The 170868-nt window shown below is 61.2% G+C and carries 149 protein-coding genes, 3 tRNA genes and 2 riboswitches (1 of these 154 cut by a window edge); of the genes, 58 read left to right on the top strand and 94 right to left on the bottom strand.

From position 1 onward, the window contains the following. Positions 1-226 precede the first annotated feature (226 nt). Positions 227-1837 (bottom strand): glutamine-hydrolyzing GMP synthase, encoded by a 1611-nt coding sequence (gene guaA, locus GM655_RS14410; RefSeq protein WP_155435325.1) that lies wholly within the window; start codon positions 1835-1837, stop codon positions 227-229. A 64-nt stretch (positions 1838-1901) separates the two neighbouring features. Beyond that, positions 1902-3374 carry an IMP dehydrogenase gene (gene guaB, locus GM655_RS14405; RefSeq protein ID WP_155435324.1) on the bottom strand — a complete coding sequence of 491 codons (1473 nt, stop codon included), beginning with the start codon at positions 3372-3374 and terminating at the stop codon, positions 1902-1904. A 121-nt stretch (positions 3375-3495) separates the two neighbouring features. Between guaB and GM655_RS14400 the strand changes: the two genes are divergently transcribed. The 5 genes from GM655_RS14400 (at position 3496) to GM655_RS14380 (ending at position 7605) form a co-directional block, all read left to right on the top strand. Further along, on the top strand, positions 3496-4203 hold the full coding sequence (locus tag GM655_RS14400) for an SOS response-associated peptidase (protein WP_155435323.1): 708 nt from the start codon (positions 3496-3498) through the stop codon (positions 4201-4203). Positions 4204-4209: 6 nt separating this feature from the next. After that, the gene (locus GM655_RS14395) at positions 4210-4728 is read left to right on the top strand and encodes a DUF4124 domain-containing protein (RefSeq protein ID WP_196308770.1); all 519 of its coding nucleotides are present in this window, start codon (positions 4210-4212) and stop codon (positions 4726-4728) included. A gap of 63 nt (positions 4729-4791) precedes the next feature. Further along, a complete protein-coding gene (gntR, locus tag GM655_RS14390; protein WP_155435322.1) occupies positions 4792-5820 on the top strand; it encodes an HTH-type transcriptional regulator GntR in 1029 nt (342 codons plus the stop codon). After that, complete coding sequence (locus GM655_RS14385) at positions 5817-6338, top strand: gluconokinase (protein WP_229632573.1); 522 nt, start codon at positions 5817-5819, stop codon at positions 6336-6338. The genes gntR and GM655_RS14385 overlap by 4 nt, the downstream gene beginning before the upstream one ends. Positions 6339-6381: 43 nt before the next feature. After that, positions 6382-7605 carry a DUF7379 domain-containing protein gene (locus GM655_RS14380; RefSeq protein ID WP_155435321.1) on the top strand — a complete coding sequence of 408 codons (1224 nt, stop codon included), beginning with the start codon at positions 6382-6384 and terminating at the stop codon, positions 7603-7605. Here GM655_RS14380 and GM655_RS14375 read toward each other — a convergent pair. From GM655_RS14375 to GM655_RS14350, 6 genes are all read right to left on the bottom strand, one after another. Further along, positions 7574-9061, bottom strand: coding sequence for a response regulator (locus GM655_RS14375; protein ID WP_196308769.1), 1488 nt, complete (start codon positions 9059-9061; stop codon positions 7574-7576). The two genes, GM655_RS14380 and GM655_RS14375, sit on opposite strands and share 32 nt — an antisense overlap. 36 nt (positions 9062-9097) lie before the next feature. Further along, positions 9098-9538 carry a hypothetical protein gene (locus tag GM655_RS14370; protein WP_229632572.1) on the bottom strand — a complete coding sequence of 147 codons (441 nt, stop codon included), beginning with the start codon at positions 9536-9538 and terminating at the stop codon, positions 9098-9100. A 1-nt stretch (position 9539) separates the two neighbouring features. Beyond that, the gene (locus GM655_RS14365) at positions 9540-10754 is read right to left on the bottom strand and encodes a hypothetical protein (protein WP_155435319.1); all 1215 of its coding nucleotides are present in this window, start codon (positions 10752-10754) and stop codon (positions 9540-9542) included. Positions 10755-10762: 8 nt separating this feature from the next. Beyond that, the gene (locus GM655_RS14360) at positions 10763-13966 is read right to left on the bottom strand and encodes a hybrid sensor histidine kinase/response regulator (RefSeq protein WP_371866818.1); all 3204 of its coding nucleotides are present in this window, start codon (positions 13964-13966) and stop codon (positions 10763-10765) included. A 154-nt stretch (positions 13967-14120) separates the two neighbouring features. Further along, the gene (locus GM655_RS14355; protein WP_155435317.1) at positions 14121-14405 is read right to left on the bottom strand and encodes an RnfH family protein; all 285 of its coding nucleotides are present in this window, start codon (positions 14403-14405) and stop codon (positions 14121-14123) included. Then, positions 14398-14829 (bottom strand): type II toxin-antitoxin system RatA family toxin, encoded by a 432-nt coding sequence (locus GM655_RS14350; RefSeq protein ID WP_155435316.1) that lies wholly within the window; start codon positions 14827-14829, stop codon positions 14398-14400. The genes GM655_RS14355 and GM655_RS14350 overlap by 8 nt, the downstream gene beginning before the upstream one ends. Before the next feature lie 75 nt (positions 14830-14904). On the opposite strand from GM655_RS14350, the gene smpB reads away from it, so the two are divergent. Next, positions 14905-15354, top strand: coding sequence for an SsrA-binding protein SmpB (smpB, locus tag GM655_RS14345; RefSeq protein ID WP_155435315.1), 450 nt, complete (start codon positions 14905-14907; stop codon positions 15352-15354). Positions 15355-15381: 27 nt separating this feature from the next. On the opposite strand, the gene GM655_RS14340 is transcribed toward smpB, so the two are convergent. Together GM655_RS14340 and GM655_RS14335 are read right to left on the bottom strand one after the other, a co-directional pair. Further along, the gene (locus GM655_RS14340; protein WP_155435314.1) at positions 15382-16233 is read right to left on the bottom strand and encodes an NAD-dependent protein deacetylase; all 852 of its coding nucleotides are present in this window, start codon (positions 16231-16233) and stop codon (positions 15382-15384) included. 7 nt (positions 16234-16240) lie between these two features. Further along, entirely contained in the window at positions 16241-16657 is a 417-nt protein-coding gene (locus tag GM655_RS14335) for a DUF4259 domain-containing protein (RefSeq protein WP_155435313.1), read from the bottom strand. Between the two features lie 179 nt (positions 16658-16836). Here GM655_RS14335 and GM655_RS14330 point away from each other — a divergent pair, with 179 nt between their 5' ends. Continuing rightward, the gene (locus GM655_RS14330; protein WP_155435312.1) at positions 16837-17931 is read left to right on the top strand and encodes a GSCFA domain-containing protein; all 1095 of its coding nucleotides are present in this window, start codon (positions 16837-16839) and stop codon (positions 17929-17931) included. Positions 17932-17933: 2 nt separating this feature from the next. Beyond that, positions 17934-19472 carry an SGNH/GDSL hydrolase family protein gene (locus GM655_RS14325; RefSeq protein ID WP_155435311.1) on the top strand — a complete coding sequence of 513 codons (1539 nt, stop codon included), beginning with the start codon at positions 17934-17936 and terminating at the stop codon, positions 19470-19472. A gap of 3 nt (positions 19473-19475) precedes the next feature. Here the strand turns inward: GM655_RS14325 and GM655_RS14320 are convergent, their stop codons facing one another. From GM655_RS14320 to ppsA, 3 genes are all read right to left on the bottom strand, one after another. Then, on the bottom strand, positions 19476-20405 hold the full coding sequence (locus GM655_RS14320) for an SPFH domain-containing protein (protein ID WP_155435310.1): 930 nt from the start codon (positions 20403-20405) through the stop codon (positions 19476-19478). 57 nt (positions 20406-20462) lie between these two features. Further along, positions 20463-20891, bottom strand: coding sequence for an NfeD family protein (locus tag GM655_RS14315; protein ID WP_155435309.1), 429 nt, complete (start codon positions 20889-20891; stop codon positions 20463-20465). Between the two features lie 183 nt (positions 20892-21074). Beyond that, positions 21075-23504, bottom strand: coding sequence for a phosphoenolpyruvate synthase (gene ppsA, locus GM655_RS14310; protein ID WP_155435308.1), 2430 nt, complete (start codon positions 23502-23504; stop codon positions 21075-21077). Between the two features lie 152 nt (positions 23505-23656). Between ppsA and ppsR the strand changes: the two genes are divergently transcribed. Continuing rightward, entirely contained in the window at positions 23657-24505 is an 849-nt protein-coding gene (gene ppsR, locus GM655_RS14305; protein ID WP_155435387.1) for a posphoenolpyruvate synthetase regulatory kinase/phosphorylase PpsR, read from the top strand. Positions 24506-24556: 51 nt separating this feature from the next. On the opposite strand, the gene GM655_RS14300 is transcribed toward ppsR, so the two are convergent. Next, a complete protein-coding gene (locus tag GM655_RS14300; RefSeq protein ID WP_229632571.1) occupies positions 24557-25951 on the bottom strand; it encodes a 2-hydroxycarboxylate transporter family protein in 1395 nt (464 codons plus the stop codon). 191 nt (positions 25952-26142) lie between these two features. Here GM655_RS14300 and GM655_RS22990 point away from each other — a divergent pair, with 191 nt between their 5' ends. After that, positions 26143-26718 carry a PEP-CTERM sorting domain-containing protein gene (locus GM655_RS22990; RefSeq protein WP_229632570.1) on the top strand — a complete coding sequence of 192 codons (576 nt, stop codon included), beginning with the start codon at positions 26143-26145 and terminating at the stop codon, positions 26716-26718. 98 nt (positions 26719-26816) lie between these two features. Here GM655_RS22990 and GM655_RS14290 read toward each other — a convergent pair whose 3' ends face one another. The 17 genes from GM655_RS14290 to rpsB all read right to left on the bottom strand — a co-directional run bounded on the left by GM655_RS14290 (position 26817) and on the right by rpsB (position 43631). Beyond that, complete coding sequence (locus GM655_RS14290) at positions 26817-28022, bottom strand: EAL domain-containing response regulator (RefSeq protein WP_155435307.1); 1206 nt, start codon at positions 28020-28022, stop codon at positions 26817-26819. Between the two features lie 34 nt (positions 28023-28056). Beyond that, on the bottom strand, positions 28057-28842 hold the full coding sequence (locus tag GM655_RS14285; protein ID WP_155435306.1) for a TrmH family RNA methyltransferase: 786 nt from the start codon (positions 28840-28842) through the stop codon (positions 28057-28059). Further along, positions 28839-29492 (bottom strand): ribonuclease HII, encoded by a 654-nt coding sequence (gene rnhB, locus GM655_RS14280; protein WP_155435305.1) that lies wholly within the window; start codon positions 29490-29492, stop codon positions 28839-28841. Before rnhB ends, GM655_RS14285 begins: the two co-directional genes overlap by 4 nt. A 10-nt stretch (positions 29493-29502) precedes the next feature. Beyond that, positions 29503-30690, bottom strand: a complete 1188-nt coding sequence (gene lpxB, locus GM655_RS14275) for a lipid-A-disaccharide synthase (RefSeq protein ID WP_371866816.1) — start codon at positions 30688-30690, stop codon at positions 29503-29505. Next, positions 30674-31462 carry an acyl-ACP--UDP-N-acetylglucosamine O-acyltransferase gene (lpxA, locus tag GM655_RS14270; RefSeq protein ID WP_155435304.1) on the bottom strand — a complete coding sequence of 263 codons (789 nt, stop codon included), beginning with the start codon at positions 31460-31462 and terminating at the stop codon, positions 30674-30676. The genes lpxB and lpxA overlap by 17 nt, the downstream gene beginning before the upstream one ends. 2 nt (positions 31463-31464) lie before the next feature. Continuing rightward, positions 31465-31977 (bottom strand): 3-hydroxyacyl-ACP dehydratase FabZ, encoded by a 513-nt coding sequence (fabZ, locus tag GM655_RS14265; RefSeq protein ID WP_155435303.1) that lies wholly within the window; start codon positions 31975-31977, stop codon positions 31465-31467. Next, entirely contained in the window at positions 31974-33035 is a 1062-nt protein-coding gene (gene lpxD, locus GM655_RS14260; protein WP_155435302.1) for a UDP-3-O-(3-hydroxymyristoyl)glucosamine N-acyltransferase, read from the bottom strand. Before lpxD ends, fabZ begins: the two co-directional genes overlap by 4 nt. A 21-nt stretch (positions 33036-33056) precedes the next feature. Next, entirely contained in the window at positions 33057-33581 is a 525-nt protein-coding gene (locus tag GM655_RS14255) for an OmpH/Skp family outer membrane protein (protein WP_155435301.1), read from the bottom strand. Between the two features lie 51 nt (positions 33582-33632). Next, positions 33633-35969, bottom strand: coding sequence for an outer membrane protein assembly factor BamA (gene bamA, locus GM655_RS14250; protein WP_155435300.1), 2337 nt, complete (start codon positions 35967-35969; stop codon positions 33633-33635). Between the two features lie 79 nt (positions 35970-36048). Further along, positions 36049-37461, bottom strand: a complete 1413-nt coding sequence (gene rseP, locus GM655_RS14245; protein ID WP_155435299.1) for an RIP metalloprotease RseP — start codon at positions 37459-37461, stop codon at positions 36049-36051. Then, a complete protein-coding gene (gene ispC / locus GM655_RS14240; RefSeq protein ID WP_155435298.1) occupies positions 37458-38651 on the bottom strand; it encodes a 1-deoxy-D-xylulose-5-phosphate reductoisomerase in 1194 nt (397 codons plus the stop codon). The genes rseP and ispC overlap by 4 nt, the downstream gene beginning before the upstream one ends. Positions 38652-38660: 9 nt before the next feature. Further along, positions 38661-39497 (bottom strand): phosphatidate cytidylyltransferase, encoded by an 837-nt coding sequence (locus GM655_RS14235; protein ID WP_155435297.1) that lies wholly within the window; start codon positions 39495-39497, stop codon positions 38661-38663. Beyond that, positions 39497-40249, bottom strand: a complete 753-nt coding sequence (gene uppS / locus GM655_RS14230) for a polyprenyl diphosphate synthase (RefSeq protein WP_155435296.1) — start codon at positions 40247-40249, stop codon at positions 39497-39499. The genes GM655_RS14235 and uppS overlap by 1 nt, the downstream gene beginning before the upstream one ends. 126 nt (positions 40250-40375) lie before the next feature. Then, positions 40376-40936, bottom strand: coding sequence for a ribosome recycling factor (gene frr / locus GM655_RS14225; RefSeq protein WP_155435295.1), 561 nt, complete (start codon positions 40934-40936; stop codon positions 40376-40378). Between the two features lie 42 nt (positions 40937-40978). Next, positions 40979-41695 carry a UMP kinase gene (pyrH, locus tag GM655_RS14220; protein ID WP_155435294.1) on the bottom strand — a complete coding sequence of 239 codons (717 nt, stop codon included), beginning with the start codon at positions 41693-41695 and terminating at the stop codon, positions 40979-40981. A 146-nt stretch (positions 41696-41841) separates the two neighbouring features. Next, complete coding sequence (gene tsf / locus GM655_RS14215) at positions 41842-42753, bottom strand: translation elongation factor Ts (RefSeq protein ID WP_155435293.1); 912 nt, start codon at positions 42751-42753, stop codon at positions 41842-41844. Positions 42754-42878: 125 nt separating this feature from the next. Further along, a complete protein-coding gene (rpsB, locus tag GM655_RS14210; protein ID WP_155435292.1) occupies positions 42879-43631 on the bottom strand; it encodes a 30S ribosomal protein S2 in 753 nt (250 codons plus the stop codon). A gap of 368 nt (positions 43632-43999) precedes the next feature. Here rpsB and GM655_RS14205 point away from each other — a divergent pair, with 368 nt between their 5' ends. The 6 genes from GM655_RS14205 (at position 44000) to GM655_RS14180 (ending at position 50564) form a co-directional block, all read left to right on the top strand. After that, a complete protein-coding gene (locus GM655_RS14205) occupies positions 44000-44809 on the top strand; it encodes an MHFG family PEP-CTERM protein (protein WP_155435291.1) in 810 nt (269 codons plus the stop codon). A gap of 163 nt (positions 44810-44972) precedes the next feature. Continuing rightward, positions 44973-45782, top strand: coding sequence for a type I methionyl aminopeptidase (map, locus tag GM655_RS14200; RefSeq protein WP_155435290.1), 810 nt, complete (start codon positions 44973-44975; stop codon positions 45780-45782). 13 nt (positions 45783-45795) lie between these two features. Further along, a complete protein-coding gene (locus GM655_RS14195; protein ID WP_229632569.1) occupies positions 45796-48378 on the top strand; it encodes a [protein-PII] uridylyltransferase in 2583 nt (860 codons plus the stop codon). Positions 48379-48425: 47 nt separating this feature from the next. Beyond that, positions 48426-49175: a pseudouridine synthase gene (locus tag GM655_RS14190; protein WP_196308768.1), complete on the top strand. Its 750-nt coding sequence runs from the start codon at positions 48426-48428 to the stop codon at positions 49173-49175. Positions 49176-49340: 165 nt separating this feature from the next. After that, on the top strand, positions 49341-50123 hold the full coding sequence (locus GM655_RS14185) for a substrate-binding periplasmic protein (RefSeq protein ID WP_155435289.1): 783 nt from the start codon (positions 49341-49343) through the stop codon (positions 50121-50123). Between the two features lie 9 nt (positions 50124-50132). Then, positions 50133-50564 (top strand): hypothetical protein, encoded by a 432-nt coding sequence (locus GM655_RS14180; RefSeq protein ID WP_155435288.1) that lies wholly within the window; start codon positions 50133-50135, stop codon positions 50562-50564. On the opposite strand, the gene GM655_RS14175 is transcribed toward GM655_RS14180, so the two are convergent. From GM655_RS14175 to GM655_RS14135, 9 genes are all read right to left on the bottom strand, one after another. Continuing rightward, the gene (locus tag GM655_RS14175; RefSeq protein ID WP_155435287.1) at positions 50561-51529 is read right to left on the bottom strand and encodes an ion channel; all 969 of its coding nucleotides are present in this window, start codon (positions 51527-51529) and stop codon (positions 50561-50563) included. The genes GM655_RS14180 and GM655_RS14175 overlap by 4 nt on opposite strands. A gap of 11 nt (positions 51530-51540) precedes the next feature. After that, a complete protein-coding gene (gene def, locus GM655_RS14170) occupies positions 51541-52077 on the bottom strand; it encodes a peptide deformylase (protein WP_371866815.1) in 537 nt (178 codons plus the stop codon). Further along, positions 52074-52976, bottom strand: a complete 903-nt coding sequence (galU, locus tag GM655_RS14165) for a UTP--glucose-1-phosphate uridylyltransferase GalU (RefSeq protein WP_155435286.1) — start codon at positions 52974-52976, stop codon at positions 52074-52076. The genes def and galU overlap by 4 nt, the downstream gene beginning before the upstream one ends. A gap of 9 nt (positions 52977-52985) precedes the next feature. Continuing rightward, positions 52986-55325: an NAD-dependent DNA ligase LigA gene (gene ligA, locus GM655_RS14160; protein ID WP_155435285.1), complete on the bottom strand. Its 2340-nt coding sequence runs from the start codon at positions 55323-55325 to the stop codon at positions 52986-52988. Between the two features lie 8 nt (positions 55326-55333). Then, the gene (locus GM655_RS14155) at positions 55334-56464 is read right to left on the bottom strand and encodes a cell division protein ZipA C-terminal FtsZ-binding domain-containing protein (RefSeq protein WP_155435284.1); all 1131 of its coding nucleotides are present in this window, start codon (positions 56462-56464) and stop codon (positions 55334-55336) included. Then, positions 56461-59988, bottom strand: a complete 3528-nt coding sequence (smc, locus tag GM655_RS14150; protein WP_371866813.1) for a chromosome segregation protein SMC — start codon at positions 59986-59988, stop codon at positions 56461-56463. Before smc ends, GM655_RS14155 begins: the two co-directional genes overlap by 4 nt. Before the next feature lie 69 nt (positions 59989-60057). Next, positions 60058-60711 carry a phosphatase PAP2 family protein gene (locus GM655_RS14145; protein WP_155435283.1) on the bottom strand — a complete coding sequence of 218 codons (654 nt, stop codon included), beginning with the start codon at positions 60709-60711 and terminating at the stop codon, positions 60058-60060. Positions 60712-60908: 197 nt separating this feature from the next. Further along, the gene (locus tag GM655_RS14140; protein WP_371866812.1) at positions 60909-63200 is read right to left on the bottom strand and encodes a DUF1631 family protein; all 2292 of its coding nucleotides are present in this window, start codon (positions 63198-63200) and stop codon (positions 60909-60911) included. Positions 63201-63354: 154 nt separating this feature from the next. Beyond that, positions 63355-63915, bottom strand: coding sequence for an ATP-dependent Clp protease proteolytic subunit (locus tag GM655_RS14135; protein WP_155435281.1), 561 nt, complete (start codon positions 63913-63915; stop codon positions 63355-63357). A gap of 164 nt (positions 63916-64079) precedes the next feature. Then, a riboswitch (glycine riboswitch) is annotated at positions 64080-64166 on the top strand. A 29-nt stretch (positions 64167-64195) separates the two neighbouring features. Then, positions 64196-64309, top strand: a riboswitch (glycine riboswitch). Between the two features lie 74 nt (positions 64310-64383). Here GM655_RS14135 and gcvT point away from each other — a divergent pair. From gcvT to GM655_RS14105, 6 genes are all read left to right on the top strand, one after another. Further along, complete coding sequence (gene gcvT, locus GM655_RS14130) at positions 64384-65505, top strand: glycine cleavage system aminomethyltransferase GcvT (protein ID WP_155435280.1); 1122 nt, start codon at positions 64384-64386, stop codon at positions 65503-65505. Between the two features lie 54 nt (positions 65506-65559). After that, positions 65560-65940, top strand: coding sequence for a glycine cleavage system protein GcvH (gene gcvH, locus GM655_RS14125; RefSeq protein ID WP_155435279.1), 381 nt, complete (start codon positions 65560-65562; stop codon positions 65938-65940). A 133-nt stretch (positions 65941-66073) separates the two neighbouring features. Next, on the top strand, positions 66074-68968 hold the full coding sequence (gcvP, locus tag GM655_RS14120) for an aminomethyl-transferring glycine dehydrogenase (RefSeq protein ID WP_155435278.1): 2895 nt from the start codon (positions 66074-66076) through the stop codon (positions 68966-68968). 143 nt (positions 68969-69111) lie between these two features. Continuing rightward, positions 69112-69441 (top strand): ArsR/SmtB family transcription factor, encoded by a 330-nt coding sequence (locus tag GM655_RS14115; RefSeq protein WP_155435277.1) that lies wholly within the window; start codon positions 69112-69114, stop codon positions 69439-69441. A gap of 9 nt (positions 69442-69450) precedes the next feature. Continuing rightward, on the top strand, positions 69451-69708 hold the full coding sequence (locus GM655_RS14110; RefSeq protein ID WP_155435276.1) for a hypothetical protein: 258 nt from the start codon (positions 69451-69453) through the stop codon (positions 69706-69708). A gap of 21 nt (positions 69709-69729) precedes the next feature. After that, positions 69730-70143 carry a hypothetical protein gene (locus tag GM655_RS14105; protein WP_155435275.1) on the top strand — a complete coding sequence of 138 codons (414 nt, stop codon included), beginning with the start codon at positions 69730-69732 and terminating at the stop codon, positions 70141-70143. 6 nt (positions 70144-70149) lie between these two features. Here the strand turns inward: GM655_RS14105 and GM655_RS14100 are convergent, their stop codons facing one another. The 11 genes from GM655_RS14100 to GM655_RS14050 all read right to left on the bottom strand — a co-directional run bounded on the left by GM655_RS14100 (position 70150) and on the right by GM655_RS14050 (position 83848). Then, a complete protein-coding gene (locus tag GM655_RS14100; protein ID WP_155435274.1) occupies positions 70150-71220 on the bottom strand; it encodes an MCP four helix bundle domain-containing protein in 1071 nt (356 codons plus the stop codon). A 68-nt stretch (positions 71221-71288) separates the two neighbouring features. Continuing rightward, on the bottom strand, positions 71289-71744 hold the full coding sequence (locus tag GM655_RS14095; protein ID WP_155435273.1) for a cache domain-containing protein: 456 nt from the start codon (positions 71742-71744) through the stop codon (positions 71289-71291). Between the two features lie 189 nt (positions 71745-71933). Then, complete coding sequence (locus GM655_RS14090; RefSeq protein WP_155435272.1) at positions 71934-73601, bottom strand: peptide chain release factor 3; 1668 nt, start codon at positions 73599-73601, stop codon at positions 71934-71936. A 112-nt stretch (positions 73602-73713) separates the two neighbouring features. After that, positions 73714-78387: a PilC/PilY family type IV pilus protein gene (locus GM655_RS14085; protein WP_155435271.1), complete on the bottom strand. Its 4674-nt coding sequence runs from the start codon at positions 78385-78387 to the stop codon at positions 73714-73716. A 27-nt stretch (positions 78388-78414) separates the two neighbouring features. Next, positions 78415-78996 carry a hypothetical protein gene (locus tag GM655_RS14080; RefSeq protein ID WP_229632568.1) on the bottom strand — a complete coding sequence of 194 codons (582 nt, stop codon included), beginning with the start codon at positions 78994-78996 and terminating at the stop codon, positions 78415-78417. Next, positions 78993-80180: a PilW family protein gene (locus tag GM655_RS14075; RefSeq protein ID WP_229632567.1), complete on the bottom strand. Its 1188-nt coding sequence runs from the start codon at positions 80178-80180 to the stop codon at positions 78993-78995. Before GM655_RS14075 ends, GM655_RS14080 begins: the two co-directional genes overlap by 4 nt. Before the next feature lies 1 nt (position 80181). Next, complete coding sequence (locus GM655_RS14070) at positions 80182-80622, bottom strand: hypothetical protein (protein ID WP_155435269.1); 441 nt, start codon at positions 80620-80622, stop codon at positions 80182-80184. Next, positions 80619-81266, bottom strand: coding sequence for a prepilin-type N-terminal cleavage/methylation domain-containing protein (locus GM655_RS14065; RefSeq protein WP_229632566.1), 648 nt, complete (start codon positions 81264-81266; stop codon positions 80619-80621). Before GM655_RS14065 ends, GM655_RS14070 begins: the two co-directional genes overlap by 4 nt. After that, a complete protein-coding gene (locus GM655_RS14060) occupies positions 81254-81679 on the bottom strand; it encodes a type IV pilin protein (RefSeq protein WP_155435268.1) in 426 nt (141 codons plus the stop codon). Before GM655_RS14060 ends, GM655_RS14065 begins: the two co-directional genes overlap by 13 nt. Positions 81680-81788: 109 nt before the next feature. Further along, positions 81789-83174 carry a sensor histidine kinase gene (locus GM655_RS14055; RefSeq protein WP_155435267.1) on the bottom strand — a complete coding sequence of 462 codons (1386 nt, stop codon included), beginning with the start codon at positions 83172-83174 and terminating at the stop codon, positions 81789-81791. After that, on the bottom strand, positions 83171-83848 hold the full coding sequence (locus GM655_RS14050; protein ID WP_155435266.1) for a response regulator transcription factor: 678 nt from the start codon (positions 83846-83848) through the stop codon (positions 83171-83173). Before GM655_RS14050 ends, GM655_RS14055 begins: the two co-directional genes overlap by 4 nt. A gap of 243 nt (positions 83849-84091) precedes the next feature. On the opposite strand from GM655_RS14050, the gene GM655_RS14045 reads away from it, so the two are divergent. Then, positions 84092-84883 (top strand): Crp/Fnr family transcriptional regulator, encoded by a 792-nt coding sequence (locus tag GM655_RS14045; RefSeq protein WP_155435265.1) that lies wholly within the window; start codon positions 84092-84094, stop codon positions 84881-84883. On the opposite strand, the gene GM655_RS14040 is transcribed toward GM655_RS14045, so the two are convergent. The 12 genes from GM655_RS14040 to GM655_RS13985 all read right to left on the bottom strand — a co-directional run bounded on the left by GM655_RS14040 (position 84780) and on the right by GM655_RS13985 (position 95511). Continuing rightward, a complete protein-coding gene (locus GM655_RS14040) occupies positions 84780-86360 on the bottom strand; it encodes a CHASE3 domain-containing protein (RefSeq protein ID WP_155435264.1) in 1581 nt (526 codons plus the stop codon). The genes GM655_RS14045 and GM655_RS14040 overlap by 104 nt on opposite strands. A gap of 117 nt (positions 86361-86477) precedes the next feature. Next, positions 86478-87110: a response regulator transcription factor gene (locus GM655_RS14035; RefSeq protein ID WP_155435263.1), complete on the bottom strand. Its 633-nt coding sequence runs from the start codon at positions 87108-87110 to the stop codon at positions 86478-86480. Positions 87111-87260: 150 nt separating this feature from the next. Next, positions 87261-87668, bottom strand: coding sequence for a MerR family transcriptional regulator (locus tag GM655_RS14030; RefSeq protein ID WP_155435262.1), 408 nt, complete (start codon positions 87666-87668; stop codon positions 87261-87263). A 17-nt stretch (positions 87669-87685) separates the two neighbouring features. Further along, the gene (locus GM655_RS14025) at positions 87686-88033 is read right to left on the bottom strand and encodes an integration host factor subunit alpha (RefSeq protein ID WP_155435261.1); all 348 of its coding nucleotides are present in this window, start codon (positions 88031-88033) and stop codon (positions 87686-87688) included. A 152-nt stretch (positions 88034-88185) separates the two neighbouring features. Next, positions 88186-90636, bottom strand: coding sequence for a phenylalanine--tRNA ligase subunit beta (pheT, locus tag GM655_RS14020; protein ID WP_155435260.1), 2451 nt, complete (start codon positions 90634-90636; stop codon positions 88186-88188). Between the two features lie 72 nt (positions 90637-90708). Further along, a complete protein-coding gene (gene pheS, locus GM655_RS14015; protein WP_155435259.1) occupies positions 90709-91728 on the bottom strand; it encodes a phenylalanine--tRNA ligase subunit alpha in 1020 nt (339 codons plus the stop codon). A gap of 103 nt (positions 91729-91831) precedes the next feature. Further along, the gene (gene rplT, locus GM655_RS14010) at positions 91832-92191 is read right to left on the bottom strand and encodes a 50S ribosomal protein L20 (protein ID WP_008449404.1); all 360 of its coding nucleotides are present in this window, start codon (positions 92189-92191) and stop codon (positions 91832-91834) included. 23 nt (positions 92192-92214) lie between these two features. Beyond that, positions 92215-92412, bottom strand: coding sequence for a 50S ribosomal protein L35 (rpmI, locus tag GM655_RS14005; RefSeq protein WP_057262756.1), 198 nt, complete (start codon positions 92410-92412; stop codon positions 92215-92217). A 230-nt stretch (positions 92413-92642) separates the two neighbouring features. Then, positions 92643-93170, bottom strand: a complete 528-nt coding sequence (gene infC, locus GM655_RS14000; RefSeq protein WP_371866824.1) for a translation initiation factor IF-3 — start codon at positions 93168-93170, stop codon at positions 92643-92645. A gap of 31 nt (positions 93171-93201) precedes the next feature. Further along, positions 93202-95109: a threonine--tRNA ligase gene (gene thrS, locus GM655_RS13995; RefSeq protein ID WP_155435257.1), complete on the bottom strand. Its 1908-nt coding sequence runs from the start codon at positions 95107-95109 to the stop codon at positions 93202-93204. 190 nt (positions 95110-95299) lie between these two features. Then, a tRNA-Val gene (locus tag GM655_RS13990) sits at positions 95300-95376 on the bottom strand. Positions 95377-95434: 58 nt separating this feature from the next. Then, positions 95435-95511, bottom strand: a tRNA-Val gene (locus GM655_RS13985). A gap of 177 nt (positions 95512-95688) precedes the next feature. Here GM655_RS13985 and GM655_RS13980 point away from each other — a divergent pair. Then, positions 95689-96630: a cation diffusion facilitator family transporter gene (locus GM655_RS13980; protein ID WP_155435256.1), complete on the top strand. Its 942-nt coding sequence runs from the start codon at positions 95689-95691 to the stop codon at positions 96628-96630. After that, complete coding sequence (locus tag GM655_RS13975; protein ID WP_155435255.1) at positions 96623-97264, top strand: CatA-like O-acetyltransferase; 642 nt, start codon at positions 96623-96625, stop codon at positions 97262-97264. The genes GM655_RS13980 and GM655_RS13975 overlap by 8 nt, the downstream gene beginning before the upstream one ends. A gap of 115 nt (positions 97265-97379) precedes the next feature. Here the strand turns inward: GM655_RS13975 and GM655_RS13970 are convergent, their stop codons facing one another. The 3 genes from GM655_RS13970 to GM655_RS13960 all read right to left on the bottom strand — a co-directional run bounded on the left by GM655_RS13970 (position 97380) and on the right by GM655_RS13960 (position 100942). Next, on the bottom strand, positions 97380-99635 hold the full coding sequence (locus GM655_RS13970) for a RelA/SpoT family protein (RefSeq protein ID WP_155435254.1): 2256 nt from the start codon (positions 99633-99635) through the stop codon (positions 97380-97382). 7 nt (positions 99636-99642) lie between these two features. Further along, positions 99643-99993 carry a RidA family protein gene (locus GM655_RS13965; RefSeq protein ID WP_155435253.1) on the bottom strand — a complete coding sequence of 117 codons (351 nt, stop codon included), beginning with the start codon at positions 99991-99993 and terminating at the stop codon, positions 99643-99645. A 70-nt stretch (positions 99994-100063) separates the two neighbouring features. Continuing rightward, complete coding sequence (locus GM655_RS13960; RefSeq protein WP_155435252.1) at positions 100064-100942, bottom strand: alpha/beta fold hydrolase; 879 nt, start codon at positions 100940-100942, stop codon at positions 100064-100066. A 132-nt stretch (positions 100943-101074) separates the two neighbouring features. Here GM655_RS13960 and GM655_RS13955 point away from each other — a divergent pair, with 132 nt between their 5' ends. The 3 genes from GM655_RS13955 to GM655_RS13945 all read left to right on the top strand — a co-directional run bounded on the left by GM655_RS13955 (position 101075) and on the right by GM655_RS13945 (position 106352). After that, a complete protein-coding gene (locus GM655_RS13955) occupies positions 101075-101869 on the top strand; it encodes a 3-hydroxybutyrate dehydrogenase (protein ID WP_155435251.1) in 795 nt (264 codons plus the stop codon). A 233-nt stretch (positions 101870-102102) separates the two neighbouring features. Then, positions 102103-104940: a PEP-CTERM sorting domain-containing protein gene (locus tag GM655_RS13950; protein ID WP_155435250.1), complete on the top strand. Its 2838-nt coding sequence runs from the start codon at positions 102103-102105 to the stop codon at positions 104938-104940. 110 nt (positions 104941-105050) lie between these two features. Continuing rightward, entirely contained in the window at positions 105051-106352 is a 1302-nt protein-coding gene (locus tag GM655_RS13945) for a dicarboxylate/amino acid:cation symporter (protein ID WP_371866810.1), read from the top strand. 64 nt (positions 106353-106416) lie between these two features. On the opposite strand, the gene GM655_RS13940 is transcribed toward GM655_RS13945, so the two are convergent. Together GM655_RS13940 and GM655_RS13935 are read right to left on the bottom strand one after the other, a co-directional pair. Beyond that, positions 106417-107067, bottom strand: coding sequence for a CoA transferase subunit B (locus GM655_RS13940; protein WP_155435249.1), 651 nt, complete (start codon positions 107065-107067; stop codon positions 106417-106419). 17 nt (positions 107068-107084) lie between these two features. Beyond that, positions 107085-107783, bottom strand: a complete 699-nt coding sequence (locus tag GM655_RS13935; RefSeq protein WP_155435248.1) for a CoA transferase subunit A — start codon at positions 107781-107783, stop codon at positions 107085-107087. Between the two features lie 132 nt (positions 107784-107915). On the opposite strand from GM655_RS13935, the gene GM655_RS13930 reads away from it, so the two are divergent. Then, positions 107916-108479, top strand: a complete 564-nt coding sequence (locus GM655_RS13930; RefSeq protein ID WP_155435247.1) for a PAS and helix-turn-helix domain-containing protein — start codon at positions 107916-107918, stop codon at positions 108477-108479. An 18-nt stretch (positions 108480-108497) separates the two neighbouring features. Here the strand turns inward: GM655_RS13930 and GM655_RS13925 are convergent, their stop codons facing one another. Then, positions 108498-109274 (bottom strand): SDR family oxidoreductase, encoded by a 777-nt coding sequence (locus GM655_RS13925; RefSeq protein ID WP_161035110.1) that lies wholly within the window; start codon positions 109272-109274, stop codon positions 108498-108500. A 216-nt stretch (positions 109275-109490) separates the two neighbouring features. On the opposite strand from GM655_RS13925, the gene GM655_RS13920 reads away from it, so the two are divergent. Then, positions 109491-111167, top strand: coding sequence for an electron transfer flavoprotein-ubiquinone oxidoreductase (locus tag GM655_RS13920; RefSeq protein ID WP_196308767.1), 1677 nt, complete (start codon positions 109491-109493; stop codon positions 111165-111167). A gap of 90 nt (positions 111168-111257) precedes the next feature. Here the strand turns inward: GM655_RS13920 and GM655_RS13915 are convergent, their stop codons facing one another. From GM655_RS13915 to GM655_RS13890, 6 genes are all read right to left on the bottom strand, one after another. Then, complete coding sequence (locus GM655_RS13915; protein ID WP_155435246.1) at positions 111258-113453, bottom strand: putative bifunctional diguanylate cyclase/phosphodiesterase; 2196 nt, start codon at positions 113451-113453, stop codon at positions 111258-111260. Between the two features lie 68 nt (positions 113454-113521). Further along, positions 113522-114187, bottom strand: coding sequence for an amino acid ABC transporter permease (locus tag GM655_RS13910; protein WP_155435245.1), 666 nt, complete (start codon positions 114185-114187; stop codon positions 113522-113524). 2 nt (positions 114188-114189) lie between these two features. Next, positions 114190-114987: a transporter substrate-binding domain-containing protein gene (locus GM655_RS13905; protein WP_155435244.1), complete on the bottom strand. Its 798-nt coding sequence runs from the start codon at positions 114985-114987 to the stop codon at positions 114190-114192. Between the two features lie 20 nt (positions 114988-115007). Next, on the bottom strand, positions 115008-115415 hold the full coding sequence (locus tag GM655_RS13900) for a hypothetical protein (RefSeq protein ID WP_155435243.1): 408 nt from the start codon (positions 115413-115415) through the stop codon (positions 115008-115010). Positions 115416-115457: 42 nt separating this feature from the next. Continuing rightward, positions 115458-116195, bottom strand: coding sequence for a YcbK family protein (locus GM655_RS13895; RefSeq protein WP_443094156.1), 738 nt, complete (start codon positions 116193-116195; stop codon positions 115458-115460). Positions 116196-116282: 87 nt separating this feature from the next. Continuing rightward, positions 116283-117119: an EAL domain-containing protein gene (locus GM655_RS13890; protein WP_155435242.1), complete on the bottom strand. Its 837-nt coding sequence runs from the start codon at positions 117117-117119 to the stop codon at positions 116283-116285. Between the two features lie 155 nt (positions 117120-117274). Between GM655_RS13890 and GM655_RS13885 the strand changes: the two genes are divergently transcribed. Then, a complete protein-coding gene (locus GM655_RS13885) occupies positions 117275-118072 on the top strand; it encodes a class II glutamine amidotransferase (RefSeq protein ID WP_155435241.1) in 798 nt (265 codons plus the stop codon). Positions 118073-118131: 59 nt separating this feature from the next. Here GM655_RS13885 and GM655_RS13880 read toward each other — a convergent pair whose 3' ends face one another. Next, positions 118132-118677 carry a GNAT family N-acetyltransferase gene (locus tag GM655_RS13880; RefSeq protein WP_155435240.1) on the bottom strand — a complete coding sequence of 182 codons (546 nt, stop codon included), beginning with the start codon at positions 118675-118677 and terminating at the stop codon, positions 118132-118134. Positions 118678-118975: 298 nt separating this feature from the next. On the opposite strand from GM655_RS13880, the gene GM655_RS13875 reads away from it, so the two are divergent. Together GM655_RS13875 and GM655_RS13870 are read left to right on the top strand one after the other, a co-directional pair. Continuing rightward, the gene (locus GM655_RS13875) at positions 118976-119998 is read left to right on the top strand and encodes a sulfate ABC transporter substrate-binding protein (protein ID WP_155435239.1); all 1023 of its coding nucleotides are present in this window, start codon (positions 118976-118978) and stop codon (positions 119996-119998) included. 328 nt (positions 119999-120326) lie between these two features. Further along, positions 120327-121199: a serine hydrolase gene (locus tag GM655_RS13870; protein WP_155435238.1), complete on the top strand. Its 873-nt coding sequence runs from the start codon at positions 120327-120329 to the stop codon at positions 121197-121199. Between the two features lie 11 nt (positions 121200-121210). Here GM655_RS13870 and recD read toward each other — a convergent pair whose 3' ends face one another. Genes recD through GM655_RS13845 form a run of 5 tightly spaced genes read right to left on the bottom strand, consistent with a single transcriptional unit; the run spans position 121211 to position 134030 of the window. Beyond that, entirely contained in the window at positions 121211-123187 is a 1977-nt protein-coding gene (gene recD / locus GM655_RS13865) for an exodeoxyribonuclease V subunit alpha (RefSeq protein WP_155435237.1), read from the bottom strand. Continuing rightward, on the bottom strand, positions 123177-126917 hold the full coding sequence (gene recB / locus GM655_RS13860; RefSeq protein ID WP_155435236.1) for an exodeoxyribonuclease V subunit beta: 3741 nt from the start codon (positions 126915-126917) through the stop codon (positions 123177-123179). Before recB ends, recD begins: the two co-directional genes overlap by 11 nt. Next, entirely contained in the window at positions 126914-130318 is a 3405-nt protein-coding gene (gene recC, locus GM655_RS13855) for an exodeoxyribonuclease V subunit gamma (RefSeq protein WP_155435235.1), read from the bottom strand. Before recC ends, recB begins: the two co-directional genes overlap by 4 nt. Before the next feature lie 36 nt (positions 130319-130354). Then, positions 130355-133393, bottom strand: a complete 3039-nt coding sequence (locus GM655_RS13850; RefSeq protein WP_155435234.1) for a CHASE domain-containing hybrid sensor histidine kinase/response regulator family protein — start codon at positions 133391-133393, stop codon at positions 130355-130357. Between the two features lie 10 nt (positions 133394-133403). Beyond that, on the bottom strand, positions 133404-134030 hold the full coding sequence (locus tag GM655_RS13845) for a glutathione S-transferase family protein (protein ID WP_155435233.1): 627 nt from the start codon (positions 134028-134030) through the stop codon (positions 133404-133406). Between the two features lie 252 nt (positions 134031-134282). Between GM655_RS13845 and GM655_RS13840 the strand changes: the two genes are divergently transcribed. Both GM655_RS13840 and GM655_RS13835 read left to right on the top strand, forming a co-directional pair. After that, positions 134283-136943, top strand: coding sequence for a M1 family metallopeptidase (locus tag GM655_RS13840; RefSeq protein ID WP_155435232.1), 2661 nt, complete (start codon positions 134283-134285; stop codon positions 136941-136943). Positions 136944-137434: 491 nt separating this feature from the next. Beyond that, on the top strand, positions 137435-138100 hold the full coding sequence (locus GM655_RS13835) for a YceI family protein (protein ID WP_229632565.1): 666 nt from the start codon (positions 137435-137437) through the stop codon (positions 138098-138100). Between the two features lie 146 nt (positions 138101-138246). On the opposite strand, the gene GM655_RS13830 is transcribed toward GM655_RS13835, so the two are convergent. Next, complete coding sequence (locus tag GM655_RS13830; protein WP_155435230.1) at positions 138247-138876, bottom strand: LysE family translocator; 630 nt, start codon at positions 138874-138876, stop codon at positions 138247-138249. A 153-nt stretch (positions 138877-139029) separates the two neighbouring features. Here GM655_RS13830 and GM655_RS13825 point away from each other — a divergent pair, with 153 nt between their 5' ends. From GM655_RS13825 to GM655_RS13815, 3 genes are all read left to right on the top strand, one after another. Further along, positions 139030-141984, top strand: coding sequence for a hybrid sensor histidine kinase/response regulator (locus tag GM655_RS13825; protein ID WP_229632564.1), 2955 nt, complete (start codon positions 139030-139032; stop codon positions 141982-141984). A gap of 75 nt (positions 141985-142059) precedes the next feature. Then, positions 142060-142695: a phosphohydrolase gene (locus GM655_RS13820; RefSeq protein WP_155435229.1), complete on the top strand. Its 636-nt coding sequence runs from the start codon at positions 142060-142062 to the stop codon at positions 142693-142695. Positions 142696-143066: 371 nt separating this feature from the next. Next, the gene (locus GM655_RS13815; RefSeq protein ID WP_229632563.1) at positions 143067-143666 is read left to right on the top strand and encodes a hypothetical protein; all 600 of its coding nucleotides are present in this window, start codon (positions 143067-143069) and stop codon (positions 143664-143666) included. A 255-nt stretch (positions 143667-143921) separates the two neighbouring features. On the opposite strand, the gene GM655_RS13810 is transcribed toward GM655_RS13815, so the two are convergent. Beyond that, positions 143922-144134, bottom strand: coding sequence for a hypothetical protein (locus tag GM655_RS13810; protein WP_155435228.1), 213 nt, complete (start codon positions 144132-144134; stop codon positions 143922-143924). A gap of 173 nt (positions 144135-144307) precedes the next feature. Between GM655_RS13810 and GM655_RS13805 the strand changes: the two genes are divergently transcribed. Beyond that, positions 144308-144886 carry a chromate transporter gene (locus tag GM655_RS13805; protein ID WP_155435227.1) on the top strand — a complete coding sequence of 193 codons (579 nt, stop codon included), beginning with the start codon at positions 144308-144310 and terminating at the stop codon, positions 144884-144886. Next, on the top strand, positions 144883-145470 hold the full coding sequence (locus tag GM655_RS13800; RefSeq protein WP_155435226.1) for a chromate transporter: 588 nt from the start codon (positions 144883-144885) through the stop codon (positions 145468-145470). Before GM655_RS13805 ends, GM655_RS13800 begins: the two co-directional genes overlap by 4 nt. Here the strand turns inward: GM655_RS13800 and GM655_RS13795 are convergent, their stop codons facing one another. From GM655_RS13795 to GM655_RS13780, 4 genes are all read right to left on the bottom strand, one after another. Further along, positions 145471-146037, bottom strand: a complete 567-nt coding sequence (locus GM655_RS13795; protein ID WP_155435225.1) for a YceI family protein — start codon at positions 146035-146037, stop codon at positions 145471-145473. It lies immediately after the preceding gene. Between the two features lie 147 nt (positions 146038-146184). After that, positions 146185-147351, bottom strand: a complete 1167-nt coding sequence (locus tag GM655_RS13790) for a DUF418 domain-containing protein (RefSeq protein ID WP_155435224.1) — start codon at positions 147349-147351, stop codon at positions 146185-146187. Further along, a complete protein-coding gene (locus tag GM655_RS13785; protein ID WP_308807412.1) occupies positions 147348-147881 on the bottom strand; it encodes a GNAT family N-acetyltransferase in 534 nt (177 codons plus the stop codon). Before GM655_RS13785 ends, GM655_RS13790 begins: the two co-directional genes overlap by 4 nt. Then, positions 147882-148370, bottom strand: a complete 489-nt coding sequence (locus GM655_RS13780; protein ID WP_155435372.1) for an MgtC/SapB family protein — start codon at positions 148368-148370, stop codon at positions 147882-147884. A gap of 119 nt (positions 148371-148489) precedes the next feature. Between GM655_RS13780 and GM655_RS13775 the strand changes: the two genes are divergently transcribed. Both GM655_RS13775 and GM655_RS13770 read left to right on the top strand, forming a co-directional pair. Next, on the top strand, positions 148490-149686 hold the full coding sequence (locus GM655_RS13775) for a multidrug effflux MFS transporter (protein WP_155435223.1): 1197 nt from the start codon (positions 148490-148492) through the stop codon (positions 149684-149686). A 37-nt stretch (positions 149687-149723) separates the two neighbouring features. Next, the gene (locus GM655_RS13770) at positions 149724-150173 is read left to right on the top strand and encodes an RrF2 family transcriptional regulator (RefSeq protein WP_155435222.1); all 450 of its coding nucleotides are present in this window, start codon (positions 149724-149726) and stop codon (positions 150171-150173) included. Between the two features lie 7 nt (positions 150174-150180). Here the strand turns inward: GM655_RS13770 and GM655_RS13765 are convergent, their stop codons facing one another. After that, positions 150181-150843, bottom strand: coding sequence for a GntR family transcriptional regulator (locus GM655_RS13765; RefSeq protein WP_155435221.1), 663 nt, complete (start codon positions 150841-150843; stop codon positions 150181-150183). Positions 150844-150974: 131 nt separating this feature from the next. On the opposite strand from GM655_RS13765, the gene GM655_RS13760 reads away from it, so the two are divergent. From GM655_RS13760 to GM655_RS13715, 10 genes are all read left to right on the top strand, one after another. Further along, positions 150975-152000: a TRAP transporter substrate-binding protein gene (locus GM655_RS13760; protein WP_155435220.1), complete on the top strand. Its 1026-nt coding sequence runs from the start codon at positions 150975-150977 to the stop codon at positions 151998-152000. Continuing rightward, on the top strand, positions 151997-152560 hold the full coding sequence (locus tag GM655_RS13755; RefSeq protein WP_371866809.1) for a TRAP transporter small permease: 564 nt from the start codon (positions 151997-151999) through the stop codon (positions 152558-152560). Before GM655_RS13760 ends, GM655_RS13755 begins: the two co-directional genes overlap by 4 nt. Beyond that, complete coding sequence (locus GM655_RS13750; RefSeq protein ID WP_155435218.1) at positions 152557-153906, top strand: TRAP transporter large permease; 1350 nt, start codon at positions 152557-152559, stop codon at positions 153904-153906. The genes GM655_RS13755 and GM655_RS13750 overlap by 4 nt, the downstream gene beginning before the upstream one ends. Beyond that, complete coding sequence (gene mdcA, locus GM655_RS13745; RefSeq protein ID WP_155435217.1) at positions 153906-155558, top strand: malonate decarboxylase subunit alpha; 1653 nt, start codon at positions 153906-153908, stop codon at positions 155556-155558. Before GM655_RS13750 ends, mdcA begins: the two co-directional genes overlap by 1 nt. Before the next feature lie 10 nt (positions 155559-155568). Further along, on the top strand, positions 155569-155883 hold the full coding sequence (gene mdcC / locus GM655_RS13740; protein ID WP_155435216.1) for a malonate decarboxylase acyl carrier protein: 315 nt from the start codon (positions 155569-155571) through the stop codon (positions 155881-155883). Continuing rightward, on the top strand, positions 155880-156791 hold the full coding sequence (locus tag GM655_RS13735) for a biotin-independent malonate decarboxylase subunit beta (protein ID WP_155435215.1): 912 nt from the start codon (positions 155880-155882) through the stop codon (positions 156789-156791). The genes mdcC and GM655_RS13735 overlap by 4 nt, the downstream gene beginning before the upstream one ends. Position 156792: 1 nt before the next feature. Next, on the top strand, positions 156793-157521 hold the full coding sequence (locus tag GM655_RS13730; protein ID WP_155435214.1) for a biotin-independent malonate decarboxylase subunit gamma: 729 nt from the start codon (positions 156793-156795) through the stop codon (positions 157519-157521). Positions 157522-157528: 7 nt separating this feature from the next. Beyond that, positions 157529-158203, top strand: a complete 675-nt coding sequence (gene mdcG / locus GM655_RS13725; RefSeq protein WP_155435213.1) for a malonate decarboxylase holo-[acyl-carrier-protein] synthase — start codon at positions 157529-157531, stop codon at positions 158201-158203. Between the two features lie 89 nt (positions 158204-158292). After that, entirely contained in the window at positions 158293-159177 is an 885-nt protein-coding gene (gene mdcB, locus GM655_RS13720) for a triphosphoribosyl-dephospho-CoA synthase MdcB (RefSeq protein WP_155435371.1), read from the top strand. After that, positions 159174-160079 (top strand): ACP S-malonyltransferase, encoded by a 906-nt coding sequence (locus GM655_RS13715; RefSeq protein ID WP_155435212.1) that lies wholly within the window; start codon positions 159174-159176, stop codon positions 160077-160079. The genes mdcB and GM655_RS13715 overlap by 4 nt, the downstream gene beginning before the upstream one ends. A gap of 103 nt (positions 160080-160182) precedes the next feature. On the opposite strand, the gene GM655_RS13710 is transcribed toward GM655_RS13715, so the two are convergent. Both GM655_RS13710 and GM655_RS13705 read right to left on the bottom strand, forming a co-directional pair. Further along, on the bottom strand, positions 160183-160785 hold the full coding sequence (locus GM655_RS13710) for a phasin family protein (protein WP_229632562.1): 603 nt from the start codon (positions 160783-160785) through the stop codon (positions 160183-160185). A 234-nt stretch (positions 160786-161019) separates the two neighbouring features. Further along, positions 161020-161889: a transporter substrate-binding domain-containing protein gene (locus tag GM655_RS13705; RefSeq protein ID WP_229632561.1), complete on the bottom strand. Its 870-nt coding sequence runs from the start codon at positions 161887-161889 to the stop codon at positions 161020-161022. 140 nt (positions 161890-162029) lie between these two features. Here GM655_RS13705 and GM655_RS13700 point away from each other — a divergent pair, with 140 nt between their 5' ends. Then, positions 162030-162356 (top strand): flagellar basal body rod C-terminal domain-containing protein, encoded by a 327-nt coding sequence (locus GM655_RS13700; protein ID WP_155435210.1) that lies wholly within the window; start codon positions 162030-162032, stop codon positions 162354-162356. Positions 162357-162442: 86 nt separating this feature from the next. After that, on the top strand, positions 162443-163183 hold the full coding sequence (locus tag GM655_RS13695; protein ID WP_155435209.1) for a substrate-binding periplasmic protein: 741 nt from the start codon (positions 162443-162445) through the stop codon (positions 163181-163183). Here the strand turns inward: GM655_RS13695 and GM655_RS13690 are convergent, their stop codons facing one another. Next, positions 163184-164302 carry a YbdK family carboxylate-amine ligase gene (locus tag GM655_RS13690; protein ID WP_155435208.1) on the bottom strand — a complete coding sequence of 373 codons (1119 nt, stop codon included), beginning with the start codon at positions 164300-164302 and terminating at the stop codon, positions 163184-163186. Beyond that, the gene (locus tag GM655_RS13685; RefSeq protein ID WP_155435207.1) at positions 164303-165490 is read right to left on the bottom strand and encodes a cation:proton antiporter; all 1188 of its coding nucleotides are present in this window, start codon (positions 165488-165490) and stop codon (positions 164303-164305) included. It abuts the gene before it with no gap. Positions 165491-165593: 103 nt separating this feature from the next. Between GM655_RS13685 and fghA the strand changes: the two genes are divergently transcribed. Continuing rightward, the gene (fghA, locus tag GM655_RS13680) at positions 165594-166442 is read left to right on the top strand and encodes an S-formylglutathione hydrolase (RefSeq protein WP_155435206.1); all 849 of its coding nucleotides are present in this window, start codon (positions 165594-165596) and stop codon (positions 166440-166442) included. A gap of 72 nt (positions 166443-166514) precedes the next feature. Here the strand turns inward: fghA and GM655_RS13675 are convergent, their stop codons facing one another. Together GM655_RS13675 and GM655_RS13670 are read right to left on the bottom strand one after the other, a co-directional pair. Beyond that, positions 166515-167477: a chemotaxis protein gene (locus tag GM655_RS13675; RefSeq protein ID WP_155435205.1), complete on the bottom strand. Its 963-nt coding sequence runs from the start codon at positions 167475-167477 to the stop codon at positions 166515-166517. Positions 167478-167686: 209 nt separating this feature from the next. Beyond that, positions 167687-167762: transfer RNA gene (locus GM655_RS13670), tRNA-Gly, on the bottom strand. Positions 167763-167923: 161 nt separating this feature from the next. Between GM655_RS13670 and GM655_RS13665 the strand changes: the two genes are divergently transcribed. The 3 genes in view from GM655_RS13665 to GM655_RS13655 are tightly spaced (at most 4 nt apart) and all read left to right on the top strand, a layout consistent with a single transcriptional unit that may run on beyond the window. Continuing rightward, complete coding sequence (locus GM655_RS13665; protein ID WP_155435204.1) at positions 167924-169558, top strand: Na+/H+ antiporter; 1635 nt, start codon at positions 167924-167926, stop codon at positions 169556-169558. Between the two features lie 4 nt (positions 169559-169562). Beyond that, positions 169563-170639, top strand: a complete 1077-nt coding sequence (locus GM655_RS13660) for a sensor histidine kinase (protein WP_155435203.1) — start codon at positions 169563-169565, stop codon at positions 170637-170639. Further along, positions 170627-170868 carry the 5' portion of a LytR/AlgR family response regulator transcription factor gene (locus GM655_RS13655; RefSeq protein WP_155435202.1) on the top strand. 535 nt of this gene lie beyond the right edge of the window, so the window shows 242 of its 777 coding nt (coding positions 1-242); it begins with the start codon at positions 170627-170629; its stop codon lies beyond the right edge, outside the window. Before GM655_RS13660 ends, GM655_RS13655 begins: the two co-directional genes overlap by 13 nt.

Below are 170868 nucleotides of genomic sequence, written 5' to 3'. Positions count from 1 at the left end.
CCAGCGTTTAACCATGGCACCGTCTATGCCATACAGTCGCCCTAAGGATTTAAAGCCGATCCCTTCGGCCTGGTATCGCTGGACAACCTCCAACTTGAACTGCATTGTGTACTTCGCCAATGAAAAACCCCTAAAGTTGGCGTCCAACTTTAGGGGTTCAGTTCAAAGATCAGAGGCTCTTTTGCTACTATGCCCCGAGCAGAGTCAGGCCCTGCTCGTCATCACATCATTCCCACTCGATGGTCGCTGGCGGTTTGCCGCTGATATCGTAGACCACACGGTTGATGCCGCGTACTTCGTTGATGATGCGGTTCGATACCTTGCCCAGCAGCGCGTGCGGCAGGTGCGCCCAGTGTGCCGTCATGAAGTCCTGCGTCTGTACGGCACGCAGCGCCACCACGTATTCGTAGGTACGGCCGTCGCCCATCACGCCTACCGATTTCACCGGCAGGAACACGGCGAATGCCTGACTGGTCGCTTCGTACCAGTTGGCCGGTACGCTGTCCTGATCGAAGCCCGGCACTACTACGGCTTCATACGGCGTATTGCGCAGTTCTTCGATGAAGATCGCATCGGCCTGGCGCAGCAGGTCGGCATATTCCTTCTTCACTTCGCCGAGGATACGCACACCGAGGCCAGGGCCAGGGAATGGATGGCGGTACACCATGTCATGCGGCAGACCCAGCGCCACACCGAGCTTGCGCACTTCATCCTTGAACAGTTCGCGCAGCGGTTCCAGCAACTGCAGCTTCATGTGTTCAGGCAGGCCGCCCACATTGTGGTGGCTCTTGATGGTCTGGCCTTTCTTGCCCTTGCCTGCGGACTCGATCACGTCCGGATAGATGGTGCCCTGCGCCAGCCATTTGGCGCTGGTCAGCTTGCCCGATTCGGCATTGAACACTTCAACGAACTCGCGGCCGATGATCTTGCGCTTTTGTTCAGGATCGGCCACGCCGGCCAGATGGCCCATGAACTGGGCTTCGGCATCGACGCGGATCACTTTCACGCCGAGGTTTTTGGAGAACATATCCATCACCATCTTGCCTTCGTCGAGACGCAGCAGGCCGTGATCGACGAAGACGCAGGTCAGCTGATCGCCAATCGCGCGGTGGATCAGCGCCGCAGCCACGGACGAATCCACGCCACCCGACAGACCCAGTATCACTTCATCCTTGCCCACTTGCGCGCGGATCTTCTCGACGGCTTCGCTGATGTAATCAGGCATGTTCCAGTCCGATTTGCAGCCGCAGATTTCGTGTACGAAGCGGCCCAGCATGGCCTTGCCCTGCACCGTGTGGGTGACTTCAGGGTGCCACTGCACGCCATAGAAGCGTTTCTCTTCGTTCGCCATCGCGGCGATCGGGCAGCTCGGGGTATTCCCCATCAGTACGAAGCCCGGTGGCATTTCCAGCACTTTGTCGCCGTGGCTCATCCAGACCTTCAGCATGCCGTGGCCTTCGTCGGTGACGAAGTCGTTGATGCCGTCCAGCAGCTTGGTGTGGCTACGCGCGCGCACTTCGGCGTAGCCGAATTCGCGAACTTTACCGTTTTCCACTTTGCCGCCCAGCTGGGCTGCCATGGTCTGCATGCCGTAGCAGATACCCAGCACTGGTACGCCCAGTTCGAACACGGCGTCCGGCGCGCGTGGCGCGTCGCCTTCCAGCGTGGAGCTGTGGCTGCCCGACAGGATCACACCGGCGGCGCCATAGTTGCGCACGAATTCGTCGCTAACGTCGTAAGGGTAGACTTCCGAGAACACACCGGCATCACGCACGCGGCGTGCGATCAGCTGGGTTACCTGGGAGCCGAAATCGAGAATGAGGATTTTAGAGTGCATGGATATGTGCAGAAGAGGTCAACAATAGAAAAACGCCGGCCACACGGCCGGCGTTGCAAGGAGCTTAGTCGCCCGAACGGTAGTTCGGCGCTTCCTTGGTGATTTGTACGTCGTGTACGTGCGATTCGCGCATACCGGCCGAGGTGATCTCGACGAATTCGGCCTTGTTACGCAGTTCTTCGATGGTGGCGCAACCGCAGTAGCCCATGGACTGGCGCACGCCGCCCACCAGCTGGAAGATGATGGCCAGCACACTGCCCTTGTAGGCAACGCGGCCTTCGATACCTTCCGGCACGAACTTGTCGGCCTTCATGGCAGCGTCCTGGAAGTAGCGGTCGGCCGAACCATCCGACATCGCGCCCAGCGAACCCATGCCACGGTAGGACTTGTAGGAACGGCCCTGATACAGGATCACTTCGCCCGGCGCTTCTTCGGTACCGGCGAACATGGAGCCCATCATCACGGTCGATGCACCGGCTGCCAGCGCTTTCGAAATATCGCCCGAGTAGCGGATGCCGCCGTCAGCGATACATGGTACGCCCGTGCCTTCCAGCGCTTCGGCCACATTGGAGATGGCGGTAATCTGCGGTACGCCCACACCAGCGACGATACGGGTGGTGCAGATCGAGCCGGGACCGATACCGACTTTGACTGCATCGGCACCATGTTCTACCAGCGCTTTCGCAGCAGCAGCGGTAGCGATGTTGCCGCCGATGACGTCTACCTGCGGGAACTTGGTCTTGATCCATTTCACGCGGTCAAGTATGCCTTGCGAGTGACCGTGGGCGGTATCCACCACCAGCACGTCCACGCCGGCAGCGACCAGCAGTTCGATACGCTCTTCATCCTTGGCACCGACGCCAACGGCAGCGCCAACCAGCAGCTTGCCCTGCGAGTCTTTCGATGCCATCGGGTGCGAGGTCGACTTCTGGATGTCTTTCACGGTGATCAGGCCGCGCAGTTCAAACGCATCGTTCACCACCAGTACGCGTTCGAGACGGTGCTTGTTCATCAGGCGCTTGGCTTCGTCGCGGTCTGCGCCTTCGGCGCCTTCCTTCACGTACACCAGCTTGTCGCGCGGGGTCATCTTGGCGCGTACTTCAGCGTCCAGCTCACGCTCGAAACGCAGGTCGCGGTTGGTGATGATGCCGACTACTTCCTTGCCTTCCACCACAGGGAAACCGGAAATGCCATACTGCTCGGTCAACTGAATCACGTCGCGGATTTTCATGGTCGGCGGAATCGTGATCGGGTCACGCAGCACACCGGCTTCAAAACGCTTGACGCGAGCAACTTCGCGCGCCTGATCCTTGGGGCTCAGGTTCTTGTGGATGATACCGATGCCGCCTTCCTGTGCCATCGCGATGGCCAGACGGGCTTCGGTCACCGTATCCATCGCAGCCGACAGCAGCGGGATATTCAGACTGATATTACGGGTCAAACGGGTTTTGAGAGACGTATCGGCAGGCAGAACATTCGAATACGCGGGGACGAGCAGCACGTCATCGAACGTGAGTGCTTTTTGGAGTAGACGCATAGCATTTCCTATAGGCGCAAAAGCAGATTATACAGAAAATGGCGCATTCTGTCTGCAACTTCCTCGCACCTTGCCGTGAAAGCGCTATCATTAGCCTTCATCCCGTTCGAAAGTATGCCGTATGTGTGTGAATTTCCGACCGCCCGACCCTGCCCTGCTAGAAGCCGTCATGGGCGTGGTAATCGACCTGCATGACAGCGGGTTCTGGCGTGGTGAAACATGGAAGGACTACCCTGCCCCCATCGTCCGGCGCGGCGTCAACGGGCAGCATGAGGGCCTGCTGGCCAGCTATGGCATGGTGCCGCGCGAGCGCATACCGGCCGGCGTGCGGCCATTCGACACCATGAATGCCCGGATCGAAACAGTGGGCCAGTTGCGCTCCTTCTCGACCGCGTGGCAGCACAGCCAGCTCTGTCTGGTGCCCATGACGGCGTTCTATGAGCCCAACTATGAATCGGGCAAGGCCGTGCGCTGGGGCATAGGCGCAGCCGATGGCAGCCTGCTGGCGGCTGCGGGCCTGTGGCGCGCGTGGCAGACCGACGCCGGCCTGCAACACTCGTTCACCCAGCTCACCATGAATGCCGATGAACACCCGTTGATGCGCCGCTTCCACCGTCCCGGCGAGGAAAAACGCGCACTGATACTGCTGCAGCAGGCAGAATGGGACGAATGGCTGGACTGCCGCAATCCCGAGTACGCGCGCAGCTTTGTGCGTCCGTATCCGGCCGAACAGCTACGCGCATGGCCGGAACCGCTGGCGCCCAGAGCCAAGCCCGCCACAACGGAACAAACCGCCACCCAACAAGGCAATTTAACGCTGGACTTCTGATACACCATGAAAAAAATTATCAAAACCTCCACACCATGGCGCCCTCAGGTACTCGTAATTCTGGGTGGCTTGTGCCTGCTAGGCAGCGTGGTACCAGCATGGGCCCAATACATGTGGCTGGACGAAAAAGGCGTAAAACAGCTCTCGGACCGGCCACCGCCGCCCAGTGTGCCGGAAAAGCGCATCCTCAAGGCGCCGGGCAAGACTGCTTTCAATCCCGATGCCGCACCGGCCGAGGAAGCGGCGCCGGCGCAGACCAGCACACCCACGCTGACCGAGCGCAATGCTGATTTCAACCGGCGCCAGACGGAAGCCCGGCAGGCGGCCGGTAAAGCGGCCGACGAGGCGCGCCAGCGGGCCGCCATCGCCGCCAATTGCGATATTGCCAGAAAGAATCAGCAAGCACTGAATGATGGTATTCGCATCGCAACTTACGATAAAAACGGCGAACGGTACTTCATGACGGACGCGGAAAAGCTAGAACAGGAAAAAAACAACCGTAAAGTGTTGGCCGGTTGCAAATAGCCCCTGTTGCAAATGGGGCAAGCTGCCGTATCATGTCGCGATCCTTTTTCTTCGCAACCAGACATGCTCAAGCCTACCTTTAACAAGGGCCGCGCCAGCGGACGTATCACCTTGGCCATGGTTGCACGGCACGCCGGGGTTGCCACCATGACGGCATCCCGCGCGCTGACCCAGCCCGGCCTGGTTTCGCAGCCTCTGCGCGACCGCGTACTGCAATCTGTCGCCGAACTCGGCTATGTGCCCAACCGCGCCGCCCGCGCGCTCGCCTCGTCCCAGTCCAAGGTCATCGCCGTACTGGTGCCGTCGCTGTCGAACGCCGTGTTCACCGAAGTGCTGGCCGGTATCGAAGATGCGCTGGAAGGCGATGATTACCAGATCCTGATCGGTAATACCCGCTATTCCGAGCGCGAGGAAGAAAAACTGATCACCACCTATCTGCAGTCAGCCCCCGATGGCATGCTGCTGACGGGCCTGAGCCCCTGCCCGCGCGTGCAGCAACTGCTGGCAGGCAGCCCCATGCCGCTGGTTTCCATGATGGATCTGGCCGGCGCCGACGAGCAGCCATCGGTCGGTTTTTCCCAGTTTGCCGCCGGCCAGACCATGACGCGCTACCTGATCAGCCGTGGCTACCGCCGCATCGGTTTCATGGGTGCCCAGCTGGACGAGCGCACGCTGCGCCGGGCCGACGGCTACCGTCAGGCCATGCAGGAAGCGGGGCTGGCTGCGCCCGAGCTGGAAGTGATGGTGACCCAGCCCTCCACCATCGCCCTAGGCGCCGCCCTGCTGGACCGCATGCTGGAACAATCGCCCGATTGCGACGCCATCTTCTGCTGCAACGACGATCTGGCCCAGGGTGCCGTGTTCCAGGCCCAGCGGCGTCACCTGAGCATCCCCGACCAGCTGGCCATCTGCGGCTTCAACGACCTGCCCGCCTCGGCGTGGATGAATCCCACCCTGACCACCATCAGCACGCCACGCTACCGCATCGGCTTCGAAGCGGCCACGCTGCTGCGCTCGCTCATCAAAGGCGAAACGCCGCCGGCCCGCCACATCGACCTCGGCTTCACGCTGATGGCGCGCGAGAGCGCATGAGCCAGCCTGTCGCCCGCAGCTGGGTAGTCATGGGCGTCAGCGGCAGCGGCAAGTCGTCCGTGGGCCAGCAACTGGCGCACGCGCTGCAATGCCCTTTCATCGAAGGCGATGCCTTCCATTCGCCGGCCAATATTGCCCGCATGAGTTCCGGCATCGCCCTCAGCGATGCCGACCGTGCCGACTGGCTGGGCGCACTGGGCGACGAAATCCGCCGCGTTCGCCAGCAGCATGGCGGCTACGTGCTGTCCTGCTCGGCACTCAAGCGCGCTTACCGTGACCGCCTGCGTCAGGCCGATCCTGCGCTGCGCTTTGCCCACCTGCATGGCGAAGCGGCACTGCTGGCCCAGCGCATGGCCGGCCGCAACGCCCATTTCATGCCGCCCAGCCTGCTAGCCAGCCAGCTGGCGGCCCTGCAACCGCTGGAAGCGGACGAGGCCGGACTGGTGCTCGACATCCGCCACAGCACCGAACAGCTGGTGCAGGCGATATTGATGCAATCCGGCGCAGCATCCTCTTAAATACGCCTAGACTGGCACTACTACCGCAGCGCGGGAGGACGCCATGAATCTCACCAAGCAAGAGCAGCTGCAGCGCGCGCTCAACGATGCGGCGCGCGACATCGTGCGTCCGCCGCTGACGCTGGCCGCCATCAGCATGCCGCTCAGCGCGGCCCAGATCGCCGATGGCAACCTCAATATCGTGCGCAACAAGGATACCGGCTGTATCCAGTTCATCTTTCCCGGTCATCGCGCGCCCCAGCTCGATAGCGCACCCGCTTCCGCCATGGACTGGCTGGTGCATGCCGCCCTGCGTGTGCGCGAGGAGATTACGCAGGGCATGATAGAAACCATGGAAAGCCACAGCAAGCCGGAACGCCTGCTCAAGCTGGGTGCCGGCTGGCAGCAGCCTGCCACGGCGCAGGATCTGGCCGGTGCGCGCGGCCGCAAAGTGCTGCTGATGGTGCATGGCATCTGCAGCAGCAGCGAAGGCGCATTCTGCGAACTGGAGCGCGACGGCACGCTGTCCACACTGGTCGAACACTATCAGGGCCAGGTGTACGGCTATGATCACTGGACCATCGCCAAGACGCCGCAGCAGAATGCGCTCGATCTGCTGCAACTGCTGCCAGCCGACGGGCAATGGCAGCTCGACATGCTGTGCCACAGCCGTGGCGGGCTGGTGGTGCGCAGCCTGCTGACCGAGGCCACGCAGGACAGCACGCTGGCCGCCGTACGCAGCGCCCGCCAGGGCCGCATCGCCAGCGTGGACAAGGCCATCTTCGTGGCTGCAGCCAATCAGGGCACGCCACTGGCCCAGCCGGCCGATGTACAAAGTTTTCTGAATATCGCCGCCATGCTGGCCACCATCAGCGGCGCGCTGGGGCTCGATTTGGTGATCGCACTGGCAAGGCTGGTGCTGAATCAAGGCCTACAACGACCCAGCATCGCCGCACTGGCCAGCCAGTCGGCACTGCAGGCCCAGCTAGCCACCGGCAGCAGCCTGCTGGCAGCGGCCAAGGTCTACTACGCGCGCGCCGATTTTGCCTACGGCGGCTCGGCGCTGGAACAGACGGGCGCGCTGATCAATCATTTGCTGATCTCCGCCGACAACGATGTGATCGTTCCCTACGACAGCGTGCTGCTGCCGGAAGCCGCACCGGCCGCCGACCATCTGCTCGACTTCGGCACGCCGCAAAAGCGCCAGAGCGAAGTCTGGCATACGGAATTCTTCCGCCAGCCCGCCATGCGCAAATTCATTTTGCAGGCAGTACGATCGCCAGCGTAGTGCCATCCACGTCCGAGGTGGTCATGGCGATGCTGCCGCCGTGGGCCTCGGTAATCAGGCGCGCCGAATACGTCCCCAGACCGCTGCCGTTCTCCTTACCCGAGGTGGCATATTTTTCGAAGAAGCGTTCCCGCATCGGTTCCGGTACGGCCGCACGGTTATGGATACGGATCTCGCCATCGGCAGCCAGCGTGATGCGCACCGTATCGCCCGCCGTACTGGCCTCGGTGGCATTACGCACCAGATTGTGCAGCATGGAGTACAGCAGCAGCTGGTTGCCCGCCACGCTGCGCGCTGCGCCCAGTTCCAGCACGATGCTGATATGCCGCCCCACGCAGATGCCGCGACTCTCGTCGGCCACCCGCTGCAGCAGCGCCGCAAGATCAACCGGATGGGGTTCGGGGCGATAGTCGCCCGCTTCCATGCGCAGCAGCAGCGCCGACAGCTTGAGCATGTCCAGCATATCGTTGGCCGTGCGTTCGATTGCCACCAGCTGGCGGTTCTGGGTTTCGTTCAGCGGACCTTCCAGCAGCATGGCGCTGCTCATGCCGATAATCGCTGCCAGCGGATTATGCAGGTCGTGGCGGGTGATGCGTTCCACCTCTTCGCGCAAGCGCGCATTCTCCAGCGCCAGATCGAACTGGGCACGCAGATTCTCGCGGTCGCGCGCCGTGCGCAGGGCCGTGGCCACGCGCGCCTTCAGAATCATCGGTTCGATCGGCTTGCTGACGTAATCGACGGCGCCCAGCGCCAGCCCTTCCACCGTGCGACTGGCATCACTGACGGCGGTGAGGAATATCACGGGGATATGAGCCGTAGCCGGATCGGCCTTGAGGCGGCGGCATACTTCGAAGCCATCCATCTCCGGCATCATCAGATCCAGCAGCACCAGATCGGGGGCACTGCTGGCGCACAGCTGCAACGCCTTGTCGCCGCGCGCAGCCAGCTTGACCTGATAATCGTCGCGCAGCAGTCCGCCCACCAGCGTCAGATTGGCTGGCGTATCATCCACCACCAGCACGGTCTGGCGCTGCGCGGGAGCAGCTTGCGGCGCTGCGGCGGTCACTGGCGGGGCCAGACGCTGGCCGCCTAGCGCAGCCTGAATGCGCCGTTCCAGTTCATCTGGCCGGAACGGCTTGAGCAGAAAATCGCTGACCTTGGCCTCGATGGCCGCTGCCACTTTCTCGCGCTGGATTTCGGCCGTCACCAAGATGAAAGGCAGGCGCGCCAGTGCAGGCGTGCTGCGCACCTGCTTGAGCAGATCCAGCCCGCTCATGCCCGGCATGGACCAGTCGGACAGCACCAGTGAAAAACTGCGCCCGGCCAGCAGCTTCAAGGCGTCCTCGCCATTACTGGCCGTGTGCACATCCGTCATGCCCAGCAGCTTGAGCTGGTGCACCACCAGATCGCGCATCACGGCAAAATCATCGACTACCAATATTGTCGGCTGGCCCAAGGGCGCCTCCCTTTCCATCATGGTTGCAGGCTGCGCCTATTTGCGCAGCAGTATATTCAGTCCGGGTTTCAGATCGGCGTCTTCTACATAGCCTATCGCCCCCGGCGTGGACTGGACAAAGCTCACCACTTCCGCACCGCTGGCCAGCTCGCGCGGAGGCGTGCCCTTGCCGATATAGCGCCGCACGGTCCAGTAGGCCGTGTATTTTTCCTCGTCCTGATTCAAATAGGTCTGCAGGAAGTGGGCGCGCACCGTGTTACCGCTGCGTAGATTCACTGCCGCCACCGTCACGCCGGCCACCTCGACCACCTTGCCGCTATAGATTTTCTGCACCTGCGCGTCGTCCAGACGGGGCAGATTGCCATTGCCGATCACCACCACGCCGGCCAGTGCCAGCGGCGCGGCGGCGGCCAATGCGATGGCAGCCAGCAGGCGGTGCCCGCGCCGCCGTTTGCAAAGTGCTGTGAGCTGGTCCATATCAGTACACCACACTGTAGGTGGCCGACAGCACATTCAGGTTCTGATGCTGGACCACGCCAGCGCCTGCACTATGGTCGATCAGGCTGCTGCTGGTGCCGATATGCACCTGCATCCATTCCAGCTTGAACTTGCTGTTCGGGCTCAGACTGTAGGAGCTGCCCAGCGACAGCGAGCGCTGGTCGTCCACCCCGCCACGCGTGCCTTCCGCAACGCGCGCTGCGCGTTCCGACAGCAAACGGGCCAGCGTCACATACGGCGTCCATTTACCCACGGGGCGCAACAGTGTCAGGTAGGCGCCCTGCGAATTCTTCGGCGTTACTGCATTCGCAGCGTGGCGCCAGGCATATTCACTGACTACCCGCAGGCCAGCATCGAAATGCAGATCGGCGCCCAGCAGTGCCACACGGGTATCGATGCCGTCGCTGTCGGCACCCAGCGGCACACCGGGTGCAATATCGCTGCTGCCCTGCTGCGGTTCTAGCGGACCGGCGCCCTGCCCCATGCCATCGACGCGGATGCGCGAACGCTGCCAGCCCATGCGCCACACATCGTCCTCGTGGCGGTAGGCCAGCACCACGCCACCCGAGCGCGTATGCAGTTCGCCGGGCGAGCTGCCGCCCTGCTGTGCACGCGCCGTCAGGCTGGTGCGCCCAGCATAGGCTTCCAGCCCCAGCTCGCCGGAAGCCAGCGACCAGTTGCGGCTAAAGGCCAAGCCCGTGTAATCATTGGTGGGCGCAGTCGAATACACTTCCGTCGGCAGATGCATCACATCGTAAGATGCGCCGACCTGCATGTTTTCCGAGAATAGATACATGGGCATGCGCAGCTTGCCCGCGCGTAGCAGCGTGTCGTTGCTCAGGCGGTAGGATAGGAATGCCCATTGTAGTCGGGCGTCCCAGCGCTGGTCATCGCTGACGGACGGCGCCATGGTGGCTTGCACGGTCGCGCTCCAGCGCGGTGCCAGTTCGGCCACCAACTGGGCACCGGCCAGACTGTCGCGCCGGAAGGTGCCGCTGCGGTCCACATAGCGTTCATAGGTATAGCTGCGATCGGAGACGGCATAACCGGCGGTGGCAAAGCCAGACCAGCTCAGATCGGCCGCATGCACAGCGGGCAGGCTGCCCAGTCCCGCACCCAGTAGCAGTCCCAGACGCAGCGCCAGCGGGGACCATCGGGTGCGGCTGACCGCTTGGGAGGTAGGTAATTTCATCATAAACAGTGTCAGGTAATGGATTCCGGCAGCAGGGTCAGCGCCGTATCGAAGTCGATATTCTCCAGCGCGTGGTTAATCTGCTGGACTATTTCAACAGGCAAGGCCGCTGCAAAGGCGGCGCGGTGCTCTTCCCACAGGGCGATGCAGTCGCCATCGCTATCGGCCAGCAACGCGCGCAGCTGCGGCAGGCAATCGGGCAAAGCGGCGGCTGCACCCGGACCGCCGCCCTCCACAGGTGCGGGTGGCTGCGGTAGTGCAGCCAGCAGGCTTTGCAGCGGCGCGGCCAGTGCGGCTAGCGCTGTCTGTGCCGCCGCAGCATCCTGAGCATGACAAGCACTTTCCAGCGCTGTCGCCAGTTCGGCCACGCTAGCTGCGCCTATGGTGCCGCTCAGGCCACGCAGCGTGTGCGCCAGCCGCTCCGCTTCACCCCACTGGACTGCGGCCAGCAATCCTTCCATCGCTGGCGTCAGTTGGGCAAACTCCTGACCGTAACGCTCCAGCATGCCCCGATACAGCGACACCCGGCCGCCACAGCGACGCAGGCCGGAAGCCGTATCCAGTCCGGCGATAACAGGCAGACCTGCCGCGTCGCTGTCCGCCAGCGCGCCGCCCGCGCCACTCAGACCGCTGGCGCCAGCAGGGCTATTAAGACCACTGAGGCCACTAAGGCCAATTAGACCGCTTAGACCGCCGACAGAGTTCGATGGCGCGGCATAATGGCGCGCCAGTTCGGCATACAGTTCCTCCGGTTCTATCGGCTTGCCGATATGGCCGTTCATGCCGAGCGCCAGACATTGTTCGCGCTCTTCCACCAGCGCATGCGCCGTCATGGCAATCAGCGGCAGCGCCGCAAATTCAGGCCGGGCGCGCAGGCGGCGCGTGGCCTCGTAACCATCCATCACGGGCATCTGCAAATCCATCAGCACCACCTGGTAATGATCGGGCGGCACGGCTGCCAGCAGATCCAGCGCAGCCTGCCCGTGTTCGGCCACGGTCACCTGCACTCCGCGCCCTTCCATCAGCTCGCAGGCCAGTTGCTGGTTGAGCGGATTATCTTCCACCAGCAGCACGCGCATGCCATCGAGTGCGGCCGCCTGCTGGCGCAGCGGCAAGCTGGCGTCGATGCTGGCCTGCCCCGTTACACTGGCCAGCAATTCACGCAGGGCCGCCGGCAACACCGGCTTGGCGAGGAAGTGGCGCGCGCCCAGACGCCCGGCGCTGATATGCAGATGCTCGGCATCGTAGGCAGAGACAATGGCCGTGACGGGAGCCTGCCCGTTCAGCGCAGCGAGCACGCTGTCGCCGCCTGCGGGCGGCATTACCCAATCCAGTAGCAGCAGATCATAAGGCTGACCAGCGGCATGAGCCGCCTGCGCCTGCGCAATGGCGGTCGCAGCGCTGTCAGCCAGATCGATACAGCCGGCACCCTCGGCGCCTACGCCGAGCGCCTGCAGCAGATGCTGCAGTACCGTGCGGGCTTCCGGCTGGTCGTCCACCACCAGCACGCGCAGCGTATCGAGCCGGGCCAGCGCCATGCTGGCCGCAGCGCCCGCCGTCCGCCCGAAGCTGGCGCTGAACACAAAGCTGGAACCCTGTTCCGGTGAACTATCCACGTAGATGGCACCGCCCATCAGCTCGACCAGCCGCTTGGAGATGGTCAGGCCCAGCCCCGTGCCGCCAAAGCGGCGCGTGGTCGAGCCGTCGGCCTGAGTAAATTCCTGGAACAGATTGGCCACTTGCTCAGCCGTCATGCCTATCCCCGTATCGCGGATCGCAAAACGCAGCGTCAGCGCCGTGGCGCTACTCTCTGCCACCTCCACCGACAGCCGTACATAGCCGCGCTGGGTGAACTTGACGGCATTCGACAACAGATTGGTCAGTACTTGCCCCAGTCGCAGTGCATCGCCGTTCAACATGCCCTGCTCGCCCAGCAGCTGCGGGTCTTCCACGTCGAGCAGCAACTCCAGCCCCTTGTCGCGCGCCGCCATGCTAAGCAGCGACATGCTATTGGCCAGTACGTCTTCGAGCCGGAACGGCGCTTGTTCCAGCCGCAGCTTGCCCGCTTCGACTTTGGAAAAATCCAGAATATCGTTGATGATGCCCAGCAGTGACTTGGCCGCCTGATGGACTTTGCTGACGTAATCACGCTGGCGCGCATTGAGCTGCGTTTCCAGCGCCAGATGGCTCATGCCAATGATCGCATTCATGGGCGTGCGGATTTCGTGGCTCATATTGGCCAGAAACATGGACTTGGCCTGCGTCGCTGCCTCGGCCTGTGCCCGCGCTGCTTCCAGCTCGCGCTGTACGGCAGCACGCGCCGAAATATCGCCTTCGATCGCCTGCGCCATGCCATCCAGCGTGCCGCCCAGCTCCTGCACTTCTTCCACCGCACTAGGGCCGCTGCGCGCTGCCTCGGCGCCACCATAGCGGGTGCTGTAATCGCCGCCGCGTAGCTGGCGTGCGGCGCGGCTCAGCCGCGTGATGGGCGCCAGCACTTTGAGCCGCACCACCTGAAACGCGGACAGCACCAGCAGCACCGTCAGCGCCATCGATGCCAGCGAAATCGCGATGCGCTGTTCCAGCCGCTGCGCCGCCATATCCATTTCCGCACTGGTGCGGCTGTCCGTGATAGCACTGAGCGCATTCACGGCGCGCGACAGATCAGCTTTGAGTTCGCTGTACTGCTTGCTGTAGACCAGCTGGCTGGCGTAATCGCGCCGCGGCTCGCCATCATCGACAAAGTCGCCCTGCACAGGGTCGTACAAGCCCTGCGTAGCAGCAAACGCGATCTGCTCGATCTTGTTCATGGCGGCCGTGGCGGCGATCACCTGACTCAAGGCCTGGAATTCGGCCGGACCGAATCCGGCCTTCTTCATTTTCTCGGCCAGCGAGACCTTCAGGCCCTGCTCGGGCAGATGGTGTTCGATGCGCCCCGCAATCGCATCGTCCCAGTAGGTCATGGGATTGTAGTTGGCCGGTGCCGGCTTGCTGCCTTCGCGGATGGCGAGGATGTCGTAGTAGTAGAACAGGTAGCGGGTTTCGCCTGTCAGCGTGTAGGCCCGCACCAGTTGGGCCAGCTGTTCGGTTTCTTGATGTAGGCCATGGGTCAGCGCCAGCGCATCCTGCCGGTACTGTTGCGAAGAAAGCATTTCATTATGGGCTTGGCGGATCAGAATGATCAGCCAGCCATTGGCCGCCAGCGAGAGCAGCACAAGAAACGAAAACCAAGCAGAAATTCTGCGTAATTTCATAGGCGGGACAGCATACTTGGCCAGAGAAGCAATAGCACAAGAATAGAACAGAATGCCTAAAAAACGAACAAAAAGTCACTCTGCCGTGTGGATTTGCGGCAATAGTGTTGGTTTGTCAGACGCTGGCTTTGCGCCGGCGGCGCGCGTGCTTGGGATCGGCAATCAGCGGGCGATACAGTTCGATGCGGTCATGCTCGCGCAGCACCGTATCCAGCGTCTTCTTTTTGGCATAGATGCCGACCTGCAGCGCCTGCAGGTCCAACTGCGGCAAGCGCTGCTGCAGGCCGCTCGCAGCAATGGCCTCGGCGATGGTGCTGCCGGCCGGTACCTGCAACGCTTGCAGGAATTGCACGTCATCGCTGGCGTAGCAGACTTCGATATTCAGCGCATCATTAGCCATACACTGCCTCCGCCCGTTTGCAGAACGAATCCACCATGCTGTTGGCGATCATGCCGAACACGGGACCGACCAACTGTGCCAGCAGCGCGCTGGAGAATTCGTAGTGCAGATCGAGTTCGATTTTGCAGGCATCGTCGCGCAAGGCCTTGAAACTCCACACCCCGTCCAGACATTTGAACGGCCCGTCGACCAGTTTCATGCGGATTTCCGATGGTGCCGTATTGTGATTGGAAGTGGTAAAGCTCTGGCGCACGCCGCGGTAATTGATGCCGACACTGGCCACTACCTGATTGTCGTGTTTTTCCTTGATTTCGACCGCGCCGCACCATGGCAGAAACTGGGGGTAATCCTCGATCGCAGCCACCAGATCGTACATCTGCTGGGCGCTGTATCCGAGTAAAACTGACTTGTGCACTACTGCCATACGCTAACCATTTGCTATCATGTTGAATTATTCGCGTAAAAATCCGCGTAGCAGTAGTTTAACCGATACCATCCCATGACCATAGCTGATAACAAAAAAGCCTTTTTTGACTACTTCATCGAAGACCGCTATGAAGCGGGCATCGTGCTGGAAGGCTGGGAAGTCAAGGCCATCCGCGACGGCCGCGTGCAGATCAAGGAAGCTTATGTGACCATCAAGGGCGACGAGCTATTCCTGTTCGGCGCCCACATCAGCGCCCTGCCCACGGCCTCCACCCACATCCACCCGGAAGCCGTGCGCACGCGCAAGCTGCTGCTGCACCGTCAGGAAATGGATAAGTTGATCGGCAAAGTGGTCCGTTCCGGCTACACGCTGGTACCGCTCAATCTGCACTACAAGGGCGGCCGGGTGAAGTGCGAAATCGGTCTGGCCAAGGGTAAGAAGATGCACGACAAGCGCGCCACCGAGAAAGACCGCGATGGCAAGCGCGAAGTAGCTGCCGCGATGAAGACCCACCGCCGTTAATCAGACGGCGCCGCCCTGCCGCAGCAGCTAAAGCAGGCGCGGTAACACATCGGCCGCCGAGGCGGCCAGCTTCAGGCTGATCAGGTCATCGGCGCGGGTCTTGCCCAGATTGATGGCCGCAATCGGCTTGCCCGCAGCAGCGGCCAGCTTGCAGAAGCGGAAGCCGGAAAACACCATCAACGACGAACCGACCACCAGCAGCGCATCGGCCTGTTCGGCCAGCGCCAGCGCGGCCGCCGTGCGCTCGGGCGGAATATTATCGCCAAAGAAAATCACGTCGGGCTGCAACGTTCCGCCACAGTGCGGGCAGACCGGCATGTGGAAGCGCTGCATGGCTTCCAGCTCCACTTCAGCGTCACCATCGGGACGCACTTCCGGCACTACACTATCCGCATCGGCACTTGTGGCATTGGCCGCCAGTTCGGGATTATGCGCGAGCAGCCATTGCTGGATGCCGGCACGCGCATGGATGGCGCGGCATTGCAGGCAAAGCACGCCGTGGATATTCCCGTGCAGCTCGATAAGCTGGCGCGTCCCGGCCTGCTGGTGCAGGCCATCCACATTCTGCGTAATGATGGCGCCTATGCGCCCGGCAGCTTCGAGCTGCGCCAGTGCGTAGTGGGCCGCATTCGGCTCGGCCTGCGCCAGCGTAGGCCAGCCCACCATGCTGCGTGCCCAGTAGCGCCGCTGCACGGCTGCATCTTTGCGGAAGTCCGGCCCCTGTATCGGCGCACGGCCGCGCCTCACGCCATCCTGATCACGGTAGTCGGGAATGCCGGACGCTGTACTCAGACCGGCCCCCGTCAGCACCAGCACATTGCGGTGCCGGTCGAGAAATTCGCCCAGCTGCGCTAGCTGGTTCTGCGTCACCTGCTGCATGTAGCGCTCAGGCCTGCAAACGCATGCGCAGATCAGCTATGCTCGCTGTCCACTCGGCGTAATATTCGCTATCTTCCCATAGCGCGCGCAGTTCGGACTCCGGCGCCACGACTTTATCGAGTACCAGCAAGGCTTTCTGCGCCAGATCGGCGCGCGGCTTGGCCTTGAGCTTGCGGGCAGCGACCCAGGCATCGACGGCGGCACTATCTTCCGTCTGCTCGCCGCCGTTGCCCTGCAGCCGTGCCAGCACTTCGATGGCCACCAGCGCTTCGATCGCATACGGCGCCTCAAGTCCGCCAGCGTCGCTTTGCAAGGCAACGTCCAGCGTATTTTCTACCGCATCCAGATTGCTGACCTGTGCCAGATCTTCCGCCCAGTCCTGCGCATAATCGTTGCCGAATGCATCGACCGCCCATGTACCCATTACCACTCCCACACTGGTTGCTGCGGCGCTGCTGAACCGCTCTGTCAAAGCACGAATCTTAGCAGACATGGGCCCGGCGCTGCGGCCTGACTCATCCATCAGCGGCCACGCTATGGATGGCCGCTCTCTTGCAGGTGGCTATGCTATATTTCCGCTAGGCTCCTCTCACAAGGTTCACCATGTCACTCACTCGATCTTCGCCATATCGCACTATTCCCGCCGAAGCGCGCTGGAAGGACGCAGTGATGGGCCTTGCTCCGGCAGAAATTGATCCCCATCTGGCATCGACGCTGCGCCTGGACCCGCAACAGCAAGTCGCTTCCGCAGGAAGCTGTTTTGCCCAGCGGATTGCCGAAGCACTGCAGCAGAGCGGCTACGGCTATATGGTGGCGGAAGATGGCCCAGCGTTTCTGAGCGCGGAGGAACGCAAAGCGCTGGGCTATGGCGTGTATAGCGCACGCTACGGCAACCTCTACACCACCTTGCAACTGTTGCAGCTATTCGACCGCGCCTACGGCCACTTTGATCCCGTCGAACCGCTATGGCGCAATAGCGAGGGCGCCTATCTGGACCCGTTCCGCCCCAATGTGCAGCCGGGTGGCTTTGCCAGCGCCAGCGAATGTCTGTGGGACAGGCGCGCACATCTGGCGGCAGTCCGACGCATGTTTGAGAACTTGGATGTATTTATTTTCACACTGGGCCTGACTGAAGCCTGGCTGAGCAGCGAAGACGGCGCCGTGTTTCCGGTTTGTCCGGGTTCCGGCCTGGGTGGCGAGTTCGATCCGGCACGCCACCGCTACCACAACTTCAGCGTGGCCGAAGTCTGCGAACAGCTAGATCAATTTGTACATCGCCTGGCCGCAGTCAATCCGCGCGCTCAAATCATCCTAACGGTTTCGCCCGTACCCCTCATGGCGACGTTCGAGCAACGCCACGTACTGCAAGCCACCACCTATTCCAAATCCGTGCTGCGTGTGGCCTGTGAAGAAACCATCCGGCGCCACAGCCATGTGCACTATTTCGCGTCCTACGAAATCGTCACCGCGACCGGCGACAGTCAAAGCTATTTTGCGCCGGACCGACGTACCGTACTGCCGGCGGCAGTACAGCATGTGATCGCATGCTTCCGGCACCAGTACATGGGCGATGCCGCGCCCGTCGTCCGCGCCCCTGCCGCCCGCAACGAACAAGCCGCTGCACTCCCCGCGCAACCGATGTGCGATGAACAGCTAGTGATGGAAGCGCTGGCCCGTCACACCCAGGCAGGAACCTAACCATGAACGTAACTTTGCTGGGTACGCCCAGCCCGATATACCTGATCGGCGAAAGCCATACTCTGATCTTCCGTAACCGTCTGTTCCGCGCCAACGTCCACCAGCGCGAACAGCTATATATGACGCGTACCCGCTATCTGCCCCACGTACTGGCCCAGAACTTCTGCAACCCCAGTGTGCGCGCCTACCACCAAGATTTGCTCGATGCGCTACGCGCCGAAGAATTGCTGCGCGCCGACCTCACGCCGGCGCATTACTCGCTGGATGGCGCCACCATCAGCGGCGCCTGGATGGAGCAGCGCGCCATTCTAGCGCCGGCCATGGTGCTATGCATCGGCGATCTGGACTTGCACCATCTGCTTAACCAGTTCGTCGGCTATGACTTCGAACTGCCTGACACGCCTATCTATGCCACCGACTACACGCTACAGCCGGTGGCTTACAGTACCGTACTGGCCCAACTGGAAAAGCTGTTGCTGCCGTTCACAGAGGGCATGCGCCATTTACAGGCGTTTGGATTCAGCCGCATGCTGGTGCACTGTATTCCACCGCGCTCGGCCGATGAAGCTGCCACGGCGCGCTGGACCAAAGTGCCGAAAGCCGTGCGTGCCAAGCTAACCGTGCTGGCCAACCAAATTCTTGCGCGCGCCTGTGCCGACATCGGCCTGCCATTCATCGATACCTGGGATATTTTGTGTGAGCATGGCTATCTACGCACCGAATTCGATCTCGATGGTACCCATCTGACGCTGGCTGCCGCGCAGATTTCGCTTGAACGCATCGTCACCCTGCTGCATCAGCATACCTGGAATGCCCAGAATGTCGTGCGCTACCAGCATGCGCAAAACCAGGCTGAGCGGCACGGCTATGCGGCCATGGCCACCAGCGACAGCGTGGCCAGCGGCCAGCTATCCCTGAGCCCCACCACAGCCGCCACGCTACTGGGCACAGACCATGACTATCAGCCTATCGCAGCAGAAAATACCCGACCAGATTGGGCTGCGCCGACTGCACCGAACGGCCTGCGTGCCGCCACGCCCGGCGACGGGCAACTGGAAGCGGCACTGACGCTATTACAGACGGATGCGGCGCAAACCCTGCTTCATGCAGGCATAGACTATGCGCTCACCTGCAGCAACTATCGCACTGTGCGTCTGGATGCCGGCCAGGCCGCCTGCACGCTGGCAACGCTTCGACAAAGCTGCGGTATCCGCAAAGCCTGGCTGCGGCTGGAAGGCAGCGGCCAGTTGCATTTGCACAGCAGCAGCGGCACGCCTTTGCACACGCTGGACGCCGCCGTGGGCAGCATGGTGCTCTACGATCCGGCCGCAGCGGTATGCACGCTGGAAGCGGGCACGACCGGGCTGACGCTGCTGGAACTGACACTGATCCCGCGCGCAGTGCAACAGCCGTTCCGCGTGATTAGTAGCGCGCAGTACCAGTTCCCGCTCGATCCGTTCCAGTACAGCGTAGAAAACATGGCAGCGGTGCCGCCATTTGAAGGCAGCCAGGTCTGCTTGCGCGCCATCACCATGCAGTAGATTTCAGGCTAGCGGCTTCTGGGTCTTGACAACCTGCATGGCCGTGGCGATCAGGCCGCTCATATCACCGAGATTGGCCGGAATGATGATGGAATTATTGGTCTTGGCCAGTTGGGCAAACGCGCTCACGTACTGCTCGGCCACTTTGAGGTTGACGGCATCGGTCCCGCCCTGTTCGCTGATGGCTGCGCCGACCTGACGCAAGGCCGAGGCATTGGCTTCGGCCAGCGCCACGATGGCAGCAGCCTGACCTTGCGCCCGGTTGATGGCGGCCAGCTTGTCGCCTTCCGAACGGGCAATCTGGGCTTCGCGCTCACCATTGGCGATATTGATCTGCTCCTGCTTGCGCCCTTCCGAGGCGGAAATCAGCGCGCGCTTCTCGCGTTCGGCAGTAATCTGCGCCTGCATCGCGTGCAGTATCTCTTTCGGTGGAGTCAAATCCTTGATTTCATAGCGCAGCACTTTGACGCCCCAGTTAGCGGCCGATTCATCGATGGCGTTGACGATGGCTGTGTTGATATGCTCACGTTCCTCGAAGGTTTTGTCGAGTTCCATCCGGCCTATCACGGAACGCAGCGTGGTCTGGGCCAGCTGGGTGATCGCGGCAATGTAGTTGGACGAGCCGTAGGATGCGCGCATGGCATCCGTAATCTGGAAGTACAGGATGCCATCCACCTGCAGCTGGGTATTGTCCTTGGTAATGCAGACCTGGGGTGGTACATCAAGCGGGATTTCCTTGAGCACATGCTTGTAGCCTATGCGGTCGATGAAGGGAATCACGATGTTCAGGCCCGGCCCCAGCGTGGCGTGGTATTTACCTAGCCGCTCCACCACCCAGGCATGCTGCTGCGGCACCACGTTGATGGTCTTGAACACAAATACCAGCGCTACCAGAAACAGAATCAGACTGACGTTACCAAAACTGATATCCATAAATCACTCCTTGTCGTAGTTGCTCTTAGTCTGCACGCATAGGCGCCGCAGCACCGCTCAGGTTGCAGCGGCGACGATCAGCCGGCTGCCCCGCACTTCGCGTATCGTGTATGCGCCTGCTGCCGGCGTCGCACCGGCCTCCAGTTCCACATCCCACAGCGCGCCGCGGTACATCACGCGCGCCATGCCATCCTGCCACTCGCTGACCTGCACAGTCTGGCCAATATCGAGGTGCTGGTTGGGGTCGCGTCCAGCCGCCACAGCCAGTTGTTCGGGCGTGTAGCGGCTCAGCCGCAACAGCACCGTGGCCAGCATGCCCACCAGCGCTGCCAGCACGGTTTGCGCGGCCATGCCGAAGCCCAGCATGGCCGCTAGCGCGCCCGAGATCAGGCCCAGCGCTATCATCAGCAGGTAAAACGTCCCGCTGAATAATTCCATGATGACCGTTGCGCCCGCAGCCATCAGCCACAAACTCCAGTCCGTCATACTGCTCTCCTTTCCGGCGATAAAACACACAAAATAAAATGTAAAAACCCCCGCAAGCCCGTGTGGGCTGCGAGGGTTTTCAGAGACAACGTAAGCGTTGAGGTATTAATGGTGTTGTTGAAACCTTAATGCGACAACCGCAGTCTATACCAATCCCGGCTTACGTCAATCCTTTTCGCTGACTTACTTGACCAGCGTAGCCAGCTTCTGCCACGTATCGATCACCGAGTCCGGGTTCAGCGACATCGATTCGATGCCCTGTTCCATCAGCCAGACAGCGAAGTCCGGATGGTCGGATGGGCCCTGACCACAGATACCGATGTACTTGTCGCGCGCACGGCAAGCCTTGATGGCCATGGCCAGCAACGCTTTCACGGCCGGATCGCGCTCGTCGAAGTCGGCTGCCAGCAGTGCCATGCCGGAATCGCGGTCCAGACCCAGCGTGAGCTGGGTCAGGTCGTTGGAACCGATCGAGAAGCCGTCGAAGTGGTCGAGGAACTGGTCGGCCAGAATCGCGTTGGAAGGCACTTCGCACATCATGATCAAACGCAGGCCGTTTTCGCCGCGTACCAGACCATTCTTGCCCAGCAGGCCCACAACTTTTTCAGCCTGACCCAGCGTACGCACGAACGGTACCATGATTTCGACGTTGGTCAGACCCATGTCGTTACGCACGCGCTTCATGGCCTGGCATTCCATTTCGAATGCACCGGCGAAGTCGTCCGCCAGATAACGGGCCGCACCGCGGAAGCCCAGCATCGGATTTTCTTCGTCCGGCTCGTAGCGCGAACCGCCGATCAGCTTCTTGTACTCGTTGGACTTGAAGTCCGACAGACGCACGATCACTGGTTTAGGCCAGAACGCCGCAGCGATGGTGGCCACGCCTTCGGCCAGCTTGTCGACGTAGAAGGCTTTCGGCGATGCGTGACCACGGGCCACGGATTCCACGGCTTTCTTGAGATCTGCATCAATATTCGGGTATTCCAGAATGGCTTTCGGGTGTACGCCGATGTTGTTATTGATGATGAATTCCAGACGGGCCAGACCCACGCCGGCGTTCGGCACAGCCTGGAAGTCGAAGGCCAGTTGCGGGTTACCCACGTTCAGCATGATCTTGGTTGGCAGCTTAGGCAGCTCGCCGCGCGAGACTTCCGACACTTCGGTTTCCAGCAGGCCGTCGTAGATCTTGCCTTCATCGCCTTCCGCGCACGATACGGTGACGAAAGTGCCATCTTTCAGCACATCGGTCGCATCGCCGCAACCGACCACGGCCGGTACGCCCAGTTCACGCGCGATAATCGCCGCGTGGCAGGTACGGCCACCACGGTTGGTAACGATGGCGGAAGCGCGCTTCATCACCGGTTCCCAGTTCGGGTCGGTCATGTCGGCAACCAGCACGTCGCCCGGCTGTACGCGTTCCATTTCCGACGGATCGGTAATCACGCGCACTGGACCAGCGCCGATTTTCTGGCCGATTGCGCGGCCCGAAGCCAGCACGGTACCGGTCGATTTCAGCTTGAAACGCTGCTGTACATCGGTGGCTTTCTGCTGCGATTTCACGGTTTCTGGACGGGCTTGCAGAATGTACAGCTTGCCGTCGCGGCCATCTTTGCCCCACTCGATGTCCATCGGACGGCCGTAGTGGGTTTCGATGATGACGGCGTACTTGGCCAGCTCCACCACTTCTTCGTCATTCAGCGAATAGCGGTTGCGCATTTCAACTGGCACATCGACGGTTTTCACGGAACGGCCAGCTTTGGCTTCGTTGGTGAATTCCATCTTGATCAGCTTGGAGCCGATGTTGCGGCGGATCACAGGCGATTTGCCTTTTTCCAGCATTGGCTTGTGCACGTAGAATTCGTCGGGATTCACGGCGCCCTGCACCACGGTTTCGCCGAGGCCATAGCTGGAGGTGACGAACACCACATCCTTGAAGCCCGATTCCGTGTCGATGGTAAACATCACGCCGGAAGCGCCCAGATCCGAGCGCACCATGCGCTGCACGCCGGCCGACAGTGCTACTTCGGCATGGGTGAAGCCTTTGTGTACGCGGTAGGAAATCGCACGGTCGTTGTACAGCGATGCGAACACGTGTTTCATCGCGTCCAGCACGTTTTCAATGCCGACCACGTTGAGGAAGGATTCCTGCTGACCAGCGAACGAGGCGTCCGGCAAGTCTTCGGCGGTAGCCGAGGAACGCACGGCGAACGATACTTCGGTGCTGGAATCAGCCACCAGAGCAGCGTAGAACGCTTCGATTTCCTGTTGCAGACGGGGCTGGAACGGAGTGTCGACGATCCATTGACGGATTTCCGCACCGGCTTGCGCCAGAGCACGGACATCGTCGATGTTCAGATCGGCCAGACGATCGGCGATGCGGTCGGCCAGCGGCTTGCCGCCTTCGATACTGTGCGACAGGAAGTCACGGAATGCCTGGGCCGTGGTGGCAAAGCCACCGGGCACACGCACGCCGGCACCGGCCAGCTGGCTGATCATTTCGCCCAGAGAGGCGTTTTTGCCGCCGACGGATTCGACATCCGTCATGCGCAAGTTTTCAAACGAAGCAACGTAAACCGCGTCGTTGTTCTGCTCCTTCAATGCTGCGTTGGACATAATTACACCTTTTGATGATAGAAATCTTCCAGCGAGGCGCAGACATGTTTCTTGTTATTCTGTTCGTCGTGCAGCACAATCTTGCCATTGCCGTCCATTCTACAGCCTGCGACGCAAATTGACGATCCACAATAATGACTGGCGCTTCCCCCATGACACAAGAACAACGCTCTCCCCTGCCTTCCGCTGCCCGTACCGTGTTTTTTGTTTCCGACGGCACCGGCATTACCGCTGAAACTTTTGGTCACTCCGTACTCACCCAGTTTGACTTGCGGTTCCGTCAAATTCGCCTGCCTTTCATCGATACGGTCGATAAAGCACACGAAGCTGCACGTAAAATCAATGAAGCGTTTGCTACCGATGGTTACAGACCGATCATCTTTTCGACCTTGGTGAAGACTGAACTGTCACAAATCATCCGCCAGTGCAAAGGTATGCACATGGACTTGATCCAGACATTTGTTGCACCTTTGGAACAAGAGCTGGGCGTTATGTCCACCCACACTATTGGTCGCTCGCACAATATTGTTGACAGTGAGGAATATAAAAACCGCATCGAAGCGATCAATTTCTCGCTGGCCCATGATGACGGCCAGTCACATAAAAACCTCGCTTCGGCCGATGTGATCCTGGTTGGCGTATCGCGTTCGGGCAAGACGCCAACCAGCCTGTATCTGGCCATGCAGTACGGCATCAAGGCGGCCAACTACCCGCTGATACCCGACGATTTCGAACGGGGCCGCCTGCCATCCTCGCTATACGAGTTCAAAAACAAGATTTTTGGCCTGACCATTACCCCCGAGCGGCTGGCGGAAATCCGTAATGAACGGCGTGCCGGCAGTAAATATGCGTCCATCGAAAACTGCCGCTACGAAGTCAACGAGGCAGAAAACATGATGAAGCGCGAGGGCATACGCTGGCTGTCCTCGACCGCCAAATCGATCGAGGAGATTTCTACTACCATCTTGCAAGAAATCAAGCCTAACCGGCGCGACTACTAATCACGCGGCCTGCCATGCATGCAGGCCAACGGTCAGGCCGTCATCGCATGATCATGCCATGCCCACCCGAGCCAGCGCGAACAGCGCCAGCGTGACGACGATGGCGCCGCCTATGCGGGTGGCGATCTGGGCGAACGGCATCATCTGCATGCGGTTGGCCGCCGTCAGGATCGCCACGTCGCCCGTGCCGCCCTGACCGCTATGGCAGGCATTGATGATGGCCGTTTCGATCGGGTACATCTTCAGCATACGTCCCACCACAAAGCCTGTCGCCATCAGCGTGGCCACCGTCGCAACGATGGTGATCAGATTGACGATGGTGAATGCCGCGATCAGTTTTTCCCATGGCGTCAGCGCGGCGCCGATGGCGAACAGCAGCGGATAGGTGACGGCCGTCGAGAAGAACTTGTACACCACACCCGAAGCCTGCTGCAACTGGGGCGAGACCACCCGGCACAGCATCAGCAGCACGGCCACGAACAGCATCACCACCGGCGCAGGGAAATCGAACAGCTTATGCGACATCAGGCCTACCATGTAGAGCGCAATCGCCGTCAGGCCGGCGCCGGCAATCTGGCCTACATCGACCGTCGCGGCCGGCAGTTCCGTCACACGCACATCGTCCTCACTACCGGGCTGCAGCCGGCCCTCGCCCGTCAAGTGGGGATAGCGTTTGCCGACAAAGTTGAGCGCGCCTGCCATCAGGATGGCGCTCAGGCTGCCCAGCATCACTGGCGGCAGTACCTGCGCAAAGATCTCACCCTGCGCATGGCCGAGGATGGCGGCATAGCCTATCGACAGGGGAATCGCGCCCTCGCCCACACCGCCCGCCATGATGGGCACCACGATGAAGAACAGCGTGTGTTGCCAGCTCATGCCGAGCGCCGTACCCACGGCCGTGCCGACCAGCGCAGCTACCACAGTACCGGCGGCCAGCGGCGCAAAAATCTTCAGGAAGCCTTTGATGAGCACATCGCGGTCCATGCTGAAGATGCTGCCCACCACGATGGAGGCAATGAACAGGTAGAGGAAGTTGCTGTTCTTGGTGAATTCGGCCACGTTCTTCAGCAGCACGGGCGGCATGGCGTGGGCATAGACGAGAAACGATGGCACAAAGGTAGCAAAGATCGCAGCCGCACCGATGTGCCGCAGCAATGGCATGCGCTTACCGAATTCGGCGCAGGTAAAGCCGCCCACGGCCAGCACGGCGATCGATACCGAGATGTCGGTCGGCACTTTGCCCATGTAGACAAAGCCGCCTATCAGAGCCAGCAACAGCAGATAGACGGGCAGCGGCACCAGGCCAATGCGCAGCTCCATGGCACGCCATGCCAGCATATGCGGCGGGGCACTGGCAGCATCGTCATGCTCATGGATAGGGCTGACGCTGGCCATGCCGTGCTGGGGCGTGGAAGCCTGATAAGGGGAAGTTTGGCGGTTCATCATGTCTCCTGTGACTGGTTCTGGCAGGAGTGTAAGTGGCGCTAGCTTTCAAAACGCTTTCTGAACGCCTGCTGTTTGATTATCACAAAAACCACAAAGGATGCCATATAGTAAAAATAAATGATGCAAGTACATTTTTTTATGCTAATCTCCGCTTATTCGCAGTAACAACCGATGTCAAGAGGGAAAATCCAATGAAACTCATAAAATCCGCATCGATCGCGCTCGCTCTGGGCATGACTCTGGCATCCGGCATGGCTGCTGCCGATACAACAACCTGCTCCGGCAGCTCCATCGAGGTCATTGTGGGCGGCCATTCCGTCCCCGTGTCCTGCCTCGGTTATTACTCGGGCAATCTGAACGGTAACTCACATACCTGGCAAACTGTCAGCAACGATTTGACTTCGTGGGGCGTTACTCTTTCCGGCCCTGTAGCCGCCTCCAGCATGGTATCTTCGCTGAGTGGCGCTGCGAATTTCCACTTCAGCCAGACCCTGTATGGCGAAACCATCATCGGTATCCATTACGGCATAGTCGATGTGACCACTAATTTAGGTACGACCAGCTACAATAACCAAACCGCGTTCTACAAATTTAATGCCGGTACTACGGGCGTGAGCAACATCATCAACCACATCGCATCGATTTCCAATGCCACCGTGTACCGCACCGGCGTCATGACGCCCGTACCGGAACCGGAAACCTATGCAATGTTGCTCGCTGGTCTGGGCATGGTGGGTCTGATCGCCCGCCGCCGCAAGCAGGCTTGATATAAGACATCGCTGCCCGTCTGCGGGCAGTCCATCAGACACTGCGGCCCTTGCGCCGCAGGAAGCGCCGGGTACAGCTTGCTGACCCGGCGTTTTGTTTAGAAGAAGTGGCGCCAGTCCGTCAGCCAGGCGGGGAATTCCTCCACCGGCATGGGTTTGGCGATGTAATAGCCTTGGGCGTAGGTGCAGCCCAGCCCTTGCAGGAAATCCCAGTCTTCCTTGGTTTCCACGCCCACCGCCACCGAGCGGCGGTCGAGGTTGCGGGCCAGCCCCAGACAGGAACGCAGCACGGTGGCGATGGCGGGCTTTTTGAACGCGCCATCGACAAAGCTGCGGTCTATCTTCAGTTCGGAGAACGGAATACGGGCCAGCAACTGCAGGTTGCTGCGCCCCGTACCATAATCATCGATGGCCAGACCATAGCCTTTCATGCGCAGGCGCAGCAGGCGCTCGATGAAATGCGGTTCCGTGGTCAGTACAGCCGATTCGGTCATTTCAAAGGTGATGTAATCGGGCAGGATGCGGTGGCGCTCCAGACAGGCCGCCATCTGCTCCATGAACTGGGCATGCGCCAGCGTGCTGGGGTCCACATTGATCGAGAAGGATATGGGGATGCCCTGATCGTGCAGGGTGCGGCAGGCCGCGACCGATTTCTCGATCAGGCTCCAGTCGAGAAAATCGATGCGCTTGTGCTGCTCCAGCACCTGCATGAAGGCGGCCGGGCCCAGTACTCCGAACACGGGATGGCGCCAGCGCGCAAACATTTCCAGCCCCTTCACCTGGCCCGTTTCCAGTTCTATCTTGGGCTGGAAATACGGATCGAACTGGCCATCTTGTAGGCCTTGCCCGACTTCGGCAAAGCTGAACTTCGGCAGTTGGCCATGCGCTTCGTTGATGCGCGGCGCCGATGGCTGGGCCGCATGTTCTATCAGGCTTTGCAACCGTGCCGGCGCGACCGGCTTGGCCAGCGTACCCCAGATGTTTACGCCATAGGCTTGCGCCATGGTTTCTACCGAGATCAGCACGGCGCTGCTCTGGGCGCCGATCACGATGATGCCTGCCTTGCAGCGCTGTTCGGCCAGGCGGCGTATGAGTTCGAGCGCATCCATACCGGGCAGCGCCAGATCGAGAATGGCCGCATCCACTTGCGGCGCCAGGCCGGAAGTCAGGTGGCGCAAGGCGGTATGGCCATCCGGCACCTGGGTAATGTGGCCTACCCCGAGGTGCACCAGAACATCGGCCAGCGCCAGACGCTGACTCTGTTCTCCTTCGGCTACCAGAAAGTGCAACTGGGCGATGTCCATGCGGGGCTCCATTCATCGCGCTAAATAAGCGCGCTTAGACCTGATTCTGCCTGACTTGCTCGAAAAAGCATACTGCCGCGCAAGCTGCCACATTCAGCGATTCGACTTGCCCCAGATGGGGGATCACCACCTGATGGGTGGCCAGCGACAGCAGATCATCAGCCACGCCCTGCCCTTCGTGGCCAAACAGCCAGGCTACCGGCTGGCGCAAATCGACATCATACAGCCGCTGCGTGGCATAGCCGCTAGTGGCCAGCGTGCTGACGCGGGCGTTGCGTACCAGCTCGGCCAGATCGACGTTTTCATAGATATCAAGCACGAAATGGGCACCCATGGCCGCACGCAGCACCTTGGGCGACCAGCAATAGGCCGAACCGGCGCTGCAATACACTTGCTTGATACCTGCCGCTGCGGCACTGCGCAGGATAGAGCCCATATTGCCGGGGTCCTGCACGCCATCGAGCAGCACGGCATTCACCGCCAGCGGACCGCTAACGCTGCGTTCCGGCGTAGCGATGGAAAACATCACACCAACGCCATGCTCGACCTGCGAAATGGCTTTGAACAGGCTGTCGGGCAGCGCCAGTACTTGGCCGTGGCGCGCTTCCAACTGGCCGATGATGTCCATTACTTCGCCATGCTGCAGCGCCGATTCACTGACGATGCATTGCTCGGGCAGGCCGCGCAACTGCAAATAGGACTGGCACAGGTGTACGCCATCGAGCAGGGTGCGGCCCAGCTTGCGCCGCGTGGCGGCATTGCCGGCCAGTTTGACCAGCTCTTTGTACTGCGCGTTATCGCGCGAGGTAATCGTCTTCATGCTGCCTCCCCTCGGGCCGGCACGCCGCCCTGCGGGCCGGCAGCCAGCGCTGCCCTAACCGGCGCAAACGAACGGCGGTGCACGGGCGAAGCGCCGAACTCGCGCAGGCGGGCCAGATGCAACGCCGTGCCATAACCTTTGTGCTGGTCGAAGCAGTATTGCGGATAGGCTTCGTGCAGCGACACCAGCGCCGCATCGCGCGCCGTCTTGGCCAGTATCGAAGCAGCGGAAATGGCTTCCACCTTGTCGTCGCCGCCGACGATGGCCATGCTCTGGATCTTCATCACGGGGCAGCGGTTGCCATCGATCAGGGCCAGCGTAGGGACGGTCTGCAGCGCTTCCACGGCGCGCCGCATGGCCAGCATGGTGGCCTGCAGTATGTTCAGCTGGTCGATTTCCGCTTCCGACGCTTCGGCGATGGCCCAGGCCAGCGCCTGCGCCTTGATCACGGGCGCCAGCAAGTCGCGCTTGGCTTCCGTCAGCTTCTTGGAATCGCGCAGGCCGTCGATGGGACGGGCCGGATCAAGGATCACGGCCGCCGCAAACACGGGGCCGGCCAGCGGCCCGCGCCCTGCTTCGTCCACGCCGCAAATGATTTCATCGGGCGAGTCGGGCAGATAGTCGAACAGGCCGGGGTTAGGGTTCTTCATGTTGAGGTTCTTATGCTTGGATTACTTTGAGCACGGCTGCCGCGCTCTCCTGCGCGCTATTGCGCAGCAGGCTGTGATGCATATCGCTGAAGCGCTGCGCCAGCCGCAAACGGTGCGGCGCATCCGTCAGTTGCTGCCACATGGCTTCAGCCAGCGCCTGCGGGTTGGCCGCGTCCTGCAGCAGCTCCGGCACGAGGAATTCACGCGCCAGAATATTCGGCAAGCCTATCCACGGCTGGTAGCCGAAGTGGCGCAGTATCTGCCATTCCAGCGCCATCATCTTGTAGGCGATCACCATGGGCTTCTTGAACAGCGCCACTTCCAGCGAAGCCGTGCCGGAAGCCACCAGCACCGCATCGGCCGCCGCAATCGCCGTGTGCGACTGGCCATCGAGCAGGGTCAGCTCGACATCCTGCAGGCCAGCCTGTGCAATCAGTTCGAGGAAATACTGGCGCTGGCGTGCGCCCGCCATCGGCACGACAAAGCGCAGCGAGTGGTCGCGCTGTTTGAGCAGCCGCGCCGCACTGATAAAGGCCACCGTGTTGTACTTAATCTCCGACATGCGGCTGCCGGGCATAATGGTCACCACATTGGCCTGCTCCGGCAGGCCCAGCGTACGCCGCGCCCCCGCCTCGTCGGTTGCCAGTGGTATCAGTTCGGCCAACGGGTGGCCCACATAGCTGACCGGCACACCGGCCTTGCGGTAGATTTCCTCTTCAAACGGAAACACCACCAGCATATGCGACACAGCGCGGATGATTTTCTTGATGCGGCCACCGCGCCAGGCCCAGATCTGCGGCCCGATGTAATGGATGGTGGGGATACCGGCAGCCTTGAGCTGCTCTTCCAGTCCCAGATTAAAGCCCGGATAGTCGGCACCGATGAAGGCAGCCGGACGTTCGGCCAGCAGCTGGTCACGCAACTGGTTCTGGATACCCTTGATTTCGCGGTAGCGCGGAATCACTTCAAGCACACCGCGCACGGTGAGCTTGTCCATGGGCCAGTGCGATTCGAAGCCCTGCGCCATCATCTGCTCGCCGCCTATGCCGTGGAAGCGGGCGTCGGGCAGATGCGGGCGCAGACCGGACAGCAGACGGGCCGCCAGCATGTCGCCGGACGGCTCGCCCGCTACCAGCGCGAGCGACATTGGCGACCTGGCCGACAGGCCAGCCGCCGTGCTATCAGCGGACGATGCCACGGGTGGCCGTGCCGAGGAACTCGCGCATAGCACGGATCTGCTCAGCCGCCGCTGGATTGGCGCTTTCTTCTGCCAGCAGCGCCGTCTTGGCTTCTTCCAGCGTCAGGCCGGAACGGTAAATCAACTTGTAGGCGGTACGGATGCCGTTGATCTGCTCGCGCGTAAAGCCGCGCCGTTTCAGGCCTTCGATATTCACGCCATGCGCCTGAGCCGGATTCCCGTTCAGCAGCACGAATGGTGGTACGTCCTGGGTCAGCGAAGTGCTCATGCCGACAAAAGCGTGTGCACCGATCTTGCAGAACTGGTGCACATTGGCGAAGCCGCTCATGATCACCCAGTCGCCGATCTCGACGTGGCCGGCGATCTGCGCATTGTTCGAGAAGATCGTATTACTGCCCACCTGACAGTCGTGCGCCAGATGCACGTAGGCCGAAATCCAGTTGTCATTACCCAGCGACGTCACGCCCTTGTCCTGCACCGTACCTGTGTTGAAGGTACAGAATTCGCGGATGGTGTTACGGTCGCCGATGGTCAGGCGGGTCGGTTCGCCATTCCACTTCTTGTCCTGCGGCGCAGCGCCTATCGACGAGAACTGGAAGAACTTGTTATCGCAGCCTATGGTGGTATTGCCCTCGATGACCACGTGCGGCCCCACCACGGTGCGCGCACCGATCACCACATTCGGGCCTATGACCGAGTACGGGCCGATTTCAACGCTATCGTCGAGCTGGGCCTTGCTGTCGACGATGGCGGTTGCATGGATCTTGGCCATGATTACTTCCCGGCTGGCTGGCTAGCGTCGGTGGCGCTACGGATGGTGCACATCAGTTCTGCTTCGACGGCGGTCTGGCCGTCAACCGAACCGACTGCCTTGTATTTCCAGATGCCGCGCGAAACGCGCAGGATTTCCACATTCATCACCAGCTGATCGCCCGGTTCCACCGGACGCTTGAAGCGGGCATTGTCGATGCCGACGAAGTACACCACCGAGTTCTCGTCCGGTTTGATGTCCATGGTCAGGAAGGACAGAATGGCAGCCGTCTGCGCCATCGCTTCGATCATCAGCACACCCGGCATCACTGGCTTGTGCGGGAAGTGGCCATTGAAGAATTCTTCATTGACGGTGACGTTCTTGACGGCGGTAATGCTCTTGCCCGATTCCCAGTCCAGCACGCGGTCCACCAGCAGCAGCGGGTAGCGGTGTGGCAGGTACTGTTTGATGGTGTGGATATCCAGGCACTTCTTGGTGCAGGTGGATACAGAGCTTTCCGGGGTGTTCGTAGTCATAATGTTTTCTCGTCCTGATTCGTCAATGTTTTAATTGTTTTTTCCAGCGCGCGGATTTTATCGCGCATCGTCGACAGATTGCGCACAATGACTGCCGATTTTTCCCATTCGCTGTTTTTGGCCAGCGGGTAGAAGCCCGTGTACTGGCCCGGTTCCAGGATGGAGCGCGATACCATGCTGCCCGATCCTACATGTACTTTATCCACGATGGTCAAGTGGCCCAGCACCATGGCGGCGCCGCCGAAAGTGCAGTACTTGCCTATCTTGGCGCTGCCGGCCACGCCGACGCAGCCGGCCATGGCCGTGTGGGCACCGATGTGGCAGTTGTGGCCAATCTGGATCTGGTTATCGAGCTTGACGCCATCTTCGATAATGGTGTCGGCCAGTGCACCACGGTCTATCGTGGTGTTGGCACCAATGTCCACATCGTCGCCGATGACTACCCTGCCGGTTTGCGGAATCTTGATGTAGACCCCGCCCTCGTTGGCGAAACCGAATCCGTCCGTGCCGATCACGGCACCGGAATGGATGATGCCGCGCTGACCGATCACGCACTGGGCGTGGAAGGTCACGTTGGCGAACAGGTGAGTCTCGGCGCCGATCACCGCTTCACGGCCGATATAGCAGCCGGCGTCGATCACGGCGTTTTCGCCGATCACGGCGCCGCTCTCGATCACCACACGCGCGCCGATATGGGCGCTGGCGGCCACCTGGGCATCCTCGGCCACCACAGCACTGGCATGCACTCCGGGCTGCGGCACCAGTGCCGTCAGCGATTCGAAATACTGCGCCGCGCGGGCGAAATACACATACGGATTATTCGTCACGATCAGCGCACCGGAAAAACCAGCGCTGATGAAGGCTTGATCGGCAGCCGACACGATCAGTGCCGCCGCCTGGCTTTGCAGCGCCTGCGCGCGCAATTTGCTGTTACTGAGGAAGCTGATGTGCGAAGCGCTGGCGTCCGCCAATGGTGCAATGCCGTCCACTTCGAGGTTGGCATCGCCCATCAACTGACCGCCGAGGCGTTCGACCAATTGCCCTAGTCGAGTGCCCATCGGGTGGTCCAATCTGTTGAATTATTTATCTTTATCGAGTGCGGCCAGCACTTTATCGGTGATGTCGATGCGCGGGCTGGCCCAGACGGCGTCCTGCAGCACGATATCGAAGCCTTCCACCGTTGCCATCTGCTTGATGATCTTGGTGGCTTTTTCCGAAATCGCCTGGCGTTCCTCGTTGGTGCGCTGGTTCAGGTCTTCGCGGAACTCGCGCTGACGACGCTGGTATTCCTTATCCAGCTCGAACACATCGCGCTGGCGCTTGACGCGATCGGTTTCGGCCAGCGTCGGTATATCCTTTTCCAGCTTTTCGGAGGCTGCCTTGAGCCGCGTCGCCATGTCGTTCATGGCTTTTTCGCGGCTCTTGAATTCTTCCTGCAGCTTCTCGCCGGCCAGCTTGGCCAGCTTGGATTCGTTGTAGATGCGCTCGGGGCTGAGCCATGCAATGCGCGACACCGAAGTCTGGGCCTGCACCGGCGCCCAGGCGCAGCAGCCCAGTGCAAGCACGGCCAGAGTTTTGCTCAGGTTAGCGGACAGAGTCTTCAACTTATTTCTCCGAAGTAATTTTCAATACCGGCTATCAGATCGCCTGCGAGCTTAGAAGCCGCTACCCATCTGGAACTGGAAGCGTTCCAGACGATCGCCCGGTTTGGCGTTCAAGGGCTTAGCATAACTCAGTTTCAGCGGGCCCACCGGCGAAATCCAGCTAATGCCCAGACCGGTCGAGTAGCGCAGTTCGGAAGCGCGCATCTTCTGGCCTTCCTGATACACCTGACCCGAATCGAGGAAGCCGAACCAGCGCAGGCTGCGGTCCTTGCCCGAACCGGGGAACGGCAGCTGCAGCTCGGCGTTACCGATCAGACGCGAAGCACCACCGAGCGCATCGAAGTAGTAAGGATCGACGGCACCCAGCGAAGAGCTCAGGTAGCCGCGCACGGAACCGATACCGCCGCCGTAGAAGTTCTTGAACACGGGGTATTTGCTGTTACGCAGACCGTGACCGTAATCGATTTCGCCCTTCAGAGCCAGCGTGATATTCCAGAACAGCGGTTTGTACCACTGGTGTTCGTACACGGCGCGGAAGTACTGCTGCTGACCGACCACGTCGATCTCCAGATTGGCGCGCTGGTAGCGGCCCAGCGTCGGCGTCAGCGCGGAATCGCGGCTGTCGCGCGCCCAGGCGGCCGTCAGCGGCACGGCGTGGGTCTGGGCAGTGCCGGTACCATCGGGGCTGCCGGTCACGCTGGTGACGTATTCGCGGAAGCGGGTCGGCGACGTCAGGTCGGTGGTGATGCGCGAGCGCTCCAGACCGATACCGAAGAACACCGTATCGACTTCCGAGAACGGCACACCGTAGCTGATACGGCCACCCTGTTGGCGGATGGTGTAGCTACCGATGTTCAGCGCCGGCGGCTGCTGGGTACGCATATACACTTCATACGAACGCGATACGCCGTCGTCGGTGTAGTACGGGTCGGTCTGCGAGAACGAAATGGTGCGGCTGTATTTCGAGGTATTCAGTTCGATGCCGACGGTGGTACCCGAACCGGCAAAGTTAGCCTGCTGGATCGCGGCCTGGAAGGAGAACTTCTCCGACTGCGAGAACGCGCCACCGATCTGGAAGTTACCGGTCGGCTTTTCCACCACGGTTAGGTTGACGTCCACCTGATCGGAGGTACCCTGCGCTTCCGGCGTATCCACCGTCACGTCCTTGAAGTAGCCCAGACGGTCGACGCGATCGCGCGACAGCTTGATCTTGTTGGCGTCGTACCACGACGATTCAAACTGGCGGAACTCGCGGCGGATTACTTCGTCGCGGGTGGTGGTGTTACCGGCGATGTTCATGTGGCGCACGTAGGCGCGCTTGCCCGGATCGATAAAGAAGGTAAACGATACTTCGCGTTTTTCGCGGTCGATGTCCGGATTGGCGTTGACGTTGGCGAAAGCGTAGCCGAAGGTGCCCAGACGGTCGGAGATCAGCTTGTTGGTAGCCGTCAGGCGCTCGCCCGAATAGGTCTCGCCTTTACGCAGCAGCACCAGCGAACGCAGTTCTTCCTCGCGGCCGAAGGTCTCGCCTTCGAACTTGATACCGTTGACCGTGTACTTCTGGCCTTCGGTGATGTTGATGGTGATGTAGATGTCCTTCTTGTCCGGCGTGATCGACACCTGGGTCGAATCGATCTGCATCTCGATATAACCGCGGTTCAGATAGTAGGACTTGAGCGCCTCGATATCGCCGGTCAGCTTGGTCTTGGAATACTGGTCGGACTTGGTGTACCAGCTAAACCAGCCGCCTGTATTCAGTGCCAGTTCGTCTTTCAGCTCCTTGTCGCTGAATACCTTGTTGCCGACGATGTTGATCTGCTTGATCTTGGCGATTTCGCCTTCATCCACGGCAAACGTAATGTTGACGCGGTTACGTTCGATCGGCGTCACGGTGGTGACGATCTTCACGCCGTACAGGCCATGCGACAGGTACTGGCGCTTGAGTTCCTGCTCGGCGCGGTCGACCGAAGCCTTGTCGAAAATCTTGGTCTCGCCCACGCCGATATCTTTCAGCGCCTTGACCAGCGTGTCTTTCTCGAATTCCTTGGTGCCGGTGAACTCCACTTTGGAGATGGCCGGACGTTCTTCCACCAGCACGACCAGCACATCGCCGTCGCGTTCCAGTTTCACGTCCTTGAAGAAGGAAGTGGCATACAGCGCCTTGATGGCGGCCACGCCCTTATCGTCGTTGAAGGTCTCGCCTACCCGCACTGGCAGATAGCTGAAAACCGTACCGGCTTCCGTACGCTGGATGCCTTCGACGCGGATATCCTTGACGACGAAGGGCTCGATGGCCATGGCACTGCCGGCGCACAGCGCCAGAACTGCAGCGCCTATCAGGCTGCGGCGAAACGGGGATGAAGTAATACGGTCAGAATATAATTTCATTGGGTATTCAATGGCTAATCAACGAACTACGCTGCTTATACACAGCGCACAGCTCACACAGCTCTCTGCTACAACTCAGTTACAGCAATCGCACAACGTCGTTAAACACCGCCAGCAGCATTAAAGTCAGCAACAGGCCTATGCCGAAACGCTGCGCAATCTCACCAAAACGCTCCGGCACAGAGCGCCCAGTTAAAACTTCCAGCGAATAATACAGCAAATGCCCCCCATCTAGAACGGGAATCGGTAGCAAATTCATCACCCCTAAACTGATGCTGATGAAGGCGATGAAGCTAAGATAGCTGGCAACCCCTGCCCTTGCGGTCTGGCCGGCATAATCGGCAATCGTCAGGGGGCCGGTGACATTTTTCAGCGAAGCTTCGCCGATCAGCATTTTTCCCACCATTTTGACCGACATTACCGACGTTTCCCACACGCGCTGCACGGCTTTGCCTAGCGCGGCAGGAGGCGACGACACCACTTTGATCATATCCGGCGCCAGCGCGATGTAGGCGCTGATCTTACCGACTGTTACAGTTCCTTGAGCTTTGCCGCCCTTGCCGTCTTTGCCTGCCAACTGCGCTGCGGGCACCTGCTCGCCCTGTGGCACCATGGCCAACGTCAGCTCCTGGCCAGCGCGACGTACCTGCACCTGCACGGTGCGGCCGGCGGCAGCACGGATAATCTCGATAAATGCGATGCCGTCAGCCACCGGCGTGTCATCCACGGCCAGCAGCAGATCGTCCACCTGCAGGCCGGCGCGCGCGGCAGGGCCGCCGGCTATCACCTGCTGCACCACAGGCAGCGGACGGGCCATGCCCAGCCCCAGATCGCCCGCGACATCGCCTTCCACATCAAGGCCGGCCAGCAGCACGGCCGGCAGCACGAAGTTGTAATGGCCCTGCCCTGCACGCTCCACCGACAGCTGCACGTCGCTGCGGTTGATCACGCCCTGTATCAGTTCCCAACGCAGTTCCGACCAGGAGATCACAGCATGGCCATTCACGGCCGTGATCAAATCACCGCTGCGCACACCGGCCAGCCAGGCTGCACCGGCACCTTTGCTCTCACCCACAGTGGCTTGTACGCTGACTTTGCTGGTAGGTTCCTGCACGCCGACCATATACAGGCCGGCAAACAGCACGATGGCCAGCAGGAAGTTGGCCAGCGGGCCGGCTGCCACGATGGCGATACGCTTCCATACATTCTGACGGGTGAATTCGCGCGCCAGATCGGATTCCGGCAGACCTTCCAGATTACCTTCGCGCGCATCGAGCATCTTGACGTAGCCGCCCAGCGGCAAGGCCGAGACTACCCACTCCGTCTGATCGGGACCATAGCGGCGCGACCAGACCACCTTGCCCATGCCGACCGAGAAGCGCAGCACTTTGACACCACACCAGCGCGCCACCAGATAGTGCCCCAGCTCGTGGATCGTAATCAGAGTCCCGAGGCAGACGATGAACGCCAGTACGGTCTGCAGCAGGTTCATTTTGCCTGCCCGGCGCGCAATTCTGCGATGTAGCGCTGGGCCGCCTGACGGGCCACAGCATCCTGCGCCATCACGGCGTCTATGCTGTCGGCCGCACCGTGCGGCACGCTATCAACCACATGGGCAATCACGCGGTCGATCTGGCGGAAGCCGATCTGCAGATCGAGGAAGGCCTGCACCGCCACTTCATTGGCCGCATTCAGCAGGGCCGGCGCCGTACCGCCTGCACGCAGTGCCTCAAAAGCCAGTGCCAGACAGGGGAAACGCTCGAAATCGGGACGCTGGAACTGCAGCGTGGCGATCTGGGTCAGGTCGAGCGGACCAACGCCGGACGCTATGCGTTCGGGATAGGCCAGCGCATGGGCGATCGGTGTGCGCATATCGGGGTTGCCCAGTTGTGCCAGCACGGAGCCATCGGTGTAGGACACCATCGAATGGATCACCGATTGCGGGTGGATCACCACTTCGATCTGGTCAGCCGGTGCGCCGAACAGCCAGTGCGCCTCGATCACTTCCAGACCCTTGTTCATCATGGTGGCCGAATCGACCGAAATCTTGCGGCCCATGCTCCAGTTCGGGTGCTTGCAGGCCTGCTCCGGCGTCACGGCTTCCAGCGTGGCCACATCGCGATTCAGGAATGGCCCGCCCGATGCCGTCAACAGGATCTTCGCCACACCGCTCTGGCCCGGCACGCGCGCATAGTCGGACGGCAGGCACTGGAAGATGGCATTGTGTTCGCTATCGATGGGCAGCAGCACGGCGCCGGATTCCTGCACGGCGTCCATGAACAGCTGGCCGGACATCACCAGCGCTTCCTTGTTTGCCAGCAGTACCTTCTTGCCCGCGCGCGCAGCCGCCAGCGTAGGCGCCAGACCGGCCGCACCGACGATGGCCGCCATCACGCTATCGACTTCGGGCGCGCTGGCGATGCTGCACAGGGCTGCTTCGCCGTATTCCACTTCCGTGTTCAGGCCGGCCGCACGCAGCAAGGCGCTCAGGCGGCCGGCCGCTTCGGCCGTGCCGACTACCGCGCGCAGCGGACGGAACGCGATACACTGGGCCGCCAGTTCTTCGACCCGGCTGTGCGCCGACAATGCATAGACACGGTAGCGCTGCGGGTGACGGGCGAGCACGTCCAGCGTGGACACGCCGATCGAACCGGTGGCGCCAAGGATGGTGATGTGTTGCATGTTATTCTCTCAGAGCCAGAAGCCTATCAGTGCGGCCAGCGGCAGCACGGGGATCAGGGCATCAATACGGTCAAGCACACCGCCGTGGCCGGGCAGCAGATTGCTGCTGTCTTTCATGCCGGCACGGCGCTTGAGTTGGGATTCGAACAGGTCACCGACGATGGACGCGGCGACGATCACGACCAGCAGCAGTAAGGCGATGGCCCAGCCGAAGCGGGCCTGCAGCTTGACGGCGAAGGTATCGGCCAGCCATGGGTGGGCCGGCGCCAGCAGCACGGTGGCACTGGCCAGCAGCAGCACGGCGATGCCGCCGCCGATCGCGCCTTCCCACGATTTGCCGGGCGAAATGGATGGCGCCAGCTTGCGCTTGCCGAAAGCCTTGCCGGCGAAATAGGCGCCGATATCGGCCAGCCACACCAGCGCCATCACGGACAGCAGGTACAGCGGCGATTGCAGATACAGGCCGAGGATGGCGAAGAAGCAGGCAAAGATGGCGAAGCTGAACGTGATCGCCATCGACCAGTTGCCGCCCCCTTGCAGCGGCGGCAGGCCCATGCCCAGCGTGGGCACATAGCGGATCAGCCACAGCAGACAGGCCACGCCATACAGGGAATTGACCGAAGCCGGCTTAGCCACCAACATCAGCAGCACGAACAGTGCGCCACCCGCCAGCCCGGCCAGCTTGGCCTTGGCAGCACTCACACCGAACAGGCGCGCGGCTTCCCACAGCGCTGCGGCCACGAACAGCGTGACCACCGCCGCCACGGCGGGGAAATACTGGGAGAACAGCACGGGCAGCAGCACGGCCAGCAGCAGCACCGCCGTAATTATCCGGGTTTTCAGCATCAGCTTGTCTTCTCTGCCAGTTGCGCACCGGTGCGGCCAAAGCGGCGTTCGCGGTGCTGGTAGGAGGCAATCGCCTCATCCAGACTTTCCTTGCTAAAGTCGGGCCAGTAGGTGTCGGTAAAGAACAGCTCCGTGTAAGCGAGCTGCCACATGAGGAAATTCGAAATGCGCTGTTCGCCGCCCGTGCGGATGAACAGGTCCGGCTCGGGCGCATACGCCATGGCCAGATGGGGCGCCAGTTGTTCTTCGCTGAAATCGTGCGCGCCCGGATGGGCGGCCACCATCTTGCCGATGGCTTGCATGATATCCCAGCGGCCGCCATAGTTGGCGCACACGGTGACAGTCATGCGGGTATTGTTGGCCGTCTTGCGCTCGGCGGCGGCGATCATGCTCTGCAGCTTCTCGTCGAAACGACTCAGGTCGCCCACCACTTTGAGGCGGATATTGTTGGCGTGTAGCTTGGACACTTCGCGGTCCAGCGCCGTGACGAACAGCCGCATCAGCAGCGACACTTCTTCTTCGGGACGGCGCCAGTTTTCCGAGCTGAAAGCAAACAGGGTCAGATATTCCACGCCGCTACGGGCACAGGCCTCGACCACCGTGCGTACGGCATCGACGCCTTTGACGTGGCCAGCGACGCGCGGCAGAAAACGCTTGGTCGCCCAGCGGCCATTGCCATCCATGATGATGGCGATGTGACGTGGCACGGCCGGCACGTCCGGAACTTCAGTAGTCGAACTGGTATATTTCATGAAAACTGCAGTGCCAAAGTGTTAAGTATTGCAGGTGTAGCCCAAAAAAACAAGACGCCAGCAGAGCGCCCGCAGCCAGTGATCGCATCACCGGCCCGGACTCGCTGCTGGCGCCCTTGCTGACGCTTAAACGGTCAGAACTTCCTTCTCTTTCTCCGCCACCATCTTGTCGACATCGGCGATGAACTTGTCGGTGACTTTCTGCACGTCATCGATGGCGCGACGCTCGTCGTCTTCCGAGATAGCCTTGTCTTTCACCAGCTTTTTCAGCGATTCATTGGCATCGCGGCGGATGTTACGCACGGCGATTTTCGCATCTTCTGCTTCGCTCTTGACCAGTTTCACCATTTCCTTGCGGCGCTCTTCGGTCAGCGGCGGGGTCGGTACACGGATCACATCGCCCTGCGCGGCCGGGTTCAGGCCCAGATCGGCATCACGGATGGCTTTTTCGATGGCGGCAGCCATTTTCTTTTCGAATGGCTGCACGCCAATGGTACGGGCATCCACCAGCGTCAGGTTGGCCACCTGATTGATCGGGGTCGGATTACCGTAGTAATCGACGGTGACGTGGTCCAGAATACCCGTGTGGGCACGGCCGGTACGCACCTTGGCCAGATCGGCACGCAGGGTTTCCAGCGATTTGGTCATGCGCTCCTGCGCACTTTTCTTAACGTCAGCTACGGACATTACTGCTCTCCTGAGTTCGGTATTAAGTATAAACGGTTGGCTTTAAACGTGAACCAGCGTGCCCTCTTCCTCGCCCATGATGACGCGCATCAGCGCGCCTGGCTTGGTGATCGAGAACACTTTGATTGGCAGCTTCTGGTCGCGGCACAGCGCAAATGCGGTGGCGTCCATCACTTGCAGGTGTTTGGCGATGGCTTCGTCGAACGAGATCGAGCTGTACAGCGTGGCATTCGGATCCTTTTTTGGATCAGCCGAGTACACGCCATCGACCTTGGTGGCCTTCAGCACGATTTCCGCGCTCACTTCCGAGCCGCGCAGCGACGCCGCCGTATCGGTGGTGAAGAACGGGTTGCCGGTACCGGCGGCGAACACCACCACTTTGCCTTCTTCCAGGTATTGCAGCGCTTTCGGGCGCACATACGGCTCGACTACCTGCTCGATGCCGATTGCCGACATCACGCGGGCAGTGATGCCCACATGGCGCATGGCGTCAGCCAGGGCCAGTGCATTCATCACGGTGGCCAGCATGCCCATGTAGTCGGCCGTAGCACGGTCCATGCCCTGCGCGCCGGGCGCTACGCCACGGAAGATATTGCCGCCGCCAATCACGATAGCCAGTTCCACGCCCAGTTTTGCGACCTCGGCCACATCAGCGACCATGCGCTCGATCGTGCCGCGGTTGATGCCGTAGGCATCATCGCCCATCAGGGCTTCGCCGGACAATTTGAGGAGGACACGTTTGTAGGCTGGTTTGGACATGGGACGGGGCTCCTAAGTTGGGTTTATTCGGGTCAGGCTGCCGGCGCCTATGATACCTAGTCTGGCGCCGGGAACAACAATTTACTGCGGCTGCCCTCACGGAAGGCAGCTTAAAAAAACGGGCCTCTCGGCCCGTTTTCTTTTTATTACGCTCCTTTGGAAGCGGCCATCTGTGCGGCCACTTCAGCAGCGAAGTCATCAACCTTCTTCTCGATGCCTTCACCTACCACGAACATCGTGAAGGCTTTCACGGTGGTGGCTTTTTCTTTCAGCATCTGCTCGATCGATTGCTTGTCGTTTTTCACGAAAGCCTGGTTCAGCAGCGAAACTTCTTTCAGGTACTTCTGTACCGAACCTTCCAGACGTTTAGCAACGATTTCAGCCGACTGAGCTGGCTTGCCTTCGGCTGCCGCTTTGGCAGCATCTTCGTCAGCTTTCAGCTTAGCAACCGAACGCTCTTTCTCGATCAGTTCTGCTGGAACCTGGTCTTGCGACAGAGCCACTGGTTTCATTGCAGCGATGTGCATCGCTACATCTTTACCTACTTGCTCTTCAGCGCCGTCGAAGTCGACGATCACGCCGATACGCGAGCCGTGCAGGTAGGAAGCCAGTTTGCCGGTGGTTTCGAAACGCTGGAAGCGACGGATGGTCATGTTCTCGCCGATCTTGCCGATCAGAGCCGAACGGACTTCGTCCAGGGTTTTGCCATCCAGTGGCAGTGCCAGCAGAGCGGCAACGTCAGCTGGGTTGTGTTCTACGACCAGACGGGCAGCGTTAGCAGCCAGTGCCAGGAAGTCGTCGTTTTTCGCAACGAAGTCGGTTTCCGAGTTGACTTCGATCAGCGCGCCTACGCCGCCGGCGATGTGGGTGGCTACCACGCCTTCAGCGGTGATACGTGCCGAAGCTTTCGATGCCTTGCCGCCCAGTTTGACGCGCAGGATCTCTTCTGCACGCGCCATGTCGCCATCGGCCTCGGTCAGAGCTTTTTTGCATTCCATCATTGGTGCGTCGGTCTTGCCGCGCAGTTCGCCTACCATCGCTGCAGTAATCGCTGCCATGTGTTTCTCCTGTATTCGGTATTCGTGGGGGATGGGGAACGGGTTTTACCGGCTCCACCCAATACGTTAAAAAAAAGGGGGAGCTGTTGGCCACCCCTTTTTCCTTACAGCCTGGTGAGGAACAATTAAGCCTGTTCGTTCACTTCGACGAAATCGTCGCCAGCTGCAGCTTTAACCATTTCAACTACTTCGTTACCGGCAGCAGCACGGCCTTCCAGGATCGCATCTGCTACGCCGCGAGCGTACAGAGTGATGGCTTTGGACGAGTCATCGTTACCTGGAATGACGAATTGCACGCCTTCTGGCGAGTGGTTGGTATCGACCACGCCGATCACTGGGATGCCCAGTTTCGCGGCTTCGGTGATGGCGCCTTTGTGGTAGCCAACGTCCACGACGAAGATTGCGTCAGGAACGCCGCCCATCTCTTTGATGCCGCCGATCGATTTTTGCAGCTTAACCATTTCGCGTTGGAACATCAGCGCTTCTTTTTTCGACAGCTTCTCAACCGAACCGTCTTGCATCGCAGCTTCCATGTCTTTCAGACGCTTGATCGAGGTTTTGATGGTTTTGAAGTTGGTCAGCATGCCGCCCAGCCAACGCTGGTCAACGAAAGGAACGCCTGCGCGTGCTGCTTCAGCAGCAATGATTTCACGAGCTTGACGCTTGGTGCCTACCATCAGGATGGTGCCGCGGTTAGCAGCTACCTGTTTCACGTGCTTCATCGCTTCTTGATACATACCCATCGTCTTTTCCAGATTGATGATATGGATCTTGTTGCGGTGACCGAAGATGAACGGAGCCATCTTTGGGTTCCAGAAACGGGTTTGGTGACCAAAGTGGACACCGGCTTCCAGCATTTCGCGCATAGTTACGGACATATTTAACTCCAGGGTTGGGTCTGGAATCCGATCAGTCACCTTACAGGCACCCTTGTCGACCGGATTCGCTTTTATTAAAAATAAACAACTTGTCTTTACATCTGATTGCCCGAACGGAATTCAAGCAACCCGCTATTCTAGCCCGAAAACAGCCACTTAGGCAATAGCCAGCGCAGCCCTGCGCCCTAGCAAGCCGCTGCTACGGGCCAGAGCGAACCATCACCCGCATCGACGGCAGGAAACTGTTACATATTGAATCTAAATAATTCTGCAAAGGTTATCGAATTGTAATATCATACGGAAAAGTTAAATTGCATCTTGTTAAGAATAAGTTCTTTGATGCATTATTTGCTGCCACGGATAACCATATGTCCATATTCCTTTCTGTTGCCCTCGCTGCCGCCACCCAGTTCCAGCCCGTCTGTTCATGGGACCGACCGGGCGCCAACCCGTACACGGGTAGCACCAGCGCGGCCATCGAACGCTATACCGACATCCCCGAGCAGGTGCGCAAGACGCTCAAGCGGCGCATGGAAGAACACCAATCCGACGATCAGGTCATCATCACGCGCGATGCCATCGTCGGAAAGAACCAGTACGAAGCGACCATCCGCGACATGCATTTCGGTGCAGCCTCCGTATGCACCAGCGTAACGCGCAGCAAATGGTCGGAACGCCGTCAGGAACCAGCGGCCGTGTATTGCGTCGGCGAGCACTGCATTCTGGTGCCCCGCATCTGCGGCAATGTCAGCCGCATCACCCGCCTGCCCGGCACCCGCACTGCCCGTACGACACCACCTGCTGCCCCCGCTAGCGCCGAACGCGTCCTGGGCGACAGCCTGAACGCGCGTGATCTTGGCCTGGCCGATGCGCCGCCACTGGAAGAGATTCCGCTAGACGAGGCTGCGCGACTCGAACGCGAACGCGACCGCGCCTACGCCCAAGTCGCCGAAGTGCTCGATGCCGCGGCCCAGGCCGACAAGGCACAAGCCAGCAACGACTTCGGCGACCGCGACGGCCAGTACGGCCGCCGGCCCTATTGGCCAAAAGACAATCCTGACAATAGCGGCCCCACCCTGCCGGCCACCCCCGTGCCGGAAGCGGATAGCTGGGCCATGCTGCTGGCCGGACTCGCCGTACTAGGCTATGCCGTGCGCCGCCGTCAGCGGCGTAGCTAGGCAGCACCAACAGGGGCGGCAAACCGGCGTCACAAACAGGTGGTAGCCGCCCGCGCACAGCACCCTGCTGCGTCGTTTATAATCCTTACCATCGTGCATGCCGCGCCGGACCATACCGGCTGCCGCCTGCTTTTTGACCGTTTACCTTGCAGATTGTGACCTTATGCCTATTTCCATCAAATCCGCCGAAGACATCGCTGGCATGCGCGTAGCGGGCCGCCTGGGCTCGGAAGTGCTCGACTACATTACGCCCTTCGTCAAAGCCGGCGTGACCACGGGCGAAATCGACCGCCTGTGCCACGAATACATGGTCAATGTGCAGGGCACCATCCCGGCCCCGCTCAACTACTGCCCGCCCGGCTACACGCCGTATCCGAAATCCATCTGCACTTCCGTCAACGACGTGATCTGCCACGGCATCCCCGGCGATAAAGTGCTGAAGAACGGCGACGTGGTCAACCTCGACATCACCGTCATCAAGGATGGCTACCACGGCGACAACAGCCGCATGTTCTTCATCGGCGAACCGTCCATCATGGCCAAGCGCCTGTCCGACATCACTTACGAATGCATGTGGCTGGGCATCGCCAAAGTCAAGCCGGGCGCCTATCTGGGCGACATCGGCCATGCGATCCAGCAGCACGCGGAAAAAGCCGGCTACAGTGTGGTGCGCGAATTCTGCGGCCACGGCATCGGCAAGATCTTCCACGAGGAGCCGCAGGTTCTGCACTACGGCAAACCGGGCACCGGCGAACAACTACAGGCCGGCATGATCTTCACGATCGAACCGATGATCAATGCAGGCAAGCGCGAAATCCGCGAAATGGGCGACGGCTGGACCATCAAAACCAAGGACCGCAGCCTGTCGGCCCAGTGGGAACACACCATCCTCGTCACCGACACGGGCTACGAAGTGCTGACCCTGTCGGCCGGCAGCCTGCCAGCACCCGCATTCATTACCAACGCCGCCTGATCGATCTACCCGGATGAGCACACCAGCGATGAAGAAGGAACTGCGCGAACATCTGAAGCGCCAGTTGAAAGATGAGCGTCAGCAGATCATCGCTGGCTTCCAGGCCGACGGCATGCCGGAGAAGCTGCTGCGCAGCCTGCGCCAGAGCGTCGATGCCGTGCTCACCACGGCATGGTTCGAGGCAGGCCTGCCGGAAAATACCTCGCTGGTCGGGGTGGGCGGTTATGGTCGCGGCGAGCTATTCCCCCAGTCCGACGTCGATCTGCTGATCCTGCTGGAGCAGGCGCCCGACGCCGAAACCACGGCCAAACTCGAAGAACTGGTGCAACTGCTGTGGGATCTGGGTCTCGAAATCGGCCACAGCATCCGCACCGTGGACGAATGCCTGACTGAATCGGCAGCCGACATCACGGTACAAACCAGCCTGCTCGAAGCCCGCCTGATCTGCGGTAATTTGCCGCTGTTCGGTCTGCTGCAAGAGCGCTACCGCGCTGCCATGGACCCGCGCGCCTTCTACCACGCCAAAGTGCTGGAAATGCGGCTGCGCCATGCCAAGTACGAAGACACGGCCTTCAGCCTGGAGCCGAACTGCAAGGAAAGCCCGGGCGGTCTGCGCGACCTGCAGGTGATTCTGTGGATGGTGAAAGCGGCCGGCGTGGCCAATTCGTGGCGCACGCTGGCCACCAGCGGCCTGATTACCCAGACCGAAGCCAAGCAGTTGATGGAAAAGGAGCGCGCCTTCAAGGACATCCGCATCCGCCTGCACCTGCATGCCAAGCGGCGCGAAGACCGTTTGGTGTTCGATGTGCAAACGGCCATCGCCGAATCGCTGGGCCTGCAATCGACGGGCAGCGGCGCCAATATGCGCCGCGCCAGTGAATACCTGATGCAGCGCTACTACTGGGCCGCCAAGACGGTGACCCAGCTCAACATGATCCTGCTGCAAAACATCGAAGAACGGCTGTTCCCCAAACCGGGCGTGACGGTGCGCATCAACGAGCGCTTCAACAATGTCGATGGCCTGATCGATATCAGCGACGACGACACCTTTGCCACTACGCCATCGGCCATGCTGGAAGTGTTTGCGCTGATGACGGAACGCCAGTCGCTGACCGGCATGACTTCGCGCACCCTGCGCGCACTGTGGCACGAGCGCTTCAAGATCGACGCCGAGTTCCGCGCCGATCCGCGCAACCACGCGCTGTTCCTGCGCATCCTGCAGGCGCCGGTCGGCCTGCTGCACGCGCTGCGCCGCATGAACGACTTGTCCATCCTGGGCCGCTACCTGCCCAACTTCCGCAAGATCGTCGGCCAGATGCAGCACGACCTGTTCCACGTCTACACGGTGGACCAGCACATCCTGATGGTGGTGCGCAATATGCGCCGCTTCGCCATGGCCGAACACGCGCACGAATATCCGTTCTGCAGCCAGCTAATGGCCAACTTCCCCACCCCGTGGCTGCTGTATCTGGGCGCGCTATTCCACGATATCGCCAAGGGCCGCGGCGGCGACCACTCCAAACTGGGCACCGTGGACGCGGAACAGTTCTGCCGCGAACACGGCATGAGCGAGGAAGACACCGAGCTGGTGGTGTTCATGGTGGAGCAGCACCTGACCATGTCGCAGGTGGCGCAGAAGCAGGACTTGTCCGATCCCGACGTGATTGCCGCGTTCGCCAATCTGGTCAAGGACGAGCGCCATCTGACGGCGCTGTATCTGCTGACGGTGGCCGATATCCGCGGCACCAGCCCGAAAGTCTGGAATGCGTGGAAGGGCAAGCTGCTGGAAGACCTGTACCGCGTGACGCTGCGCGTGCTGGGCGGCGAACCGCACAGCGCCGACCGCGAACTGAAAAACCGCCAGCAGGAAGCGCTGGCCACGCTGCGCCTGTACGGCCTGCCGCCCGACGCCCATACGGCACTGTGGAAGCAGCTCGACATGGCCTACTTCCTGCGCCACGATGCCGCCGATATCGCCTGGCAGACGCGTGCGCTGTACGACCGCTACGACAGCGACAAGCCGGTAGTCAAATGCCGCCTCGCGCCTATCGGCGAGGGCTTGCAGGTGGCCGTCTACATCAAGGACCAGCCCGACCTGTTCGCGCGCATCTGCAGCTATTTCGACCGCAAGAACTTCAGCATCCTCGATGCCAAGATCCACACCACCCACCACGGCTACGCGCTCGACACCTTCCTCGTGACCGAGCAGAATTTCGCCAATAGCTACCGCGACATCATCAGCCTGATCGAGCATGAGCTGTGCGCGCTGCTGACCAGCGTGGATGAGCTGCCGCCGCCGGGCCGCGGCCGGCTGTCGCGGCTGTCGCGCAACTTCCCTATCCAGCCTACCGTCGATCTGCGTCCCGACGAACGCGGCCAGTACTACCTGCTGTCCATTGCCGCCAATGACCGCACCGGCCTGCTGTATTCGATCGCCAATGTACTGGCCAAGTACAAGATCAATCTGCACACGGCCAAGGTGATGACGCTGGGCGAACGGGTGGAAGACGTATTCCTGATCGACGGTCCCGCGCTGAATGTGGCGCGCAACCAGATCCAGCTCGAAACCGATCTGCTCGAGGCCATCAAGGTTTAATCCACAGCACCGCTGTCCCCCTAAAAATTAGATAAAGAAAACGCATCATGTCCGAAGAATTACTCCGCCTGTCCAAACGCATGTCCGAACTGGGCCTGTGCTCGCGCCGCGAAGCTGACGAATGGATAGCGCGGGGCTGGGTCCGCGTGGACGGCAAAGTCGTCTCCGAACTCGGTAGCAAGGTCTACCCCAGCCAGCGCGTGACGGTCGAACGTCAGGCTGCGGCCGAACAGTCGAAACGCGTCACCATCCTGATCAACAAACCCATGGGCTATGTCAGTGGTCAGGCCGAAGATGGCTACACCCCGGCCGTGGCGCTGATCAAGCCGGAAAACCACTGGGCCGATGACCCGTCACCGGAAATGTTCCACCCTACCCAGCTGCGCTCGCTGGTGCCAGCCGGCCGGCTCGACATCGATTCCGTCGGCCTGCTGGTGCTGACCCAGGATGGCCGTGTCGCCAAACATCTGATAGGCGAAACCACCGACGTCGACAAGGAATATCTGGTGCGGGTGGAATACACCAAGCCCGGTAAGCTGCCCGACAGCGATCTGAAAAAACTCAACCACGGCCTGTGGATGGACGGCAAACCGCTGTTGCCGGCCAAAGTACGCTGGCAGAATGACGACCAGCTCAGCTTTACGCTGCGCGAAGGCAAGAAGCGCCAGATCCGCCGCATGTGCGACATGGTAGGCCTGAAAGTAGTGGGCCTGAAGCGGGTCCGCATAGGCAAAGTTAAACTGGGCGATCTGCCCGTGGGCCAGTGGCGCTACCTGCGTGCCGACGAGCAGTTCTAGGCTGCCCCGTCTACGGGCAGCCACGCACGTGCCAGATTTAACCTTTTAAACGAAAAATTTTACATTTTGTCATTTTGCAACCGATTGCTTCATGCTAGGATGGGTAAAAACCACCTAGCATGAAGCAATCGGATAATGGCGAGTGCGGCGCACACAATTCTGGCCTTGATACTGAGCAGCTGCGCAGCGCTGGCCCAGGCAGCCGACATCGCCGTCACGCTGTATGCCGATGCCGGCTACCCACCCTATTCCTACGAAAAAAACGGCAAGCCGGCCGGCTTGTACTACGAGATCGTCAGCACGGCCGTCAAGCGTTTGCGCGGCTACAAGGTCGAAATCCAGCCCGTGCCATGGAAGCGCGGCATGAGCCTGCTGAAATCCGGCAATGGTTTCGCGCTCTACCCGCCCTATCACAACACCCACGACGAACCATGGACCTGGCCATATTCGCTGCCGCTGTTCGAAGAAAAAGTCGTGGCCATCTGCCGCAAGGATGTGCTGGCCGCCAAAGCCCGCAAGCGCTGGCCGGAAGACTTTTACGGCCTCACCATAGGCAATAACGCCGGCTTCATCGTCGGTGGCGAAAGCTTCGAGGCCGCCATCCGCGACGGCCGGTTGAAAATGGAAGAAGGCAAAGATGTCGCCACCAACCTCGTCAAACTGGGCTTGAAGCGCATCGATTGCTACATCAACGACCGCATCGCCATCCAGTGGACACTCAAGCAGCTCAAGGCCGAAGGCCGCTACGACGAAGGCCGCACCCATGCCGAACTGGCCGAAGCGCTGGTGATCGCCACCGAACAGGGTTTTCTCGGCTATACGGAGCGCGACAATGGCCGCTACACTTACAAGACGGATTTCGTCAGACAGTTCGATAGCATCATCTACCAGATGAAGCGGAACGGGGAAATTGATACCATAGCGCGTAACTTCTTTAAAACGCACTAAACGGTTTCCATGCCTGCTGCGCCACCCTTCCCGCTCCGTAAGGAATGCCCGCCCGGCGCCTGCGACTGCCAGCGCGACGAGCTGCTCGCGCAATGGTGCGAGCGGCCGGACAGCACTGATATCCGCATCATGCAGCTCACGCGCGAAGAGGAAAAGCACCTGATCGCCCGCATCGAAGCCATGGGCAGCTATGCCGATCTGCGCCGCATCGAGCAGCGGCTGCATGAACTACTGGGCGTGCAACTGACGATTACACCGAGCGTGAACGGCGTGCGTACGGTGATGGGCCTGCAGATCCGGCTGGCGCCCCAGCCGGGCCTGTGCCGCCGCACGCGCGAAGCCGTACCGGCCGCCGTGCGGCGCTGTCTGTCCAGCCATCCGGAAATCGTCTACGCCCTGCTCGATGCGGGCGACCTGCTCGGTGGGGCGGGCCAGCTTTAGCCTGGGTGGGCCAATGCGGCACCCGGCATATTGCCACCATCGGAGCCGTCCGGATAGATGTCGTGGAACTTGCTGTAATCGAGGATGCGCACATTCCCTTCCAGCTTGTCGGACATGATGTCGGCAAAGTGGTGGTTGTAGAAAATGTGGTCGGCCGAATAGGTCTGGCGTGCGTGCACGAAATCATTCAGCGTATCGTCCGTACCCGTCAGCAGCACCGACAGCGTGGCCGCTTCGCGCAGCAGATCGTCCTGCGTTTTGCCCCACAACGGGCTGGATTCGTCGATGCGGTGCAAAATGGTCCAGGTCAGCGCAAATACCCCGGTAGTTTCCCGTTCCAGCTCGAGGTCGTAAAAGCGCGTGAACAACTGGCCTTCCTGCGTCATTTCGCGCCGGATCAGCGAGGCGCGCACGGAAGCTTCCAGTATCAGGTTGCCGCGCTCGTTACCGGCACGCAGCATCAGCGTCGGCACGCCATTGAAAGGCGTAATCACGGCCACATCGGAAAACAGGATGCGTGAAGTGGGGCGCGAAAAGCGCGCAAACAGCAGGCCTGTGACCACGGCGATCTGCACCATGCCGAACAGGATTTCCGTCGATGCCACCAGATGGCCATAGGTGGAACCGGGGTTCATATAGCCATAGCCCACCGTGGCCAGTGTCTCGATGGAGAAGAACAGCGCATCGGGGAAGTAGCCGGGCCGGGCGTTGGCGATAGACCCGGGCACGGCAAAGAAGGCCGCGGCAAAGAACAGATTGGTGAGCAGGTAGCTGACCCCGATCAGGGTGAAGAAGTTGGGCCAGCTCAGCGTGAGCATCCAGTGGTAGACGTCGCCCCAGTACCAGCGCGCAACGCCGACCCGCTTGATCTTCGAGGTCCCCATCTGGAATACCCCGCGCTCGCTACCCACCTTGGGGCGGGCAGCTTTCTGCACGGGGATGCGCACTGGGCCTTGCTGGTTCATGCGGCTTTTCCTTAATCGTCGTCGTTGGGGTCGAGGTCGGGGAACATCACTTCGGTATAGCCGAAGCGGGAAAAATCACGGATACGCATAGGGTACAGGATACCCAGCAGATGGTCGACTTCATGCTGCACCACACGCGCGTGGAAGCCGTCCACTTCGCGCAGGATGGGCTGATTGTACTGGTCCACGCCCTGATAGCGCAGGCGGGTGTAGCGCGGCACACTGCCGCGCAGGCCCGGCACGGACAGACAGCCCTCAAAGCCCTCTTCCTGCTCGTCCGACAGCGGCGTCAGCACCGGATTGATCAATACTGTTTCCGGCACTTGCGGCGCGTCCGGATAGCGCAGATTCTGTTTGAAACCGAAGATCACCAGTTGCAGATTGACGCCTATCTGCGGCGCGGCCAGCCCGGCGCCGTTGGCCGCATGCATGGTGTCGAACATGTCGGAGATCAGCGTGCGCATCGCCGGCGTGTCGAACTCCGTCACCGGCTCGGCCACCCGCAGCAAGCGCGGGTCGCCCATCTTCAGTATCTCGCGCACTGTCACTTGGAAGCTCCGTCTTCGATCAGGCCGTGCATATCGCGCAGGAACTTGCAGTACTCGCTGCCCGTTTCCGGGTGTTTCAGTCCCATGGCCGTCATGGCTTTCAGGTAGCCCAGCTTGGACCCGCAGTCGTAGCGCGTGCCGTCATAGCGGTAAGCCAGCACCCGTTCATCCTTCATCAGCGCGGCAATGCCGTCGGTCAGCTGGATTTCGCCGCCCGTGCCGGTGCCCAGGTTTTCCAGATAGTTGAAGATGCGGCCGGACAGCACATAGCGCCCCACCACGGCCAGCGTGGACGGTGCATCTTCCGGTTTCGGTTTCTCGACGATGCCATGCACCAGTTCCAGCTTGGGCTGGTAGGCCGATGCGCTGACGATGCCATACTGGCGCGTGGCTGCGCGCGGGACTTCCTGCACGGCCAGTATGCTGCAGCGCTCGTAGGCATGCAGCGCCGTCATCTGCGCCAGCACGGGCGCCACGCCTTCCGCCGTATCCATGAAGTCATCGGCCAGCAGCACGGCAAACGGCTCGTCGCCAATGATGGGACGGGCACACAGCACGGCATGCCCCAGGCCCAGCGGCTCGGACTGACGGATGTAGATGCAGTTGACGTGCTTGGGGATCACATTGCGCACCAGTTCCAGCAGTGCCTGTTTATTGGCGGCTTCCAGTTCCGCTTCCAGCTCGTAAGCCTTGTCGAAGTGGTCTTCGATGGCGCGCTTGTTACGGCCCGTGATGAACACCATTTCCGTAATACCGGCTGCTACCGCTTCTTCCACTGCGTACTGGATCAGCGGCTTGTCCACGATGGGCAGCATCTCTTTCGGCTGCGCCTTGGTGGCGGGCAGGAAGCGGCTACCGAGACCGGCCACTGGAAAAACTGCTTTGGTAATCTTCGACATCGTAGTGTGTTATCCCTGTGCGGAGAGCAGTGCCAGCAGCCCTGCTTCGTCAATAATGGTTACTTCCAGATCCTGTGCCTTGGCCAGCTTGCTGCCGGCGTCGGCGCCTGCCACCAGATAATGGGTTTTCTTGGAAACGGAACCCGAAACTTTGCCGCCCTGTGCTTCGATCATAGCGCCAGCCTGATCGCGGCTCAAGCTGGGCAGCGTCCCCGTCAGCACAAAGGTCTTGCCCGTCAGCGGCCCTTCTGCAACAGCTTCGGGCAACTGGGCCAGCAGGTCGTTGCGTAAATGATCTAGCGCAATCAGCTGTTCACGGTGGCCTTCCTGCCGCATCCAGTGTTCCAGCGACTCGGCCACGCCGGCCGGCAGGCCGAACACATTGAACACTGGCAGATGAGCCAGCACCTGCAAGGTCACATCCTGCTCTACCAGCTGCTTGCAGCGCGCTTCGGTCAGCTTGGGGATGCCCAGCGCCGCCATCAGCTTGACGGGATCGAGCTTCTCGCGCAGCTTGGCGCTAGGCGCATGCTCGCCTTGCGGCGCCACACCAGCCGCCAGCAGCGCATCGATGGCTTCCTGATTCTTAGGCTCGGCAAAGAACTCGGCGATGGAATCGGCTACCACGCCGCCAATATCAGGCAGTACGCGCAGCAGCGCGCTCGGTACGCGGCGGATCAGATCAAAGCGGCCCAGCCATTCGGCCAGCGTCTTGCCGGTCGATTCGCCCACATGGCGTATGCCCAGCGCGAACAGCAGGCGTTCCAGCGGCGGGTTGCGGCTGGCGGCTATCGCTTCCAGCAGGTTTTCCGCCCACTTGGTGGCTACCTTACCCTGCACCACGGTTTCCGGCGTGGTGCCGTCACGCTCGTCGGCCAGGCGCTTCATTTCCAGCAGATCGTCCAGCGTCAGTGCATACAGGTCGGCCACGCGCTGTACCTTGCCATGCTCGACCAGATTGTCGATATAGCGGTCGCCCAGACCTTCGATATCCATCATGCGGCGACCCGCGAAGTGGCGGATGGCTTCCTTGCGCTGGGCCGAGCAGAACAGACCACCCGAGCAGCGCGCTATCGCTTCGCCTTCTTCGCGCACCACATGCGAGCCGCACACGGGGCAGGTACGCGGCAGCACATACATGGCCGGTTCCGGCTGCGGGCGGCGCTCGAGCACCACGGACAGCACTTCCGGTATCACGTCGCCGGCGCGGCGCACAATCACCGTATCACCCACGCGCACATCCTTGCGCCGTACTTCGTCTTCGTTATGCAGCGTCGCGTTGGTCACATTGACGCCGCCGACAAACACCGAAGCCAGCCGCGCTACCGGCGTGATCGCACCCGTACGGCCCACCTGCACTTCGATCGCCAGCACCGTGGTCAGCGCTTCTTCGGCGGGGAATTTATGGGCCAGCGCAAAACGCGGCGCGCGCGACACAAAGCCCAGCGTACGCTGGTCCTGCAGCAGATTGGCCTTGTACACCACGCCGTCGATTTCATACGGCATGGTCGGACGCGCCGCACCGATACGGGCGTAGTAGGCCATCAAGCCTTCATAACCGCGCACTACCGCGCCCTCTTTTGCCACGGGCAGGCCCAGCGTGCGGTACCAGTCCAGCAGCGCCGAGTGCGACAGCGGCATCGGTGCACCTTCCAGTGCCCCCACGCCGTAGGCGAAGAAGCTCAGCTTGCGCTGCGCCGTGATGCGCGAATCGAGCTGGCGCAAGCTGCCCGCTGCCGCATTGCGCGGATTGACGAATTCCTTCTGCCCTGCATCGCGCTGGCGCGCATTGAGCGCTTCGAAGTCGGCTTTAAACATCAGCACTTCGCCGCGCACATCCAGCACAGCCGGCGGCGTATCCGTGTTCAGACGCAGCGGAATGCTGCGGATGGTGCGGATATTGGTCGTGACGTCTTCACCTGTATAACCATCGCCGCGCGTCGCAGCCTGCACCAGCAGGCCGTGTTCGTAACGCAGATTGATGGCCAGCCCGTCGTATTTGACTTCGGCCGCATATTCCACCGCAGCGGCGGCATCCAGCCCTTCGCGCACGCGGCGATCGAAGTTCTCGATATCGTCGTCGGTGAAGCCATTATTCAGCGACAGCATGGGTACGCTGTGGGTGACCTGATCGAACTGGGGCAGCGGCGCTGCGCCTACGCGCTGCGTGGGCGAATCGGGCAAGGCCCATTGCGGATGGGCCGCTTCCAGTTGCTGCAGTTCGATGAACAGGCGGTCATACTCGGCGTCGGGGATGGTCGGTGCATCCTCGACGTGATAGGCGTGCAGATGGCGGTTCAGCTCTGCGCTCAGAGCGGCTATGCGCGCCTGAAAATCTACTTCGGTCATGCTACTTCCTAGCTAAACAGACGCAGCGCCCGTGCCGAACCGGCCGGAATCTCGGCGTCGTTCATTTCGGTGTAGAAGTCCTGTACCTGACCGGCGATTTCTTCCAGCGAGGCATCGGACAGCGGCTGGTTGTAATCGTCGACGATGGTCGCGTCCAGACGCGTCATCAGCGAGCGGGCGCAAGCCACCATGGCACCGAAACCGTCGCGCGCCGGGGCCACGCATGGCACGTCCAGCAGCAGCGTCAGGCGCGCAGTGGTTTCTTCGGCCAGCGTGACATTGGTGGACAGGCTGAACAGGCTACCGCCCTCGCCGTCCGGCATCACGTAACGGCCATCGGGACGTACGTCAAAGCCCTGCTTTTCCAGCGCGCCGATCAGGGTCGCAATCGCCCATGGTGCCCCGTTCGATTGCAGGTTCACACCCAGCTGGGCGTCGTGGCTGGCCACGAAGCGGTGCAGATTGCGTGCCTCCGCCATCACTTCTATCATGTCCGGCACTTCCGGCTCGGCGCCGATTTCGTCGGCCATGGCACGCAGGCGCGTGACCAGTTCCGAGTATTCCAGTTCGTTCAGCGCGGTAGTGCGGCTGGCTAGCTGTACGCCGCCCTGCAGCTTGGTGTACACGCCACCGTGCACAATCGGTTCCCACTCGCCAGCAACGCTGTAGCCGATGAAGTGCACGGGCTTGTTGCCAGCCATGCGCAGGGTCTGCAGCACGGGCAGCAGCTTGTCGCCACGGGCAGCGCTTTCCAATGCCAGCGGCAGCAGGCAATCGATCTGCGGGTCGACCAGCGCCAGCGCTGCTTCGGCACGGGCATTGCGCGCCGCTTCGGCCGCCTCGTTCGCGGCCCGCTCGGCTGCTTCGCCATCCAGCCCTGCGGCCACGGCTTCCAGCGCGGCGGCGGCAGCGGAAGCTTCGCCGCCAGCCAGTCCCGGTGCATCCTCGTCGGTAGAGAAGCTAGGCTCGTGGCGCGTGGCTGGCACCTCGCCGACGCGCATCAGCACATCGTCGTGGTCGTTGGCAAAGGCCCGGTCCACGCTCTTGCGGGCGCGGTATTCCTGAATTTTGTTGTAGCTGTAAACACCGGCGACGAATACGCCGGCTATGCCGATTAAGCTCAGTTGTAGGTCTGTCATGCTGCTTGTGCCTCAGTAGCAAAATTGGCAGCGGATTCCATATCCACCGCCACAATGCGCGATACGCCCTGCTCTTGCATCGTCACACCGATCAGTTGATTGGCCATCTCCATCGCAATCTTGTTGTGCGAGATGAAGAGGAATTGGGTCTGGTCAGACATGCGTTTGACCATCCTGCAAAAACGTTCAGTATTGGCGTCGTCCAGCGGTGCATCGACTTCGTCGAGCAGGCAGAACGGCGCCGGATTCAGGCGGAACATCGAGAACACCAGCGCCGTCGCCGTCAGGGCTTTTTCGCCGCCCGACAGCAGATGGATGGTGGCGTTCTTCTTGCCCGGCGGCTGTGCCATCACCTGCACGCCGGAGTCGAGTATCTCGTCGCCCGTCATGATCAACTTGGCCTGTCCACCGCCGAACAGGATAGGGAACAGCTCCGAGAAGTGGCCGTTGACGCGGTCAAACGTATCCTGCAGCAGATCACGGGTTTCCTTGTCGATGCGGGTGATCGCATCTTCCAGCGTATTGATGGCTTCCGTCAGGTCGGCATTCTGCATATCGAGGAAGTTCTTGCGCTCCGATGCCGTAGCCAGTTCTTCCAGCGCGGCCAGATTAACGGCGCCCAGCATGGCGATGGCATTGGTCAGGCGCGTGACTTCACCCTGCAGATACGAAGCCTTCATATCGGGATGCAGCTTCTCCGCCAGCGCCGCCTCGTCGGCCTGCGCTTCCACCAGTTGTGCCGCGTACTGCTCCAGATTCAGGCGCGCAGCCTGTTCCTTGAGCTGCATTTCCATGATCTTGTCGCGCTGCGGTTGCAGTGCGCGTTCGGTCGACATGCGGCCTTCTTCGAACATGCGCAGTTGCTGGGCGATCTGGTCCAGTTCATGACGTGCGTCCGACAAGGCTTTTTCCTGCGCCGTACGGCGATCCAGCAAGTCCTGCAGCCCATCATGACTCTGGCCCGACTCGAGACTGGCCAGTTCCTGCTGGCCCGCTTCCAGACTGTGCGTGACCTGCGCCACCTGCGCGCTGGCGGTAGCAATCGCACGGCGGTATTCCTCGATCTTGCTACGCTGCGACTTCTCGGCAAACCGGGCTTCCTGCGCGGCCCGTTCCAGATCGCGCAGCGCTTCGCGCGCGTCGGCCAGCCGCTGTTCCTTTTCCATGAACACGGTCTGCTGGTCTTCGTGCTCGCCCTGCAGATTGCCCAGTTCCATATCGAGCTGCTCGAATTTCTCTTCCGATTCCAGCTTGATCTGGGTCTGTTCCTCTTCCTGTGCAGCGATTTCGGCCAGATCGGCTTCCAGCTGGCCGCTGCGCTGCTTGAAGCGCGCTTCCACCTCGGCCGCCTTGACCACTTCCAGCTGCAGCGTGTGCACGCTGGCCTGCAGGCTTTGCAGCTTGGCGCGGTACTCGGCTAGCTGGCGCGTCAGATTGCTGACGGCAGCATCGGCACGCACGGCACGCGCACGCGCTTCGTCGGCCAGCATCTGCTGGGCGCGCAACTGCTTGGTGATGTTTTCGATTTCTTGCTGGCGTCCCAGCATGCCATCCTGCTCCGAATCGGCTGCGTAAAAGCGCACGCTGCCCGGCGTAATCGCATGGCCCTGACGCGTGACGAAGCAGCCGCCAGCAGGCAGTTGCGCGCGGCGGGCAAACGCACTGGCCGCATCTTCCGCCAGATACACGTTGTGCAGCCAATCCTGCAGCAAGGCGCGCAGCGATGGGTCATTCAGTTTGAGCAGGCTGATGAACGGCGTCAGCCCCGCCACTTCCGCCATCTGTGACGGCTGCGCGTTCGATGGTGCGAACAATGCCAGCTTGGCTGGTGGCGCATCGTTGAAGAAGGCCTGTGCCCATTCGATGTTCGACATCTGCAAAGCCTGCATGCGTTCGCGCAGCACGGCTTCCAGCGCATTTTCCCAGCCTTCTTCGATATGCAGTTTCTGCCACAGGCGCGGCAGCGTATCGAGTTCGTGCTTCTGCAGCCATGGCGTGACCTTGCCTTGCGACTGCACGCGCTCCTGCATCTGGCGCAGCGCATTCAGGCGCGCTTCCAACTGGGCGTTGGTGGCCGTCTCGGTCTGCACCTGCTGCTGCGCCAACTGGCGTTCCGCTTCGAGCTGCGGCTGCTGTTCCAGCGCCTCTTCCAGCAGCATATTCTGCTCTTCCAGCGCCTGCTGCTTTTCTTCTAGCTGCAGACGCAGGTTTTCCAGATGCGCACTATCGGGCAGGCTCAAACCATTTTTTTCCTGCTGCAGCCGTTCGCGCCGCATCGCCAGCCCGTTCAGGATGTTGTTGGCGTTGCGCTGATGGGCCGATTCCAGTTCCAGTTGCTGCTGCGCCTGCATGATGCGGGCGCGCGATTCCACGCTCTGCGTCTGCGCTTCGCGCCACGTCTGTTCCAGCATGGGCAACGACTCGGCCTTTTGCTCGGCCATCATCTGCGCCTGTTCCACCTTGGCCGACAGTTCTTCCAGCGTGAATTCGCCTTCTTCGATCTGGCCCGCATATTCGCTGGCCTGCTGCTGCCACTGGTCGCGCTGGGCCGTCAGTGCAGCCAACTGGGCCTGCAGACGGGTACGCGATTCGACGACGAATTTGATCTGTGCTTCCAGACTGCCGATTTCCGCATTGGTCTGGTACAGATGGCCTTGCGCCGTATGCAGATGATCACCCGCAGCAAAGTGCGCCTGCCGCGTCTGTTCCAGCGACAGTTCCACATTACGCAGCCTGGCCGTCTGTTCTTCGAGCTCGTTCTGCGCCAGTTCCACTTCGCGGAAATACTTCTTTTGCTCGTTCTCCGCCTCGATCTTGCGCAGCAACCACAGCAGCTTCTGCTTTTCCTCCTGATCGGCCTGCAACTGGTGGAACTTGGTGGCCACGGCCGCCTGCCCTTCCAGCTTTTCCAGATTGGTATTCAGTTCGCGCAGGATGTCTTCCACGCGCAGCAGGTTTTCGCGCGTGTCGTGCAGGCGATTTTCCGTCTCGCGCCGGCGTTCCTTGTACTTGGACACCCCGGCCGCTTCTTCCAGAAACACGCGCAGCTCTTCCGGCCGCGATTCGATGATGCGGCTGATCATGCCCTGACCGATAATCGCGTAAGCGCGTGGCCCCAGCCCCGTACCGAGGAAGATATCCTGAATATCACGCCTCCGCACGGGCTGGCCGTTGATGTAGTAGGTCGAAGTGCCGTCGCGCGTCAGCGTGCGCTTGACGGCGATTTCTGCGTACTGGCCCCACTGGCCGGCCGCCTTGCCCGCATTGTTATCGAACACCAGTTCGACGGAAGCGCGCCCGGCCGGCTTGCGGTGAGTCGAGCCATTGAAAATCACGTCCTGCATGGACTCGCCACGCAGTTCCGACGCCTTGGATTCGCCCAGCACCCAGCGTACGGCATCGATAATATTCGATTTGCCGCAGCCATTAGGACCGACTACGCCTACCAGTTGACCCGGCACCTGAAAATTGGTGGGATCAACGAAAGACTTAAATCCCGACAATTTGATGGAAGAAAGACGCACGTTGTTATCTGGTGTTTAGGCTGGAAAACTTCACAATAATACCATTTTGCACTCTGAATCAGGCCATTTTCACTGGGAAAACCCCGCTGAAGAGGAGTGCCGCAAGCTTTTCGGCTTGTGCCAGATGGAACGGGTATAGGTCTGGTCGCGGCCCGACAAATGCATTGCCAGTTGTGCAATCCATTGCTCCGCCGGCACCGGCTCCACGCGCGGCGCAATCAGCACGATAGGTAGGCACATCAGCAACAGCCAGCGGCTCATCGCCATATGCTGCTGCACGCTGGCATACCAGATGAAGCTGACGGCCACCAGCAGCCCCAGTATGCAGCCAGTCACCGACTCCGACACGGAGTGCGCTTCGACATACACCCGGGAAACTGCGATCAGCACGGCCAGCGCCACGCCGGCTGCCGTCGCAGCCACGCGCCATGGCAGCGCGCGGGTGCGCACCAGCAGAAAGAACGCGACCGGGAACACAGCCGCCGCCCGCATGGCGTGGCCACTGAAGCCGGCAAACTCCACCGCTTCCACGCCCACGCCCCAGCCCATAAAGGCCACTTTGGTGGCGACCACCAGCGCCATGCCGGCACCAAACAGCGCGCACCATGCCGCCGTCAGATGCCAGGAGCGGCCCGCTACCAGCCAGATGGCAATCGCCACACCTATCGGCCCCGTTACTGCCAGACTGCCCACCATACTGAGGCCATGCCACCACATCATCATTCCGCTCGCCCTATCGCTGTCTTATCTATCACCGTTGAACGGGCACCCGCAGGCGCCCGCGACACCCAAGCAGGCCAAGGCCATCATTAAAACACAAGCAATAGTAAAACACGTAGAAATTGCTGTGTATCAATAGTTAGCGTCGATACTGCTAGCGTGACATATTTTCATTAAGACAACATGAAATGCGGCGAAATTCAGGCAGCGCGGGCCAGTGCCTGGTGGAGTGCGCCACTGACGACATCCGTGTCGCAGACGATGCGGACGCTGCCCGTATCAAAGCGCTGGGCCAGTTCGTCTGCGCTCAGGGAATACGCTTCCTGGCGGCTGGCTGTGGCAAAAATGTACAGGCTGCGCAGAGGGCTGACCCAGGCCAGCTTGACTTGCTGGCTGGCCGCACCGGGCTGATCGAACTCCAGCCACATGCCCCGTTGCAGACTTGCCACATCGTCACTGAGACGCATGGCTTGCGCCCCTGCGAGCATGACGTCGGGCGGCAGGACAGCGGCGCGCTGCAGCGCGTCGCCCTTGCCGGCAGCAATCGCCAGTTCGAGCTGGCGTTCGGGATTGAGTTCCAATGGCGCACGCACGATGGCAGCATGACACTCGGCCAGCTCGGCAAAGAACTGCACCCGTTCCTCGCCCTGCCATTGCACCAGATCCAGCCATTTATTCAAAGCGCCCAGCAGGGCTGGCAATTTCAGCAACAAGCGCTTGCGCTCGTGCACATTGAGTTTGGGCTGCACGCTCCACAGCAGCTCGTCCATGGCACAGGTGGCGTGATCGATCGCGCCGGACTTTTCATCTTCGATGCGGTAGGCAAACGCCAGCACCTCAATCCAGCGCTGCGACAGGAAATCATGCACCAGCGCCATCACGTCCGCGCCATCCAGCCGCGCCGCCAGCGCCGCCTCGGCCTGCCGGCGCGCCACCAGCGCTTTTTCCTGCTTGAGGGCGGCGGCGATGGGCGCAGCCATGCGCTCCGCCTCCTGCTGCTCGTGTGCGGCCAATGTGGCTTCCAGCTCATCCACGGCAGTGGCAAACGCGGCCGCTTCTTCTGAACTATCGCGCCCTACCCGCTCCACGCTGCGCTGCATGGCTTGCAGGCGCCCCGCATCGGGCACCATGCGCTGTTCCCAGCCCAGTCGCGACAGCAGATCGATCAGCTTGCGCGCCGGGTGCTGGTCCTGGAAGAAGAATTGCTGATCCATCAGTGCCGCCTTGAGCACGGGGATTTGCAGCAGCAGCATCAGATCGCGGATTTCCTGCGCGATGTTGTGATCGCGGAACACGGTTTCGAACACGGCGGACAGCAGATCGATCGTGCCTTCATCGGCACGGCTCAGACTGCCCCGTGGCAGACCGGCCTTCAGCTGGGGCAGATAGAAAATCTGCGCACCACCCGTGCTGGCTGCCGCTACGCCAGCAGTGCTCATAGCTGCGCCCACCTTGCCTCCCGCCATGGCGCCAGCGGCTGAATCCGCAGCAACGCCAGCGGCACCAGCAGCCTCGGCCGGCGACACGGGCATGCGCGGCCACTGCGCCAGATAGGCCAGCAGGGCTGACGGCGCGGCCGCTGTTGCCGCGCCGCCTCCGGCTCCGGCTACGTCTCCTGCCGTGCTGCGGGCCGGACCGGCCGCGAAGAACTGGCGCAGTTTGTGCGCCAGCTCGGAACGGTCGGCATGGCTAGCGTGCTTGCCATGGGCAGCCTGGGTGCTACGGGCGTCATGGCCAGTTTGGACAGCATGCGTGGCGCGCCCAGCAAAGTGCTCAGGCCGGCGTGCCGATGGCGCCAGCACGGCATCTGCCGCGCCCTGAAAAGCTTCAGGTGGCAGGGTCGCAACACTGACATCGACCGGCGCTACAGGAGCGGCCGAGGTGTCCGGCCGCTGGGCCAGATGACGCTGCAGGCAGACATGCAGCGCCTCGAGCACGGGCGCAAGATCGAGAAAAACCTCTGGCTGGCATAGTTCGCCCAAGCCCAGCGCAGCCGCATCTTCCTGCCCGAATTCCTGCCACGCCTGCCATATGGCGGCCAGAAAGACTTCTGGACGGAAAGGCAACTGAGCCAGTCTCAGCGTATCGCGCTGGAACAGCCGGGCCAAGCCACCGTTCAGGCTTTGCAGAGCCGCCGCATGGCGCACTTCGAAAGGTTTGGCCAGACCGGCCATGGCCAGTTGCTGATCCATCTCCTCAAAAGGCACCAGCGACAAAGACAGTTCGACCGCCTGACGGGCAGTTGAAGCCGGAGCCGGCGCTGGTGCCAGTGCCGCCATCTCGCGCCGCAAGGCTTGCTCCAACGCGCCACTGGCCATAGGCAGGAAAGCATATTGTCGCTGGCGCAGTTGATTGCCGGCGCGCAGACGCGCCTGCACCGCTTCGGGCTGTACCGCGCTGCCATCGAGCAGGCACTGGGTCAGCCGCTGCACCAGCCCCAGCAACTGCCCTTCGGCCTGCTGTCGCGCCAGTGCAATCAGCTCCTCCAGCACGGCATGGCGTGCTGAAACGGCTCGCTGTCTAGCGTTCGATGATATGGAAATTGCAACCATGGCCGGTTATTTCTGCCTTAATCTGTCCTACCATCATTCTGGCACATTATTTCCACATGGCAATAGCATCAAGGCATTTCTGCACGGAAAATTTTCAGATGTTGCAGACCAACTGCCCTGCCGGTGGGATGAAATCCGTCACGCCGTGTACCAGCCCCACACCCAGCGCCTCGGCGGCCGTCAGGTGCAGATCGGAATAGGCATGGATGCGCCAGTGCTGCTCTTCCAGCTGCACATGCTGGCGCAGTATGGCCTCGGTGCGCGCATCATCGGCCTGCAGGCCTTCCACGATGATGCGCAGCGCATCGGGCCGGGCCCCCTGCGGCGCGCTGGCATGGGATTTGTGCACCATGAAGCGCGCAGTGCTGCTGGCATAGCGCTCGGCGCCGGCCAGAAACAGCGTGACGGCGATCGACGCCACGGCGCCCGCGTTATAGGTGATGAACTTGATGGGCAGCTTGCTCAGGTAGTTGTATAGGCAGATACCGTCGCTCACATAGCCGCCGTTCGACTGGATCAGCAGATGCGCGGTGCTGATGTGGTCTTCCGTCATATCGGCCACGGCGTCGAACACACGCCGCACCATATCGCTATTCACATCGCCCGACAGGGTGTACCACCCGTGCCCCGCATATTTTCCGGCTTCCTGTCCCATGTTACCTCCCATGAAATGGTGCAATTTATTCTAGCAAAGCTCAGGTTTTACGGGCGCCAGCCGTGCGCCTTTCGTGCGCGCCCTCAAGCGCCGCACATGCCCTGCAAGCGGGCCTGTCCATGCGTTCCAGATTGACATTAACCCTGTTTCTGACATATATTCCCGAGTCTTGATCGGGAGAGGGCAAACCAGCGTTGCCGCCGAAGGGGCACTACCCAAAAACTCTCAGGCAAAAGGACCAATCAAGGGACCAGCGCGACCGCACCAGCGGGATGCCAACTGGGCCAACTCTGGAGAGCGACTGCGGCACACGCCGGCAGTCCACCGAAGGGGCGCACGGAGCACGGTATCCCCGTCCCGTAATCTCTCAGGTACCAAGGACAGAGGGGCTGCGATCATTGCGAAGTGCCGCACTAGCGGGCGCTTCTTGTGTGTTCTGTTAACCCCTCACGATTTGGACCGAGTACCATGACGCTCAAAGCCACCCCCCTCAATAATGCCCACCGCGCAGCCGGCGCCCGTATGGTCGATTTCGGCGGCTGGGATATGCCTGTCAACTACGGCTCGCAAATCGAAGAACACCATGCTGTGCGTAGCGATGTCGGCATGTTCGACGTGGCCCACATGTGCGTAGTCGATATCAAGGGCGACAATGTGCGCGCCTTCCTGCGCGGCCTGCTGGCCAACAACGTCGACAAGCTGCAGGTATCGGGCAAAGCCCTGTACTCGTGCATGCTGAACCCGCAAGGCTTCGTGATCGACGACCTGATCGTCTACTTCATCAACGAAAGCTGGTTCCGTCTGGTGGTCAACGCCGGCACGGCAGAAAAAGACGTGGCATGGATGCAGCAGCAGAACACCGCTACCAATAGCGGCCTGACCATCACCCAGCGCCGTGACGGCGCCAACGCGATGGCACTGATCGCCGTGCAGGGCCCGAACGCGCGCGCCAAGGTATGGCAGGTGATTCCTGAATCGCAGGCTGTCAGCGCTGAAATGAAACCATTCAACGTGGCCTTTGCCCAGAGCGCCGTATTCGGCGAGGCGATGATTGCCCGCACCGGCTACACGGGTGAAGACGGCTTTGAAATCGGCGTCGCTGCCGAACAGGCCGAAGCGCTGTGGAATGCGCTGACTGCCGCTGGCGTCAAACCTGCCGGTCTGGGTGCACGTGACACCCTGCGTCTGGAAGCCGGCATGAACCTGTACGGTCAGGACATGGACGAAACCGTCAACCCGCTGGACGCCGGTCTGGCTTGGACCATCGATCTGGTTTCCGAGCGTGACTTCATCGGCAAGGCTGCCCTGCAGAGCATGGGCCAGAACGCCCAGTTCGTCGGCCTGATCCTGCGCGAAAAAGGCGGCGTCCTGCGCGCCCACCAGAAAGTCATCGTGGCCGGCACCGACGCTACCGGCGAAATCACTTCCGGCACCTTCAGCCCGACCATGCAGCAAGCGATTGCACTGGCCCGCGTGCCGATGAACGTGGCCGTAGGCGACACCGTGCACGTGGAAATCCGCGACAAGAAACTGGCCGCTTCGGTAGTTAAGCTGCCGTTCGTCCGTAACGGTAAAATTCTGGCTGTCTGATTAGCCGATATCGACAATTATCATAAACATCACTCTCACACTCTGGAGCCACACATGAATATCCCTGCAGACCTGAAGTACACCGAATCCCACGAATGGGTACGCGCTGAAGCAGACGGCACCGTTACCGTCGGCATCACCGAATTCGCACAGGATGCACTGGGCGACATCGTTTTCGTCGAACTGCCTAAAGTTGGTGCCAGCTTCGGCGCCGGCGACGACGCCGCTGTGGTGGAATCGGTCAAAGCAGCGAGCGATATCTACGCTCCTATCGCCGGTGAAATCATCGCCGTCAACGACGACGTGGTGAACGCTCCTGAATCGATCAACAGCGATGCCTACGCTGCATGGCTGTTCAAGATCAAACCAGCTGACGCTGGCGCCATCAATGGCCTGCTGGACGCTGCCGCCTACGGCAAGACCACCGACCATTAATGCAACTTAAGGCCAGCCTACGCTGGCCTTTTGCTTATTGCCTAGCCACGCGCAGTGCTGCCGCTGCGCCGGCGGCAATGCAAGGTAGTACCTCCCCGTTTTCCTCGTATTCCTCTATCGGCCCTGACACATCATGACCCGTACCAGCCTGACCCAACTCGAAGCGCGTGACGCCTTCATCGCCCGCCACATCGGCCCGGACGCCGCTGAACAGCAAGAAATGCTGTCCCTGCTCGGCTACGCCTCGCGCGCTGCCCTGATCGACGCACTGGTTCCAGCCAACATCCGCAACAAGAACCCGCTGCCACTGGGCGCCTATGCCCAGCCACTGCCGGAACAGGATGCGCTGGCCAAGCTGAAAGCCACCGCCTCGAAAAATCAGGTACTCAAGTCGCTGATCGGTCAGGGCTATTACAACACCCATACGCCGGGCGTCATCCTGCGTAACATCTTCGAAAACCCGGCCTGGTACACCGCCTACACCCCTTACCAGCCAGAGATTTCGCAAGGCCGTCTGGAAGCCATCCTGAACTTCCAGCAGACCATCACCGACCTGACCGGCATGGGCATCGCCAATGCATCGATGCTGGACGAAGGCACGGCTGCTGCCGAAGCCATGACGCTGATCCAGCGCGTGGGCAAATCCAAGTCGACCACCTTCTACGTCGCCAACGATGTGCTGCCGCAGACGCTGGAAGTGGTACAGACGCGCGCTAAACCGCTGGGCATCGAAGTCAAAACCTTTGACGCCGCCGAACTGGCTGGCGTAAGCGACGCTTTCGGCGTGCTGCTGCAATACCCGGGCGTGAACGGTGTGGTGCGCGACTACAAAGAGGCTGTTGCTACCGTCAAAGCGACCGGCGCGATGGTCATCGTGGCCGCTGACCTGCTGGCTCTGACCATGCTGACGCCACCGGGCGAATGGGGTGCCGACGTGGTGGTCGGTAACAGCCAGCGCTTCGGCGTACCGCTGGGCTTCGGCGGCCCGCACGCCGGCTATCTGGCCACCCGCGACGAATTCAAGCGCAGCATGTCCGGCCGTCTGGTCGGTGTGACCATCGACGCACAGGGCAACAAGGCCTACCGTCTGGCACTGCAAACCCGCGAGCAGCACATCCGCCGCGAGAAAGCCACTTCCAACATCTGCACCGCACAGGTGCTGCTGGCTGTGATGGCGTCCATGTACGCCGTCTACCACGGTCCTAAAGGCCTGCAGCAGATCGCCCAGCGCGTGCACCGCTACACCGGCGTACTCGCTGCCAACCTGAAAGCCCAAGGTTACAGCGTGGTCAACGCCACCTTCTTCGACACCCTGACCGTGGCTGTCAAAGACGCTGCCGCCGTACACGCTGCGGCACTGGCCAATGGCGTCAACCTGCGCCAGATCGATGCTACCCACGTCGGCGTATCGCTGGACGAAACCACCACCCGCGACGACATCGCCCTGCTGTGGACCGTGTTCGCACAGGCCGCCGGCAGCAGCACCGTCTGCCCGGATCTGGACGCTGTGGAAGCAACCGTGGCACCAGCCTACGCCGCTGAACTGGCCCGCACCAGCGCCTACCTGAGCCACCCGGTGTTCAACCGCTACCACTCGGAAACCGAGATGCTGCGCTACCTGCGCGCACTGGCCGACAAGGATCTGGCGCTGGACCGCACCATGATCCCTCTGGGTTCGTGCACCATGAAGCTGAACGCCACTTCGGAAATGATCCCTGTGACGTGGCCTGAATTCTCCAACATCCACCCGTTTGCACCACAGGCGCAAACCGTGGGCTACCGCGAAATGATCGCCCAGCTGGAAGAAATGCTGTGCGCAGTGACCGGCTACGCCGCCATCTCGCTGCAGCCTAACGCCGGTTCGCAAGGCGAATACGCCGGCCTGCTGGTAATTCAGGCTTACCACCAGTCGCGTGGCGAAGGCCACCGCAACATCTGCCTGATTCCATCCTCGGCACACGGCACCAACCCTGCTTCGGCCAACATGGTCGGCATGCAGGTGGTCGTCACCGCTTGCGACGCCAACGGTAACGTCGATCTGGCCGACCTGAAAGCCAAGGCCGAACTGCACTCGAAGAATCTGGCCTGCGTGATGGTGACCTACCCATCGACCCACGGTGTGTTCGAAGAAGGCATCCAGGAACTGTGCGAAATCATCCACAGCCACGGCGGCCAGGTCTATATCGACGGCGCCAACATGAATGCACTGGTGGGCGTGGCCGCACCGGGCGCCTTCGGCGGCGACGTATCGCACCTGAACCTGCACAAAACCTTCTGCATTCCGCACGGTGGTGGCGGCCCGGGCGTAGGCCCTATCGGCGTGGGTGCACACCTCGCCAAGTTCCTGCCTAACCAGCGCTCCAACGGCTATGTACGCAGCGAAGACGGTATCAGCTCGGTTAGCGCTGCACCATTCGGCTCGGCCAGCATTCTGCCGATCTCGTGGATGTACATCGCCATGATGGGCGCAGAAGGCCTGACCGCTGCGACCGAAACGGCCATCCTGAACGCCAACTACATCGCCCGCCGCCTGTCGCCGCACTACCCAGTGCTGTACTCGGGCCACGACGGTCTGGTTGCGCACGAGTGCATCATCGACCTGCGTCCGCTGCAGGATGCCACCGGCATCAGCAACGAAGACGTGGCCAAGCGCCTGATGGACTTCGGCTTCCACGCGCCGACCATGAGCTTCCCGGTACCGGGCACGCTGATGATCGAGCCGACCGAGTCGGAATCGAAAGCCGAAATGGACCGCTTCATCGACGCCATGATCACCATCCGCGGCGAGATCGCCAAGGTGGAAAGCGGCGAGTTCGACAAGCTGGACAACCCGCTGAAGTTCGCTCCGCACACCGCTGAAGTGCTGACCGCCGACAAGTGGGAACGCCAGTACAGCCGCGAAGTCGCTGCCTACCCAGTGCCATCGCTGCGCAAGCAGAAGTACTGGCCACCAGTCGGCCGTGCCGACAACGTCTATGGCGACCGTAACCTGTTCTGCGGCTGCGCGCCGATGAGCGACTACGAGTAATTCTGTACCTGTCTGATATGGCTGCTGCGGCAGCCTGCAGCAGCGAGGGTCAGACCGCAAGGTCTGGCCCTTTTTTATTCCCGGCCCGCCTAGTTCGCAAAAATCCGCTTGACGCGCCACCACCTGTCAGATAATGTTTACACATGACAGATAAATCACAACATCTGCAAGGCGACCAGTTGCTAGCCATGCTGGCGGCCCTCTCCAACCCGCACCGCTTGCGCATCATGGGCATGCTGACCAGCCATGGTCGCAACTACGTCAGCCAGCTGGCGCGCGAACTGGGGATCAGCCGTCCCTTGCTGCATCTGCACTTGCAGAAGCTGGAAGACGCAGGGCTGGTCACCAGCCAGATGGAACTGTCAGCCGATGGCAAAGCACTCAATTTTTTCGAAGTAGCACCGTTCGACGTCCGGCTCACGCCTACCCTGCTGGCAGCGGCCGCCGCCACCCTGACCGATCAACCTGAATAAGAGACGACTATGGCTGAACATGTATATTTCCTGACCATCATCCTGCCTCTGCTGGCCATCATCATCGTCGCGGCGCTGCGCTACTACGCCAACGTGCAGCAGGCCAGACTGCGCTATGCACACGAGGAAGCCTATCGCGCCATGGCACAGCAGGCACTCGATGCCCAGAGCAGCACGGCACAGTCACTGAGCGGCATGAAGGCCGATCTGGCCGACCTGAAAACACGTATCGCCGCCATCGAGCAAGTCCTCAAGCAAGTCGAATAATCACCTGAGCGGGAGCCCACCATGCCAGAAGTATCCACCGTAAGACTGTACCTGCTGCGCCTTGTCTACCTGATTATCAGCTGCGGTCTGGCCGTGGTGGTCTGGCCGGGCGTGCTGCACCATGCCCAACCATGGACGCTATCCACCGGCGTAGTCCGCTGCATGCTGACCGCTTTCAGCCTGCTGTGCATACTGGGCCTGCGTTATCCGTTGCAGATGCTGCCCGTGCTGATGTGGGAACTGATGTGGAAAGTCATCTGGATGCTGGCCATAGCCCTGCCCGCATGGCGTTCCGGCCAGATTGATGAAGCAACCATCAGCACGCTGTATGAATGCGCCGGCGTCATCATTATCCCGCTGGCCATGCCGTGGCGCTATGTGTACGCCAGATACCTGCAGCAGCCCGGCGACCGCTGGAAACCGCTACGGGCCTAGCCAGCTTCAGTTGCGCACAGCACTCAGATGCTTGCGGCTGTTGCGCTCCGGAGCGCCGGGCGGATCGGCCGGCGTGTAGTCGTCCAGCTTGAATTTGGCCACAGCCTCGGACAGATCGACCGCCTGCTGCTGCAGGCTGCTGGCCGCCATGGCGGCCTGCTCCACCAGCGCCAGTTTTTGCTGGGTGGCGTTATCGAGCCCGTTGATGTGCAGGTCCGCCGTGCCGGCCGCGATCATGCGCGAAGCGCTACCTATGGTTTGCGCGGAGCTCAAGATATTCCTGAGCGTGGCGTTCAGATTGCGTATGCTGCCATCCAGTGTGCGCGCCGTTTCGGCAATCTCGTCGCGCCCATAGCTGCGCTGCTGCACCGTCAGATTGCCCTGCGCCAGATTGCTGGCGGTGCTGCCGATATCGTGCAGCTCGCGCAGCAACGCACGCCGTACCTGCAACGACACCAGCAGCGATAAGGCAATCGACACGGCTACCAGCAGCGGCATCGTGGTTTTCAAGGTGGCGAACTCGCTCTCGGCAAGTGCATACGCGTTCACGCTGAGGCTCTGCTCCAGCCGTGCCAGTTCGTCGAGCCGTTGCGCCACCACGTCGAAACTGCGCTCGGCCTTGGACATGGCGTTGGCCGCCATCGAATGATCGGCCATGCTCAGCTCAATCACATCGGCCACGGCTTTCACATACAGCCCATACGCCGCCTGCGACTGCGCCACATAGCGCTGCTCGGCCGGCTGGTTTTGAGTGTTCATTTCGAGCCGGGCAAACTGGCTATCGAGCACCGCATGGCGCGCATGCAGTTCGCGCAGCAGCGCATCCACCCGCGCCGTCGAGAAACTGGCGTTTATCCATGTCAGTAGCTGGTAGGCTTCGGCGTGCGCCTTGTGGGCACTGATCACCAGATCATCGGCCGCCTTCAGCCGCACGGCGCGCAGCTGCACCATTTCCTCCAGCCGCTGGTGCTGGCGCAGCAGTCCCGCATACGCGCCTATCGACAGCACCAGCAGCAGTATCAGCACCACCCCCGGTGCCAGCAGCAGTTTCGGCCCTATCCGCAGTTTGCTTAACATAGTCCCTCTCGTGGCTTGCTTATTATTGGCTCAATACCGGCGAAATCATGAGGCGAGCAGCGCCAGACTCAGTGCTGGCCCGCACCGTCCTCGTGCTTGTAGACGCCTGCTTCCAGCGCCACATCATCCACCCGCAACACATAGGTAGTCTTGGCTTCCACCTTGCCCGTTCTGGGGTTGAGGAATTTGTAGTCGACCCAGCCGCTGCCTTTGCCGCGCGCCAGCGCCAGCATCTCGTGGCGGAATAGCTTGCCGTCCGCATCAGGCACATCGAGCAGGTTCTTGCCGATCAGGGCGGTGGTGGGATGGGCGATGGTGATGCCGTTCAGGTCGCGCATGGCGAGGTAGAGCGTACCCTGATTGAATGCGGGATCTTTGCGGTTGATGCAGGCGATCAGGGCATACTTGCCATGCTCCTGCATATAGCGGGCGCCCTTGACGGCCAGCGCCATCGCGTCGCGCTCGCTGGGCGCGGCCAGTGCCAGCTGGCTAGCGGCAAGCAGGGTGACAAATACAGCACGCATGGTGTCCTCCGACAGCAAAGATGCCATACGATACTGCCCATGCCTCGATGCAATCTTGCGATTAATCAAGCACTTCAGTAATGCAGCTTTTACGGATAGGACGGAGGAAGATTCCGACGCGGCAGCCGGCAAGGCCGGACGGCGCTACAGATGCTGCGATGGCAGACTGCTGCCATCGCAGAGAGAGACTTAGACCAGTTTGGCCGAGTGCTCGCGGGTGGCGTGGAACTTCAGCTTGGGCCAGCGCTCTTCGGTCAGGCGCAGGTTGACGCTGGAGGTAGCCAGATAGGCCATATTACCAGCTGCATCGTAAGCCACATTGTGGCCCAGCGAGTTTTCGAAGTCGGACAGGGCCTTCTTATCGTCGCTGGAAATCCAGCGTGCGCTGCTGATGCTGGTGCCTTCGAACACGGCTTCCACACCGTACTCGTTTTTCAGACGGCTGGCCACCACCTCGAACTGCAGCACACCGACCGCGCCCAGTACCAGCTCGCCGCCCTGCACCGGCTTGAACACCTGTACCGCGCCCTCTTCGCCCAGCTGCTGCAAGCCTTTGTGCAGCTGCTTGATTTTCAGCGGGTTCAGAATGCGCACGGAGCGGAAGAAGTCCGGCGCGAAGTACGGAATGCCGGTAAAGGTCAGCATTTCGCCTTCGGAGAACGAGTCGCCGATCTGCATATTGCCGTGGTTAGGCAGGCCGATAATGTCGCCGGCGTAAGCCTCTTCCACCTGTTCGCGCGAGGATGCCATGAAGGTCACCACCGACGACACCTTGATTTCGCGGCCCAGACGCAGATGCTTGACCTTCATGCCGCGCTCGAAACGGCCCGAGCAGACGCGCAGGAAGGCGATACGGTCGCGGTGCGCCGGATCCATATTGGCCTGGATCTTGAACACGAAGCCGGAGAACGGCGTCTCGGTCGGCGCGACGGCGCGTACCGTGGCATCGCGTGCGCGCGGTGCCGGCGCCCAGTCCACCAGAGCCGACAGAATTTCGCGTACGCCGAAGTTGTTGATGGCGGAGCCGAAGAACACGGGGGTCTGGATACCGGCCAGGAACTGCTCCAGATCGAAGGGATTGGAAGCGCCATGCACGAGTTCTACTTCCATGCGCAGCTGATCCATCTCGAGCGGGAACATCTCCTGCAGGCGCGGGTTATCAATGCCCTTGATGATTTCGAAAGCACCGTCGGCCTTCTCTTCACCGGCCTTGAACAGCATGATCTCGTCGTTGAGCAGGTGGTACACACCGCGGAAGTTCTTGCCCATGCCGATAGGCCAGGTCACGGGCGCGCACTTGATCTTCAGGACCGATTCCAGCTCGTCCAGCAGTTCCAACGGGTCGCGGGTTTCGCGGTCCAGCTTGTTCATGAAGGTGACAATAGGCGTATTGCGCATACGGCAGACGTCGAGCAGCTTGATGGTCTGGGCTTCCACACCTTTGGCCGCATCGATCACCATCAGCGCCGAGTCCACCGCCGTCAGCACGCGGTAGGTATCTTCCGAGAAGTCCTGGTGGCCCGGGGTGTCGAGCAGGTTGACCACGTGATCGCGGAATTCGAACTGCATCACCGAGGAAGCCACGGAAATGCCGCGCTGCTTCTCGATCTCCATCCAGTCCGAGGTGGCGTGGCGGCCGCTCTTGCGGGCCTTGACGGTACCGGCCATCTGGATCGCACCCGAGAACAGCAGCAGCTTTTCGGTCAGCGTGGTCTTACCCGCATCCGGGTGAGAAATAATGCCGAAAGTACGGCGGCGCTGCACTTCGCGGGCGATCAGCGCCGGCGTTTTGGAGCTGGTGACGACCACTTGTTCGTCAGCGGGCTCGGGGCTTACATTTTCGATATCGTTGGACATTTGTACGTAATCTGGTGCGGTTCTGCAAAACCCTCGATTTTACCGGAACTTCGTCCCTATCGGTGATTTGTTTCCCCGCACGGGAGCTGCTGCCCATCCTGCTGGCTGCCGGCTATTCGCCTTTCACCCGGCGCCAGCCGCTGCGGTGGGCATCGGCCGAGATCTGTTCCGACAAGGGCGAAGTCTTGTTGCTGCCGTCAGCCAGCGTGGTCACCATTTTCAACTGGCCATTAGGCAGGCGGATGATGATGAAGCCCACTGCCGCCGAAGTATTCGACAGCGTCAATCCAACCGGATGGCTGCCGATAGCCTGCCCATTGCACACGTTCACCTGATACAGATTGCTGGAGCCGCCCACCGAGCAGGCCGACGAGGACGTGGGCAGATTGGTCACCACATTGGCCACCCCGCTGACGATCTGCGGGTCCAGATTCATCCGCTCGCCTGCATTCAGCGCCCAGTCGAAATACCAGCCATCCTTCTGGGTCAGATCGACCGGATTGCTGGTGATCTGGTAAGTGTTGATATTGCTGCCCGAGCCCAGCGCGCTCAGGGTCTGCTTGACCATGGTGGCGCCACGGATATCGGCTATCGTGCTGCCGCCATCCTTGAGCAGATACAGGCTCTGGATCGAGGTATCCGTGGTATCGGGCACATCAAGCAAACGGCCCGTACCAAACAGCACCACGCGCACGCCGGCCGTGCTGTTGACGGTGACGCCGTTGACTTCCGTCTGCACAGGCACGGCGCACATGGTCACGTCGGGCCGCGTAGTAATCGGCTTGGTTGCGCCGGCATCGCCGAGCAGCTTGACGGTAATTGCGCCGCTCGATGCAGTCAGGTCGAAGCGCCACATCTGGCCCTGATTATCGCCGCCATAGATGTAGTTGACGCGCGGGTCGGCACCGGGATCGGCGCTGATGGCCGAGATCTTGGCCAGTCCCGAAGGCGTGGTGGTATCGCCGGAATTGGTGGTGATCTTGTTGAGCAGCTCGCCCGTATAAGCATCCAGCACATACAGATAGCCTTTGCCATTACCGCTGCCCACACCATCCGAACCCGGCACGTTGTTATAGCCTGAGGTGAGGAATACCACCCAGCGGCCGCTGGCCAGCGTCCCAAACTGGGGATTGCCGAAGCTCAGTCCCAGATCACCATCGCTGAGCGGACAAACCGCAGCGTCGGCGCAGAACTCCCACAGTTGCTTGGGGTTGCTGGTATCGGTGATATCGAGCGCATAGTAGCCGCGCCCGCCCCCGTTCAGCCCCGCCACCAGCACCGTGCGCCAGCTACCGCCCGAGGTCTTGATGTCGGCCACTTCGGGCGAACCGTCGGCCGTGAACTGGTGGTTGGTGCTGTAGATGGTGCTGGCCAGCCCGTACAGCTTCTTCATAGTGGTGCGCGGCACGTAAGCCCACAGCTCGTCACCCGTGGCAGAGTTAAAAGCGTGCAGCATGCCGTCATTGGCAGCCGTGAACACGGCACCGCTGCGGTAGTTGGGGCTGGAGGGATTGCCGTAGTTATCCTTGAAGGTGACGTAGTCGGTATCCGAGTAGTCATTGCGCGGATCGCGCACATAGGCGGGCTTGGACGAAGCAATATCACCCAGCACAATGGGGATAGGGCCGCTGGCGCCAGCCGGCGTGTTGGTGGTCATGCTGTAGGCGCGGAACAGCGTATCGTTGGCGTACTGCTGCTGGCCGCGCAGCCAGTTGACCAGATTGCTGCCGTCATTCACCAGCGCCTTGTCGCTGGCCGACAGCAGCGCGCACTGTGGCAAGGCGCTGCACTTGTTGGCAAACCATGCCGGCGCCGCCCCCTTCATGTTCGCAAAGCGGAATTCGTCCGGCGTACCGCCATAGCTGCCTGCCGTGTTGTACATATAGATGCGGCGCGTATCGCTGCTGGCGCCAACCTTTTTGCCCAGCGTATCGCTGGTAGTCCAGGTGACCGTACTGGAGACACTGCCGTCCGTGCTATCGATCTTGCGGTCGGACAGTTCGCCGAACCATTTTACGGTGGTGAAGGTATCGGAGAAGATATCGTTATCGGTCAGTGTGATGTTGGGCGTGGAGGTTGCCGCAGCCGCCGCAGCACCCACATGCACCTGCATATTCGACAGCGCTTCACTGAGGCCGCTCACCACATCCTTCGGGTCCTGCGCGCTGAAGTATTTACCATGGCCGTTGATGGCGGCATGCCACAGGTCGTCCACCCGCTCCTGCACGGTGCTGGCCGTGTTGGTCGTATCGGGATCGGGCCAGACATAAGCACCATTGCTATTCCACGGACAGCCCGAAGTAGCACCTGTAATCAGCTTGTAGAAATCACCATCGGCCTTGGGTGCGCTATCGTAGTTCGGTTCATAAGTCATCACCCCGTCTACGCCCAGCCCCAGCGTGTAGGTATTCATGTGCAAGTGGGTGTTTTCGCCGGCGGCTGCCGGCACCGAACCGGGCTTGCTCATATCCGGCTCCAGCGAAGGCCGCAGCGATACCGTGCCGGTGCTGGAACCGCCGTTATACCAGTGCAGCGCCACGTCGGAAATCGAAGGCTGAGTCTGGGCGCGCGTATCCACACAGCCGCGCGCCTGGGTGCAGAAACGGGCCACGTTTTCCACGTTGTCGTTATTCGTCACGTTGGCAGTGCTGCTGCCGTTCCAGTAACCATCCGTAGTGAGGATCATGAAATTCTGCTGACACGGGTACTGCACTACTTCCTGTCCGGCCGCATAGTTGTAGGGCGAGAGATTGCCGAACATGCGCCCCACATTGTCCATCGCCGTGCGGATCGGCGTGGAGCCGGAAGTGGTGGTGTTGTACAGCGCCGTGTACCAGCTAGCGCGCGCCGTACCGGCAAAATCGGCCGGCTTCAGATCGATGGCGCCGCCGGCACCGGCATTCGACAGCTTGACGTAACCGACCTTGTAATTCGAAGTGATAGCCGAGAAGGCGATACCGACCGAGGTCTTCATCATTTGCAGCCGGCTCTTGTAGTACACATACCAGTTGGCGAAGTTGGTCATTTCCTCGCTATAGCTACAGCTACTGGCGCCCAGACAGTCGGTGCGGTCGGTACTTTTCGGATAGGTCTGGCCGCTGACGATATTCACCCGCACGAAAGGATTGGGCGCGCCGGAACCGGCCGAGAGCGCGCTGGTGGAGACAGGAACCGCATCGTTTACAGCCGCTACAAAGCCGCTGGTGGCTGAACGGTTCCAACTGATGCTGCCCTGATTGTCCATGGTGAACGCACTGATGCTGGCCGTATTATCCGTCGCGGCCCAGTTGACCAGACAGACGCTGCTACTGGTATAGCCACTCGGGCAGTTGCTGCTGTTGCCCAGATAGGCTTTGATGGTGCCTGCAGTGCCGATGGCACTGACCACGGAACTGGCGATCTGCGCGGGCGTACGGCCTTTGCCCAGACTCAGATAGGCGGGGCTGCTGCCGGACGAAGCGCCGATCAGCGTGGTGCCCGCATAGCTCAGGCTTTTCAGGATGGCGGTCAACGATGACGAAGTGGCCGTGCCGCTGAAAGTGATCACGGCCGCACCGGGTGCATATGGCGTCGTCACAACCGAGGGAGCCGTCACAGCCAGGCCCCAGCCGGCGCGCGAGTTGTCCGTCAGCGGCTGGCAGTTGGCCACGCTGACACTGCCCGTGCAGCTAACCGGCAGCACGGCCACCACATTCTCCGAACTGAGCGTAATACCAAAAGCGGTACACGCGGGCACGCTTGGCTGCCCTGTCGGCGTACGCACGCAGGCGTAATACAGCTTGCTCGAACTGGCGCCCAGATTAACCGAAGTGGCAATGATGTTGGCCGCCAGTGCGCTGGCCATGGTCTGCTGCTTGATCAGGCTATTGGTGCCGGTAGGTGCTGTCACCGTGCCATTGGTAATCGTGGTGGCGCTGTTGACCACCACGCTGGTAATGGTCAGAGAGCTGGCCGTTGCGGAAGCGCCGATGGCGATGGTGCCGTAGGAAGCCACGGCGCCGGTAGGCGTGGAATAGGCCGGATAGATGTAGCTGCCCACGCGCTTGCCCTGGCACTGGGTCAGCAAACGGTCGCTGCACCAGCGCACCTTGACGGGCACAGGATAACCGGCCGGCGCAGTCGCGCCTACGGCCGTCGATTTGCAGGTCTTCATGGTTTCATCCGTGCAGAACTGCCCTACGCCTATGGTGTAGTAATACGGCCCCGTGGTAATCGCTGTCGCCGTCTGGTAGGTCGCGTCGGGATAGGTGTAGCTCGAAGTGTTGAACTGGCAGCTGCCGCCCGAGCACCATTTCAGGTCGGGGAAGCCGGTCACCAGATTGATGTTCGAGGTGACGATGTTACCGGCCATATCGTTCTTGCGCGCACCGAAGCCGTCGCCCGTGACCGAAGTCCAGTTGCTGGTATTGGTGGCATTCTGCTCGGGGTAGTAGCTGCCGTCGGCCTTGACCGGTACCACATAGCGGATGGCCGGATTGTAGTACTGCTTGTTGAAGTCCGGGCTCATGAACGGCGGGTGGCCCACGGCGCAAGCCGTCACGCCGGCCTGCAGCGTGGCAGCGCTGCGGCAGAGATTATCGTTGACGTAGTCCGGCGTGTAAGTCTGGTCCATCGAACCGGAGTTATCGAACAGCAGCATCAGATTGGGCTTGACGGTGCCCGTGCCGGAGATGTTCAGCAACGGCACTTGCGCAATCTGGGTCAGGCCGGCCTGTGCCAGCGGCGCGACGCCACATAAGGCAGCCAGCGACAGGAAAGTGGTGAACGCTAAGCGCAGCTTGTTCATGATGTGATCCATCCAGAGTACAGGGCCTTAAGGCCCTTTCATGATGACGCCCTGCGTCACCACATTGCCACCGCGCGCACCGGCGATGCGCGCTGTAACCACGTAGTGGAGCTGGGGCTGGTCAAGGTAATTCGGGCTATCCGAACGGCCGCTGCGGCCGTAAGGCTGGCTGGTCTTGGAATTCGGCCGCGCCGAAGTGAGCTGGCAGCGGTTGTTGACGGCATTGTAAGGGCCGGCGAAATCGCACAGACGGTGGATCACGTATTCCACCCGGTTACCCGACGCATCGGGCGGCAGCGTCACCGAGCCTAGCCAGAAGGCCGGCGTGCTGACGGTCCAGGTGGGCGCCATGGTGGCCACATAGCCGGCTGCCGCCTGGTTCGATTCCAGCAGTGCATTGTTGGGGATATCGCGCAGATAGGCAAACGCCGTATGCACACCCAGATCGGCCGCCTTGCTGAGCGCCGCCTCGTAGGCCAGATTCGAGGTGGTCAGCGTGGTCGACGTGCTGGACTTGAGCAGATAGATGCTACTGACCAGCATCACGGTCAGCATGATCAGCATGATGGGCAGCGCTATGCCGCGCTGCAGGCGACGCTTGTGCATCATGGCCTCCATTGCGCGTTACGGATAGGGACGATGTTTTCGAACACGCGGTAGCGATAGCACTGCCACGCCAGCGTATCGCCCGCCACGGCCACATTCACCTGCATGGGCACGGCCTCCACCGTGGCCGGTGCCGCACTGGCAAACACGGTCGGCAGTTCCGTCGTGGCCGTGCACTGGCCTTTGCTATCGGGCTTTTCCACCGTCTTGCTGCGTGCCACCACGGCCAGCCGCACGGCAGCGATGCGCTGGTAGTCGCCGGGGCTGCCCACCACGCCATCGCCATCGGCATCAATCATGGTGGCACTCCAAGCCGTGATCTGCATGCCGTTGCCAGTGGGGTTGGGGTCGTAGGTGCCGGCCACTACGCGCGTATCGAAGCCGTACTGGCCCTTGATGCTGACCACATTGTCGGTGACCGACACGCCGGCGCGCTCGGCGCCGGGCAGTTCGGCGGCACGCAGCAGCAGCACGCCGTTGGCCACCGACCAGGTATGGAAATGCAACTGGGTGGCCGGCCCCAGATTGTAGATATAGCTGACGTTCTGGCGATAGACATTGGCCAGCCCGCCCGCCGGATTGAAACGGAAACCGGTGCCGGCATTGAACAGCAGCGTGTTGGCCGGCGCTGCGCCGAGGCCGGACAGTTGCACCAGCGAGCACTGCACGCTGCCCTGCGCCAGCGGTGCGATCACCATCACATCGCCGATCTGGAAGGTGTAGGGGTTGCGGCTATCAATGGTGAACTGGGCGCCGCCCAGATAATCCGCAAACAGCCGCGCCGAACCATTACCGCTTTGAGAAGTACCGCTATTAAACGCAATCACGTCAGGGTTGCTACCGTTGGACTGGATCAGCACGGCCGTGAGCGGCGTGATGTTGACACCGCCGCGTACTGCCGTGGGCAACACATAGCCGCTCGCATCGGTCAGCACCGTATCGCAGCCGGCCAGCATGGGATCATTGATGCCCCAGCCCGATTCGCCGGCATCGTTACTCAGCGAATACAGCGCCAGCATGCCATTCTGCATGCTGTCGGAGCCGCCTACGGCAGCGTCCTTGTTCAATTCGCCGCTGATGATCAGGCGCGTGGCGAACAGCAGCGCCAGCATGCCGATTACCACGCTGACCATCAGTTCGACCAGCGAGAAACCGCCGTGCCGCATGCTTGTCTTGGACTGGGTCATATCAGTTCGCAATATAGGAAGTCACCTGATGCTGATTCATATCGTCGCCGGCCTTGCGCTTCCAGCGGATGGAAATATCCACCCGCACACGGCGCGCTTCCGGCGTCACCTGCACGGCCAGCAGTGCATCCGGGATGTACTGGCGCGTTTCGTCCACCCAGGGCTGCAGCGCCTCGGTAGGGGCCTCGCCCTCCTCCACACCGTAATTGAGCACATTGGCCACGTCCGCATTCATCACACCGAGCAGCTTCTCGCCAGCCATGGTGGCTTCGGCACGCTGGCTGGCATCGGACAGGGCCGAATAGGCGCGCGCCTGCAAGCCTATGGTGCCCAGCAAGCCTATGCCGAGGATCAGGATGGCCAGCATGGCTTCCAGCAGCGCGATACCGCGCTGGATGCGCTCTTGCGGGCGCCGATGTAATGGGGTCAGTTGCGGTTTCATGGCGGACAGGCTCGCGTATCAGAGGCCGGCACATCGGGCTGGCATTTGGTGGCCATACCGGCCAGCGTGACCACCAGCGCCACGCTGGGCACCTCGCCGTGGAAGCGGCTGGACGGATCAAGCTGCAGCCGGGTCAGGCGTTCAGCAAAGCGGGTATCCACCCAGCCCATGGGGGTGAAATACACTTGCGAACTGCCTTCCGGCACGGTACTTGGCAACAAGACTTCGGAATTCGGCAGCGCATCCGCCACCCGCAGCACGGACTTGAAGCCGGCCACGCCTTCCGGATCATTGGCGGCGGCCGCGGCCACGGTAGACCAGCCACCCTCGGCCGCGCCGCACTGGGTATTGGCCGAGACAAAGCACAGATCGACCTGCCAGTTCATCTGGCCCGTGTTCACATTCGGCGTCAGACTGATCCGGCTGAAGGTGTTGTGCAGCACGGCCTGACGGCGTGCCATGCTAAAGCCTTCTGCATAGAACTCGCTGGCGCTGCGGGCCCGGTTGGCCAGCAGCCAGTTGCTGGCATTGGGCAGGCCGATGGCCAGCATGAAACCGAAGATGGTCAGCGTAATCAGCAGTTCGAGCAGGGTCAGCCCGCGCATGCGGGCCAGCGGCGGCCGCAGCGGCATTAGTTGGAACATGCTCCACCTTTGTGGTCCACCCAGCACGAGGCACTGGTGCCCCAGCCGGTCGGGCTGCCCGTGGTGGCATGGGTGCCATTCTGGTCTATGGTGTAGATAAAGCCGGCCATCTTGCCGCTGCCGGTGGCCGTGATGGTGTAGGTCGAGGCGGTGGCCGTGGTCAGCGCATAGCTGAAGTTGGCCGTGCCGGCCGGGAAAGCTGCGGCAGCGTCGAAGCCCGCATAGCTGCGGTTATTCGCCCAGTACTGCTCGGCTGCGGGCTGGGCCCCGCCCAGCGCCGTGAAAGCTTCACTCAGACGGCCGCGGATCACGTATTCCGTGTAGGACGGGATGGCAAAGGCCATCAGTATTCCGACGATGGCCACGGCGACCATAATCTCGATCAGGGTAAAGCCGCGCTGGCTGGTTTTCATGGCTTGCTCCTGTTATCAATGTGCACGTTTAATAGTGTAGCCGAGCAAGCTTGCATTTCCCTGAGGAAATGCTGACAAACTGCTGACAATTGCACGAAAGAATTAAAAATCAGGGAAAAATGATGGAAAAACGGGCACCCTGCCCCGTGCTGGCGTCGCCGATACGGCATTCGGCACCGTGGACGGTGGCAATATCGCGCACGATGGCGAGGCCCAGTCCGCTGCCGCTGCTGCGGTCATCGAGCCGCACGAAACGGCTGAACACTTGTTCGCGCCGCTCGGGCGGAATGCCGGGGCCGCTGTCCTCGACCACCAGCATGCCGCCGCTGCTTCGGCCAGGCTGGCCAGCCTGCGGCACGCAGCTCACCGTCACGCTGCCACCGGGCGGCGTGTAGCGGATCGCGTTATCGATCAGATTGTCGATCAGGTCGCGCAGCAGAAAGCGGTCGCCCTGCACTATCAGGGGCTGCAGCTCAAAGCCGAGGTCGATCTGCTTGCGGCTGGCCAGTTCGACGAATAGCTGCACCGATTGCTCGATCAGGCTGTGCAATGCCACTGGCTCGAGCCGGGTTTTCTCGAAGTGTTCGGGCTCGGCGCGGGCCAGTGCCAGCAACTGGTTGGTCTGGCGTATCATGCGCTCGGTCGTGGCCAGCATCAACTGGACCGACTGGGCGGACTCCGCCTCGCTCTGACGCGCGCCCAGCCATTCCAGCTGGGTTTTCAGGCCGGCCAGCGGCGTGCGCAACTGGTGTGCCACATTGGCCAGAAACTGCTGGCGTGCCTGCGCGCCCGCGCCCACTTTTTCCAGCAGACCGTTAAAAGCATGGACTACCGGCTCCAGTTCATGGGGTAGATCGGCCAGCGCCAGCGGCGCCAACTGGTCGCCCTCGCGCCGGTTCAGGTCCGTGCGCAAACGCTGCAGCGGCAGCAAGCCGTTGCTGACCCCGAACCACACCAGACCGATACTGGCGGCGGCAAACAGTCCTTCCAGCAACAGCAGCGCGCGCAAGGTGGCTTGCTGGATCTGCTGGCGCTGGCGCAGCGTTCTGGCCACCACGATACGGGCCCGGCTGGCCGGCGCCTTGTCTGCGCGCGCCGGCAGCGACCATGGCAGCACCAGTATCCGCACCGCCTGCTGCTGGCGCACACCATCGTAGAGCTGCTGGCCATTGCTGGCCGCCCCGGGTGCCGGCAGCGGCAGATCGCGGTCGCCGGCGATCTGCCGGCCCGCGCCGTCGTACACGGCAAAATACAGACTATCGCTATCATCGCTGCGCAGTACGGCTTCGGCCAGTGCAGGCAAGTCGAGCTGCAGCTGCCCGCCGCCATCGCTCAGGCGGGCACCCAGACTGGCCGCTGCCTCGGCCAGGCTCTGGTCAAACGCTAACTGGGCCGGGGTCCACGCCAGCATGTAGACCAGTCCGCCGCCAGCCAGATTGATCAGCAATATGGGCGCTATCAGCCACTTGAGCAGGCGCAGGCGTATGCTGCTCATGGCGCGGGCGCTACGGCTTCCAGCATGTAGCCGAAGCCCCGTATGGTGCGCAGCGTGACACCGGCATCAGCAATTTTCAGGCGCACGCGCGAGACATACACTTCCACCGCATTCAGCGTCAGCTCATCGCCCCAGGGTGCGATAGCGTCAATGATCTGCTGCTTGGATACCACCTTGCCGGCCTGCTGCAGCAGGAATTCCAGCACGGCCCATTCGCGCGCCGACAGTTCGATCAGCTTCTCGCCCACTCTGGCCCGCTTGGCATCTAGATCGAGCGCCAGCCCGCCCAGTGCCAGCAGGCTGGGCTTGGGCGCATTGCGTCTGACCAGTGCACGTAGGCGTGCCACCAGTTCGGCCGTAGCGAAAGGCTTGACCAGATAATCGTCGGCGCCCAGTTCCAGTCCGCGTACCCGGTCCGCAATGGCATCGCGCGCCGTCAGCAGCAGCACGGGCAGCGCACTGCCGCGCGCACGCAGGCGCCGCACCAGCTCGAAGCCATCGACTGCGGGCAGGCCGATATCGAGCACCACCACATCCAGCGTGTCCGCATACTGCAGGCGCAGGTCGGCCTGGCTGCCATCGGCCAGCAGCTCCACCGTCATGCCGTGCTCGCCCAGCACGCGGCGCAAACCATCGGCCAGAACCGCATCGTCTTCGACTACCAGTACCTGCATGGTGCATGCCTATCTATGGGAATGGCTGCATTATGCACTTGCCCGCAGGCTAAGCCTAGTGCGTAGCCGCCACAGCACGGGCCCACCCATTTTGTAGGATCAGGACTACAAAGCCGCGCCGCACCGGACTACAAGCCAGCGTCTGCTGCGCTTATGTTCGTTACTTCGCCCCCGCCTTACAGTAGTGACAACACCGAAGCGCAGCGACGGTGTTATTTGAGTAGCCAGACTGTGAGGAACAAGATGAACAATACCCAACTCAGCCCATCGCCTAAAACACGCGGTTACGGCGCCACAGCCCGACCACCATTGCCGTTTTCCATCAGCCCTAGCGGCGCGCGCCAGAACGAATTGCTGGCCGCCCTGCCCGAACATGAACTGGCCGCCCTGTTACCGGAACTGGAACTGGTGACTCTGCCCGTGGGCAAAGAATTATTCGAATGCGGCGCCTGCATGGAGTATGTGTACTTTCCCACCAGCGCCATTATTTCGCTGCTGTATGTGATGGAAAACGGGGCAACCACCGAGATTGCCGTTGCAGGCCGCGAAGGCGTGGTCGGCGTATCCCTGTTTGCGGGCGAACGCGCCATGTGCAGCGCCATGGTGCAATCGGCCGGCTACGGCTACCGCATGCATGCGCGCCATCTGCGCGCCGCCTTCCATCTAGGTGGCGCCTTGCCCGCACTGCTCATGCGCTACAACACGGCCCTATTCGCCCAGATGGCGCAGAATGCCGTGGGCGGCCGCCACAGTTCTATCGAACAAAAGCTGTGCCGCTGGCTGCTCGAGCGGCTCGATCGCTCCCACGATAACGTGCTTAAAGTCACGCAGGAAATGATTGCCATCATGCTCGGCGTGCGGCGCGAAAGTATCACGGCCGCTGCCGGCAAATTGCAGGAGGAAGGGTTGATCGCCTACCGTCGTGGCACCATCACCGTATTGGATCGCTCAGGTTTGGAGCAATATGCGGGGGAGTGCTACAAGGTGGCGAAGACGGAATATGACCGTCTGCTGGAGGATGTAGCGCACTATTGAGTACGGCACTGAGGGCGGGCGGCAGCTTGCTACTGGCCTCGCCCCCAGTTTCGCTGGCTAGCGGTGGTGCAGACGCAGCGGGCAGTGCATTCGGCTGAGGCAAGGGAATGTTCACTTCGATGCAAGTGCCCTTGTCATTACGGCCACGCCGTATGCTCATGCTGCCACCGAGCAGCAGCGCGCGCTCGCGCATGCCGAGCAGGCCATGCGACATGGGTTTGGCGATGTTGGCAGCCGCAATGCCTACCCCATCATCGATGATGCGCAATATGAGTCCGTGCTGGTCACGCAGCAGCGTGACCGACACCTGACTCGCGTGGGCGTATTTACGGATATTGGTCAGTGCTTCCTGCACGATGCGGAACAGGGCGATCGAAAGTTCGCCCGAACGGCGTGCAGTCTTTTCTATGCCTGGCGCCACATCACAGTCGCAGCGCACTTGCGCCAGCCGGCTGAATTCCTGGCAATAGCTTTCAATGGCCGCACACAGACCCAGATTATCGAGCAGGCTGGGGCGCAGATTTTCGACGATGCGGCGTTTCATTTCCACGGTTTCCACCAGCGTAGCCCGGGCACGCTTGAGCTGTGCGGCCAGCTCCGGTTCGCGCTGTTGCAACTGCTGGGCAACGGCCGCAATATCCATGCTGATCGAAGTCAGATTGGCCCCCATTTCATCATGCAGCTCACGCGAGAGACGGATTTTTTCCTCTTCGCTAATGCTGATCAGGTGGCGTGACAGCAGCGATAGCTGTTCAGTACGCTGCTGCACCTGCGATTCCAGCGTCTCGTTGGCGCTCTGCAGCGCATGCTCGACTTGCGCGCGGTTGGCAAAACTGCGCCGCACCAGCTGGTAGAACATCACCAGCACAAATATCGCCAGCGCATTGATGCTCATGCCCAGCAAAATGGCTTTCAGGTATTCCTGATAGAAGGCGGCACTGCGGTGCGCCATAGTCTCGTTCTGTTCCTGCTCCATGATCACCACCTGCAGGCGGATCTCATCCATGTTCACGCGTCGTTCGCTGAGCTTGGCAATCTTGACGATTTCGGACAGGCCGCCATCACGGTACACATCGACGGCCTGGCCCATCAGGCGCAGCCGGCGCCGCACCAGTGTATGTAGCTGGGACAGATTACGCAGCTGCGAAGGATTATCGGCCAGCAAGGTTTCCAGTTCCTTGAATTCGGCCTCCGTCTCGGCGGATGCGGACGTGGTGGCGCGCAGCGTCTCTTCGCGGCCATTGAGGAAGTAGCCGCGCATGCTGCTTTCCGCTTCCAGTACCAGCACGTTCAGATACTGCAAACGGTCAGCCACGCGGGCCGACTGGGCCAGCGATTGCTGGGCGCCCCGTAAAGACTTCAGATTGTGGAACAGGCTGAAGCCATTAACGATCAGCAGCAGTGCGCAGGTCACGCACAGGACGGTCTTATACAGGGGCAGACGGTGTTGCGGTGCCGGTTCTACAGTGAAATGCATCCTGAGGGGTTTCCTTCATGGTAGTTTACGCCGGCCGGAGTAGGCGCATTATAGCCCCGTGAAAGAATGGCTGCGCTGGCGCCACAGTTCAACCGTGCGCACCGCTCTGCCATCGGCTTATTCCAGCAGATTATTCTTCATGGCGTAATAGGTCAGGTCGGAATTCGATTGCATGCCCATTTTTTCCATCACGCGGGTACGGTAGGTGCTGACCGTCTTGATGCTGAGCGACAGCGCCACGCCGATATCGGACACGGTTTCGCCGCGGGCCAGACGCAGAAACACCTGGAATTCGCGGTCCGACAGCTCCATGTGCAGCGCCGTATTGGGATCGCGGTCCAGCGTCTGGGCCAGCAGTTCGCCCACGGTGGCATTGACGTAGCGCCGGCCCTGAAACACGGTGCGCACCGCCGTCATCAGCTCGTCGGCCTCGCACTCCTTGTTCAGGTAGCCGTTAGCGCCCATCTTGAACAGGTTCACGGCGTACTGCTGGGCCGGATAGCCGGACAGGATCAGCACGGGCAGATCGGGCTGGCCCTGACGTATGGTGCGCAAGGTGTCGATACCGCTCTGATCGGGCATGGCGATATCGAGCATCAGCACATCGCACACTTCGCGACGAGCGATATCGAGCGCTTCACGGCCGGTTCCGGCCTCGGCCACCACTTCGAATTCGTCGGTGGCAGAAAAAATCTGTTTGAATCCTGCGCGGACTATTTGATGATCGTCGCAAATGGCAACGCGTATCATGCATCCTCCTGTCTGGCCGGCCTGCGGCATAGACTCTACCGGACTGAAAGTTCCAGTATTCAGCGTCGCTGATTTTTAGTCAATGTTGAGAGTATAGCAGCTACGCGGCGGGATGCCGCGTACCGCTGGCGAGCAGCTAACGGGAGCAGCTCAATCGAGTTTGAGCAACTCGAGTATGGCCTGCAGTTCGCGCCGTATCAGGCTGCGATCTAGCGGCGCCGCTTCCTCCGGCATGGCCGGCTCGTAAGCACCTTCTTGGCTATGCGCCACATGGTGTTCGCCACGGCTATCGAGCTTGTTGCGCGCGCCGCTGATGGTAAAGCCCTGTTCGTACAGCAGTTCGCGGATACGGCGGATCAGCAGCACTTCATGGTGCTGGTAGTAACGCCGGTTGCCGCGCCGTTTGACCGGTTTGAGCTGCGTGAACTCCTGCTCCCAGTAACGCAGTACATGGGGCTTCACCCCGCACAACTCGCTTACTTCACCGATGGTGAAATAGCGCTTGGCCGGTATCGGCGGCAGCGGGGCAGCGTCGGTCTTGGCAGCGCGGTCATTCATCACGACTTAGCTCCCGTTCAGGCGACACGTGCCGCCGGATTGCTCTCTTCCACCATGCCTTTGAGCTTCTGGCTGGCGTGGAAAGTCACGACGCGCCGCGCCGTGATAGGAATTTCTTCGCCCGTCTTGGGGTTACGGCCCGGACGCTGCGGCTTGTCACGCAACTGGAAGTTACCAAAACCGGACAGCTTCACCGCTTCACCACGTTCGAGCGCATTGCGGATCTCGTCAAAGAAGGTCTCCACCATGTCTTTGGCTTCACGCTTGTTCAAGCCCACCTGTTCGAACAGCAGTTCGGCCAGTTCCGCCTTGGTCAGCGTCGGCAAATCTTTTTCAGCATCCTGACGTACTTTGGCAACCTGCATGGCGCGATGCAGATCGGCAGCCAGCGCGGACTGCAGTACGGCGGAATCGACGTCGTTGTTATTAATTTTACTGCCCTGCCTTCTCTAATAACGAATGAGTCCGGCATTAGCCGGACTCCCGAGTATACAAAACGCTCAGTGATGCGCCCGTATCAGGTGCGCAGACGTGCGCCATGTTTCTGCTTGGCGGCGTCGCCCAGCGCCGTCATAACGGCCTCGACCACGTCATCCTGCAGCGTGTTTTGAGTATCTTGCAAGCTAAAGCGGAAAGCAAGCGATTTTTCGTCCGCTTCCAGCCCTTTACCACGATATTCATCAAACAAAACAATGGCTTGCACAATCTTTCCGTGTGGACTTGTTGCCAAAACATCATTGAAGGCATCCTGCAGATCCTGTGCCGGAACGTCCTGTTTGACCACCACGGCCAGATCGCGCGTGGCGCCAGGGAACTTGGAAATTTCCGCGTACACCGGCAGATTGCGTTGCTGCAGCGCCTCAGCGTCGACTTCGAACACTACGGGTGCTTGCGGCAGCTCATATTTCTGCAGCCAGCGCGGGTGCAGTTCGCCGATGAAGCCGATGACTTTGCCATCCAGCAACACATTGGCCGAGCGGCCCGGATGCAGGGCCGGATGTTCGGCTTTGACGAAGCGCAGCGTCAGCGGCGCAAACAGATGCTCGAGATCGGCTTTCAGGTCAAAGAAATCGACATGGCGGTTTTCCAAACCCCACTGCTCGTCGGCCACGTGGCCATAAGCCATGGCAGCGACGCGTTTAGGCTGGTGGTAACCGGCCACGGTCAGCGCGCCATCGCTCACGCTGTCGTCGCGCAGGTAGATGGCACCCACTTCAAACAGACGCACACGGTTGGTCTTGCGGTTCAGGTTGTAGCGCACATTGCTGACCAGACTGCCGATCAGATTGGTACGCATCACGCTCATCTGGCTGGCGATCGGGTTCTGCAGACGGATAGGCTGATCATTGCCGGCAAAATCCTGCTCCCATGCCGCTTCCACGAAGCTCATGTTGACCACTTCCTGGAAGCCCAGATCGGCCAGTTGATGACGCACGGCGAACAGCGAACGCGTGTTTTCCGGCGCGATGATCATGGTGTTGGCCGCCACTGGCGCCACTGCAGGAATATTCTCGAAACCATACACGCGTGCCACTTCTTCGATCAGATCTTCTTCGATCTCGATGTCGAAACGGTAGCTAGGCGCCGTCACGGAGAACACGCCATGGTCGTTGCTGCCGTCGGCAGCTGCTGCCAGCGAGAACGGCAGACCCAGGCGGGTGAAGATATCCGCCACCATCTGGTCGTTGACGGCCACGCCGATCACCTTGCGCGCGCGCGCCGTGCGCATCTGCACGGGCTTGGCGGCTGGCACGTTGACGATCTGGTCGTCCACCGGACCCACTTGCGTGGTCGGGGTGCCGCAGATTTCGATCAGCAGCGAAGTAATGCGCTCGATGTGTTCTACCGTCGTCGCATGGTCCACGCCACGCTCAAAACGGTGTGCTGCATCGGTCGAGAAGTTGTACTTGCGCGCACGGCCCTGTATCGCGTTAGGCCACCAGAAGGCCGCTTCCAGATAGATCGATTCGGTTTCTAGCGAGACAGCCGTCGCGTCGCCGCCCATGATGCCGGCCAGCGATTCGATTTCCTTGTCGTCGGCGATCACGCCCACCCATTCATCGATGTTGATGGTGTTACCGTTCAACAGCTTGAGGGTTTCACCAGCCTTGCCCCAGCGTACATTCAAGCCGCCGTGGATTTTGGCCAGATCGAATACGTGGGTAGGACGACCCAGTTCCAGCATGACATAGTTGGAAATATCCACCAGTGCCGAAACGGAGCGCTGGCCGCTGCGCTCGAGGCGCTGCTTCATCCACGCTGGCGTAGCGGCCTTGGCGTTCAGATTGCGGATCACGCGACCCGAGAAACGGCCGCACAGATCCGGTGCCGAGATTTTCACTGGCAGCACTTCGGCACTGTTGACTGCGACAGGACGGAAAGTCGGTGCCTGCAGCGGCACGCCCGTCAGGGCCGACACTTCGCGCGCCACACCCAGTACCGACAGGCAGTCCGCCTTGTTCGGGGTCAGCTTGATGGTGAACTTCAGATCGTTGAGTGCGTAGTAGTCGCGGAAGTTCTTGCCGACCGGCGCATCGTCCGGCAGTTCCAGCAGACCACTGCCCTCTTCCGACAGCTTGAGCTCCTTGGCCGAGCACAGCATGCCTTGCGATTCCACACCGCGCAACTGGCCTACCTTGATTTCGAATGGCTTGCCATCGGCGCCCGGTGGCAGCACGGCACCGGCCATGGCGCACACTACTTTCAGGCCCGGACGCACGTTCGGCGCGCCGCACACGATGTTGAGCAGCGTGCCCGTGCCCACGTCCACCTGACACACGTTCAGACGGTCGGCATTCGGGTGCTTGGCCATTTCGCGCACGTGACCGACCACCACATTGGAAAACGGTGGCGCCACCGCTTCGACTTCTTCCACTTCCAGACCGGACATGGTCAGCATGTGGGCCAGTTCGTCCGAAGTCATCTTCGGATCGACCATGGTACGGAGCCAGTTTTCAGAGAATTGCATAATCAAGCCTTCAAAGAGAGTCCGACGGGAGCGCAGCCAGCAAACAGGGGCGCGCTCGACCGACTTGAGGATTTAGTTGAACTGCTTCAGGAAGCGCAGATCGCCTTCGTAGAACAGACGCAGATCGTTCACGCCGTAACGCAGCATGGTCAGACGTTCCAGACCGGAGCCGAAAGCGAAGCCTATGTATTTTTCCGGGTCCAGACCAAAATTGCGCACCACCGATGGGTGCACCTGACCCGAGCCGGAAATTTCCAGCCAGCGGCCTTTGAGCGGACCGGAACCGAAAGCGATGTCGATCTCGGCCGAAGGTTCGGTGAACGGGAAGTACGAAGGACGGAAGCGCACTTGCAGATCGTCCGTCTCGAAGAAGGCTTTGACGAAGTTCAGGTACACGCCCTTCAGATCGGCAAAGCTGATGTTCTCGGCAATCCACAGACCTTCGACCTGATGGAACATCGGCGAGTGGGTGGCATCGCTATCGACACGGTAAGTACGGCCCGGTGCGATCACCTTGATCGGAGGCGTATGGCTACGCGCATAACGCACCTGCATAGGGCTGGTGTGGGTACGCAGCAGCAGCGGCTTGCCGGTCGTGTCATTGCCTTCGATGTAGAAGGTATCCTGCATGGAACGGGCTGGATGGTTTTCCGGGCTGTTCAGCGCCGTGAAGTTGGTCCAGTCGTTTTCGATTTCGGGGCCGTCGGCCACTTCGAAACCGATGGAACGGAAGATCGCTTCGACGCGCTCCCAGGTGCGCATCACCGGATGCAGACCACCGCCGGCGCGGCCGCGGCCTGGCAGGGAAACGTCGATCGCCTCGGCGTTGAGGCGCGCTTGCATCTGGGCTTCGGCCAGCGCGTCGCGCCGGGCCGTCAGCGCCGCTTCGATCTGCCCTTTGGCAGCGTTGATCAGGGCGCCCTGCGCCTTGCGTGCTTCAGGGTCGAGCTTGCCCAACCCTTTCATCAATTCGGTAATCTGGCCAGTCTTGCCCAGATATTTGGCTTTAGCATTTTCCAGTGCGGCGGCGTCATCTTGCGCGGCCATGAAATCCTGCACTGCTGAGGCGACGAGTTGTTCCAGGGAGTCCATGCGTTTTTCTTATCCTCAATCAAAAACGGGGCACAGGTATCTCACCTTGCCCCGTTCTCTCGGCTGCCGCGTTGCCGCAGCAGCTAGTTTAAATCAATGCGTATTAGGCAGCGATTTTAGCTTTCACAGCGTTGACAATCGCAGCGAATGCTGGCTTGTCCATCACTGCCATATCGGCCAGGACTTTACGGTCCAGTTCGATCGAAGCTTTCTTCAGACCGTTCATGAATACGCTGTAGGTAACGCCATGCTCACGGGAAGCAGCGTTAATACGGGCGATCCACAGACGACGGAAGACGCGCTTCTTGTTACGACGGTCACGGTAAGCGTACTGGCCAGCGCGCATAACTGCTTGCTTGGCAATACGATATACCTTGCTACGACGACCGCGGTAGCCTTTGGCCAGGTTCAGTACTTTTTTATGACGGGCACGAGCTGTAACCCCACGTTTTACTCTAGGCATAGTAACTCCTTAACAGTGTGAGATTAAGCGGATGGCATCATACGCAGTACGGACGTTACATCCGAAGCGTTGATGTTGCGAGTGCCGCGCAGTTGACGTTTGTTTTTGGTGGTTTTTTTGGTCAGGATGTGGCGTTTGAAAGCCATACCCGATTTAACAGTACCACCTGGACGCACGCGAAAACGTTTTTTCGCGGAGCTTTTGGTTTTCATTTTTGGCATAGTAATCTACCCCTTCGGGTAGCTCCATATCAAACAGGATTGCAGGTGGTAACTACGTTACGCTTAGATGCCTGCTTTCACTTGTTTTTGCAGCAGATGCGAGTCCACTACATTTACTACAGCCGGACATTATAGACCAGTTATAGCAATAGCGCAGCAAAAAATTCGGGGCTGGAGCAAGTTTTCTAAAAAACCTGCTCCAGCCCCGCCTTTGCTTTCAGCCTGAGGGCTTACTTTTTCTTCTTAGGTGCCAGCACCATAATCATCTGACGGCCTTCCATTTTCGGGAACTGCTCGACCTGACCATGCGGCTCCAGATCAGCTTTCAGACGTTCCAGCATACGGAAGCCAATATCCTGGTGCGCCATTTCACGACCGCGGAAGCGCAGCGTGATCTTGGTCTTGTCGCCATCTTCGAGGAACTTGATCAGATTGCGCAGCTTGATATTGTAGTCGCCGTCATCAGTACCCGGACGGAATTTGACTTCCTTCACGGAGATGACTTTCTGCTTCAATTTCGCTTCGTGAGCCTTCTTCTGCTCCGAATACTTGAACTTGCCGTAGTCCATCAAACGGCAAACCGGCGGGACCGCAGTAGGTGCGATCTCGACCAGGTCGACGTTTGCCTCTTCCGCCAGGCGGAAGGCTTCGGCCAGACTCACGATACCGAGCGGCTCGTTATCGACCCCGGTTAAACGCATTTCAGGGTGAGTGATTTCGCCATTGATGCGATGCGACTTGTCAGTAGCTATGGTGATTCCTTTTAATGTCTGATGAAATGCTGCGCGCTTAGGCCTTGTTGGCGACGTCTTGCTGGAGTCGCTCGATCAGGGCTTCGACGGACATGACGCCCAGATCGACATTACCCCGTGCCCGCACAGCTACGGTATTAGCGTCCCGTTCTTTGTCGCCTACAACCAGAATGTAAGGCAGTTTTTGGACGGAATGTTCGCGTATTTTATAGGTAATTTTCTCGTTGCGCAAATCGGTCTGCACGCGGAACCCGCACCGGCGCAGCTTTTCAGCCACTTGTGCCACATATTCGGCCTGCGCATCGGAGATGTTCAGCACCGAAACTTGAACTGGCGACAGCCAGGTTGGCAGCGCGCCCGCATAGTTTTCGATCAGGATGCCAATGAAGCGCTCCATCGAGCCGACGATCGCACGGTGCAGCATGACCGGCACCTGACGGCTGTTGTCGGCGGCCACATATTCGGCACCCAGACGCTCAGGCATGAAGAAGTCCACCTGCATCGTGCCCACCTGCCATGGACGGCCCAGCGAATCCTTCAGGTGGTACTCGATCTTGGGACCGTAGAACGCCCCCTCGCCCGGCAGCTCGGTCCACGTCACGCCACAAGCGCGCAGGCCGGAGCGCAGCGCTTCTTCCGCTTCGTTCCAGATTTCGTCGGTACCGATACGGTTATCGGGACGCAGAGCCAGCTTGACTTCGATGTTGTTGAAGTCGAAGTCCTTGTAGACTTCCATGGCCTGCGTGTGGAAAGCTACCACTTCCGGCTCGATCTGCTCTTCGGTACAGAAGATGTGACCGTCATCCTGGGTGAAGCCGCGCACGCGCATGATGCCGTGCAGCGCGCCCGAAGGCTCGTTGCGGTGGCACTGGCCGAACTCGCCGTAGCGCAGTGGCAGATCGCGGTACGAGCGCATATTGCTGTTGAAGATCTGCACGTGACCCGGGCAATTCATAGGCTTGAGTGCGTAGGAACGGTTTTCCGATTCCGTCACGAACATGTTTTCGCGGTAGTTATCCCAGTGGCCGGTCTTGCCCCACAGGCTGGAATCGAGAATCTGCGGCGCTTTGACTTCCTGATAGCCGTTCACCTGATACTTGTTGCGCATGTACTGTTCCACCTGCTGCCAGATGGTCCAGCCTTTCGGATGCCAGAACACCAGACCCGGCGCTTCATCCTGGAAGTGGAAGAAGTCGAGCTGCTTGCCCAGTTTGCGGTGGTCGCGTTTTTCCGCTTCTTCTAGCTGGAACAGGTATTGTTCCTGATCTTCTTTCTTGGTCCATGCCGTGCCGTAGACACGCTGCAGCATTTCATTCTTGCTGTCGCCGCGCCAGTAGGCACCGGCCAGCTTCATCAGCTTGAACACTTTGAGCTTGCCCGTCGATGGCACGTGCGGGCCGCGGCACAGGTCGGTGAAATTGCCTTCCGTGTACAGCGACACATCCTGATCAGCCGGAATCGATGCGATGATCTCGGCCTTGTAGGCTTCGCCAATGGATTTAAAGTAAGCCACAGCTTCGTCGCGTGGCAGCACTTTGCGGGTGACTGGCTCGTCTTTCTTGGCCAGTTCCGTCATTTTCTTTTCGATCGCCACCAGATCGTCCGGCGTGAACGGGCGCTTGTAGGAGAAGTCGTAGTAGAAGCCGTTGTCGATCACAGGGCCGATGGTTACTTGCGCATCAGGGAACAGTTCCTTGACGGCATAGGCCAGCAAGTGGGCGGTCGAGTGACGTATCACTTCCAGACCTTCCGGATCCTTGTCGGTGATGATGGCCAGATCGGCGTCCTGTTCGATCAGGAACGAGGTATCCACCACTTTGCCATTGACCTTACCGGCCAGCGCGGCTTTCGCCAGACTGGTGGCGATGCTGCCCGCCACTTGAGCCACGGTTACCGGGCCGTCGAATTGACGGGACGAACCATCAGGAAGGCGAATTGAAAGCATAGTGATCTCCATTACGGCGCACAGGCCAGGGTGTCAATGAATTAAAAAATACGGACGAAAAAAAAACGCGGACTAGCCGCGTTTTCTCTTTTTTTGAGCAAAAGGATCCCGTTCGACTAGCGTCACTCACCAATACTGGTAGTAGTTCGCGGTGTCATAACCGGATTGCCTTTCTCGCTCTTACATGTTCTGGTGGGCGGTGCAGAATTCGAATCTGCGACCCCTTGGATGTCGACCAAGTATTCTAACCAGCTGAACTAACCGCCCGAGGTACTGCTATCGTTATAGTGATTTACTGCTTGCTCCACTACCTACTACTTAATTCTGGTGGGCGGTGCAGAATTCGAATCTGCGACCCCTTGGATGTCGACCAAGTATTCTAACCAGCTGAACTAACCGCCCGAAGACCAGCATTATAGAGAGCGATGCGAAGAAACACAAGGGCATGGATGCGAAACATTTACAGAAAGCACTATCTTGCTGATTTGACTGCGTGTTGGGGACATAACAGGCCGCCGCAGCGGCAGGAAACCGCGTGATCCATTAAACTACGGTTTTCCCTACACTCCGCCTCAACCCATGCCCCAGAATTCCGTGGCTGGCAGCCAGCTGCCCGACTCCCCTTCCGCCCACCTGCATGCGCACCGCGATGGCGACGCGCTGCACGTCCACTTTACCGAGCAGCGCAGCCAGTCCGTGCTCGCATGGTCGCTGGTGCTGACGCTGGGCTTCGCTGTCGTCGAAGTGGTGACAGGCTTTATCTCGAATTCGCTGGCGCTGATTTCCGATGCAGGCCATATGGTGACGGATGCCGCCGCACTGGGGCTGGCCCTGCTGGCCCAGATGATCGCCAAGCGCCCGCCGTCGGCACGCAACTCGTTCGGCTTTGGCCGCGCCGAAGCGCTGGCCGCCTTCGTCAACAGTCTGGTGCTGCTGGTACTGGTGGGCTGGATCGTGGTGGAAGCCGTGCACCGCTTCTCGCAGCCAGAACAGGTACAGGGCGCCATGGTCACGGTGGTCGCTGCCATCGGCCTGCTGATCAATGTGGTGCTGGCCTACATCCTGTCTCGCGGCGAAAGCAATATGAATACGCGCGCCGCACTGGTCAACGTGATCGGTGACCTGCTCGGCTCCGTGGCCGCACTGGCGGCCGGTGCCGTCATCTATTACACGGGCTGGATGCAGATCGACCCGCTGCTGTCGATCTTCGTCGCCATGCTGATCCTCAAATCCACCTGGAGTGTGCTGCGCGAGTCCTACCACTTCCTGATGGAAGGCGTGCCCGAACATATCGACTATCTGCAAGTGGGCGCCGATCTGGGCCGCATCGATGGCGTGCTGTCCGTGCACGATCTGCACGTGTGGGATATGTCGCCCGGCCAGCCTGCCCTGATCGGCCATGTGGAAATCACCGACTTGTCGCGCTGGCCTGCCATCCTGCAGAATATTAAGACCATGCTGCTGGATAAGCATGGCATCGATCACATCACCCTGCAGGCAGAAGTCCCCCACGATGCATAATTTCGAGAAACGCCGTGACCGCTACAACGGTTACACCCAGTTCGCCAACCCGCTGATCAACCTGAGCTTCACGCTGACCGTGCCGGATCTGCGGCCCTACTGCAAAGCGCAGCAACTGCCACCGTTCCACGTATTCCTGTATTGCGTGCTGCGCGCCGTGGCCAGCATCGACAATTTCATGTACCGCGAGCTCGATGGCAAAGTGATCCGCATCAAGGACTTCATGGCCTCGTACACGGTACTCAATAGCGACAATAATCTGAATTTCGCCCGCTTCGACATGACGGACGATCTGGCGCTGTTCGTGGAACGCAGTCTGGCGGCGAAAAAAGTGGCAGAAGCCAGTGCAGAACTGATCAACACCAGCGCCGGTCTGAGCCCGCTCGACCACAAGCGCAATGTCTACATCACGTGCATGCCGTGGCTGGAACTGACGGCCATCGAGCACCCGATCTACCTGCACAAGACAGCCGACATTCCGGCTCTCGCCTGGGGTAAATTCGGCCCGCCGCAGGACGACGGCATGATGCGCCTGCCCTTATCGGTACAGGCCCACCACGGCTTTGCCGACGGCTACCACATCCACCTGCTGGGCGAGGCCATCAAAGCCCAGATCGGCGAGCTGATCGCCTGAAGATCAGCGCCGGCCCTGTCGCCGCTCAAGCTCTGGGGTCAGGTCGGGCATTGGTGCAGAGTCCGCCACCCAGATTTCAGGCGAGCTGTGCACCAATGCCCGACCTGACCCCAAGTTAGGCGCGGCGCGCTTCCTGCACGCCGCTCACTTCCGTAATCGCAGTCAAGGCTTTTTGTAGCTGGGCGGTGGCGCCGATTTCGGCCGTGAAAGTCATGCGCGCGAAACCCTTGGCGCTCTGGGTGTTTACCCCGATCACATTGATTTTCTCGCGCGAGAATATCTCCGAGATATCACGCAGCAAGCCTTGACGGTCACCTGCCAGTATGAAGATATCGACCGGATACACGGTATCGGCGGCCGTGCGTCCCCATTCCGTAACGATCACGCGCTCCGGCGCCTGCGCCCGCATTTCGGCAAAGTTCTTGCACGTCGCGCGGTGGATGGACACGCCTTTGCCGCGCGTGACGAAACCGACGATGCCATCCGGCGGCGCCGGCTTGCAGCATTTGGCTAGCTGCGTCATCAAGCCGTCCGTGCCCACCACCAGCACGCCCGACTTGGCGCCCTGCTCCACACTGGAAGCACGGCTGCGATTGAGCACCACGGCATCTTCCGGCTCGGCCGCTTCGCCCGTGTCGTTGAGCGCCTGCTCAACCTGACGCAGACTGAATTCATCCTTGCCCACCGAAAGGAACAGATCGTCCACCTTGGCGAAGCCCAGCTTGTTGGCCAGCGCTTCCAGATTGACGGCCGTCTTGCCTTCGCGCTGCAAGGTCTTTTCCACCATGGCGCGGCCATCGGACAGCGTCTGCTGCATATCGATGGCATGGAACCAGGCGCGGATCTTGGAGCGCGTGCGCGTCGCTACCGTGTAATCGTTATTCAGCCAGTCGCGCGAAGGCCCGGCTGTACCGGGCGCGCCTTTGGCCGTGATAATTTCGCAGGTCTGGCCGTTTTTCAGCGGCGTATTCAGCGGTACCATCACATTGTCCACGCGCGCACCACGGCAGCGGTGGCCCACATCCGTATGCAGGTGATAGGCAAAGTCCACCGGCGTGGCGCCGACCGGCAGTTCCAGCACGCGCGCCTGCGGCGTCAGCACGAAAATGCGGTCGTCGAGCGCAGCCGATTTGAGCTTTTCCACCCATTCGCGCTGCTGCTGTTCTTCCTGTCCCACCACGGCGTCGGCCACGTCGGTTTTCCACGCCAGCAGTTGGCGCAGCCAGGCGATCTTCTCGTCGTACTTCTGGCCCTGGAAATTGGAACCGCCTTCTTCCTTGTAGCGCCAGTGCGCTGCCACGCCATATTCAGCGAAATTGTGCATTTCCTGCGTACGGATCTGCACTTCCAGCGGCCGGCCATCTTCTGCCGTCACGACCGTGTGCAGCGACTGGTAACCATTCGGCTTCGGACGGGAGATATAGTCGTCGAACTCTTTCGGGATCGGCGTCCAGATATTGTGCACCACGCCCAGCACCGTGTAGCAGGTCTTGACGTCGGCCACGATCACACGGAAGGCGCGCACATCGTACAGATCCGTGAAGTCCAGCTCCTTGCCCTTCATCTTGTTCCAGATGGAGTAGATGTGCTTGGGCCGGCCGAACACGTCGGCCTGTATGCCGGCCGCCGCCATTTCCGACTGCAGGCGTGCGATCGCCGAGGTCACGAAGCCCTCGCGCATCATGCGCTTCTCTTCCAGCATCTTGGCGATACGCTTGTAGGTATCGGGCTCGATGAAGCGGAACGACAGGTCTTCCAGCTCCCACTTGAGCTGCCAGATCCCCAGACGGTTGGCCAGCGGCGCATACAGGTCCAGCGTTTCGCGCCCGTAGGCACTGGTCATCTCGTTGAACAGCTTGATCTCAGCGAAGTAGCGCAAGGTGGTCACGCAGGAGGCCAACCGCACCAGCACGACGCGCATATCCGAAGCCATGGCCAACAGCATCTTGCGCAGGGTTTCCACCTGCGCCACGGCCTGCTGCGCGGCATTGCGGCCACGCGCCGCGGCACTCGATTCTTTCTGCCCCAGCGTCAATTCGCGCAGGCGAATCAGCTGGCGCACGCCGGACGCCAGGTCGCACACATCCTTGCCGAAACGCGGCTCGATCAGCGGCGCATGGGCCGGATCGAGCAAGGTCAGCTCGAACATCAGACCGGCAATCCGCGTTTCGACGTCGGTACGCATGAAAGCCAGCGTACTGGCCACACCCACGGCGAAGTCGAACGCGGCCTGCCCTGAGCTACATATCCGTTCGCCGTAAGCGTCGCTGGCATAATCCAGAGCTGCCAGCATGCGGGCGCCGTCATCGACGGACAAGCCCTGCACCAGATGTTCCGAGGTGGCGCTGGTGATGGCGGTGGTGGAAACCATGGGACTCCTAGCGCTGTGCGGCGATGACGACGATCTCGACGCGCCAGTCCGGATCGGCCAGCTTGGCCTCCACCGTCGCGCGCGGCGGCGTGTGGCCCTGCGCCACCCAGGCATCCCACACTTCATTCATGCCGGCGAAATCGGCCAGATCGGCGATATATATCTGGCAGCTCAGGATGCAGGTCTTGTCGCTGCCCGCTTCGGCCAGCAGCCGATCGATATGGGCTAGCACTTCGCGCGTCTGGCCTTGGATATCCAGGGTCTTGTCGTCGGCGATCTGACCGGCCAGATACACGGTGCCGTTATGAATAGCTACTTCGGACAGGCGTTTGCCCACATGCAGTCGTTTGATTTCCATACTCATCTTCTTCGTGGTAATACCAGTATGCGAACATACTATTGATTCTTTAAATGCTAATTAGTGCAGATCAGCCCAGCAGGAACTTGCGCACGATGGCGATCTGGTCGTCATGCACAAAGGTCGGCGCATGGCCCACCCCGGGAATTTCCACCAGCTTGGCGCACGGGCCGCGCTGGCCCATCTGTTGCGCCGTTTCAGCCGACAGCAGATCGGACTCGGCACCACGGATCAACAGCGTTTCGCAGCGGATCGCATCGTAGGCCGCCCACAGCGCCGCCTGATCGGCATCCACCGATTCCGGCGTAGCCGAGCGGAACGGTTGCGCCAGCCCCATATCGTAGTGGCGCACCCACTTGCCATCCTTATCTTGACGGAGCACATCCTGTGCCAGCTTGTGCCACTCAGCTTCCGTGTGCGGACCGAAGGTCACGGAAACATCACGGATGAACTGGGCCGCTTCTTCGAAAGTATCGAAACGCATGTCCTGACCGATGTAATCGCCGATGCGCTGCAGCGCTGCCGGTGCCAGCACCGGACCGATGTCGTTCAGTATCAGCTTGCCGATAGGATTGCCGGGCAGAGAAGCCAGCCCCAGACCGATCAGGCCGCCCATCGAAGTGCCAAACCAGTCCACCTTGGCTGCACCATGATCGGGCAAAACGCGCGCCAGCAAGGTGACGATGTCGCTAACATATTGGGGAATCCGGTATAACTGGGGGTTGAGCAGGCGGCCCGAGCGGCCACGGCCGACGATATCGGGCGCGATCACGCGGTAATCGGCGGCGAGCGCCTGCGCCATGGCATCAAAATCGTCGGAAACACGGGTCACGCCGTGCACACATAACAACACACGGGGATTATCGGCATCGCCCCATTCCTTGTAGGCCATGGTATGCAGACCAGCCATCGAGATGCATTGAACAGACTTTATTTTTGCTTCGAACATGCGGCTTCCTTCATGATTTTTATTCGATTTATGTAATGATGTTCTGAATTAACATTTTACTGGGCAATGCGCTTAAAATCCTACACAAGTGTAGCGCAGCGCGACTTTAATCTCCAACCCTGCAGAGGAACTATGGCAAACAAGACTTTGAGCGGCAAAACGGCACTGGTGACGGGATCGACTTCCGGTATCGGGCTCGGTATCGCACGCACGCTGGCAGCGGAAGGTGCCAGCGTCCTGCTGAACGGTTTCGGCGATGCGGCGGAAATCGCCAAACTGCAGGCGGATCTGGCGGCAGAATTCGGCGTTGAGGTGGAATACCACAACGCTGACATGTCGAAACCTGAACAGATCGAAGCCATGATGGCCTATGCCGGCGAAAAATTTGGCGGCGTGGACATTCTGGTCAACAACGCCGGCATACAGTATGTCGCCAATGTGGAAGACTTCCCCGTCGAGAAATGGGATGCCATCCTCGCCATCAATCTGAGCTCGGCTTTTCACACCACCCGTCTGGCGCTGCCACACATGCGCGCCAACAACTGGGGCCGCATCATCAATCTGGCCTCCGTGCACGGACTGGTCGCCTCGGCCGGCAAATCGGCCTATGTGGCGGCCAAGCACGGCCTGATCGGCTTGACCAAGGCCACCGCACTGGAAACGGCCACGACCGGCATCACGGCCAACGCCATCTGCCCGGGATGGGTACTGACCCCGCTAGTGCAGAAGCAGGTCGATGACCGTGCCGCCAAGGAAGGCATTAGCAATGAGGCCGCCAAGAAAGCCCTGCTGGCGGACAAACAGCCGTCGCACGAATTCGTCACCCCAGAAGAACTAGGCGCCATGGCCTTGTTCTTATGCAGCGATGCAGCTCGCCAAGTGCGCGGCGTCGCATGGAATATGGATGGCGGCTGGGTGGCGCAATAACTAGCATGCGCGTATCGTTGCGCTTGCCGGAAAGTACAGCCGAGCGCCCTGCACACGCGAGTTGACAGGGCCTTTAACGTCACGCCTGCAGCCCTGTCAGCACAAACTATCAAAAATTAAGTTACCACAAAGGCTAGATTTAAAGATAATTTATGATGATTATCTGATAATTAGAGGGTAAAATTTCCGAAAAATTGATTGCGTATCAATTATCAATACAATAAGGAACCCCTATGAACGCCTCTGGCAAACGTTTCGCCACCCCACGCCCTCTCTATCGCGCATTGCTTGCCGCCGGTCTGGTTTTTCCCGGATTAAACGCTGCGGCCGCCACCGCAACTTGGATCGGTAGTCTTAATGGCTGCTCGGCTTATTTAAGTTGTGGTGCAAGCTGGCTGAACGGAATCCGGCCGCGCGACATGGATAACCTGATTTTCAACAGCCGCTACAGTGGCACCATCTATAACGACGGCCTGACTCAGACCGGCTCCATCACATTCGCCGAAAACTCACAAGCGCTGACGCTGACAGGCTCGGTGCTAATTACGAGCGCAACTATTGCCAATCGCAGCGCCTATCAGCAAACGCTGAACATGCCGCTTTACTTCCTCAATCTTAACCCTGGCTCAAATACCTATCGCACCGTCGATGGCGGCGCTGCAGGACTGGTGTTAGGTAACGCCAACATCCATAATTTTAATGGGCTGAATATATCGGGCAAAGTGACCTTTGATCAGCTACAGTCCAATCAGGTCAGCGCTACCAACCTAAAAGTTAACGCCAATGCGGAACTGACGGCAAAACTGATGCCTTCGGCGCGTATCGCACTCAACCTCCAAAGCAAGAACGCCAAGTTCAACAACCTGTATGCCCTAACAGCCATGCAAGAAACCCTGATCGAACTTGATGCGGGGGCCAGCTTTATTGATCAGGGCAACACAGGCGTCAACCAATTCGGTACCCTCGATGGGAACGGGGGCAAACAGGTCATTACTCTCGATGGTGGAGCGCAGTGGCTGTCCAGCCGCGACATGCGTATCAGCCCGGCTTTCAACAGCCAGGGAAATACCCTACGCCTCTCGAATAATTCATATATGCGCACCGGAAACTTTAGCTTCGATGCCGGCGCTTCCGATAGCAAGATCGACCTGTTCAATTCCACTTTGCAGATTAACGGCGACATGCAGCACGGTGGCCAGGTCACCACGACCATCACGGACGGCCAGCTCTTGGTGGCAGGCCGCCTGAGTGCAGCCCGAGGCAGCGAAATACGACTTTATGGCGGCAAGCTCAGCGCTGCATCATATGACATTCAAGGTGACTTTCACTGGCAAAATGGCACACTGGCTTATACCGGCATCGATGGGACCCGTCTTGGCGAGGGCTTGCTTGATTCCAATTTAACGCTCAGCCAAGGCTGGCGCGGACTTGAAGTCAGCGGTACGCTGGTGGTAGGCGCTGGTACCAGTCTCGATGCGCGCGACGACATGCTGACCACCGGCAAACTGGCGCTGCGTGGCGGCACTCTGCTCCTGTCGGACCAGGCGCTCGCTAGAAACACCATCGAATGGTCGGCTGGCAGCTTGACCCTGACGGGCAAAGGAAATGTCGCTACCAGCCAACTACTTGGCAGTAAGGCGGTCTTGAATCAGGGCGATAGCATTCGGACTGCCGGCACGCTGATCATCGATGCCGGCAGCTCGCTCAGCGTCAATGGCGGCATGCTCAACGCAAACCAGATCATGGTCAATGGCGGCGCATTCTCCTTGCTAAACGAAAGCAGCGTGCCAGGCGCACTGACCTATAACAGCGGTGCACTGACGCTGGGTTCACTGGCAGGGGCCAGTCTAGGTGGGGCCTACCTGAAAAATAATCTTCAGTTGATGCAGGGCGACCAGCTAACGGTCACCCATAATCTGGCGATCGGCAAGGGCAGCAGCCTGACCGTCAATGGCGGCCAGTTGCGGGCCGGCACGCTGGTGCTGGATGGCGGCACTCTGACGGCGCACCAGGATCTCGGCAAGCAAAATCTGCTCTGGAAAAGTGGCAACATCTACCTCGCAGGCAACGCTGGCGCCACGCTGGGAAGCGGGCTGTTCAGCAGCCGTACAGTCGTACTGGACCGTGACCGCGGCCTGGAAGTCGCTAGCACCTTAACCGTAGGACGCGGCGCAAACCTGGTACTGGACGGCGGTCATTTTAAAACTGGCGCGCTAGCACTAGAAGGTGGTCGCGTAATCGGCGCGCTCGATCTGAACGCCATACAGTCCCTGCAGGGCTACGGCATGGTTAGCGGTGCCATCAGCGGTGATGCCCAGACCCGTATCAGCGCACGAGGCGGAACGCTGATGCTGGGTGACGCCTTCGACAGCAAGGGCTATGCTTTCCAAGGCACGCTGGAAGTGGGCAAAAATCAGGTCTGGCTGTTTAATGATGGTAAAGCCAGTCTCGGTACCCTGACGACGATGGAAGATGGCGGACAACTGTACAGCAATGCGGGGCTCATGCTCGAACAAGGAAATCGTCTTGTCAGCACCGGCAACACCAGCATCTACGGCCAGTTCGAAAACAATGGCAGCGTCACTAGCAATGGCGGCACGCTGAGCTTCTACGACAATGTGACGGGCACGGGCAGTTTCTCCGGCCAGACCCTGTTCCGCGCCGGCTACAATCCGGGCGCCAACGGGCAGCGCGCTGTGATCAGTTTTGCCGGCGGTTCTGCCAGCTACGACAGCAATGCCATCCTGACCATGGACATACTCGGCAGCGGCAACGACCAGCTGAGCGGCATTTCGACACTGGACTTCAATGGTACGCTGCACCTTGTGTTTGCCGACCAGTATCAGTTTGCGCCGGGCAGCCAGATCAAGCTGTTCGATTTCCAGAACTTTAACGGCCAGTTTGATAGTGATCGCATCGTGGTGGAGGGTTATGACAAGCGCCAACTGGACTTCTCGCACCTCGGCAAGGATGGCATTATCAGCGTATCGGCCGTGCCGGAACCGGCCAGCTATGCGATGCTGCTCGGCGGCCTGGGCCTGCTAGCCTTGCGTCGCCGTAGAGCAGTCTGAGCCACACGGGCAATACGGGTTTTCACCAATACCTGTGAGGATTTCCACAATAGTGATGACAGTTATTTTCACGGATGATGAACGCTTAATTCTGAAGCGTGGAGACATCCGTGAAAAAACCATTCTATAAAATCCTGTACGTACAGGTGCTGTTCGCGATTGCCGTCGGTGTGCTGCTGGGTATGTACTACCCGAGCGACGCGGTCGCCATGAAACCTCTCGGCGATGGCTTCATCAAGCTCATCAAGATGGTCATCGCACCCGTGATTTTCTGCACGGTGGTATCCGGCATCGCCGGCATGCAGGACGTGAAGAAAATCGGCCGCGTGGGCGGCAAAGCCCTGCTGTATTTCGAAGTAGTCTCCACCTTCGCTCTCGTCATCGGCTTGTTCGTGGCCAATCTGATGCGCCCGGGCGCCGGCTTCAACGCCGATCCGGCTACGCTCGACACCAAGTCGATTGCCCAGTTCACGGAAAAAGCCAAACAGCAATCGACCATCGACTTCGTGATGAACATCATCCCGAACACCATCGTCGATGCTTTCGCTAAAGGCGATATCCTGCAAGTGCTGCTGATCGCCATCCTGTTCGGCTTCTCGCTGTCGCTGCTGGGCGAGCGCGGCAAACCAGTGGCCAAGCTGATCGATGAACTGGCCTCGGCCATCTTTGGCATGGTCGGCATGGTGATGAAGGCTGCGCCTATCGGTGCTTTCGGCGCCATGGCATTCACCATCGGTAAATACGGCATCGCTTCGCTGAAACCGCTGGCAGCACTGATGGGCTGCTTCTACCTGACCTGCGGCCTGTTCGTCTTCATCGTGCTGGGCGCGATTGCCCACTTCACCGGCTTCTCGATCTTCAAATTCCTGCGCTATATCCGTGAAGAACTGTTGATCGTGCTGGGCACCAGCTCGTCGGAAAGTGCGCTGCCTTCGCTGATTACCAAGCTGGAACGTCTGGGCTGCTCCAAATCCGTCGTGGGTCTGGTAGTCCCTACCGGTTACTCGTTCAATCTGGACGGCACCAACATCTATATGACCATGGCTGCCCTGTTCGTGGCTCAGGCTACCAACACCGATCTGACGCTGACGCAGGAACTGACCATCCTCGGCGTTGCCATGCTGACTTCGAAAGGCGCTTCCGGCATCACGGGTGCAGGCTTCATCACGCTGGCCGCGACGCTGGCCGTGGTACCGACCATCCCTGTGGCCGGCATGGCCCTGATCCTCGGCATCGACCGCTTCATGAGCGAATGCCGCGCCCTGACCAACTTCATCGGCAACGGTGTGGCCACGGTGGTGGTGTCGAACTGGGAACGCGAACTGGATCACGACACGCTGCACAAAGAGCTCAACAATCCCGGCTCGACCGTGACCGATCCTGATCTGATGCCGCTGCACCGCGCCCACTAAGCACGGCAGGCACAATAAAAAAGAGCACGCCGCGGCGTGCTCTTTTTGCATCTGCAGCGTAGGCTTACACGGCCGACAGATCGAGCGGCACGCCCGTGGCAGCCTGTATCTGTTCCTTGTTCACACCCGGTGCCAGTTCGAGCACTTTCAGGCCGGCCGGCGTCACTTCCAGCACACCCAGATCCGTCACGATCAGATCAACAACGCCCACACCCGTCAGCGGCAGATCGCACTGCTTGAGCAGCTTGTGCGAAGTGGAGCCATCCTTGGCCGTGGCCACGTGTTCCATCAGCACCACCACGCGTTTCACGCCGGCCACCAGATCCATGGCGCCGCCCATGCCTTTGACCATTTTGCCCGGGATCATCCAGTTGGCCAGATCGCCTTTTTCCGACACCTGCATGGCGCCCAGAATGGCCAGATTGATCTTGCCGCCACGGATCATGCCGAAGGAATCGGCCGAGCTGAAGTAGGCCGCACCGGGCAGCGCCGTCACGGTCTGCTTGCCGGCGTTGATCAGGTCCGCATCGACTGCATCATCGGTCGGGAACGGGCCGATACCGAGCAAGCCGTTTTCCGACTGCAGGAATACTTCCATCCCGGCCGGCACATAGTTGGCCACCAGCGTAGGCAGGCCGATGCCGAGGTTCACATAGAAACCGTCCTGCAGTTCCTTCGCCGCACGCGCGGCCATTTCATCACGAGTCCAAGCCATAGTTATCTCCGTTATTCTTAGTTGGCGCGCACGGTGCGCTGCTCGATACGTTTTTCCGGCGTCGCGTTGACGACGATGCGGTGCACGAAGATGCTGGGCAGGTGCACGGCATCGGGATCGATCTCGCCCACTTCCACCAACTGTTCGACTTCGACGATAGTGATCTTGCCGGCCATGGCAGCATTCGGGTTGAAGTTGCGCGCCGTTTTGCGGAACACCAGATTGCCGGCCTTGTCGGCCTTCCATGCTTTCACCAGCGACACATCGGCCACCAGCGAACGTTCCATCACGTATTGTTCACCATCAAATTCACGGATTTCCTTGCCTTCGGCCACGATGGTGCCCACGCCCGTCTTGGTGAAGAAAGCCGGAATGCCGGCGCCGCCGGCGCGCAGCTTCTCAGCCAGCGTGCCTTGCGGGGTGAATTCCAGTTCCAGTTCACCGGCCAGATACTGGCGCGCGAATTCCTTGTTCTCGCCCACGTAGGAAGCAATCATCTTCTTGATCTGGCGGGTTTCCAGCAACTGGCCCAGACCGAAGCCGTCCACGCCGGCATTATTCGAAATCGCCGTCAGGCCTTTTACGCCCGAATCGCGCAAAGCAGCGATCAGCGCTTCAGGAATACCGCACAGACCAAACCCGCCCACGGCGATGGTCTGGTTGTCCTGTACCACACCAGCCAGAGCGGAGGCGGCGTCCGGATATACTTTATTCATGGGTCTCCCTTTTTATGGAATGTTGCAAATTTCAGCGCCCAACTTGTGAAAAATGAATCGGCAGCGTAGCGTGTCAGCATAGAATAGGCACATCAAAAGTACAATACCGTAGAAATACCTGTCACATTGCCCATGACTGCTGCCCCTGCCATCGATTACGAATCCATTTTTCTGCATGCCCCCGTCGGCATGTGCATTTCGGACCACCGCACCATACAGGCCAGCAACGATGCGCTGGCCCAGATGTTCGGCTACACGCGTAGCGCCATGAACGGCATGTCGTTCCAGCAGTTATACCCCACCATGGACGAATTCTTGCGCACGGGTGACCGCATTATTCCCATCATGAATGCCAAGGGCCGCTACTCGGACGAGCGCATCATGCGCCGTGCCAGCGGTGAACTGTTCTGGTGCCATGTGACGGGCCATGCCATGCGTGCGACCGAACCGCTGGGCCCGGGCATCTGGACGTTCGAGGATGTGAGCGAGAAGCGCCCCGTGACGGCGGAACTGACGCCGCGCGAACGGGAAATCGCCGCCCTGCTGGTGGAAGGCAAGACCAGCAAGGCGATAGGCCGGCAGATCGACCTGAGCCCGCGCACGGTGGAAATGCATCGCGCCAAGCTGATGCGCAAATTTGCTGCTGCCACCTCGTCCGAACTCGTGCACAAGCTGGTCGGGTTGCAGCAGCTGTAGGACTCCAGGACTGCCCTGTCAGGCTGCCGTCATGCCGTCGTCGGCGGAAATGATGGCGCCATTGATGAAGTTGGAGTCTTCACCGGCCAGCAGCAACAGCAGACCGTCGAGGTCTTCCGGCTTGCCCGGACGCTTGCGCGGCAGCATATCGATCAGCTTGCGCCCCTGTTCGCTGGCGAAATAGTCTTCATTGATCTCGGTCGAGATATAGCCGGGGCAGATGGCATTGGTATTGATGCCGTACTTGCCCCACTCGACTGCCATGGCCTTGGTCATCTGCACCACGCCGGCCTTGCTCATGCAGTACACGCCGATCTGCGGCAACACGCGCAGCCCGGCCACGGAAGCGATGTTGATAATGCGATGTTTCTTGCTCGGATCACCCTTGGCGCGCGCAATCATGCGTTTGGCCGTTTCCTGCGCCACGAAGAAGCCGCCGCGCAGATTGGTATCCATCACGAAGGCATAATCGTCCGGCGTCACATCGACCAGACGTTGCGTAGTTGATACGCCCGAATTATTCACCAGAATATCGATCGGGCCGGCTTCCGTTTCCGCATGGGCGATGGCCGATTTGATGCTGGCATAGTCCGTCACGTCCAGACTGACCACGTGGGCCGCACCGCCGTCCGCTTCGATTTCAGCGCGCAATTCCTTCAGCCGGTCGATGCGGCGCGACGCCAGCACCACCTGCGCTCCAGCCTGAGCCAGCACTTTGGCAAACCGGGCTCCCAGACCGCTGGAGGCGCCCGTAATCAGCGCAATTTTTCCCTCAAAGTTGACTTCTATGCCCACGAGCTACTCCTAAATAATTTTGATGGTAACAAACGCCAGCCTAAGGGGTCTAAGCGGGAATGTCTATCCATAATCATTACATAAATCGCCAGTATTAGATTGCGGTGTCTAATAATGTCCCTCAAAATGGCGCCACAATTGCATTTCGGACGAAAAAGAAGCACACTCGTGCTAAAATTTTTTTGATCCTTTCATTCACCACTATAAGAAGAGACTATGACACAGCCTCAAACCCTCCTTGAACAGTATGGCCCACGCGATGCGATGGAGTATGACGTCGTCATCGTAGGTGGCGGCCCTGCAGGCTTGTCGGCAGCAATCAAGATTAAACAGCTGGCCGCCGCGCAACAGCGCGAAGTGTCCGTCGTCGTGCTGGAAAAAGGCGGCGAACTGGGCGCCCACACCCTGTCCGGCGCCGTGATGGACCCGAAAGCGCTGACCGAACTGATTCCTGATTGGAAAGAAAAAGGCGCGCCGCTGAATACCCCGGTGACGGAAGACCGCGTGCTGTTCCTGACCGAAACGGGCGCCCACAAGACGCCGAATGCGCTGCTGCCAGCCTGCTTCGAGAACCATGGCAACTATGTGATCTCGCTCGGTAACGTGGTGCGCTGGCTGGGCCAGCAGGCCGAAGCGCTGGGCGTGGAAATCTTCCCCGGCTTCGCTGCAGCCGAAGTCCTGTACAACGACGATGGCTCCGTCAAAGGTGTGGCCACCGGCAATATGGGCGTCAAGCGCGACGGCGAAGCCGGCCCTGACTTCCAGCTCGGCATGGAACTGCACGGCAAATACACGCTGTTCGCCGAAGGCGCACGCGGCCATCTGGGCAAGCAGCTGATCGCCAAATTCCAGCTGGATCAGGGTAAAGATCCCCAGTCCTACGGCATCGGCATCAAGGAACTGTGGGAAATCGATCCGGCCAAGCATCAGCCCGGTCTGGTCGTGCACACCACCGGCTGGCCGCTCGACAGCAAAACCTATGGCGGCTCCTTCCTCTACCATCTGGAAAACAACCAGGTGGTGGTCGGCTACGTGGTCGGCCTGAACTACGAAAACCCGTATCTGTCGCCATACGAAGAATTCCAGCGCTACAAAACCCACCCGGCCATCAAGCCTTTCTTCGAAGGCGCCAAGCGGATCTCCTACGGTGCGCGCGCGATCGCGGCCGGCGGCCTGCAATCGCTGCCCAAGCTGGTCTTCCCCGGTGGTGCACTGATCGGTTGCGATGCGGGCTTCCTCAACATGAGCCGCATCAAGGGTAGCCATGCGGCCATCAAGTCGGGCACGCTGGCGGCCGAAGCCGTCTACGAAGCGCTGGTCGCCGAACGTCAGGGTGACGAGCTGAGCAGCTTCAGCACGGCCTTCGAACAATCCTGGCTGCACGAAGAACTGCACGTGGCCCGTAACGTCAAGCCATGGCTGAGCAAAGGCCTGTATCTGGGTTCCGTCATGACCTGGATCGATCAGAAGATCCTCAAAGGCAAAGCCCCGTGGACGCTGCACCACAGCTACGCCGACCACGAGTGCCTGAAGCCGGCCTCGCAGTTCAGCCCGATCAACTATCCTAAACCGGATGGCAAGCTGACCTTCGACCGTTTGTCGTCGGTGTTCATCTCCAACACCAACCACGCGGAAGACCAGCCTATCCACCTGACGCTGAAGAACGCCAGCGTGCCGGTAGACGTCAATCTGGCCAAGTATGCAGGTCCGGAAAGCCGTTACTGCCCGGCCGGCGTGTACGAATTCGTCAAGACGGATGAAGGCACAGACCGTCTGCAGATCAATGCGCAGAACTGCGTACACTGCAAGACTTGCGATATCAAGGACCCGACCCAGAACATCGTCTGGATCACGCCGGAAGGTGGCGGCGGCCCTAACTATCCAAACATGTAATACCCCGGGGTCAGGTCGGGCGTTGGCGCAGAGTTCGCTTAATTCTTTGGCGAGCTCTGCGCCAATGCCCGACCTGACCCCGCAGTTTTTTTAGAAGTGATCGAGTTCAGGCAGGCCGGCTGCGCACAACTGCTCGAACTGGGCCGGCGCCAGCGCGCCCGCATACACATAGCCCTGCACGAAGTCGCAACCTGTCAGTCGTAACAGCGAACACTGGGCTGCCGTCTCCACCCCTTCCGCTACCACGCGCAAGCCCAGCTTGTGCGCCATCACCACTAGTGCTTCACACATGGCTAGCTCACCGCTATCGTTGACGATGTCAGCCAGGAAGCTGCGATCGAGCTTGAGCTGGTCGATGCCGAACTGCTTCAGGTGCGAGAGCGAGGCGTGGCCATTCCCAAAATTATCCAGCGCCACCTGCAAGCCCATTTCACGCAGGCAGCGCAAGCGCTCCACCACGCGCGTCACGCCGTCGGCCAGCACGCTTTCCTTGATTTCGATGACGATGCTGTGCGGACTGAGCTTTAGCTGCTGCACATAGTCGCACCAGCCGCTGTACAGGGCCGGATCGCCACGCAACTGGGCCGCGGAAAAGTTCACGCTGATCTGGAACTCGCTGCCATACGCCTGCTGCCATTGCTGCGTCTGACGTGCCGCATGGCGGAACACCCAGTCGCCCAGCTCCAGCATTATGCCGCCCGTTTCAGCCTGCGATAAGAACTCGGCCGGCGCGAGCAGGCCCCGCTCCGGATGGCGCCAGCGCAGCAGCGCTTCGGCGCGCTCTATCTTGCCCGTGGCCAGATTCACGATGGGCTGGTAATGCAGTTCGAACTGCTGGGCCACCAGTGCGCCACGCAAATCCAGCGTGGTCTGCAGGCGCTGCTGGGCAGCCTGCTGCAGCTCGGCCGTGAAATAGCTATAGCGGTTGCTACCGCCGGACTTGGCCGCGTACATGGCCTGATCGGCATTGCGCAGCAGCTCTTCCGGTGCGTGGCCATCGCTCGGATACAGCGCGATGCCTATGCTGGCCGAGATGCTGGGCACGCCCGTCTCCAGCAGGAAGGGCCGGGTGAGCTGGCCCAGCATGTTCTGTGCGATCCGCTCTATGCCGGTGGTCTGTTCCAGACCGGACAGGATCACGGTGAATTCATCGCCGCCGAGGCGGGCCACGGTGTCGGAAGTGCGCACGCAATTGCTGATGCGGCGCGCCGCTTCGATCAGCACGCAATCGCCCTGCTCGTGACCGAGCGTATCGTTGACCTGCTTGAAATCGTCCAGATCGATGAACAGCAGCGCTAGCTGTAAGCCTTCGCGTTGGGCCTTGCGCACTTCGTAATTCAGGCGATCATGGAACATATGCCGGTTGGGCAGGGCCGTGAGCGCGTCGTAATTGGCTTTCTGCCAGATCAGCTCGCTATTCGCGCGGTCGGCCGTGACATCCGTGACCAGCGCCAGCGCGCCCAGATAAGCGCCGTCGGCGTCATAGATGGGATTGGTGACCAGCGAAGTCCACAGCTCGCTGCCATCCTTGCGCAGGAACTTGAATTCGTGGCGCTCGGCCACGCCGCGCTGGCGCCGCGCGATATTCTGCTCCAGTATGCCGCGTCCTTCCTCGTCCATGAAGGCCACCAGCGGCTGGCCCAGCATGTCTTCGATGGCATAGCCGAGCATGCTGGCCATTTTCGGATTGACGAAACTGGTACGGGCCTTGGCATCGATTTCCCAGATGCCTTCTTCGGCCGTGTGGACGATACGGCGGAAACGTTCTTCGCTGCGCTCCAGCGCGGCCAGCTTGCCCTCGGCCAGTTCCAGCACCACGCGGATGGCTTGCGAGCTGGCATCGGCGCTCGCGCGCAAGGTGGCGGCAAAGCCTTGCTCGTCCGGATGGCGGCAGATCTGCACGCCACATTGCTGGGCCTGGTTAGTATTCAGTGCATTGCGCACCATGGCATCGAAATCATCATGGAATCGCGCAGCCACAAACTGGCGGAACGGCAGCCGTGCAGGATTGCTGCGCGGGACGCCCAGCACATCGGCGCCCACCACATTCATCTGCAAGATGGTGGTATCGAAGCCCAGTACGAAATAGCCGACCGGGGCCAGCAGGTAGATATCGTTGAAATAAGTCTGTTCGGCGCTCAACTGGTCGGCGCTCAGGCCTGTGCGCAGCGCCGCAGCCACGGCGCTGCCCTCGAGGCGCTCAATCTGGCCCCGATGCCCTTCGCCGGTCCCGACCACAGACGGGCGTACTGCCGTCAGCTCTGTCAGCGGCACACGCTTGTCCATACCATTCCTTTGTGAACAGTAGCAAGACTATCATTTTAGCAAGGGAGTGTCGAGCGCCGCGCAGCCCTTTAGCGGTGGGCGCGGTTCAAACGTTGTTCGGCGCGCCGCTGTACGGCTTCGAACAGCAGGCTGAGCACCCAATAAATGGCCGCTGCGGCAATATACAGGGGCAAGGGCTGGAACGTGGTCGCGATCACTTCCTTGGTCGACAGCATCAGTTCCGTCATGGTGATGACGGAGACCAGCGAGGTGTCTTTAATCAGACTGATCAGGGTATTGCTCATGGCCGGCACGGCGATGCGCAGCGCCTGCGGCAGCACCACTTCAGCCAGTGTGGCGCGGTAGCCGAGTCCCAGACTGTAGGCCGCTGCCCATTGCCCCTTGCTGACAGCGCCGATGGCGCCGCGCAGGCTTTCCGACAGAAACGCGCCCGAATTCAGGCTCAGAGCGAGGATGCCGGCCGTGATCGGCGTGAATTCTATGCCCACGCTGGGCAGACCGTAATAAATCACGAACATCTGCACCAGCAGCGGCGTGCCACGCATCAGGCTGACGTAGACGCTGGCCGGCCAGCGCAGCACACGGTAGGGCAGCAGCCGCATCAGCGCCACGGGGAAGCCGATGGCCAGCCCGCCCAGCATGGCGGCCAGCGCAAACAGCACCGTGTAGCCGGCGCCACGCAGCATGACCGGTGCCGCTTCCTGCAGCAGTGCGTAGAGTCCCTGCCAGTCCATGCTCAGGGCGCTTTGCTGACGTCAGTACCGAACCACTTGATGGAAATGGCTTTGAGGCTGCCATCGGCGGCGGCGGCGGCCAGCGCCTGATTCAGCGCCTGCTTGAATTGCGGATTGCCCTTCTGGAAAGGGATGCCCATGCGCTCGACAGCCCCCACCTGGGCGCCGGCCTTGATGGGCAGACGCGAAGTTTTCAGCAGATAGGCCGACATCAGGCTATCGTTGAGTGCCGCATCAATGCGGCCCGCGGCCAGATCAGCCATATTGTCGGGCGCGGCCGGATAGCTGCGCACTTCGATGCCGGGCACGGCCTTGGCCTGCTGCTCGTACACGCTGCCCTGCCCCACGCCCAGTTTCTTACCCTTCAGATCGGCCAGCGATTTGTAGTCGGCCTTGTCATCCTTGCGCACGATTAGCTGCGGCATGGAATAGATATACGGCTGGGAAAAGTCGAACGCCTGCTCGCGCTTGGGGTTGATGCCCACCTGCGAAATGATCACGTCATAACGATTGGCGGCCAGACCGGCCAGTATGCTGGCCCATTCGCTGCTGACGAATTCCACTTTCAGACCCAGCTTCTGGCCCAGCATGCGGGCCACGTCCACATCATAGCCGGCCAGTTCGCCCGTCTTCTGGTCCTTGTAGTTAAACGGCGGATACGTGCCTTCCATGGCCACGCGCAGCGTGCCGCGCGCTTTAACCGTGGTCAGCAGATCGGCCGCACTGGCCGGCAGGGTCGTCAGCGCCAGCAAGGCCAGCGCGGTGCCCAGCAGTCGAACTGAAAATACGCGTTTTTGCATAACTTTCCTTGGTCAGGGACTTACCACGCGCCCATGCGCTGTGGCCGGCCAAAACGGTGCCCGACCACCAGCATGGAACTGGCGATCAGGCTGCTCAAGCCCAGCATCAATTGTATGAGTTTATCGTCCGGCAGCACCCACAGCCGTCCGGGCGGCGCTTCATCGAGCTGCGCGGCCGCCATGATCAGCGGCGCTATCCATTCAGCTTCGGGGGTCAGGTCCAGCACCAGCGCGCCATCGGTGGTCTGCAGATACACTTCGCCGCCAGCCGCCAGCGTAAAGCACACGCCATAGCCCGTTTCATTGCGGCCTACGTGTTCCTGCAAGGCCAGATTGTGTTCGGCGATCCAGAGTTCGACATCGGCCGGCGTTTCCAGCGCCTGCCATGGCACGGGACGGAAACGGGGCGCATCAGTTTGGTCTTGCATGGAATTCCTGTTTTGAAAAGCAGACGCCAGTGTAACTCAGGCTCAGCCTTTCCACGTACGGTTCAAGCCCGTATCGGTATGGATCCAGCCGCCCTTGGGACCGCTGCGGTAGTAGAAGCCCACCCCGCCTTGACGGAAACTGCGCACCAGCCCGCCCAGCACTTCGGAATTCAGGTTGGCCAGACGGATGTCGGCGGCCCGCCCTTCCATGTGCAGCGACTGGCGCGCGGCCGGCACGCCGGCTTCGCGCAGCTTCTGGTTGGACGCGGGCGTGCGGTAGCCGGACAGGATTTCCAGCGGGGTGTCGATGCCGTAACGGGCCACGAAAGCCTGGGTGCCCCACAGCGTTTCGAACAGTTTGGGATCGATGGCGATGGTTTCCTTGCCATTCACGTCGCGCATCAGATGGCACAGGTCCTGATAGGCCGACTGAATCAGCTCGCCATCACGCCAGTACAGCAACTTGGCCCGTTCCCCGCTGGCCGGACGCACCACTTCGATAGTACGGGGGCGCAGCCAGAATTCCAGATCGAGCGCCTGCGCGTCAAATATATCGGGTGGTGGTGCCAGTTCCGTACCGGACGGTGCGCTCTGCTCGGAGGCACGGGCCATCGGCTTGCTGGCCGTGGCCGGCGCTGCCGCATGGCTAGCCGGCTTGCTGACCGATACAGTGCTATGGGGCGCAACGCTGCGGGCAGCACACCCTATCAGCGGCACGGTACACAGACCAGCCCCGACCACACCTAAACCCTGCTGTAAAAAATCTCTGCGCGTTGCCATACACTACCTGTCAAAAGCAATATGGGTACTATAGCCTATGCCGAGGGAATAAAAAACCTCCGCAACTCCGATATTGCCTGGTCCAGTTCAGGCGGCCACTGCCGCAACCGCCTTGGCCGGCGCTGGCTCTGCCAGTTGCGCAGCCGGCTGGTCGAGCAGATAGCCCTGCCCCAGCACAGCGATGCCGGCACCAGCCGCCAGCGCACGCAGGCGCTCCAGCGTTACCGCCGTCTCTATGCGTTTGAAGACCAGCGCCACACCGGCCGCGCGGCAGCGCGCGAACAGGGCCAGCAGCTCGGCCTCGTCGGCTGCCACACTCGCATCAAGCTTGAACGCGGCCGGCTGCAAGCGCTCCAGTATCTGCAAGGCTTCCGCCGGCGCCGCCACATTGATGGCGAGGCGGAAGCCGTTGCGGCGGTAATTGTCGGCCACGTAGTTGAGCAGCCAGCCCTGCTGCGGCGTGGCTGCCGGCAATTGCAGCACCACCCGTGCCAGTGGCAGTTCCAGCGCATCGAGTATGCGGCGGAAAGCATGGCCGTGATTGCTGCTGACGGCGCTGAGCAGGCGGTCATGCACGTTCAGATACAGGTCCGGCCCGCCGTCCGCGGCCTGACGGAAGAAATTAAGTGCGTGCAGCAGACGGCACAGGCGATCCAGCTCGACGGATTCGTCATCGCTGGCCGCGTGGTCAAGCAAGCGCCACAGCGACAGGCCCTGATCCTGCGCCGCAGCGCTGCGCGCCAGCCCTTCGTAAGCCTGCACGGCGCCGCCCTGCAAGGCGCGGATGGGATGGAAAGCACTGCTCAGCGTGCAATTGAAGAAGCGTCCCTGCGCGCGGCCCGCGTGATCGAGCCAGATGCTGGACGTGCTGCTGGCAGCGCCGGATAGGCGGGCCAGATAGTCTTGGAGTACGGAGAATGACATGCTGCTCCTCAGCGTATAGGGATAACAGCGACAGCCTAGCGCAGCGGCAGCAAAAGCTGAACGAATCCTTGCAGCTATGAATATGCGAAAAGCTTCGTTCCCCCGCGCGCAGGCGGACGCTATCGTTAGCCATCGTCACTGACTACGGAAGCCCCATGTGCCAATTACTCGCCATGAGCAGCAAACAGCCCGCCGCGCTGGACTTTTCCTTCACCGGCTTTGCACGGCGCAGCGCCGAACATGGCGACGGCTGGGGCATCGCCCTGCACAATGGCAGCGACTGCCAGCTTTACACCGATGCGCTGGCCTGCAGCAGCTCGCTGCTGGCGCAGCAATTCCGCAGCCAGCCCATCAAGGCACGCAATGTGATCGCCCATATCCGCAAGGCGACGCAGGGCCGCGTGTCGCTGGAAAACAGCCATCCGTTCACGCGCAAGCTGTGGGGCCAGACCTGGTCGTTCGCCCATAATGGCGATCTCAAACTATTCCAGCCGCGCCGTGGCCTGTATGCGCCCTGGGGCGATACGGACAGCGAGCTGGCGTTCTGCCACATCCTGTCCGAGCTGGCGCTACGCTACGAACACCGGCCACCGCGCCACCAGCTGTTTGCCACACTGCAGATACTGGCCGCCAGCATCGCCGAATATGGCAGCTTCAATTTCCTGCTATCCAACGGCGAACTGCTGTTCGCCTATTGCAGTACCGAGCTGCATAGCGTGCAGCGCCAGTATCCGTTCAGCGTTGCGCAGCTGGTCGATTGCGATCTGAGCATAGACTTCAGCCAGCACAATCAGCCGGATGACCGCATGACGGTGATTGCCACCCGCCCGCTGACCAGCAACGAACCGTGGCAGCGCTTCGCACCGGGCCAGCTAAAACTGTTTATACAGGGGGAAGAAGTGGGCGCACAGCCGGTGCACCAGCAGGAATGGGACTGGCAGATCTGCGCCTAGCGCAGCGGGAAAGGCAGGCCTGCGTTTAGGCCTGCATCCAAGCCTGACTCAGGTCGAGCTCAGGCCGAATTGCAATTGCAGAAGCGCTTGCGTTTGCTGCCATCGGCTGCCGTCGCACCCGCTTCGAGCTGCTTCCAGAAGAACACCGTTTCGACGCCATAGGGCGAGCGCACCTTGCCCGAATCGATGTAGCCGCATTTGGCAAAAAAGCCCTCGCCTGTCGCCGTGCTATGCAGTTGCAGCGCTTTCACGCCCCAGCTGCAGGCCTGCGCTTCGACCCGCTCCAGCAGCGCCTTGCCCACGCCCTGGCCGCGCACCTCAGGCAGCAGATAGCACAGTGCCAGCTTGCCGGCGCCTGTCAGCAAAGCCACGCCAACCACCACGCCATCCTGCACGGCCACCACGGAATAGTTGGTGGGCGAAGCAAACCAGCTGGCCACCATTTCCGGCGTCTTGTTGCCCAGCCATGCGGCCAGTATGGCCGGATCCTGCTTATGGTCCTCGCCACAGCATTCGGCAATGGAACGGCGCAGCACCGTACAGGCAGCGACCGCATCGCTGACCTCGGCCGGCCGGACTTCAAGACTGCGAATTTCAGAACTCATGTACGCTCACAAACATTTCTATTAGCAAAAATGAAGCGTTTAAACGCTTTCTTCAGTGCCTGATTCGACTATACACCAAGCCATGAAAGTCGTTGCGGACGCCCCCGTTTCTGCGCCGCTGCTGCCTTCACAGCCTAGTAGCTGGCCCTGCTTTTGCCCACGAATCATTCCGGAATTCCTTATGCGGAAATCGAGGAACTGTCGTGCATCTCCTTAAAAATAAGCATATAACGAAAAATTCGTATCTTTTCGGCGCGGAATTTTACACTATGAGCGTCCGTTCATCAGAAAGCCTGCCATGACTACGCACCACGCTACCCGCCGCCTGTTCACCACTGCCCTGCTGGCCGCCAGCACCGGCCTGTTCGGCCTGTCCATGCCTGCCCATGCGGCCGACACGGTGCTGCTCAATGCCTCCTATGACGTGGCGCGTGAACTGTTCAAGGATATCAACCCGCTGTTCGTCGCCGAATGGAAAAAGACCACGGGTGAAACCGTCAACGTCAACCAGTCCCATGGCGGCTCGTCCAAACAGGCCCGCTCGGTGGCCGATGGCATGGAAGCGGCCGTGGTGACCATGAATCAGGCCAACGATATCGACATGCTGGCCGAGCGTGGACTGGTGGTGCAGGACTGGGCCAAGAAATTCCCCCACAATGCGGCGCCGTTCTATTCCACCATGGTGTTCCTGGTCCGCAAAGGCAATCCGCAACAGATCAAGGACTGGGGCGATCTGGCCAAACCTGGCGTGAAAGTCATCATTCCCAATCCTAAAACGGCCGGCAATGGCCGCTACACCTATCTGGCCGCCTGGGGCTCGGTGCTGAAAAAAGGCGGCAACGAAGCGCAGGCGCGCGAGCTGGTGACGAAAATCTTCAAGAACGTGCCCGTACTGGACGCCGGCGGCCGGGGCGCTACCACCACCTTCACCCAGCGCAGCATAGGCGACGTGCTGGTGACGTTTGAAAACGAAGTGAATCTGGTACGCGCCGAATTCGGCGACAACTTCGAGGTGGTCTATCCTTCGCTCTCGATCCTGGCCGAATCGCCCGTCGCCGTGGTGGACAAGGTGGTCGACCGCCGCAATCTGCGCAAGCAGGCGACCGGCTACCTGAACTTCCTGTACACGGAACAGGCGCAGGACGTGATCGCCAAACACTATTTCCGTCCGCGTTCGGAAGCGGCTTTCAAAAAATACAAGGCCAACTTCCACCAGATCAGTCTGTTCACGGTGGATGATGTGTTCGGCGGCTGGAAAGCGGCGCAGAAAAAACACTTTGATGACGGCGCCGAGTTCGACCGTATTTATCAGAGCAAATAAACCACAGGGCTGAGCACAGCCAGCGCAGCGACTGTACTCCCTGTACAACAAGGCCCCGCCCAGCTTGCGGGGCTTTTTTTCGCCTGCCTGATCGCGCCCGGCAGAGTGGGTCCGAAGTGCGCCTGCGCGCGCAGCGGCCAGATTTGCCCGGATTTGCTCAAAATTGCCAATAAGCCTAGTGGAATCCGACAGTTACATTCAATAGACGAGAAAGCACTTTAATGTTATCTTCCAGCCTGAGAGAGTATTGCCGTACAGATAGAGGCAATCCGTGGTGCTAGGCGCCTGCTCTGCCGAATTTCGCCAGATTTAACTGAATATTGAAACTATGCTCAAAAAAATTCTCGCTGTATTACTGAGTTCTGTCACGGCCGCCGCACTGGCAGTGCCGCTGGGCTCGCAGTCCGTGCTGGTGGTGGAAGATGACACCGGCAAAGTCCTGCTGGAAAAGAATTCCACTGTACAAGTGCCTATCGCTTCGCTGACCAAGCTGATGACGGCCATGGTGGTGCTCGATTCGCGCGCCGACCTCGAAGCGCCTATCAGCATCGACAAGACCGATGTGGACACGCTCAAGCACAGCACCTCGCGCGTGCCCGTGGGTGCCGAACTGTCGCGCCGCGACGTGCTGCAACTGGCGCTGATGTCGTCCGATAACCGTGCAGCCGCCTCGCTGGCACGCACCTTCCCCGGCGGTCCGGAAGCGTTCAAGGCTGCCGTGAATGCCAAGATCCGCGCGCTCGGCATGAGCCAGACCGTGATCGAAGAACCGACCGGCCTGTCGCCTAACAACCGCTCCACCGCCACCGATCTGGTGCGCATGGCCAGCGCTGCCTCGGCCTATCCGGAAATCCGCCGTATCACCACCGATACCAAGGACATCATCAATATCAAAGGCCGCAAGGTCGAGTACCACAACACCAACCGTCTGGTCGGTGCCAAGGGCTGGGATGTGGGCCTGTCCAAAACCGGCTACACGGAAGAAGCTGGACGCTGCCTGATCATGCGCTTCAAATCGGCCGGCAAGAACGCCACGCTGGTACTGCTCAATGCCAAAGCCAATTCGGCGCGCATGATGGATGCGCTGAATATCCGCCGCTTCGTGGCCGGACCTGATGGCGAACCTAAAGTCATGAAGGTCGCCGCCAAAACCAGCCGCAAAGCCGCCAAGAGCAGCAAGCACCACCGCCGCGCGGCCTGATCAGGCCTCGCTCAAACCGTCAGCAGCGCGCGCAGGCCACTGGCGCGCTGGGTACGCTGGGCGATGGCGTCCAGCAGCACCTGCTGATTCGGCGTCAACAAAGTAAAGTACTCGCGTGCGCGCGTGATGCCGGTGTAGACCAGCTCGCGCGCCAGCGTGCCATTGCTCTCGCGTGGCAGCACCAGCACCGTGTGCTCGAATTCCGATCCCTGCGATTTGTGTACCGTCATGGCGAATGCCGTTTCGACGTTGCGCAACCGCGTCGCCAGCACGCTGCGCACCGCATCGCCGTCCGAGAAATACACGCGCATGGCGCCGGGCCGTAACGGGTCCGGCAGCGTCAGGCCGATATCGCCGTTGAATACCCCGGTCGCATAGTCGTTACGCGTGACCATCACAGGCCGGCCCGCATACCATTCGCCGTAGCGGCGCAACAGGCCCGCACTCTGCAGGCGCTGTTCTATGGCTTCGTTCAAGCCCTGCACGCCCCACTCGCCATCGCGCACGGCGCACAGGATGCGGAAGCGTTCGAACGCCACGATCAGGGTCTTCACCCAGTCCAGATAAGCGGCACCCTCGCCCTCGGGCGCACCAGCCTTGAGCAGTTGCAGATAGCGGCTGTAACCACCGGGCGCGCCGTCGCGGCCGGCCAGGGCCAGTTGCAGCGCGTCGGCCGGCAGTGCCGGATCGGTCCACGCCAGCTTGCCATCCGATGGCTGGCGCAGCACCTGCACGGTGGCAGCGCCATCGCCGCGGTTGACGGCCAGCGCGAGCGCGCCGATAGGCCCGCCGAAGCGCCGGCTTTCGCGCAGCATCACAGTCTGCTGGGCGATGGGGCCGGCCTGCCCGGCGTATTCGTCAGGGATGGCGATGCCGCTGGCATCGCGCACATAGCTGAGCGTTTCGGCGTGGTAGCCGCCCGCCTCGGCATCGAAGCACAGATCACCGAGCACGGCGCCCGCTTCGACCGATGCCAACTGGTCCTTGTCGCCCAGCAGTATCAACGTCGCCTGCGGCGGCAAGGCGGCCAGCAGCGCGGCCATCATTTCGAGGTGGATCATCGAGGCTTCGTCGACGATCAGCACATCCACCTCTAGCTGGTTGCCCGCATGGTGGCGGAAGGCGCGCGTATCGGGCCGTGCCCCCAGCAGGCTATGCAGGGTACGCGCGGCGCCCATGCGGCCGGCCAGTTCGCGCAGCGGCAGTTCGGCGCCCACTTTCTGGTCCAGTTCTTCCAGCGCCGTATCGATGGATTGCTTGAGCCTAGCAGCAGCCTTGCCGGTCGGCGCGGCCAGCGCCACGCGCAGGTTGTCGCGACCACTGCCGGCGCTGGCAAACAGCAGTGCCAGCAGACGCGCCACCGTATAGGTCTTGCCCGTGCCGGGGCCGCCCGTAATGATGCCCAGCTTGCCGCGCACCGCCACGGCGCAGGCGATCTTCTGCCAGTCCGGGCCACCGCCACGGCTGGCGTGGGGGAATAGCACATCGAGCCAGCGGCGGATGCCGGCAATGTCTGCGCTGGCATCGCCGGCCAGCACTTCGCCCAGCGCGCGCTGGCGCACGGCATGGGCCACCAGTTTTTCATCGCGCCAGTAGCGGCGCAGATAGAGGCGCTCGCCATCGAGCACCAGCGGCTGGTCGAAATCCAGATCGCCCACGGCCCACACTTGTTCGCTGGCGGCCAGCAGCTTACGCCACCCTGCCCCATCCTGCGGCCAGCCGGCCACGCTGTCGCGCAGGCCGCGCCACAAGTCCGGTTGCCAGCCCAGCTGGGTGCCCACGGCACCGGACAGGTCGTCCAGCTTCATGCAGCTATGGCCGCGCCCTTCCAGTTCGGCCAGCAGCACGCAGGCCGCCAGCAGCGGCGCCGTATCCTGCCCCAGCGTGCCGATGAAACGCGCAAAAGCACCGCTCAGGCGGCGCAGATGGCCCGCTTCGGTCAGCACATCGAGCTGCGCCAGCAGTGCTTCGGAACGGCTAGTCAGCATGGTCAACCTCATCCTGCGCCAGCGCGGGCGCCTCCAGCAATAGATCCAGACCGTCCAGCAGGCCGGGATCGGGGGTAATCAGATAGCAGCCGCGCGTGTGCTCGTTGGCGATCCCGCGCAGGAACAGGAATAGCGTGCCGCCCAGATGGCGCGCCGCATCGTAGCGCGCACCGAGCCGGCTTTGCAGCAGCCGGTGCAGCGCCAGCAGGTAGATGGCGCCCTGAATGTCGTAGCGGTGTTCGGCCATGGCCGTCACCAGCGCCGCCGTATGGTAAGAAGCATCGCTGCCGCCCAGCGCATTCGATTTGTAATCGAGCACCCAGTAGCGCCCTTCGTGCTCGAACACCAGATCGGCAAAGCCTTTCAGCATGCCGTGCAGCTCGCGTTCGGGCAGTGCTGGCCGGGCCACGCCGTCCAGCAGGTATTGCACGCACAGCGCGTCGAGCGCCGTGGTATTCAGCCGCTCGCTGGGGAACCAGAATTCCATTTCCGGCAGCGGCTGGCGGATGGCACTCAGTGGCGCCTGCAGATGAGGCAGCGGCGTGCTGACGATCTGGCGCAGCCAGGTCTCGGTATCCTGCAGCCGGTTGCCCCAGCCGGCCCGCTCCACCCGGCGCGCCAGCCGGATGGCAAAGCTGTCCTGCGCCACCATGGCGAATCCTTCTTTGCCCAGCCATTCGAGTTGCTCGTGCAGGAAATTGCCCGGTACTGAGCCGCGCGGGAAACGGTGCCAGGCCACGTCGTCCACCTTCTGCACGGCGCCGGCCGTGACCACTTCGCCCTGCAGCAGATCTTCCTGTGCGCTATCGCGCGGCACCGGCAGGGTCTGCCCTATGCTGGCAGTGGGGCCGGTGCGGCGTGCCAGCGAGCTGAAACTGCCCACTGCCCAGTCACGCTCGAACGCCGCCGCATAGCCTTGCGGTTCCAGCAGCGCGGGGCGCTGTTCCACCCGCTGCAAGCGCGTGACGGGCGCCGTCGCGGCGGCAGCCAGGGTTTGCAGCTCGATGCTGTCGCAGCCGGCTATCGCGTGCTGCCAGCGTTCCAGCATCAGTTCCGACGGCAGCGCGGCGCCACCCGTCAGCAGATAACCGAGCGCCGATTCGTGCAGCGTGTTTTCGCCCTCCTTGCGGGCCGCCTGCGCTGTCACGCCCAGCCACAGGTAGTGGCGCGCGCGCGTGAGTGCCACGTACAACAGGCGCAGGTCTTCCTGTAAACGGGCCTGTTCCATCAGGGCCAGCGCTTCGTCGGTGAGTGCCATGTCGATATGGCGCTCGCCCTGCGTATCGCTGTACTCGAAGAAGCTGCGGTTGCGCCGCTCCACCTTGCGCGCCGTAACAGCAAACGGCAGATACACGAGCGGATATTCGAGGCCCTTGGATTTGTGCACGGTGATGACTTTCACCAGCTCGGCGTCACTCTCCAGTCGCAGCACGCGTTCGTCGCCGCCCGCTTCGCCTGCTTCGATCTGTTCCGCCAGCCAGCGGATCAGCGCCTGCTCGCCATCGAGCTGGCGGCTGGCGGTCTGCAGCAGTTCGGCCAGATGCAGCAGATTGGTCAGGCGGCGTTCGCCGCCGGGTTGCTGGATCAGGGTGGCCGGCAGGTTGAGATCATGAATGAAACGGCGCAGCATGGCCAGTACGCCCTGCCGCTGCCACACCGCATGCCAGCCCTTGAGCTGCTCCACCCGGCCTTCCCATGCCAGCTCGTCGGACGAAAGCTGGGCCAGTTCCGCCAGCGACAGGCCGCAGGTGGCTGTGGCAAACGCAGCGCGGGCCAGCGCGCCATCGAGCGGCGTGGCCACGGCCGACAGCCAGCGCAGCACATCGGCCGCTTCTTCGCTGTCCGTCACGGCATCCTTGTCCGACAGGTAGACGCTGGCCACGCCGCGCCGCTGCAGCGCCGTGCGGATGGCCGTGGCTTCGCGCCGGTCGCGCACCAGCACGGCGATATCGGCCGGCTGCAAACGCTGCTGCCCGTGCGGGCCGGCAAAGCCGGTGGCCGCATCATTGAGCTGGCTGACGATCTGCTCGGCGCACTGCCAGGCAAAGAACTCGCGGTAGGCGTCGGCCTTCAGCGGCAAGGCGCTGCAGGCCAGCACCATGGCCGGCAGCGTGCCGGCGCCATTGCGCAGCTGCTCGTCGCGCCCGCGCGCACCGACCGCTTCGAACGGCAGCGGATTGAAGCCGTCCGCCGGATTGCGGAAGCGGAAAGCGCCACGGGCAAAGCCGCTGCCACCGGCGCCGCTTTCCGCATGCAGGAATAGCTGATTGACGGCCGCCACCACGGCCACCGTGGAACGGTAATTGGTGCCGAGCTGGTAATGGCGCCCCGCCGTGGCAGCGCGTGCGGCCAGATAGCTGTGAATGTCGGCACCACGGAAACCGTAAATCGACTGTTTGGGGTCGCCGATCAGGAACAGGCCCGTGGCCCCATCATTGTCGGCCACACGGTATAGCTGGTTGAAAATCTGATACTGGTTGGGTGCCGTATCCTGAAACTCGTCCACCAGCGCCACCGGATACTGGCTGATGATGCGCTGGCGCAGCGCCGGCCCATTCGCGCCCTGCAGCGCAGCGTTGAGCCGGTCCAGCATGTCGGCAAAACCGAACTGGCGGTTGCGCTGCTTGAGTTCCGCCATGCGCGCGGCGATCACTCCCACCGCATGGCGATACAGGGCGAACGACAGCGGTTCGATCTGGTCCAGCGCCGCTTTCAGCGGGGCGATGGCGTCAAAACAGTCCGGCACTGCGGCGCTGAAATCTTTGGCAAAGGCGTCGGCGATGCCATCGGGCGTCAGGCGGCGCCACGCCGTATCCTTCAGATCGGGATGGGTGGCATGAGCATCGGCCACCCAGGCACGCAGGCTGTCGAACCAGCCGGCCACGCTTTCCGGCTTCATCTTCACGCCGTTGAAGCATTTGGGTGCGATAGCGCGCTGCTGATGGATCCACTGCTCCATGGCGGCGATGCGCTCGTCCCAGCCCTGCTTGAGCTGACGTAGCGTGGCCTGCTGCTGTTGCTGCAGCTGGACGATCAGTGTACCCAGCGGCGCATCGCTGCAGCCGGCCGCACGGCTGGCGCCTATCAGGTCGGCACGGCGGGTCAGCTCGCGCAGGCTTTTTTTCAGCGCACCCACATTGGCCCAGCAGGCCAGCAGTGGCTGCAAAGCGGCCGCGTCGAGCGGATACACGTGCTGACGCCAGTAGTCGTGCGCCGCATCTTCATACAGGGTTTGCTCGTCGCTCAGCAATTCTTCGTCGAACAGGCTGCCGCTATCGAAAGCATGTTCGCGCAACATGCGCTGGCACCATGCGTCGATGGTGAAGATAGCCGCTTCGTCCATGGTTTCTGCGGCCAGCATCAGCCGGTGCGCAGCCTGCTGCTGGGCGGCGGCATCGGGATAGTCCTGCAGGATTTCGTCCAGATAGGCATCGCGCGCGCCGGCCAGCGGCATGGCGGCATAGGCACGGAAGTACGCAGCTGCTTCCACCAGCCGTTCGCGCACCCGGTTGGACAGTTCGCGCGTGGCCGCGCGGGTAAACGTCATCACCAGTATTTCCGATGGCAGCAAGGGGCGCTGATAGCCCTGTGCACCGCCGTGCCCCAGCACCAGCCGCACATACAGGGCGGCGATGGTCCAGGTTTTGCCGGTACCGGCGCTGGCCTCGATCAGGCGCGAGCCATGCAGCGGAAACTCCAGTGCCCTTAACGGGATTGCGCTGCTGCTCATGCTGCCCCTTCCTGATCCAGTGGATGTATGGTGATCGCTGTCCCCAGCCACATCAGCAACGGGCCGTACAGGCGCTCGGCCACGTCGGCAAAGCCGGCCTGCGCTTCCAGCTGGGCGAACTCGGGCCACAAGCGGGCCAGACACAGGTCCGCCACTTCACCGGCCAGTTCAAAACCGCCATCGTAGATAGCGCGTGCATCTTCATCTTTGAGCAGGGCCAGCGCAGTCTTGCAGGCCGTGGGCAAAGGCTGGTCCATATTGCTGCGCCATAGTGCTGCCAGTTGCTCCAGCACGGCCAGTGCAGCCGGCTGCAGCATGGGCTGCATCTGCACGTGGGCGTCGCGTGCGATCAGATGGGCCGCCACGGGCGTGCCGCTGGCGGCCAGCGCGAGCTGGCGCAGCCAGATCTCGATCAGCTTTTCCGCCCGCAACCCGCCCTGCTTGTCCATCACCTTGGACGAAATCTGCCCCAGCCACACGCTGCCATGGCCGTCGCTGCGCAACTGGTCCACCCAGTCTTCCAGCTGCAGGCCGCCCAGCGCCAGCGTGACGGCCACCTTGGGGGCCGGCCGCGGATATTGCTGGCGCAGTTGCAGCCATGCGCTGCGCACCGGCAGCAGTCCGGCCACCAGTTGTTGCTGGTACTGCTGGCCGATCAGGCCTATCGGCAGCCGCCCTTCGCGCGCCAGCCGCGCCGCACGCAGCGTGAGCTGCTCGGCCACCTGTTCGGGCAGCTCGTCTTCGCCTTCATCGGCCAATAGCTGGTCTTCCAGCTGGTAGCGTTCCAGCCCATCCAGCGCAAACGGTTCTTCGTCCTCGCCCACCTGCGCGGCATCGCCGAACACCACGCCCAGGCGCTGGCGGAAAAAATAGCGCACGGGCTGGCGCATGAAGTTGACCAGATCGGCCAGTTTCAAGCGGTGGCCCGGCTCAAGCTCGTAGGGCGCCAGCGCGCTGGCAGCGTCCGCAGCGGGCTGCTCGCCGTGCGCTACGCGCCATTCGCGCGCATAGGTCAGCAGACCGTCCTGCTCGAAATAGCGCCGGCTGAATGGCTGCAGCGCGTGTTCGGTGGTGAGCTGTTCCAGCGCGATCTGCCAGCCCGCACGCAGGTAATCGCATAGCTGCGCTACCAGCACGGACGGCGGCTGGGCCGAGTTGTCGCGCACATTGCGTCCCACCCAGCTGATGTACAGCTTGTCGCGCGCAGCCAGCACGGCTTCCAGCATCAGGTAGCGGTCATCGTCGCGGCGCGAACGGTCGCCGGGTCTGGCCATGCCGGCCAGCGCCAGCAGGTCGAAGTCGGCGCGCGGCGCGCGGCGCGGGAAATCGCCATCATTCATGCCCAGCAGGCAGACCACGCGGAACGGCACGGCGCGCATCGGCATCAGCGTACAGAAGGTCACGCCACCCGAGACGAACTGGTGGTTCAACGTTGGCTCATCCAGCAGGCTTAACCACGCTTCGCGCAGCACGGCCAACGGCACGGCTTCGACAAAGCCGGCGTTCTCGCAGGTTTCCAGCCAGCGTGCGAGCGCTTCATCAAGCTGGGCCAGCGTCAGACGGTCGCCCTCTTCACCTGCGCTGAAGAAGGCTGCCAGCAGGGCGCGCGCCTGCACGCCCCATTCGGCCGGAGTGCGTTCTTGCGCCAGCACGCCGCGCCAGTGCAGCAAGTCCGTCACCAGCTGGGCCAGCGAACCGGCCAGTGCCGCATCCAGCCCGCCCACTTCGCCATACGGTTCGATACCGCCGAAGGCCGCGCCATTGCCGCTGGCGTAACCGAGCAGCATACGACGCACGCCGAACAACCACGAATTCTGCTCGCCCGCAGCGCCCAGTCCCAGCCCACTGCGGTGCTCGGGGTCCAGCCCCCAACGCACGCCCACGCCCTCTATCCACAGGCCCAGCGTGGCCATGTCCTCGCTATCGAGACCGTAGCGGCCGGCCACGGCCGGCACATCGAGCAGATCGCGCACTTCGCTCTGGCGGCAGCGCTGCTGCGGCAGGCGTAGCAGCCATTCCAGCGCCACCAGCAGCGGATTCACGCTGCGGTCGTTGACATCGCCGATTTCGAACGGAATGTAGCGCGCATCGCTGCGCCGGTACTGGGCAAACACGGCATGGATGGCGGCCGTAAAGGTATCGATGTCGGGCACCATCACCACCACGTCGCGCGGGCGCAGCGTGCTGTCGGCTGCCAGCATGGCCAGTAGCTGGTCGTGCAGCACTTCCACTTCACGCTGCACGCTGTGGGCAATGTGGAACTGCACCGAGCGGTCGCTGGCCGGCGGCGGCAGGCCCGGGTGCTCGGACAGTGGCAGCAGGTCGCGCACGGCGCCCTGTATCTGTTCCAGCAGGGTGTGGCCGGCGCCGTCGCTGAACAGATCGACCCGCAAAGGCTGGCCGTCGCCGTCGCGCAGGCTGGCACTGGCCGTGTCGAATTCGTCGAGCAGACGGATGAAGTCACGCCCCTGTCGTCCCCAGCTAGCCAGCAGCGGATGGCTGTGCGCATGCAGCTGTTCGAGCGGCAGCGCACCCAGATCGTGGCCATTGCGCGGCTGCTGACGTTTATGCGCGGCGCGCAGCAGCTCGCGCCCTTCGATGATGTCGCCCCAGTAGTACTGGCAGGGATTGGGTACGGCCAGCAGCACCTGGGTGTAGGCCGACAGGGCGGCCAGCGCCTGCAGGGTCTGGAACGGCAGGGCCGAGACGCCGAATATCACGATGCGGCGCGGCAGCCGGCCTAGCGGCGCCTCGCCCGCTGCGGCAGCACGGACGAATTCCGTATGGATGGTAGCCCGTCCCAGTTCGCGCTGGTCCGGAGCTACATCGGCGATCACGGCACGCCACAACTGCGCCTGCCAGCGCTGCTCGGGCGTCAGCGCCAGCGCGGCACCGGCATCGCCGGCACGGCGCAACAGGTCGCGTCCGTGCGCCCAGTCGTCCAGCCAGTCGGCGCGGTAGACCTGATACTGGTCGTACAGGTCGGCCAGCCGTTCGGCCAGCTGCAAGCGCCGCTCGGGCGCACCATCGGCCAGAAAATGCCGTAGCGGGGCAAACACGGGGTCGGCCAGCAAGCCAGGCAGCAAACGCATCAGACGCCAGGTCAGCGGGCCTTTATCGAAAGCGGAAATGGTCGGCACCTGCTCGTGCCCCAGCATGCCGCGATAGGTCTCCCACAGGAAGCGGGCCGGCAGCGCCACGCGGGTGGCCGCGCAGATGCCGAGTTCCTCGGCCAGCGCAATCTTCAGCCATTCCGCCACGCCGTTGGACTGCACCAGAAATACTTCCTGCTCCAGCGCACCGAGCGGCTGTCGGCGCAGCCACTGGAACACGGCGCTGCGCAGCATTTCCAGCTGGTTGCCATGTAAAACTATCAGTCCGGGCGTTACGCTTGCTTCCATAGGGCTCATCGGGGGAAAGGAGCTCGTATTATCGCTCTAGCTCTCCGAGTAGGCCAGCAGTTCCTGCGTCATCAGTGCTTCCAGCTGGGCCAGCATGGCATGCAGTTGCTGCACCAGCTGTCTGGCTAGCGCCGGATCGCTATCGTAACGCTGCTGTTCCAGCGCCAGACACAGCGCGCCGAAGCGCATCGCGCCCACGGCCCGTGCCGAAGACTTGATGCGGTGCCCCAGCTCGGCCAGCTGGACGCTGTCGTGGCGGACCAGCGCGGCATCGAGTTCGCGCAGGCCATCACGCGCCGCGTCGAGGAACAGCAGGGCAAATTTATGCATCTTGTCGGCCCGGTGGCCGAAGGTCTGGGCCAGCACGGCCAGATCGAACATGGGCTGGGCCAGTACATCCTCCCCCACCACCGGCTGCTGCGGCAGCGCATAGTAGGATGGCGAGGCCGGCGTGCGCGTCTGCCCCCTGACCGGACGCTGGCGCATCCAGCGCGCCAGCATATTGAACAGCAGCGTGGGCGCTACCGGCTTGGCAATGAATTCATCCATGCCGGCCGCCAGACAGCGCTCCTGATCGACGATGCCGGCATTGGCCGTCATGGCGATGATCAAGGTGCCCGCCAGCTTGGGATGTGCGCGGATCAAGCGGGTGGCTTCATAGCCATCCATGACGGGCATCTGCACATCCATCAGTACGCAGTCGAAACCTTCCTTGAGCAGCAGGTCGATGGCTTCCTTGCCGTTGTTGGCCACGCACACGGTGGCGCCGGCATCTTCCAGCAATTCGCGCCCTACCTGCTGGCTGAAGACATTGTCCTCCACCAGCAAGATGGAACTGCCACGTATGCTGTCCAGTACTTCCGCCTGCACCTGGTCGTCGCTATGCTGCAGCAGGCTGCTGGCACAGGCCAGCCGCGCCGTGAACCAGAAGGTGCTACCAGCACCGGCGCGGCTTTCCACCCCGACCGTACCGCCCATCAGTTCGGCCAACTGCTTGCTGATTACCAGACCCAGCCCCGTGCCGCCATAGCGCCGCGTGGTGGACGTATCGGCCTGATGGAAGGACTGGAACAACTGCTCGAGCTGCTCCGGCGTCATCCCTATGCCCTGGTCGGACACTTCGAAGCGCACTTCCAGCCCCTCTTCGCAACGGCCCTTCAGGCTGGCGCGGATCTGCACCGTGCCGTGCTCGGAGAATTTGATGGCGTTGCTGGTGAAGTTGAGCAGCACCTGCTCCAGCCGCAGCGGGTCGCCGCGCAACTGCGGCGGCATGCCTTCGGCCACGACGATTTCCAGCGTCAGCCCGCGTGCAGCAGCGCCCTCGCCCAGCTGGCTGACGATGTTATCGAGCAGTGCATCGAGCGCGAAGTCCAGCACTTCCAGCTCCATCTTGCCAGCTTCGATCTTGGAGAAATCGAGAATGTCGTTGATGATGCCCAGCAGATGGCGGCCCGAATGGAAGATCTTTTCCAGATAGTCGCGCTGCTTGGGGTCATTCACGGATTTCAGCGCGAGATGGGACATGCCGATAATACTGTTCATCGGCGTGCGGATTTCGTGGCTCATATTCGACAGGAATTCGCTCTTGGCCTGATTGGCCGTATCGGCTTTTTCCTTCAGCTCGTGCAGTTCCGTCACGTCGGTCGACAGGCCGATTACCGCCGTCACACTACGGTCTATCACCACCGGCGCCTTGATGGTCCAGCGGTAGTGGGCACCGCCATCGGCATCGACCTGGCGCACTTCGCCCGAGCGGGTATGGCGGTCAGCAAACACCTGCTGCTCCTGCTCCCAGGCCTCGTCGGCCACGCTGGCCGGCATCAGATCGCGATCAGCCTTGCCTATCATCTGGTCGGCCGTCATGCCCATGGCTTCGGCCATGCGTGCATTCACATAAATGAAGTGGCGCTTGATATCCTTCATGTAGACGTGGGCATCGACATTGTCGAGCACCGTATCGAGCAGCAAACGCTGCTTGATAGCGCGGCGGCGCGAGGAATACAGTACCAGCACATAGCTATATAGCAGCACGCTGCCGGAAAAACCGGTGGCGCCGGCCACCCATGGCAGGGCGCGGTCGAACGGCGTCAAAAGCTGGTCCTTGCGCACGAAGAACTGGGCCTTCCACAGGCTGCCGTGAAAATCGATGGGCAGCACGGCAACGAAATACTCTTCCCGTGCCGTCATCAGCTCGCGCCGCGGCTGCAGCGAGCCGTCGTCATTGAAAAGCACATGGTCGGCTGCTTCCAGCTCGAGCCGGCGCTGCTCGACATCGCGGCTGGCATCGGCATACAGCACCAGATGTAGCTGGCGCACCGCCATTTCATCGATAGCGCCTTGCAGCAGGCGCGGCACGCTGAAGCCCACCCCCACCGAGCCCATATAGGCTGCGCGGCGCTGAGCCACATCGTCCAGCGGCAGGCCAGGGCGGTAGACCGGCAGCCGTATGCCCATGCCGATATGCGGCAGCGGGTGGTGCACCATCACGGGCTGGCCCGAAGCCATTACCTGCCCGCTATCGCGCGCGGCCATCACCACCCGCGCCACGGCCGGATCGGCGGTCACATCGACGCCCAGTTTTTCCCGCAAAATCAGGGCCGGCTCCAGATAGGTCAGCGGCATGTATTCAGGCCGCCGGCCGGCCGGGCGAATATCGAAAGCGGGATAGCCACCTCCATCGAGGCTGGTATCGGCCCGCACGCTGGCGACGAACGCTGCGCGCTGCTCGTCGCGCACCAGTGGCGCCCAGTTCAGCGTTTCGATCGCGGGAAAGTGGCGCGCGATGTCGAGGCTGACCACATACTGGTGGAACTGCAGCCGGCTGATCTGCGGCCCGGTCTGGAACAACGCCACCAGCCCGCGCGTGATGTCGGAATACGATTTGATGCGGGCAGCAATGCCGTACTGGGTGTTGCGCGCCAGATTATCGAAGCGCAGCGCCGCGTTGGCGTCCACCGTGCTGGCGGCCGAGCCATACAGGCCTGCGCCTATCAGGCTGGCCAGCACAGCGCCGCCGAGCCAGATCAGCGCACGCTGGCTCGGTGCTGCAGTTCGGGCCTTGGCGTCCCTGAACATGAGCAGCGGTTTAATATGCGGCCTGCGCGCTAGGGCGGGCCGCGATACGGTCGCGCCATGCCTGCAGATGGGGCATGGCCTCGTCACCGGGGCGGAATTTGAGCAGGCCGCGGCCGAATTCCAGCGCGCAGAACGCGGTGATATCGGCGATCGTGTAACGCTGACCGGCAATATACGGTTGCTGCGCGAGTTGCTGGTCCAGCCAGCGCGCCGTCACGCGCATGCGCTCGCCCTGAGCGGCGCCGAACTCGGGAAACTGTGGCTGTTCCAGTGGCGCCAGGGCCGGATGGGTATGGCGCGCGCAGTCGGCGATGCCCTGCAGCAGATACAGTTCCACGCGGCGGTCGGCCATTTCGATAAACGCTCGTTCATCATAACCCTCGCCCATCAGATTCGGCTCCGGCACGCGGCCTTCCAGCCAGCTGCAAATGGCGCGGGTTTCCGTCAGTATGCGGCCATCATCGAGTTCCAGTGCCGGCACCCGTCCGAACGGATTTTTCTGCAGATAGGCGGCGCTGCGCTGCTCACCCTGCAGCAGATCGAAGGACAGCAACTCCACGTCCATGATGCCTTTTTCAGCCAGGAACATGGCCACCCGGCGCGGGTTCGGGGCGCGCGGTGCGGAATACAGTTTCATCTAACACTCCCTAGATTCGGATTACGGCAAGACCGCTACAGCAACGGCCAAAAACTAGCAAAAAACTAGTCATTCGGGCGGCATGTCGCGTAGCGCATGATACGCCGGATTAGGCTGGCGATGTCGTTCTACGTGTACAGACTAGCCAGAAAATATTGACATTATGACCAGAGCCACTTAGATTGCCCCTTGGCTCACGAAGCCATCCGGACCATTCGTCAGCTCACCGGCTCACTCTCTACAAGGATCCCCATGCAACGCACACTGATTTCGCTAGCCGTCATGCTGGCGCTGGCCAGCACCCTGCCCGCCAGCGCGCAGGCCGCAGCGGCCAAACCGGCGGCCAGCGCGCCTACCCAGATCACCACCCAGTTGCCCCGCAACGCCGTGCCCAGCCACTACGCCGTTTCGCTGGTGCCCGATGCAGCCCAGCGCAGCTTCAGCGCCAGTGTCACCATCGCGCTCGATGTGGTGCAGGCCAGCGACAGCCTGACCCTGCATGCGGCCGATCTGAGCTTCCGCAGCGCTGCCATCAGCGCCGGCCCCGGCCAGACTGTGCTGGCGGCAGACGATATCAGTATCGATGCCAAAAAACAGACCGTCACCCTGCACTTCCCGCGCACGCTAGCCAAGGGCGGCTACCAGCTCAAGCTCGATTACGACGGCAAGATCAGCACCCAGGCCAGCGGCCTGTTCTCGCTCGATTATGAAAACGGCGGCGCGAAAAAACGCGCGCTCTACACCCAGTTCGAGAACTCCGATGCACGCGCGATGATTCCATCGTGGGATGAACCAGCCTACAAAGCCACCTTCGCGCTGGAAGCCACCATCCCGGCCGGCCAGATGGCCGTGTCGAATATGCCGGTAAGTAGTACCAGCACGCTGGCCGACGGCCGCCAGTTGGTGCGCTTTGCCACCTCGCCGAAAATGTCCACCTATCTGCTGTTCTTCGCCATGGGCGAATTCGACCGCGCCAGCAAAGTCGTCGATGGCACGGAGCTGGGCATCATTACCCAGAAAGGCATGGTCTCCCAGGGCCAGTTCGCGCTCGATTCCTCGGTCGCCGTGCTGAAGGAATACAACGATTACTTCGGCGTCAAATATCCGCTGCCCAAACTCGACAACATCGGCGCGCCGGGCCGCAGCCAGTCCTTCAGCGCGATGGAAAACTGGGGCGCCATCTTCACCTTCGAAAATGCCATCCTGCTCGACCCGCGCATCGCCACCCAGGATGACCAGCAGACCTCGTTCCTGGTGGCCGCGCACGAAATGGCACACCAGTGGTTCGGCGATCTGGTCACCATGGCATGGTGGGATGACCTGTGGCTCAACGAAGGCTTTGCCTCGTGGATGGAATCGCGCACCACCCATCGCCTGCATCCGGAATGGCAATGGCCGCTACGTGCAGTCGATACGCGCGAACAGGCCATGGGTCAGGATGCGCTGGCTACCACCCACCCGGTGGTCCAGAAGATCGACACGGTAGAACAGGCCAGCCAGGCCTTCGATAGCATCACCTACCAGAAAGGCGAAGCGGTCATCCGCATGCTGGAGGACTACGTGGGTGAGCAGGCCTGGCGTAGCGGCGTGCGCAACTACATGGCCAAGCACAAATACGGCAACACCGTTTCCGACGATCTGTGGCGCGCGGTCGAACAGGCGGCCCACAAGCCAGTGACGGCCATCGCCCATGACTTTACCCTGCAACCGGGCGTACCCATGATCCGCGTGGCCGCAGCCAGCTGCAGCAAGGGCCAGACCCGCGTCACGCTGACGCAGGACGAATTCAGCAAGGATCAGCCGAATAAGAAAGCACTGCGCTGGCGCGTGCCCGTGATCGCCCAGACGGTAGGCGGCGCGCCCGTGCGCACGCTGGTCAGCAACGGCAAGGCCAGCGTCACGCTGCCCGGTTGTGGCGCCGTACTGGTGAATGCCGGCCAGACCGGTTACTACCGCACGCTGTATGCGCCGCAGGCCTTCGCCAGCCTGGCCAACCAGTTCCGCCAACTGCCCACCATCGACCAACTGGGCCTGCTCGGCGATAGCCGCGCGCTCGGCATGGCCGGCCAGATGCCGGCCAGTAGCGCGCTCGATCTGGCCAGCAATGCAGCTGTCGACGCCGCGCCGCAAGTCTGGAACAGCATCGCCGGCGTTCTGCTCAACCTGCACGGTCTGTACGAAGGCAAGCCAGACCAGCAGGCCGCGCTGGACCGCTACGGCCGCCAGCGACTGACGCCCGTGCTGGCCCACATCGGCTGGCAAGCCCGTGCCGGCGAAAGTACGGCCGTCGCCAATCTGCGTGAAACGCTGGTGGTGGCGCTGGGCGCGATGGGCGATGACAGCGTGACGGCCGAAGCACGCCGCCGCTTTGCCGCCGTGGGCCATGATGCGCGCGCCCTGCCGCCTGAACTGCGCCGCCCTATTCTGGGCGTACTGGCCGAAAACGCTGATGCCGCAACCTGGGAGCAGTTGCACAAGGCTGCGCAGCAGGAGCCGACGCCGATGATCAAGGCTGAGCTGTATGGCCTGCTCGGCATGGCCAAAGATGCGCAACTGGCCCAGCGCGCGCTGGAACTGGCGCTGGCCGATGAAGGCGGCGTGACGACCAGCGCGGCCATCGTCGGCCACGTGGCGGGCAACCATCCCGACATGGCTTACGACTACAGCATCGCCCACTATGCCGAGTTCGAGAAAAAGGTCGACGCCAGTGCGCGCAGCCGCTATTTCGCCCGTCTGGGCGGCCGTTCGTCCGATCCGGCCATGATAGACAAGTTGCGTGCCTATGCCGGCAAATATCTGGCTCCGCAGGCACAGGGTGACACCAATATGGCCATCGCTGCGATCCAGTACCGCATCAAGGTCAGAACCACGCGCCTGCCCGATATTGACGCCTGGCTGGCCAAACACCCGTAAGCGCGCCGCAAAACGGCAAAAAAAAACCAGCGTCATCGCGTGATGATGCTGGTTGTAAAACGCTCGAAGGCGTGGGGATGTTTCGGGTCTGGCGGCTAGCGTGCCGCCTGGACAGTAACTGTGCCGGGCTTGCGGGTCCGGCAACCGGGCGCGGGGCTCAGGCCGCGCGCTACAGGTGTTACTTTGCCAGCGATCCGGCCACCTAGGCTTAGGGGATGATTAAGGTAGATGAATTTTTCCGGCTGAGCCGCCGTCGAGGATGGTGCCGGTGTTTCAGGCCACCGGCCAGCCTGCCGAGTCACGCGCTGTGAGTTCCCGCACCGGCTTGGGTGCGGCGACCAGCTGGCGCATGCTGGAACCAGCGAAAACTATCATAATCAAGCTTTGTTACGCTGCCGTGACGCCCATCAACGATGAAAATAAATCCAGTTTCCGCCAATTTTCGACGCCGCTCCGGCGCACTGCTGTGCGCCCTCGCCTGCAGTCTGGCATTGAACGCCTGCAGTCCCGTTGCGCCTGCCCCAGCCACCTCCGCCGATCGGCCTGACGGCGCCAACAGCGCCAGCAGCGTAGCGGCCAGCCACACACCCGTGCCGGATACGCCGACCACCACCGCCGAACTGCCGGTCCTGAACATCGACGACCAACATTCGCAGATCACCATCATCGTGCGGCGCGGTGGGCTGCTGGCCCGGCTAGGCCATGACCACCTGATACTGGTGCGTCAGCTCAGCGGCAGTGTCGACCAGCACAACAACCGCGCCACCCTGCAATTCCGTCTCGACGAGATGCAGGTCGATCCACCCGAACTGCGGCTGGCGGCCGGCCTGAGCCCCCAGCCTTCAGCCGACGCCATCGCCGGTACCCGCCACAACATGCTGCAGCGTACGCTGGACGCCCAGCGCTATCCGCTCGTGCTGGTGCAGGCCGAACGCCATGCGGATGGCCACAGCCTGCAACTGGCGCTGACCCTGCATGGTGTCACACGCAGCCTGCGCGTGCCTGCCAACATCCACAGCGACGGACGCAGCCTGTCGGCCGAGGGCAGCTTTACCATCCTGCAGAGCGATTACGGCATCACCCCGTTTGCCGTCATGGGTGGCGCACTGGCCGTGCAGGACCAGCTGGAACTGCATTACCGGCTGCAGGCACACTAGGCGCTAGCGCCCCTGCAAAAAGTGTGCGACAAAAAAAAGGCCCGTGGATGAGCACGGGCCGAGGAAAATTTCAAATCGGGAGAGACTTGAAAGAGCAGAGACAGTATCGCTGCTCAACGTGACAGGGTGATGACAGCCGGGCAGAATTATCGGCTAACTAGCAGTTTCAGGCCCAGCCCCACAAAAATCGCCCCGGCCACGCGGTCCATCCACATGCCGGCGCCCGGGTGGCGGTTGATCCAGCTGCCCACGCTGCCGGAAAAATAGCCTAACAGTCCGAAGATCAGCACGCCTTGCAAAGTAAACAGCACGCCCAGCTGGGCCGTCTGCCAGCTCACGTCGCCGCGCTCGGCCAGCACGAACTGGGGCAGGAAGGACAGGAAAAACAGCACCACCTTGGGATTGATGGCATTCGCAAACAGGCCTTTGGCAAATAGCTGACCCAGACTTTCTTGTGGCAGGCCGCTGCCTTCCACCCGTGCGCCGCCGCGGCTACGCAAAGCACCTATGCCCAGCCAGATCAGATAAGCACCACCGAGCAACTTGAGCGCACCGAAGGCCAGCGGCGAGGCCTTGATCAAGGCGCTCACGCCGAGCGTGGCCAGCAGCGTGTGGCTGAGGCAACCCAGCGCACAGCCCAGCCCGAACACCATACCCTGGCGGCGGCCGCGCGACATACCCACGCTGAGCACCATCAGGTTATCCGGTCCCGGCGACACGGTGATCAGCATGGCCGCCCCTAGAAATCCGATCAACTGTTCTGGCGTAATGAGCATAGTGGCTTTCCCGCAGCAAAAACCACCATCTTACCTGCCCGAATGCGACAGTGACAACGTGCCAAAGATCAATTTTTACTTTCTGGCACTAAGTTCTCATATAAAATGCTCTCTCCTTGCCAACCCGACCGCCGTCGCTATCCCGCCCCCCTTATGAGCTTTGCGCGCCGCCAATTGCCGCCACCGAGCACCGGCCAGACTTGCGTGCCTACGCAGCTGCGGCGCTGGCTGGCGCACGGCGGATACGGGCTGCTCCGGCTGCTGGCTGTGTTGCTGTGGGCAGCCCTGCAGCTGGCCCCGGCGCAGGCGCAGAGCCCCAGCCCCGTCGTCGGCCTGAACGGCAGCAGCGTCGATCTGCTCCAGCATGCCCACCTGTACAGCGACGAAGGCCAGCCTTTCCCGGTCGATGCCGCCAGCCTGCCCCAGTTTGTCAGCCAGCTCAAACCGGCCAGCAAGGTCGACCTGCTGGGCGGCCACTACTGGCTGGTGGCGGAACTGCGCAACGACAGCCAGCAGGCGGCCTGGGTCATCGATCCCAACGACACGCTAATTGATCTGGTCGATATCCAGCTATACGGCCCCGATGGCAGCGTACGCCAGATGCTGACCGGCTATCGTCAGCCCCACGCCTATCTGCTGCACTATGGCCGTGACATGGATCTGCTGCCCGGCCAGCGCTACCAGATCCTGATCCGCTTCTCCAGCCCCTACTATGCGCGCACGCCCGTGATGTCGGTGCTGCCGCGCGCCCAGTACCAGCAGCTGGTGGCCTCGGAAAACGTGCTGATCATCGGTTCGCTCGGTGCACTGCTGGCGCTGACGGTGTTCAACTTCTTCATCTATTCCATCACGCGCGACCGCTCCTCGCTGTACTACTCGCTGTATGTGCTGTGCTATGCGCTAGCCTGGGGCATGACTTTCCACGTCTCGGCCGACCTGTTCGACTGGCACAATCTGCACTGGCATTATGTCCCGTTCTTCCTGCTGCCCGTACTCAGCACGCTGTTCTACACCAGCTTCCTGCGCCTGCAGGACTATGCGCCACGGCTGTACCGCTATAGCCGCATCAACCTGATCCTGCCGCTGCTGACGCTGCCTAGCTGCTTCTTTGCGCTCAGCTATGCCCACACCATCGCCACCATCGTGATCAGCATCTGGATGACGCTGGCCCTGATCAGCGGCATCGTGGTGTGGCGCCGCGGCTATTATCCGGCCCGCTTCTTCGTGCTGGGCTTTGTGGCGCTGATGGTGCCGGGCTTGCTCATCCTGCCCGCCAACCTGGGCCTGATTCCGGCCATGGTCAGCAATGCCCAGCTCTTCACGCTGCTGGGTGGCACGCTGGACGGCGTACTGCTGGCGTTTGCGCTGGCCGACCAGATCCGCCTGCTGCGCAACACGCTGGAGCAGCGCGTGCAGGAGCGCACGGCCCAGCTCAGCGTGGCCAAGGAACATGCGGAAGTGGTGAGCCGCCACCGCATCGACTTCCTGTCGGCCATGAGCCACGACATCCGCACGCCGCTGGCCGGCGTGATCGGCATGATCAAATTCGCCATGCGCGATCAGGCCGTGCAGGGCCGCACCGAAGAATATCTGCGCATCGGCCTGCAGAACAGCGAATCGCTGCTGGCCATCCTCAACGATATTCTGGACTTTTCCAAAATCGACGCAGGCCGGCTTACTATCGAATCCGTCGATTTCGATTTGAACGAACTGATCGACGATGCGGTGGGCATCTTACAGACCCAGGCTGATGCCAAGAGCCTGCTGCTGCGCACCAATCTGGCACTGGACTTGCCGCGCTACGTGCGCGGCGACCCTACCCGTTTGCGCCAGATTCTGCTCAACCTGCTGGGCAATGCCATCAAATTCACCGATCGCGGCGAAGTCAGCCTGCGGGTTTCGACCATCCTCACGCTCGCAGGCCAGCACAGCATCAGCTTCGATGTCAGCGATACGGGCCCCGGCATTCCGGCCGCCGCCCTGCCGCGCCTGTTCCAGAAATTCGAGCAGGCCGACCAGTCCACCACGCGCCGTTACGGCGGTACGGGGCTGGGTCTGGCCATCTGCAAGGAGCTGGTCGAACTGATGGGCGGTTCGATAGCCGTCCAGAGCCAGCTCGGCGTGGGCTCTACCTTTAGCTTTACGCTGGCCATGGCAGCAGGCAACGCGCCGCAGGCCGATACCTCGCGTCTGCCGCGCAGCGAACGGCATAGCTACCGTCTGCGCATCCTGTGCGCCGAAGACGTGCGCACCAACCAGATCATCGTCAGCACCTTGCTGGAAAACATGGGCCACGAGGTGCGCATGGTGGAAAACGGCCTGCAAGCCCTGCATGCGCTGAGCAACAGCCAGTACGATCTGGTGCTGATGGATGGCCGCATGCCGATGATGGATGGCGAGCAGGCCGCGCGCCTGATCCGCAGCGGCGGTAGCGACGATTACCGCGTGCTCGATGCGAGCGTGCCCATCATCGCCCTCACCGCCAATGCCAGCGAGCACGACCGCCAGCGCTATCTGGCGGTGGGCATGGATGGTTTCCTCAGCAAGCCGGTCGACGAGCACCTGCTGTACGACCAGATCGAACAGATCATCGCGCGCCACCTGAGCTGTGGCAAGCCGCTGGCGCTGGGCCAGCACAGCTATCGTGCCATGCACAGCGCGGAAGCGCTCGATGCCCAATTTGACGTGGCACCCGCCGCACGGCGCGCTTCGGCCCAGATTATCAGCGCCGCGCAACAGGCGGCCAGCCAGACTGGCGGCAGCAGCGCGGCTCTCCATATCCAGCCCCTGTCCGGCATGTCGTCCAGCCATATGCAGCGCATCACGCTGGCCTTTCTGGAAGAAGCGCCACGCCGGCTGGAAGCGGCACGCGGCGCGCTGGCAGCGGAAAATCCGGCCATGGCGGCCGCCGCCATCCACGCACTCAAAGGCAGTGCCAGTTATCTGAGCGACAACCACCTGCACACGCTGTGTGCCCACATGGAAGAGGCCGCCATGCGCGGCGACCTGGCCGCCACGCTGGCCTTGCTGCCGGAAGTCACGGCGGCGCTGCAGCAGGCTTGCGCCGCGCTGGGCGGTGCCGGCCTGGCGGCAGAAAAGGAAATTTAACTTTATCGGCGTACAAGGCTAAGATGCAGGCACGGGCGACTATTTGCCCCATACCCTGCAGCACAAGGACACATCATGGCCAGTACCGAACCACGCGCCTGGGTGCGCATGCCCTCCGCCCGCCGCCTCGACCTGCTAGACCCCACGCCGTTCGACTGGGATGACAGCGATCTGGCACTGGGGCTGGCGCGCACCTACCGCTGGGGTGGCCATTCAGCGTGGACGCGCCCGTTGTCGGTAGCCCAGCATTCGCTCAGCGTCATGCATCTGCGCGCGGCCGACAGTCTGGCCCGCGGCAAGGCGCTGGCGCCACTGGAAGCGCTGCGTGAACTGCTGCACGACGCGGAAGAAGGCCTGCTCGGGTTCGACTGCATTTCGCCGCTCAAGCCGTTTCTGGGGGCAGGCTTCAAAGCGCTGAGCCAGCGGCTGGAACAGGCCGTGTTTCTGCGCTACGGCCTGCCGCGCTGGAACCAGCGTGACTATGCCGCCCACAAGCGGGCCGACCATCTGGCCGCTGCCAGCGAAGCGGTCCATGTGGTGGGCTGGTCGGCCGCCGAAGTGCGGCGCACGCTGCAGATCCGCGCGCAGCCACTGACTACGGACCCGCTGGTTGCCATCTATGGCGGCCAGGCCTGGGAACCATGGGAAGCAACGCTGGCATGCGAACGTTTTCTAGCCCAGTTGGAACAGCTCAAAACCCGCACGGGCTGACAATCAACCTTATTTTTACGCGCTAAACTGGTGCACCGTAAGCACTTTTCACAGATATCCACACCAACTGTGGATAAGCTTGTGAATAAGCCCCACTTGACAGCCGAGAACGCCTGTAACGGCGCCCGTTAGAACAAATTGCCCATTCTTCGAGCAATTTTTTCACCTAATAAAATCAAGCACTTAGCACAGGCCTTGGCAGCCGACGGGGGCCGCCTTGGGCGCCTGAAAAATATTTTTTTGCGGCGCCAGTATAATGCGCGAGACAGTGGCTTTTCCAAACACGCGAAATCTTTGACAAACCTTGCAGCAAGGAATAGTGTGAGCCATACAACCGCTATTCTTTCTTCGACTCACCGTGGAATTGATGCATGAATCACAACGACGAAGACACTGACTGGATCATAGAAGACGAAGCGGAATCGGGCACAGAGACCGCTCTGGCCAGCAAACCCGAGGCCCCGGCCGGCCCGGCACCGTGGCGCATCCTCATCGTCGACGACGATGTGGACGTGCATGTGGTGACGAAATTCTCGCTCAGCAATGTCTGCTTCCAGGGTCGCCGCCTGAGCTTTTTGCACGCCTATAGCGGCGATGAAGCGCTGGCCGTACTGGCCGACAATCCCGATATTGCGCTGGTGCTACTCGACGTTATCATGGAGACCAGCGATGCCGGCCTGACCGTAGCGCGCCAGATCCGCGAAACCCTGCACAACCAGTTGGTCCGCATCGTGCTGCGCACGGGCCAGCCCGGTCAGGCACTCGAACACAGCATCATCCTCGATTACGATATCAACGACTTCTGGTGCAAGACCGACCTCACCACGCGCAAGCTGTTCACTACCGTGATCGCCTCGTTGCGGGCGTATGAAGGGCTGCAACAAGCCCATCAGCAGACCCTGCAACTACGTGCAGAACTCGAGTTGGCACGCCAACTACTGGCCGCATCGAAACAGCCTTCGAGCGCTTGATTATTACTTAAGTCTCACTTAAGTATCGGATTGTTAAAGCACTTTTGCCGATATCCACAGAGGCTGTGGATATCTATGTGGAAAAGCCCCTCTTGACAGCCCACAAAGCCTGTAACCATGCGGTTTTCAACAAACTGCCCATGAATCAGGCAAAAATAATTTCCTTAATAATCAATGACTTAAAATCTCACTGATTGTCACGCGAATTTATTTGAAAAAAAATTCTTGCTAACATGCTTTGTGTATAAGTAAACATCAAAAACCTGCTAGCTGCTGCAGTTTGCGGCGCAATTCCGGCTCCAGCAGCACCCGCTCTATCACTTCGGCGGGGATGTTATGGGACTTCATGTACTCGATCGCGCACATGGTGTTGAAATTGCTCTGGACTAATATGCCGCGGTCGACGGCAGCACTGACAAGAGCATTACGGCGGGGTTTGAGCAAATGGGTAGTGGCTGTCTGATTCATGGTTGTCCTGATACCTGTTAAAGGAAGAAAAACTGCATGATCGCAAACCGATGCTACGAGATTATTAACCAGTCACGACAAAAGTCAATATCAGGCTCCCATCGCCGGCAAATATAGTTTTCATGCGTGGAAACCGACATAGACACAGGGCAAGAGCGGCGCGATAATGCCTCATGACCCGCACGCCCGACCACCCGCAACCCGCCTCCCTGCTCGATCTCTTCGTTTCCTTCACTCTGCTGGCCTTGCAAGGCTTTGGCGGCGTACTGGCCGTGGTGCAGCGCGAACTGGTCGAACGCAAGCGCTGGCTCACTAAAGAAGAATTCATTGAAGAGTGGGCGGTCGCGCAAATCATGCCCGGCCCCAATGTGGTCAATCTGGCGCTGATGATAGGTGGGCGCTATTTCGGCCTGCGCGGCGCTCTCACAGCGCTGGCCGGCATGCTGGCCGTGCCGCTGATGGTAGTGCTGGCGCTGGCCGTGCTGCACGCCCAATTTGCCGATGTGGCCGCCGTCACCGGTGCGCTGCGCGGCATGGCTGCCGTTTCTGCCGGCATGATCGCGGCTACCGGCCTCAAGCTGGCCGCTTCGCTGCGCAAACATCCGCTGCGCTGGTGGATTTCCGCCCTGCTGGCCGTGTTCTGCGTGATTTTCGTGGTGCTGTTGCACCTGCCACTGGCCTACACCCTGCTCAGTCTGGGCAGCATAGGCGTGGCCTGTACCTACCGCACACTGAAACGGGAGCAGCCATGACAGAAGCCCCCTTGCAACTGGCCCTCACGCTGGGCGACTGGCTCAATCTGTTTGGCCACTATCTGCTGCTATCGCTAATGTCGATAGGCGGGGCCATCTCCACCACCTCGGAAATGCACCGTTTTCTGGTGGAAGAACACCACTGGCTGACGCAAGCCCAGTTCAACGATGCGATTGCGATTGCGCAGGCGGCACCGGGACCGAATGTGCTGTTTGTGGCGCTGATGGGCTGGAAAGTGGGATTGAATACGGGCAGCTATCTGGCCGCGTTTGCCGGCGTGGGCGTGACCATGCTGGGCATATTGATACCGTCCACGACCCTCACCTATCTGGCAGCGCGCTGGGGCCATGAAAACCGCGAACTGCTGGGCGTGCGCGCCTTCAAACAAGGCATGGCGCCGGTTGTGGTGGGGCTAATGGTTTCGGTGGGGATCATCCTCGGCAGTGCGCATCGCGACTGGCAGCAGGACTGGAAACTGTGGTCCCTATCGATACTGGCGGGACTGCTGATCTGGCGCACCCGCATCCATTTGCTATGGCTGCTGGCTGCAGGTGCGCTGCTGGGCGGATTACAGCTAGTGTAATCAGTCCTTGATGGCTTCGACGGCGAACGTCAGCGTCACATCGTCACCCACGTAAGGTGCGTATTTACCGGCATTGAATTCGGTACGCTTGATGATGGCAGTGGCATTGGCGCCGCAAGCCAGTTTCTTCATCATCGGGTGATCCATGCACTGCAGATGGGTCACGGTCAGCGTCACTGGCTTGGTCACGCCCTTGATGGTCAGGTTGCCATCGATGCTGGCCAGCGTATCACCATTGAAGTTGAACTTGGTCGACTTGTAGGTAATGGTCGGGTATTTGGCCGTATCGAGGAAGTCTTCACCCTGGATGTGGCCATCGAACAGTTTCGAACCGGTATCGACCGACTTGGCATCGATCACGGCTTCTACCGAACCGGATTTGCCAGCGCGATCCAGCACGATTTTGGCGCTGGTGTTATTGAAACGGCTTTGCTGGGTCGAATAGCCGAAGTGGCTGTATTCGAAACGGGCAAAAGTGTGGTTGGCATCGGAAGAGAAGTTTTCCGGTGCGGCGGCAGCGGACAGCGAAACACCAGCAGCGATCAGCAGAGCAAGGATTTTTTTCATGTGAGACTCCGGTAAGAGATACGATTAGTCAGAACTCGACCGGACAGGAAAGCTGGCCGGTGAATATCTTCGAGTGCTAGCGATTATGCTTGCGAGTTTCCCACTTGTAAAACGCAAAATTTACCGTTTTACTATCGAAAAAATCGATTACATCTCCCGTTTCATCGGCTGACGGCGGCCATACATCAGCGTACGCCAGCACCATTCGATAGGTCCGAAACGGTAATGGCGCAGCCAGATCTGGCTCAACAGCAGCTGCACGGCGTACACGCCCACGCCCAGCACAAACACGGGCACCGGCGCCAGCTTGCCGAACTGTCCGAGGCCGTAGCCGAAAAAGATCGCACCGAAGATCAGCGATTGCAGAATATAGTGGGTGAACGCCATGCGGCCCAGCGCCGCAAACGGCAGCAGGCAGCGGCGCACGGGCGCCGATTCTAACGCGACGATCAGCAGCGCCGCACATGCCAGCGCCAGACAGACGGGTGCCAGACTGGCCAGCAGCCCGGCCTCGCCGGCAGCGGTCAGGATCACGCCTGCCGCGCCCAGCAAGCATCCTCCCAGCAGCAGCCTGCCACGCCGGGCCGCCGCATCAGCAAACAGTCCGCTACGCCACGCCAGCATGCCCAGCACGAACAGCGCCAGCGTGCGCGGGAAAATATACACATGCAGCGGCAGCAGCGCCGGCAGCTCGCTCCAGCCGAACTGCACGACCTGCCACCAGTTGCTTGCAGCATAGACGGCATTGGCGCGTCCGATATGCTGCGCCAGCCATTGCTCATCGGGCCAGCCCAGCGGCAAGGGCAACCCCGGCAGAATAAGATAGATGACCAGCAGCGCCAGCGCCGTCCATGCCAGCACGCTGCGACGCGCGCCCAGCAGCGGCAGCACCAGCAGGCCAGCCAGCGCGTACTCCGTCAGGATGTCGCCATTCCAGATCAGCAGCAAATGGATCAGCCCCAGTAACAGCAGGATCAGCAGGCGGCGCGTCAGCCAGTAATAGGCCCGCCCCGTGGGCGCCAGCCGCTCGAACTGCATCGCCAGCCCGACGCCGAACAGCAAGGAAAACAGCGCAAAGGCCTTGAGCTCGAGCGCCTCGTGCACAAAGCCCAGCACTGCGCGCTGCAGCAGCTGCGCTTCGGCCGGCTGCGGCAGGAACTGCTGGAAGATGGAGACGCGGAATTCCGTGATCAGGTTCACCATCAGCACGCCGAACAGCGCGAGCCCGCGCAGGATATCGATCGAAGCCAGCCGGGTCTGACTGGCCGCAGCCGTCAAGCCCTGTGCAGGCACAGACGATTCAAAACAGTTCATCGAGCAGCAGATAGATCTTCCGCTTGGCGCGGGCCAGCATGGCCAGCCGGTGCAGGCAGATAGAAATGCACATCGCCGCCCTCCTCGCGCGCCTTGCACCAGCCCTGCGCCGCATAAAAACGCTCGGCTCTGGTGCCGCCGCCGGTACTCAAGATTAGCTGCGCGTGGCCCTGCTCGAACAGCCAGTCCGTGGCCAGCCGGAGCAGATGCCCGCCCAGTCCATTGCCTTCATGCCCGGGCAGGACAAACAGGGCCCAGATCGAAGCATCCGTCTTGTCCGCGTAAGCAAAGCCCACGACCTCGCCGGCCAGCTCTGCTACCCAGCCACGTCCCAGCGCGGCCAGATAATCGTGATACATCTGGTAGGTAATGCGGTCCGGCCGGGACAGCACATTCTCCCGCACCGACAGACGTATCTGCGTCATGGCCGGAATGTCGTCTACCACGGCCTGACGGAACAATGGCCCGCCCGCCGTTCCCGCAATCCCATTACAGCCGCTACAATTTATCGCACCGAGATGTTCAGACATTCAGTCCTCGTGGCGGGTCAGCTCGTCGCGCTCGTTGTCGGTCTTGCGCATCCAGCGGTTATGCAGATGCCGTTCCAGCGGATGGCCCAATATAAACAAGGCCAGCACCAGCACCAGCGCCATGGCGGCGATACGCCAGCCGCCCATGCCGCAAACTATGCCTATGCAGGCTGTGACCCAGATCGATGCGGCCGTGGTCAGGCCGCGCACCTTGGAAGAATTCCGGTCCAGCACAATCACGCCCGCACCGAGAAAGCCTATGCCCGTAATCACGCCCTGTACGGCGCGGCTCAGCGCTTCGCGGCTGTAGCTGCCGGGCGCCGTGACGAACTCCATGCTGGCCATGGTCACCAGCGCCGCGCCCAGCGCCACCAGTCCCAGCGTCTTCATGCCCGTCTGCTTGCCGTGCAGGTTGCGATCCAGTCCTATGATGCCGCCAAAAATCAGCGCTATCACCAGCCGCGCCAGCACGTCCCAGTAATCTATCATGTCCGCCATGTTGTGCCATACCGTGTATTCCGAATGGCTGCATTCTACTCTTCGGGCCAGCGCCGATGCAAAAACGGCAAATCGCGTAAAATGCCCGCTTAACTCCTCGCTACTCCCACATGAATACTCTGCTGACACTGCTGTTGGCCGGCCTGTCCATGGTCGGCCCGCTGGCCATCGATACCTACCTGCCCTCCTTCCCTGCCATCGCCCGCAGCCTCGATGCCAGCCCGCTGCTGATCCAGCAGACGCTGAGCATGTTCCTGTTCTGCTTTGCCTTCATGATGCTGTTCTACGGCACCCTGTCCGATTCCTTCGGCCGCCGTCCCGTCATCCTGATTTCGCTGCTGCTGTACATCGCCGCCTCCATCGCCGGCGCACTGGCGCCATCCATAGGCGTGCTGCTGGCCTGCCGCATCGTGCAGGGTCTGGCCGCCGGTGCCGGCTCGGTCGTGGGCCGCGCCATCATTCAGGACCGCTTTTCGGGCGCCACGGCACAGAAGATCATGTCGCATGTGATGATGATCTTCGGCCTGTGTCCTGCCATTGCGCCCGTGCTGGGCGGCTGGCTGCAGGTGGGCTTCGGCTGGCGTTCCGTGTTCTGGTTCCTCGCCGCTTTCGGCATCCTGATGTTCGTGGCCGTGCAGCGCATGCTGCCGGAAAGTCTGGCGGAAAAGGACCGCCATCCCTTCCATCCCGGCGTGATCGCTGCCAATTACTGGAAAGTGGTATGCCACCGCCAGTTCCTGCTGCTGTCGGTCGCCGTGGGCACCAGCTTTGCCGGCGTGGCGCTGTATATCGGTTCGGCCGCCTACTTTGTGATGGATATCCTGCACCTGCCGGAAACGGCGTTTGCATGGATGTTTGTACCGCTCATTAGCGGCATGGTGATAGGTTCAGCCCTGTCGGGCAAATTCGCCCACCGCCATTCGCGTGCTACGCAAGTCTGGGCCGGCTTTGCCATCATGCTCACGGCCGGCGTCATCAACGTGGCCTACAACAGCTATTTCACTGCCGCCGTACCGTGGGCGGTGGCGCCGCTGTTCATCTACACCTTCGGTCTGGCGCTGGCCATGACGCCGCTCTCGCTGCTGGCTCTGGAGTACTTCCCCAACAATAACGGGCTGGCCTCTTCCATGCAGTCCTTCATCCAGATGATATTGTTTGCGCTGGTTTCGGGACTGGTCGCGCCACTGTTGTTCGACAGTGCGCTGAAGCTGGCCTGGGGCGTGCTGGTGAGTCTGGTCGTGAGTCTGCTGGCCTGGGTTTGGGCCCAGGCTGGGCAGGCCAAAATACCAGCCGGAGCCAGCTTGTAATAAAATAGCAGGCTGATCTGTCTAGTCTGCCCTGCTTATGCGTCTGACCTCTTTCACCGATTATTCTTTGCGCACGCTGCTCTTTCTGAGTGCGCACCGCGATCGTCTGGTGACGATACAGGACATCGCCGACTCCCACGCCATCTCCAAAAACCATCTGATGAAAGTGGTATACCAGCTGGGACAGGCCGGCCTGGTAGAAACCGTAAGGGGCCGCAACGGCGGCCTGCGGTTGGCAAAGGAGCCCAAGGACATCAATATCGGCGCTGTGGTGCGCAGCACCGAAAGCGACTTCTTCGTGGCCGAATGCTTCGACCGCGCCAATGACACCTGCGCCATCACTCCTGATTGCGTACTCAAGCACGCGCTACACGACGCCATGGAGGCATTTCTGGCGGTACTAGACCGGCAGACCCTGCAGGATCTGCTGCCCCCCGCCCAGAACGCGGCCCGCCCCGTCAAACTGCAGCGCGGCGCCGCCGGCTGAATCAGCCTCAGGCCGCAAATAGCTGCAACTGCGGCAGCGACGCCATCAGATCCGAGAAACGCTGGCCCTGTATCATCACGTGCTCGCGCAGCAACTGCGCGGCGCGCTCGCCATCGCCTTCGATAATCGCCTGCACCACCCCATCATGTTCACGATAGGAATTCGATAGCCGGTCGCGCACGCGCAACTGCAGGCGCCGGTATGGCCGCAAACGCCGGTACAACGCCCGGGTCTGCTCGATCAGGAACTGGTTGTGGCTGCCCGCATAGATGGCTTCGTGGAATAGCTCGTTCTTGTAGTAATACACGTCGGGCTCTTCCGCTTCCATGGCTTGCATACAATCCTGATGGGCAGCCAGCAGCGCTTGCTGTTCTTCACGCGTCATACGGCGTGCGGCCAGCCGGCCGCAGGTGGCTTCCAGCTCCGACATCATTTCAAACATTTCAACCAACTGCTGAGGCCCCAGTTCGGCCACGATGGCGCCGCGCCGTGGACGGATTACAACAAGCCCCATGGAGGCGAGCTGGATCAGGGTTTCGCGGATAGGCGTACGCGACACGCCGAAGCGGGCCGCCAGTTCGGTTTCATCCAGATGCTGGCCCGGCTTGAGCGTGCCAACAGCAATCATTTCTTCGATTTCTTCGCGCAGGGTGGCGGAATGAGTAGTCATAGCGATTCGAACCTTGTGTATAACAAGCTTCATTATAAGTGTTCAAAATCGCTTGACAATGTATTTGGACAGGATATTCTTGTATACACAAAAAACAGCGTTGCATAATAGACCCACCCCTTGGAGGAAACATGAGTACCACGAGTAAGATAAGCCGCCGCTCCGTGCTGGCCGCACTAGCCGCCAGTCCCCTGTTGCTGCAGCCTGCCTGGGCCCAGAACACCACGCTCAAAATCTCCCACCAGTTCCCCGGTGGCACCATCAACGAGGGCGATTTCCGCGACCGGCTAACCCGCATGTTTGCGGCCGAAGTGGAAAAACGCAGCAAGGGCAGCCTCAAGTTCGAGATCTATCCGGGTTCGTCTTTGATGAAAACCAACGCCCAGTTCTCGGCCATGCGCAAGGGCGCACTTGATCTATCGCTGGTTCCGCTGTCGTATGCAGGCGGTGAAGTACCTGAAGTAAACATCGGCCTGATGCCCGGCCTCGTCACCTCCTACGAGCAAGCCTATGGCTGGAAGAATGCGGAAGTTGGCAAGGAACTGAGCCGCATCCTCAACGAAAAAGGCATCGTGTTAATTAGCTGGATCTGGCAGGCTGGCGGTGTCGCATCGCGCACCAAGCCCGTGATCGAGCCGGAAGATGCCAAGGGCATGAAAATCCGTGGCGGCTCGCGCGAAATGGACCTGATCCTGAAAGCAGCCGGTGCTGCCGTGGTCTCGCTGCCGTCCAACGAAATCTATGCGGCCATGCAGACGGGCGCGATGGAAGCCGCGCTGACTTCATCTACCTCGCTGATCTCCTTCCGTCTGGAAGAAGTCTCCAAAGCCCTGACCACGGGCCGTGCCGGCGCTTACTGGTTCATGTTCGAGCCGCTGATGATGTCGAAAGCCGTGTTCGACCGCCTGAGCAAGGAACAGCAGGCCACCATCATGGCCGTCGGTGCCGAGATGGAAACCTTCGCGCTCAACGCCGCCAAGGCTGACGATGTGGAAGTAGCCAACGTCTACACCAAGGCCAAAGCCAAGGTGGTGGACCTGAACCCGGCCGCGCTGAAAAAATGGCAGGCGATTGCCCGCACCACGGCATGGAAAGACTACGGCGAACGCAATGAAAACTGCGCCAAACTGCTGAAACTGGCGGAGAAAACCCTGTGAGCCACGGCTTCGAACTGGAACCGGCACGCGCCGCCGCCGTGCCGGATAACCGTGCCATTGCTGCCGCCATGGCGCTGCTGGCCACCATCAACCGTGGCCTGATGCGGCTGTCGATGATCGCGCTGGTGCTGACGGCCGTGATCCTGACCTACTCGGTGGTGTCGCGCTACTTCTTTCAGGCGCCTACCGACTGGCAGGATGAAGCATCGGTCTTCATGCTGGTTGGCGTCACCTTCTTCTGCACCGCGTATGTGCAGTCGCAGCGCGGCCACATCGGCATCGAAGCGATTGCCGGCCTGCTACCGCCGCGCGTCAATGCGGCCCGCTTGCTGCTGGTCGATCTGGTGTCGGCACTGTTCTGCTGCTTCTTCGCATGGAAATCGTGGGCGCTGTTCCACGAAGCCTATGTCGATGGCCAGACCACCTCCTCCACCTTCGCCCCGCCACTGTGGATCCCCTACGGCATGATGGCGCTCGGTATGAGCCTGCTGGCCTTGCAACTGATACTGCAGACGCTGGCCCGCATCACCAACAAACCTGTTACGGAGCGTGCCGCATGAGCGATCTGACTCTGGGCGCGCTGTACGGTCTCGCCACCCTCGTCATCATGTTTTCCGGCCTGCCTATCGCGTTTGCGCTGGGCGTGGTGGCCACCGGCTTCATGTACTTCTGCATGCCGCCTTCTTCGCTCGACACCATCACCCAGAACGTGTACGAGGAAATGGCATCGATTACCCTGCTGTCGATACCGCTGTTTATTCTGAAGGGCGCAGCCATCGGCAAATCACCGGCCGGTAAGGATTTATATTCGGCCATCCACACGTGGATGCACAAGATACCGGGCGGGCTAGGCATCGCCAACGTATTTGCCTGTGCACTGTTCGCAGCCATGGCCGGTTCTTCGCCTGCCACCTGCTCGGCTATCGGTTCGGCCGGTATTCCGGAAATGCGCAAGCGCGGCTACTCGCCCGGTTTCGCGGCCGGCATCATCGCTGCGGGCGGTACGCTGGGCATTCTGCTGCCACCGTCGATCACCATGATTCTGTATGCCGTGGCAGCCGAGCAGTCGCTGGGCCGATTGTTCCTGGCCGGCATAGGCCCGGGCGTGCTGCTGGTGGTGCTGTTCGCCGGCTATGCCGTGTACCGCGCCCGCAAGGAATACCGCATGGCGCTCGAGGTCTATAACAACGGCGGTGCCAAATCAGCCTATCTGGAAGACGAACACTTCACGCTGGCGCAGAAAGTGGAAATGCTGCCGCGCGTACTGCCCTTCATCATCCTCTTGATCGGTGTGATGGTGGCGCTGTATGGCGGCTTTGCCACGCCGTCGGAAACCGCCGGTCTGGGCGCGCTGCTGGCCATGCTGCTGCTGGCCGTGATCTACGGCGTGTGGCGCCCGAGCGAACTGTCGCCGATCCTCAGTTCCTCGATCAAGGAGTCGACCATGCTGCTGCTGATTATCGGCATGTCGCTGTTCTATTCCTATGTGATGAGCTATCTGCACATCAGCCAGTCCGCTGCCGCATGGGTGGTCAGCCTGCACCTGTCCAAGTGGCTGCTGCTGGCCGTGATCCTGCTGATGGTAGTGGTATTCGGCTTCTTCCTGCCGCCCGTCTCCATCATCCTGATGACGGCGCCCATCATCCTGCCGCCACTCAAAGATGCAGGCTTTGACCTGATCTGGTTCGGCATCGTCATGACGGTAGTGATGGAAATGGGCCTGATCCACCCGCCGGTGGGCCTAAATATTTTCGTGATCAAGAACATCGCACCGGACATTCCGCTCAAGGATGTGGTGTGGGGCGTATTCCCGTTCCTGATCCTGATGCTGGTGGCCGTGCTGCTGCTGTGCTTCTTCCCTGCCATCGCCACCGGCCTGCCTGACATGATCATGGGAGCAAAATAATGGACTGGAACACCCTACAGCAGAACCGGACGGCGCGTTTGCAGCGTGCCGCCACGGTGCTGGGCAGCGAGCTGGAAGGCAAAAGCCTGCCAGCGGCGCGCATCGCCGATCTGCTGCATGCCGTACTCGAATGCGGCGACCGCGTCTGCCTCGAAGGGAATAACCAGAAACAGGCCGATTTCCTCGGCCATGCCTTGGCCAATCTCGATCCGGCCCGCATCAACCAGCTGCACATGCTGCAATCTGTGCTGGCCCTGCCCGAACACCTCGATGTATTCGAGCGCGGCATCGCAGCGCGGCTGGACTTTTCCTTCTCCGGCCCGCAGGCTGCACGGGTGGCGCGACTGGCTTCGGCCGGCAAGCTGAATATCGGCGCCATCCACACTTATCTGGAACTGTTCAGCCGCTACTTCGTCGACCTGCCACCACGCGTCTGCCTGATTGCTGCCGAAGCGGCCGACCGCCACGGCAATCTGTACACGGGGCCGAACACGGAAGACACGCCGGCCATCGTCGAAGCCACCGCGTTCAAGCAGGGCATCGTGATCGTGCAGGTCAACCGCATCGTCGACCAAGTACCGCGGGTTGACGTACCGGCCGACTGGGTAGACTTCGTGGTGCAGTCGCCGCGCCCCTACTACATCGAACCGCTGTTCACGCGCGATCCGGCACAGATTTCGGAGATACAGGTGCTGATGGCGATGATGGCCATCAAAGGCATCTATGCCGAATACGGCGTGCAGCGCCTGAATCACGGCATCGGCTTCGATACGGCCGCGATCGAACTGCTGCTGCCCACCTATGCCGAATCGCTGGGCCTGCGCGGCAAGATAGGCCAGCACTGGGCACTCAATCCGCATCCAGCCCTGATCCCGGCCATCGAAGCGGGCTTCGTCAAGTCGGTGCATTCCTTCGGGTCGGAACTGGGCATGGAAAACTACATCCACGCCCGCCCCGACGTCTTCGCCATCGGCCCCGACGGCAGCATGCGCAGCAACCGCGCCATGTGCCAGGCCGCCGGCCACTATGCCTGCGATATGTTCATCGGCTCGACGCTGCAGATCGATTTGCAGGGCAATTCTTCGACGGCCACGGCAGGCCGCATCTCCGGCTTCGGCGGCGCCTCCAATATGGGTGCCGATGCGCGCGGCCGGCGCCACGCCAGCCCCGCGTGGCTCAAAGCTGGCGCGCAGGCACGTGCGGGCCGCAACACCATCCCGCGTGGCCAGAAGCTCGTCGTGCAGATGGTAGAAACCTTCCGCGAACATATGCAGCCAGCCTTCGTCGAAAAGCTCGATGCCTGGACGCTCATGGAGCAAGCCGACATGGCCATCCCGCCCGTGATGATCTACGGCGACGACGTAAGCCATATCCTGACCGAAGAAGGCATTGCCAACCTGCTGCTGTGCCGCAGCGACGAGGAGCGCGAACAGGCGATCCGCGGCGTGGCCGGCTATACACCGGTGGGACTGGGACGCGACCAGCGCATGGTGGAAAATCTGCGCGATCGCGGTATCATCCAGCGCGCCGAAGATATCGGCGTAGACAAGCGCATGGCCACGCGAGATCTGCTGGCAGCACGCAATATGAAAGACCTGGTGCGCGCCTCGGGCGGGCTGTATCAGCCGCCCAAACGCTTCCGCAACTGGTAAGGAGCACAGCATGGAAACTCTCAATTATCGATTCGAACAGGGCACGCGCTCGCTAACGGCACAGCCGCAGGTCGTCGGCGTGGTGGGCTCGGGCAATCTGGAAGTGCTGATCGAGGCGGCCGAACTGGGTGGCGCCTGCAGCATCGAAATCCAGACCGCCGCCGTCGGCTTCGGCGCCATCTGGCAGGCCGTGATGCAGGACTTCCAGCAGCGCTGGCAACTGGCCAATGCGCGCATTTCCATCAATGACATGGGCGCCACGCCTGCCGTGGTGAGCCTGCGCATGGATCAGGCAGTACAGACCATGCTGGGAGACGCCGCATGAGCCGCCCTGTCAGCTATCAGGAAGCCAGCGCGCGCGAACGGCTGCAGCAGCTGTTCGACGCAGACAGCTTCGAGGAATTCCTGCCACCGTCGGCACGCGTGATCAGTCCCCATCTGGGCCAGCTCAATGCCCCGGTGGCCTTCGACGATGGCGTGGCCGTGGGGCGCGCGCGCCTGAACGGCATCACCATCTACACGGCGGCACAGGAAGGTGGCTTCATGGGCGGCGCCGTGGGCGAAGTGCATGGCGCCAAACTGGTCGGCCTGTTGCGCCGCGCCGTACAGGATCAGGCTACAGCCGTAGTGCTGCTGGTGGAATCGGGCGGCGTGCGTCTGCATGAAGCCAATGCGGGCCTGATCGCCGTCTCCGAAGTGATGCGCGCGCTGCTCGATGCGCGTGCGGCCGGTGTGCCCGTGATCGTGCTGGTGGGCGGAGCCAATGGCGCCTTCGGCGGCATGGGCATCGTGGCGCGCTGCGCCAATGTGGTGATCATGTCGGAGGAAGGCCGGCTGGCCATGTCGGGGCCGGAAGTGATCGAAACGGCTAGCGGGGTAGAAGAATTCGATGCGCGCGACCGTGCGCTGGTATGGCGCACCACGGGTGGCAAACACCGTTACCTGATGGGCGATTGCCAGACCATCGTCGCCGACGATATCGCCGCCTTCCGCGCCGCGGCTGTACAGGCTATCGCCACGCTGACGGAAGCACAGGGACAGCCAGTACCACTGAGTCTGGAAGCACTGGAAGCGGAACAGCAGATGCTGGCGCTGCGTATCGCACGCTTCGGCCAGTTGCGCGATCCCGTCGACATCTGGAGTGCCATGGGAATTGCCGATGCGGCCAATCTACCTATGCTGGACATCGATCAATTCATGGCAGTAGCCAGCCAGTGCCGCATGGGAGCCTGAGATGCAAGCCAAGACCGACTGGAAAAGTATCGCCGCCGCGCTATTCCCCGAAGGGCATAGCATCACCGAACAGGATTGCTTCCTGAGTGGCTATGGCAAGTTTGAAGGCCAGCAGATCGGCGTGATAGGCACCACCGAGCATACGCCGATAGGCGTGGAAATCGCACTGGCACAGGCGCAGGCCATACTGCGCATCGTGCGCGAGCATCCGGCCATGCCCATCCTGATGCTGATCGATACGCAAGGCCAGCGCCTGCGCCACCGCGACGAAATGTTGGGCATCAATAGCTATATGGCCCATCTGGGCAAATGCGTCGATCTGGCGCGCCGTCAGGGCCACCGCATCATCGGTCTGGTGTACGACCAGGCGCTGTCGGGCGGCTTCATTACCAGCGGGCTGATGGCAGATGCCTGCTATGCCCTGCCCGACGCCACCATCCGCGTCATGGGCCTGCCGGCCATGGCGCGCATCACCAAGGTGCCAGAAGAACGCTTGCTGGAACTGGCGCAAAGTAATCCCGTGTTTGCGCCGGGGCCGGAAAACTACCAGCGCATGGGTGGTCTGGGCGCCATCTGGCAAGGCAATCTGGCAGCCCATCTGCGTGCCGCACTGGCCCAGCCACTGGCCGGCGATATACGCAGCGGGCTCGGACTCGAGCGTGGCGGGCGGCGCTATGCCCAGCCTGTCATCAACGCCGTACTGCACGGCGACGCCGTGCAGATAAGCTGAGCGGCTCATGCCTGCCACCAGCACACAGCGCACGGCACGCCACCAGCTAGTCTGGCTGGACGCCAGCGGCTGGCAGGCGGCCCTTGCGACGGCACGCCCCGAACACCAGCACGCCCTGCAGCAATGGCAGCACCAGCGGGCACCGCTGGTGGTGCGCCGGCACGAGCCCGATGCACGCGCCGACCAGATCTGTCTGGGCTTGCCGCTGCCGCCCGACGCCGTCAGCGGCAACAAGCTGCGCATAGGCCTGACGGCTGCGCGCCAGCACATCGCCCGCATCAAGCCTGCCTTGCCGCTGCATCTGGCGCTGGGCGTGGACATGCCGTGGCAGCCCGCGCTGCTGGAACTGGCCAGCGCCGCGCAGCCGTTCGGGCTGCAGGTCTATGGATCGCTGGCCATGCAGGTGCTGACCGGCCTGCCCTATCTGAGTGCGCGTTCCGACATCGATCTGCTGTTCCATCCGCGTAGCGTAGCCCAGCTCGAACAGTGCATGGAAGTGCTCACGCAGTTTGCCGCGCGCTTGCCGCTGGATGGCGAAATCGTCTTCCCCGGCGATCAGGCCGTGGCGTGGAAAGAATGGCAGCTCGCGCGTGCCAGCCAGGCCAAGGTGTTGGTCAAGGCCAGCCATGGCGTACGCCTGAGCGATACGGCCAGCCTGCTGGCCACACTGGAGCAGCACTGATGGCCCAACTTTATATCGAACCATCCGCCTTCCCTGTACCCGCCGCTAGCCTGCTGCGCCAGCGCCGCCGTGGTACGGCCGCACTGCCGATGGCAGCCATGGCCCACGCAGCGCGGCAGGAGAAAACCCCAGCTCAGATTTACGCAGCACAGGTAGCCCGTCTGGCCGTACGCAGTCTATACCATGAACTCTGTTTGTATCCGAAACCGGGACTGGTGTCACTGGTCGACAATGGCAGCCATGAGGACATGGATGCGCTGACTTTCATGCGCAGCCTGTTCTCGTTGCGTCACTACTTCCGCAAGATCTGTCTGGCCGGCTGGGACAACGCCCCGTTCGCCCAGTTGCGTCAGCTCGGCATCGATGCGGAAGCCGCCATGCTGCGCGCCACGCGCGGCATCAATACGCATCGAGGCGCCATCTTCAGTCTGGGCCTGCTGTGCGCCAGCGCCGGTCGCGCGCGTGCTCAGGGCATGGCCAGTACGCCGGCCAGCCTGCGCGCCGTGCTGCTGATACGCTGGGGCGCGGAACTGGCCAGCCACGCAGCCGTCGGGCCAGCCGAGCAGCACAGCAGCAACGGGCTGCGCGTAGCCGCCCGCTATGCTGTCAGCGGCGCGCGCGAAGAAGGCGCGCTGGGTTTGCCGTCCGTATTCGAGGTAGGCGTGCCCGCCCTGCTGACGGCCACGGCACGCGGTGCCAGCCGCCGCTGCGCCCGCATCGACACGCTGTATGCACTGATGGCCCACGTCAGCGACAGCAATGTGTATCACCGCGCGGGTCCCGAAGGTGCCCGGCTGGTGCGCCAGCATGCCCAGCATTTTCTGGCGCTGGGCGGCACCCGCCACGCACGCTGGCATGCGCTGGCGCTGCAAGGCCACCGCAGTTTTGTCGGCCTGCGCCTGTCGCCGGGCGGCGCTGCCGATCTGCTGGCCGCCAGTTGTCTGGTGCAGGCGCTGGGCGCAACGCTGCCATGAGCGGCAACGCCCGTCTGCTGCTGCTCTGCCCCGGTCAGGGTGGCCAGCATGCAGCCATGTTCGATCTGGCCCGCAGCGATGCGAGGGCATCCGCCCTGCTCGACAATCTGGCCCTGCCCTCGGCCAGCGAGCTGTATGCCAACCGCCATGCCCAGCCGCTGATCGTGGCGGCCACGCTGGCCATGTGGGCCGCTATCCGCGACCATGCACCCGCACCGGCGCTGGTGGCCGGCTATTCCATCGGCGAACTGGCGGCCTATGGCGTGGCCGGCGCCTACAGCCCGGCCACCACCGTACAACTGGCAACAACACGGGCGGAACTGATGGATCAGGCGGCGCTGAGCGCGCCAGACCAGACGCTGCTGGCCGTCTCCGGCATGGCGCTGGCCCGTGTGCAGCCGCTGCTGCAAGCCCATGCTTACGAACTGGCCATCGAAACGGGCGAGGATAGCTGCATCGCCGGTGGACCGGCCAGCCAGCGCGCCGCACTCGAACAGCTAGTGGCGCAGCACGGCGGGCGCTGCACCCACCTGCCCGTGGCCGTGGCTTCCCATACGCGCTATATGCAGGCGGCCGTGGCACCGTTTGCCGCCCTACTGCAACAGACACCATTCCAGCCCGTGCAGGCGCCCGTACTGGCAGGCATCAGCGCCATCAGCGTGCGCGATCAGGCCACGGCTGTAGACCAACTGGCGCGCCAGTTGGCCGCACCTATCCGCTGGTCCGCCTGCATGGATGCGGCGGCCGAAGCAGGCATCAGCTATGCGCTGGAACTGGGGCCGGGTTCCGCCCTGTCGCGCATGCTGCAGCAGCGCCACCCGCAAATCAGCACGCGCTCGGTGGCCGATTTCCGCACGCTGGACGGCATACTGCGCTGGCTGGAACGCTGCAGCGCAGCCTGAACCGGCACAAACAAAAAGGGATGCAACAGCGTTGCATCCCTCTAGCCTGCCTGGCCGCCCATCTACTCAGGCCACGGCCAGTCGTATTAGCGCGCTGACTGGTTTAGGTTTCTTTACGGGCACCCGTCTGTTTGGCGCTGGCCGTGCTCTGGGCGCTGCTGCCGCCTGTGGACGACTGGGTAGTCTGGCTGCCTTGCATATTGCCTTCGCGGCTGTCGCTGCCATGCTGGCCGGCGCTCTGCATGGTGGAGGTGCCGCGCATTTCGCTGCCGCGCGACTGGCGCATGCCATCGTTATAGCTGGTGAACGGATCGCTGAATTTTTCCAGCGCATCCTGATGGCTGCGCATGGTTTTTTCCGTTTCTTCCGACGTTACGCGGGCCACTTCATCGGCCAGTGCCTTGGCCGTGCGGCTGGTCTCCTGCACATGTTCTTCCGCCACTTTGGACAGGTCCACCTGGGTGTCGGCGGCGATGCGCGACAGGTGCTGCTGGTAGGCACGGACTTTTTCGGCCGTCGGCTGGGCATGGGCTGCCACGGCAGCAAATGCTTCGGTAGGACGATGCGAGGTGATCATTTGCTGGCCAGCCTTGGTGCTTTCTTCCAGCATGGTCTGGGCCAGCTGGATATTCAGATCACTATATTGCTGCATAGTGCGGAACAGCGATTTCGACATGTCATTGAAGAACGACAATTGCGCTTCCATATGAGTCTTTGCTGCGGGGGTGACGGATTGGGAATATGGATACATAGAGTTACCTCAATAGTAAGATGTGTGTGCCTGAGAGAAATTGGGACTGTTTCAACGCCGCGGGTGCAGCGCGAGTGACAAGGCTACGTGACACACAGGTGGCACCTCTGATCTAGATCAAAGGTGCGGCCCAGAAATTGAGGGAACTTTTTAAATCGGAATTTTCTGATGCTGGCTGCGGGACTCTGCTCAGTGCAGCCGCTTGAGATCAGACAGACTGAACCACAACTCCTTGCGCTGCAGAGGCGTCTGCGGCGACAACAAGGGATTCGGCAGCTCGATCAGCACGCGCTTGTCCAGCTGCGCACGGCGTATGCCGGGGCCATAGTGCAGATAGAACAACTGCTCGAAGGAACCGTCGGCCAGCGCCAGCTCGAGACCCTGACGGATATTCTCCGCCAGCGCAGGATTATTCTTATTCACGAAGAAATAGTCGGCCGTGGGATAGTGCAACAGGATGTGCTGGTCCACCGCCAGCTCCGGATGGCGCCGCGCTTCGCCCCAGATTTCGTTCAGCGACCGGGGCGCCCAGTCATAGCGGCCCGCATTAAGCATGCCGAACAGGCTGCTGTAAACGGCCACCGGATATACCAGAATACCGTTGTGACGCAGTATGGTCAGATCGGGCCAGTCATGGCCCTGCCCCGTAGAAAACTTTTTTAGATCAGAAATGTTACGCACGTCGCGCAGCAAGTCCTGGCGGTCACCGCGCAGCAGTCCCACGCGCCAGCCTATCAGCCCGCGCGACATCGGTATGCGCACCGGCAGCAAAGCCGTTTCGCGCTCGATGGAAGTCATGGTGCCGACGATGTCGATGCGGCCCGCGCCCGACTGCAATTCCACCAGCGCACGGTTCTGCTGCATGCTGGTCTGCGACAGCACGGCCTGGTAGCGATTGCCGGCCTTGGTCAGTGCCAGTTGCAGCAGTGCATAGCCATATTCCCCGCGCTCGTCATCGAGGCTTTCGGCACGCGGATAGCGCACCTGTATCGGTTCGGCCCGCACCCCATCGATGGCGCACAGGCATAGCAGTAATAGACAGTGCAACAACTTCCGCATAATCCTCGTTTCCGACAAGCTTTCACTTCGACAATACGCACCGCGCGCACCGCCGTCAAGCCTGCCTTTTTTTTCATCAGTGCCGTGCACAGCAGCCCGCATGGGTGTACACTAGTCATCAATTACCTTGGGGAAACATCATGGCCATTGCTGTGCTCAGTTCCGGCATCACCGGACTCAACGCTGCCGAGCGCGCGTTGGGCAATAGCGCCCATGCCATCGCCAATATCGGCACCCAGGGTTTCCAGCCTTCCCAGGCCTATTTCACGGAAAGCCAGCCGGCCGGCAGCGGCGTCAGCGTGTCGTTCCAGGCCCAGCAACTGCAGCAGATCGATGGCCCTAGCCAGACCAATCTGGCCAAAGAAACCACCAATTCCCTAGTCTACGAGAAACAATTCGATTTCTCGGCCAAAGTGATCCAGACAGCCGACCAGATGCTGGGGTCACTCATTGATATCAAAGCCTGAGCTGCTCTAGGCGTCTATACAACATCGCGGTAGTCGGCGCTGCCATAGCAGTGTAAGCTCTATGGATATTCCTGATGAGGCCGTTCATGCTGCGTTTCCGTATTGCCAAGCTCTGCGCCACACTCTGTACACTCGCCGGCACTGCGCAAGCCCATGAACCCGCCGTACAGGTGCTGTACAGCGAACGCCCGCCCTATCTGATGGCTGCTGCCGAAGGCGGCCCCAGTGGCCTGACGGGCGCCCCCGCCACGCGCGCTTTCCGCCTCGCAGGCATCAACGCCCGCTGGCTCAACCTGCCCACCAACCGCCAGCTGCTGACCGTACGCGACAGCAAACTGCCTAGCTGCGCCATCGGCTGGTTCCGCACGCCCGAGCGCGAGCTGTTCGCCAAATTTACCAAACCCCTGTACCACGACAAGGACTGGACCGTGCTGGCCCACGTCCATCTGGCCGAGCGCGGCGATAGCAGTCTGCAGGACATCATGCAGCGCAAGGATGTGCGCATTCTCGTCAAGGACAACTACTCTTACGGCAGCGAGCTGGACAAAATGCTGGCCCGTACCAATCCCATACTGGCCGTCTCCACTGCGCCCACCGCCAAGATGGTGCAATCGGTCAGCAAAGGCGCGGCTGACATGATGTTTGTCTCGGAAGAAGAAGGCAGCTACATCATGGAGCACCACCCGGCCGAGCAGACTCGCCAGCTACGTCTGCTGCGCTTCAAGGATCTGCCGCACGGGCCGGAGCGCTACCTGATGTGCAACAAGGCCACGCCCGATGCCTATATCGAACGCCTGAACAGCGCGATCGCCAGCCCCGGCCACTAACTAGGCGCTGCGAAAGCGCTGTATGGCGGCCGCCACCATGCCTTCGGCGCTGCCGCTGCGGGCAAACTGCTGGCGCAGAAAATGCGCGTCGCTGCCCTCGTGCGTGACCGCCACCAGATGTTCGAGGCCTGCCGTACCGCCCAGCGCCGCGCCATATGGAGCCATCTTGCGCAGCGTGGTCAGGATATCTTCGCGCAGCGACAGGCTTTCGTAAGTCTGCGGATGAACCAGCGTGCCATCCAGACCGAAACGGCAGGCTTGGAAGCGGTTGTAGTTGTACACCAGATAATCGTCTTCCTGTGGCGCCGGGCTGCGCCGTTCCAGCAGATAGGCACACAGCGCCTGCAAATAGCTGGCCAGCGCCGCCGCCCGCGCCACCGTCAGCGGGGTATCGCACACGCGCAGTTCTATGGTGCCGTATTCGGGCTTGGGGCGGATATCCCAGTAGAAGTCCTTCATGCTATTGATCACGCCCGTGTGCTCCATCTTGGCAAAATAATCACGCTCGAAGCTGGCCCAGTCCAGCAGGAACGGTGCCCGCCCGCTCATGGGGAAGGCAAACACGGAATTCAGCCGCGCCGAATTGAACAGCGTATCGTTGGCCTGCACGAATGGCGAGGACGACGACAACGCAATAAAGTGCGGCACGTAACGGCTTAGCGCGTGCAGCAGATACAGCGCATCGTCACCCGAAGCGCAGCCTATGTGCACATGCTGGCCGAAGATGGTGAACTGCTTGGCCAGATAGCCATACAGCGCCGAGACTTGCTTGAAACGGGGCTTGGCATAGATGCGCCGCTCGGTCCACTTCTGGAACGGATGGGTGCCGCCGCCGCAGATGCCGATATTCAGCCGCTCGCCGGCCTGCACCAGCGTATCGCGCACCAGTTCCAGCTGGGCCAGCAAGGCATCGTGCTGATGCTGCACATCGCTGTTAATCTCTATCATGCTCTCGGTGATCTCGGGCGTGACGTTGCCGGGAAACGGCTTGCGCCCCAGCAGATGCAGCAGATCGGGACTGGACGCGGTTAGGTCATAATCGGACAGGCTGACCAACTGCAGCTCGAGTTCCACGCCCATGCTCAACGGAGTGGATGATTTAAACGGTGGCAAAGGCATTCAGACTTCCTCCTCTTCTGGGGTTTCGCGCGCCCAGATCAGGGCACGCTGGGTCAGCACAGGGCCCAGCACTTCCAGCAGCAGTGTCATGGCGGCCAGTGCCGCCAGTTCATCCACCAGCACGATGCCCACATAGCGCGTCTGTTCCAGCAGCAGGGTGACGAACACCGACATGGGCGCCAGCGCCACACCCGTCAGCAAACCTTTGCGCCAGGTGATGCCGCCGGCACGTGCAAACAGCATCACCATGCCGGCCTTGACGAGAAAGCGCGCCAGCACCAGCACCGCACCCAGCGCCGCGCCGGCCAGCACGCGTTCCCATTCCAGCGCCGTGGCGGCAAACACGAACAACAGCACGGCCAGCAATTCGCCGATGGCGCCGAAGTTGCGCTCGGTGCGGCTCAGCATCACGCGGCTATGGCGTGCCGCCAGCCCGAAAGTCAGCGTGGCCAGCACGGGCGACACATCGAGTGCATGGGCCAGCAGCACCAGCAGCATCACGCCCATGGCAAACGCCAGCGTGCCATCGCGCGCGAGCGCACCGAGCTGGCGCAGCAGGGCCGGCACCAGCCAGCCCAGCAGCCCGCCCAGCAAGGCCGCGCCACCCAGTTCGATCAGGCTGTGCGACACGGCCTGCGGCAGGCTGCCGGAAGTCTGGAACACCCAGAAGCCCACCACCACCTTGAACACGAACAGCGCCAGCACGCAATTGATGGCCACCAGATGCAGCACCCGTTCCGTCACCTGTCCGGCACTATCGGCCTCGTTAATCACGCGCAGCACGCCGGCCGGCGAAGTCGACATGGCCAGCGAGGCCAGCAGCAGCGAAGTCAGCGGCGGCATCTGGGTCAGATGGGAAATCAAGTAGACCACGCCAAAGGTGGCGGCCGATTCCGCCAGCCCGCTCACGGCGATCCACGGATTGATGCGCAGCCAGTGCAGATTGATGCGGTAGCCGAACTCGAACAGAATCAGGCCGAAGGCCAGATTGGCCAGCAACGTCACCGTGCTCGATGCGCCGCTGGCAAAGCTGTCCGGCATCACTTGCGCCATCAGAAAACCCACCAGCCCGTACATGCTGATACGCGGCAGCCGCGTCCAGCGGTGCAGCAGCTCGCCCGCCAGCCATGCCAGTATGATGGCCAGCGGCCAGCCCATGGCCGTGACGATGCGCGAAAAATCCGCCATGCCCACCTCCTCGTATTGGAAACTTGTACAATTCTGGCGGGGCGGCAGGGTTTCTACTGTGCGCCAGAATACATATGGAACACAGATGAGATGGGGCTAGTCCATGCTTGAACTATTGAGCGAACACGTCTGCTTTGGCGGCGTCCAACGTTTTTACCGTCACACGTCGCAAAGCACGGGCCTGCCCATGCGCTTCGGCGTGTTCCTGCCACCGGCCGCGCACAAGGCCGACGCCCAGGTGCCTGCACTATTCTTTCTGGCCGGACTGACCTGCACCGAAGAGACTTTCATGATCAAGGCCGGCGCCCAGCGCGCCGCCGCCGAAGCGGGCATGGCCCTGATTACGCCCGACACCAGCCCGCGCGGAGCCGGCATCGAGGGCGAAAGCGACCACTGGGATTTCGGCGTGGGCGCCGGTTTCTATCTGGACGCCAGCGAACAGCCATGGGCCAGCCACTACCGCATGGAGAGCTATATCCACGAACTGCAGCAGCTAGTGGTCAAGGAACTGCCGATCCATCCGCGCCGCATCGGCATCAGCGGCCACTCGATGGGCGGCCATGGCGCACTCACGCTGGCTTTGCGCCGGCCCGACATCTTCCGCTCGGTTTCCGCGTTTGCGCCGATCGCCGCACCGTCGCGCTGCCCGTGGGGCATCAAGGCCTTCAGCGGCTATCTGGGCGAGGACCGGCGCAAATGGGCCGCGCACGATGCCAGCCTGCTCATGGAACAGGAACAGACGCCCTTCCCTGACGGCATACTGATCGATCAGGGTCTGGGCGACAAATTCCTCACCGAGCAACTCTATCCCGAGGAATTCGAAGCGGCCTGCATCAATGCGCGCCAGCCCATCCAGCTGCGCCGCCATGCCGGTTATGACCACGGCTATTATTTCATCGCCAGCTTCATCGACGACCATATCCGCTTCCACGCGCGCAATCTGGCCGGCTGAAACGGTCAGGCCTAAAGCAACAGGGGCCATGACGTCGCCGTCACGGCCCCTGCTATTTTCAGGCTGGCAGGCTTACAGCGCTGCCTTGCTCAGTACATTGCGGATGGTGCTGGCCAGATCTTCGGCCGAGAATTTGGCCACGTAGGCGTCCGCGCCCACGCCCTTGACGTGGTCTTCGTTGGTCTTGCCCGACAGCGAGGAGTGGATTACCACTGGAATCTTGGAGAAGCGCGCATCCTGCTTGATCAGACGGGTCAGGGTGAAGCCATCCATTTCCGGCATTTCGAGGTCGGTCAGCACCATCGCGATGCGGTCCTGCACCTGGATGCCTTCAGCCTTGGTGCCTTCGTAGATCGCCTGCAGGCGGTCCCAGGCTTCCTTGCCGGACTTGGTCATGATGAAGTGGGCGCCCATCGCTTCCAGACCTTTTTCGATCAGGTTACGTGCCACCACCGAGTCATCCGCTGCCAGCACGACAGCGCCCTGCTTCATATGCAGTTTAGGGCCGATGGTTTCAGGATCGACATCGTCGCTCTCGGACGGGGTCAGGTCGCGCAAGATGGTTTCCACGTCCAGCACCTGGGCCAGACGGGTGTTCTGCACATCGCCGTCAACGCGGGCGATACTGGTCACCTTGCCGCCGGCCGTACCTTCGGCCGTCAGCACCTGGCTCCAGTCCAGACGCACGATCTCGTCCACCGATTCCACCGCAAACGCTTGCGTGGTACGGGCAAATTCCGTCACCAGCATGATGTTCAGGCCGGTCTTAGGCTTGACGCCGACGATACCCGGCAAATCGAGCACGGTGATGATCTGGCCGCGCAGATTGACCACGCCCAGCATGTGCTCGGGCGAACCGGCCACGGCGGTGACTTCCGGCATCGCGACGATCTCGCGGATTTTGAAGACGTTAATACCAAACAACTCAGAATGTTCGCCATTCGCATCAGCGCCAAGGCGGAACAGTAGCAGTTCGAATTTATTGGAGTTGGTCAGATTACTGCGCTCATCAACTTCCTGCTGAACTGATTTCATAGATTTCGTCTCCGAAGGTGGTCCGCTAACCAGCAGTCGCCCTGATGGGGCAACCCTGCCATTACGTCTCAGTATAACGTTTGCAAGTGGGATAAGTCACATTTTGACCTGCAAAGTATTGATTTACAGCACGATTTACAACGCTGGCCAGAAAAATGGCCAAAAAAAAAGAAGCCGGAAGGCTTCTTTTTTGATGTACCGCTGAATTCTGGAGCGGGAGAAGAGTCTCGAACTCTCGACCTCAACCTTGGCAAGGTTGCGCTCTACCAACTGAGCTACTCCCGCAGAAGGCAAGATTATGACAGATGCCAGAAAAAAATACCAGTGCCTTTTGCCACGCCGGCTGACGGCCGCTTGCGGGGCGCCGCTGCATGGCAGCAGCAACTGTTTCGCTCAGTAATCATGGTGTAAAGTAAGACTGGTTTTGCAATATTGAAAGTAGTGAAATGGATGCTGTTGAAGTCATACTCGTCATGCTGCTGGCAGTGGTGGCCAGCGCGTATATTTCGCGCCTGCTACCGCGCGCCGTGCCGCTGCCGCTGGTACAGATCACACTGGGCGCGCTGATTGCCGCCAAATCCAGCCACGGGGTGGAACTGGAACCGGAACTGTTCTTCCTCGCCTTCCTGCCGCCCCTGCTGTTTCTCGATGGCTGGCGCATCCCCAAAAGCGGCCTGCTGCGCGACAAGGGCATGATCCTCGAACTGGCGCTGGGGCTGGTGGTGTTCACCGTGATCGGCGCGGGCTTCCTGATCCACTGGCTGATCCCGGCCATGCCGCTGGCCGTGGCGTTTGCGCTGGCTGCCATCGTATCCCCCACTGATCCTGTCGCCGTCAGCGCCATCGCCGCCAGCACGCCTATCCCGAAACGCCTGATGCATATACTCGAAGGCGAATCGCTGCTCAACGATGCCAGCGGTCTGGTGTGCTTCCGCTTTGCCGTGGTGGCCGCCCTCACGGGCAGCTTCTCGCCGGCCAACGCGGCCATGACTTTTGGCTGGCTAGTGCTGGCCGGTATCACTGCCGGCGTCACCGTCACGCTGCTGGTCACGGGCGTGCAGCGCTGGCTCACGCGCCACTTCGGCGAGCCGGTCGGTTCGCCCATACTGGTCAACCTGCTACTGCCGTTCGGCGCCTATCTGGTGGCCGAGCGCCTGCATGGCTCGGGCATACTGGCCGCCGTGGCAGCCGGCATCACCATGAGTTATGTGGAACTGAGCGGCCACGCGCTGGCGCATACCCGCATCCAGCGTTCGGCCGTTTGGGATACAGTGCAGTTTGCCCTCAACGGCGTGATGTTCGTGCTGCTGGGCGAACAACTGCCCGATGTGTTCCACGATGCCCGCGCCACCATCGAAGAAAGCGGCCACCTGAATCCGTGGTGGCTGGCCGTGTACGCGCTGGCCATCAATGCCGGTCTGCTGCTGTTGCGCATGCTGTGGGTGTGGGCATCGCTGCGCCTGACCATCTTCAAGCAGCGCATGCGCCACCAGCCGCGCATCAAGATCAACCCGCGCCTGCTGCTGGCCACCACGCTGGCCGGTGCACGGGGCACCATCACGCTGGCCGGCGTGCTGACGCTGCCCCTGCTGATGCCGGACGGCCGGCCCTTCCCTGCCCGCGCGCTGACCATCTTTCTGGCCTGCTCGGTGATACTGGTGTCGCTGCTGATTGCCAGCATAGGCTTGCCGCGCCTGCTGGCCGGGGTGAATTTCCCGGCCGAGACGGAAGAGCAGCGCGAAGAAGACACGGCCCGCCGCATGGCCGCCAAGGCAGCCATCACGGCCATCGAGCAGACCCAGATCACGCTGATGGAAGCGGAAAGCTGCGTCGATCCGGAAGTCTACCCGCAGGCGGCAGCGCGGGTCATCGCCTTCTACGAGCACCGCCTCAAGGAAGTCGATCCGGCCAGCGAACAGGCCTGGCGCAAGACCGACCACGCCGAACAGGAACTGCGCTTTGCCGCACTGGAAGCGGAACGGCGCGCCATATGGGATTTGGCACGGCACGACCACATCTCCGATGAAATTTCGCGTAAGCTGGTGCGTGAAATCGACCTCATGGAAGCACGCTACCGCTAGCGCTATGCAGAAAACACGGACCATCATTGCCATCGCGTGGTTATTGTTCTGGAGCCTGATGATCTCCACCTCGGTGCAGGAATATCTGCGCGAGCATGATCACGGCCTGTGGAAGCCCGTGCTGTGGGAAACCTCGTCGGCGCTGACCGGCACCCTGCTACTGCTGCTGCAAAGGTACTACACCCGCCAGTACGACGCATGGATAGCGACGCCGGTGCGCTGGTTCCTGCGCCAGCTACCCTGGCTGTTCGCTTACTGGCTGCTGTTCGTACCTATCGCCTTCGGCATGCGCCACGCCGTCTACGCACTGATGGGCGAGAGCTATACGCACGATAGCTGGTCGCGCGTGTTTCTGTACGAGGACATCAAGATGACGGTGTTCTTCTCGCTATTTACCGCGATCACCTTTGGCGTGCTGTCCTTCCACGCCATGCTGGACCAGCGCGTGCGGGTGGAACGGGCCAACGCATCGCTGCGTCAGGCCCAGCTACTGCGCCTGAGCCAGCAGATGCAGCCGCACTTCCTGTTCAATGCACTCAACACCATTTCCTCGCTGATGCACAGCGACGTGGCCCGCGCCGACAGCATGCTGGTGCAGCTATCCGATGTGCTGCGCGCCACGCTGGACGTGGGCGAACGCCATCTGGTGCCGCTGCAGACCGAACTGCGCATCGTGCGCGGCTATGCCGCCCTGATGGGCGAACGCTTTGCCGACCGGGTCAGCATCAGCTGGGAGATCGACGATGCTGCGCTGGCCTGCGAAGTGCCGGTGATGAGCGTGCAGCCACTGCTGGAGAACGTCTTCAAGCATACGGTGGAACGGCGCCGCCAGCCGGTTGCCATCCATGTCTCGGCCCTGCGCCAGCAAGATATGCTGCTGCTGCGCGTGCAGGACGATAGCGGCACGCTGACTGCGGCGTGCGCTGAAGGTGGCAGCACAGCCGATAGCACAGGCGGCATCAGCCTGCGCAATCTGCGCGAACGCCTGAGCGCACTGTATGGCGAACGTGCCGGCGTCGAATTGCGCCAGCTTGCTCCCGCAGGCGTACTGACCGAGATCCGACTGCCATGCGCATCCTGATCGTCGACGACGAACGGCCGGCGCGCGAAAAGCTGCGCCGCATGCTGGTGGCCGAACCGGATATCAGCGCCATCGAGGAAGCGCGCGATGGCGTCGAGGCACTGGAGCGCCTGCCCGCCTTCGCACCCGACCTGCTGCTGCTGGACATCCAGATGCCGGAAGTCAGCGGCCTCGATGTTGCCGCTTCACTGCCCGCGCCCGCGCCCTGCGTGGTATTCGTCACGGCCTA

This window comes from Pseudoduganella danionis (assembly GCF_009720775.1).
Classification (GTDB): domain Bacteria; phylum Pseudomonadota; class Gammaproteobacteria; order Burkholderiales; family Burkholderiaceae_D; genus Rugamonas; species Rugamonas danionis.
Note: the sequence above shows the minus strand (reverse complement) of the source record. Positions and strands in the feature narration are given on the sequence as shown.

What these genes read in the sequence shown, in the direction of transcription:
- guaA (WP_155435325.1), bottom strand. Translation starts at nt 1,837, where the DNA reads ATGCACTCTAAAATCCTCATTCTCGATTTCGGCTCCCAGGTAACCCAG.
- guaB (WP_155435324.1), bottom strand. Translation starts at nt 3,374, where the DNA reads ATGCGTCTACTCCAAAAAGCACTCACGTTCGATGACGTGCTGCTCGTC.
- GM655_RS14400 (WP_155435323.1), top strand. Translation starts at nt 3,496, where the DNA reads ATGTGTGTGAATTTCCGACCGCCCGACCCTGCCCTGCTAGAAGCCGTC.
- GM655_RS14395 (WP_196308770.1), top strand. Translation starts at nt 4,210, where the DNA reads ATGAAAAAAATTATCAAAACCTCCACACCATGGCGCCCTCAGGTACTC.
- gntR (WP_155435322.1), top strand. Translation starts at nt 4,792, where the DNA reads ATGCTCAAGCCTACCTTTAACAAGGGCCGCGCCAGCGGACGTATCACC.
- GM655_RS14385 (WP_229632573.1), top strand. Translation starts at nt 5,817, where the DNA reads ATGAGCCAGCCTGTCGCCCGCAGCTGGGTAGTCATGGGCGTCAGCGGC.
- GM655_RS14380 (WP_155435321.1), top strand. Translation starts at nt 6,382, where the DNA reads ATGAATCTCACCAAGCAAGAGCAGCTGCAGCGCGCGCTCAACGATGCG.
- GM655_RS14370 (WP_229632572.1), bottom strand. Translation starts at nt 9,538, where the DNA reads ATGGACCAGCTCACAGCACTTTGCAAACGGCGGCGCGGGCACCGCCTG.
- GM655_RS14365 (WP_155435319.1), bottom strand. Translation starts at nt 10,754, where the DNA reads ATGATGAAATTACCTACCTCCCAAGCGGTCAGCCGCACCCGATGGTCC.
- GM655_RS14355 (WP_155435317.1), bottom strand. Translation starts at nt 14,405, where the DNA reads ATGGCTAATGATGCGCTGAATATCGAAGTCTGCTACGCCAGCGATGAC.
- GM655_RS14350 (WP_155435316.1), bottom strand. Translation starts at nt 14,829, where the DNA reads ATGGCAGTAGTGCACAAGTCAGTTTTACTCGGATACAGCGCCCAGCAG.
- smpB (WP_155435315.1), top strand. Translation starts at nt 14,905, where the DNA reads ATGACCATAGCTGATAACAAAAAAGCCTTTTTTGACTACTTCATCGAA.
- GM655_RS14340 (WP_155435314.1), bottom strand. Translation starts at nt 16,233, where the DNA reads ATGCAGCAGGTGACGCAGAACCAGCTAGCGCAGCTGGGCGAATTTCTC.
- GM655_RS14335 (WP_155435313.1), bottom strand. Translation starts at nt 16,657, where the DNA reads ATGGGTACATGGGCGGTCGATGCATTCGGCAACGATTATGCGCAGGAC.
- GM655_RS14330 (WP_155435312.1), top strand. Translation starts at nt 16,837, where the DNA reads ATGTCACTCACTCGATCTTCGCCATATCGCACTATTCCCGCCGAAGCG.
- GM655_RS14325 (WP_155435311.1), top strand. Translation starts at nt 17,934, where the DNA reads ATGAACGTAACTTTGCTGGGTACGCCCAGCCCGATATACCTGATCGGC.
- GM655_RS14320 (WP_155435310.1), bottom strand. Translation starts at nt 20,405, where the DNA reads ATGGATATCAGTTTTGGTAACGTCAGTCTGATTCTGTTTCTGGTAGCG.
- GM655_RS14315 (WP_155435309.1), bottom strand. Translation starts at nt 20,891, where the DNA reads ATGACGGACTGGAGTTTGTGGCTGATGGCTGCGGGCGCAACGGTCATC.
- ppsA (WP_155435308.1), bottom strand. Translation starts at nt 23,504, where the DNA reads ATGTCCAACGCAGCATTGAAGGAGCAGAACAACGACGCGGTTTACGTT.
- ppsR (WP_155435387.1), top strand. Translation starts at nt 23,657, where the DNA reads ATGACACAAGAACAACGCTCTCCCCTGCCTTCCGCTGCCCGTACCGTG.
- GM655_RS14300 (WP_229632571.1), bottom strand. Translation starts at nt 25,951, where the DNA reads ATGATGAACCGCCAAACTTCCCCTTATCAGGCTTCCACGCCCCAGCAC.
- GM655_RS22990 (WP_229632570.1), top strand. Translation starts at nt 26,143, where the DNA reads ATGAAACTCATAAAATCCGCATCGATCGCGCTCGCTCTGGGCATGACT.
- GM655_RS14290 (WP_155435307.1), bottom strand. Translation starts at nt 28,022, where the DNA reads ATGGACATCGCCCAGTTGCACTTTCTGGTAGCCGAAGGAGAACAGAGT.
- GM655_RS14285 (WP_155435306.1), bottom strand. Translation starts at nt 28,842, where the DNA reads ATGAAGACGATTACCTCGCGCGATAACGCGCAGTACAAAGAGCTGGTC.
- rnhB (WP_155435305.1), bottom strand. Translation starts at nt 29,492, where the DNA reads ATGAAGAACCCTAACCCCGGCCTGTTCGACTATCTGCCCGACTCGCCC.
- lpxA (WP_155435304.1), bottom strand. Translation starts at nt 31,462, where the DNA reads ATGGCCAAGATCCATGCAACCGCCATCGTCGACAGCAAGGCCCAGCTC.
- fabZ (WP_155435303.1), bottom strand. Translation starts at nt 31,977, where the DNA reads ATGACTACGAACACCCCGGAAAGCTCTGTATCCACCTGCACCAAGAAG.
- lpxD (WP_155435302.1), bottom strand. Translation starts at nt 33,035, where the DNA reads ATGGGCACTCGACTAGGGCAATTGGTCGAACGCCTCGGCGGTCAGTTG.
- bamA (WP_155435300.1), bottom strand. Translation starts at nt 35,969, where the DNA reads ATGAAATTATATTCTGACCGTATTACTTCATCCCCGTTTCGCCGCAGC.
- rseP (WP_155435299.1), bottom strand. Translation starts at nt 37,461, where the DNA reads ATGAACCTGCTGCAGACCGTACTGGCGTTCATCGTCTGCCTCGGGACT.
- ispC (WP_155435298.1), bottom strand. Translation starts at nt 38,651, where the DNA reads ATGCAACACATCACCATCCTTGGCGCCACCGGTTCGATCGGCGTGTCC.
- GM655_RS14235 (WP_155435297.1), bottom strand. Translation starts at nt 39,497, where the DNA reads ATGCTGAAAACCCGGATAATTACGGCGGTGCTGCTGCTGGCCGTGCTG.
- uppS (WP_155435296.1), bottom strand. Translation starts at nt 40,249, where the DNA reads ATGAAATATACCAGTTCGACTACTGAAGTTCCGGACGTGCCGGCCGTG.
- frr (WP_155435295.1), bottom strand. Translation starts at nt 40,936, where the DNA reads ATGTCCGTAGCTGACGTTAAGAAAAGTGCGCAGGAGCGCATGACCAAA.
- pyrH (WP_155435294.1), bottom strand. Translation starts at nt 41,695, where the DNA reads ATGTCCAAACCAGCCTACAAACGTGTCCTCCTCAAATTGTCCGGCGAA.
- tsf (WP_155435293.1), bottom strand. Translation starts at nt 42,753, where the DNA reads ATGGCAGCGATTACTGCAGCGATGGTAGGCGAACTGCGCGGCAAGACC.
- rpsB (WP_155435292.1), bottom strand. Translation starts at nt 43,631, where the DNA reads ATGTCCGTAACTATGCGCGAAATGCTGGAAGCCGGTGTCCACTTTGGT.
- GM655_RS14205 (WP_155435291.1), top strand. Translation starts at nt 44,000, where the DNA reads ATGTCCATATTCCTTTCTGTTGCCCTCGCTGCCGCCACCCAGTTCCAG.
- map (WP_155435290.1), top strand. Translation starts at nt 44,973, where the DNA reads ATGCCTATTTCCATCAAATCCGCCGAAGACATCGCTGGCATGCGCGTA.
- GM655_RS14195 (WP_229632569.1), top strand. Translation starts at nt 45,796, where the DNA reads ATGAGCACACCAGCGATGAAGAAGGAACTGCGCGAACATCTGAAGCGC.
- GM655_RS14190 (WP_196308768.1), top strand. Translation starts at nt 48,426, where the DNA reads ATGTCCGAAGAATTACTCCGCCTGTCCAAACGCATGTCCGAACTGGGC.
- GM655_RS14180 (WP_155435288.1), top strand. Translation starts at nt 50,133, where the DNA reads ATGCCTGCTGCGCCACCCTTCCCGCTCCGTAAGGAATGCCCGCCCGGC.
- GM655_RS14175 (WP_155435287.1), bottom strand. Translation starts at nt 51,529, where the DNA reads ATGAACCAGCAAGGCCCAGTGCGCATCCCCGTGCAGAAAGCTGCCCGC.
- galU (WP_155435286.1), bottom strand. Translation starts at nt 52,976, where the DNA reads ATGTCGAAGATTACCAAAGCAGTTTTTCCAGTGGCCGGTCTCGGTAGC.
- ligA (WP_155435285.1), bottom strand. Translation starts at nt 55,325, where the DNA reads ATGACCGAAGTAGATTTTCAGGCGCGCATAGCCGCTCTGAGCGCAGAG.
- GM655_RS14155 (WP_155435284.1), bottom strand. Translation starts at nt 56,464, where the DNA reads ATGACAGACCTACAACTGAGCTTAATCGGCATAGCCGGCGTATTCGTC.
- GM655_RS14145 (WP_155435283.1), bottom strand. Translation starts at nt 60,711, where the DNA reads ATGATGATGTGGTGGCATGGCCTCAGTATGGTGGGCAGTCTGGCAGTA.
- GM655_RS14135 (WP_155435281.1), bottom strand. Translation starts at nt 63,915, where the DNA reads ATGGGACAGGAAGCCGGAAAATATGCGGGGCACGGGTGGTACACCCTG.
- gcvT (WP_155435280.1), top strand. Translation starts at nt 64,384, where the DNA reads ATGACGCTCAAAGCCACCCCCCTCAATAATGCCCACCGCGCAGCCGGC.
- gcvH (WP_155435279.1), top strand. Translation starts at nt 65,560, where the DNA reads ATGAATATCCCTGCAGACCTGAAGTACACCGAATCCCACGAATGGGTA.
- gcvP (WP_155435278.1), top strand. Translation starts at nt 66,074, where the DNA reads ATGACCCGTACCAGCCTGACCCAACTCGAAGCGCGTGACGCCTTCATC.
- GM655_RS14115 (WP_155435277.1), top strand. Translation starts at nt 69,112, where the DNA reads ATGACAGATAAATCACAACATCTGCAAGGCGACCAGTTGCTAGCCATG.
- GM655_RS14110 (WP_155435276.1), top strand. Translation starts at nt 69,451, where the DNA reads ATGGCTGAACATGTATATTTCCTGACCATCATCCTGCCTCTGCTGGCC.
- GM655_RS14105 (WP_155435275.1), top strand. Translation starts at nt 69,730, where the DNA reads ATGCCAGAAGTATCCACCGTAAGACTGTACCTGCTGCGCCTTGTCTAC.
- GM655_RS14100 (WP_155435274.1), bottom strand. Translation starts at nt 71,220, where the DNA reads ATGTTAAGCAAACTGCGGATAGGGCCGAAACTGCTGCTGGCACCGGGG.
- GM655_RS14095 (WP_155435273.1), bottom strand. Translation starts at nt 71,744, where the DNA reads ATGCGTGCTGTATTTGTCACCCTGCTTGCCGCTAGCCAGCTGGCACTG.
- GM655_RS14090 (WP_155435272.1), bottom strand. Translation starts at nt 73,601, where the DNA reads ATGTCCAACGATATCGAAAATGTAAGCCCCGAGCCCGCTGACGAACAA.
- GM655_RS14085 (WP_155435271.1), bottom strand. Translation starts at nt 78,387, where the DNA reads ATGAACAAGCTGCGCTTAGCGTTCACCACTTTCCTGTCGCTGGCTGCC.
- GM655_RS14080 (WP_229632568.1), bottom strand. Translation starts at nt 78,996, where the DNA reads ATGATGCACAAGCGTCGCCTGCAGCGCGGCATAGCGCTGCCCATCATG.
- GM655_RS14075 (WP_229632567.1), bottom strand. Translation starts at nt 80,180, where the DNA reads ATGACCCAGTCCAAGACAAGCATGCGGCACGGCGGTTTCTCGCTGGTC.
- GM655_RS14070 (WP_155435269.1), bottom strand. Translation starts at nt 80,622, where the DNA reads ATGAAACCGCAACTGACCCCATTACATCGGCGCCCGCAAGAGCGCATC.
- GM655_RS14065 (WP_229632566.1), bottom strand. Translation starts at nt 81,266, where the DNA reads ATGTTCCAACTAATGCCGCTGCGGCCGCCGCTGGCCCGCATGCGCGGG.
- GM655_RS14060 (WP_155435268.1), bottom strand. Translation starts at nt 81,679, where the DNA reads ATGAAAACCAGCCAGCGCGGCTTTACCCTGATCGAGATTATGGTCGCC.
- GM655_RS14055 (WP_155435267.1), bottom strand. Translation starts at nt 83,174, where the DNA reads ATGAGCAGCATACGCCTGCGCCTGCTCAAGTGGCTGATAGCGCCCATA.
- GM655_RS14050 (WP_155435266.1), bottom strand. Translation starts at nt 83,848, where the DNA reads ATGCAGGTACTGGTAGTCGAAGACGATGCGGTTCTGGCCGATGGTTTG.
- GM655_RS14045 (WP_155435265.1), top strand. Translation starts at nt 84,092, where the DNA reads ATGAACAATACCCAACTCAGCCCATCGCCTAAAACACGCGGTTACGGC.
- GM655_RS14040 (WP_155435264.1), bottom strand. Translation starts at nt 86,360, where the DNA reads ATGCATTTCACTGTAGAACCGGCACCGCAACACCGTCTGCCCCTGTAT.
- GM655_RS14035 (WP_155435263.1), bottom strand. Translation starts at nt 87,110, where the DNA reads ATGATACGCGTTGCCATTTGCGACGATCATCAAATAGTCCGCGCAGGA.
- GM655_RS14030 (WP_155435262.1), bottom strand. Translation starts at nt 87,668, where the DNA reads ATGAATGACCGCGCTGCCAAGACCGACGCTGCCCCGCTGCCGCCGATA.
- GM655_RS14025 (WP_155435261.1), bottom strand. Translation starts at nt 88,033, where the DNA reads ATGCAGGTTGCCAAAGTACGTCAGGATGCTGAAAAAGATTTGCCGACG.
- pheT (WP_155435260.1), bottom strand. Translation starts at nt 90,636, where the DNA reads ATGCAATTCTCTGAAAACTGGCTCCGTACCATGGTCGATCCGAAGATG.
- pheS (WP_155435259.1), bottom strand. Translation starts at nt 91,728, where the DNA reads ATGGACTCCCTGGAACAACTCGTCGCCTCAGCAGTGCAGGATTTCATG.
- rplT (WP_008449404.1), bottom strand. Translation starts at nt 92,191, where the DNA reads ATGCCTAGAGTAAAACGTGGGGTTACAGCTCGTGCCCGTCATAAAAAA.
- rpmI (WP_057262756.1), bottom strand. Translation starts at nt 92,412, where the DNA reads ATGCCAAAAATGAAAACCAAAAGCTCCGCGAAAAAACGTTTTCGCGTG.
- thrS (WP_155435257.1), bottom strand. Translation starts at nt 95,109, where the DNA reads ATGCTTTCAATTCGCCTTCCTGATGGTTCGTCCCGTCAATTCGACGGC.
- GM655_RS13980 (WP_155435256.1), top strand. Translation starts at nt 95,689, where the DNA reads ATGCCCCAGAATTCCGTGGCTGGCAGCCAGCTGCCCGACTCCCCTTCC.
- GM655_RS13975 (WP_155435255.1), top strand. Translation starts at nt 96,623, where the DNA reads ATGCATAATTTCGAGAAACGCCGTGACCGCTACAACGGTTACACCCAG.
- GM655_RS13970 (WP_155435254.1), bottom strand. Translation starts at nt 99,635, where the DNA reads ATGGTTTCCACCACCGCCATCACCAGCGCCACCTCGGAACATCTGGTG.
- GM655_RS13965 (WP_155435253.1), bottom strand. Translation starts at nt 99,993, where the DNA reads ATGGAAATCAAACGACTGCATGTGGGCAAACGCCTGTCCGAAGTAGCT.
- GM655_RS13960 (WP_155435252.1), bottom strand. Translation starts at nt 100,942, where the DNA reads ATGTTCGAAGCAAAAATAAAGTCTGTTCAATGCATCTCGATGGCTGGT.
- GM655_RS13955 (WP_155435251.1), top strand. Translation starts at nt 101,075, where the DNA reads ATGGCAAACAAGACTTTGAGCGGCAAAACGGCACTGGTGACGGGATCG.
- GM655_RS13950 (WP_155435250.1), top strand. Translation starts at nt 102,103, where the DNA reads ATGAACGCCTCTGGCAAACGTTTCGCCACCCCACGCCCTCTCTATCGC.
- GM655_RS13940 (WP_155435249.1), bottom strand. Translation starts at nt 107,067, where the DNA reads ATGGCTTGGACTCGTGATGAAATGGCCGCGCGTGCGGCGAAGGAACTG.
- GM655_RS13935 (WP_155435248.1), bottom strand. Translation starts at nt 107,783, where the DNA reads ATGAATAAAGTATATCCGGACGCCGCCTCCGCTCTGGCTGGTGTGGTA.
- GM655_RS13930 (WP_155435247.1), top strand. Translation starts at nt 107,916, where the DNA reads ATGACTGCTGCCCCTGCCATCGATTACGAATCCATTTTTCTGCATGCC.
- GM655_RS13920 (WP_196308767.1), top strand. Translation starts at nt 109,491, where the DNA reads ATGACACAGCCTCAAACCCTCCTTGAACAGTATGGCCCACGCGATGCG.
- GM655_RS13915 (WP_155435246.1), bottom strand. Translation starts at nt 113,453, where the DNA reads ATGGACAAGCGTGTGCCGCTGACAGAGCTGACGGCAGTACGCCCGTCT.
- GM655_RS13910 (WP_155435245.1), bottom strand. Translation starts at nt 114,187, where the DNA reads ATGGACTGGCAGGGACTCTACGCACTGCTGCAGGAAGCGGCACCGGTC.
- GM655_RS13905 (WP_155435244.1), bottom strand. Translation starts at nt 114,987, where the DNA reads ATGCAAAAACGCGTATTTTCAGTTCGACTGCTGGGCACCGCGCTGGCC.
- GM655_RS13900 (WP_155435243.1), bottom strand. Translation starts at nt 115,415, where the DNA reads ATGCAAGACCAAACTGATGCGCCCCGTTTCCGTCCCGTGCCATGGCAG.
- GM655_RS13895 (WP_443094156.1), bottom strand. Translation starts at nt 116,195, where the DNA reads ATGGCAACGCGCAGAGATTTTTTACAGCAGGGTTTAGGTGTGGTCGGG.
- GM655_RS13890 (WP_155435242.1), bottom strand. Translation starts at nt 117,119, where the DNA reads ATGTCATTCTCCGTACTCCAAGACTATCTGGCCCGCCTATCCGGCGCT.
- GM655_RS13885 (WP_155435241.1), top strand. Translation starts at nt 117,275, where the DNA reads ATGTGCCAATTACTCGCCATGAGCAGCAAACAGCCCGCCGCGCTGGAC.
- GM655_RS13880 (WP_155435240.1), bottom strand. Translation starts at nt 118,677, where the DNA reads ATGAGTTCTGAAATTCGCAGTCTTGAAGTCCGGCCGGCCGAGGTCAGC.
- GM655_RS13875 (WP_155435239.1), top strand. Translation starts at nt 118,976, where the DNA reads ATGACTACGCACCACGCTACCCGCCGCCTGTTCACCACTGCCCTGCTG.
- GM655_RS13870 (WP_155435238.1), top strand. Translation starts at nt 120,327, where the DNA reads ATGCTCAAAAAAATTCTCGCTGTATTACTGAGTTCTGTCACGGCCGCC.
- recD (WP_155435237.1), bottom strand. Translation starts at nt 123,187, where the DNA reads ATGCTGACTAGCCGTTCCGAAGCACTGCTGGCGCAGCTCGATGTGCTG.
- recB (WP_155435236.1), bottom strand. Translation starts at nt 126,917, where the DNA reads ATGAGCAGCAGCGCAATCCCGTTAAGGGCACTGGAGTTTCCGCTGCAT.
- recC (WP_155435235.1), bottom strand. Translation starts at nt 130,318, where the DNA reads ATGGAAGCAAGCGTAACGCCCGGACTGATAGTTTTACATGGCAACCAG.
- GM655_RS13850 (WP_155435234.1), bottom strand. Translation starts at nt 133,393, where the DNA reads ATGTTCAGGGACGCCAAGGCCCGAACTGCAGCACCGAGCCAGCGTGCG.
- GM655_RS13845 (WP_155435233.1), bottom strand. Translation starts at nt 134,030, where the DNA reads ATGAAACTGTATTCCGCACCGCGCGCCCCGAACCCGCGCCGGGTGGCC.
- GM655_RS13840 (WP_155435232.1), top strand. Translation starts at nt 134,283, where the DNA reads ATGCAACGCACACTGATTTCGCTAGCCGTCATGCTGGCGCTGGCCAGC.
- GM655_RS13830 (WP_155435230.1), bottom strand. Translation starts at nt 138,876, where the DNA reads ATGCTCATTACGCCAGAACAGTTGATCGGATTTCTAGGGGCGGCCATG.
- GM655_RS13825 (WP_229632564.1), top strand. Translation starts at nt 139,030, where the DNA reads ATGAGCTTTGCGCGCCGCCAATTGCCGCCACCGAGCACCGGCCAGACT.
- GM655_RS13820 (WP_155435229.1), top strand. Translation starts at nt 142,060, where the DNA reads ATGGCCAGTACCGAACCACGCGCCTGGGTGCGCATGCCCTCCGCCCGC.
- GM655_RS13815 (WP_229632563.1), top strand. Translation starts at nt 143,067, where the DNA reads ATGAATCACAACGACGAAGACACTGACTGGATCATAGAAGACGAAGCG.
- GM655_RS13810 (WP_155435228.1), bottom strand. Translation starts at nt 144,134, where the DNA reads ATGAATCAGACAGCCACTACCCATTTGCTCAAACCCCGCCGTAATGCT.
- GM655_RS13805 (WP_155435227.1), top strand. Translation starts at nt 144,308, where the DNA reads ATGACCCGCACGCCCGACCACCCGCAACCCGCCTCCCTGCTCGATCTC.
- GM655_RS13800 (WP_155435226.1), top strand. Translation starts at nt 144,883, where the DNA reads ATGACAGAAGCCCCCTTGCAACTGGCCCTCACGCTGGGCGACTGGCTC.
- GM655_RS13795 (WP_155435225.1), bottom strand. Translation starts at nt 146,037, where the DNA reads ATGAAAAAAATCCTTGCTCTGCTGATCGCTGCTGGTGTTTCGCTGTCC.
- GM655_RS13790 (WP_155435224.1), bottom strand. Translation starts at nt 147,351, where the DNA reads ATGAACTGTTTTGAATCGTCTGTGCCTGCACAGGGCTTGACGGCTGCG.
- GM655_RS13785 (WP_308807412.1), bottom strand. Translation starts at nt 147,881, where the DNA reads ATGTCTGAACATCTCGGTGCGATAAATTGTAGCGGCTGTAATGGGATT.
- GM655_RS13780 (WP_155435372.1), bottom strand. Translation starts at nt 148,370, where the DNA reads ATGATAGATTACTGGGACGTGCTGGCGCGGCTGGTGATAGCGCTGATT.
- GM655_RS13775 (WP_155435223.1), top strand. Translation starts at nt 148,490, where the DNA reads ATGAATACTCTGCTGACACTGCTGTTGGCCGGCCTGTCCATGGTCGGC.
- GM655_RS13770 (WP_155435222.1), top strand. Translation starts at nt 149,724, where the DNA reads ATGCGTCTGACCTCTTTCACCGATTATTCTTTGCGCACGCTGCTCTTT.
- GM655_RS13765 (WP_155435221.1), bottom strand. Translation starts at nt 150,843, where the DNA reads ATGACTACTCATTCCGCCACCCTGCGCGAAGAAATCGAAGAAATGATT.
- GM655_RS13760 (WP_155435220.1), top strand. Translation starts at nt 150,975, where the DNA reads ATGAGTACCACGAGTAAGATAAGCCGCCGCTCCGTGCTGGCCGCACTA.
- GM655_RS13750 (WP_155435218.1), top strand. Translation starts at nt 152,557, where the DNA reads ATGAGCGATCTGACTCTGGGCGCGCTGTACGGTCTCGCCACCCTCGTC.
- mdcA (WP_155435217.1), top strand. Translation starts at nt 153,906, where the DNA reads ATGGACTGGAACACCCTACAGCAGAACCGGACGGCGCGTTTGCAGCGT.
- mdcC (WP_155435216.1), top strand. Translation starts at nt 155,569, where the DNA reads ATGGAAACTCTCAATTATCGATTCGAACAGGGCACGCGCTCGCTAACG.
- GM655_RS13735 (WP_155435215.1), top strand. Translation starts at nt 155,880, where the DNA reads ATGAGCCGCCCTGTCAGCTATCAGGAAGCCAGCGCGCGCGAACGGCTG.
- GM655_RS13730 (WP_155435214.1), top strand. Translation starts at nt 156,793, where the DNA reads ATGCAAGCCAAGACCGACTGGAAAAGTATCGCCGCCGCGCTATTCCCC.
- mdcG (WP_155435213.1), top strand. Translation starts at nt 157,529, where the DNA reads ATGCCTGCCACCAGCACACAGCGCACGGCACGCCACCAGCTAGTCTGG.
- mdcB (WP_155435371.1), top strand. Translation starts at nt 158,293, where the DNA reads ATGGCAGCCATGGCCCACGCAGCGCGGCAGGAGAAAACCCCAGCTCAG.
- GM655_RS13715 (WP_155435212.1), top strand. Translation starts at nt 159,174, where the DNA reads ATGAGCGGCAACGCCCGTCTGCTGCTGCTCTGCCCCGGTCAGGGTGGC.
- GM655_RS13710 (WP_229632562.1), bottom strand. Translation starts at nt 160,785, where the DNA reads ATGGAAGCGCAATTGTCGTTCTTCAATGACATGTCGAAATCGCTGTTC.
- GM655_RS13705 (WP_229632561.1), bottom strand. Translation starts at nt 161,889, where the DNA reads ATGCGGAAGTTGTTGCACTGTCTATTACTGCTATGCCTGTGCGCCATC.
- GM655_RS13700 (WP_155435210.1), top strand. Translation starts at nt 162,030, where the DNA reads ATGGCCATTGCTGTGCTCAGTTCCGGCATCACCGGACTCAACGCTGCC.
- GM655_RS13695 (WP_155435209.1), top strand. Translation starts at nt 162,443, where the DNA reads ATGCTGCGTTTCCGTATTGCCAAGCTCTGCGCCACACTCTGTACACTC.
- GM655_RS13690 (WP_155435208.1), bottom strand. Translation starts at nt 164,302, where the DNA reads ATGCCTTTGCCACCGTTTAAATCATCCACTCCGTTGAGCATGGGCGTG.
- GM655_RS13685 (WP_155435207.1), bottom strand. Translation starts at nt 165,490, where the DNA reads ATGGCGGATTTTTCGCGCATCGTCACGGCCATGGGCTGGCCGCTGGCC.
- fghA (WP_155435206.1), top strand. Translation starts at nt 165,594, where the DNA reads ATGCTTGAACTATTGAGCGAACACGTCTGCTTTGGCGGCGTCCAACGT.
- GM655_RS13675 (WP_155435205.1), bottom strand. Translation starts at nt 167,477, where the DNA reads ATGAAATCAGTTCAGCAGGAAGTTGATGAGCGCAGTAATCTGACCAAC.
- GM655_RS13665 (WP_155435204.1), top strand. Translation starts at nt 167,924, where the DNA reads ATGGATGCTGTTGAAGTCATACTCGTCATGCTGCTGGCAGTGGTGGCC.
- GM655_RS13660 (WP_155435203.1), top strand. Translation starts at nt 169,563, where the DNA reads ATGCAGAAAACACGGACCATCATTGCCATCGCGTGGTTATTGTTCTGG.